Consider the following 230686-nt stretch of genomic DNA (forward strand, 5'->3'; position numbering starts at 1 on the left):
GAAGTAAATACAGCAGCAATACAATTTGTTAGAAGGCGTCACCATAATGTGGCGTACCGGGTTCAAGATTAGGGCCCATAAACTGAAAGGAAGAAATCGATGAAAAACTCTAAATTTGCCTATTCAATGATGGCCGTCGTTCTGGGTACTGCACTGATGAGTGGTAGCGCTCTGGCCGCAACCACAACTGATAGCGCAGGTGCAAAAATCGATAGTTCCATGAAGAAAGTTGATAACTACATGGGCGACAGCGCCATCACAGCAAAAGTGAAAAGTGCACTGGTAGATGATAAAGCCATTAAAAGCACCGACATTTCTGTGACCACCACTTCCGGTGTCGTGACCCTGAGCGGCTTCGTAGCCTCACAGGCTGAAGCTGAGCAGGCCGTTGCCGCAGCGACCAAAGTTGAAGGCGTGAAATCTGTCAGTGACAAATTGCACACCAAAGACAAAAGCGAACAAAGCGTGAAAGGCTACGCCGGTGACTCCGCCACGACGGCTTCTGTAAAAGCCAAACTGCTGGCCGACGACATCGTTCCTTCACGTAACGTGAAAGTAGAAACCACGGCGGGCGTTGTACAGCTTTCCGGTGATGTGAAAGACCAGGCACAGTCCGACCGTGCTGAAAGCGTTGCGAAGACCGTTGATGGCGTGAAAAGCGTTAAAAACGACCTGAAAGTCGCACCGTAATTTGGCAGAACGACAGCAGTATATGGCGTCCCGCCGCGGGCAGGGCGCCAGTTTTGAACGACATATTTTGAACAACATATAACGATATAACGTACCTCCTGCACATTGTTCGGGACAGAAGACTCTCGTAACACTTATGAACATTGATTTTGAAAAATAAGCGTTGGTTTTCCCTAACACTTTCATTTTTCCGACTATCTTTATTAGGTAAGTGATGATTTTTATCTCCGGTAATTGCCGGCTAATAAAGTGTCACCAAGACAATGTACACAGAGACTTCAGACCGGAAGTAGGAGTGTCACCTTTTTAAACTGGCAAAGTGAATATATAGGGTAAAGGAGAAGCTTATGTTTCGTTGGGGTATTATTTTTCTAATCATCGCGTTGATCGCGGCGGCACTGGGTTTTGGTGGTTTGGCTGGTACAGCTGCCTGGGCTGCAAAAATCGTATTCGTAGTCGGTATCATTCTGTTCCTGGTCAGCTTGTTTACCGGTCGTAAACGACTCTGACAATAACGTTATGAAGTCATAATGTTAGCAGACATACCGCAGTAAAAATCGCATCGCCCTCTTGTCTGAAGATATTGCTTAATTGCAGTGTGTTCAGAGAAGGGGGCGATGTTTTTTTATGGAATGATGTGTTTGATTAATGAATTCCGTTAACAAGAGGTAACGATTTTATCCTCACATTTTGGTAAGAAACTCACTCAAACCCGGCAGACAAGGTATGCTCAGAATAGAGGCCTGTCCGCTGAGGCTAATTGTGTGAGGACGATGCGTTGGGATACAGAATACCTGTCACGCTGGGGAATATAGAACCGCTGGCGTACAAACCTTACCGGCCGGGCAAGATTGCTCTGGTGTGCGAAGGGGGAGGGCAGAGAGGCATTTTTACCGCCGGTGTGCTGGATGAATTTCAGCGTGCCAATTTTAATCCCTTCGATTTATATCTGGGGACTTCCGCGGGTGCGCAAAACCTTTCGGCCTTCGTATGCGGACAACCCGGCTACGCCCGAAGGGTGATTACCCGCTACACCACCAGCCCTGATTTCTTCAATCCTCTGCGCTTTGTGCGTGGAGGACATCTTATCGATCTCGACTGGCTGGTAGATGAAACCGCGAAAAACATGCCGCTGGCGATGGAAAGCGCGGAGAAGCTGCTGATCGACGGCCGCGAGTTTCTGATGTGCGCCTGCCGCAGTGATGACTACACCGCCAACTATTTTGCGCCAACGCGCGAGAACTGGCTGCCGGTGATCAAAGCCTCGAGTGCCATTCCGGGTTTTTATCGCATGGGCGTCGATCTGGACGGTATCAGCTATCAGGACGGCGGCATCAGCGATGCGATCCCGGTGGAAGAAGCCTACCGTCGGGGCGCGGATACCATTGTGGTGATCCGCACCGTGCCTTCGGCGATGTTCTACACGCCGCAGTGGATGAAGCGCATGGAGCAATGGCTGAGCGAAAGTAGTCTCCAGCAGCTGGTGCGCATGATGCAGCACCACGAAAGCAGCTATCACCGCATTCAGCAATTTATTGAGAATCCACCGGGCGACGTGCGGATTTTCGAAATCTTTCCGCCGAAGCCACTCGCCAGCCACGCGCTTGGCAGCCGCTTGCCGGCGCTCAACCAGGATTATCATCTGGGACGCCGCTGTGGCCGGTATTTCCTGTCGGCAGCTGCCCACTGGCTGTTGCCGCGTGAAAACGAACGCCCTTATCCTCAGGTGACGCCGCGCCCGACGCGTCCGCAGCGCGTAGTCGTGCCCGCAAACGAACCGGAACACCAAACGCCGCTGGCCGCCGCAGCCAGCAACGTCGAACAGATTATACTCGATCCGGCCGTGCTCACTGACATGGTGGCCGACGGTGGCGTGGTGCGCCCGGCCGCGTTTTCGGACAACCCGGTGGGAGAGCATCGTTCGCCAAACCTTTCTGCTGACATGGATCCTGTGGAGCATTACTCCGCCAGCGAAGGCGATAAGCTGTGAGTTTTCACTTCATAGATACGCACTGCCATTTTGATTTTCCGCCGTTTACCGGCGCGGAAACTGAAAGCCTGCGTCTGGCGGAACAGGCCGGAGTACGGGAAATCATCGTTCCCGCCGTGACCGCCGATCGTTTTGACGGCATTCTCGCGCTGGCAAAAAACTTCGCGCCGCTGTACGCCGCGCTGGGCCTGCATCCGTTGTATATCGCGCAGCATAAAGATAACGATCTGGAGCAGCTGGATGCACTGCTTAGCCAGCACTGTCCGCGCGTGGTGGCGGTCGGTGAGATCGGGCTGGATCTGTATATGGAAACGCCGATGTTTGAGCAGCAACAGCGGCTGCTGAAAGCGCAGTTCGCGCTGGCAAAACGTGAGGCGCTGCCGGTGATCCTGCATTCGCGCCGCAGCCACGATCAACTGGCGGCGATGCTGCGTCAGGCGCAACTTCCGGCGACCGGCGTGGTACACGGATTTGCAGGCAGCCTTTCTCAGGCGCAGGCGTTTATCAAACTGGGATTTGCGATTGGCGTCGGCGGTACCATCAGCTATGAACGCGCGCAGAAAACCCGTCAGGTGATGGCGCAATTACCGCTGTCTTCCTTGCTGCTGGAAACGGATGCGCCGGATATGCCGCTGCAGGGTTTTCAGGGGCAACCCAATCGCCCGGAACGCGCCGCCACGGTGTTTGAGGCGTTGTGCCAGTTACGCAGTGAATCGCCGCAAGAGATTGCCGATGCGCTGCTTACCAATACCCGTCGCGTATTCAATCTTCCTGCCGCGCTGTAAGATGTTCATTCATTTTGTTATTTAAATAACATTTTTTATATGCATCACACTGTTTCTCACGTGGATTTACCGCACAGTAAGAATTAGGTTCTCTTTGAAATGTTATTATTATAACATTGTTCACAAGATTACCGGTCGGTGATCCCCGCGTGTTTGCCCGAACTCCCTTTGTCACGAATCGGGTATACACTCTTATATATGGGCCGAATACTGAGCATAACGCCGGGTAAATGTGATTTAGATCTCATTTCACTAAGCAACGTTGCAAACGGTTTTCATTTTGTGTGAAATACTGCACACAGGAACCTGATGTGACGTGTTCAAATAGTCACAACGAATTGGCGTTAGCCAATCCAAGCGCGGTGAGAAGGATCTCAGTTGCCGCGTAAGTCGCTAAAGCGCTTACGCACGCTATCTTCAAGGAACCAAGTCCGCTCGCCAACCGTGCAGAATTCTTCTCCGACGTTAACCGCCGAAAGGAATTCATGACTGTATGCTCAGTTCTGGCTGGTCGCTGGAATTGAAAATTGTTGGAGAGTTATATGACCGATTTAACCACCGCAGCACAACGTGCGCTGAACCTGATGGATTTGACCACCCTGAACGAAGACGACACCGATGCAAAAGTGATCGCGCTTTGTCACCAGGCGAAAAGCCCGGCAGGTAACACTGCTGCTGTTTGTATTTATCCTCGTTTTATTCCGATTGCCCGTAAAACCCTGCGCGAGCAAGGCACGCCGGACATCCGCATTGCCACCGTGACCAACTTCCCGCACGGTAATGACGATCTCGAAATAGCCCTGGCCGAAACCCGCGCCGCCATCGCCTACGGCGCTGACGAAGTGGACGTAGTTTTCCCTTACCGCGCATTGATGGCCGGTAACGAGCAGGTCGGTTTTGAGATGGTCAAACAGTGCAAAGAAGCCTGTGCTGCTGCCAACGTATTGCTGAAAGTGATCATCGAAACCGGTGAGCTTAAGCAAGACGCGCTGATCCGCAAAGCCTCTGAAATCGCTATTAAAGCAGGCGCTGACTTCATTAAAACCTCCACCGGTAAAGTGCCGGAAAACGCGACATTGCACAGTGCTGAGCTGATGATGAGCGTGATCGCTGAAATGGGCGTGGGCAAAGACGTGGGTTTCAAACCTGCCGGTGGCGTGAAAACCGCTGAAGATGCTGCGCAGTATCTGGCGCTGGCTGACCGTCTGCTGGGCCGCGAATGGGCTGACGCACGTCACTTCCGTTTTGGTGCCTCCAGCCTGCTGGCAAGCCTGCTGACCACTCTGGGTCACGCCGGCCAGAAAGCCACCAGCAACTATTGATCACCACGGCACCGCGTTTGCGGTGCGCATCTTTCGGGGCGCTGCCATGCGGCGCCCGCATATTCAGCGTCCAGATTTTGGCGTTCAGCTCAGGCAGGGGGATACCTTGTTTCTCGCACAAGAAATTATTCGTAAAAAACGTGATGGCCATCCTTTAAGTGACGAAGAGATTCGTTTCTTTGTGAACGGTATTCGCGACAGTCAGGTTTCAGAAGGTCAGATTGCAGCACTGGCTATGACTATTTATTTCAACGACATGACCATGAATGAGCGCGTTTCGCTGACCATGGCCATGCGCGATTCAGGTACCGTTTTGAACTGGAAAAGCCTGAACCTGAACGGCCCGATTGTGGATAAACATTCTACCGGCGGCGTGGGTGACGTGACGTCTCTGATGTTAGGCCCGATGGTTGCCGCCTGTGGCGGTTACGTGCCGATGATCTCCGGACGTGGCCTGGGTCATACCGGCGGTACTTTGGATAAACTCGAAGCCATTCCGGGCTTTGATATCTTCCCGGATGACAGCCGTTTCCGTCGCATTATTCAGGACGTCGGCGTAGCCATTATCGGCCAGACCAGCTCGCTGGCTCCGGCAGACAAACGCTTCTATGCGACCCGCGATATCACCGCAACCGTCGATTCTATTCCTCTGATCACCGCATCAATCCTTGCCAAGAAACTGGCTGAAGGTCTGGATGCGCTGGTCATGGACGTCAAAGTGGGTTCCGGTGCATTTATGCCGACCTACCAGCTGTCCGAAGATCTGGCCCAGTCAATTGCCGATGTGGCAAACGGCGCAGGCTGCAAAACCACCGCGCTGCTTACCGACATGAATCAGGTGCTGGCGTCGAGCGCCGGTAACGCAGTCGAAGTGCGCGAAGCCGTGCGCTTCCTGACCGGCGAATACCGCAATCCGCGCCTGCTTGAAGTGACGATGGCGCTGTGCGTGGAAATGCTGCTCTCCGGTGGTCTGGCAACAGACGACGCCGACGCCCGCAGCAAACTGCAGACGGTGCTGGATAACGGCAAAGCGGCAGAAATCTTTGGCCGCATGATTGCGGCGCAAAAAGGCCCGGCGGACTTCATCGAGAATTACGATCGCTATCTGCCACAGGCCACGCTGAGCAAACCGGTGTTCGCCGAAACCAACGGCATCGTCAGCGCAATGGATACCCGCGCGCTGGGTATGGCGGTGGTGTCACTGGGCGGTGGCCGTCGTCGTGCCAGCGATCCTATCGACTATAGCGTCGGTCTGACCCACATGGCACAGCTTGGCCAGCAGGTCGATACGCGTCAGCCGCTGGCGATGATCCACGCCAACAGCGAAAACGCGTGGCAGCAGGCCGCTGCAGAAGTGCGCGCCGCCATTGTTCTGAGTGACAAAGCGCCGGAAAGCACGCCGGTGGTGTATCGCCGGATCGGCGGTAACGCTTGATTTCAGGCGGTCTCGCCCCCATTTAAGACTGATCAGGTACGCGGCAGTTCCGCGTGACCCAATGCGTAACCATTCGCAGGAGAGCAAAATGAAACGTACATTTATCATGGTGTTAGACTCATTCGGTATCGGTGCCAGTGAAGATGCCGAACGCTTTGGCGATACAGGCTCCGACACGCTGGGCCATATCGCGGCTGCCTGTGCGCGTGGCGAAGCCGACAAAGGTCGCAAAGGGCCGCTGAATCTGCCGAACCTGACCCGTCTGGGCCTGGCGAAAGCCGCTGAAGAATCCACCGGTAAAATTCCTGACGGCATGGACGGTGATTCTGAAATCACCGGTGCGTATGCCTACGCCAGCGAATTATCCTCCGGTAAAGATACCCCGTCAGGCCACTGGGAAATCGCCGGTGTGCCTGTGCTGTTTGAGTGGGGCTACTTCAGCGACACCACCAACAGCTTCCCGCAGGCGCTGCTGGACAAACTGGTCGAGCGCGCCAATCTGCCGGGCTATCTGGGCAACTGCCATTCCTCCGGTACCGTGGTGCTGGATGATTTAGGCGAAGAACACATGAAAACCGGCAAGCCGATTTTCTACACCTCTGCGGATTCTGTTTTCCAGATCGCCTGTCACGAAGAAACCTTCGGGCTGGATCGTCTGTATGAACTGTGCGAAATCGCCCGTGAAGAACTGACCGAAGGCGGCTACAACATTGGCCGCGTGATCGCCCGTCCGTTCATTGGCGACAAAGCCGGGAACTTCGAGCGTACCGGTAACCGTCACGACTTAGCGGTAGAACCACCGGCACCGACCATCCTGAAAAAGCTGGTCGACGAGAAAAATGGCCACGTGATATCCGTCGGTAAAATCGCGGATATCTACGCGCAGGTGGGTATCACCAAAAAAGTGAAAGCCACTGGCCTGGACGCGCTGTTTGACGCGACCATCAAAGAAATGAAAGAAGCTGGCGATAAGACCATTGTCTTCACTAACTTCGTTGATTTCGATTCCTCTTACGGCCACCGCCGTGATGTTGCGGGCTACGCTGCGGCACTGGAATTGTTCGACCGTCGTATGCCGGAGTTGCTGGAACTGGTGAAAGAAGATGACATCATCATCTTCACCGCTGACCACGGTTGTGACCCGACATGGCGCGGTACAGATCATACCCGTGAGCACATTCCGGTGTTAATCTACGGCCCGAAAGTGAAACCGGGCTCGCTGGGCCACCGCGAAACCTTCGCGGATATTGGTCAGACGGTCGCGAATTACTTCGACTTGTCACCAATGGACTACGGTAAATCCATGCTGTAAGACTTTTGCATACGCGGCCAGTACATTGAATACTGGCCGCGTTTTTATGATGAATGTGATACCTCGCTGATTAAGGAATAAAAAGATGGCAACTCCACACATTAATGCTGAAATGGGCGACTTTGCTGACGTAGTGCTGATGCCAGGAGATCCGCTGCGCGCCAAGCACATCGCGGAAACCTTCCTGCAGGACGTTAAGCAGGTGAACGACGTGCGTGGCATGTTAGGTTTCACCGGCACGTACAAAGGCCGCAAAATTTCTGTCATGGGCCATGGCATGGGCATTCCTTCCTGCTCAATTTATGCCAAAGAGCTGATTACCGAATTCGGCGTGAAAAAAATCATCCGCGTGGGGTCTTGTGGCGCTGTGCGTGCAGACATCAAACTGCGCGACATCGTGATCGGTATGGGTGCCTGCACCGATTCCAAAGTGAACCGCATGCGTTTCAAAGACCACGACTATGCCGCAATTGCTGATTACGACATGGTGCGTAACGCCGCTGATGCTGCGAAAGCGAAAGGTATTCACGCCCGCGTTGGTAACATCTTCTCCGCAGATCTGTTCTATACACCAGACCCGCAGATGTTCGACGTGATGGAGAAATACGGCATTCTGGGCGTAGAAATGGAAGCCGCCGGTATCTACGGCGTGGCAGCAGAATTCGGTGCGAAAGCGCTGACCATCTGTACCGTTTCCGACCATATCCGTACTCACGAGCAAACCACCGCTGCTGAACGCCAGACGACCTTCAACGACATGGTTGAAATCGCACTGGAATCCGTTCTGTTAGGCGATAAAGAATAAGTTCTGCCGCATTGTTGCAGAGTTAAAAAACGGGTGCCAGATGGCGCCCGTTTTGCTATGCCATGAGATAGGCATTCTCTGAAGTAACGCGGTCGCTGATTATTTGGATCACTTCGGCTTGCTGCGTTTCAGGCTGCGGTAGGCAGCCTGTGCGGCTTCTTTGGTTTGCGCTTCGGTGGCCGGTTTTGCTGGCGCCACTTCGGCGTCGGGTTCGGTCAGGTTCAGCGTCGGCGGCGGGCCGAAATCGTCAGGTGCTTCTTCTTCAGGCTCATCATCTTCTTTCACCGGTTTACTGGCCGTCAGCAGGAACGGCGACTGCTGCCAGCGTGAACGGCGCCCCTGCAACAGCGTGCGGGCGAGTATAATGCCGACACCCAGCGCGGCGAGCATCATCAGACGCAGCAGGTTAGTGGTGTTATCCACCTGTTTGGATTCTGTCGCCAGCACGTGAGTATCGAGCGTAATGCGCAAAAAACCGCTCGGCCCGCTCTTGTCTTCGATAGGCACCACAATCTGATGATTGAAGTAGCTGCCCGCGCGTTTGCCGTCGAGGGAAAGACGATCGCGCACCGGCACCTGTTCACCCGCATGGGCGACCAGCGAGCCGTCCGATTCATAAACGCTGGCGTCGAGAATGCGGCTGCCGTCGGTCAGCTGACTCAAAATAGTGGAAATTTGTGCGATATCCGCGCCATCATTGTCGCTGTCCATTAACGGCGCGAGCGAAAATGCCACCTGTTTGGCGAGCGTTTGGGCGAGTTGCTCAACCTGCGTGGAGCGCGCGAGCTGATGCCCCAGGCTGAAGTAGGAAGCGCCTTGCATAAGAATGACCAATAACGCCAGGCTAATCAATACGATAGCAGCGCGGTGCAGGCGAAATTTGAGTTTGGCCTTTGCCATTCCGTTTCCTTGCGTTTTTCGATGACTTTAATGTTGCCAGAAGCGGCAGCGATAAGGTAGCTTGATGCCTTCATTTATCGGCGACGCCCTGCCTTTTCTACCGTTTTTTCATTGTCGTTTTAACAAACCAATCTACCGGAGTCATCATGCCAAACAGTCTGACCTATTGCGATCTTCCCGCGGAGATCCACCAATGGCCGGGACTTCCCCTTTCATTGAGCGGTGATGAAGTGATGCCGCTGGATTACCGGGCAGGACACACCGGGTGGCTTCTGTACGGTAGAAAACTCGATAAAATCAGCATTACGCAGTTCCAGCGCCAGTTAGGGCGCGCTCTGGTGATTGTCAGCGCGTGGGCGGTGGAAGGTTATCAGGTGGTGCGTCTGGCCGGGTCACTGACGGCGGATGCGCAAAAACTGGCGGAATCCTTTGAGTTTGACGTCACGCAGCTCGGTAAAGTGCCTTATCTGCGCGCGCCGGGTCTGCTGGTGATGGACATGGATTCTACCGCGATTGAGATTGAATGCATCGACGAAATCGCCAAACTGGCGGGCGTCGGTGAACAGGTGTCAGAAGTGACTGAACGCGCCATGCGCGGCGAGCTGGATTTCTCCGCCAGCCTGCGTCAGCGCGTTGCTACGCTTAAGGACGCCGATGCCAGCATTCTGCAACAGGTGCGTGAAACCCTGCCGCTGATGCCGGGCCTGACGGTCATGGTTCAGCGTTTACAGGAAGCGGGCTGGCACGTGGCGATTGCGTCCGGCGGCTTTACTTATTACGCCGAATACCTGCGCGATAAGCTGAATCTGGTGGATGTGGCCGCCAACGAGCTGGAAATTCGCGATGGCAAACTGACCGGCCGTGTGATCGGGCCGATTGTCGATGCGCAATATAAAGCCGACACGCTGCTGAAACTGGCTGAAAAGCTCGAAATCCCGCATGAACAAACGGTGGCGATTGGCGACGGTGCCAACGATCTGAAAATGATGGCCGTGGCGGGCATGGGCATTGCCTATCACGCCAAACCGAAAGTCTACGCACAGGCGGAAGTATGCATCCGTCATGCGGATTTGCTGGGTGTTTTGTGTATTCTTAGCGGCAGTCAGTCCTAGTCAGCAAATACAGAATGTTAATAAACAAAGAGGTAAGTTGTGGCTAAAGCTCCAAAACGTGCATTTGTGTGTAATGAATGTGGCGCAGACTATCCGCGCTGGCAAGGGCAGTGTAGTGCCTGTCAGGCCTGGAACAGCATTACTGAAATCCGTTTGGCGGCTTCTCCGACCGTGGCGCGCAACGAGCGCCTGACCGGTTACGCGGGCGATGCGGGCGTCAGCCGCGTGCAGAAGCTCTCGGACATCAGCCTCGATGAACTTCCGCGTTTTAGCACCGGTTTTAAAGAGTTTGACCGTGTGCTCGGCGGCGGCGTGGTGCCGGGCAGCGCGATTCTGATCGGCGGGAATCCGGGCGCCGGTAAAAGTACCTTGCTGCTGCAAATTCTGTGTCATCTCAGCGAAAATATGAAAACCCTGTACGTCACCGGGGAAGAATCGCTGCAACAGGTCGCGATGCGTGCTCATCGCCTCGGGTTGCCGACGGCTAACATGAACATGCTTTCGGAAACCAGCATCGAGCAAATTTGCGAAATTGCCGATGTTGAAAAACCGAAACTTATGGTCATCGACTCCATTCAGGTGATGCACATGGCGGATATCCAGTCGTCGCCAGGTACTGTGGCGCAGGTGCGTGAAACCGCCGCCTATCTTACCCGCTTCGCCAAAACGCGCGGCGTGGCGATCGTGATGGTCGGTCACGTCACTAAAGACGGCTCACTGGCCGGGCCGAAAGTGCTCGAACACTGCATCGACTGTTCGGTACTGCTCGACGGTGATGCTGATTCCCGTTTCCGTACATTACGCAGCCATAAAAACCGTTTTGGCGCAGTGAACGAGCTGGGCGTGTTTGCTATGACTGAACAAGGTTTACGCGAAGTCAGTAACCCTTCCGCTATCTTCCTCAGCCGTGGTGATGAAATCACCTCGGGCAGTTCGGTAATGGTGCTGTGGGAAGGTACGCGGCCCCTGCTGGTCGAAGTGCAGGCGCTGGTCGATCAGTCGATGATGGGCAATCCGCGCCGCGTGGCCGTGGGCCTTGAGCAGAACCGTCTGGCTATCCTGCTGGCCGTTTTGCATCGTCACGGCGGGCTGCAGATGGCTGATCAGGATGTCTTCGTCAACGTGGTCGGCGGTGTGAAAGTCACTGAAACCAGTGCCGATCTGGCGCTGCTACTTTCGCTGGTGTCGAGCCTGCGAGACAGGCCGTTGCCACACGATCTGGTGGTCTTCGGCGAAGTCGGGCTGTCCGGGGAAATCCGTCCGGTGCCAAGCGGTCAGGAGCGCATTACCGAAGCGGCGAAGCACGGCTTCAAACGCGCGATTGTGCCGCACGCCAACGTGCCGAAAAAAGTGCCTGCCGGAATGCAGGTGTTTGGCGTCAAAAAACTGGCCGATGCGCTGGCGATCCTCGACGATTTGTAACGGTTATCCGGTGTTCTTTCGCCCTGAGTTTGTGCTATTTTTTGTTTAGTAAAGCAAACATAAGGACAGGGTATGTCTCAGTTCGATTATCTGAAAACCGCGATTAAGCAGCAGGGAAGAACATTACAGCAGGTGTCAGAGGCCAGCGGGATGACCAAGGGTTATCTGAGCCAGCTGTTGAATGCAAAGATAAAAAGCCCCAGCGCGCAAAAGCTCGAGGCGCTGCATCGCTTCCTCGACCTTGAGTTTCCCCGCCGCGAAAAAAATATCGGCGTGGTGTTCGGCAAGTTTTATCCGCTGCACACCGGCCACATCTATCTGATCCAGCGCGCCTGTAGTCAGGTTGATGAACTGCACATCATCATGGGCTACGACGAGCCACGCGACCGTGAATTGTTCGAGAACAGTTCGATGTCCCAGCAGCCGACGGTCAGCGATCGCCTGCGCTGGCTGCTGCAAACCTTCAAATACCAGAAAAACATTCATATTCATGCCTTTAACGAAGAGGGCATGGAGCCGTATCCGCACGGCTGGGATGTCTGGGGGCGCGGTATCAAAGAGTTCATGGGCCAGAAAGGCATTGAGCCCAATACCATTTATTCCAGCGAAGAGGCCGATGCGCCGCAGTATCGCGAGCATCTGGGTATTGAAACCGTTTTGATTGACCCGAAACGGTCCTTCATGAACATCAGTGGCCGCCAGATCCGTCACGATCCGTTCCGCTACTGGGATTACATCCCCACCGAAGTGAAGCCGTTCTTTGTGCGCACCGTGGCGGTGCTGGGCGGCGAATCCAGCGGAAAATCCACGTTGGTCAATAAGTTAGCCAACATATTCAACACCACCAGTGCCTGGGAATATGGCCGCGATTACGTGTTCTCACACCTCGGCGGTGACGAGATGGCGCTGCAATATTCTGATTACGATAAAATTGCTCTCGGACAGGCGCAATATATTGATTTTGCAGTGAAATATGCCAATAAAGTAGCGTTTATCGATACTGATTTCCTGACCACGCAGGCGTTCTGTAAAAAGTACGAAGGCCGCGAGCATCCTTTCGTGCAGGCACTGATGGACGAATACAAATTCGATCTGGTGATCCTGCTGGAAAACAATACGCCGTGGGTCGCCGACGGTCTGCGCAGTCTGGGCAGCACCACGGACCGCATGTCTTTCCAGAATTTGTTAATCGACATGCTGAAACAAAACAATGTCGATTACGTTCACGTTGAATCGTCGGATTACGACCAGCGTTTTCTGGAATGTATCGAGCTGGTGCAGAATATGCTGGCCGCCGATACCAGCCGGTTGAACGCGCCGTCCTTGTCCTGACCGTCGTCAGCCAGAAAAATTAAAAAGCGCTGACTCTGCGGAGTCGGCGCTTTTTTTATCACTATCAATTCGGGCTGAACAATCATTCACGACATGAATGATTTTGTGTATTTATATTTTTTATAATTATTAATGAATTCATCTGATTATGTTGGTTAGCAATTTTATTAATTCTGTTTGTAACGCGGATAAATAAAAAAACCAGCTATTTCATGCTGTTGATAAAAAATCATTTATATCCTCATTAATTACGCATTTTATGCGTAAATCCCATTTGCGAAATAAAAATACAGTGACAGCCGTTGAGTTTTATTTGTCAGATTATACTCATTCATTGTGCCTCGCATTCCGGCGGAGGCTTTCTAAGGTGATCCGAATGAATTTATCATTCAAGCCCTGGGGTATTGCAGTGCTTTGCGGTGCGGGTGCTTTTGCGCTGGCCAGCGTGATGTTTACGCAGGGCTGGCTTCCGGCCCGTTCACAGGCAGAAACCACCACGCAGACAGCGCCCCCTGCGCCTGCTGCTACACCCGTGCCCGCAATGACCAATACGCCTCCTGCTTTTACACAGGCTCAGCTCGATCAGTGGGTTGCGCCCGTTGCGCTCTATCCTGACAGCCTGCTTTCACAAGTATTGATGGCTTCGACTTATCCGACCAACGTCATTCAGGCGGTTCAGTGGTCGCGTGACCATCCGCAAAGTCAGGGTGATGCAGCGGTGAGCGCCGTAGCGAATGAGCCGTGGGATCCGAGTGTGAAATCGTTGGTGGCGTTCCCGCAACTGCTGGCGCTGATGGGGGAAGATCCCGCATGGGTACAAAACCTCGGCGACGCGTTTTTGGCGCAGCCTGCCGACGTGATGGATACCGTGCAAAAATTCCGTCAGGTGGCGCAAAAAAGCGGCGCGCTGAAAAGCACTCCGCAGCAGAAAGTGACGGTTAAACCGGCAACGCAAAACAGCAGTACTACTGTGGTAAAAAGCGCACCGGCGCAGCAAACCATCATTATCGAATCCGCCGATCCGCAGGTGGTTTACGTCCCAAGCTATAACCCGAATGTGGTGTATGGCGCCTGGCCGACGCCGGCTTATCCGCCGGTCTATTTGCCGCCGCCTCCGGGGCAGCAGTTTGTGAATGGCGTGGTCTCGGGCATCGGTTTTGGTGTAGGCGTCGCCGCGACCTATGCGATTTTCGGTAGCATTGACTGGGATGACGATCATCATCACGACGACTATGATCACCATGACGATCATCACGATGACGGCCATCATGGCGGGGGACAAAATAATTACGTCAACGTTAACGTCAATAATTACAACCGTATCTCCGGCAATAACAATGCGGTGAATCATGCGGGCTCCGCGAATACTGCGGGCTGGCAGCACAATGCAGCGTTCAACGCCGGTACGCCAACCCGTCCTGCAAACCTGAGCGGTGCGACGCAAAACCGTGCGCTGAACAATGCCGCGCAGCGTAATAATTATCGCGGTTTTGACGGCAGCGCCGTCGGGCGTAACAACGGCGGCGTGCAGAATCAGAATCTCGATCAGCGCCGTCAGCAGGCGGCGTCAGTGATGAACAGCCATCCGGGTTTCACGCCGGGGCAATCGCATTCATCACCTCGCTCGGTACCTGCCAGCCGGCCTGTATCGGCGTCTGACAGCCATCACGTCTCTGGTCGCCAGTTGCCGCAGCACGATGCGTTATCACATCAGGGGCAGCTTTCCCAGCACACGAATGGCAGCATGATGTCCCAACGTAACGGGAGTCATCCGCAGATGGAGAATTTCCGACAGGGTGGCAACATGACGCGCAGCACGGCGTTCAGCGGGAACTCCAGCCGCGCGCCGTCGTGGCAACAGCAGCAGGCGCGGGGGGATCAGAGCCGTCGTCAGATGCGCGACTTCCAACCTGCGAGATCAGCCGGCGGGGAAGGTCATCATTTTCAGCGGCGCTAATTTTGTGAGGAAAGGTAATGAATAAGTTTAGCCGTCTTCTGATTTCTGCCGGTGCGCTGGTGTTTCCTTTGTGCGCCTTTGCCCAGCAGTCCTTCCCGCAGCCGGAGCTGGCCGCTCAGGCACTGGTAAAAGCGGTGAGCGGGCATGACGATGCCGCACTGAAACAATTACTTGGCGATGACTGGCAGGTGTATTTGCCGCAAAAGGATGTCGATCCTGAGGAGGTCGCCCGCTTCCTGCGCGACTGGAACGTCAGCCACAGCATCGTGAAGCAGGGGGACGTGGCGCACCTGAACGTTGGTGCGGAGAACTGGCAGCTGCCGATCCCGATCAGACAAACGGCGCAGGGCTGGTCATTTGATATCGCGGCGGGTGCGGCAGAGATCGCCACGCGAACTATCGGGCGCAATGAGCTTTCCACTATTCAGGCGGTCGCGGCGTATGCCGATGCCCAGCACCAATACCAGCAGGGCACGGGGCAGTACGCGCAAAAGTTTATCAGCACTGACGGGCAGCACGACGGCTTATACTGGCCGGTGAAAGAGGGTGAAGCGCCCAGCCCGCTTGGCCCGGCCTTTGGTAATGATCGGCCGGAGTCTGCTTATCACGGCTATTACTTCCGCATTCTGACCGCGCAGGGCGCGAATGCTAGCGGCGGAGCTTACAGCTATATCGACAACGGTAAGATGACTAAGGGCTTTGCGCTGATCGCCTGGCCGGTGGATTACGGTCACACGGGCATCACCAGTTTTATGATAAACCAGCAGGGCGAGGTGTATCAGCAGGATTTAGGGGCGGACACCGACGCAGCGGCGCGGGCGATAAATGCGTTTGATCCGGATGCGAAATGGCAGAAGGTCGACGACGGAGAATAGCCGTCTGATGCGCAGAAAACAGAAAGCCGCCACGCAAGTGACGGCTTTTTTACTCACAATGGTGTCAGCTTAGAACGCGACGACCACTTTGCCCTGCATATGACCGTCGAGCACTTTGGCGTGCGCGGCTTCGATGCTTTCAACGCTCAGGCCGTGAAGGGTATCGCTCAGTGTGGTCTGCACTTTGCCTTCATCCACCAGCGCGGCGACCTGTTTAAGGATCTCGCCCTGCTGCGCGATGTCCGGCGTGTTGAACATGCTGCGGGTGTACATCAGTTCCCAGTGCAGCGCGGCACTCTTCAGCTTCAGCTTATTCATGTCCAGTGGATGTTCGTTCTCCACGATGGTACAGATGTGGCCCATCGGCGCGATCAGATCGGAAATCGCCGCCCAGTGACCGTCGGTATCGTTCAGGCACAGAATGAAATCCACCTGTTTGATGTCATGCTTCGCCAGTTCGCCTTTCAGATCTTTGTAGTTCACGGTCAGATCCGCACCGCGATCCAGACACCATTGTGCTGATTCCGGGCGTGACGCGGTCGCAATGACGTTCACTTTGCTGCGCAGCGACGCGAATGGGATCGCCAGCGATCCGACGCCACCGGCACCGCCGATGATCAGCAGGGTTTTGTCTTCTGACGCATTCTGGATGTTCAGATGCTCGAACAGTGCTTCCCACGCGGTCAGCGCGGTCAGAGGCATCGCGGCGGATTCTGCCCAGTTCAGGCTTTTCGGTTTGACCGACACAATGCGCGAGTCGATCAGCTGTTCAGTGGCATTACTGCCGGAGCGGGTGATGTCACCGGCGTACCAGACTTCATCGCCCGCTTTGAAATTTTTGACCGCGCTGCCGACGGCTTTAACAATACCGCTCGCATCCCAACCGAGCACTTTCGGTGCGTCCAGGCCGCTTTTCTGCACGCCTTTGTGGACTTTGGTATCGACCGGGTTAACCGATACCGCTTTCACTTCCACCAGCAGATCGTGTTCGCCGGCGGCAGGCTGTGGTAACTCGACAGCGATGAAATGCGCCGGGTCTTTCGGGTTTACTGCGATTGCTTTAACAGACATCAGAATTTCTCCGTTTGCTTCTTAGGGTATACAGACAGTCTAGCCCTCCTGCGGCAAGCTGATAAGATGGACAATACCTAACAAAGTGTTCGGCTGAGGTGAACAATCGTGTTTAAACAATTGCAGGACATGGCGCTGTTTGCGCTGGTGGCGGAATGCGGCAGTTTCACCCAGGCGGCGAAACGTGCCGGTTTGCCGAAATCCAGCGTCAGTCAGCGCATCAGCCAGCTGGAGAAATCCCTCGGCCTGCGGCTGCTCAACCGCACCACGCGCCAGCTCAATCTGACCTTCGCCGGTGAACGCTATCTGATTCATTGTCAGGAAATGATGCAGGCCAGCGAACGGGCGGAGCTGGCGATCCGCCGACTGCGCGATAACCCGAGCGGGCGGTTGCGCATTACCAGCCCGGCGGGACTGGGCGCGACGCTGCTGGCACGGGTAAACGTCGAGTTTCAGAAACGCTATCCCGATGTCTCGCTGGAAGTGTCAGTCTCCGATGCGATGGTCGATCTGGTGCAGGAAGGGTTTGATATCGCACTGCGCACCGGCAAACCGCAAGACTCCTCGCTGATTGGCCGTGAGCTCGGCCACAGTCCGCGCTATCTGCTGGCATCTCCGGCGTATCTGGCGCAGCATCCGGCGCTCGAATCGCCGCCGCAGCTGGCGTCGCATCACTGTATCGCGCACCGTGCCTGGTCGGAGTGGGTGCTGCATCGCGGAGAGACCTATCACCGCTGGCTATTACCTTCAACGCATACTACCGACAATCTGCTGTATGCGCGGGAATGTGCGCTGGCAGGGGCGGGCATCACGCTGTTACCGGCATTTTTGTGTCATGACGAAGTCGCGAAAGGCATGCTGGTGCGGGTGCTGCCGGAGTGGGAAGCGGAGGGCAACGATCTGTATCTGGTCTATCCGGGGAGGAAACTGAATTCTCCGGCACTGGCCTGTTTTATCGATTTTATGCTGGAGGAGTACGGCTTTGCGAAGAGCTACAATGAGACGCTGGCGGGGTAAACGACAGACATAAAAAAGGCCCGTTTCCGGACCTTCGCTGAAAAGCATAAGTAAAAAAGATTACTTGATGATTTTCTTGTACTTGATGCGCTTAGGCTCTAACGCTTCGGCACCTAAAGTACGTTTTTTGTATTCTTCGTATTCGGTGAAGTTACCTTCGAAGAATTCGACTTTGCCTTCATCCTGATAATCGAGGATGTGGGTCGCGATGCGGTCGAGGAACCAACGGTCATGGGAAATGACCATGGCGCAGCCCGGGAATTCCAGCAAGGCGTTTTCCAGCGCGCGGAGGGTTTCGATATCAAGGTCGTTGGTCGGTTCATCGAGCAGCAACATGTTACCGCCAACCTGCAGCAGTTTAGCCAGATGCAGACGACCACGCTCACCACCGGACAATTCGCCGACGCGTTTGCCCTGATCAACACCTTTGAAGTTAAAGCGGCCGACGTAGGCGCGGCTTGGCATTTCAGTGGTGCCGATGCGCATGATGTCCTGACCACCGGACACTTCTTCCCAGACGGTTTTGCTGTTGTCCATGGAATCACGGAACTGATCGACGGAGGCCAGTTTCACGGTGTCGCCGAGCTCAATGGTGCCGGCGTTCGGTGCTTCCTGACCTGACATCATGCGGAACAGCGTGGATTTACCCGCGCCGTTCGGACCGATAATCCCGACAATCGCGCCTTTGGGTACGGTGAAGGACAAATCGTCGATCAGCACACGGTCGCCGTAAGACTTGCTCAGGTTTTTCACTTCAACGACTTTGTCGCCAAGGCGTGGACCCGGTGGAATAAACAGTTCGTTGGTTTCGTTACGTTTCTGGTATTCGGTGCTGTTCAGCTCTTCAAAGCGTGCCAGACGGGCCTTGCCTTTAGACTGACGGCCTTTCGCGCCCTGACGTACCCATTCCAGCTCTTTCTCGATAGATTTACGACGAGCCGCTTCAGAAGACGCTTCCTGCGCCAGACGCTCATCTTTTTGTTCCAGCCAGCTGGAATAGTTACCTTCCCACGGAATACCTTCACCACGGTCAAGCTCGAGGATCCATCCGGCGACGTTATCGAGGAAGTACCGGTCATGGGTGATCGCCACAACGGTACCTTCGAAATCGTGCAGGAAACGTTCCAGCCATGCCACGGATTCAGCATCCAGGTGGTTGGTGGGTTCGTCGAGCAGCAGCATGTCTGGTTTTTCCAGCAGCAAGCGGCACAGTGCCACGCGGCGGCGTTCACCCCCTGAGAGGGTCGCCACTTTCGCGTCCCAGTCGGCCAGACGCAGCGCATCGGCGGCACGTTCCAGCTGGCTGTTCAGGTTGTGTCCGTCGTGCGCCTGAATGATCTCTTCCAGACGACCCTGCTCAGCGGCCAGTTTGTCGAAATCAGCTTCAGGATCGGCGTACAGCGTATAAACCTCATCGAGACGTTTTAACGCGCCCACGACTTCGGAAACGGCTTCTTCCACGGACTCACGCACGGTGTGTTCCATGTTCAGCTGCGGTTCCTGCGGCAGATAGCCGATTTTCAGATCCGGTTGCGGACGCGCTTCACCTTCGATGTCGGTATCAATACCGGCCATGATGCGCAGCAGCGTAGATTTACCTGAACCGTTCAGACCCAGAACACCAATTTTGGCGCCAGGGAAGAAACTCAGGGAGATGTTCTTAAGAATATGACGCTTCGGCGGAACAACTTTGCCGAGGCGGTGCATGGAATATACGTATTGAGCCACGTTGTCTTGAGCCTCTTTCTCTGCGGACCGCGCGTGTGTGCCAGACCAGAGTTCCTGATCCAACGGGCGCTGCGGCGAAATAAGCCAGCCCCGCCTGACTGCGGCATGACTGATAAGGGTTCCGACCGGCAAGTTTAGCGTGTTTCAGTCGTGTTCCCAACCATCAGCTTCACAGTAAGGCGAGAATGTTACCGGAGAAAGAGGGGGCTTAACGTTTTTAACCAACAGGAACCGCGATTTCCCCGGATTCGCTGGCAGGGCGCAGCGGGTGTGGGCGGCCAACAAACATGCCGGAGGTCAGAATGTCAGTGAGTTTAACAACATGATAAATCGCCTGTTTATTCTGCGTTTTGACTTTGCGTTTGATATTACCTTTGTGCGAGGCCACGGTTTTTTGCTTGATATTCAGATGCTGAGAAATGTTCTGCGTATCCAGTCCCGACATCCACATTTTCAGAATGCTGAACTCGGTGCGGCTCAGGCTGACCGGCGTGAGATCCAACGGCACACCGATTTCTATCGCGCGCGAAATTTGCAGGTTATGGGCGATCAGCTGATAAATAGTGGTGGTGCGGATCGATTTCGACACAATGATCACATTGCGTCGGATTGGCACATAGTTCTGATAGTTGAGGTTATCTTTGGAAATGAACACAAAAAACAGCGTACCGGGATGGGCGTTGATGACAGCTTTCAGCGCCTTTCCCGACCGCACATCAGACATAAAGCAGTCTTCATTTACAAAGATGATTTCAGGTGTCAGTGACTTGCAGGCGGTTTGCAGCTCGTTGATGTCCTTAAGCGAAAGAATATCTTTCTGGTGTTGTCCGTTCAGTTGCAAGAGCGACTGCAATGCCAGCTGTGTGTAATAGCACTTATCTACAATGAGCGATGACATCATGCGTTACCTATTTGTTGGCTCTCTGGATCTGCCTGAGCAGAAAGAGCTCGTTGTTATGCGGCCGGCTGTGAATTTTTGGGGCGTACCCTGAAAATTGCCGGAAAGCGGCAATGCTGAAAAAGCTGTGTGCGGGAATACCCTTGGGCAAAGTAATAAGTCGGGGGCGGGTTGATGTAAATCAGTTGTACGGGCTTTGGGACGTTTTGTGAGAAATTTGAGACAAAATGAGCCTGTGTGACCGTAAGGTTTCAGGAACTGTCATATTTTTGATGAATAAAACCGGGCTACAGAACATAGCCCGGCAGTTTGTATAAAAGTCAGACTTTCTTGCGGATAAAGCGGTTCACCAGCCATTTCTCTATTTCGACGATAACGAAAATCATCGCCCCGACCACCAGCGTAATGCCCCAGAATTTCAGTGGCATCGGCACGGTGCCGAACAGGCTGTTCATTACCGGCAGGTAAATAATCGCCAGCTGCAACACCAGCAATACGGCGGAGACCACCCACAGACCTTTGTTGACGAACACTTCGCGGGTCAGCGGGAAACGGTCCATTACGCGGCAGTTGAACATGTACACCCACTGCGCGGTGACCAGCGTCTGTAACAGCACGGTGCGGATAAGGTCGCTGCTGTAGCCGCGCGGTTGCATCCAGGCTTCCAGAATAAAGGCGCTGCAGGCAATCAGAATACCGACGAACGCGATACGCCAGACGGAGTACAGGTCGAGAACATGTTGACCCGGCGCGCGCGGACGGCGACGCATCATGCCTTTCTCTGCCGGCTCGAAGGCCAGACCGAAGGAAAGCGTGGTCGAGGTGGCCATGTTCATCCAGAGGATCTGCACCGGCGTCAGCGGGATCACCGCACCGGCCAGAATCGCCAGAATAATCAGCAGACCCTGCGCGAGGTTAGTCGGCAGAATAAACAGGATGGTTTTCTTCAGGTTGTCATAAACACGACGTCCTTCTTTCACTGCGCTGGCGATGGTCGCGAAGTTATCATCGGTCAGTACCATATCAGCCGCTTCTTTGGTGACTTCGGTGCCTTTGATACCCATGGCTATGCCGACATCGGCCTGTTTCAGCGCAGGCGCATCGTTCACACCGTCGCCGGTCATGCCGACAACTTCGCCGGTGTCCTGCAAGGCCTTGACCAGGCGCAGTTTATGTTCAGGGCTGGTGCGGGCGAAGATGTCGTACTGGCTGGCGGCGACCGCCAGTTCTGCGTCGTCCATGTGCTCCAGCTGGTAGCCGGTGATGGAATCGCCGCTGTTGCCGATGCCCAGCATTTTGCCGATTGCCATCGCGGTTTCCTGATGGTCGCCGGTGATCATTTTGACGCGGATCCCTGCCTGCTGGCACTGAGCAATCGCATCAATGGCTTCCGGACGCGGTGGATCCATCATTCCGGCGATACCGGCGAAAATCAGGCCGTCCTGCAAATCGTCGTGGTTTAAATCGCCGTTGATTTCAGGCTCATCTTTGAACGCTGCGGCAACCATGCGCAGGCCCTGACGGGCATAGCGCGCCATTTCCTCTTCCCAGTATTCGCGGCGGAAAGGTTTGATGCCGTCTTCAGTCAGCTCAAATTTTGCCAGCGAGAACAGCACATCCGGTGCGCCGGTCAGGAATAGCTGTTTTTTGCCGTTGATGCGTTGCAGGGTAGACATATATTTGTGCTTGGAATCGAACGGGATTTTGTCCAACGGCTCAATTTTGCCGGTGTTCAGATTCGATTTCGCGGCTAGCACTTTCAGCGCACCGGAAGTTGGCCCGCCGGTGATGCCCCAGTGGCCTTTGTCATCCTGCATCAGCTGGCTGTCGTTACAGATATCCACGGCGGTGATAAAGGTGTTGAGCACCGGCGTGTTGATGACATCGATCTGCTGCTGCGTACCGGCATCCACAATGCGGCCTTTTGGCTGGTAGCTTTCACCTTCGACGTTGTAGACGCGGTCGGCCAGAATCACGGCCTTGACGGTCATTTCATTCATCGTCAGGGTGCCGGTTTTATCCGAGCAGATGACGGTCATAGATCCGAGGGTTTCGACGGTCGGCAGCTTGCGGATGATGGCGTGATTTCGCGCCATCGACTGGACGCCGAGGGACAGAATAATCGAGATAATTGCCGGTAAACCTTCCGGTACGGAAGCGACCGCCAGACTGATTAACGACAGTAACAGCTCGCCGAGCGGCATATCACGCAGGATGAAGGCGAAAACAAACAGGAACGCCATCATCAATAAAATCAGGGCGAAAATGCCTTTACCCAGTTTATCGATTTGCTGTAACAGCGGCGTGCGCTGCGGCTTAATCTCAGACATCATCTGGTTGATGTGGCCGAGTTCAGTTTCTTTACCGGTGGCGTAAACCACACCGGATGCGGTACCGCCGCTTATCATTGTGCCGGAGAAGAGCAGATTGTGACGGTCGCCAATCATCACTTCGCCGTCAATGACATGGGCGTTTTTGGTGACGACAGTGGATTCACCGGTCAGAATCGCTTCTTCGACCTGCAGGTTGTGGGCGCTGATGATGCGCAGGTCAGCCGGGATTTTGTCCCCCGGACGCAGCTGCACGATATCACCGGGCACCAGCTGGTCTGCATTGATGGTTTGCACTTGTCCGTCGCGCAGGACAACGGCCTGGCTTGAAAGCATATTCTGAATACTTTTCAGTGACTTCTCAGCGCTGTTTTCCTGCAAAAAACCGATCAGCGCGTTGACGACCGCCACACCCAGGATCACAAAGGTATCAACCCAGTGTCCCATCGCGCCGGTGACGACCGCCGCGGCCAGCAGGATATAAATCAGTACATCATTAAAGTGCGCCAGAAAACGCATCAGCGCGCTTTTGGTTTGTTTTTCCGGCAGGGCATTTGGCCCATATTCGTTCAGACGCTGAGTGACGTCCTGCGGGCTCAGACCCTTTTCGTCTGTGCCCAGACGCAGCATGGCTTCTTTACTGCTCAGCTGATACCAGGTTTTGTTTTCTGGCGAAGCTGAAGAGGAAGGACTGGCATTGGTTTTCACAGCAGGTGATGAAGGATTCATAACGTTTTCCATAAGCGATTAAAAGAGTGTCGCAGATTTATTAATTCATCAGAGTAATTACGGAGAATATCTAAGACCGCTTTTACAACATGGGGAGATGATAATTTAATACGTGGAATGGGTTTTGATCTGAGTTAAGAAATACTTTGTTACGTTGTGTTTTAATATTTTATTCTTTTAAAAACAATAAATTATATGAATTAGGATTATCTGTATTTTTAACTTTTCATTTAACGTTTGTTTAGGAAGTAATTAACTGAGTAAATTAGCGTAAATAAATATAAGGTTTGTCAGCGCATCTATTATTATTGTGATAGTAAGGATGCTATCTTTTATCGCGAATAATCCTAAGAATATCTTCATTCACCTGTTAATAATAAGGTCATTATGCAGGCGTACGTAAAAACGTTTTAGGATGTCTGGTAAGCACTCACCGCATGCACCACACTGTGTAAAGTTTGTGATGTCACGGCGGCATTACTTCAATTTTAAAAATGAATCGATTAGCGTAGACGAGGTCTACAGTACGCAGAACAATTTCGACATGAAAATCAGAGCGTCTGTAGCGCCATACCTGTGCAGTCTGCGCAGTAAGAAAGACAACCCGCGAGGATAAAGGTAAGTATGGTCAAGGTGGACAAGTGGTACTCGCTGGCAATGAGCGTGTTGCTGGTAACGGTGTCGGGCGCGGCGAAAGCAGATTCCCTCGACGCGCAGCGTCAGCACTATATGCAGATCAAACAGGCGTGGGACAGCAACCAGATGGACGTCGTCAGTCAGCTGATGCCGACGCTGGAAGACTATCCGCTTTATCCTTATCTGGAATACCGCCAGTTGACGCAAGATTTAGGCGAAGCGACGCCGGCTCAGATCAATGCTTTCGTGAAAGCTAATCCGACATTACCGCCTGCGCGCTCTTTGCCTGCCCGTTTCGTTAACGAGCTGGCGAGCCGTCAGGACTGGAACAGTTTACTCTCCTTCAGCCCGCAGGCACCTAAACCGGTCGCTGCGCGTTGTAACTTCTATTACGCCAAATGGGCGACCGGCGATCAGAAAACCGCCTTCGATGGCGCAAAAGACATCTGGCTCACCGGCACATCGCTGCCGAACGCCTGCGACAAGCTGTTCAGCGTCTGGCAGGGAGCCGGTAACCAAACCGCACTGACCACGTTGCAGCGAATCGGCCTGGCGATGAAAGCCGGGAATACCAATCTGGTGAATTTCCTCGCCAAACAGCTGCCGCCGGACTACCAGACCATGCGCGATGCGCTGCTGGATCTGCAAAACAATCCGAACACCATTGAAAGCTTTGCGCGCAGCGTCGGGCCGACCGATTTTACCCGCAATGCCACCAGCATCACGTTCGCCCGCATTGCCCGTGATGATTCAGAAAATGCACGCTCGATGATCCCGGTGCTGGCCCGTTTGCAGAAAATGAGCGACAGCGACCGTCTGGAACTGGAAGAAGCCGTTGCCTGGCGCTACATGGGGAGCGATGTCACCTCTGAACAGGCGGCATGGCGAGACAACGTGATTCTGCGCAGCCATTCCACCACGCTGGTCGAGCGTCGTATCCGCATGGCGCTGGCCGCAGGCGATCGCCAGGGATTAAGCCAGTGGCTGGATCGTTTGCCGGCTGATGCCTTGCAAGAAGATGAATGGCAGTACTGGCGTGCGTCGGTGATGATCGATAAAGGTCAGAAATCGCAAGGCGAGGCGATGCTGCGAACGTTAATGAAAGGCCGTGGTTTCTACCCGATGGCGGCCGCGCAAAAGCTCAATATTACCTATCCGATGCAGATTTCTGTAGCCGCTAAACCGGACGCCAGCATCGGCAAACTGCCGGAAGTGGCACGCGTGCGCGAACTGATGTACTGGCAGATGGATAATCTGGCGCGCACCGAATGGAGTTATCTGGTGAGCAGCCGCAGTGAAACACAGCAGTCGGCACTGGCGCGTTATGCTTTCGAGCAAAAATGGCCGGACCTGAGCGTGCAGGCGACCATCACCGGCAAGCTGTGGGATTATCTGGAAGAGCGTTTCCCGCTGGCGTGGCCGGATGAATTTCGCCGTGCAACCAATGAAAAAGGCATTACCCAAAGCTATGCGATGGCGATTGCCCGTCAGGAAAGTGCGTGGAATCCGAAAGCCCGTTCACCGGTGGGCGCAGCCGGTCTGATGCAGGTCATGCCTGCTACCGCGCAGCATACGGTGGATATGTTCAGCCTGCAGGGCTATAGCAATCCGGCGCAGCTGCTCGATCCGCAGATGAACATCACCATCGGCACCAGCTATCTGGAATATGTCTATCAGATGTTTGGCCGCAACCGCATTTTGGCCAGCGCTGCCTATAACGCCGGTCCGTCACGCGTGAATACCTGGCTGGGTAACAGCGCGGGCAGAGTGGATTCCGTGGCTTTCATCGAAAGTATCCCTTTCTCTGAAACGCGCCGGTATGTTAAAAATGTGTTGGCATATGATGCGTTTTATCGTTACTTTTTACATCAACCCGCCAAGATTTTGACGGATGCCGAATGGCAGAGGCGTTACTGATCTCCGGTTGTCTATGTTAAGCTGCTGTACTAGTTCAATAGTATGGCAGCTCAACATGACTCAACGACCGCTCAATGACCCTGCTCTTTCCCAACAAGGCAATGAGGACTGGCAGTGCTTTCTGGCACTGCTACAGCAATCTTTTGCTGAAAATTTGCATCAGGATCTGCTGCAACTGCTTCTGACGCCCGACGAGCGTGCGGCGCTGGGCACACGGGTGCGGATTATTCAGGAGTTGATGCGCGGAGAGATGAGCCAGCGGGAGCTGAAAAGCCAGTTGGGTGCAGGGATCGCCACGATCACGCGCGGTTCCAACGGTCTGAAGACCGCACCGGCACCGCTGAAAGCCTGGCTGGGAGAGCAGTTGTTGACGGACACGTCATCGACAGACAAAACGGACGACTGATGCGTCCGTTTTGAGCTTGAATTTAGTGAGTTTGCGCCCGGATCTGATACACCGAATTATGGAAGGGCGCTAACGCCAGTACCAGTGCCTGATGATAAACACTGGTGCGGGTGAGTTTTCCTGCTGTAAACACGCCAATGGCACCGCCTTTGCGTTTCACTTCTGCGATACCCGTCAGCTTTTCCATCTCATCACCCAGTTCACTGCCCTGGTTAATTCCCTGTAAAATGATTTCAGGTAACATCAGGCTGGCTGAACGGGATTCGCCGCGCTGGTGCATGTTTTCAATCACCATCCACGCGAACGTCATATTGTCTTCGATACCGGCTTCCACGCCGACCCAGAAGTCCGCTTCCGGGCGAACCTGACGTGCGCCGATCACGCGGTGACGTGCGCCGGTGCGGGTTTCGTTGCTGCCAATGGGCTGGTTGGGAACACCACTGTCGACGTCAACGCCTTCGATGCGGAATGCCTCAGCGCCGAAAATATCTTCAAAAGCCATGGCGATAGCTTTGATCTTTGCCGGGTTAGTGGTTGCAGCGACAACATGGTACATAGAGTTTTAGCATCCTTTAGCAAATTTCACGCAGTATAACGGAAAACACACATGTTACAGGTATATCTCGTCCGTCATGGCGAAACAGAATGGAACGCAGCGCGCCGTATTCAGGGGCAGTCAGACAGCCCTTTGACGGCAAAAGGTCTTTTTCAGGCCCGTCAGGTGGCGGAGCGTGTGCGCAAAGAAGGGATCACACATGTCATCACCAGTGATTTGGGGCGTACCCGTCACACCGCGCAGATTATTGCTGATGCCTGCGGCTGTGAAGTGATCGAAGAACCGCGCCTGCGCGAGTTGCATATGGGAGTACTCGAAGAGCGCATTCTGGATGGACTGACGGAGCAGGAAGAAGTCTGGCGCAAGCAGATGGTGGACGGTTCGCCAAAAGGACGCATTCCGGAAGGTGAAACCATGACCGAGCTGGCCACACGTATGCGCGCCGCGCTCGACAGTTGTCTGGAATTACCAGCCGGCAGTAAACCACTGCTGGTGAGCCACGGGATTGCGCTGGGCAGTCTGATCAGTACGATCCTGGGATTGCCTGCGTATGCTGAACGTCGTCTGCGCCTGCGTAACTGTTCACTGTCGCGGGTCGATCATCAGGAAAGCGCCTGGCTGGCGAGTGGCTGGATTGTTGAAACAGCGGGCGATATCTCACATCTGGATCAGCCCGCACTGGACGAGTTACAGCGCTAACATCCGAAGCTATTAGCGGCGGATCGGGATCAGGTAATCACACTCTACTTCCGTCGGCGTCGTGCCCGGTGCGCGGCCGTTCGTGTAGAAGCGTTCGATGTCCTGTCCCTTTCGGCGTGTCAGTTTTAGCGTCGGTAAACAGGTGCTGTACAAGGTCAGAATGAATTCCTGTAAATGCTCAGGCGTGCCGTGGTAATGGAACATGGCATATTCCCCTTCCTGCAACACAATCGGCTGACCTTCTACGTTTTCCGGCAAATGATTCGGTTCCAGCGCCGTGGTGTACATCACTTCCTGTTCATCATCCTTTTCCTGGCTTGGACGAGAATGGTGCAGGCCGTAAAGGATTGGCGGCAGCGTTTTCGCTTCGCCAATGTACTGACGCCAGAAGTGACGGCGCATCTCGTTACGGTACGTGGTAATTTGCTCCAGCGTACAGGCGTAACTCTGTGTCATCCCAATCAGGTGTTGTTCCGGCAGTGAGATATACTCAGGCTGCGGCAGAATAAACGCACCGAGGCGGATCGGTGGACAAATGCCGAACGAGTGCCAGTCTTCAGCGCGGCGATACAGTGCGGGAGTCTGTGCAAACTGCTTTTTGAAAGCCCGGGTAAACGTTTGTTGCGAGTCAAAACGGTACTGAAGGGCAATATCTAAAATCGGGCGACTGGTCAGGCGCAGTGCGACAGCCGCTTTAGAGAGGCGACGGGCACGGATGTATGCACCGATGGCATTATTAGTGACATCTTTAAACATTCGCTGCAGGTGCCACTTGGAATAGCCAGCCTTAGCGGCGACATTGTCGAGTGACAAAGGCTGGTCTAAATGGGTTTCTAACCAGCTAAGTAGGTCACGAATGATTCCTGCTTGATCCATAGATCGTCCTCGTTGAGCTAAGATAAATGCACAGAATGATGGCCAGCATAATAGCAACTTTTTACTGATAAGACTTCTTAAGAATTTTTTGGCTATCTGTGCTATTTACAGGTGTTACAGAGTATTTCATTCCAAAGGTGTGAATACACACTTTCTGAGTGGGGTTTCTTTAAAAAACAACGTCATGTTCATGACGTGGAGTAACTTAATGAATAAGTGTTGGATTTTTGTTTTTGGGATGTTTGTTTTTTGTTCTGGCGCAGCTCATGCTGAGCAAGTGGGATCGGTGGATACGGTCTTCAAACTCTTCGGTCCGGATCACAAAATCGTGGTTGAGGCCTTTGATGATCCTGATATTAAAAATGTAACCTGTTATATCAGCCGCGCAAAAACCGGAGGTATCAAGGGAGGACTGGGTCTGGCGGAAGATACGTCAGATGCGGCGATTTCCTGCCAGCAGGTTGGGCCTATCGAGTTAAGCGATAAGATTAAGCAGGGCCAGGATAAAGGTACAGTCGTATTTCAGAAACGTACGTCTCTGGTGTTTAAAAAGCTCCAGGTGGTGCGTTTTTATGATGAGAAACGTAACGCGCTTATTTACCTGAGCTATTCCGACAAAGTCGTGGATGGTTCACCGAAAAACGCGCTAAGCGCCGTGCCAATCATTCCGTGGGGTCATCCGGCACCGTAAGTCAGCGTATTTTTGCGGCAAGATAGCGCATAAAAGAAAAGGCCAGCTTTCGCTGGCCTTTTCCGTTGACTCACTGTGCAACAGAACGGTTGGCAACCCTCTGTATGCATCAGCGGGATCAGTCTTCCAGATCACCGCAGAAACGGTAGCCTTCGCCGTGAATGGTGGCGATGATTTCTGGTGTATCAGGCGTCGCTTCGAAGTGTTTACGAATGCGGCGGATCGTCACGTCCACGGTACGGTCATGTGGCTTCAGTTCGCGGCCGGTCATTTTCTTCAGCAGATCGCCACGGGTTTGGATCTTGCCCGGGTTTTCGCAGAAGTGCAGCATGGCGCGGAATTCACTGCGTGGTAACTTGTACTGCTCGCCCTGCGGGCTGACCAGTGAACGGCTGTTGATGTCTAATTCCCAGCCATTGAATTTGTAGCTTTCAACCAGACGACGTTCTTCACCGGCAGTACCCAGGTTCATCGTGCGGGAAAGCAGGTTGCGAGCGCGGATAGTCAGCTCACGCGGGTTGAATGGCTTCGTGATGTAATCATCAGCGCCGATTTCAAGGCCCAGAATTTTATCGACTTCGTTGTCGCGGCCGGTCAGGAACATCAGTGCAACGCTGGCTTGTTCACGCAGTTCACGCGCCAGCAGCAGGCCATTTTTGCCTGGCAGATTGATGTCCATGATCACCAGATTAATGTCATTTTCGGACAGGATGTGGTGCATTTCTGCGCCGTCATTAGCTTCATGTACCATGTAGCCTTCGGCTTCGAAAATGCTCTTTAACGTATTACGTGTCACTAACTCGTCTTCGACGATCAGAATATGTGGGGTCTGCATGATTGCTACCTAAGATTGCCAACAAATAGAAAATAGGAGTACAGAAGTCCTTGTTATCCCGATGAATTGCGACAGCTTACAGCTATCTCACTCGTTACATGACTAAAGTACGTAAATGCGTTCTCGATGCAATTTCCATCAACGGCAACAACATCGCAAGCTTGGTCAGGGATTCCACTTTCTGCAGTTCCACGTGGTCCTAAAGCGGCGCACATCCTAACCTTATTAACAGCAATATAACAGCGAGTGCCGAAATTACCACCCAACAAAACTACGATTTGTTGACATATATCAAGTTCAATTGTAGCACGGCAACAGAAACGTGAAAAACACTTATAAGAATGCACGCTTGAGTCACATTTCGTCCTTTATTGTACACGATTCAGCAATTGACAAAGTCAGCGCAGATAAATGCAAAAAACGTCTGAGTCGTTATTATATATCCCCATGAAAAATAATGATTTAAATTTTTACGAACTTTGCTTAACCGCGCCAGCCGGTTTTTTACCTGTCAGCTAAGGTTTTCCGATAAAATGGATGAATATATTAGGTCGGCTGTTAAGTTCTTGTGAATAATATAGGCGTTGAATAGGTTCCGGCGCAGGATAAAAATGCATCGCTAAACAACACACGACAATTTCTTTCTCACTCTTTGCGAAGGTACGACATGCAACTTCATATTATTTTGGTTTCCCCTGCGCGCCCTGAAAATGTCGGGGCGGCGGCGCGTGCCATGAAAACCATGGGCTTCGCATCCTTGCGTATTGTCGACAGTGAGGCGCATCTCAAACCGGAAGCCGGCTGGGTCGCGCACGGTTCGCAGGAGATCCTGCAAAATGCTCAGCATTTCGCAACGCTGGCTGACGCGCTGGCCGATATCGATTTCACCGTGGCGACCACCGCCCGCAGCCGCGCACGTTTCCACTACTACTGCACGCCACCCCAGTTGCTGACGCAGTTAGAGGAGAAAAGCCACTGGGTGAATCATGCGGCGCTGGTATTCGGGCGTGAAGATTCCGGCCTGACCAACGAAGAACTGGAGCTGGCTGATATTCTGACCGGCGTGCCGATGGTGGCGGATTATCCTTCACTGAATCTTGGGCAGGCGGTGATGGTGTTCTGCTATCAACTGTCTTCACTGAATCAGGTTGCCGCTGCGCGCCGTGAAAATGCCGAGGCAGGACAGCTCACCGCGTTGCGTGCCAGAGTGGACCGATTACTGCAAAATGTCGGCGCAGAAGATGACCAAAAACTGGCCGACTGGGTGCAGCAGCGCCTCGGACTTTTAGAGCAGCGGGATGCCGCCATGCTGCACACTTTGTTGCATGACATCGAAAAAAAGCTGAACTCATGATGTGAGGGGTTTTTTCTTTCAGGCAGTGTATTCTTCTGCATGGTATGATTACCCCTGTTAATTACGCTGGAATTATTTTTAAATGCAGCGGATTGTTCATTTTGTACCGTCCGTGACTGACGGTACAAAATCAGAAAAAATTTGACTTGCTCTGCCTTATGCTTTAGCTAATAGAGGCAGACAGCGTAAAAACTCTAAGACAGACAGAAAATAAAAATGCGAATCATCAGCCTGAACACAACAATTATTACCACCACCGATACCATAGGTAACGGGGCGGGCTGACGCGTACAGGAAAAAAGAAAAAAAGCCCGCACCTAACCAGTGCGGGCTTTTTTTTTAACACTTTAAACGACGAGCTTCAGGAGAGAATCAGAAATGCGAGTGTTGAAATTTGGCGGGACCTCAGTAGCAAACGCAGAACGCTTTTTGCGGGTTGCGGACATTATGGAAAGCAATGCGCGTCAGGGACAGGTCGCAACGGTATTATCTGCACCTGCCAAAATTACCAACTCTCTGGTCGCCATGATTGAGCGAACTGTCGCAGGGCAGGACATTCATACCATCATGAGTGATGCAGAAAGCATTTTTGGACAGTTGATCACCGGACTGGCGGAAGCGCAGCCGGGTTTTGATCTGCCAAAAGTGAAAGCCTTTGTCGATCACGAATTCGCACAGCTCAGGCAACTGCTGCATGGCATCGCCCTGCTGGGGCAGTGTCCGGATAGCGTTAACGCCTCTATCATCTGTCGTGGCGAAAAGCTTTCCATCGCCATCATGGAAGCGGTATTCATTGCCAAAGGTTTCGGCGTTACTGTCATCAATCCGGTTGAGAAGCTGCTGGCGCAAGGCCATTACCTTGAATCTACCGTCGATATCAACGAATCTACCCGCCGCATTGCGGCCAGTGCCATCCCGGCTGACCACATTGTGCTGATGGCCGGTTTCACCGCCGGCAACGACAAAGGCGAACTGGTGGTTCTCGGGCGTAACGGCTCCGACTATTCCGCCGCCGTGCTGGCTGCCTGTTTACGTGCAGACTGCTGTGAAATCTGGACTGACGTCGACGGTGTATATACCTGCGACCCGCGCATCGTGCCTGATGCCCGCCTGCTGAAATCGATGTCGTATCAGGAAGCGATGGAGCTGTCGTACTTTGGTGCGAAAGTGCTTCACCCGCGCACCATCCTGCCTATTGCTCAGTTTCAGATCCCCTGCCTTATCAAAAACACCACCAATCCTCAGGCGCCCGGCACGCTGATCGGCAGCGAAAGCCTGGGTGACAATACGCCGGTCAAAGGCATCACCAACCTGAATAATATGGCGATGATCAACGTCTCCGGGCCGGGGATGAAAGGGATGATCGGCATGGCAGCGCGCGTTTTCGCCGTGATGTCCCGCTCCGGGATTTCGGTGGTGCTGATCACGCAGTCTTCTTCTGAATACAGTATCAGCTTCTGCGTACCGCAAAATGAGCTGGAGCGCGCGCGTAAAGCGCTGGAAGACGAATTCTATCTTGAGCTGAAAGACGGCCTGCTGGAGCCGCTGGACGTGATGGAGAAACTGGCGGTCATTTCAGTCGTCGGTGACGGCATGCGCACCCTGCGCGGCATCTCAGCCAAATTTTTCTCCGCACTGGCGCGCGCCAACATCAATATCGTGGCCATTGCCCAGGGCTCTTCCGAGCGTTCGATCTCCGTCGTCGTCAATAATGAAGACGCGACTACCGGCGTACGCGTTAGCCACCAGATGCTGTTTAACACCGATCAGGTCATCGAGGTCTTCCTGATTGGCGTCGGCGGCGTCGGCGGCGCGTTGATCGAACAGATCCGCCGCCAGCAGGCATGGCTAAAAACCAAACATATCGATCTGCGTGTGTGCGGCATCGCCAACTCCCGCGCGTTGTTAACCAACGTGCACGGTATTGCACTCGAGAGCTGGCAGGACGAGCTGGCGGCGGCGAAAGAGCCGCTGAATCTGGGGCGGCTGATCCGTCTGGTGAAGGAATATCATCTGCTGAACCCGGTGATCGTGGACTGTACCTCCAGCCAGGAAGTGGCCGATCAGTACGCGGATTTCCTGACTGACGGTTTCCACGTCGTCACGCCGAACAAAAAAGCCAATACTTCGTCGATGAATTATTACTATCAGCTGCGTAAAGCAGCGGATGGCTCGCGCCGTAAGTTCTTGTACGACACGAATGTCGGCGCCGGTTTGCCGGTGATCGAGAATCTGCAAAATCTGCTGAACGCCGGTGATGAACTGCTGCGTTTCTCCGGGATCCTCTCCGGTTCACTGTCGTTCATCTTCGGCAAGCTGGACGAAGGGATGTCACTGTCTGCGGCCACCTTACAGGCGCGCGATATGGGCTACACCGAGCCGGATCCGCGTGATGACCTGTCGGGCATGGACGTGGCGCGTAAGCTGCTGATCCTGGCGCGTGAGGCCGGATACGTTCTGGAACTGAGCGACATCGATGTGGAATCCGTTTTACCGCCTTCTTTCAATTCCGAAGGGGATGTGAATACCTTCGTCGCGCGTTTGCCGCAGCTGGATGCGGAATTTGCGAAACGCGTTGCTCAGGCAACCGCTGAAGGCAAAGTGTTGCGCTATGTCGGTGCCATCGAAGAAGGGCGCTGCAAAGTAAAAATCGACGCCGTCGATGGTAATGACCCGCTTTATAAAGTAAAAAATGGTGAGAATGCGCTGGCGTTTTATAGTCGCTATTATCAGCCGTTGCCGTTGGTTCTGCGCGGTTACGGTGCCGGTAATGATGTGACGGCGGCAGGTGTGTTTGCCGATCTTTTGCGAACGCTGTCATGGAAGTTAGGAGTTTAATATGGTTAAGGTGTATGCCCCGGCTTCAATTGGGAACGTCAGCGTCGGTTTCGACGTTTTGGGCGCAGCGGTTTCTCCGGTGGACGGAACGCTGCTCGGCGACTGTGTGTCGGTCGAAGCAGCGACAGAATTCAGCCTGAAAAGCGAAGGCCGGTTTGTCTCCAAACTGCCGGATCGCATGGAAGACAATATCGTTTATCAGTGCTGGCAGCGTTTTTGTCAGGAGATTGGTAAAGACGTGCCGGTAGCGATGACGCTGGAAAAAAACATGCCGATTGGCTCAGGTCTCGGTTCCAGTGCCTGTTCGGTGGTCGCCGGTCTGATGGCGATGAACGAGTTCTGCGGTAAGCCGTTGAGTGAAAACCAGATGCTGGCTCTGATGGGTGAGCTGGAAGGGCGTATTTCAGGCAGCGTACATTTTGATAACGTCGCGCCGTGCTATCTCGGTGGTATCCAGCTGATGCTGGAAGAGCTGGATATTATCAGCCAGAACGTCCCCAGTTTTGACGACTGGCTGTGGGTGATGGCGTATCCGGGGATTAAAGTCTCGACGGCGGAAGCGCGCGCGATTTTACCGGCGCAATATCGCCGTCAGGATTGCATCAGCCACGGACGTTATCTGGCGGGCTTTATTCACGCCTGCCACACGCAGCAACCCTTGCTGGCTGCGAAGCTGATGAAGGACGTGATTGCCGAGCCGTACCGTACCCGTCTGCTGCCGGGCTTTGCACAAGCGCGCAGCGCCGCCGAAGAAATTGGTGCGCTGGCGTGCGGAATTTCCGGTTCCGGCCCGACGCTGTTTGCAGTCTGTAATGACAGCGCAACGGCGAAACGTATGGCTGACTGGTTGCAGACACACTATCTGCAAAATGACGAAGGCTTTGTTCATATTTGTCGTCTTGATACCGCCGGTGCGCGGGTGTTGGGATAACTCGAAAATTTACTGGGATAACAAATGAAACTGTACAACCTGAAGGATCACAACGAGCAGGTCAGCTTTGCTCAGGCCGTTAAACAAGGTTTGGGTAAACAGCAGGGCTTATTCTTCCCGCTGGACTTGCCGGAGTTTGAACTGACCGAAATCGACCGTCTGCTGGAGCTGGATTTCGTGACCCGCAGCAGCCGCATTCTTTCTGCTTTCATCGGCGATGAAATTCCTGAAGACGAGTTACATCAGCGCGTCAAAAATGCGTTTGCGTTCCCCGCGCCGGTCGCCAAAGTGGAAGAAGACATCGCCTGTCTGGAGCTGTTCCACGGCCCGACGCTGGCGTTTAAAGATTTCGGTGGCCGCTTCATGGCGCAGATCCTGACCCAGGTGTCAGGCGACCAGCCAGTGACCATTCTGACCGCGACCTCTGGTGATACCGGCGCGGCGGTGGCTCATGCATTCCACGGCATGAAAAATGTGCGCGTGGTGATTCTGTATCCTCGCGGCAAAATCAGCCCGCTGCAGGAAAAACTGTTCTGTACTCTCGGTGGCAACATTCACACCGTGGCGATCGATGGCGATTTCGATGCCTGTCAGGCGCTGGTGAAACAGGCGTTTGATGACGAAGAACTGAAACACGCGCTGAAGCTGAACTCGGCGAACTCCATCAACATCAGCCGTCTGCTGGCGCAGATTTGCTACTACTTTGAAGCGGTTGCCCAACTGCCTCAGGAAGCGCGCAATCAGCTGGTGGTGTCGGTGCCAAGCGGCAACTTTGGCGACCTGACTGCCGGTTTGCTGGCCAAATCTCTTGGCCTGCCAATCAAACGTTTTATCGCTGCCACTAATGCCAATGACACCGTGCCGCGTTTCCTGTCTAACGGGGAATGGGAACCGAAGAAAACCGTCGCAACGCTGTCAAATGCAATGGACGTCAGCCAGCCAAACAACTGGCCGCGCGTGGAAGAACTTTATCGCCGTAAAATCTGGCAGCTGAAAGATCTCGGGTTTGGTGCGGTCAGCGATGACACCACTGAAGACGCGATGCGCGAACTGGCGGACATCGGTTATATTTCTGAACCGCACGCCGCGATAGCTTACCGTGTGCTGCGCGATCAGCTGCAACCGGGTGAATTCGGTCTGTTCATCGGTACCGCACATCCGGCGAAATTCAAAGAAAGCGTGGAGTCGATTCTGGGTCAGGACATCGGTCTGCCGAAAGAACTGGCTGAGCGCGCTGATCTGCCGCTGTTGTCGCATAATCTGCCGGCCGATTTCAGTGAAATGCGTGCTTTCCTGATGGCGCTGCCTGAATAACTAGGCGGTCTTCTAAATGCAAAAACCCTCTTCGCGAGGGTTTTTTTATCTCTGTCATTTCGCTGAGTTAACGTTCAGGGCGGGTAAATACCAGCTCGTTGCCCTGCGAACGCGATTCATCAAACGAATAACCTTCCAGATTGAAATCCTGCAACTGTTGCGGTTTATCCAGACGCTCTTTGATAATGAAGCGGCTCATCAGGCCACGCGCTTTTTTGGCATAGAAGCTGATAACTTTGTATTTGCCGTTTTTTTCATCGAGGAAGACCGGCTTGATGATTTCGCCATCCAGCAGTTTGGGTTTCACGGTTTTGAAGTATTCGTCAGACGCCAGATTCACCAGCACTTTGCTTTTCTGTTCGTTTAAAAGCAGGTTAAGTTTTTTCGTCAGCAGTTCCCCCCAGAAGGCATACAGATTCGCACCCTGCGGATTTTCCAGGCGAATTCCCATTTCCAGACGGTACGGCATCATCAAATCCAGCGGGCGGAGCAGGCCGTATAAGCCGGACAACATACGCAGATGTTTCTGGGCAAAATCAAAATCTTTCTCGCTGAAATCTTCCGCCTGCAAACCGGTATAAACATCACCTTTGAAGGCCAGAAGCGCCTGACGTGCATTCTTTGGCGTGAAATCCGGCTGCCAGTCGTTGAACCTTTCGGCGTTCAAATGTGCGAGTTTATCGCTGATCCCCATCAGAGAAGAGATCTGTGCAGGCGACATTTTGCGCGCCACGGTGATCAGTTCGCTGGATTTATCCAGCAGCTCGGGCTGGGTATAGCGCGTTGTCGCAAGCGGGCTTTCGTAATCGAGCGTTTTGGCAGGAGAAATAATGGTCAGCATAGTGCGTCCGTTTGGTCAGTGACGGTTCAGATTCGGGAAGTTTTCGTTGCTCTACTGTAGCAAAAAAGTCACTAAAATGGCGCGCGGGCGAAAATATCAGCGATAGGCATAATCATTTTTGATGCGGTTGTTTGCCCCAGATCCCCGGCTCAAGCTGGCCGCGTAACTCAGGAAAATGGTTCGGATTGAAAACAGGGGTTTTCCCCATACGTTGCTGACGTTCGTAGTCTTTCACAACTTTGACAGCGACGCCCGAAAGCAACAGCAGGGCGGTGAGATTAAGCAGCGCCATCAGTGCCATAAAGATATCCGCCAGCTTCCAGAGCACCTGCAATTCCATCAGGCAGCCCGCGAATACCATTACGATCACTAAAAGGCGGAAAATCAGTAGTTTGCCGGCAGAAGCGATACGCACGAAACCCAGGTTATTTTCCGCATAGGCGTAATTACCTGAGATGGAGGTGAAGGCAAAAGTAAATACCAGCACCGCGAGCACGATATTGCTCCAACCTGACATCGTCGGGGAAATTGCCTGGTGCAACAGCGAAATGCTGGAAGGCGTGTCGGGATTATCGAGTGCGCCGGAGGTCAGAATGATCAGCGCCGTCGCCGTGCAGATCACCACGGTATCGATAAATACTGCCAGCATCTGATTAAAACCGAGTGCCGCCGGATGGCTGACTGAAGCCATTGCAGCGGCATTAGGCGAGGAGCCGACACCCGCTTCGCTGGCGAATACGCCGCGCTGCATACCCTGCGTGATAGCCTGCGTAACCCCAAACGCCAACGCCCCGGAGGCCGCTTCCTGCAAGCCGAATGCGCTTTTGAATACCAGCGCCAGCACCTGTGGCAGTTTTTCCACGTTGTGACCAATCACCCAGACAGCCAGCAGCAAATATCCCAGTGCAATCAGCGGGATTAAGCTGCGTGTCACCCGCGTAATAGAACGGATGCCGCCAAAAATCAGCAAGGCCGTCAGCGCGGCGAGTACGAAGGCGGTGGTCAGTGCCGGAGTATGCAACAGATGGAAAGAGGCTTGCGCGATGGCGTTGGCCTGTAAGGCAATGAAAATAAATCCGCAGGAAATCACAATCAGGAATGAAAACAGAATGCCCATCCAGCGCATTCCCAGCCCTTTTTCCATGTAGTCAGCCGGTCCGCCGCGGAATTTGCCATTGAGTCCGGTCCCCTTATAAATCTGCGCCAGCGTATTTTCGATCATTGCCGTCGCCATGCTGAACATCGCGATGACCCACATCCAGAATATTGCGCCGGGGCCACCGAGTGTCACGGCAATTGCGACACCGGTCAGATTCCCCGTACCAATACGCGATGAAAGGCTCAGGCAGAGCGCACTCCAGACGGTGGAACCTCTGTGGTCGGGATGATGTTTGAAAAGCGTGCGGGAAAACATATGGCGGAAGCGGCGAAACTGAATGAAACCGAGGCGAATACTGAGATAAATGCCGGTTCCAAGTAACAGATAAATCAGGATAGAGCTCCAGAGAACGGTATCGAAAAATTCCAGTAGCTCGTTCATGACTTATCCTTGTTTGATTTACTGTTCATCGTTTTATGTCGGGCCCGGGCGTACACCTCGCGCCGGAGGGCTAACATACCTTTTTTAACGGGCAGGGAACATATTCATTTTGGCTAAATTTGTGTGTTTTGGAAGGTGGAAAAATCCATGATGTTCGTAGCCGAGCATGCCGTGATATGCGCCTTGCGCGTGGCTTTTTGCATGTTATCATCAGCCAAAGGCAAGGCATGAAAATGCCTATACGAAAACGTCCAAACGATGAGATATGCCAAAATGACCGATAAACTGACTTCCCTACGCCAAATGACTCAGGTTGTAGCTGACACCGGAGATATCGCGGCAATGAAGTTGTACCAGCCGCAGGATGCGACCACCAACCCGTCACTGATCCTGAGCGCTGCACAAATTCCTGAATACCGTAAACTGATCGACGAAGCAATCGCCTGGGCACGTGACCAGAGCAGCGATCACGCTCAGCAGATCACTGATGCCGCTGACAAGCTGGCAGTGAACATCGGTCTGGAAATTCTGAAACTGATCCCTGGCCGCATTTCGACTGAAGTCGATGCGCGCATGTCTTACGACACCGACGCCAGCATTGCCAAAGCAAAACGCCTGATCAAACTGTATAACGAAGCGGGCATCAGCAACGACCGCATCCTGATCAAACTGGCTTCTACCTGGCAGGGCATCCGCGCGGCGGAGAAACTGGAAAAAGAAGGCATCAACTGTAACCTGACGCTGCTGTTCTCCTTCGCACAGGCTCGTGCGTGTGCTGAAGCGGGCGTCTTCCTGATCTCTCCATTCGTTGGCCGTATTCTTGACTGGTACAAAGCCAATGGCGACAAAAAAGAGTTCGCGCCGAACGAAGATCCGGGCGTTGTGTCTGTAACCGAAATCTACGAATACTACAAACAACACGGCTACGAAACTGTCGTGATGGGCGCAAGCTTCCGTAACATCGGCGAAATCATTGAACTGGCTGGCTGTGACCGTTTGACCATCGCACCTGCACTGCTGAAAGAACTGGCAGAAAGTGAAGGCCCGCTGGAACGTAAGCTGTCCTTCTCCGGCGAAACCAAAGCGCGTCCTGCGCCACTGACTGAATCTCAGTTCTACTGGGATCACAACCAGGACCCAATGGCTATCGACAAACTGGCTGATGGCATCCGTAAGTTTGCTGTAGACCAGGGCAAACTGGAAAAAATGATTTCTGACCTGCTGTAATCAGCATTCAGTTTTCAGCAAAAGCGGCCCTTGAGCCGCTTTTTTTGTGCCTGAAATCCGGGGCTGCGGTAAAAATTTGTCTGAGTGATAAAACCCGCGTGCCGTTATCGATATACTGAGGACTGATGACGGTAGCTTTTGCCGGGAATAATTCAGGGGAAACAGGACATGGATAAATTGCGAATTGGTCTGGTGTCAGTGTCGGATCGCGCGTCGAACGGTATTTATCAGGATAAGGGGATCCCGGCGCTGGAAGCGTGGCTGGAAAAAGCGCTGATCACGCCGTTTACGCTGGAAAAGAAATTGATCCCTGATGAGCAGCCTTTGATTGAACAGGCTATCAGCGAGCTGGTTGACGAAAGTGGTTGTCATCTGGTACTGACCACAGGCGGCACCGGCCCGGCGCGCCGTGATGTGACACCGGACGCCACGCTGGCCATCGCCGACCGCGAGATGCCTGGCTTTGGCGAACAGATGCGTCAGATCAGCCTGCACTTTGTGCCGACGGCGATTTTATCCCGTCAGGTGGGCGTGATCCGCAAACAGGCCTTGATCCTGAATCTGCCGGGCCAGCCGAAATCGATTCAGGAAACGCTGGAAGGCTTGAAAGATGCTGACGGTAAAGTGATTGTGTCCGGGATTTTTGCCAGCGTGCCGTACTGCATTCAGCTGCTGGACGGGCCCTATATAGAAACGCATGACGACGTTGTAGCAGCTTTTCGCCCGAAGAGTGCCCGCCGCGATACAAAAATCTGAATACTGACGGTTTTTGAAAATATGCTGACATAAGATTCAGGTTGACTGGTGTGAAAATTATTTGCCGCTATAGTAATGATTACTTTACATGAGGCGGCAAAACCTTTTTTCAATTCACACTCTGGTGTCACACGGACTCTTATGCAACACGCACAATCGCGCCGGTTGAACCGGCAGGATTTCAAAACGCTGTCCCTCGCTGCGCTGGGCGGCGCCCTCGAATTCTACGACTTCATCATTTTCGTCTTCTTCGCTGCGGTTATCGGCGATCTCTTCTTCCCTGCGGATATGCCTGACTGGTTACGCCAGGTTCAGACGTTTGGGATCTTCGCGGCTGGTTATCTGGCGCGTCCGCTCGGCGGCATTGTCATGGCACACTTTGGCGATTTGGTTGGCCGTAAGCGCATGTTCAGCCTGAGTATTTTACTCATGGCCTTGCCGACGCTGGCGATGGGTTTGCTGCCAACTTATGCTTCTATCGGCATTGCAGCTCCGTTGCTCTTATTGCTGATGCGCGTCTTACAGGGCGCAGCGATTGGCGGGGAAGTGCCGGGGGCGTGGGTCTTTGTGGCTGAACATGTGCCGAGAAACCGCATTGGCTTTGCTTGCGGCACGCTGACCGCCGGACTGACGGCAGGTATTCTGCTCGGTTCTCTGGTGGCAACCGTGCTGAACAGCGCGATGACGCCTGCGGCAATCAGCGATTTTGGCTGGCGTATTCCGTTCTTCCTTGGCGGTATTTTTGGCCTGTTCGCGATGTATTTACGCCGCTGGTTGCAGGAGACGCCGATCTTCCTTGAGATGAAAGCGCATAAAACGTTGACCGATGGACTGCCGCTAAAATCGGTAGTGGTCAATCATAAGAAAGAGATTGTGGTATCAATGCTGATGACCTGGCTGCTATCTGCAGGCATCGTGGTGGTCATTCTCATGACGCCAACCTATCTGCAAAAGCAATTCGGTATTCCGGCTGCGCAGGCGCTGCAGGCAAATAGTCTGGCGACCATCGCGCTGACCTTCGGGTGCATTGCGGCGGGCTGGATCGTCGACCGTCTGGGTGCCAGCAAGACTTTCATCGTTGGCAGTCTGTTCCTCGGCATCTGTAGCTGGTCATTCTATCATTCTGTGGCCGCTGACCCTTCCATGCTGATGGGCATGTACGCGCTGGTCGGCTTCAGCGTCGGGATCGTCGGTGCGGTGCCTTACGTGCTGGTTCGCGCCTTTCCGGCCGAAGTACGTTTTACGGGGATTTCATTTTCTTACAACGTTGCATACGCCATTTTCGGCGGGCTGACGCCGATTTTTGTCACGCTGATCATGCGCGTGACACCAATGGCACCGGCATATTACGTTCTGGCGCTCTCCGCGATTGGTTTGCTGACCGGCATCTATTTAACCCGGGATCTCAACAGCGAAGCCGCTAAGCCGGTAAAGTTTGACGAGCGGATAACCTCAGGAAACTGATTTTAGTTTCGGCTTACGTAGAAAACAAAAGGCCCCGCATTCGCGAGGCCTTTGTGATCGTGCAGACGTTGATTATGCAGCAACTGCCGCCGCATTGACTGCGTGACCTTTCGGTTCACCAATCGGCAATACGGTTCGGCCATACTGTTCGTTCAACACTTCTGCCATCGCCAGATAAATCGCGCTGGCGCCACAGAAGATGCCTTCGAAACCGGCAAAATGCAGCACGGCGGTATTGCCGGTCATGTTACCAAAGCACAGCAGGGCGAACAAAATTGTCAGGCTGCCGAAAACAACCTGCAAGCCGCGGTTGGCTTTCAGAGTGCCGAAAAACATGAATAAGGTAAAAACGCCCCACAGACCAAGGTAGGCGCCGAGAAAACTTTCACTGCTGGCGTCAGCCACGCCCATGCGTGGCAGCATCAGGATGCCGACCAGACTCAGCCAGAACGCGCCGTAAGAGGTGAAGGCGGTGGTGCCGAAGGTATTCCCTTTTTTGAATTCCATCATGCCAGCCAGAATTTGAATCAGGCCGCCGTAGAAAATGCCCATGCTGACGATAACAGCGGTCAGTGGGAAGAAACCTGCGTTGTGTAAATTCAATAAGATAGTGGTCATACCGAAGCCCATTAACCCGAGCGGGCCTGGATTTGCCAACGTTTTACTCTGCATAGATCCTCTGAATTAGAATATTACGAATAGATAACTGAGGGATATCCGCTTGCGAAATGGGTAAAAATCCCACATATCTTCAGAAGCGCGCGGCATCATAATGAGGTGGCGTCGGGTAAACATTGATCTGGCGTAACAGCAATTGAAGATTTTTTTTCATCTGGCCCCTTGATGCTGCGTTGCATGGCCCCATCTTATTCCCAACCGCAGTTGTTACCGTCGGTAAAGCCGCGATATCGGGCAGTTGAAATCGAACTATTGAAATCGACTATTGAAATAGAAAATCATGCCCGCATATACAGTGACAACATGATCGAATATGAATTTTAAGTGGAGACGTTTAAATGGGTAAAATTATTGGGATCGACCTGGGTACTACCAACTCTTGTGTAGCTATTATGGATGGCACTACTGCACGTGTGCTGGAGAATGCTGAAGGCGACCGCACCACTCCTTCCATCATCGCTTATGCGGCAGATGGTGAGACTCTGGTAGGTTCTCCGGCTAAACGTCAGGCTGTGACTAACCCACAGAACACCCTGTTTGCGATCAAGCGCCTGATTGGCCGTCGCTTCCAGGACGAAGAAGTACAGCGTGACAAAGGCATCATGCCTTACCAGATCGTAGGCTCCGACAACGGCGACGCCTGGATCGACATCAAAGGTCAGAAAATCGCACCTCCGCAGATCTCTGCTGAAGTGTTGAAGAAAATGAAGAAAACCGCTGAAGATTACCTGGGCGAACCGGTAACTGAAGCTGTTATCACCGTACCTGCATACTTCAACGATGCTCAGCGTCAGGCAACGAAAGATGCTGGCCGTATCGCAGGTCTGGAAGTAAAACGTATTATTAACGAACCTACCGCAGCGGCACTGGCTTATGGCCTGGATCGCGAAGTCGGTAACCGCACCATCGCGGTATACGACCTGGGTGGTGGTACTTTCGATATCTCTATTATCGAAATCGACGAAGTTGATGGCGAGAAAACCTTCGAAGTTCTGGCAACCAATGGTGATACTCACCTCGGTGGTGAAGACTTCGATAGCCGACTGATCAACTACCTGGTTGAAGAGTTTAAGAAAGAACAAGGTATGGATCTGCGTAACGATCCGCTGGCAATGCAACGTCTGAAAGAAGCTGCTGAAAAAGCGAAGATCGAACTGTCTTCTGCTCAGCAAACTGATGTGAATCTGCCGTACATCACTGCGGATGCAACCGGTCCTAAGCACATGAACATCAAAGTGACCCGTGCAAAACTGGAATCTTTGGTTGAAGACCTGGTTAACCGTTGTATCGATCCGCTGAAAGTCGCGCTGAAAGACGCAGGTCTGTCAGTGTCCGATATTCAGGACGTGATCCTGGTCGGTGGTCAGACACGTATGCCAATGGTTCAGAAGAAAGTGGCTGAATTCTTTGGTAAAGAACCACGTAAAGACGTGAACCCGGACGAAGCTGTTGCCATCGGTGCAGCGGTTCAGGGCGGTGTGTTAGCGGGTGATGTGAAAGACGTTCTGTTGCTGGACGTTACCCCGTTGTCACTGGGTATCGAAACCATGGGCAGCGTGATGACTCCGCTTATCACCAAAAACACCACGATCCCGACCAAACACAGCCAGGTGTTCTCTACTGCGGAAGACAACCAGTCTGCGGTAACCATCCATGTGTTGCAGGGTGAGCGTAAACGTTCGAGCGATAACAAATCTCTCGGTCAGTTCAATCTGGACGGTATTCAGGCAGCACCGCGCGGTCAGGCACAGATCGAAGTTACCTTCGACCTCGACGCCGACGGTATCCTGCACGTGTCTGCGAAAGACAAGACGACCGGCCGTGAGCAGAAGATCACCATCAAGGCATCTTCTGGTCTGACCGAAGAAGAAATCCAGAAAATGGTTAACGATGCCGAAGCGAATGCTGAGTCTGACCGCAAGTTCGAAGAACTGGTCCAGACCCGCAACCAGGCGGATCATCTGATCCACGGTACCCGTAAGCAACTGGAAGAAGCCGGTGACAAACTGCCAGCTGAAGACAAAACTGCGGTTGAAGAAGCCCTGAAAGCACTGGAAGTTTCTGCTAAAGGTGAAGACAAGGCTGATATCGAAGCGAAAATCCAGGCGCTGGTGCAGGTTTCCGGTAAGCTGATGGAAATGGCTCAGCAGCAGGGTCAGGCTGAAGGCGGCGATAACAGCGCTCAGAAAGATGATGACGTTGTTGACGCTGAATTCGAAGAAGTCAAAGACAAGAAATAATCGCCCTTAAGCGGGCACAGTAAGAGTTCATTACTGAAAACCAGCACGGGCGTCGAGGAAACTCTGCGCCCGTGCACGCATGTTGAGGGTAGGTTAAAGCATGGCGAAGCAAGATTTTTATGAGATTTTAGGCGTATCCAAAACAGCGGATGAGCGTGAAATCAAAAAGGCCTATAAGCGCCTGGCTATGAAGCATCACCCTGACCGTAATCAGGGCGACAAAGCTTCCGAAAGCAAATTCAAAGAAATTAAAGAAGCGTATGAAATTCTGACCGATGCGCAAAAGCGTGCGGCCTACGACCAGTACGGTCATGCAGCCTTTGAACAAGGTGGCATGGGCGGCGGCGGTGGGTACGGCGGTGGCGGCGGTGCAGATTTCAGCGACATCTTTGGTGACGTCTTTGGCGACATCTTTGGCGGCGGTCGCCGTCAGCGTGCGAGCCGGGGGTCAGACCTGCGTTACAACATGGATCTGACACTGGAAGAGGCCGTTCGTGGTGTCACCAAAGAAATCCGCATTCCTACGCTGGATGAATGTGATGTCTGCCACGGCAGCGGCGCGAAAGCGGGCAGCTCTCCGGCCACCTGTCCTACCTGCCACGGTGCGGGCCAGGTTCAGATGCGTCAGGGCTTCTTCACGGTTCAACAAGCGTGTCCGACTTGTCAGGGGCGCGGTAAGGTCATCAAAGATCCTTGCAGCAAATGCCACGGTCATGGCCGCATAGAGCGCTCGAAAACCCTGTCTGTGAAAATCCCAGCGGGTGTGGATACCGGCGACCGTATTCGTCTTGAAGGTGAAGGTGAAGCGGGTGAGCATGGCGCACCGTCTGGCGATCTGTACGTTCAGGTCCAGGTTAAAGCGCACAAAATCTTTGAGCGTGAAGGTAACAACCTGTACTGCGAAGTGCCGATCAACTTCGCTATGGCTGCTTTGGGAGGGGAAATTGAAGTCCCAACGCTTGATGGCCGGGTTAGCCTGAAAATTCCTGCGGAAACGCAGACCGGCAAAATGTTCCGTATGCGCGGGCGCGGTGTGAAATCCGTCCGTGGCGGCGCACAGGGCGATTTAATGTGCCGCGTTGTGGTTGAAACGCCGGTCAGCCTGAGCGACAAACAGAAGCAGTTGCTGCGTGATCTGGAAGAAAGCTTTGGTGGCGTATCGGGTGAGAAAAATAGCCCGCGTTCCAAAAGCTTCCTGGACGGCGTGAAAAAGTTCTTTGATGATTTGACGCGCTAATCAGTTCCTGACAACAGGCTCTGGCAGTCCAGCAAAATCCCCGGCAGCGGTTCGCTCCGGGGATTTTTTTATGGGAGTTACGGACAAAGCGGTTGCGGGATGAAAACGACTCGTAAAAACCGAGTTATACTCCAGATATAATCGACTTTTTACGAGTTAATGGGTTGTGTACAATTCGCGCATTCCATTGTGGCAATCCTTTTATCGCCACTGTTTTTCTACAGGAGAGTCAGAATGTCGAATTTAATTCGTCAGTTTTTACGCTTGGAAGCCGCAGGGGGGATTGTACTGATCCTGGCTGCCATCGTGGCATTAATCATGGCCAACAGCCCTTTACAGGGCGCTTATCAGGCATTTTTGGATATTCCGGTCACACTGCGTTTTTCAGAATTGCTGATCGATAAACCACTTTTACTCTGGATTAACGATGGTCTGATGGCGGTATTTTTCCTGATGATCGGTCTCGAAGTGAAGCGTGAGCTGTGCGAAGGCGCGCTGGCGAACCGCGAGCAGGCATTATTCCCAGCCATTGCTGCGGTGGGCGGCATGGTTGTACCAGCCCTTATTTACTTACTGTTCAATGGCGGCGATGAGATTGCCCGTCAGGGCTGGGCTATTCCGGCGGCCACTGACATTGCATTTGCATTGGGCGTGATGGCGCTGTTGGGTTCCCGCGTGCCGACTGGCCTGAAAGTCTTCCTGCTTGCACTGGCGATCATTGACGATCTCGGGGCGATTGTGATCATTGCGCTATTCTATAGCCATGATGTCTCCATGATGGCGTTGGGGCTGTCTGCAGTTTGCATCGCGGCATTGGCATTTATGAACTGGCGCGGGGTGACAAAACTGACACCATACCTGATTGTCGGCGCGGTGTTCTGGGTCTGCGTGCTGAAGTCTGGCGTTCATGCCACGCTCGCCGGTGTGATCCTCGGGTTCCTGATCCCGCTGAATACTAAAGATAAAAAACCGTCACCGGCGCGTCGTCTGGAACACGGTATTCATCCTTATGTCGCGTGGTTTATTTTGCCGGTCTTTGCGTTTGCTAACGCGGGGATCTCTTTAGAGGGCGTTTCTGCTGCCGGTGCTTTCTCCCTGTTACCGATGGGTATCGCTGCCGGATTGCTGTTAGGTAAACCACTGGGCATTATTCTTTTCAGCGGTGTAGCACTAAAATTGGGTGTGACCCGTATGCCATCAGGCATTACCTTTAGCCAGATAGTTGCCGTGTCAGTGTTGTGCGGTATCGGCTTTACGATGTCGATTTTTATCGGCTCACTGGCCTTTGCGACGCGTGATCCTGCACTGCTGACTTACGCAAAAATGGGTATCCTGATGGGCTCTGTTGCTTCTGCCGTATTGGGTTACATATTGCTAAGCCGTGCTTTACCTAAGAAAGCCCTCAAATAGTGATGAACAGGCTGCATGCACGGAGGCATGCAGCCTGATGCAGACTTCATATTTCAGGAGCGGATGAAAACATGCCTCATATTAACTACAACCATTTGTATTATTTTTGGCACGTCTGTAAACAAGGTTCTGTCGTAGGCGCCGCCGAGGCGCTCTATCTGACGCCACAGACCATCACCGGGCAGATTAAATCCCTTGAGGAACGGTTAGGTGGCAAACTTTTCAAACGTCAGGGTCGCGGTCTGGTGCCCTCTGAGTTGGGGCAGTTGGTTTATCGCTACGCCGATAAGATGTTCACCCTCAGCCAGGAAATGCTGGATATCGTTAATTATCGCAAAGAGTCGAGCCTGTTGTTTGACGTTGGCGTGGCCGATGCGCTGTCGAAACGGCTGGTCAGCCGTGTGCTGAAAGCTGCCGTACCGGACAACGCACAAATTCATTTGCGATGTTTTGAATCCACCCACGAAATGCTGCTGGAACAGCTGAGCTTGCATAAGCTGGATATGATTCTGTCGGACTGCCCGGTGGATTCAACGCAGCAGGAGGGGTTGTTCTCAGTCAAGCTGGGTGAGAGTCCGATCAGCTTCTATTGCTGTAACCCGCCAGCGGGTGCCGATTTTCCTGCCTGTCTGGAACAGCGTCCGCTGCTGATCCCCGGGCGTCGTTCGATGCTGGGACGGAAATTGCTGAACTGGTTTAATACGCAGGGATTGAAAGTGAACATTCTCGGTGAGTTCGATGATGCGGCACTGATGAAAGCGTTCGGGATGAACAACGATGCGATATTTGTCGCGCCGGCGATTTACTCTTCTACTGAGTTTCAGGATGAAAAAATTATTGAAGTGGGGCGCGTGGAGGGCATTTTGGAGGAGTACTACGTGATTTTTGCCGAACGCATGATCCAACATCCTTCGGTTCAGCGGATTTGTCACACTGATTTTTCGGCGCTGTTTGAGCTGTAGTAAAAGCAGAGGCTCAAATTTTAGATATAAAAAAACCGGCGTGAGCCGGTTTTTTTATCAAGCATATCAGCGTAATGCAATTATTGCATTGCGTTGATTTGCGCAGTCAGGTTTGACTTATGACGCGCTGCTTTGTTTTTGTGAATCAGGCCTTTACAAGACTGACGATCCACAATTGGTTGCATTTCGTTAAATGCATTTTGTGCAGCAGCTTTGTCGCCTGCTGCAATAGCCGTGTATACCTTCTTGATAAAGGTACGCATCATTGAACGGCGGCTCGCGTTATGCTTACGACGTTTTTCTGACTGTACGGCGCGTTTCTTAGCTGATTTGATATTAGCCAAGGCCAACTCCCAAATATTTTTCTATTGATGAACAATTCAAAGGCCGAGGAATATGCCTTTTCGGTCTTCTGTTGTCAACGGATTTGTGCAAATAAGCGGCGTTTTAAAGCGTGAACTTTACACGTCGCTTGTTACGTTGTGATGGCGCAGGATTTTAACAGCTTCCGGCATCGGAATACAGTCTTTCGCGAGAAAAATCGACAGGAGAGTGTACAAACTGCCCACGGCGGCCATTAACGCTTTGTTTATGCGAAAAGTCACGCATTCCCTGCTCGAAAGGAAAGATTTTCATCGCCACGCCGCCATTTGAACCGCAATATCTGCCGTATGCAAGAGAGAATGGTGTGATCCTGCGAATCGCTGGTTAACCTTGCGGGCTGTACAAGGTATAATCCGCCGATTTCCATCTTTATGAGTCAGCATTGGATTTGAGCCAGCTATGGAGCTAATTCGCGGAATACACAATATTCGAGCACGCCATCATGGATGTGTGCTGACTATTGGCAATTTTGATGGTGTACACCGAGGCCATCAGGGCCTGATCGAACAGCTGAAGCTGGAAGGTCAACGTCTGGGTCTGCCGGTGATGGTGATGATTTTTGAACCACAGCCGCTGGAACTGTTTGCGGGTGATAAAGCCCCTGCACGCTTAACCAGCCTGCGTGACAAAGCCAAGTATCTGGCCGAGTGCGGCGTAGATTATCTTTTATGTGTGCATTTTGACCCCCGGTTCGCTGCACATATGGCGCAGGCGTTTGTCTCCCAACTGCTGGTCGAAAAGTTGGGCGTTAAATTCCTGACCGTCGGGGATGATTTCCGCTTTGGCGCTGGTCGTCTGGGGGATTTTGAGCTGTTGCAGAAAGCCGGGAAAGAGTATGGCTTTGAAGTGATCAGCACCCAGACCTTCCGCGAAGGCGGAAATCGCATCAGCAGCACCGCTATCCGTGATGCGCTGCGTGACGATGATTTAGCACTGGCCGAAAATTTACTGGGCCATCCGTTCAGTATCTCAGGGCGCGTCGTCCATGGCGATAAGCTGGGACGTACTATTGGTTTCCCAACGGCCAACGTGCCGTTAAAGCGCGTGGTTTCACCGGTTCGCGGCGTGTATGCCGTAGAAGTTCTCGGCCTTGGCCCGGAACCTTTGCCGGGCGTTGCCAATATTGGTATTCGTCCGACGGTCGGTGGCGTGCGCAAGCAGTTGGAAGTTCACCTGCTCGACACCACATTAGATTTATACGGGCGCCACATTGACGTGGTGCTTCGCGCAAAATTGCGCAACGAACAGCGTTTCTCCTCGCTTGATGCGTTAAAGCAACAAATTGCGAACGATGAGGTGACGGCCCGGGAATTTTTCGGGTTAAAGACACCACGCTAAACTTGTACTGACAGGCGTGTCACAACGCCTGGAATCCAGCCGAAAAACGGAACCGAGAATCTATGAGTGACTACAAGAACACCCTGAATTTGCCGGAAACAGGGTTCCCGATGCGTGGCGATCTGGCCAAGCGTGAACCTGACATGCTGAAGAATTGGTATGACCAGGATCTGTACGGGATTATTCGTGCTGCCAAGAAAGGCAAGAAAACCTTTATCTTGCATGACGGCCCTCCGTATGCGAACGGCAGCATTCATATTGGTCACTCAGTAAACAAAATTCTCAAAGACATGATTGTCAAGTCCAAAGGGCTTGCGGGCTTCGACGCGCCGTATGTTCCGGGCTGGGATTGTCATGGTCTGCCGATTGAACTGAAAGTTGAACAGCTGATTGGTAAGCCGGGCGAGAAAGTCACGGCGGCAGAATTTCGTGAAGCCTGCCGCAAGTATGCCGCTGAACAGGTTGAAGGTCAGAAGAAAGACTTCATCCGTCTGGGCGTGCTCGGTGACTGGGATCATCCGTATCTGACCATGGACTTCAAAACTGAAGCCAACATCATTCGTGCGCTGGGTAAAATCATCGGCAATGGTCATCTGCATAAAGGTGCAAAACCTGTTCACTGGTGTACCGATTGCGGCTCTTCACTGGCTGAAGCCGAAGTTGAATATTACGACAAAGTATCTCCGTCTATCGACGTGACGTTTAATGCGACGGATGCTGCCGCTGTTGCTACGAAATTTGGTGCCACTGCTTTCAATGGTCCGATTTCTCTGGTCATCTGGACCACCACCCCGTGGACCATGCCGGCTAACCGCGCGATTTCACTTAACGCTGAGTTTTCTTATCAGCTGGTGCAGATTGAAGGTCAGTGCCTGATCCTGGCCACCGATCTGGTTGAAAGCGTGATGAAGCGTGCCGGTATCACTGAGTGGACCGTGTTGGGCGAATGCAAAGGTGCGGATCTTGAACTGCTGCGATTCCAGCATCCATTCCTCGGTTTCGATGTGCCGGCCATCCTTGGTGATCACGTCACTCTCGATGCCGGTACCGGTGCTGTACATACCGCACCTGGTCACGGTCCTGATGACTTTGTCATTGGCCAGAAATACGGTCTGGAAGTCGCTAACCCGGTTGGACCGAACGGCTGCTACTTGCCTGGTACTTACCCGACGCTGGATGGCAAATTCGTCTTTAAAGCTAACGATCTGATCGTTGAACTGCTGCGTGAGAAAGGCGCACTGTTGCACGTTGAGAAAATGAACCACAGCTATCCGTGCTGCTGGCGTCACAAAACGCCGATCATCTTCCGCGCTACGCCACAATGGTTCATCAGCATGGATCAGAAAGGCTTGCGTCAGAAATCTCTGGAAGAGATCAAAGGTGTGCAGTGGATCCCTGACTGGGGTCAGGCGCGTATCGAAAACATGGTCGCTAACCGTCCTGACTGGTGTATTTCCCGTCAGCGTACGTGGGGCGTCCCGATGTCTCTGTTTGTTCATAAAGATACCGAACAGCTTCATCCGCGCAGCCTTGAGCTGATGGAAGAAGTGGCAAAACGCGTTGAAGCCGATGGCATTCAGGCGTGGTGGGATCTGAATCCTGAAGAGATTCTGGGCGCAGACGCTGCCGATTACGTCAAAGTGCCAGATACGCTGGACGTCTGGTTTGACTCCGGTTCTACGCACTCCTCCGTTGTGGACGTGCGTCCTGAGTTTAACGGCCATTCACCGGATCTGTATCTCGAAGGTTCTGACCAGCATCGCGGCTGGTTCATGTCTTCTCTGATGATTTCCACGGCAATGAAAGGCAAAGCGCCTTACAAACAGGTACTGACTCACGGTTTCACCGTCGATGGTCAGGGCCGTAAAATGTCTAAATCCATCGGTAACACCATCGCGCCTCAGGACGTGATGAATAAGCTGGGTGGCGACATTCTGCGTTTGTGGGTGGCATCTACGGATTACACCGGCGAAATCGCCGTGTCCGACGAAATCCTCAAACGTGCTGCCGATTCTTATCGCCGTATCCGTAACACCGCGCGCTTCCTGCTGGCGAACCTGAACGGTTTCGATCCGGCGCTGCACAGCGTGGCCCCGGAAGAAATGGTTGTATTGGATCGCTGGGCAGTTGGCCGCGCGAAAGCCGCCCAAGACGAGATCATTGCTGCGTACGAAGCCTATGATTTCCACGGCGTTGTTCAGCGTCTGATGCAGTTCTGCTCGATCGAAATGGGTTCCTTCTATCTGGATATCATCAAAGATCGCCAGTACACCGCGAAGAGCGACAGCGTTGCGCGCCGCAGCTGCCAGACCGCGCTGTATCACATCTGCGAAGCACTGGTACGCTGGATGGCGCCAATCATGTCCTTCACTGCTGATGAAATCTGGGCTGAACTGCCGGGTAACCGCGAGAAGTTCGTCTTTACCCAAGAGTGGTACGACGGTCTGTTTGGCCTGATCGGTAACGAATCCATGAACGATGCGTTCTGGGATGAGCTGCTGAAAGTGCGTGGCGAAGTGAACAAAGTGATCGAACAGGCGCGTGCTGATAAACGTCTGGGCGGTTCTCTGGAAGCAGCCGTGACCTTATATGCAGACGACGCGCTGGCAACAGATCTGCGTTCTCTGGGCAACGAACTGCGCTTTGTGCTCCTGACTTCCGGTGCGAAAGTTGCCGCGCTGTCTGAAGCGGATGATTCAGCGCAGGCCAGCGAATTGCTGAAAGGTCTGAAAATTGGTCTGGCAAAAGCTGAAGGCGAGAAGTGCCCGCGCTGCTGGCATTTCACCACTGACATCGGCCAGAATGCGGAACACAGCGACATCTGTGGCCGTTGTGTGACTAACATTGCCGGTGACGGCGAAGAGCGTAAGTTTGCATAATGACTAAACCTTTCTGTTCTACCGGACTCCGCTGGCTTTGGCTGGCGGTTCTCGTCGTTATCGTCGATCTCGGCAGTAAGTTTCTGGTCATGGGGCATTTTCAGCTCGGTGAGTCCATGCCGCTGATTCCGTTCTTTAATCTGACCTACGCTCATAACCCGGGCGCAGCGTTCAGTTTCCTGGCGGATAAAGGTGGCTGGCAGCGCTGGTTCTTCACGGCGATTGCGTTGGTTATCGTGGTGGTTCTGCTGGTGCTGATGTACCGCAGCAGTGCAAAGCAGCGTCTGAATAACATCGCATTTGCGATGATCATTGGTGGCGCGCTGGGCAACATGTTTGACCGTATGGTGCACGGCTTCGTGATCGACTTTATCGATTTCTACGTGAACGACTGGCACTACCCGATCTTTAATCTGGCCGACAGCTTTATCTGCGTTGGCGCAGTGCTGGTCGTGCTGGAAGGTTTCCTCGCGAAACCGAACGAAGCGGCGAAGACCAAAGGATAAGAAATATGTCTCAACAGGTGAAACACGACAGCGCCGTGCTGGTACATTTTACGTTGAAGCTTGAAGATGGCTCGACGGCAGAATCTACCCGCGCGAATGGAAAACCTGCGCTGTTTCGCCTCGGCGACGGCAGCCTGTCTGACGCGCTGGAAAATCAGCTGACCGGATTGAGCGTTGGGGATAAGCATGCTTTTACGCTGTCCCCGGAATCGGCTTTCGGTACCAAAAGCCCGGATCTGGTGCAGTTCTTCTCGCGTCGTGATTTCCAGGAAACAGGGGTGCCGGACGTCGGCACCATCATGCTGTTCAGTGGTCGTGACGGTAATGAAATGCCGGGCGTAGTGCGTGAAGTGACAGAAGATTCGATCACTGTTGATTTCAATCATCCGCTGGCGGGACAGTACATCGATTTCGATATCGAAGTGCTGGAAATCGACCCGCAACTGGAGGAGAAACATGCAGATATTGCTGGCTAACCCACGCGGTTTTTGTGCGGGTGTCGATCGCGCCATCAGCATTGTTGAACGTGCGCTTGAGCTGTATGGCGCACCGATTTACGTGCGTCATGAAGTGGTACATAACCGCTATGTGGTTGACAGCCTGCGTCAGCGTGGTGCGATTTTCATCGAGCAAATCAGCGAAGTGCCGGATGGCTCAATCCTGATTTTCTCCGCCCACGGGGTTTCCCAGGCGGTTCGGGCGGAAGCGAAAGAACGTGATCTCACTATGCTCTTTGATGCCACTTGTCCGCTGGTGACCAAAGTGCATATGGAAGTCGCGCGTGCCAGCCGTAAAGGCACTGAAGCGATTCTGATTGGTCATGCCGGTCATCCGGAAGTTGAAGGCACCATGGGCCAGTACAGTAATCCGAAAGGCGGCATGTATCTGGTCGAGGCACCGGAAGATGTGTATAAATTGCAGGTAAAAGACGAAAACAACCTGTGCTTTATGACGCAAACCACGCTTTCGGTGGATGACACGTCGGCCATCATTGATGCGTTGCGCGATCGGTTCCCGAAAATTATCGGGCCGCGTAAAGATGATATTTGCTACGCCACCACTAACCGTCAGGAAGCTGTGCGAACGCTGGCCGATGGCGCGGATGTGGTGCTGGTTGTCGGATCGAAAAACTCCTCCAACTCCAACCGTCTGGCGGAGCTGGCTCAGCGCGTCGGTGTGCCTTCCTATCTGATCGATTCTGCGGCGGATATTCAGGAAAGCTGGCTGAAAGATGCAAAAAGCATCGGCGTCACGGCGGGCGCCTCCGCACCGGATATTCTGGTGCAGGATGTGATAAGCAAGCTGAAAACCTTTGGCGGGATGGATGTGATTAACATCGAAGGGCGCGAAGAGAATATCGTGTTTGAAGTGCCCAAAGAACTGCGTGTGGATGTGAAACAGATCGACTGATTTGTCTCAGATACCGTGCAGAAAATGAAAAACCGGCTCATTTGTGGCCGGTTTTTTTATGGGCGTTCTGGCCGATTTAAGCCTTTTGTAGTTTGAACAAATTCTGTGGCGCACCCACCGTTGACGTTTGTACATGCAGCAGCGCGCCTTCCAGCGCGTGAGGAGCGTCGAGATTTTTACGGGCTGACGTGATGTACAATTCGGTCATATCAGGGCCGCCAAAAGTACAGCAACTTGGCTGCGTCACAGGTACCGGCACGGTATCGAGAGTCAGCAATTCACCCTGATTAATTTGCTGGCGTAACAGACATTTCGATCCCCAGCAGGCGGTGATCAGCCACCCATTTTGTGCCAGCGCTGAACCATCCGGAGATTTATCACCGGAAGAAAAGCAAGAGATCTTCTGCGGATTAATACGGCGTGCGTTGGCAGAGTAGAAGCGGTTTTTCTTCGTATCTGCAAACCAGACTTTGCCTTCATACCAGACCAGGGTGTTGGTGATCCCCACGTTATCGAGCATCATTTCAGGTGCATCGGCACCTGCTTCATAGCGATACCACGCGCCGTTATTTTTTTCCTCTTTGATATCCAGCGTGCCAAACCATAGCGAACCGTCCGGCGCGATAGCGGCTTCGTTCGGTCGTGTACCTTCTGCACCAGGATACCCGCACAACGTTTGGCGGCTTTTGTTTTCGTAATCGTACAAATGGATGCCATCCTGAGAGACGAGTAAAAACTGGTTACGTTTCTCCGTCATCAGTACGGCGCTGGTTACGCTCGGCAGGTCGTGGATTTCAATTTCTTTTGTCTCGGGCCAGTAACGCAAAACGCGCTGAGCAAGAATATCGACCCACAGCAATGATTGCGTGCGCTGGCACCAGACGGGCGTTTCACCCAATTCGGCTCGATAATCGCCAATGGCGGTCACGTCGGACCGGAATAATACGGACATCGTAAAGCGCTCCTTGAAGGATAAGATGTGGTTGCATTCAGTCTAGTCCGGCTTTGCCCGCGTGGGATAGGAGAAAAGGTGTAAAAATAAAGGGCCGGCACGTCAATAAGACGTAAACCGGCCCCTGAAGTTAAGGCTTTTGAAATTTAGAAATCGTATCTCAGGCGAACGAGGTTCATATCACCACGATCATCGGTGGTGGAGCTGAATACGTGTTCGTAATCGACGCGGAAGCCGTAATCCATCTGAACAGACAGACCCAGACCATTATCAATACGCTGATAATTACGGCCAGTGACGTAAGTCATACGGTCGCCCATGAAGTACGGCTGAACCGTTTTCACTGCGTACTGATTGATTGGGAATGCGTAGCCCAGGAAATATTCCAGACCGTAAGCGTCGCCCGCGAAATAGTTATTATCCGTTTTCTTTTTGGTGGTCAGGAAGTTGTTGTAATAACCGCCACCGAAAGAGGCTGTCCAGTTGCCCGGTTTCCAGCTCAGCGCCGTACCGACAATATTCTGATCGTAATTCGTGGAGCTGTGCTGACCCGGGTTTTTCATTTCTGCGTTGGTATAGTTATACGCAGTACCCCATGTCAGATCTTTAGTGATGTGGTAATCCACACCCACAGAGCCGCCGCCTTTACGTTTATAACGCAGGCCGTCGCCGGTCAGCAGATCGTTATCTGAGAACAGGTAAGAGGCGTAAACATCTGCCGCCCCGAAGGTGTTTTTGTATTTCAGCATTTTACGGGAGCGGTAAGACCCGTCGTAGTCGCCGTTCACCCCGTTACCTGGCGCCTGGCCGAGCATGTCGTAATCCCATATATCGGTTTTAGCGCCGACCACATCGTAGTACACGCTGTTTTGCTGGCCGTAGGTCAGCTGACCGTAGGTTTTGCTTTTCAGGCCGGTGTAGAGCTGGCGACGCGTGGTGTTGTGAGCGCCGTCCGCGTAGTGGTCGTCCCAGCCCATGAGGGCAGGGAAGTTGACGCCCAGTTCGTAGTAGCTGACCCAGCTGATATCATCAAACAGATAATAATCAGTGGAGAAACGGAAGCGGGAGCCGCCGTCGAAGCCATTATTTTTATACGAACCTTTATCTTTATCGCCGGTTTCCATATTCCACTGCGGACGAATACTCCCGCCAATCTGGAAGTTTAAACGGCTCAGGGGATCGTTAGGTTGTGGGTCTTGCTTGATCAGCGTGATTTCTGCGTGTGAAGCGAAAGATGTCAGACCAAATAACAGGCCAGCAGTAGCCACCTGAGTGACTTTGTTCAATTTGAAGTTCATGTAATTCCCTTGCCAACACCTTGTTTTGAAATAACTAACAGTGAAATTGGACATGTGTGTTTTTGTATTTTCCCCTTACTCATGACAATCAGGTAAGGGTGAAGACGCGCCTCATGCATCCAGGCTACTTAATTTTTGACCGGTCAGAAATTAAATTTCGCCGGTTAAAATTAGCTGGCTACTTATTATCATATTTATTGATTTAATCAATATGATTTGATGGCATATAATAAAAAATTAATGTTTTAGATCTAAGTTGTAAGCTGATAGCTGTTTTTTTGTCATGCAGGCAGAATGAAATAATGCGTTTGCAGATGTCGCTGACAGATTGTCTTTCATCAGACACCGAATACTGTAAAACTGAATTCTGAGGGAAGGGCGCAAATTCCACTACGCGAACGGTGCCCTGATGTGCGGCTGAATTGATTTCAGACACTTATGCAGAAAAGTGAATCGTTATGCGAACAGGCTTTTTGCACGTTTTTACAGCTTTCCCCTCTCTCAGTTCCAGTTTGGCTATTCGGTTAACACAAATCATTTAAGTTGGTAACCTTAAATCAGATGCTTTTTACTGATATTAACCAGCCTGTATCATAATTTTCTAATTATGAGGCAATTTTGCTGGCTACCCGATAACAGGGTGGCTAACCTGATTCTGTTTTACGGCAGAACCCCTATAAAAAGAGAGTATTTATGAGTAACGCTGATATTCGCATGGCCATCGTTGGCGCAGGTGGTCGTATGGGCCGGCAGCTGATCCAGGCCGTTTCTGAAGCCGAAGGCGTGGTGCTTGGCGCGGCATTGGAGCGTCCGGGTTCCACGCTTGTGGGCACCGATGCCGGTGAGCTGGCGGGGATCGGAAATGCAGGCGTCAAAGTGAATGAAGATCTGAACGCTGTAGCGAACGATTTTGATGTACTGATCGATTTCACCCGTCCGGAAGGTACGCTGGCGCATCTGGAATTCTGTCAGAAACACCATAAAGGCATGATTATCGGCACTACGGGCTTCGAGGATGCAGGTAAGACCGCGATTAAGCAGGCTTCTGAGGTCATTCCGGTGGTTTTCGCCGCCAATTTCAGCGTGGGCGTGAACGTCGTTCTCAAACTTTTAGAAAAAGCCGCCAAAGTGATGGGCGACTATACCGATATCGAAATTGTGGAAGCCCACCACCGTCATAAAGTAGATGCGCCATCAGGCACTGCGCTGGCGATGGGCGAAGCAATTGCCGGTGCGCTGGGACGCGACCTCAAGGAGTGCGCGGTGTATGCCCGTGAAGGACATACCGGCGAGCGCGATCCAAAAAGTATTGGTTTTGCTACTATCCGTGCCGGCGACATCGTTGGTGAACATACTGCGATGTTTGCAGATATCGGAGAGCGTGTTGAGATTACACACAAGGCTTCCAGCCGCATGACCTTCGCAAATGGCGCTGTTCGTGCAGGAAAGTGGATTTCGTCGCATAAGTCAGGCCTTTATGACATGCGCGACGTGCTTGGATTAGATGATTTGTAGAAAATAATTTAGATGTGATGTGGTTGTTTTGGTCATAATGTTTTGATAAAAGGGCAGTTCCTTGATTGCCCTTCTCTTTTTTATTCAAAAATACGGATTTAATGACAATTGGCAATGGTAGCTTGTTTTATTTATGGTTTACTATGTTTTTAACATGCCACGTGAGTGTTTTTTAAACTCATCCGATCTCCCTCACTGACACTTACCCACTTTTATCACTGATTTTCAGACATCGTCTTCCGCAAACGGTTACTATGCTCACTTAGGCCATGCTTTCGTGGCTGTGACGAAGCCTTTCCACTGAGTTGTGCGAAAAATAGAGAAATAGTGGCGCTTTTGGTAGACAAACCGAACTGCCCTCATTAGAATGCGCGCAATTTGCCGAAAATTGGCTTCCGGAGCGATTTTTGCATTGATTTAGATCGGGTTATCTGAATTAATATGCAAATATTGTGATTTATTATTCTTGGAGGATGCTTTGATAAAGTCAGCGCTATTGGTTCTGGAAGACGGAACCCAATTCCACGGTCGGGCCATCGGGGCAGAAGGTTCGGCAGTGGGGGAAGTGGTCTTCAATACGTCGATGACCGGTTATCAAGAAATCCTCACTGATCCTTCCTATTCCCGCCAGATTGTCACTCTCACTTATCCCCATATCGGTAATGTCGGCACCAATGCCGCAGACGCAGAATCTTCCGCAGTACACGCTCAGGGCCTGGTCATTCGCGACCTTCCTCTTATTGCCAGCAACTACCGCAGTGAAGAAAACCTTTCTGATTACCTCAAACGCAACAACATCGTAGCCATCGCCGACATCGATACCCGCAAGCTGACCCGTCTGTTACGTGAAAAAGGCGCACAGAACGGCTGCATCATCGCGGGCGATTCTCCGGATGCCGAACTGGCGCTGCAAAAAGCCAAAGCGTTCCCGGGCCTGAAAGGGATGGATCTGGCGAAAGAAGTGACGACCGCTGAATCTTACAGCTGGCAGCAAGGCAGCTGGACGCTTGAAGGCGAGCTGCCAGAAGCTAAGAAAGAAGACGAACTGCCATTCCACGTGGTGGCTTATGATTACGGCGCAAAACGCAACATCCTGCGTATGCTGGTGGACCGCGGTTGCCGCCTGACGGTAGTTCCGGCGCAAACGCCTGCCGCTGACGTGCTGAAACTCAATCCGGATGGCATCTTCCTGTCTAACGGCCCTGGCGACCCGGAGCCTTGTGACTACGCCATCGCCGCCATCAAAACGTTCCTCGAAACGGATATCCCGGTCTTCGGGATCTGCCTCGGCCATCAGTTACTGGCATTAGCCAGCGGCGCAAAAACGCTGAAAATGAAACTGGGCCACCACGGCGGGAACCATCCGGTTAAAGATATCGACAACAATGTGGTGATGATCACCGCGCAAAACCACGGCTTCGCAGTAGATGAAAACAATCTGCCCGCGACTCTGCGTGTGACTCACAAATCGTTGTTCGACCACACGGTTCAGGGTATCCACCGCACGGACAAACCGGCGTTCAGCTTCCAGGGTCACCCTGAAGCCAGCCCGGGCCCGCACGACGCGGCGCCACTGTTCGATCACTTCATCGAACTGATTAACGCTTTCCGCGCTTCTCACAACAACGCCGCTCTTACAGGCAAATAAATCAGGAGCAAGAAAAAATGCCAAAACGTACAGACATAAAAAGCATCCTGATTCTGGGCGCGGGCCCGATTGTGATCGGCCAGGCTTGTGAATTTGACTACTCGGGTGCACAGGCGTGTAAAGCGCTGCGTGAAGAAGGTTACCGCGTCATTCTGGTGAACTCGAACCCTGCGACCATCATGACCGACCCGGACATGGCTGATGCGACTTATATCGAGCCGATTACCTGGGAAGTGGTACGCAAAATCATCGAAAAAGAGCGCCCGGACGCCGTATTGCCAACCATGGGCGGCCAGACCGCGCTGAACTGTGCGCTGGAACTGGAACGTCAGGGCGTGCTGGAAGAATTCGGCGTGACCATGATCGGCGCGACCGCAGATGCCATTGATAAAGCTGAAGACCGCCGTCGTTTCGACGTGGCGATGAAAAAAATCGGTCTGGACACGGCGCGTTCGGGCATCGCCCATACAATGGAAGAAGCGCTGGCGGTTGCCGCTGACGTCGGCTTCCCGTGCATTATCCGCCCTTCATTTACCATGGGCGGCACCGGTGGCGGTATCGCGTACAACCGCGAAGAGTTTGAAGAGATTTGCGAACGCGGTCTGGATCTTTCCCCAACCAAAGAGCTGCTGATTGATGAGTCGCTGATTGGCTGGAAAGAGTACGAGATGGAAGTGGTGCGTGATAAAAACGACAACTGCATCATCGTCTGCTCTATCGAAAACTTCGATGCAATGGGCATCCACACCGGTGACTCCATTACTGTGGCACCGGCGCAGACCCTGACCGACAAAGAATACCAAATCATGCGTAACGCCTCGATGGCAGTACTGCGTGAAATCGGCGTAGAAACCGGTGGCTCCAACGTCCAGTTCTCGGTGAACCCGAAAAATGGCCGTCTGATTGTTATCGAAATGAACCCACGCGTCTCCCGTTCCTCTGCACTGGCTTCAAAAGCGACTGGCTTCCCGATTGCCAAAGTGGCGGCCAAACTGGCTGTGGGTTATACCCTCGATGAACTGATGAACGACATCACCGGCGGTAAAACGCCTGCGTCGTTTGAACCGTCCATCGACTATGTTGTGACAAAAATTCCTCGCTTCAACTTCGAAAAATTCGCCGGTGCTAACGACCGTCTGACTACGCAGATGAAATCTGTCGGCGAAGTGATGGCGATAGGCCGCACGCAGCAGGAATCCCTGCAAAAAGCGTTACGCGGTCTGGAAGTTGGCGCAAGCGGCTTCGACCCGAAAGTGAATCTGGATGACCCGGAAGCGCTGACCAAAATCCGTCGCGAGCTGAAAGAAGCCGGTGCCGAGCGTATCTGGTACATCGCCGATGCCTTCCGCGCCGGGATGTCCGTTGACGGTATCTTTAACCTGACCAACGTTGACCGCTGGTTCCTGGTGCAGATTGAAGAGCTGGTGAAACTGGAAAACGAAGTGGCCGAAGGCGGCTTCAACATCCTGACCCACGACTATCTGCGCATGCTCAAACGTAAAGGCTTTGCTGACCTGCGTCTGGCGACTCTGGTGGGCGTTTCAGAAAGTGAAGTCCGCAAACTGCGCCACAAATACAATCTGCATCCGGTCTACAAACGCGTGGATACCTGCGCGGCGGAATTCTCTACCGATACCGCCTACATGTACTCCACGTACGAGGAAGAGTGCGAATCCAACCCGACTAACGACAAACCAAAAATCATGGTGCTGGGCGGCGGTCCGAACCGTATCGGTCAGGGGATTGAGTTCGACTATTGCTGCGTGCATGCCTCACTGGCGCTGCGTGAAGACGGTTACGAAACCATCATGGTGAACTGTAACCCGGAAACCGTATCCACCGATTACGACACCTCAGACCGTCTGTACTTCGAATCCGTAACGCTGGAAGACGTGCTGGAAATCGTGCGCATCGAGAAGCCAAAAGGCGTCATCGTGCAGTACGGCGGGCAGACGCCGCTGAAGCTGGCGCGTGAGCTGGAAGCCGCTGGCGTGCCGATTATCGGCACCAGCCCGGACGCGATTGACCGCGCCGAAGACCGCGAGCGTTTTCAGCAGGCGGTTCACCGTCTGGGCCTGAAACAGCCAGCGAACGCCACCGTAGCGACCATCGAACAAGCAGTTGAGAAAGCCAGCGGTCTGGGTTATCCGCTGGTAGTCCGCCCGTCTTATGTTCTGGGTGGCCGCGCGATGGAAATCGTGTATGACGAAATCGACTTACGCCGTTACTTCCAGAACGCCGTCAGCGTCTCCAACGACGCGCCGGTACTGCTGGATCGCTTCCTGGATGACGCGATAGAAGTTGACGTCGATGCGATTTGTGACGGTGAGCGCGTACTGATTGGCGGCATCATGGAGCACATCGAACAGGCTGGCGTGCACTCCGGTGACTCCGCATGTTCGCTGCCTTGCTACACGCTGAGCAAAGAAATTCAGGACGTGATGCGTCATCAGGTTGAGAAGCTGGCCTTCGAGCTGAGCGTTCGCGGCCTGATGAACGTCCAGTTCGCGGTGAAGAACAACGAAGTCTACCTGATTGAAGTCAACCCACGCGCCGCGCGTACCGTACCGTTTGTCTCTAAAGCGACCGGTGTACCGCTGGCGAAAGTGGCTGCCCGCGTAATGGCTGGTCAGACGCTGGCGCAGCAGGGCATCACCGAAGAAGTTATTCCGCCTTACTACTCCGTGAAAGAAGTGGTGCTGCCGTTCAACAAATTCCCAGGCGTTGACCCGATTCTGGGGCCGGAAATGCGTTCTACCGGTGAAGTGATGGGCGTCGGCCGCACCTTCGCTGAAGCCTTCGCCAAAGCGCAGCTTGGCAGTAACTCCGGCATGAAGAAAGCGGGGCGTGCGCTGTTGTCAGTGCGTGAAGGCGATAAAGGTCGCGTAGTCGATTTGGCGGCGAAACTGCTTAAACGCGGCTTTGAGCTGGATGCAACCCACGGTACCGCCGTCGTGCTGGGCGAAGCCGGGATAAACCCGCGCCTGGTCAACAAGGTGCATGAAGGCCGTCCACACATTCAGGACCGTATTAAAAACGGTGAGTATGTGTACATCGTCAACACCACGGCTGGCCGTCAGGCGATTGAAGATTCCAAGCTGATCCGTCGCAGCGCTCTGCAATACAAAGTGCATTACGACACCACGCTGAACGGCGGTTTCGCCACAGCGATGGCACTGTCTTCAGACCCGACAGAGCAGGTGATTTCAGTGCAGGAAATGCACGCGAAAATCAAAGGCTAATGGCATAATCGGTAAGCAAAAGGCGCGGCGAAAGCTGCGCCTTTTTCATTTTATGCCTCCAACTTTCACCCGAACGCCGAAAATTGCGTATGCTCAAGTAAATAAAATAAGACAAGAGACCTGCATGATTTTAATCATTTACGCCCATCCTTATCCGCGCCATTCGCGGGCCAATCAGGGATTACTCGCGGCGGTAAAAGACCTGCCGAACGTAGAAATTCGTTCGCTGTACGATCTTTACCCCGACTTCAACATCGATGTGAATGCCGAACAGAAAGCCGTTGAACGTGCCGATATGGTGGTGTTCCAGCATCCTATCCAATGGTATAGCCTGCCGCCGTTGCTAAAACTGTGGATCGATAAAGTGCTGGAACATGGCTGGGCTTACGGCCACGAAGGCAACGCGCTGAACGGCAAACATTGTTTATGGGCTGTGACCACCGGCGGAAACGAGCATCATTTTGAACTCGGCGATCACCCGAGTTTCGACGTGCTGGCGCAGCCTTTACAGGCGACGGCGGTCTACTGCGGCATGCACTGGCAGCCGTATTTTGCAGTGCACAATACGTTTATCTGCGATGAAGTCGCACTGAAAGCGGCGGGCGAAGAATACCGTCGACGCTTAACAGCATGCCTGAGTCTGAAAGAAGGCTGTGCGCCGGAGGTCGAAAATGGACAACCATAATCTGATGATTGAAGGGCTGATTTATCTGGGGTCGGCGGCATTGTTTGTGCCGATCGCGGTACGCCTCGGATTAGGTTCAGTTCTGGGGTATCTCATCGCCGGCTGCATTATTGGCCCGTGGGGACTGAAGCTGGTCTCGGACGCCGAATCGATTCTGACCTTTGCGGAGATTGGCGTGGTGCTGATGTTGTTTGTCATCGGGCTGGAGCTGGATCCTAAACGTCTGTGGACCATGCGCGCTTCGGTCTTTGGCGGTGGCAGTATTCAGATGGTTGGCTGTGGCGTGGTGCTTAGCGCATTCTGCTACTTCCTGGGTCTGGACTGGAAAATCGCCATGTTGATCGGCCTGACGCTGGCGCTGTCTTCTACCGCCATTGCCATGCAGGCGATGAGTGAACGCAGCCTGACCGCAGCGCCAATAGGTCGCAGCGCGTTTGCCGTCCTGCTGTTCCAGGACATTGCGGCTATCCCTTTGGTCGCAATGATCCCCTTGTTGGCGAGTACCGGTGAAGCCACCACGCTGATGAGCTTCGGACTTTCTGCCGCGAAAGTGGCCGGTGCGCTGGTGCTGGTGATCCTGCTCGGACGTTATGTCACACGTCCGCTGCTGCACTTTGTAGCCCGTTCCGGCATGCGTGAAGTGTTCAGCGCCGTGGCGCTATTTCTGGTATTCGGTTTCGGTATTCTGCTGGAAATGGCGGGTATGTCGATGGCAATGGGCGCATTTCTGGCGGGGGTTCTGCTGGCGAGTTCCGAATACCGTCACGCACTGGAAAGCGATATTCAGCCGTTTAAAGGTTTGTTGCTCGGGCTGTTCTTTATCGGCGTCGGTATGTCTATCGACTTTGGCACGCTGGTTCATCAGCCGTTGCTGATTGCCACATTGCTGGTCGGCTTTATGGCGCTGAAAGCTGCCTTGCTGTGGCTGATCGCACCGTGGCTGGGCGTACCAAAAAAACAGCGTGGACTGTTTGCCATTCTCATCGGGCAGGGCAGTGAATTTGCTTTCGTTATTTTCAGCACCGCACAAATGGCTGGGGTGTTGCCGGTTGAATGGGCGAAAGCGCTGACGCTGGCCGTAGCGCTGTCGATGGCGGTTACGCCATTGCTGCTGGTTCTCGCCGCACGTATGGAACGTAATGCGCCGCAAGACGATCGTCCGCAGGACACTATCGATGATGAAAACGCGCAGGTGATCATCGCCGGTTTTGGCCGCTTCGGGCAGATTGCCGGCCGTTTGCTGCTGGCGAATAACGTGCACACCGTGGTGTTGGATCATGACCCGGATCATATCGAAACGCTGCGCAAGTTTGGCACCAAGGTCTTTTACGGCGATGCCACCCGTGTGGATTTGCTGGAATCCGCAGGCGCCGCGCAGGCCAAAGTGTTGATCAACGCTATCGATGATGTCGAAGCCAACCTGCAACTGACCGCGCTGGCGAAAGAGCATTTCCCGAACCTGAAGATTATCGCCCGTGCGCGAGATGTCGATCACTGGTATCAACTGCGTCAGTTAGGCGTCGAAGCGCCGGAGCGTGAGCTGTTCGAAGGTTCTCTGCGCGTTGGCCGTGAAGTACTGGAAACGCTGGGGTTGGATGCTTATGAAGCCCGCGAAAAAGCCGACCTGTTCCGTCGCTACAACCTGAAAATGCTGGAGGCAACGGTCGCGAATTACGAAGACACCGAGTTCCGCATCGCCAGTATGCAGCGTGCGAAAGACATGCTGAGTGCGGCCATCGAGCAGGATCAGGAACGTCTGGCCTCAGAGCAACAACAGGGATGGCGTGGCAGTATCGACGGCAAAGCACCGGAGAATGAAGTGATTGAAGCGAAGAGTTAACGAAGGATGAAACCCGAAGCCGGTGCCTGAAATGCACCGGCTTTTTCATGGCTGTAGGTTATCAGCTGAGTGCAACTTTGATGCCTAAACCAATCAACACACCGCCCAGCAGTTTATCGATAATCTTCTGCGCTTTCGCCAGACCGCGACGCACCGGTGCGCTCTGAATGAGCAGAGCCAGTGAAGGCCACCAGACAGTGGAAAGGCCAACGATGATCGAGGCATACCAGAGTTTCTCGCCGATGCTGGAGTCTATCTGCAAGACCTGGGTAAACATCGCCAGGAAAAACAGCGTCGCCTTCGGATTTAGCAAGTTGCACAAATATCCCTGCACAAACGCCGTGCGCAGTTTCACCTGCTGCGGTTCCAGTCCGTCAAGATTCATCTTGCTGTTGCTGCGTGAAAACAGTGCCTGAATACCCACCCAAATCAGATAAGCCGCCCCGACGTATTTCAGCAAATCAAACAGCCACGGCGTGGTGGTGATAACGACAGCCAGACCTGCGACGCAGTAAGACATATGCGTGATCACGCCACAAATCACCCCGAGCGATGTCATCAGTGCCGCAACGCGAGGGTAGCGAGCCGCATTTTTGATCACCAGAAAGAAATCTGGGCCGGGGGAGAGCATGCCGAGGAAGGCGATACTGGCAACAAAAAGGGAGGTTTCAAGCATGAAAGTAACCGTCGTCAATGTTCAGAACAAAATATGGCCGCATGATACGTCAATCTTCACTTCGGCGTATCACACTTATTGGCTTTTTTTACGGGCGGTAACGGTATGCAAGACCCTGTCGTTGAATATCAGGAACGTGAAAGTCCGCAGGCACATTATCAGCGTGAAATTACCCGGCTGTGTATCGAATGTGCCTTGCTGCTGTTACAGCACGGTGCCGAAAGTATGCTGGTGGAGCAACTGCCCGCGCGGCTAGGTATTGCGTTGCGCATGGAACGGGTGGAAAGCTCTATTTCCGCTAATGCCGTGGTGCTCAGCACGCTGTGCGGCGGCTATTGCCTGACCTCGACGCGTAAAAATGTCGATCGAGGGATCAACATGCAGGTAGTGACTGAAGTACAGCATACGGTGATTCTGGCTGAGCATAAGCTGCTCGATAGCGCGCTGGTGGCGAAACGCCTGAGCCATATAAAGCCGCTGCGCTATCCCCGTGGGGTGATGATCCTGATGGTGGCGCTGTCCTGCGGTTGCTTTAGCAAACTCAACGGTGGCGGCTGGGATGCGTTCAGCGTGACATTTTTAGCCAGCGGCGTGGCGATGGCGGTACGCCAGACGCTGACCATCCGCCACATGAATCCGCTGATCAACTTCTGCTGCACCGCTTTTGTCGCAACGTCGATTTCAGGTTTACTCATGCGTCTCGACTTTTTTCATCTGACGTCGAACGTGGCGATGGCCGCCAGCGTGTTGCTGCTGGTGCCCGGTTTTCCACTGATTAATGCGGTGGCAGACATGTTCAAAGGCCACGTGAATACCGGACTGGCGCGCTGGGCGATGGCCAGTCTGCTGACGCTGGCGACCTGCATCGGCGTAGTAATGGCCATGGCGTTATGGGGATTACGGGGGTGGTCATGAGTCTTTTGTGGGCACTGATTCAGGATATGTTACTGGCCGCCGTACCGGCGCTGGGTTTTGCGATGGTGTTCAATGTCCCGCCTCGGGCGTTGCGCTACTGTGCGCTGCTCGGCGCGCTGGGGCACGGCTCCCGTATGCTGATGATGCACGGCGGGATAAACATTGAGTGGGCTTCTTTGCTGGCGGCTATACTGATTGGCATCATAGGGATCCGCTGGTCGCGATGGCTGCTGGCGCATCCTAAAGTTTTCACGGTGGCGGCCGTTATCCCCATGTTCCCCGGCATTTCTGCGTATACGGCGATGATTTCGATGGTGGAGATTTCGCACCTTGGCTACAGCGAGGCGCTGATGTCTACGATGGTCACCAATTTCCTGAAGGCCAGTTTTATCGTCGGGGCATTATCGATTGGATTATCTTTGCCGGGGCTGTGGCTGTATCGCAAACGTCCCGGTGTGTAAGTCTGTTAAGAGTACGCTTATATCTTTGTAAAGCGTGAGTCTCCCTATCGACGGCTGATAGGGCTTTCCGTATAGTGGCAGCTCTTTTTTCGGGTCACGGTTTTATTCCTTTTCTACACAGGGTTTCACAATGATTATTAGCCTGATCGCCGCACTGGCGACCGATCGCGTTATTGGCATGGAAAACGCTATGCCTTGGCATTTACCCGGTGATCTGGCCTGGTTTAAGCGTAATACGCTCAATAAACCCGTCATCATGGGTCGCAAAACGTTTGAGTCGATAGGGCGCCCTTTACCTGGCCGACTGAATATTGTCATCAGCTCTAAACCTGGCGAGCACGAAGGCGTGACCTGGGTGACGTCTGTTGATGCAGCTCTGGCCGCGGCCGGTGGTGTGGAAGAAGTGATGGTGATGGGCGGAGGCCGTGTGTATGAGCAGTTCCTGCCGAAGGCCAACCGCTTATATCTCACTCATATCGATGCCGAAGTGGAAGGGGACACGCATTTCCCTGACTACGAGCCAGATGACTGGGAAAGTACCTTCAGTGAATTCCACGACGCTGACGAGCAGAACTCACACGGCTACTGCTTCGAGATCCTTGACCGCCGCGCCTGATTTAAGAGCGGCACTCAGCAAAAAGGCACCTCTTTGAAGGTGCCTTTTGTTTTTAAGCGCAGTAAGAGCCTGATTATTCGGCTTTTTGAACGACGGCTTTCTCTTTTTCAGGACGGCGATGTGAAGGTTCGGTGAAATAGGTTTTGTCTTCCCAACGCAGCATCGTCATATCACCGCCCCAGCAGCAACCTGTGTCCAGCGCATAAATTCCTTCCGGCGCACCTTTGCCTTCCAGCGAAGCCCAGTGGCCGAATGCAATACTGTATCCGGCTTCCTGCAACGGCCCCGGAATATTAAACCAAGGCTTGAGCGGCTTAGGCGCGTTTTCAGGCGTGTCCTTGCAGATCATATCCAGCTGGCCGTTCGGGAAGCAGTAACGCATACGGGTAAACGCATTGGTGCTAAAACGCAGACGCGCCAGACCCGTGAGTTCCGGATGCCAGTTGTTCGGCATATCGCCGTACATCGCGTCGAGGAACAGCGGATAAGTGTCGCTGCGCAGAACGGCTTCCACTTCACGCGCACACATCTGTGCGGTCTCCAGATCCCACTGCGGAGTAATGCCGGCGTGGGCCATCACCAGTTTCAGCTCTTCATCCACCTGCAGAACCGGCTGACGTCGCAACCAGTTGATCAACTCATCGGCGTCTTCGGCCTCAAGCAGCGGCGTAATACGGTCTTTCGGTTTGTTAAAGCTGATGCCCGCAAAAACCGCCAGCAAATGCAGATCGTGGTTACCGAGCACCATGCGTACAGAATCGCCCAGACCACTGACAAAACGCAGAACTTCGAGGGATGACGGGCCACGGGCGACTAAATCGCCAGTCAGCCAGAGACAATCATTTTGCGGATTAAAATCCACCTGCGCCAATAGCGCCTTGAGTTCATCGATGCAGCCGTGAACATCACCAATAAGGTATGTCGACATAGGGGATTAATTTATCAGTGTAGGGATGGCGAGGCGGAAGACCGGGACAGGCACACGGAAGATTTCACCGTCTTGTGCGACCATTTCATAATGGCCTTCCATGGTACCAAGTGGCGTCTCTAAAACAGCGCCGCTGGTGTAGTGAAATTCACTGCCGGGCAGGATCAATGGCTGTTCGCCAATAACCCCTTCGCCCTGTACTTCCGTTTGCTGACCGTTACTGTTGGTGATCAGCCAGTAACGGCGCAGGAGCTGCACATTAAAACGCCCCAGATTGCGGATGGTGATGGTGTAAGCGAAGACGAAACGCTCTTCTTCCGGTATCGACTGAGACTCAATGTAGACACTTTGCACCTGAACACAAACGCGGGGCGAATTAAGCATATCGCTACTCCTGAGGTTCTGTTGTTTTCGGTCGGGTAGATAACCAGTTAGCCAGTTTACAGAATTGCTCAACAGAAATATTTTCAGCACGCATCGACAGATCCAGACCCAAGGCGCTCATCTGTTCTGGTGTGAACAAGTGACCCAGGCTGTTACGGATTGTCTTGCGACGCTGGTTAAACGCATCGGTTGTCAGACGACTCAGAATGCGGATATCTGAAACCGGATACGGGATCACGTCGTGTGGAATCAAACGCACGACGGCGGAATCGACTTTTGGTGCCGGTGTGAAGGATTCTGGCGGAACTTCCAGAACCGGGATCACGTTACAGTAATACTGTGCCATAACGGTTAAACGACCATACGCCTTGCTGTTCGGCCCTGCAACCAGACGGTTTACCACTTCCTTTTGCAACATGAAGTGCATGTCTTTGATGGCATTAGTATAGGTGAACAGATGGAACATCAGCGGGGTAGAGATGTTATACGGCAGGTTGCCGAAGACGCGCAGCGGCTGGCCGAGTTCTTCTGACAGTTCCGCGAAATTGATTTTCATGGCATCAGACTGAATGACGCGTAATTTGCCCTGAAACTTAGGATTGCTCTCCAGACGTGCGGCCAAATCTCGGTCAATTTCGATAACCGTCATGCTGTCCAGACGTGAAGCGACAGGTGCCGTCAACGCTGCCAGACCGGGCCCGATTTCGACCACCGCTTGCCCTGGCATTGGGTGAATAGCCGACACGATGCTATCAATCACAAATTGATCGGTTAAAAAGTTCTGGCCGAAACGTTTACGGGCAAAGTGCCCCTGGTGGACTCTACTATTCATTGTTTTTATTTATCAGTTTGTTGTGGATCAAAAGTATTGATTGCCATACGAATGGCGAGATTTATTGCTGTCCTGAAACTGCCCGCATCGGCGGTGCCGGTGGCGGCGAGTTCAAGCGCGGTACCGTGATCAACCGAGGTCCGGATAAAAGGCAGGCCAAGCGTGATATTCACTGCGCGGCCGAATCCCTGATATTTTAGCACCGGAAGGCCCTGATCGTGATACATGGATAAAACAGCATCTGCGTGTTGTAAATATTTCGGCTGGAAAAGGGTATCTGCGGGCAGCGGACCGATGAGATTCATTCCCTGCTGGCGCAGTTCCTCCAGTGCAGGAATGATCGTGTCGATCTCTTCGTGCCCCATATGACCGCCTTCTCCGGCATGCGGATTCAAGCCGCACACGTAAATATGCGGTTCACCGATGCCGAATTTGGTTTTCAGGTCATGATGAAGAATGGTGATCACTTCATGCAGGCTTTGACGTGTAATGGCACCCGGCACGGCCAGCAAAGGTAAATGCGTGGTCGCCAGTGCGACGCGCAGTTCCTCCGTCGCCAGCATCATCACCACACGATCACAGTGGCTGCGATCGGCAAAGAATTCGGTATGACCGATAAACGGAATGCCAGCATCATTGATGATGCTCTTTTGCACCGGGCCGGTGATCAGCGCAGCAAATTCGCCACTGATTGCGCCGTCACAGGCTCTGGCGAGCGTTTCCACCACGTATGCGCTGTTCGCGACGTCAAGCCTGCCCGCTGTTACTGGCGCGGCGGTTTTCACCGGTAATACGGTCAACGTACCTGCAGCCTGAGGCTTTGCAGGGCGCCCCTGTTCATAGTCGCGTAACTGAATCGTCAGACCCAGTATCTCTGCACGCTCAAGCAGCAGGGCCGGATCGGCACATACCACCAACTCAACAGGCCATGCCTGCTGAGCCAGCGCCAGTACCAGATCCGGCCCAACCCCGGCAGGCTCGCCGGGGGTGATGACTACAGATTTTGTCACGGAAGTATTATTTACCATTACCATCCATAATTTTCACATACGCTTCAGCACGTTGTTCCTGCATCCACGTCTGTGCTTCTTCCGCAAACTTACGGTTGAACAGCATGCGGTAAGCGCGTTCTTTCTGTGCAGCATCGGTTTTATCGACCTGACGGGTATCGAGCAGTTCGATGAGATGCCAGCCAAAAGCAGAGTGCACTGGTGCGCTCATCTGGCCTTTTTTCAGGTTCATCAGCGCATCGCGGAACGCCGGATCATACATGTCCGGAGACGCCCATCCTAAGTCACCACCCTGAAGGGCAGAACCCGGATCCTGAGAAATTTGTTTAGCTTCGTCAGCAAACGTCGCTTTACCGCTCTTAATATCAGCAGCAACTTCTTCCAGTTTCGCCTTAGCCTGTGCGTCGGTCATCACGACAGAAGGTTTCAGCAGGATGTGACGTGCATGCACTTCGGTGACGGAGACCGTTTTGTTATCACCACGGATATCGTTCACTTTCAGAATATGAAAACCCACACCTGAACGGATTGGACCGATAATCTGGCCTTTCTGTGCGGTACTGAGCGCCTGAGCAAACAGGGAAGGAAGTTCCTGCAATTTGCCCCAGCCCATGTTGCCGCCTTTCAACGCCTGTGAGTCAGCTGAATAAGTGATAGCCAGTTTGCCGAAATCAGCACCATTGTTCAGATCGGCGACAATTTTCTTCGCCTGTTCTTCTGCAGCATCAACCTGATCCTGCGACGGATTTTCTGGCAGTGACAACAGGATGTGGCTGAGATTGAACTCAGCGCTGCCGCCATTTTGTGCCGCAACCTGTTTGGACAGCTGATCCACTTCCTGAGGCAGGATAGTGACGCGACGACGGACTTCGCCGTTACGCACTTCGCTTATCAGCATTTCTTTACGGATCTGGGCACGATAAGTGCTGTAATTCAGACCGTCGTACGCCAGACGGCTACGCAACTGATCTACGCTGATGTTGTTCTGCTGAGCAATACCGGCAATAGCTTTATCCACGTCCTGATCGGTCAGCGTGATGCCCATTTTCGACGCCATCTGAAGCTGGATCTGGTCCATGATCAAACGATCAAGGATCTGGTGGCGTAAGGTCGCATCATCAGGCAGCTGTTGTTTAGCCTGACCTGCTTGCTGTTTAACCGATTGCATTAAACTATCGACGTCACTTTGTAACACGACACCGTTGTTCACAACGGCGGCGACTTTATCAACTTCCTGAGGGGCTGCAAACGCAGTGCTGGCACAAAGCGTCACGCCGAGGAGAAGTGTTCTCCAGTTCTTCATACTTTTTCCATTTGTCTAATCCGCAAAGCGGGTTTCAAGTTCACTGAGTTAAACGTGTCGTCTGGCTTAGAAAGCGCGTTGATAAGGCAGTATGCCGGTGGCCAACATTTCTTTCGTTCCAAGGGTTTGATTGTTTCCCAGGCCTCTAAGTTCAATGTTGAAACCAATCTTATTGTCATACTTACTTTCTGACTTAACGGTGTCGTAGTTGGTGATCTTACGTTCGTAGCCGACGTTGATAGCCCAGCAACAGGTATTGTATTGCAGGCCGATTAACTGGTCTGCGGGTTGCTGTGCTTTGGTATCGTAATAGTAAGCACCGACAATCGCCCAGCGATCGGCGATGGGCCAGCTGGCGATACCACCGACCTGAGAAATCCCATCCTGATAGCCTGCATTTTTCACATCAGGCAACGTAGCCTGAATATATTCCGGGCTGGCATAACGGTAGCTCAACTGAACCATTCTTTCTGAGTCAGCTTTGTACTCAAGGACGGCATCACCAACGGCCAGCGAATCCAGACGGGTGTCATACTGCACGCCGCCACGAACACCCCAGAAATTGTTGATTTTGTAGTAGGTATCACCGGCCCAGACCAGGCTACCGGTATCGTCGTTTTTATCCAGTGCGCTGTTCTGGTCGCCGGTACGCGGTGGCTGGAAGTAATAAATCTGACCCGCAGACGCATTGAAGCGTTCTACCAGGCCTTCATCATAAATACGTGTCGTTAAACCACTTGCCACCTGATTAGCTGAAGCAATACGGTCGAGTCCACTGTAGCTCTTATCACGGAACAGGCCGGTGTAGTCGGACTGTAACAGTGTGGAGTCATAGACGTTGATTGAGCTTTGATTACGATAAGGGATGTAAAGATACTGTACACGCGGCTCCAGCGTTTGCGTGTAATCACTGTTCCAGTCCATGTTGCGGTCAAAGACCATTTTGCCGTCGCTTTTAAACTCAGGCATAACACGATTTACCGACGAACGCAGTTTAGTATCCTGATTAGCATCGTAATAATTATCCGAAATAGTCTGCTGATAGTGGGTCGCCATCAGTTTTACTTCATTATCGAGACTTCCCCAGCCGTTGCTCAGCGGCAGGCTGATGGTTGGTTCGATATGAGTACGGACGGCTTCCGGGTTATCCGGGTTTACGCTGGTAAACTTCGCGGCCTGGCCATAAATATGCAGGTCGAAAGGCCCCACATCATTTTTGTAATAATTGACATCTAGCTGTGGCTGGGCACGGTAAGCATTGGTGTTGCCGTAATCGGAGAATACCTGGAACTGTTTACTGGCAAGCGTCGCGTTCCAGTTTTCATTGAAATAGCCGACGCTGAATTTTTGCGTCGCATAGCCGTCTGTACTTGAACCGTATTTCGAATCGAAATCGGTGAAGTAGTACGGGTCGCTAACTTTGGTGTAGTCGACGTTGAAACGCCATACCTGATCGTAAACACCTGAATGCACCCAGTAGTACATCCAGCGCTTAGTCTGATCGCTGATACGGTTTTCATCGCTGACGTACTGGTCATCAATTTTCTTATCATTACCGAGGTAGTCAAACTCCATCAAACCTGCACCGGCGACGGTCAGATAGCGGAATTCGTTCTGCAATTGCAGACCACGGTTACTCATATAGTTTGGCGTGATGGTGGCATCGTAGTTAGGCGCAATGTTCCAGTAGAAAGGAACGGTGGCACCGAAACCGTTATTGCTGCTGTATTTCGCGTTCGGGATAAGGAAACCAGAACGGCGGCGGTCGCCGATAGGCAACTGCATATACGGGCTGTAGAACACCGGCACCGGGCCGATGTGGAAGCGCGCATTCCAGATTTCTGCCACTTCCTCCTGGCGATCCTGAATCACTTCAGAACCTACAACGCTCCAGCTGTTATCGCCAGGCAGACAGGTGGTGAACGTGCCGTTGTCCATGATGGTGTAGCGGTTATTATCACGCTGCTTCATCTTGTCGGCGTCACCCCGTCCCTGACGGCCTACCATCTGGTACGTTCCGTCCTGAACATCGGTATCTTTGGTGGTCAGGTTCGCAAAGCCCTTTGGTCCGTTCAGCTTGATTTGGTTATCGCTATAACGCACGTTGCCGGTCGCTGTGGCGGTACGGGTCGGTGTGGGCTGATTAGGATTAGCGATTTGATTGAGCTGAACCTGATCGGCATCCAGCGTACTGTTGCCCTGTACGACGTTAACGTTTCCGCTAAACAGTGCATTATCAGGGTAGTTGCCGGTTGCCTTATCGGCATTGATGGTCACAGGCAGTGAGTTAGGATCACCCTGCACCAGAGGTTTGTCATAGGTCGGAACGCCGAGCATACATTGTGCAGCAAGGTCGGCCATTGCGCCGTGACTGTACAATGCCGACCAGATTGTGGCGGCCAGCATTGTGGGTAAGCGTGTATTCAGACGTCTGTTTTTCATACGTAAAATGGTGTTCCGTCATCAGAGGCATCATGCCGGCAAACGGTCAGAGACTATCTCACTCATCATGGTTGCGCTAGTGTTAAATCCCACCTGTTACGTTGCCGCCGTTAGGCACAACGATAAATGCCGGTTATGATAAAGCAATTTTTAAGCGACGGCATGGCGAATTGAGGAGTATATGCAGTATTGGGGAAAACTGCTCGGACTTATCCTTGGCTATATGTCAGGGACAGGCTTCTGGGGGATTGTATCAGGGTTGTTGATTGGACATATGTTTGACACCGCGCGCGCTGCAAAACGCCGCGGTTATTTCACCGATCAACAGACACGTCAAACCATCTTCTTCCGCACCACATTTGAGGTGATGGGGAATCTGACTAAATCGAAAGGCAGGGTTACTGAGGCCGATATCCAGATAGCCAGCCTCTATATGGAACGTATGCAGTTACACGGCGAGCAGCGCAATGCCGCGCAGCGCGCCTTTCGCGACGGTAAAGAATCCAATTATCCGTTGCGGGAGAAAATGCGGGAATTACGCAGTGCGTGTTTTGGTCGTTTCGACCTGATACGGACTTTTCTGGAAATTCAAATCCAGGCTGCTTATGCCGATGGTTCGTTGCACCCCAATGAACGGGAAGTGCTGTATGTGATCGCCGAAGAGCTCGGTATTTCGCGCATGCAGTTCGATCAGTTCCTGCGCATGATGGAAGGCGGTCAGCAGTTCGGCGGCAGTCAGCAGGGCGGCCGGTCTTACGGTGGTGGTTATCAGCAGGCACAACAAGGCCCGACGCTGGCCGATGCCTGCAAAGTCCTGGGCGTGAAGGCTACAGACGATGCAACCACCATCAAGCGTGCTTACCGTAAGCTGATGAGCGAACACCATCCGGATAAACTGGTGGCGAAGGGGTTACCGCCAGAAATGATGGAAATGGCGAAGGAAAAGGCGCAGTCGATTCAGGCGGCGTATGACCTTATCAAGCGTGAGAAAGGGTTTAAGTAGGATTTTCTGACCGGAACGTAATGCAAAAAGGCGCTGAATTCAGCGCCTTTTTTACATTCAGGGACTGAATTCTTCCCTTAAAAATCCGGTTCGCAGTTAAACACCAGTGGCGCATCAGTAATCGGATGATAAAAAGACAGCTCCTGCGCGTGCAGTTGCAGGCGGGGGGAGGCGGCCAGTGCGTCGGGATGCGCATAGAACTTATCACCGAGGATAGGATGCCCGAGTGCAAGCAGATGAACGCGCAGCTGATGCGAACGCCCGGTGATCGGCCGCAGTTTGACGCGTGTTGTACCGTCATCATCCCACGACATCACTTCGTATTGCGTCAGCGCCTTTTTGCCAGTCTCGTGACACACCTTTTGCTTCGGTCTGTTCGGATAATCGCAGATCAGCGGCAAATCAATGATGCCGTAATCGTCTTCCATCCTTCCCCAGACGCGCGCGATGTACACTTTTTTGGTTTCGCGTTCCCGGAACTGGCGCTTGAGCTCGCGCTCGGCGTCTTTGGTCAGCGCGACGACAATCACGCCGCTGGTCGACATATCCAGACGATGCACAGATTCCGCGACCGGAAACGCCTGCTGAATGCGGGTCATCAGGCTGTCCTGATGCTCTGCTAATTTCCCCGGCACGGACAGCAGACCGCTTGGCTTATTAACCACCATGATGTGTTCATCCTGAAAAATCACCTGCAACCAGGGATCGGTCGGTGGATTGTAGTTTTCCAGCGGCCGGGTGTTCGAAGGGACAGGGATGTTCGGTTGATGTTCGCTCATAGCGGTTTCAGTCTGTGTCAGCGTTAAAAGGAGAAAAGAGGGATGCAGGCCGGCTGCATCCCGTCAGGCTTACTGGTGGCTGACCACCACCAGGCGGATCGCATCCAGACGCCAGCTGGCATCGTTCAGGTTCGCCAGCACTTGCTTACGGTTAGAGTCTACCGCGTCCAGCTCATCATCACGAATGTTCGGGTTCACTTCTTTCAGCGCTTTCAGTCGGGCGAGTTCCTGCGTCAGTTGCTCGTCGGCTTCTACTTTAGCGGCTTCAATCAGTACACGCGCCTGCTCGGCAATCTGCGGTTCAGCCTGTTGCAGCATGGTATGTACATCCTGCTGCACGGCATTCACCAGCTTGCTGGAGTTATGACGGTTGATGGCGTTCAGCTGGCGGTTAAAGCTTTCAAACTCGACCTGAGCCGCCAGATTGGTGCCTTTACTGTCCATCAACATGCGAACCGGCGTCGGCGGCAGGAAGCGGGTCAGCTGCAGGTGTTTCGGTGCCTGACATTCCACCACGTAAATTAGCTCCGCCAGCATAGTGCCCACCGGCAGCGCTTTGTTTTTCAGGATCGAAACCGCACAGCTGCCGGTATCACCGGAGAGGATCAGATCCAAACCGTTGCGCACGATCGGATGTTCCCAGCTGATGAACTGCGCATCTTCGCGCGACAACGCCTGTTCGCGATCGAACGTCACGGTGCAGCCATCTTCCGGCAGACCCGGGAAATCAGGCACCAGCATATGATCGGAAGGTGTCAGTACGATCAGGTTATCGCTGCGATCTTCCTGATTGATGCCGACGATATCGAACAGATTTAGCGCGAAGTTAACCAGATTTACGTCGTTATCCTGCTCGCCGATTTCCTGCGCCAGCTGCTGCGCACGTTCACCGCCGTTGGAATGCATCTCCAGCAGACGGTCACGGCCATTTTCCAGCTTCTCTTTCAGCGCATCGTGCTCAGCGCGGCATTCGAGGATAAATGCATCCAGTCCCCCCTGCTCGGCAGGTGTGGCGAGGAAAGCTATCAGCTGTTCATAAGCGCTGTCATAAATGGTGCGGCCGGTCGGGCAAGTATGCTCGAACGCATCCAGACCTTCGTGGAACCAGCGAACCAGCACCGACTGCGCGGTCTGCTCGAGGTAAGGCACCATAATGTCGATGTTGTTTTGCTGGCCGATACGATCCAGACGTCCGATACGCTGTTCCAGCAGATCCGGGTTGAACGGCAGATCGAACATCACCATTTTGCTGGCAAACTGGAAGTTACGGCCTTCTGAGCCGATTTCAGAACACAGCAGAACCTGCGCGCCATCTTCCTGAGAAGCGAAGTACGCGGCGGCGCGGTCACGTTCAATGATCGACAAACCTTCATGGAACACAGCGGCGCGGATCGCTTCACGCTCACGCAGAACCTGCTCCAGTTGCAGCGCGGTGGCGGCTTTGGCACAGATAACCAGCACTTTCTCGTCGCGGTTGGCGGTCAGATAGCCGAGCAGCCATTCCACGCGCGGGTCGAAGTTCCACCACGTCGCGTTCTCGCCTTCAAATTCCTGATAAATCTGCTCCGGATACAGCATGTCGTGCGCACGCGCTTCGGCGGATTTTTTCGCGCCCATGATGCCCGAGACTTTAATTGCGGTCTGATACTGCGTCGGCAGCGGCAGTTTCACCGCGTGCAGATGACGATCCGGGAAGCCTTTCACGCCGTTACGGGTGTTACGGAACAGCACGCGGCTGGTGCCGTGACGGTCCATCAGCATGGAGACCAGCTGTTTGGCAGCAGCCTCGTCGCCCTGATTGGCGGCGGTCAGCAGAGCATCGGTATCGGCATTGCCGACGCTTTCACCCAGTAGCGCCAGCGCTTGTGGCGTCAGCGGTTCTTTATTGAGCAGCAGCGTGACGGCATCGGCGACCGGCTGATACTGCTGCTGTTCCTCGATGAATTCTTCGTAATCGTGGAAACGATCCGGATCGAGTAAACGCAGGCGCGCAAAGTGGCTCTCTTGCCCGAGCTGTTCCGGCGTTGCGGTCAGCAACAGCACGCTTGGTATTTGTTGGGAAAGCTGTTCAATCACCTGATATTCGCGGCTTGGGGCGTCTTCGCTCCAGACCAGATGGTGCGCTTCATCGACCACCAGCATGTCCCACGATGCGTCGGACAGCTGCTCCAGACGAGATTTGTTGCGGCGTACGAAGTCCAGCGAGCAGATAACCAGCTGTTCGGTTTCAAACGGGTTGGTCGCTTCGTGAACAGATTCCGCGTAGCGATCGTCATCAAACAGGGAGAAGCGCAGGTTGAAGCGGCGCAGCATCTCGACCAGCCACTGGTGTTGCAGCGTTTCCGGCACCACGATCAGCACGCGTTCGGCGCGGCCTGACAGCAGTTGCTGATGGATTATCATCCCCGCTTCGATGGTTTTACCCAGACCCACTTCATCGGCCAGTAAAACACGCGGCGCATGACGCTGACCGACTTCATAAGCGATGTGTAACTGATGCGGGATCAGGCTGGCGCGCATGCCGCGCAGGCCGCCGAACTCCAGACGAAACTGTTCGCGCTGATATTTGCGGGCACGAAAGCGCAGGGCGAAACGATCCATGCGGTCGATCTGGCCGGCGAAGAGGCGATCCTGCGGCTTGCTGAAGGTCAGTTTGCTGTCGAGCAGCACTTCGCGCATGGCGACGCCGGTTTCTTCGGTATCAAGGCGGGTGCCGATATAGGTCAACAGACCTTTATCTTCAATGACTTCTTCGACTTGCAGCTGCCAGCCTTCGTGGCAGCTGATGGTATCACCGGTATTGAACATCACGCGGGTGATCGGGGAATCATTTCGGGCATACAAACGGTTTTCACCGGTGGCGGGGAAAAGCAAAGTCACCATGCGCACATCTATTGCAACCACGGTGCCTAATCCTAATTCGCTTTCCGTATCGCTTATCCAGCGTTGACCCAATGTAAACGGCATAATCTCTCTCTGTGTTGTGTGTTCCAGATGTGGCAACTGCGACGTCAACTGCGCAATGCTTGCTATGCCTCTGATAACGCGCGGGCAATAGTCTTCTTTCCCCGCAAGAATGCGCGGAGTGTTTCACTGTGTGAGGATGATTCAGAAATGGGAAAGGGCGCTATGGTAATGGAAGGTAAGCGATTCGTCACCTGCGAATCACCGGACCTGCGCCAACTTTTGTTTAAAACAGTCCCATCTGACCTGTTATAAGTGTAGCAAAATCGTCGTGCAGGAAAGGCAAAATGCCGTCAGCGACCGGCTCCAGCTGGCGTTCAATGTAGTGATCATAATCGATAGGAGAAAGGCGGTTCTCCAGCGGTTCCGGCCCGGAGGTGGTCATCACATAGCTTATCCAGCCGCCGTTCTGGTACTGCTTCGCCCGCCCGTGCAGCGCGTTGTATTCGTCGGCTAACCGCGCCGCGCGAACGTGCGGCGGCACGTTTTTCTCATAGTCGCTGAGCTTACGGCGCAGGCGTTTGCGATAGACCAGTTTATCATCAAACTCACCATTCAGCGTGCTGGCCACGTAGTCACGGACATAATCCTGATAAGGCTGACGGTGGAAAATCCGCTGATAGAGTTCCTGCTGAAAGAGCTGCGCGAGCGGTGTCCAGTCTGTGCGCACGGTTTCCAGACCTTTATAGACGATGTGCTCGCCGTCGGCGTCTTTCACCAGCCCGGCGTAGCGTTTTTTACTGCCCGTTTCCGAACCGCGAATGGTCGGCATCAGAAAGCGCTGGTAGTGTGTTTCAAACTCCAGTTCCAGCGCGCTTTCCAGCCCGTATTGCTGCTGTAAATGATCTTTCCACCAGATATTTACCCGTTCAACCAGATGACGTCCAATCACGTCGGCCTCTTCCTGACTGTGCGCTTTATTCAGCCAGACGAAGGTGGAATCGGTGTCGCCGTAAATCACCTGATAGCCTTCGGCCTCAATCAGTTCGCGGGTCTGACGCATGATATCGTGGCCGCGCAGCGTAATTGATGATGCCAGACGCGGATCAAAGAACCGGCAACCGCTCGACCCGAGCACGCCGTAAAAGGCATTCATGATGATCTTCAGCGCCTGAGACAGCGGTTTATTTTTCTGCTGTTTAGCGGCTTCACGCCCCTGCCAGATCTGACGGACGATCTCCGGCAGGCAATGCTTTTCGCGCGAGAATCGCGCGTTGCGGTAGCCAGGCACCGAGTGTTCATCGTCTGGTTGCGCCAGCCCGGCGACCAGCCCGACCGGGTCGATCAGGAAGGTGCGGATAATCGACGGGTACAGGCTTTTATAATCGAGCACCAGCACCGAGTCGTACAAACCGGGGCGCGAATCCATCACAAATCCGCCGGGGCTCATTTCGCCCTCCAGCTCGCCCAGATTGGGCGCGACATAACCGGCGCGGTGCATCCGTGGTAAATAAAGATGAGTGAATGCTGCCACCGAACCGCCGCTGCGATCGACCGCCAGACCGGTGACTGAGGCACGTTCGAGCAGGAACGGCATCAGCTCCGTTTTAGCAAAAATGCGGGTGACCAGTTCGCAGTCTTTCAGGTTGTAGCGGGCCAGCGCAGGTTTATCTTCACGAAATCGCTGTTCGATTTCCGCCAGCCGCTGATAAGGGCTGTCGCTGGATTTCCCCTCGCCCAGCAAACTTTGCGACACGAATTCGAGGCTAAATGAATTGAAGTTCCAGAATGCGGACTTCAGGGCTTCGATGCCGTCGATGATCAGCCGTCCGGCGGCGGCGGCAAAAAAGTGCCCCTGTTTGAAACCATGCTCACGCCATTCCAGCTCGCCGCCGTCGCGACCAAACCGCAACGGGATCTTGTAACGCTCCGCGTGTTTTTGCAGTACGCGCAGATCAAACTGCACCACGTTCCAGCCGATGATGGCGTCCGGATCGTACCGTTCCAGCCATTCATTTAGCTTTTGCAGCAGCTGCGGGCGGCTGTCGACGTATTCCAGATGAAAATCGAACTGACTTTCCGGGTCACCGTTTGGCGGCCCGAGCATATAGACGTGGCGCTGCCCGCAGCCTTCCAGCCCGATGCAGTAGAGCTCGCCGTTACCGCTGGTTTCGATATCCAGCGAACAGAGCTTCATCGGCGGGCGGTAGCCTTCGGCAGGCTTCATTTTTGTATCGAGCAGCAGATTGCCCGGCCCCGGTTTCCCGCTGAACCAGACCGGCGCGGTGATATAACGCTCCATCAGAAAACGTTCCGGCGGGCGGATATCTGCTTCATAAACCTGAACGCCGGCCTCTTTCAGCAGCTTTTCGATACGCATCAGCTGGCGATGCTGCGGGCAATACAGGCCGAGAACGGGCCGCGAATGGAAATCCTGCATCGGCAATGCGCGCAAGCTGATATTTTTTTCATCGGCCAGAATTCGTTCGGCCTGAGCCTTTTGTTCCGCCGGAATAAACGCCACGGACTCCTGCAACGGCAGGCGAACTTTTTGCGCCCCCTCGTCCGTCGCCAGCCACAATTCCACCTCGGTACCACGCTGTGTGTCGCGCCAGTGGCGGGTTAGCACAAAACCCTGACGCGGTGCGGCATCAGCGGGGGCAGAAGAGGAACGTGCGGTTGGGGAGTTAATAAGCGCCTCGAAACGACAGGGGGAAACAGAAGATCACTAAAAACAGAGTATGGTTATTTATACAGTCTTTGTCCATGACTTAGGGCTCAGCCAAATACGCATACAATTACGCGGTTGACTGTAAAAGTTCATGCGCTGACAATTCAGCCGCTTAATGTTTTGACTACAATGAGAATGCAAAAAACTCACATTTGTCTCATTTATCTGCGCAATTCGCGTAACTGAATACTGGGAATTTATGGAAGCCTATCTACAACATCTGGTCGCTCAGTCGGTGGGCTTTGCTTTAATTATCGTCGCTGTCGTGGCATTTTTCGAATCGCTGGCGTTGGTCGGGCTGATCCTGCCCGGCACGGTGATGATGGCCACGCTCGGAACGCTGATCGGCAGCGGTCAGGTCGGCCTGTACGAAGCCTGGCTGGCGGCCGGACTCGGCTGTTTCCTCGGCGACTGGGCATCTTATTTTATCGGACGTGGATTCAAAGAACCGCTGCACCGCTGGCGTTTCCTTCAGCGCTATCAGTCCTTACTGGATAAAACCGGTTACGCCCTCGATCGCCACAGTTTTGCCACGGTGATTTTAGGACGCTTTATCGGCCCGACGCGCCCGCTGGTGCCGCTGGTCGCCGGTATGCTTAATCTGCCGCCGTATAAGTTTGCGCCGCCGAATATTGTCGGCTGTATCACCTGGCCGCCGGTGTATTTCCTGCCGGGGATCCTGGCGGGTGTCGCCATCGACATCCCCGCCAGCCATAACAGCGGCGTATTCAAATGGATGCTGTTTATCAGTGTGATGCTGATCTGGCTCACTGCCTGGCTGGCGTGGCGCTGGTTCCGCGCCGGTAAGGGCTCGCCGGACATGATGACCAAATGGTTGCCGCTGACGCGATTAAAAGTGGTGTGCGTGCTGAGCGTGGTGGCGACGGTGGTCAGCATTGTGATGCTCAGCAAGCAGCCGATGATGCCGGTTTACGGCCATCTGTTGTGGAAAGTGATCACCCGCTGATCGGGCTGATGCCTAACACTTTGGCTTCCGGCGCGCTGCCGTCCACCAGCGCCTGCGTCGGCCCGTCGTAGAAAATTCTGCCATCGACCACCAGCAGCGTGCGCGGAGCAATCCGCGCCGCGTCATCCAAATTATGCGACACCATCAGCAGCGTCAGATTACGCTGCCCGCAGACCTTATCCAGTAAGTTCAGCATTTCACTGCGCAGCGCCGGATCGAGCGCCGAGAAAGGTTCGTCGAGCAGCAAAATTGGCTGGCTGCGCAACAGACAGCGCGCCAGCGCCACCCGCTGCCGCTGACCGCCGGAAAGCTGCGACGGCAGACGATCCAGACAATCGCTCAGCCCGACCTGTCGGGCAATCTCCTCCAAATCCCGCTTTTGCTGCGCGCTGAGTTTTAGCCCCGGATGTAACCCCAGCCCCATGTTCTGACGCACGGTCAGATGCGAGAACAGATTGTTCTCCTGAAACAGCATCGACACCGGACGTCTGGCCGGCGGTGTCACGCTGTGATCGTCGCCGTTGAGCAAGATCTGTCCGCTCACTGGCGCGAGAAAACCGGCAACCAGGCTCAGCATGGTACTTTTCCCCGCACCGCTCGGGCCGAGGATTGCCACGCGTTCGCCCGAGCCGATGCGTAAATCAAAGCGCATCGGCAGATGCTCGTACAGATAAGTCAGTTTATTCAGCGTCAGCATGGCGGCCCGGCAGTTTCTCGATCAGGGTAAATAACAGGAAGCACAGCAGCAGTAATAACAGTGCGGTTACCGCGCCGTCCTGACTGCGGTAGGAACCGATCTGCTGATACAAATAAAACGGCAGCGTGCGAAAATTCTCGTTGCCGAACAATGCGATCACGCCGAAATCCCCCAGTGACAGCACGCAGGCAAACGCCAGCGCCTGGGCAATAGGGCGTTTCAGCGCACCCAGTTCCACCCGGCGCAGCCGCTGCCAGCCGTGCATATTCAGCGAAAGGCATAGCGGGTTGTAGCGTTCGGCCACGTCGCGCATTGGGTTATCCAGCACTTTTAACGCATAAGGCACCGCCATCAGCGCATTGGTGAGGATCACCAGCGGCCAGGGCGATTGCGGTAAACCGGTCGTATCGCCGAGCAGCAGGAAAAATCCGGTCGCCAGCACGATGCCCGGCATCGCGAGGATCAGCATACCGCTGAGATCCATCGTCTGTGCCCAGCCGTTAAGCTTGCGCAAACGCAGTTCGCGGCTGCTCCACAGCAACATCATGGTCAGCAGTACACAAAGCAATCCGCTGCCCAGTGCAATCCGCACTGACGTCCACAACGCCTGCCAGAGCGCGGCCTGTTGCAGAACGCTGACGGCGGCGCGATTCACACCATCAAAAATGACTGCCAGCAGCGGCGGCAGGATCAGCAGCAGGGCAAGGCCGATCAGCACGCCGTCGGCGAGGCGGCGCGGCAGGGAATCATCAGGATTACGCCAGCGCTGAGCGTGCGTTTGTCCGACCGGCAGCGCCTGACTGAGTTTCTGGCTCAGCAACACCAGCGCCAGACAGCAGAACAGCTGGATCAGCGCCAGCGTGGCGGCCCGTCCTAAATCGTAGTCATAACTGAGCGCCTGATAAATAGCCAGTTCAATAGTGGTCGCCTGCGGCCCTCCGCCGAGAGACAGCACGGTGGCGAAGCTGGCAAAGCACAGCATGAAGATCAGCGCCGCGGCAGGGAAAATCTGGCGGCGCAGGGCGGGCCATTCGACAAAGCGGAACTGCTGCCACGCGTTCATTCCCAGTTGCGCAGCGAGCTGGCGTTGTTCGACGGCGATATTCTCCAGCGCCTGCAACAACAGGCGGGTGGCGAGCGGCAGATTGAAGAAAATATGCGCCAGCAAGATGCCCTGTAAGCCGTAGGGTGAAAAATGATAATCCACACCGAGCCAGCCGCACAGCTGCGCCAGCCAGCCTTGTCTGCCGTAGACGCTGAGAATACCAAACACGGCCACCAGCACCGGCAGCACCAGCGTCATGGCACATAAACGAAGTAGTAACTGACGGCCGGGAAAACGACGGCGGAACAGCGCCCGCGCCAGCAAAATCGCGGGCAGCACCGAGCAGAGCGCCGAAAGCAGCGCCTGCCAGAAGGTAAAACGGATCACATGCCAGAGATAGGGATCCTGCCAGAGCGAGGCGCCACTCATCTGCGGCGCATGACGCCACAGAGAGCCAAGTGCCAGCGCAGCCACCAGCAACATCGCCAGCGAGGCCACCGCGCCTGGCCACAGCCAGCGCGGGATCAACGGCTGACGGCGTTCTGCCATGCCTGGATCCATTCTGTGCGGTGAGTAGCGACATCCTGCGCGCTGTATTGCAGGGATTTCGCCGGCACCTTCAGTTGATTAAAGGCGTCAGGCAGCGGTGTGGCGATCACCGGATACATCCAGTTACCGGTCGGGATCACTTTCTGGAAATCGTCGGTAGTGACGAATTTCATAAACTGTTCAGCCAGCTTCGGTTGCTTGCTGTTTGCCAGCTGGCCCGCCACTTCCACCTGCATGTAATGACCTTCGGTGAAATTGGCCGCCGCGTAGTTATCCTTCTTCTCTTCGACAATGTGATAGGCCGGAGAGGTGGTGTAACTCAGTACCAGATCGCTTTCACCCTTGAGGAATAAGCCGTAGGCCTCGCTCCAGCCTTTAGTGACGGTGACGGTTTTCTTCGCCAGCTTCTGCCATTCTTGCGGCGCTTTATCGCCATAGACTTTTTGCATCCACAGCATCAGGCCCAGACCCGGCGTGCTGGTGCGCGGATCTTCGTAGATCACTTTCCAGTTCTGATCGCTGTTGATCAGCTCATCAAGACTTTTCGGCGGATTTTTTAGTTTGTTTTTGTCGTAGACGAACGCGAAATAGCCATAGTCGTAAGGCACGAATGTACTGTTATCCCAGCCGCCGGGTACGGTCAGTTTGGCATCGGTTTTCGGTGCCTGGGCGAAAAGCCCCGTTTGCTCTGCGGCCTGTAGCAGATTGTTATCCAGACCGAGCACCACGTCCGCTTTGCTATTTTTGCCTTCCATCCGCAGACGGTTGAGCAACGACACACCGTCTTCCAGCGCGACGTATTTCAGTTCGCAGCCGCATTGGGCTTCAAAGGCTTTTTTGATAGCAGGGCCGGGGCCCCAGTCGGCAGAAAATGAGTCGTAGGTATAAACCGTCAGGACCGGTTTGGCCGCGAAGGCCGGGGCAGACAGTAACAGCAGGCAGGGCAGTAATTTTTTCAACTTTGCGCTCCAAAAAAATAAAGGGGCAAAGGATTTTGAGTGAGCGAGGCACAGTCTCAAATCCCTCCGCCGGTATCAACCGGATCAGGTTCGACGGGTCTAAATCTCAGCCAAGCTTGCTCACGGCGTTTACATCGCTGCTTTAACAAGTTGGGCACCCCGTTGAGAACGGATGTCATTCTAGAGATTAACGCGGCAATGCGATAGTCCGATTAACTGTCAGGGGGCGCAAACCAGGCGGATTTAAAGTCGAACCAGCCAAGGGTGTTCATGCGCACGCCGCGCATACTGCGTTGCCCTTGCAGAACTAACCAGTGATGGAACAGCGGATGAATGTGATGGCTGCCGACCTGTTTCTGGCTCCATTCGGCCATGGAGAATTTGCCCGCGTGCCATAACGCGGCGTCCTCGCTCATGTCATTGCTAAAACAGTGCGCGGCTAACGGCAGCTCGAAGAAGGTCGCGAACAGAGAGAATTCCAGCGGCAGGGTGAAGTTGGCGCTGCCGAGCCACACATCGCTTTTCACCTCGCCCCGATGCCAGACGGCGTAATCCACAATCTGAATAATCAGTTCGATACCTTCCGCCGCCAGCAGCGGACGCAGTGCGTTACAGATCGCGTGATGCTCCGAATGCTCGCTGTAAAACGTCAGCGTAATGTGTGTCAGACCCTGCGGTTTTATCGGGCGCGCCTGCGAATCTTTATGATGCCAGCGTGGCAACAGGCCGTAGGCCGGCGACCAGTAGCGCTGGTAAATCGGTTCTGCGGCGTTAAGTAATGCAATCGGGCTGAGCAGTTCGCAGAGCCATTCGCGGATGTCATCCTGCTGGCCGACCGGCGAACGCTGATCGAACAGCAAGAAATAGCAGCCTTCCTCCAGACGGCTTTCCAGCTCGCTTTTACCGGATTCATCTGCCTGTAACTGCACGCCGGAATGGACCAGATCTTCAGTCAGCTCCGGGAGTACCCAGATATTCACTTCATCTATCAGCGCGCGGAAACCGAAATACTCGTCAAACGCGCGGATACGCAGCTGCGTTTTCTGATTGCGCACCACGGCGTAAGGGCCGGTGCCGACCGGATGGCGGGCAAAGTTGGGCAGCGACTGCCATTCTTGCGGCAGGATCATGGCGTGAACGTTGCCAAACAGCCACGGCAGCCAGCGGTCGGGAGTCAGCAGATAGATATCGATCACATTGGGTGTGGGCGAGGAAACTGACGCGAGATTGCTAAATAACCGGTGATTCTGTTGCAGGCGGGTAAATGTGGCGATGATATCCGCCATCTCCAGTTCACGGCCATGATGGAAATGGATCGCCGGACGCAGATAAAACCGCCAGTGGAGCGGTGTGATTTCCTGCCAGTGGTGGGCCAGATCGGCTTCTACTTCCCCTTTTTCCTCATTTATGCGCGTCAGACCGCTGAAGATTTGCCGGGCGATGTGTGTTTCAGAACGGCGCAACATGGTGCCGGGCAACAGGTTAAACAGCGGACGATAATACAGCACGCGTAGAATGTGTTTGCCCTGACGGAAGCTGCGGCCTAACTGTGACAGCAGCATCTGGCGCACCTGCGTTTTATCCCCCACCAGTTGCACCAGTTGTTCTATTTTATCTTGCTCGAGAAGCTCTTCGGCGCGCTGCTGCTGGAGCGCCAGCCCGGTATAAAGAAAGGTCAGTCTGGAGCGTTTGCCGCGTCCGGCTTCGGCATTCCACGTCAGCCAGCCCAGTTCCTGCATGGCGCTAAGCAACGAACGCATGTGCCGCCGTGAGCAGCTCAGGATCCCGGACAGCGCCTGCAAGGTCGTTTCGGTTTCTTCGCCGTGACAGGACTGCCACAACCGGATGAACTGTTGTTGTAAGCGCGGTGAGATCATAAAAGAGGAACTCCATGGACGATCTTCATCAATTTATCTTTCCTCATATTACTCCGATACTGTTTCTCAACGAAAGCCTGTTGTGAACACCCGGAGGTCATCATGAAATGCACTTTGAATGCCCGTTTTTATCAGCGTTATTTCTCCGCTATCAGCAGCGCTGCCATTCAACGCAATGCGGCAAAAAATCATGCTGACTGGCTATCCTGGGTGCCGGTGGATTACCGGATGGATATTCTTTCGAGGCTGACCCAGTGGGATATGGAGTCGCTGAGTGAGGAGCAATATCGTCAGCGGATCTGACCTTCTGCCCGCAGGCACGACCAAATTCGATTTTCTGAGTAATGGTGTAATTTCACCAGCCAGTGGGGTAACTCACTGGTTTTTTTATATCCATTTTTCAGAACCGCTCGAAACCCCTTAAAACTTAGCTACACTGGGGGTCTTGTTTGTAAGACATTCATTTCTCAGGGACGACGTCATGCCGAAACCTCGTATTAATGCCATTTATGTCACCTTTCTGGTGGTGTCCTTGCTGTGTGGTATTGCTGGCGCGTTACAGGCGCCGACGCTCAGCCTGTTTCTGACCAATGAAGTGAAAGTTCGCCCGTTGTGGGTCGGTTTCTTTTATACCGTCAACGCTATCGCGGGGATTGCGATCAGTTTTCTGCTGGCGAACCGTTCAGATAACAAAGGCGACCGCCGTAAGCTGCTGATCTTCTGCTGCCTGATGGCCATCGGGAACAGTCTGGTGTTTGCCTTCAGCCGCGACTATCTGGTGCTGATCACCGTCGGTGTATTGCTGGCGGCGATCGGTAATGCCTCAATGCCGCAGCTGTTTGCGCTGGCGCGTGAACATGCGGATCGTTCGTCGAGCGAAGTGGTGATGTTCAGCTCGATGATGCGTGCGATGCTCTCGCTGGCGTGGGTTCTCGGCCCGCCGCTTTCTTTCATGCTCGCGCTTAATTACGGGTTTACGCCGATGTACCTGAGCGCCGCCGCGGTGTTTGTCGGCAGTATCCTGATGATTGTCTTTTTCCTGCCGTCTGTGCCGCGCGTTGAGCAGCCGGTGGATGAAAAAGTGGTGCCGGTCAGCGCGTGGCGCAATAAAGATGTGCGTTTGCTGTTCTTCGCATCCTTACTGATGTGGACCTGCAATATCATGTACGTGATTGATATGCCGCTTTATATCACCAGCGATCTGGGCTTGCCGGAAGGGCTGGCGGGCTTGCTGATGGGGACGGCGGCAGGGCTGGAAATTCCGGCGATGTTGCTCGCGGGTTATCTGGTCAAACGTACCGGTAAACGCAAGCTGATGTTATATGCGGTGGCGAGCGGGGTAGTTTTCTACGCCGGACTGGTTTTGTTCCAGTTCAAAGCCGCGCTGATGATCCTGCAGCTGTTTAACGCGATTTTCATCGGCATTGTGGCGGGTATCGGGATGCTCTATTTTCAGGATCTGATGCCGGGTCGTGCGGGTTCAGCGACGACGTTGTTCACCAACAGCATTTCCACTGGCGTTATCTGCGCGGGTTTATTGCAGGGCTTTATCGTCGAAAGCTTCGGGCATTATCCGGTGTACTGGGTAGCGACCGCGCTGGCGATTATCGCACTAGGCCTGATGTATAAAGTCAAAGACGTCTGAATGAGATGAAAAGAAAAACCCGCGAAAGTCGCGGGTTTTTTTTGCTGCCGGGCGCAATCAGTTCATAAACACAGGCTGATTCTTCTCGTAAGCGGAGATATTTTCTTCGTGTTGCAGCGTCAGACCGATGCTGTCCAGACCGTTAATCATGCAGTGACGGCGGAAGCTGTCGATCACAAACGGATAGCTTTTATCACCGGCTTTGACCGTCTGCGCTTCGAGATCCACTTCAAAGGTGATGCCTTCATTGTCTTTCACCAGCGCGAACAGCTCATCAATTTCTGCATCACTCAGGGTGATGGGCAGCAACTGGTTGTTGAACGAGTTACCGTAAAAGATATCGGCAAAGCTTGGTGCGATCACCGCGTGGAAACCGTAGTCGGTCAGCGCCCACGGCGCATGTTCACGAGAAGAACCGCAGCCAAAGTTTTCACGCGCCAGTAAAATGCTCGCGCCTTTATAGCGCGGCTGATTCAGCACGAAATCCGGGTTAAGCACCTGACCGGCGTCGTCCAGAAAACGCCAGTCGTTAAACAGGTGTTGACCGAAACCGGTGCGGGTCACTTTCTGCAAAAACTGTTTCGGAATGATGGCATCGGTATCGACGTTAGCGGCATCCAGCGGAACCACCAGACCAATGTGTTGGGTAAATTTAGCCATGGTGTTTTCCTCAGTTCAGTTCACGAATATCAGCGAAACGGCCAGTCACCGCCGCCGCCGCAGCCATTGCCGGGCTGACCAGATGCGTGCGTCCGCCACGGCCCTGACGGCCTTCGAAGTTACGGTTACTGGTGGAGGCGCAACGTTCGCCCGGTTCCAGACGATCGTTGTTCATCGCCAGACACATGGAGCAGCCAGGCAGACGCCATTCGAAACCGGCTTCAATGAAGATCTTATCCAGACCTTCTTCTTCGGCCTGCGCTTTTACTGGGCCAGAGCCGGGAACCACAATCGCCTGTACACCGGTCGCGACTTTGCGACCTTTGGCGACGGCGGCGGCCGCGCGTAAATCTTCGATACGTGAGTTGGTACAGGAACCGATAAACACTTTATCGATCGCCACGTCGGTCAGTTTAATGCCCGGTTGCAAATCCATATACGCCAGCGCTTTTTCAGCGGAGGCACGTTCTACCGGATCGGCAAAAGAGGACGGATTTGGGATCGTCTGATTCACGCCCATGACCTGACCAGGGTTCGTACCCCAGGTGACCTGCGGTGCGATGTCAGCCGCGTCCAGCGTCACGACGCTGTCAAATTTGGCATCCGCATCGGTTTTCAGGGTTTTCCAGTACTCGACGGCGGCGTCCCAGTGTTGATCTTTCGGCGCGAACTGGCGGCCTTTCAGATACGCAAAGGTGGTGTCGTCGGGCGCGACCAGACCGGCCTTGGCACCCATTTCAATCGCCATGTTGCACAGGGTCATACGACCTTCCATGCTCAGCGCTTCGATGGCTTTACCGCAGAACTCAACAACGTGACCGGTACCGCCGGCGCTGCCGGTTTTACCGATGATCGCCAGCACGATATCTTTGGCGGTGATACCGGCAGGCGCGTCGCCAGTCACTTCGATTTTCATGGTTTTAGCGCGACCCTGTTTCAGGGTTTGCGTTGCCAGCACGTGTTCCACTTCCGATGTGCCGATACCGAAAGCCAGTGAACCGAACGCACCGTGCGTCGCCGTATGGGAATCGCCGCAAACGATGGTCATGCCCGGCAGGGTCATTCCCTGCTCAGGGCCGATCACGTGAACGATGCCCTGGAAAGGGTGGTTCAGGTCATACAGTTGTACGCCGAATTCCGCGCAGTTCTTGATCAGTTCCTGCATCTGAATGCGCGCCATTTCGCCGCTGGCATTGATGTCTTTGGTTTGCGTGGAGACGTTGTGATCCATCGTCGCGAAGGTTTTGCCCGGCTGACGGACCGGACGCCCCATCGCGCGCAGGCCGTCAAACGCCTGCGGAGAGGTCACTTCGTGCACCAGGTGGCGGTCGATGTACAACAGCGGCGTTTCGTTTTGCACTTCGTAAACGACGTGCGCGTCATACAATTTTTGGTACAGCGTCTTCGCCATGTTATGCCCCTTCTTTCACAAAGCGGGCAATGATATCGCCCATTTCACTGGTGCCCAGCGCCTGCTGACCGTTAGCCAAATCACCGGTGCGGTGGCCTGCTTCCAGCGCTTTATTCACTGCCTGCTCGATGGCGTTGGCGGCTTCATCAGCCCCCAGGCTATAACGCAGTAACAGCGCGGCAGACAAGATCTGGGCAATTGGGTTGGCGATGTTTTTACCGGCGATATCCGGTGCGGAGCCGCCCGCTGGTTCGAACAAACCAAATGCCTGCTCGTTCATGCTCGCCGAAGGCAACATGCCCATGGAGCCGGTTATCATCGCGCATTCGTCTGACAGAATGTCGCCGAACAGGTTGGAGCACAGCAGTACGTCAAACTGCGATGGATCTTTAATCAGCTGCATTGTCGCGTTATCGATGTACATGTGGCTCAGGCTGACGTCCGGGTAATCCTTCGCAATTTCGTTTACCACTTCACGCCACATAATGGACGTTTGCAATACGTTGGCTTTATCGATGGACGTCACAATGCTGCGGCGTTTGCGCGCTGATTCAAAGGCGATGCGGGCAATACGTTCGATCTCAAAGCGGTAATATACCTCGGTATCGAAGGCTTTCTCATGCTGACCCTGGCCTTCGCGGCCTTTCGGCTGGCCGAAGTAAATGCCGCCGGTCAGTTCGCGGACGCACAGAATGTCGAAGCCTTTGGCGGCGATGTCGGCACGCAGCGGGCAGAATTCTTCCAGACCCTGATACAGACGGGCAGGGCGCAGGTTGCTGAACAATTTGAAGTGCTTACGCAGCGGCAGTAATGCGCCGCGCTCAGGCTGATCGTTAGGCGGCAGGTGTTCCCATTTCGGGCCGCCCACCGAGCCAAACAGGATGGCATCGGCTTGTTCGCAACCGGCAACGGTCGCTGGCGGCAACGGGCTGCCGTGTTTGTCGATAGCTGCGCCACCGACGTCGTATTCGCTGGTGCTGATTTTCAGGCCAAAACGCGCACGTACTGCGTCCAGAACTTTGTATGCCTGGGCCATAACTTCCGGGCCAATTCCGTCTCCGGGTAAGACGGCAATATGATGGGTCTTGCTCATGATCACACCGTTTCCTGATTATTTTGAATGTTGTTGTGTTGCTGAACTTCGTGCTGCAAACGTTGTTTTTCGATCTCAACTTGTTTGCTGCGCCAGATATTATTCAGTACGTGCACCATCGCTTTGGCGGAGGATTCAACGATGTCCGTCGCCAGGCCCACGCCGTGGAAGCGGCGACCATTAAAGGAGACGACCACGTCGACCTGTCCCAGTGCATCACGCCCCTGACCTTTGGCGCTCAACTGATATTTCACCAGCTCGATTTGATAGCCAGTGATGCGGTTAATCGCCTGATAGACGGCATCAACAGGGCCATTGCCGGTAGCGGCTTCGGTAATGATCTCATCACCACAGGCCAGATTCACCGAGGCGGTGGCGGTTATCTTAGAACCGGACTGCACGCTGAAGTTGTCCAGTCGGTAAAACTCTGGCTCTTCTTGCTGCTTATTAATGAACACCAGTGCTTCTAAATCGTAGTCGAAAACCTGACCTTTTTTGTCAGCCAGCTTCAGGAACGCGGCATACAGATGATCCATGTTGTAATCGGATTCTTTGTAGCCCATTTCTTCCATACGATGCTTCACGGCGGCACGGCCGGAGCGGGATGTCAGGTTCAACTGGATCTGGTTCAGACCAATGGATTCCGGGGTCATGATTTCGTAGTTTTCGCGATTTTTCAGCACGCCGTCCTGATGGATACCGGAAGAGTGCGCGAAGGCGTTGGAGCCGACAATCGCTTTGTTGCCGGGGATCGGCATGTTGGTTATCTGGCTGACAATCTGGCTGGTGCGATAGATTTCTTTGTGATTGATATTGGTGTGGACGTTCATGTAATCCGAACGGGTCCGGATCGCCATGATGACTTCTTCCAGTGCGGTATTCCCGGCACGTTCGCCAATACCGTTCAGCGTGCCTTCTACCTGACGCGCACCGGCCTGAATCGCCGCGATAGAGTTGCCGACCGCCATGCCCAGATCGTCGTGGCAGTGTACGGAAATAATCGCTTTATCAATGTTCGGCACGCGTTCATACAAGTTAGTAATGATTCCGCCGAACTGAACCGGCGTGGTGTAACCGACAGTATCAGGAATATTGATGGTGGTCGCACCGGCTTTGATCGCAGCTTCGACGACACGGCACAGATTATCCAGCGGCGTTCGGCCCGCATCTTCGCAGGAGAATTCGACGTCATCCGTATAGTTACGGGCACGTTTCACCGAGTGAACCGCCATCTCCAGAACCTGATCAAACGAACGCTTCAGTTTGGATTCAATATGCAGAGTCGAGGTGGCCAGGAAAACGTGGATACGGAAGGCTTCGGCAACGCGTAATGCTTCTGCGGCGGCGTCGATGTCACCATCTACGCAGCGTGCCAGACCGCAAACGCGGCTGTTTTTAATCTGGCGCGCGATAGTTTGTACAGATTCGAAATCACCCGGAGAAGAAACAGGGAAGCCGACTTCCATCACGTCAACGCCCATCCTTTCCAGCGCCATTGCAATTTGAATCTTCTCTTTAACACTCAGGCTGGCTTGTAACGCCTGTTCACCGTCACGCAGCGTGGTATCGAAAATAATGACTTGCTCGCTCATGGGTTTCTCCTTGTCTGCTCTATTTTTCGCGCCCTGCGGGAGATAAAAAAAAACCCGCGCATCGGCGCGGGTTTATTGTCTGTGGAAGTTGAATCAGTTCTGATTTTCGCCCACTGGCATACCGCGCAAATTTTTTGCGTTGAGTAGTAGGCCAAGGAGACGAGTAATCATGAACATGTATTTTCAGCTTCTCATATATAGGGTAGTTAAAACGGATATCGTTTAAACAGTGCTTAAAGTGATACGGGAATGTGTGTGCTATGTCAACCTTCAGTGTGTGGAAAAGGCGGTAATTTTTACAAATGAAAAACAATCTCATTTAGCATAAAACACTATCTGTAAGAATGTGTTTGGAGGAAAGAATTTCTCAGCCGTTACAAAGATTTCCTTGGGTGAAAACAGTACAAAACTGGACTGCACAGGAAGGTGGTGGTGAAATAATTATTCTAATTCAGTTAGTTAGATAATATTTACTGCTGCTTAACTTATTATTCATTTTTTGCATGTTGTTTCGGTAATTATTTTATTGTCTTATATCATCAGTTTTTAGAAGGGAAATGAAATATATATTTTGCTTTCTGATTATTCGAAACAGTACTTAGGTCCTTTTCAAATAATAAAAATATGAAATGGCACGCATTTTTTGTCGGCTGTTATTTATTGGTCTGATATGACTGTGCCGCATTTTGTTTAAATAAATCAATTAAAGATAATCATTATTCTTCAAGGCTGATGATCTTTAATGGGGATAACCATGTCTGACATCATTACCGAAAACGCTGCTAAACCTGCTGAGTTTGAAACGCATCTGCGTAATGTCGATCTTAATTTATTGACTGTCTTCGATGCCGTCATGCAATTACAAAATATTACCCGTGCAGCCAATATGCTGGGCATGTCTCAGCCCGCCGTCAGTAATGCTGTAGCCCGTTTGAAAATCATGTTCAATGATGATTTATTTGTTCGCTACGGTCGGGGCATCCAACCGACAATGCGTGCCCGGCAGTTGTTCGGCCCTGTCCGTCAGGCACTTCAATTGATCATGAATGAATTGCCCGGCGCAGGTTTCGATCCCAGTGTCAGCATGCGCCAGTTTAATGTCGCGATTTGCAGCCCGCTGGATAAACGCCTGACATCTCAAGTTCTTCACGCCGTTGATACCCTGGCCAGCAGCGTCAGTATTAAATTACAGACTATCGTTAATGATAATATTGAACATCAGCTGCGCTACCAAAATATCGAATTTATGATCAGCTACCGTAAATTTGAACGGCCTGATTTTTGTAACGAACCCTTATTTAATGACGAACTGGTGTTGGTTGCGGCACAAAATCATCCCCGGATTAGCCCTTATATGTCCGACGAGAAATACCTGCGCGAAAAACATGCTGTCATGATGATTGACCGCTTCTATTCTTTCAGTGCGCCTTATTATGATGATCCTGAACTGCAATCTTTAATCGCCTATCAGGGAACAGATCTTTACAGCGTCATGGAAGTCGTGTCGAAAACCGAGATGGTGGCGCTGGTTCCCCGCTGGTTAGCGCAGGCTAATACCGGCATCCTAAATTTATCTGTCATTCCATTACCGTGGATGAAAAATCAGCTGACCTGTTATCTGTCATGGCATGAGTCTTCCAGTAAAGATCGCGGGAATATGTGGATGAAATCTTTATTAAGCCAGTGCGTACTGACGCTCTGACCCTAAAACGAACATCGTATTTACTTTGGTGTGCGCTGAAGTAAATATGCCTGGTTATGATTTATTTTGAAGTTTTTTATCCTGCGTGCTTTTTCGCCTCGTTAAAGCTACGCGGGTTTTTTTTCTCCCGCCATTGACTCATTCTGAGCCGCCGTTTTGCTTCCCCTAACGCTCTATAATTTCATTTCGCCGCGCAATATTTGTGGGTAGACTGCGTTAAATCTTTGTAACAGAGCAATACAGTTAGCCGCCTCCTGGCGAGCTGTGCTGAACGCCGGTATAGACGCTCAATGAATCCAACCTTAAATGATTACCATCTGATCGCCCGTTTTCGCCAACAGGTCACTCTTCGCGCTGACCAAATCGCCTTTCGTGAATGGTCACCCGCTGTTCAAACCTCACTGACCTGGCGTGAGTTAGGGGCGAAAGTCGATGCTTTATCGACTCTCCTTTTACGGGAGCGCGTGGAGGTTCAGGAGAGGATTGCAATCTGCGGGAATAATTCGATCGCCTGGGCAACGGCGGATCTGGCAATTTTGCAACTGCGCGCGGTAACCGTACCGGTCTATGCCACGAACACGCCCGCACAATCAGCGTATGTGCTTAATGATGCGGATATCCGCATTTTATTTGTGGTTGGCCAAAAGCAGTACGACGCGGCGATTGCATTGCGCGAACTCTGCCCGCAGCTACAACATATTCTGGTGCTAGATGATGATGTCGATTTACAGGGCGTGCAGATAGCCCGACATGTATCTGATATCACCGTGCCCGACGCTGCGTTAACCGCCGAACGCGAAGCGCGCCTCAGCGCCTGCGATCTCAACGACTTATTCACGCTGATTTATACTTCGGGCACCACCGGGGAAGCGAAAGGCGTAATGCTCGACTACCGCAGTATGGCGACACAGCTGAAACAGCATGAAAAACGCCTGACGATTTCCGACCGGGATATCTCCCTGTGCTTCCTGCCGCTGGCGCATGTCTTCGAACGGGCGTGGAGTTTCTTTGTGATGCAGTGCGGTGCGCAGAACGTCTTTCTGCGCGATACCGATTTAGTGAGGGATGCGTTACAGGCGGTGAAACCTACCGTCATGTGCGCCGTGCCGCGTTTCTATGAAAAAGTGTTCAGTGCGATCCACGATAAAGTCGCCCGCGCGGGAAAGGTGAAAAAGTGGCTGTTCCACTGGGCAGTGGCGCAGGGTAAAGAGAGATTTCTGACTGAGCGGCGTGGCGAACGTAATCCCTTCTGGCTTTCACCGGCATATTTTCTGGCGGACAAGCTGGTGCTCAAAAAGCTGCGCGGTTTGCTCGGCGGCAACTTACGTTTTCTGCCAGCAGCTGGCGCGAGCCTGGATGACAATGTGATTCTGTTTTTTGAATCCCTCGGTTTGCATATCAAATACGGTTATGGTTTGACGGAAACTTGCGCCACCGTCACCTGCTGGGAAGAGAAAAATTTCCGCTTTGGCTCAGTCGGCACGGCGTTGCCGGAAATCGAGGTGCGTATCGGTGATGAAAATGAAATTCAGGTACGCGGACCAACACTGCTGCGCGGTTACTTCAATAAACCGGAAGAAACAGCGGCCAGTTTCACTGCAGATGGCTGGTTTAAAACCGGCGATGCGGGGAAGATGGATGCAGAAGGCAACGTGTTTATCACCGAACGACTGAAAGATCTGATGAAAACCTCAGGCGGTAAATATATCGCGCCGCAGCGGATCGAAGGCACGCTGGTGCAGGATCGCTACATTGAACAGGTGGCGGTGATCGCCGATGAGCGTCATTTTGTTTCTGCGCTGATCGTACCGGATTTCGATGTGCTCAACATGTACGCACAGGCGCATCATATCGATTACTTCAACCGCAGCGGTCTGGTCAAAAATGAACAGATTCTGTCGCTGTTTGCCCATCAGTTACGCGAAATTCAGCACGATCTGGCAGACTTTGAGCAGGTGAAAAAATTCGCGCTACTGATCAAACCTTTCACTATGGAATCCGGCGAACTGACGCCGACGCTCAAGCTGCGTCGTAAGATTATTTTCAGCCGCTACAAAAAGGAAATCGACGAACTCTACGGCGAATGACGCCGCGTCTTTGTCTTTCTCTCAACACCGGCGAATACCTGTTCGCCGGTTCCCTGATCATTTTTATGTCAGCATCAGACATAATTTAATCCTGTAATTTTTCCCGCCTTCCTGATATTTCTGACTGGTTGCCGTGCGCAGGCAGTGTTTTGTCCCGGACGGGCGATTGATGGCAGCGCGTCGCAATATACGAAATCTGTCATCCCTATTTTGGCGTTTGCCTGACCCAAATTCTCACGCTAAGGTACTGAGTTGAGTTAGCAACGCCAATAAGAACAGCAGGGTTTTCATCCGCTCTGCGTAAAGGCCTAAAATTCAGCGATTTAACTTTGGATTGCTGCTTGAATAGAACAGCTTGCTGAAATAAAAAGTCATCCTATAGAAGAAATAAAAAGCCTGGAGGCAAAACCATGGAGATGTTGTCAGGAGCCGAGATGGTCGTTCGATCGTTAATCGATCAGGGCGTGAAGCAGTTATTCGGTTATCCCGGCGGAGCGGTGTTGGATATCTATGATGCCCTGCACACGGTCGGCGGGATTGATCATGTGCTGGTGAGACATGAACAGGCCGCTGTTCATATGGCTGACGGTTATGCGCGTGCCACGGGCGAAGTGGGCGTGGTGCTGGTGACGTCCGGTCCCGGTGCAACCAATGCGATCACCGGTATTGCGACAGCTTATATGGATTCCATTCCGCTGGTGGTGCTATCCGGCCAGGTACACAGTTCACTGATCGGTTATGACGCGTTCCAGGAATGCGACATGGTGGGGATCTCCCGTCCGGTGGTGAAACACAGTTTTCTGGTAAAACGCGCGGAAGATATTCCTACCGTGCTGAAAAAAGCTTTCTATCTGGCGTCCACGGGCCGTCCGGGCCCGGTGGTGGTCGATTTGCCAAAAGACGTGGTGAATCCGCAAATCAAATTACCTTACGCTTACCCTGAACAGGTTGCGATGCGGTCGTATAACCCGACGGTGCAGGGGCATCGCGGCCAGATTAAACGCGCGTTGCAGACGTTGCTTGCCGCGAAAAAACCGGTGCTGTACGTCGGTGGTGGGGCGATCAACTCTGAGTGTCACGCAGAAATTCTGGAACTGGCAGAAAAACTGAATCTGCCGGTAACCACCTCCCTGATGGGGCTGGGCGCGTTCCCGGGCACACATCGTCAGAGTCTGGGTATGCTCGGCATGCATGGTACATACGAAGCCAACATGGTGATGCACAACGCCGATCTGATTTTCGGCGTGGGTGTGCGTTTCGACGACCGTACTACCAATAATCTGGCGAAGTACTGCCCGAATGCCACCGTAATGCATATCGATATCGACCCGACGTCGATCTCCAAAACCGTCAGTGCTGATATTCCTATTGTCGGTGATGCGAAACAGACGCTGGTTCAGATGCTTGAATTGCTGGCGCAGAGCGACGACAAACAGGAATTTGATGCGCTGCGCGACTGGTGGACAAGTATTGAAAACTGGCGTGCGCGTCAATGCCTGAGCTACGACAAAAACAGTGGCAAGATCAAACCGCAGGCCGTTATCGAAACGCTGCATCGCCTGACCAAAGGTGACGCCTACGTGACGTCGGACGTCGGTCAGCATCAGATGTTCGCCGCACTTTATTATCAGTTTGATAAGCCACGTCGCTGGATAAACTCCGGTGGCCTCGGCACGATGGGCTTCGGTCTGCCTGCCGCGCTGGGTGTGAAACTCGGTCTGCCGGACGAAACGGTAATTTGTGTCACCGGTGACGGCAGCATCCAGATGAACATTCAGGAGCTGTCGACCGCGCTGCAATACGGTTTACCCGTCATTGTGATCAACCTGAATAACGGTTATCTCGGTATGGTGAAACAGTGGCAGGACATGATTTATTCCGGTCGCCATTCGCAATCCTACATGGAATCGCTGCCTGACTTCGTCAAACTGGCGGAAGCTTATGGTCACGTTGGCATTGCTATCCGCACGCCTGATGAGCTGGAAAGCAAACTGATTCAGGCACTGGAACAGAAAAATCGTCTGGTATTTGTGGATATCAGCATTGATGAAACAGAACACGTTTACCCGATGCACATCCGTGGCGGTGCGATGGACGAAATGTGGTTAAGCAAAACGGAGAGGACCTGATCATGCGCCGGATTTTATCAGTATTACTGGAAAACGAATCGGGCGCGTTGTCCCGCGTAGTCGGCCTGTTCTCTCAGCGTGGCTACAACATCGAAAGCCTCACCGTTGCGCCGACCGATGATCCCACATTGTCGCGTATGACGATCCAGACCGTAGGTGATGCCAAGGTGCTCGAGCAGATCGAAAAGCAGCTGCATAAGCTGGTCGACGTGTTGCGCGTCACTGAACTGGTGCAGGGCGCTCACGTTGAGCGCGAAATCATGCTGGTGAAGGTTCAGGCTTCTGGCTATGGCCGGGAAGAGGTGAAACGTTCAACTGAAATCTTCCGTGGGCAGATTGTGGATGTTACGGCGACGCTTTACACCGTTCAGCTTGCGGGCACCAGCGACAAGCTCGACGCCTTCTTAGCCAGCATTCGTGACGTGGCTGAAATTGTCGAAGTGGCACGCTCCGGCGTGGTCGGTGTTTCGCGCGGCGACAAGATCATGCGCTAAAGCCTAAAAAATCAGCAGGATGTAAAATTTATCTGCACAGTGAAAGCTCAACTTTTTAGTTGGGCTTTCTTTTTTGCGGCCCAGGTGAAGCGATTCGGTAAAACACCTTGCCCGGCAGGGGCTTCTGGGGTTAGATAAAGCATTATCTTTCTTAAGGGGTTATCTCAGTGAAGCTGGATGAGATCGCGAGGTTAGCGGGCGTTTCGCGTACGACGGCCAGTTATGTTATTAACGGCAAAGCGAAGCAATATCGTGTCAGCGATAAGACAGTCGAAAAAGTCATGGCTGTCGTGAAGGAACATAACTATCACCCGAATGCGGTGGCTGCGGGTTTACGCGCCGGCCGGACCCGTTCTATTGGTCTGGTGATCCCCGATCTGGAAAATACCAGTTATACCAAGATTGCCAATTTTCTCGAGCGTCAGGCACGCCAGCGTGGCTATCAACTGCTGATTGCTTGTTCGGAAGATCAACCTGACAACGAAATGCGCTGCATCGAGCATCTGCTGCAACGTCAGGTTGATGCGATCATCATTTCCACGTCTTTACCGCCGGAACATCCTTTTTATCAGCGCTGGGCCAATGATGATTTCCCCATCATTGCGCTGGATCGTGCGCTCGACCCTGAGCATTTCATCAGCGTTGTCGGTGCCGATCAGGAAGATGCTCTGATGCTGGCGCAGGAATTGCGAACGTTCCCTGCTGAATCGGTATTGTATCTCGGTGCATTGCCTGAATTATCGGTCAGCTTCCTGCGTGAGCAGGGCTTTCGCGAGGCCTGGGCTGAAGATTCACGTCAGCCGCAGTATCTTTATGCCAATGCGTATGACCGCGAATCAGCGGCGGTGGTGTTTGCCCAGTGGCTGAAGCACAATCCTATGCCACAGGCACTTTTCACCACCTCGTTTCAGTTGTTACAGGGCGTCATGGACGTCACGCTGAAAACGGAAGGGCGTTTGCCTGTCGATCTGGTGATTGCTACCTTTGGGGATAACGAGCTTCTCGACTTCCTCGAGTGTCCGGTTCTGGCGGTCGCTCAGCGTCATCGTGACGTTGCCGAACGTGTGCTGGAGCTGGTACTGGCGTGCCTGGATGAACCGAAAAAGCCAAAAGCAGGCCTGACCCGTATTCGCCGCAACCTCTTCCGCCGTGGCCGGTTGAGCCGCAAGTAATCCTGACGGGTATTCTATTGAGTGCCCGTGATTCCCTCCCACAAACACACTTATCTATCCTCTCTTGCCCAATAGCTCACAACGCGTTAAAAAATTCCATGCGGGGAAAGTGGTTAATTTAGGAACATTCCCAGAGCGTTGAATTATTAACAAATGTTTTCGCCTTACAGTTACCGATATAAATCTGTTTATTGATATCTAAAATACGTTAATGCTGTCTGCAAAAGTGCTGTAGAATTCCCCGCTTAATTTCTCCGGGTATGCAGTTGTCTCGCGATTCGTGGTTTTTAAACGCCCTGAAAGGCTTGTGCCATGCGGGCTGGCTCACAAAATGATGATGATTTAGCCGTGATAGCCAAAAAAAAATCGGAAATGATTTTTCTTATGGCAAAGAGAACAAGAAACGAGAGTCAGATAACAGAAGAATATAAATAGTTAAATAATATTCAGTTTGGTTTTTTTTTAAACGAAATTATTAACCCTCCGAAATTTCTTCAGCTAATCATGACGTTATTTTCTATTTCACCTCTAAAATACCTCACCGCGTTACGTCGGGCTTTCGGGTCCCCGCGTAAATATTGCCAAACCGCCTCCGCTCTGGCTTGACAAGGTTTTAAAACCATCCGTAAACTCTTTTAAGTGGGAATTTGTGGAGGAAAGTGGTGATTAGGGTCATAGAGGGGTAGATCGGTCATGTTTCGTGGCGCGACGATGGTTAACCTCGACAGCAAAGGGCGACTTGCCGTACCCACCCGTTACCGGGATTTGCTGAGCGAAGAATCGCAAGGTCAAATGGTGTGTACCATAGACCTCCATCACCCATGTCTCCTCCTTTACACCCTCCCCGAGTGGGAAATTATTGAACGTAAATTGTCCCGTCTGTCGAGCATGAACCCCGTTGAGCGCCGTATTCAGCGCCTGTTGCTGGGACATGCAAGTGAATGTCAGATGGATAACGCCGGGCGTCTGCTGATTGCCAACACTCTGCGTCAGCACGCCGGGCTCGCAAAAGAAGTGATGCTGGTTGGGCAGTTCAACAAGTTTGAATTGTGGGATGAACAGACCTGGTATCAACAAGTTAAGGAAGACATAGACGCTGAACAATCGTCTCAGGAACCACTCTCTGACCGATTACAGGACTTGTCATTATAAGCATGGTTGAAAACTACAAACACACTTCCGTCTTGCTGGATGAAGCCGTCAACGGCCTGAACATCCGCCAGGACGGCATTTATATAGACGGAACCTTTGGCCGCGGTGGCCACTCACGTCTGATTTTGTCACAGCTTGGCCCACAAGGTCGCCTGCTGGCGATTGACCGCGATCCGCAGGCAATTAAAGCCGCAGAATCTATTGATGACGCGCGTTTTTCTATCGTTCACGGACCTTTCTCCGATCTCGCTGACTATGTTCGCGAGCGCGGTCTGGAAGGCAAGATCGACGGCGTATTACTGGATTTAGGCGTTTCCTCACCGCAGCTTGATGATGCGGAACGGGGTTTCTCCTTTATGCGTGACGGGCCTCTGGATATGCGCATGGATCCGACGCGTGGTTACTCAGCGGCTGAATGGCTGATGAAAGCGGAAGAAGAAGACATCATCTGGGTATTGAAAACGTTCGGTGAAGAGCGTTTTGCGAAACGCATTGCGCGCGCGATTGTCGAGCGGAACCGCGAATTACCAATGACGCGTACCAAAGAACTGGCTGATTTGATTGCGAATGCCTCACCGTTTCGTGAGAAGCATAAGCATCCGGCGACACGCAGCTTCCAGGCGATTCGTATCTACATCAACAGTGAGCTGGAAGAAATCGAACGTGCGCTGGACGGCGCGCTGGAAATTCTGGCACCGGCAGGGCGTTTATCCGTCATCAGCTTCCACTCACTGGAAGACCGCATCGTGAAACGCTTTATCCGTCAGCACAGCCGTGGCGCGCAAGTGCCTGCCGGGATTCCGATGACGGAAGCGCAAATCGCTGAACTTGGCGGACGCTCATTAAAATCAGTGGGAAAAATGATGCCTTCCGATGCGGAAGTGTCAGAAAACCCGCGGGCACGCAGTTCAGTCCTGCGTTTTGCTGAGAGAACGGCATCGTGATTGGCAATGAACGTCACGGTTTGGTGGGGGTTATTGCCAGCGACATTTTGCGCAATGGCAAGGTCCCGATGATTTTGCTGATTGCCGTTTTGATCAGCGCCATCTTCGTGGTCACCACTGCGCACCGTACGCGTTTACTGACAGCACAGCGCGAACAGTTAGTACTGGAAAGGGATGCGCTGGACATCGAGTGGCGCAACCTGATCCTCGAAGAGAATGCCCTCGGTGATCACAGCCGGGTAGAGCGCATCGCAACGGAGAAATTGCAGATGCAACATGTTGATCCATCTCAAGAAACTATTGTGGTTCAGCCTTAAAATGCGCACGGAGGATACAGGCAGCTAATGAAAGCAACACGCACCGCGAAGTTAAAGCGTCCCGAAGATCAAGCCAGCTTTATCAGCTGGCGTTTTGCGTTGTTGTGCGCCTGTATTTTACTGGCCTTGCTGGGGCTGATGTTGCGGGTGGCTTATCTTCAGGTGATAAACCCCGATAAGCTGGTGAAAGAAGGGGACTTACGTTCCCTGCGCGTTCAAACCATTCCGACATCCCGCGGGATGATCACCGACCGCTCGGGGCGGCCTCTGGCCGTCAGCGTGCCTGTGAATGCAATTTGGGCCGATCCGAAAGAAATTACCGATCGCGGCGGCATCACGCTCGATACCAAGTGGAAAGCGCTCGCCGACGCCCTCAACATGCCACTCGATCAGCTTTCTGCCCGCATCAACGCCAATCCCAAAGGCCGCTTCGTTTATCTCGCCCGTCAGATCAACCCCTCCGTTGGCGAATACATTCGCAAACTTAAACTGCCGGGGATTTCCCTGCGTCAGGAGTCCCGTCGTTACTATCCGGCCGGACAGGTGACATCGCACGTCATTGGCGTCACTAACATCGATGGCGAAGGTATTGAAGGCGTTGAGAAAAGCTTTGACCGCTGGCTGACCGGGAAACCGGGCGAACGCACCATCCGTAAAGACCGCTTCGGGCGCGTCATTGAAGACATTTCCTCCGTTGACAGCCAGGCTGCGCACAATCTGGCGCTAAGCATCGACGAACGTTTGCAGGCACTGGTGTATCGCGAACTGAACAACGCCGTGGCATTTAACAAAGCCGAATCCGGCACTGCGGTACTGGTCGATGTGCAAACCGGTGAAGTGCTGGCGATGGCCAACAGCCCGTCTTATAACCCAAATAATATGCCGAACACCCCGAAAGACGTGATGCGTAACCGCGCCATCACCGACATCTTCGAGCCGGGTTCCACCGTCAAACCGATGGTAGTGATGACGGCGCTGAAAAATGGTGTCGTGCGCGAGAATAGTGTGCTGAACACCGTGCCGTATCGAATCAACGGTCACGAGATTAAAGATGTGGCCCGTTACGCGGAGCTGTCCGTGACGGGTATCTTGCAGAAGTCGAGTAACGTCGGTGTTTCACGACTGGCGTTATCGATGCCGTCCGCAGAGCTGGTAGATACTTACTCGCGATTCGGATTGGGAAAACCGACCAATTTGGGACTGGTTGGAGAAAGCAGTGGCTTATACCCTAAAAAACAACGGTGGTCTGACATAGAGAGGGCCACCTTCTCTTTTGGCTACGGGCTAATGGTGACACCTCTCCAGCTAGCGCGAGTCTACGCAACGATTGGCAGCATGGGCATTTATCGTCCGCTGTCGATAACCAAAGTTGATCCGCCTGTCTCTGGCGAACGTATTTTCCCGGAACCGATTGTCCGCACCGTCGTGCATATGATGGAAAGCGTCGCACTGCCCGGCGGTGGTGGCGTGAAGGCGGCGATCAAGGGTTACCGCATCGCGATTAAAACCGGTACCGCGAAGAAAGTCGGTCCCGATGGTAAGTATGTGAACAAATACATTGCCTACACCGCAGGCGTTGCACCGGCAAGCAATCCAAGATTTGCGCTGGTGGTGGTTATCAACGATCCGCAGGCAGGGAAGTATTACGGTGGGGCCGTTTCCGCACCTGTGTTCGGCGCGATCATGGGCGGCGTATTGCGCACCATGAACATCGAACCGGATGCGCTGACTGCCGACGAAAATGCAGACATAGTGAATAATCAAAAAGAGGCTTCAGGTGGCAGATCGTAATTTGCGCGACCTATTAGCGCCCTGGGTGAGTGATGCCCCGGCGGTAGCGCTAAAAGACATGATTTTAGACAGCCGCGTGGCGGCTGCCGGAGATCTGTTCGTCGCGATTTCAGGCCATACCAGCGATGGGCGTCGTTTTATTCCCCAGGCAATTGCCCAGGGTGTCGCTGCCGTTGTGGCCGAAGCAAAAGGTGAACAAGAGCATGGAACGGTTAGCCAGATGCATGGCGTGCCGGTGATTTACCTCGAAAATCTTAGTGTTTTGCTGTCCGAACTGGCAGGACGTTTTTATCATCAGCCGGCTCAGGCCTTACGTCTGATCGGCGTGACCGGCACCAACGGCAAAACCACGACCACGCAGCTGCTGGCGCAGTGGAGTCAGTTGCTGGGTGAAACCAGCGCCGTGATGGGCACCGTGGGTAATGGTTTACTCGATAAAGTGGTACCGGCGGAAAATACCACCGGTTCTGCGGTACAGGTTCAGCATATTCTGGCGGATTTAGTACAGCAGGGCGCCACCTTCGCCGCGATGGAAGTTTCCTCGCACGGGCTGGTTCAGCACCGCGTCGCTGCGCTGCCGTTTGCCGCTGCGGCTTTCACCAACCTCAGCCGTGATCATCTGGATTATCACGGCGATATGCAAAGCTACGAAGATGCCAAATGGCAACTCTTCTCTTCGCATCAGGTTGGCCAAAAAATTATTAATGTTGACGATGAAGTTGGGTTGCGCTGGCTGGCGAAAACCCCCGACGCTATCGCCGTCACCATGGAAGATAACATCCCGGCAGGCTGGAAAGGCCGCTGGCTGGCGGCGCGCAGCGTGAATTATCACGACAACGGCGCGACCGTGAATATCGATTCAAGCTGGGGCGAAGGGTTGCTGGAAAGCCGTCTGATGGGCGCGTTCAACGTCAGTAATCTGCTGGTGGCGCTGGCGACCTTGCTTTCACAAGATTATCCGCTGGCGCAGTTGCTGGCGGTGAGTTCACAACTGCAACCGGTGTGCGGCCGCATGGAAGTGTTCAATGCGCCGGGCAAACCGACCGCCGTGGTGGATTACGCTCATACGCCTGACGCGCTGGAAAAAGCGCTGGCTGCGGCGCGTCTGCACTGTCGTGGCACGCTGTGGTGTGTGTTTGGCTGCGGCGGCGATCGCGACAAAGGGAAACGTCCTCTGATGGGCGGCATTGCGGAACAGTACGCCGATCGCGTGATCGTGACGGATGACAACCCGCGCAGCGAAGAGCCCCGCGCCATTGTCGCCGATATCCTTGCCGGGCTGCTGGATGCTGGCCGGGCGCAGGAAATTCATGGCCGCGCAGAGGCAGTAACCAGCGCGATTATGCAGGCAACTGAAGATGACGTTGTGCTGATCGCAGGTAAAGGCCACGAGGATTACCAACTGGTAGGCAATCAGCGTCTCGACTATTCCGATCGCGTAACGGTTGCCCGTTTGCTGGGGGTGATCGCATGATCCGCGTTTCTCTGCAAACGTTGGCGGCGGCGCTCAATGCTGAACTTATCGGCAGCGATACCCAAATCGACAGTGTTACGACCGATACCCGTCAGATCACGCCGGGCTGTTTGTTCATCGCCCTGAAAGGCGAAAAATTTGATGCGCACGACTTTGCGGCCGATGCCGTTAAAGCCGGTTCAGGGGCTTTACTGGTAAGTAAGCGCTTACCGGTGGAGATCCCACAAATCCTGGTGGCTGACACCCGTATCGCGCTCGGCCATCTCGGCGGCTGGGTGCGTCAGCAGGTTCCTGCCCGCGTGGTCGGCCTGACCGGCTCCTCCGGTAAAACGTCCGTGAAAGAGATGACCGCAGCGATCTTACGCGAGTGCGGCAATGTGCTTTATACCGCAGGCAACTTCAATAACGACATCGGCGTACCGCTGACATTGTTACGCCTGACCGCAGAACATGATTTTGCCGTCATCGAAATGGGCGCCAACCATCCGGGCGAAATCGCTTATACCACTGCACTGGCCAGGCCTGAAACGGCGCTGGTCAATAATCTGTCTGCCGCTCACCTTGAAGGTTTCGGTTCACTCGCCGGCGTTGCGCAGGCCAAGGGCGAAATTTTTGAAGGCTTGCCCGAAAACGGTACGGCGATTGTTAACGCAGAGAGCAACGACTGGCCGAAATGGCAGCGCAAACTCGACGGCAAAACCGTCTGGCGGTTCTCTTCGACAAAAAATTCTGCGCAGCAGAGTGACGGCAGTGATTTCTTCGCAACAGACGTCAAAATCAGCCCGCTTAATACCGGGTTTATCCTGCATTCTCCTCAAGGCAGCATAGATGTATCGCTGCCTGTGCCGGGGCGTCACAACATTGCTAACGCGATGGCTGCGGCCGCGCTGGCGCTGTCGGTTGGCGCTTCGCTCGAAAATGTTCGCGCTGGTCTGATGACCCTGCAATCGGTTAAAGGCCGCTTGTTCCCGATCGCACTTTGCGAAGGTAAAACGCTGCTCGATGACAGCTACAACGCTAACGTGGGCTCGATGACAGCCGCCGCCCAAGTGCTGGCAGAAATGCCGGGCTACCGCGTGATGGCCGTTGGCGACATGGCGGAACTGGGTGCACAAAGCGAAGCGTGTCATCGCGAGGTGGGCGAAGCGATTCGTGCAGCGGGGATCGACAAAGTTTTCAGTATTGGTCACGACAGCCGCATCATCAGTGATGTCAGCGGGTGTGGTGAGCATTTAGCGGATAAGGCAGCCCTGACGGCCCGCCTGACGAGCTTACTGTCTGAACATGCGGTAATTACCGTTTTAATTAAAGGTTCACGTAGTGCCGCAATGGAGCAGGTAGTACGCGCGTTACAGGAGAATGCAACATGTTAGTTTGGCTGGCCGAACACTTGGTCAAATATTATTCCGGCTTCAACGTCTTTTCCTATCTGACGTTTCGCGCCATCGTCAGCCTGCTGACTGCATTGTTCCTGTCACTGTGGATTGGTCCACGGATGATTGCCCGTCTGCAAAAAATGTCATTCGGTCAGGTTGTGCGTAACGACGGCCCGGAATCACATTTCAGCAAACGTGGTACGCCAACTATGGGGGGCCTGATGATTCTGGCCTCTATCACCATTTCGGTGCTGATGTGGGCGTATCCGTCTAACCCGTACGTCTGGTGTGTCCTGTTCGTGTTGATCGGCTACGGCATCGTCGGTTTCATTGATGATTACCGCAAAGTTGTGCGCAAAGACACCAAGGGCCTCATCGCCCGCTGGAAATACTTCTGGCAGTCCGTGATAGCACTGGCTGCCGCTTTCACTATGTACGCCATCGGTAAAGACACGCCAGCGACAGAGCTGGTGGTGCCGTTCTTTAAAGACATCATGCCGCAGCTTGGCCTGCTGTACATCCTGCTGAGCTACTTCGTGATTGTGGGTACCAGTAACGCCGTCAACCTGACCGATGGTCTGGACGGGCTGGCGATTATGCCCACAGTGTTCGTTGCCGGTGGCTTTGCGCTGGTGGCCTGGGCGACCGGTAACATGAATTTCGCCAGCTACCTGCACATCCCTTATCTGCGTCACGCCGGGGAACTGGTGATCGTGTGTACCGCGATTGTCGGTGCCGGGCTCGGATTCCTGTGGTTCAACACCTATCCGGCACAGGTCTTCATGGGTGACGTCGGCTCTCTGGCCTTGGGCGGCGCGCTGGGTACCATCGCCGTACTACTGCGCCAGGAGTTCTTACTGGTGATTATGGGCGGTGTATTCGTGGTCGAAACACTGTCGGTTATCTTGCAAGTCGGGTCCTTTAAGTTACGTGGGCAGCGCATCTTCCGTATGGCGCCAATCCATCATCACTACGAACTTAAAGGCTGGCCGGAACCGCGCGTCATTGTGCGCTTCTGGATTATTTCGCTGATGCTGGTGCTGATCGGCCTTGCAACGCTGAAGGTACGGTAACTATGGCTGACTATCAGGGTAAAAAAGTCGTCATCATCGGGTTGGGGCTGACCGGCCTCTCTTGTGTTGATTTCTTTGTGGCACGTGGCGTGACGCCGCGTGTTATGGATACCCGCGTCAGCCCGTCAGGACTGGACAAGCTTGCGGATAATATTGAGCGTCATCTCGGTTCACTCAATGAAGAGTGGCTGCTGAATGCGGATCTGATCGTTGCCAGTCCGGGCATCGCACTGGCATCGCCTGCGCTGAGCGCCGCTGCTGAAGCGGGTGTGGAAATTGTCGGCGATATCGAACTGTTCTGCCGTGAAACCCAGACGCCGATTGTGGCAATCACTGGTTCAAACGGTAAAAGCACAGTGACCATGCTGGTCGGTGAAATGGCGAAAGCCGCCGGATGGCGTGTTGGCGTGGGCGGGAATATCGGTCTGCCAGTACTTAATATGTTGGATCACGAATACGATCTGTTCGTGCTCGAACTCTCGAGCTTCCAGCTGGAAACCACGGAAAGTCTGCAAGCCGCTGCGGCCACCATTTTGAACGTGACCGAGGACCACATGGATCGCTATCCGTTTGGCCTTCAACAGTACCGTGCGGCCAAGTTAAAAGTGTATGAGAACGCCGCGCTTTGCGTGGTGAATGCTGATGATGCACTGACCATGCCGGTACGCGGGGCTGATAAGCGTTGTGTGAGCTTTGGGGTGGATGTGGGTGATTATCACCTGACCCGCCAGCAGGATGATATCTGGCTGCGCGTGCGCGGTGAGAAAGTCCTGAATACCAATGAGATGCCGCTGACCGGCCGTCACAACTATACCAATGCGCTGGCGGCTTTGGCGCTGGCGGATGCTGTCGGTGTTCCTCATGCTTCCAGCCTGAAAGCGCTGACCACCTTTACCGGACTGGCGCATCGTTTCCAGATAGCCTGGCAGCACAACGGCGTGCGCTGGATTAACGATTCCAAGGCGACCAACGTCGGCAGCACCGAAGCGGCACTGAACGGTCTGCACGTCGAGGGCACGCTGCATCTGTTATTGGGCGGCGATGGCAAATCGGCCGATTTCTCGCCGCTGACGCGTTATTTGCAGGGCGAGAAACTCCGCGTTTACTGTTTTGGCCGTGACGGGGCTGAACTGGCAGAGCTGCGCCCGGAAGTTTCTTCTCTGTTTGAAACAATGGAGCAGGCGATGCGTGAAATCAGTTCGCATCTGGCTTCCGGCGACATGGTGCTGCTGTCTCCTGCGTGTGCGAGTCTCGATCAGTTCCGCAGTTTTGAACACCGTGGTGATGTCTTCACTGCGCTGGCGAAGGAGCTTGGCTGATGCGGATCCGTATGCCGGGGCTGGGTCTCGTCAGAAAATTTAACGACTGGGTGATGGGTGCCAGGGAAAACGACACCGTCACGCTGGTGTTGTATGACCGTACGCTGCTGTGGCTGACCTTTGGTCTGGCGATTGTTGGTTTTGTGATGGTGACATCGGCCTCGATGCCGATTGGTCAGCGTCTGGCGGATGACCCCTTCCTGTTCGCCAAGCGTGATGCGATTTATCTCGCACTGGCCTTCGGAATGTCGCTGGTGACACTGCGTGTGCCGATGGCGGTGTGGCAGAAATACAGCAACGTATTGCTTTTGCTCTCAGTGGTGATGCTGCTGGTGGTGTTGGTGGTCGGCAGCTCGGTCAACGGGGCATCGCGCTGGATTTCCTTCGGCCCGCTGCGTATTCAGCCCGCCGAGTTTTCCAAATTGTCGCTGTTTTGCTACCTCGCCAGCTATCTGGTGCGCAAAGTGGATGAAGTCCGCAGTAATTTCTGGGGCTTCTGTAAGCCGATGGGCGTGATGGTCGTGCTTGCAGTGTTACTGCTGGCGCAGCCAGACCTCGGTACGGTGGTTGTACTGTTTATCACCACGCTGGCGATGCTGTTTCTGGCGGGGGCTAAAATGTGGCAGTTCTTGGCTATTATCGGCTCCGGTGCCTTTGCGGTTGTACTGCTGATTATCGCCGAACCCTACCGTATGCGCCGCGTAACTTCCTTCTGGAATCCGTGGGCAGATCCGTTCGGCAGCGGTTACCAGTTAACCCAGTCGCTGATGGCTTTTGGTCGCGGTGAATTCTGGGGGCAAGGGTTAGGTAACTCTGTGCAAAAGCTGGAGTATTTACCGGAAGCGCATACCGATTTTATCTTCTCCATTTTAGGCGAGGAACTGGGGTATTTCGGTGTGGTTTTAGCCCTGTTGATGGTATTCTTCGTCGCTTTTCGCGCGATGTCCATTGGACGTCGTGCATTAGAGCTCGATCAGCGATTTTCCGGCTTTTTGGCCTGCTCAATTGGCGTGTGGTTTAGCTTCCAGGCGCTGGTTAACGTTGGGGCCGCAGCAGGGATGTTGCCGACCAAAGGTTTGACCTTGCCGCTCATCAGTTACGGTGGTTCGAGCCTGATCATTATGTCGACGGCAATCGTGTTATTGCTGCGAGTGGATTTTGAAACGCGGCTGGCAAAAGCCCAGGCGTTTGTAAGGAGTGCCCGATGAGTGGCAATACCCGGCGTTTAATGGTGATGGCAGGCGGTACCGGTGGGCACGTTTTCCCCGGGCTGGCCGTGGCACATCATCTGATGGATCAAGGCTGGGAAGTTCGCTGGCTGGGTACCGCAGATCGTATGGAAGCCGACCTGGTTCCTAAAAACGGCATTGAGATTGATTTCATTAAAATCTCAGGATTACGTGGGAAAGGTCTGAAAGCGCAACTCACTGCCCCGATTCACATATATCATGCGTGGCGCCAGGCAAAAGCCATCATGAAGCGTTTCCAGCCTGATGTGGTGTTAGGCATGGGTGGGTACGTTTCTGGCCCCGGCGGCTTAGCAGCATGGTCACTGGGCATTCCGGTGGTGTTGCATGAGCAAAATGGGATTGCCGGGATGACTAACCGGGGTTTGTCGCACATTGCCAAAAAAGTATTGCAAGCGTTTCCAGGCGCATTCCCGAATGCCGACGTGGTGGGTAACCCGGTGCGTACCGATGTGCTGGCGCTCGAATTGCCGGAAACTCGTCTGGCCGGGCGTGAAGGCCCCATCCGCGTTCTGGTCATTGGCGGAAGTCAGGGCGCGCGGGTACTGAACCAAAGCATGCCGGACGTGGCGGCGCTGATGGGCGATAAAATCACGCTGTGGCATCAGGTGGGCAAAGGTGCGCTGGAGTCTGTCAATCAGGCTTATGAAAAAGTCGGTCAGACGCAGCATAAAGTGACCGAATTTATTGATGACATGGCGCAGGCATATGCCTGGGCGGATGTGGTGGTGTGTCGTTCCGGTGCGTTAACGGTCAGTGAAATTGCTGCCGCCGGTTTACCGGCGATATTCGTACCTTTCCAGCATAAAGATCGCCAACAGTACTGGAATGCGTTGCCGCTGGAAAAAGCCGGTGCCGCGAAGATTATTGAGCAGAAAGATTTTAGCGCTGCTGCAGTGGCCGATTTGATGGCCGGATGGGACAGAACCCATCTTATGGAAATGGCGCGTGCTGCACGCGCAGCTGCCATTCCTGATGCGACAGAGCGTGTGGCCGCCGAAGTGGTTGCCGCCAGTAAAAAATGAAATTGAACGGGCCGTGCAATGCAGGGTCCCAGCCGTAAGAAACGGATTAATCAGTAACCTGAAATAGTGAATAAAAACGTGAATACACAACAATTGGCGAAACTGCGTACCTTCGTGCCCGAGATGCATCGTGTCCGGCACATTCACTTTGTTGGCATCGGTGGTGCCGGCATGGGTGGTATCGCCGAAGTGTTGGCAAATGAAGGCTATCAGATCAGTGGTTCTGACCTAGCACCTAATGCTGTGACGCAGCAACTGACGGCGCTGGGCGCGAAGATTTATTTCAATCACCGCCCTGAGAACGTGCTGGATGCCAGCGTAGTGGTGGTTTCAACGGCGATCTCTTCCGATAACCCGGAAATCGTTGCCGCACGCGAAGCGCGGATACCTGTGATACGCCGCGCGGAAATGCTCGCCGAACTGATGCGTTTTCGTCACGGCATCGCCGTGGCAGGTACGCACGGTAAAACCACGACCACAGCTATGGTCACCAGTATTTATGCCGAGGCCGGACTGGATCCGACCTTTGTGAACGGTGGATTGGTGAAAGCTGCAGGCACGCACGCACGTCTGGGCTCAAGCCGCTTCCTGATTGCTGAAGCAGACGAAAGTGACGCGTCCTTCCTGCATCTGCAACCAATGGTGGCTATTGTCACTAATATCGAAGCCGACCACATGGACACGTATCAGGGCGATTTTGAAAACCTGAAACAAACGTTTGTGAATTTCCTGCATAACCTGCCGTTCTACGGACGCGCAGTGATGTGCATCGATGATCCGGTGATCAGGGAACTGCTCCCACGCGTTGGTCGTCACATCACTACCTACGGCTTTAGCGAAGACGCAGACGTGATGATCGAGAGCTACCGGCAGGAAGGCGCGCAAGGGCACTTCACTCTGCGTCGTCACGACCTGCCGCAGATCACAGTGACGCTGAACGCACCGGGCCGTCATAACGCCCTGAATGCAGCCGCTGCGGTTGCGGTCGCGACCGATGAAGGGATCTGCGACGACGCGATTTTGCGGGCGCTGGAAGGCTTCCAGGGCACCGGGCGTCGTTTCGATTTCCTCGGTGAATTCGCACTGCAGAATGTGAACGGCAAATCCGGCAGCGCCATGCTGGTTGATGACTACGGTCACCATCCGACAGAAGTGGACGCCACTGTAAAAGCGGCACGCGCGGGCTGGGCGAATAAACGTCTGGTGATGATTTTCCAGCCGCACCGCTACACGCGCACCCGCGATTTGTACGATGATTTCGCCAACGTGTTGTCACAGGTCGATGTACTGATCATGCTTGATGTTTACCCGGCTGGCGAAGCGCCGATTCCGGGCGCAGACAGTCGCTCGTTGTGCCGCACCATTCGTGCACGTGGCAAGCTGGATCCGATTCTGGTTTCTGATATTGACGCTGTGCCTGAAAGTCTGGCGCAGATCCTCGAAGGGGATGATTTAGTCCTGGTTCAGGGCGCTGGTACCATCGGCAAAGTGGCCCGCAAATTGGCTGATCAAAAGTTGCAGCCAGTGAAGAAAGGTGAAGAACATCATGTCTGAGAAAGTAGCAGTTTTATTTGGTGGTACTTCCGCAGAGCGCGATGTGTCATTACAGTCCGGTGCTGCCGTGCTGGCAGGCTTACGTGAGTCTGGCGTGGATGCTCACGGCATTGATACTAAAACAGTTAACGTTGCGCTGCTTAAAGAGCAGGGCTTTAGTAAAGTCTTTATTGCGTTGCACGGTCGCGGTGGTGAAGACGGCACGATGCAGGGCATGCTCGAGCAAATCGGCCTGCCGTATACTGGCAGCGGCGTGATGGCTTCCGCCCTGACCATGGACAAATTTCGCACCAAACTGGTGTGGCAGGCGCTGGGTTTACCGGTTGCCCCATTCGTGGCGTTGCATCGTTCACAAATTGAAGAAGCAGGGCAGGGTGCTCTGGCAGCAAAAATCGCGGAGTTGGGTTTACCGCTGATCGTCAAGCCAAGTCGCGAAGGCTCCAGCGTTGGCATGAGCAAAGTGACAACCGAACAAGAGTTGTTACCAGCCCTGCAGGAAGGTTTCCGCCATGACGATAACGTCCTGGTGGAAAAATGGCTGAGCGGCCCGGAATACACCGTCGCTATCGTGGGTGAACAGGTGATGCCTTCGATCCGCATCCAGCCTGCCGGGACGTTTTATGACTATCAGGCAAAATATCTGTCTGATGAAACACAGTATTTTTGCCCAAGTGGTTTAAGTCAGGCGCAGGAAGACGCATTGTCCGCTCTGGCATTACAGGCTTATCAGGCGCTCGATTGCAGCGGCTGGGGACGCGTTGATGTCATGCAGGATGGCGACGGCAGCTTTAATCTGCTGGAAGCCAATACGTCGCCGGGTATGACCAGCCACAGTCTGGTGCCGATGGCGGCGAAAAATGCCGGGCTGAGTTTCCCGCAATTGGTTTTCCGTATTCTGGAACTGGCTGACTGATATGTCTCAAGCCGCCCTGAATACCCGAGAGCGAGAGACGGCCGAGAGCAATAACGGCGGCCGTCGCAGTAATGGCGGCCAGCTGGCAGGGATCGTGTTTCTGCTGCTGGTCGCAGGCACCATCTTATGGAGTGCATGGGCCGTTGTTGTCTGGATGCAGGATGCAAACCGGCTGCCGTTATCGCAGCTGGTGGTGACCGGCGAGCGCCATTACACCACTAACGACGATATTCGTCAGGCGATCCTGTCCTTAGGGGCGCCGGGCACGTTCATGACGCAGGATGTGAATATCATCCAGCAACAGATTGAGCGTTTGCCGTGGATTAAACAGGCCAGCGTACGCAAGCAATGGCCGAATGAACTGAAGATACATCTGGTGGAGTATGTGCCGGTTGCACACTGGAATGATTTGCATATGGTCGATGCCGACGGCAAGTCATTCAGCATACCCGCCGAGCGAGTAGTGAATCAGAAAATGCCGTTGCTCTATGGTCCGGAAGGCAGCGAACAGGATGTTTTGCAAGGCTATCAAACGATGAGTCAGGCGCTGGCCGCCGGCAAGTTCACGTTGAAAGCCGTGGCAATGAGTGCTCGTCACTCGTGGCAGTTAACTCTGGATAATGATGTTCGGCTGGAGTTGGGGAGAGATGACCGGATGGGGCGTTTACAACGTTTTATTGAACTTTATCCGCGATTCCAGCAACAGGCCGACGCCGATAAAATACGCATCACTTATGTCGATTTACGTTATGACAGCGGTGCGTCAGTCGGTTGGGCGCCGGAGTTTATTGACCAGCAAAACAGTAATCAGCAACAGAATCAGGCACAGGCTAAACAACAATGATCAAGTCGACGGACAGAAAACTGGTAGTTGGGCTGGAAATCGGTACTGCAAAAGTCGCCGCATTGGTGGGTGAAGTCCTGCCCGATGGCATGGTCAATATTATCGGCGTGGGCAGTTGCCCATCCCGTGGCATGGACAAGGGTGGCGTTAACGATCTGGAATCGGTGGTGAAATGCGTTCAGCGCGCCATCGATCAGGCCGAACTGATGGCTGATTGTCAGATTTCCTCTGTTTACCTCGCTTTATCTGGTAAACATATCAGTTGTCAGAATGAAATAGGGATGGTTCCTATTTCAGAAGAGGAAGTGACGCAGGAAGATGTAGAGAACGTTGTGCATACCGCTAAGTCGGTGCGCGTGCGTGATGAGCATCGGGTGCTTCACGTTATTCCTCAGGAATATGCCATCGATTATCAGGAAGGCATTAAAAATCCAGTGGGGTTATCCGGCGTGCGTATGCAGGCTAAAGTTCACCTGATCACCTGCCATAACGATATGGCGAAGAACATTGTTAAAGCGGTTGAACGATGCGGTCTGAAAGTTGACCAACTGATTTTCGCCGGTCTGGCCGCCAGTTATGCCGTTCTGACCGAAGATGAACGTGAATTAGGTGTCTGTGTCGTCGATATTGGTGGCGGAACCATGGATATCGCTGTTTATACCGGTGGCGCACTGCGTCATACTAAGGTTATCCCTTATGCAGGGAATGTGGTCACCAGCGATATCGCTTATGCGTTTGGTACACCACCGACTGATGCCGAAGCCATTAAGGTTCGCCATGGTTGCGCATTAGGGTCGATTGTCGGCAAAGACGAAAATGTCGAAGTGCCGAGCGTGGGCGGACGTCCGCCACGCAGTCTGCAACGGCAGACACTGGCTGAAGTCATCGAGCCTCGTTATACAGAATTGCTAAATCTTGTGAATGACGAAATTTTGCAATTGCAGGAGCAGTTACGTCAGCAGGGCGTAAAACATCATCTGGCCGCAGGTATCGTATTGACAGGCGGCGCAGCACAAATTGATGGTCTGGCAGCTTGTGCGCAACGGGTATTCCATACTCAGGTGCGTATCGGGCAACCTCTGAACATCACCGGGCTGACAGATTATGCGCAGGAACCTTACTACTCAACTGCTGTAGGGCTGCTGCACTATGGTAAAGAGTCTCACCTGAGCGGTGAGGCCGAAGTGGAAAAACGCGCCTCAGTGGGCAACTGGTTCAAACGAATCAATAGCTGGCTGAGAAAAGAGTTTTAATGTTTTAACAACGGGATCATGCTTTCAAGTATTTCGATCCCGACGCGACAGGCACAAAACGGAGAGAAACTATGTTTGAACCTATGGAACTGACCAACGATGCGGTGATTAAAGTCATCGGCGTCGGCGGTGGCGGCGGTAACGCTGTCGAACACATGGTGCGTGAGCGCATCGAAGGTGTTGAATTCTTTGCCGTTAACACCGACGCTCAGGCGTTGCGTAAAACGGCAGTAGGCCAGACTATTCAGATCGGTAGCGGTATTACCAAAGGTCTGGGTGCTGGTGCGAACCCGGAAGTGGGTCGCAATTCTGCAGAAGAAGATCGTGAAGCCCTGCGTGCTGCGCTCGAAGGTGCTGACATGGTCTTTATCGCAGCGGGCATGGGCGGCGGTACCGGTACCGGTGCAGCGCCAGTGGTTGCTGAAGTCGCTAAAGATTTAGGTATTCTGACCGTCGCTGTCGTGACTAAGCCATTCAACTTTGAAGGCAAAAAACGCATGGCATTCGCGGAGCAGGGTATCGCTGAGCTGTCCAAACACGTGGACTCCCTGATCACTATCCCGAACGACAAACTGTTGAAAGTTCTGGGTCGCGGTATTTCCCTGCTGGACGCCTTCGGTGCGGCCAACGACGTGCTGAAAGGCGCGGTACAGGGTATTGCGGAGCTGATCACCCGTCCGGGTCTGATGAACGTTGACTTCGCCGACGTGCGCACCGTGATGTCCGAAATGGGTTATGCCATGATGGGCTCCGGCGTGGCTTGTGGTGAAGACCGTGCAGAAGAAGCGGCTGAAATGGCGATCTCCAGCCCGCTGCTGGAAGATATCGATCTGTCAGGTGCTCGCGGCGTTCTGGTCAACATTACTGCCGGCTTTGACCTGCGTCTGGATGAATTCGAAACCGTGGGTAACACCATCCGTGCTTTCGCTTCTGACAACGCAACCGTGGTTATCGGTACTTCTCTTGACCCGGAAATGAATGACGAACTGCGCGTAACAGTCGTGGCAACCGGCATTGGCATGGACAAACGTCCTGAGATCACTTTGGTGACCAATAAGCCAGCCAGCCAGCCTGTTATGGATCATCGTTACCAGCAGCACGGGATGTCTCCGTTGCCGCAGGAAACGAAGCCAGCTGCCAAAGTGGTTAACGATCAAAGCGCGCAATCCAATAAAGAGCCCGACTATCTGGACATCCCGGCCTTCCTGCGTAAGCAGGCAGACTAGTCCGAATTGTAGGATCTCCGCTCTTTGTGCTAAACTGTCCCGCCAACCTTAATGTACTATGAAAAGGTTGGTAGGATAGATGGATAACATTGCGAGATAAAAACGATGATCAAACAACGTACATTAAAACGTATCGTTCAGGCGACGGGCGTCGGTTTACATACCGGCAAGAAAGTCACCCTGACTCTGCGTCCTGCACCGGCCAATACCGGGGTCATCTATCGTCGCACTGACTTGAATCCACCGGTCGATTTCCCGGCAGATGCCAAATCCGTGCGTGATACCATGCTCTGTACTTGCCTGGTTAATGAGCATGACGTACGTATTTCTACGGTAGAGCACCTTAATGCGGCCCTCGCAGGCTTAGGCATCGATAACATTGTTATCGAAGTCGATGCGCCTGAAGTGCCAATTATGGATGGTAGTGCTGCACCTTTCGTCTATCTGTTGATGGATGCAGGGATTGAAGAGCTGAACTGCGCGAAGAAATTCCTGCGCATCAAACAGACTGTGCGTGTTGAAGACGGTGACAAGTGGGCCGAGTTTAAACCTTTCAATGGTTTCTCTCTGGACTTCACTATCGACTTTAAGCACCCGGCGATTGATTCCAGCTCACAGCGCTACAAAATGAATTTCTCTGCAGAAGCATTTGTTCGCCAAATCAGCCGCGCACGCACATTTGGTTTTATGCGTGATATCGAGTACCTGCAGTCACGTGGTTTGTGCCTGGGTGGCAGCTTTGATTGTGCGATTGTTGTGGATGATTACCGCGTACTTAACGAAGATGGCCTGCGTTTTGAAGATGAGTTCGTTCGTCACAAAATGTTAGATGCTATCGGCGATCTGTTCATGTGTGGACATAATATCATTGGTGCGTTTACCGCATACAAGTCTGGCCATGCATTGAACAACAAGTTACTGCAAGCGGTATTGGCGCAGCAGGAAGCCTGGGAACTTGTTACCTTCCAGGATGAAGCTGAAGTGCCATTGGCTTTCAAAGCCCCTTCTACAGTATTGGCATAATCAGTACAGATATTACGGTTTTACTTATTACGACTGGTTGTTCTGGCACTCTCTCCGGCCAGGTCAGCCAGTCGTTCTAATGCCTTCCTTAATTTTTCCGGGCTACGGCTCGCCAGTCCTCTCAATTCATCCGCACTCTGTGAACTCAAATGCCTGACTGGCATCGACTCTGCTGCGATCGCTTTATTTTTCTCGGCAATCTGCGAAGCATTTTCCATTTTAGCCATCAACGAAGGATTAATCCTGATGTCGATTGATGACAATGATGGTAGAATTTGCGCTCGAAGTGCGGAGAGTAATGCCGGTTGTTCATAGCGTAATCGCATCATCCAGCTGGCATTAGCGATTTCCAGCACTAAAACTCCCTGTCGATAATTACCGACGCGACACCATGGTTGCATGGGCGACGGTAACAGACCCTTCACTGCGCGGTTGAGTTTTAATAACGCCGCAGCGCGCTGTTGTACATTCCGCAGCGGGCTTTGTTCCGTTGAAGAGGCGTCATCGAACAGGATATCTAATAATTGTGGGCGACTATCGCGCATGATGGGCTCCGGCGGATTGTAAACGTGTGATTGGTATTCTAAATCGTTGGCGACAATTTGGCAGAAAGTATTTTTGGCCGCATCTCCTGTTGGGGATGGTCGCGGCGAGCCTTGGCGTGTCGACGAATCTCTCACAAACGGAACTGGCCGCAGTTCCTAATACGTCTTCAAGTCTAAACCGTCTAAACATTGGCAATACCGGGCTGAGTAATCTCGCCTTACTTCAGGCGCATCGTCGCCCGTCTTTCGGTGTGGATTACTGGCAGCAGCATGCGCTACGCACGGTAATTCGTCACCTTTCTTTTGCTCTGGCACCGCAGGTCGTTTATACCGCCGCGCCGGAAGTGGTCGCTGAAGAAGCCGAGCCGCTGCACGTTCAGCAGATGGCTTTACTGGTGACCCTGAATGCCTTACTGACCCATGAATCCAAACCTCCGGTGATCATTCGTCGGACGCAGCAGCCTTTGCTGACCACCTCCTCTTCGCATCAAACCGGCCTGTGGCTGGCACAGGTGCAAGGCATTCGTGCCGGCCCGGTCACCCTGATTTAACACTCGTATTTAAGTAATTTATCTATAAATCAATAAATTAGGGTCGTCTTTGACGACATCAAAGAGATATTAAGCATCATGTTAATCAAATTATTGACCAAAGTTTTTGGTAGTCGTAACGATCGTACATTGCGCCGTATGCGCAAAGTGGTTGAGCTCATCAACCGTATGGAACCTGAAGTTCAGAAGCTGACAGACGATCAGCTGAGAGCCAAAACTGATGAATTCCGTGCACGCCTGGCGAAAGGCGAAGTGCTGGAAATGTTGATCCCTGAAGCCTTTGCTGTGGTACGTGAATCCAGCAAACGTGTATTCGGTATGCGTCACTTCGACGTGCAACTGCTCGGTGGTATGGTGCTCAATGAGCGTTGTATCGCAGAAATGCGTACTGGTGAAGGTAAAACCCTGACGGCAACACTGCCGGCTTATTTGAACGCGCTGAGCGGCAAAGGTGTTCACGTCGTGACCGTCAATGACTACTTAGCCCAGCGTGACGCCGAAAATAACCGTCCATTGTTTGAATTCCTGGGCCTGAGCATCGGGATTAACTTACCGGGCATGCCTTCCCCTGCCAAGCGCGCAGCTTACGCAGCGGACATCACTTATGGTACGAACAACGAATACGGCTTTGACTACCTGCGTGACAACATGGCGTTTAGCCCTGAAGAACGTGTACAGCGTAAACTTCACTACGCGCTGGTGGATGAGGTCGACTCCATCCTTATCGATGAAGCTCGTACTCCGCTGATCATCTCCGGCCCGGCCGAAGACAGCTCAGAAATGTACACCCGCGTAGACAAACTGATCCCTAAACTGATCCGTCAGGAAAAAGAGGATTCAGATTCCTTCCAGGGCGAAGGCCACTTCTCCGTGGATGAGAAAGCGCGTCAGGTTCACCTGACGGAACGCGGTCTGGTGCTGATTGAAGAAATGCTGGTAGAAGCGGGCATCATGGAAGAGGGCGAATCCCTGTATTCCCCGACTAACATCATGCTGATGCACCACGTAACTGCTGCGCTGCGTGCGCACGTGCTGTTCACCCGCGATGTCGATTACATCGTGAAAGACGGTGAAGTTATTATCGTCGATGAGCACACTGGCCGTACGATGCAGGGCCGCCGCTGGTCTGATGGTTTGCATCAGGCAGTGGAAGCGAAAGAAGGTGTGGATATTCAAAACGAAAACCAGACGCTGGCTTCCATCACTTTCCAGAACTACTTCCGTCTGTACGAAAAACTGGCCGGTATGACCGGTACCGCAGATACCGAAGCATTCGAATTCAGCTCCATTTATAAGCTTGATACCATTGTTGTGCCAACGAACCGCCCTATGGTGCGTAAAGATATGGCAGACCTGGTTTATATGACTGAAATGGAAAAGATTGGCGCAATCATCGAAGACATTCGTAATTGTACTGCCAACGGCCAGCCGGTTCTGGTGGGTACGATCTCGATTGAGAAATCAGAAGTCGTCTCCAACGAACTGACCAAAGCGGGTATCGCGCACAGCGTACTGAACGCCAAATTCCACGCCAAAGAAGCGGAAATCGTTTCTCAGGCAGGTCAGCCAAGTGCGGTGACTATCGCAACCAACATGGCCGGTCGTGGTACCGATATCGTGTTGGGCGGCAGCTGGCAGGTTGAAGTTGAGAATCTGGGCGAAGAAGCCACCGACGAGAAAATCGCAGAAATCAAGGCAGCGTGGCAGATTCGTCATGATGCCGTGCTGGCCTCCGGTGGTTTGCACATCATTGGTACCGAGCGTCATGAATCACGTCGTATCGATAACCAGCTGCGCGGCCGTGCGGGTCGTCAGGGTGATGCCGGTTCTTCACGCTTCTACCTGTCAATGGAAGATGCCCTGATGCGTATCTTCGCGTCCGATCGCGTTTCCGGCATGATGCGTAAACTGGGTATGAAACCGGGCGAAGCGATTGAGCACCCTTGGGTGACCAAGGCAATTGCCAATGCACAGCGTAAAGTTGAAAGCCGTAACTTCGATATCCGTAAGCAGTTGCTGGAATACGATGATGTGGCAAGCGATCAGCGTCGTGCGATCTACAGCCAGCGTAATGAACTGCTGGATGTCTCTGACGTGAGCGAAACCATCGCCAGCATTCGTGAAGACGTGTTCAAAACTACCATCGACAGCTACATTCCGCCTCAGTCATTGGAAGAAATGTGGGATGTTGAAGGTCTGGAACAGCGTCTGAAGGCCGATTTTGAGCTTGAAATGCCGATTGCAGAGTGGCTGGATAAAGAGCCAGAGCTGCATGAAGAAACTCTGCGCGAACGGATTATGGAACTTGCGAAAGAATCTTACGCCCGTAAAGAAGAAGTGGTTGGCGCTGAAATGATGCGTAACTTCGAGAAAGGCGTGATGCTGCAAACCCTCGATTCCCTGTGGAAAGAGCATCTGGCGGCGATGGATTATCTGCGCCAGGGTATCCATTTACGCGGTTACGCGCAGAAAGATCCAAAGCAGGAATACAAACGCGAGTCCTTCGCCATGTTTGCTGCAATGCTTGAATCACTGAAATACGAAGTCGTCAGCGTGCTGAGCAAAGTGCAGGTTCGCATGCCTGAAGAAGTGGAAGCGATGGAGCTTCAGCGTCGTGAAGAGGCCGAGCGTCTGGCGCGTCAGCAACAACTGAGCCATCAGGATCAGCTGGAAGTTGAAGTGGAAGAGGCAGCACGTCTTGCTTCTTCGGGCGAGCGTAAAGTCGGGCGCAACGATCTTTGCCCGTGCGGTTCCGGTAAAAAATACAAACAATGCCATGGCCGCCTGCAAAAGTAAGATATCAGGCTAAGTCATCGTGTTAATCTTAAAGGCGGCTAATCACCGCCTTTATTTTTTGTCTTAAAAGTACGGTTCAGTACAGGAATTTCAGTCAGGGGAAAGGTGAATACTGTGACGCTTAAGCAACTGAATATCTCAGTCGGCATCATCCGTAATGCGCAGAAAGAAATTTTTATTACTCAGCGTGATGCTTCATCACACATGGCAGGTTTTTGGGAGTTTCCCGGCGGCAAGATCGAATCGGGGGAGACGCCTGAACAGGCTTTGATCCGCGAATTACAAGAAGAAGTCGGGATCGAGGCTACATCTCTGGTATTGCTCGATACTCTTGAGCACCGCTTTCCTGACCGTATCATTACGCTGCACTTCTTTATGGTGGAAGGCTGGAAGGGCGAGCCGTATGGTAAAGAAGGCCAGCCGAAACGCTGGATTGCACAGTCGCAGCTAAATGAAGCAGAGTTTCCGCCGGCCAATGAAGCGATCGTCCGGGCACTGAAAAATAATCAGTTCTGATAGACGTTAAATTCCGCGTACGAAAAAGGGGCCGAAGCCCCTTTCTGTTATCTCTTCTCGTGCATGCTTCGCGCGTTAAATCTCTTCTTCGCTCCAGTCATCCAGATCGTTAATATCCCCTTTGCTGGGAATACGTTTCTCTTCATCGGCCCATTCGCCGAGGTCGATCAGCTGACAGCGTTTACAGCAGAAAGGACGGTAAGGACTTTGCTCGCCCCACACCACCGTTTTGCCACAGGTCGGGCAATTTACTTCAATAATTTCGGGATCCATTTGCAACTCCTAGCAGCAGGCAAGATCAAAATTCAGTCGCGCGGGAACCACGCCATGTTCGCTGTCGAGGGGTAAAAAGCGAATGGCATAACGGGTTTTGTGCCCGGACACTTGCGGATAAAGCAAATTTTCCATCGACAGGCGTAATCGTAACAGATCTGCGCCTTCAGCATTGTCCTGGAAAAAACCGTTAAGGCTGATTTGATTGCGGAAAACGCCGGACTGGCGGATCAAATCTAATACCATCGTGAGCGAATTGTTCAGCGGAGCCAGCGTTTCCAGCCAGTTTTGTACTTCGCTATCCCTCTGAGATTGTGCCAGATGCAGCCAGATATGCAGCGTCGGTAGGTCAAAGCTGCAACAGCCGCCCGGAATGCTGAGACGCTGACGTACCAGCGCAATCATGCGATCTTCTTTCAGCGCCTGACCAATACGCGGGGCTTTCATCAGCACGCCTGCACACTGCTTCAGCTCAGTGCGTAACCCTTCAATGCGGGCCAAATCGACGCCGGGAACATCCTGCCACTGGGACAATTTTTGTTGCTGACGCTCAAGCTCTTTCAGCAAATCGGTGCGGACTTCACCGCGTTCTAACACATCCAGTAAGTCGGATGCCGTGCGAAAGAACAGCAGGGCGGAAGAAATACCAGTGACCTGTGCATTGGCATGCAGCTGCTGTAACAGAAATTCAATGCGCAACCAGGTACGCATTTTTTCATTTAACGGATGTTCAAAAAGAACTGTGGCTGCTGCTTCACTCATGCTGGGCAATATCCTGTCTGTTTTCCCCTTGATAATTCGACGAATTATTCATGGAGATACTGATGCCGCCAATTTTAAATAGCGGCTATGTAATTGGGCAACACGCGGTTCAATCGTTTCAGGACCGCCGCTGTTATCAATGATGTCATCCGCGCAGGCCAGCCGTTTTTTACGGCCCACCTGCGAGGCAATAATATTTTCAGCCTGCTCGCGGCTGACGCCGTCGCGCTGTATCGTGCGCGAAAGCTGAGTGAGTGGATCAACGTCGACCACCAGTATGCGATTGGCCTGCGCCTGCAATCCATTTTCAATTAATAACGGTACGACCCAGAGCGCGTACGGCGTTTGCGCCTGCGCGATAAGGCGCTGCATTTGGGCATGGATAAGCGGATGCAGCAATTTATTAACCCATTCTTTTTCAACGGGGTTGCTGAATATACATTCTCTCAAAACGGCGCGGTTAAGCGAGCCGTCAGCGAGAAGAATATTGTGACCAAAATGGCTGCTCAGCGCATCCAGCGCGGGTTCGCCAGGGGCAACGACCTGACGGGCAATAATATCAGCATCGACAATGCTTACGCCGTGGCGTGCAAAGCTCTCAGCAACGGTGCTTTTCCCGCTACCTATGCCTCCGGTCAATGCAACGATATAGGTCATACGGATGCTCTGATAAAATTAGTTTGGTAAATGATAAAGAGATTATGAGTAAGTGCAAGCCGCTCTCGTGTTGGTTTCGGGCTCAAAAAATTATTCAGCGGCACAATCTAAAGTCTGTGACGCTCGTAGTAAAAGCCATCTTGCCGTTGTCATTTTCCTGTGTATGATAAAACCACTGGAAAGGGTGTCTAATTTTCGCTGTACGCCCTAGCGATCCGTCGCCAAACCAGGACAAACCCGTCATGCGCATTGAAGAAGATTTGAAATTAGGTTTTAAAGACGTACTTATCCGCCCTAAACGTTCCACCCTCAAAAGCCGTTCCGAAGTAGAACTGGAGCGCACCTTCACATTCAAACACTCCGCAATCAGCTGGTCAGGCACACCCATTATTGCCGCTAATATGGATACCGTGGGGACATTCCGCATGGCGACGGTGCTGGCATCTTTCGGCATGCTGACGGCAGTGCATAAACATTATACCGTTGAACAATGGCAGGCTTTCATCGCTTCTGCGGATGAATCTGTACTGCGCAATGTGATGGTTTCCACCGGGACGTCTGAAGCAGATTTTGTCAAAACGCTGCAAATTCTCGCCATGTCACCATTGCTGAAATTTGTGTGTCTTGATGTTGCTAACGGCTATTCGGAACACTTTGTCGATTTCCTGCAACGCGTACGCGAAGCCTGCCCTGACAAAGTCATCTGTGCTGGTAATGTAGTCACCGGTGAAATGGTCGAGGAGCTGATCCTCTCCGGTGCAGACATTGTCAAAGTCGGCATTGGACCAGGTTCAGTCTGTACAACCCGCGTTAAAACCGGTGTCGGTTATCCGCAGCTTTCCGCTGTGATCGAATGCGCTGATGCCGCACATGGTTTGGGCGGACAGATTGTCAGCGACGGCGGTTGTGCAGTGCCGGGCGATGTTGCTAAAGCTTTCGGCGGCGGCGCAGACTTCGTGATGCTCGGCGGAATGCTGGCAGCGCATGAAGAGTGTGAAGGTACGGTCGTCGAAGAGAATGGTGAAAAATTCATGCTTTTTTACGGCATGAGTTCCGAATCTGCGATGAAACGTCATGTCGGTGGTGTGGCTGAATATCGTGCAGCGGAAGGTAAAACCGTGAAGTTGCCTTTGCGAGGCCCGGTTGAAAACACTGTTCGCGATATCCTTGGCGGTCTGCGTTCTGCTTGCACTTATGTGGGTGCCGATCGTCTGAAAGAGCTGACAAAACGCACCACCTTTATCCGCGTTGCAGAGCAGGAAAACCGTCTGTTCGGCGGTAAATAACTCCTTAAAGACAAGAATGTCACCCACGCCATAAAGGCATCTCTAACGGCGAAACAGGATTTCGCCGTTTTCATTTCCAATGAAAGTCCCGTTTACAGGACGCTTCATCCCATCACCGAACCCAACTGGAAGATAGGCAGATACATGGCGATCACTAACCCACCAACAATTACGCCCATTACTGCCATCAGAACCGGTTCAATCGTTTGTGACAATGTGTCCGCCAGCGAATTTGCCTTTTCGTTATGCAGATGAGCCAGTTTCAGCAGCAACTCATCCAGTGAACCTGACTCCTCCCCGATTTTTATCAGTTGCTGACACAGCGAAGGAAACAGCGGCGACTGCACAAAGGCCTTATGCAAAGGTGTGCCTTGCATAATTTGCTCACGGATCTGGCTGAGCGCGCTCTGAAAATGCAAATTAGACAGGGAGGACGCCGCGGCCTCCAGCCCGGAAATCAGCGTCATTCCTGCCTGTTGAGTCATCGCCAGCGTCTGAAATATCTGGCTGAGGCAACTGTCGGTAACCAGCCGTGAGGTTATCGGCAACCTTAGCAGCAGCATTTGCTCCCGCTGCTTCCAGCGCTTTTGTGGATGTAGTTTGCGTAAATAGGCAAAGCAACCAAGAGATACAACTCCCGTCAGCCACGGACCGGTACTGATCAGGACATCCGATGTACTGACCAGCATGCGCGTGAACCACGGCAGCTTGGCATCAAAGGAGGCATAGATTTTGGCAAACTCCGGCAGAACCAGGGTCAGCATCAGTAAGGTCACTACCGTGGCTATTACACTGACAATCAGCGGATAGCGCAGGGCTTTTTTCACTTTGTCTCTTAGTTGTGCCTGCTGTTCCTGCTGTGCGGCCAGCTGTAAACAGCAGCGATCCATCTGACCGGTGATTTCACCGATGGCAATAATCTGCCGGTAGATATCCGGGAATACATCAGGATACGCATTCAGCATTGCTGATAAAGGCTTCCCTTCACGAACTCCTTTAGCGATATTTTGCAAAACGCATTGCCACGCCATTTTCGGATGCTCATTTGCTAGCAACATAAGGCTATTGACCAGCGGCAGTCCGGCCTGTAGCAGCGTGGCAAGTTGCCTGACCATCGCAACGCGTTCTGGATTTTTCCAGTAGCCCCGGTTCAGACGTTGCCTCATCTGAATCTTCAGCGGTTGTAAACTGGCTGCAAAGAGCTGCTGATAAAGGCCATCTTTGCTGGTCTCTATGCTGTTGCCTTGCTGAATGTTTCCCTGGATGTCGATGGCCTGCCAGTGATACAGGCACCCTCTTTGGGAAAGCGCAGGCATTTCACTCATGCATCGGTTTCCTCGCCGGTGACGCGATAGAGTTCTTCTAGCGAAGTGATCCCTTGCTCAACCAGCAACATTCCGGCTTCCTGCAGCGTGATTTGCCCCTGTTCGCGGGCAATTTTACTCAGCTCATTCACCGTGGCTTCTGCAACCAGTGCCTGCTGCAAGCGTGGGGTGATGCTCAGCGTTTCATAAATGCCTGTCCGTCCGTAATAGCCGGAAAAGCACTGATGACATCCGGCAGCCAGCCAAAGTGGAGTCTGGGCGCCTCGCCCGTTTTCACCTTTGCCGACAAACCCTATGTACGCCTTGCGGCAGTGCGGACAGAGTTTTCGCACCAGTCGCTGAGCAATAACCAGCCGCAGGCTGGCGGCAATATGAAAGCCTTCAATACCCATCTGCCGCAGCCGGGTCAGCGTTTCACAGGTGGAATTGGTATGTAACGTTGAAAGGACTACACATCTCTTATGATAAACTCCTGTTAAGTCTATCATGGTAACTTACTAGCTCATGCCAAAAGCAATCTCATACATTCGATTTTCCTCAAGAATTCAGGCATCTGGAGACTCAACCAAACGCCAGAACAAGTACATAAATGAATGGCTCAAGAATAATCCAGACTATCAATTAGATGAGTCGCTCAGGTTTCAAGACCTCGGCATAAGTGGTTACTCTGGCGCTAATGCTAAATCAGGTGCATTTGGTGAATTCTTAGCCGCTGTTGAATCAGGGGTTATTGAGGCGGGTTCAGTGTTGTTAGTTGAATCATTGGACAGGGTAAGCCGTCAAGACATTGACACTGCAAGGGAGCGACTGCGAAAGATTTTGTTAGCTGGTGTTGATGTGGTCACATTGGCGGATAACTCATGGTACAAGAAGGAAAGTCTTAATGACCCTCTCAGCCTGATTAAAGCTGTGCTTATCATGCAGCGTGCTAATGAAGAATCTGCTACGAAATCAAAGCGGTTAAGGTCTGCATGGGATGCAAAACGAGAAGAAGCGGCTAAGGGTAGAATAATGTCACGGCGCTGTGTGGCGTGGCTCAGAGTGTCTGATGATATGTCTCACTTTGAGTTAATACCCGATAATGTGAAAGCGGTTCAGCGTGTCTTCCAGCTTCGCTTAGAGGGATTGCCTTTTGTACGAATCGCCAGACAGATGAATGAAGAAGGTTTCTATACTCTGAATCAACACAAACCTGTGAAAGGTGCTTGGTCTCACACTACTGTTAAAGCACTCTTGGATAACCGCTCTGTGATTGGTTTCAAAGTGCCGTCTAATTGTACAGTTACACAAGGGGTAAAGGAGATACCCAACTATTACCCCGCTGTCATTAGCGAACAACAATTCTATGCTGTGCAGCAGTTAAAACAGGGTTCAGGCCGCAGACCAACATCAGACAAACCCTTACTTACTAACCTTTTCAAAGGTGTAATGCGTTGTGCTGAATGTGGCTTTGTGACAATTGTTAACTGTGCAACTGAAAAATGGCATGGGGTCTATAGATGCTCAATGAGATATGAGGGGCGATGTCATGCCAAAAGTATCAACCGCCGATTGGCCGATAAAGCCCTTGTTCAGGGGCTTCTGTATAACACTAACCGTCTTTCCCTCAATCGTGATAACGGCTCTGCTATTGGTGCTCTTCAAAGTGAGTTAGAACAGCTTCAGAAACAGCGTGAGAGGCTCATTAAGCTGGCTATGCTGGCAGATGATACCGAATCTATGGCTGGTGAGCTACGAGGACTGAACAGTCAGATTAAGGACGCTGAAAAGGCTGTCTCAGAGGTTCACCAGCGAGAGCAATCAAGCCAGCTTGAGACAATCAGCCATCTGGATTTGACTGTGAAGAAAGACCGGATAGAGGCTCAAATCATCATTAAGCGGATAGTGAAAGAAATCCGGCTTAACACGGCTGGAAAGAAGTGTGATGTCTTCTTACACAACGGCTTGAAGCTGCTTAACTTTCCACTTGATAGGGTGGTTGATGGTGCTCAGTGGATAGAGATTTTACCGCTGATTGATGGTGATGAATTTGACTTTGAAGGGTTCACGACTAAGCCTCGTCACATAGCCTTAGAAGAGGCTCCAGAGTGGGTGAAAGAGATGGAAGAGCAACCTAATCAGCCGCAGTGAAAACTTTGCTTACATCATTGTGAATGTCTAGTAAGCTAACTTTAAAACTGTCAACAAGGTTAATCAATGAAAACTTCGCCAGTTCATGAGTTGCAGGGTTTGGCTGCTGATGTCAGTAATGACATTGTTGGGGTTTTAATAAAGGCCAAAATGATTGCAGTGAAGTTGAACTTGCCCGAATTGGCAGAATGGTTTGATTGTGAGCTTGATGGCTATCCTGATAGTGTTGCCCTCCCTGATTATCGTATAGGGCAAGGTGTAGTCAGAGGATGGAATCCCTATCACGGATGGATAAATGTCCAATATCGTGATATAAAACCAGAAATTATAACAATGATTCAAGAGTATGGTTTAAGTGACTCCATTTCAGCATTGAGAAATCTTCGTGAAGCAGATGATAATCTGCGACTTGGAATGTCAGCCGAAAAAATAAAAATGCTTTTCCCTTCAAATAGTGCTCCTTCGGAAGTTTGCTGGTTTATCAATGCTTCAAAGTTGGAATGTATAGTAACTACTGTAAGGAATAGGATATTAACATGGGCTTTGGAGTTAGAAAGAAAGGGAGTATTGGGTGAAGGTGTAGTCTTTAGTGAAAAAGAAAAAGAAATTGCACCTACAACTTTTTACAACACTAATAATTTTTATGGTTCAGTTCATAATTCAGGGGCGATAGGGGCAGGTAATCACGGTAGCATTTATCAAAATAATAAAACCACTATTAACGACTTTGAGTCTCTTAATCTGGCGCTTAAAGAATATGGTTTAGCTGATGATAATATTAGTGATTTAGCAAGGGTTATTAGTGAGTCCCCACTTCCTAAAAACAAAAATGAGGTGAGAGAATACTTTGGTGATTGGATTGGAGTTATGACAGCAAAAGCATTAAAGGGTGGTCTTGTTATAGAGGGAGCGAACGTCCCTAGCATTTTAATGAATGATTTGTATAGCTACTTCAATTTACAAAGATAACTATATTGCATCGATTGTTAAGGAGTTTAATTTGATACATTCTCCAGTTATTGAGCTTCAGGCTCTTGCGAGTGACCCAAATTCAGACATCGTTGCTGTTCTAATGAAAGCAAAGATGATTGCGATTAAGTTAGACCTTCAAGACCTTGTTGAATGGATAGAATTAGAGCTTAATGGATACCCTAATATTGCCTCTGCGCCTGACTATAGGTCTGGACAAGGTATATTGAAAGCATTCAATCCTGTTAATGGATGGATTCCCGTAGATTTGGGGACATCTGACCCTAAAATAACAAAGCAGTTCACGACGTTTGCGCTCACTGAATCAGTCTCATCAATGGCTCATTCGAAGGTCAAAGATGCAGGGACTGTCAGTCTCACTGTACCTGCTCCACTTGCTGAGATGCTTTTATCTGGTCAGCGTTCAAGATATGAAATTCGTTGGTTCTTCAGTGCTGGTAAAATTCAGCATATAATTACCACTGTGAGGAATAAAATTCTTGATTGGTCGCTTGAGTTAGAGAAAAAGGGAATACTCGGAGAAGGGCTAATATTTACTAGAGAAGAAAAAGAGGTTGCACCAATGACGGTTAACAATACGAATATTTTTCATGGTTCAGTGAATAACGCTGGAGCAATCGGAGCGGGCAACACTGGTGACATTAATCAGCAAAACTCTATATCAGTTGGTGACATTGCATCTCTTGAGCGTGAGCTAAAGAGTCACGGTCTTGATGATAATGATGTTGCTGAATTGAAACAGCTTGTTGAGCAGTCCCCGAAACCAGCCTCAAAAGAAGAAGTTGAAAAAGGTTTCGGCTCATGGATTGGTAAGATGACAGGTAAGGCTTTTACGGGGGCGTTAAAAATCGCTGGTGCGGCGGCTCCTGCTGTTCTTACTAATGCAATCTGCTGCTACTTCGGGATCCCTGTTTAACCCTTTTAAGGTCGCTATGGTTAGCCAGATTTACTTTTCGATTTCTCAAATTTCCATAGTGACCCCTTCAATAACTTGTTAATGCTGAATGATAGCCGTTTAGATGGCTAAATTAACAGTAAAAAACAGTCGCTCCGAATAGTGTCAAAACCCTTATCAACACCAGCAATTTCAATAGGTTTAGCCTGTTAACTGTTTTGGTTCCAAAAAGAGATGAGAATTAGTATTTATATAACCTGTTTGAATGGTTTAGTTTGTCTCAAAAGGAAGTGGTTTTGATACTCATGAAAAGGGTCTCGAAAGGCGTGATTAGGTTGTCTCAAAAGGTTGATTTAGTTTTTTGATACATGTATTATTTTGAGACTAGGTTTTGAGACAACTTTCAGGGAATCACCATATGTCATCTGTAATCGCTTATGTCCGTGTATCAACTTCTGACCAGACTATTGAGAACCAGAAGAAACAAATCAATGAGGCTGGCTATCAGGTTGGTAAGTGGTTCTCTGATGAGGCTGTATCAGGTGGCATTAAGGCTACAGAGCGTAAAGGGTTCAGTGACCTGCTGAACTATGTCCGTGAAGGTGACACGCTAATTGTTATCGCTATTGACCGCTTAGGCCGTAACACTATTGATGTCCTCTCAACCGTTGAGACTTTACAGGCCAAAGGTGTGAAGGTTATCAGCTTACGTGAAGGGTTCGACCTCTCTACACCAGTGGGTAAGGCTATGCTCACGATGATGGCTGGTTTAGCGTCTTTAGAGAAAGACCTCATCGCAGAGCGTAGAACTGCTGGCATCAAACGTGCTCAATCTGAAGGGGTTCACTGTGGAAGACCGATTAAAGCAACCCCTGAACAGGTTCAGGAACTTCTTTCACAGGGGATGTCACCAAAGCAGGTGCAGGATGAGCTACAGATTAGCAAGGCGACTTTCTATCGACTGAATAAATAACAATTGGATAGTGATTCACAATGCCCCTTTATTGGGGCTTTTTTATGTCTAGCGTTTATCAGGATCCCTGTAACGCATTCTAAGCAGTCTTTATATTATCCTGTGGGTTGGTGTTGCCATCATTAAATAATCGCTTAGAACGCTGTACAGGCTCAGATATGTTCATTTTTTGCCATTGGTACGGAACCTTTGAAAAGGGCGCTACTAAGCAGAGAGATTCAGACGGTTCAAAATCTTCAAACTTGCACTAGATATGCTGAAAGTTTCCGATAAAGCTGAAATAAAAATAGGTCTGGAAATTTTTTAGAAAAATAAAAATCCCGAAAATCTATCCACCAGCTTCAAGCCTCTTTCACGGATCCCGATATGGTTTACTGTCGAGGCTACAAGGTGAGGTTAGAAGGGCTTCTTTAAAGAACTCTTAAAAGATACTCAGAGACAAGAAGATGAAAAACAAAGAACAAAAAGAATCTGTTAAGAGGTTTTTAGGGTAGCATAAAAAACAATCAATTACAATTGGTTGATGTAAATAAATCATGGTGATTCAGGGCGTTAGCCCTCTTAAAATTCCTTTTCAATCAATCTGTACAACCCCCTTCTAACGCGGTTCAACGGTTCCCCCTTTGGGCGGGAGAACCTACCGCAAACACCCTATACCAGCCCTGCACACGCAGCCTCTGAAAAGTAACCTTTTCCAAGCGCCTGAATAGTATCCTTCCAGTTATATATACCGGACTTAAATATTATTGATTTATAAGGGGTTTTTCATTGGCTGAAATCTAAAAGCGCCTGTCACAAATTGTTAATAATGTTGACAGAATGTTAAATTTGGGTTAATATGGTTTATTAGATAACGAATTGAGGTATCCACTATGTAATGTCCAAAGCTAAATTATTCAATGGAGTTAAGACTCCGGCTGGAAAGCCAATAACAGGTAAAGGCTTCTTCTCAGATGACCACGATTTAATAGATACCCCCGAATACCGCGAATCTCTTAAAAACACCCTCATCGAATTAGGTTACACCAGCTTCAATAAACCATTACCCGCAAGTAATAAACCGTACCGCAGAAGAGGAACACCCCGTAAGGCTATGGAGAACGCACTTCAGCAATATTTTATTGATAAAGACTCAGTAAGTAACCTTCCTTCAAAAGTTGAGGATGTATTCACGGGTTGCGTTAATAGCTGCCCAGATAAACTATCCCCATCTTTCTGCTTTAATTTAATGAAGCGATTAAACGTTATCACAGCAGCGGCTGTAGAGGATGAAACAGGTTTTAGTAAAAGCTGGTGTAATGATATTACTCAGGCATTACAGTTAGCAATAACAATGATTGAACATTGCCATGATAAAGGCGAAATTCAGGTAATGTTTAACAGTGACTATGAAAACGATGAATTAGATTCTGACAGGGAATTAGAAGACGTCCTTGATTTACACATTCAAAAGGCAGCATAACAATGAACTATACATTAACACATATCGGTGAACCGGCTTACCAGCAATTAAAAGCTTTGGCTGAACACTTTGAAGTAAGCATTCCACAAGTCATCACTCTGATTATCAAAGGAGTCATTTGAATGAACAAGACAAAAGCAGTGCGGATTAAAAAGACAGATAATCAACTGGTGAAACTGAAAGCGGTTAATGCTGGAGCAACCATCAGAAAGACTCTGGAAAATATGATTCTAATTTCCTATGTGAAACACATTAATGTTATCTGAAAGAGGGTGTTCCGGTATGCTGAGAAGGTATCAAACTCATGACATTACTCGAAACACCACGATAAATATTTTATTTGTTATAATGCTATCCTTCCTTCTTACAGGTACATCTACAGTGCTGAGAGAAGCTTATCTTCTATTACTTCAGCACTTCTGACAATGTAGCGCGACATCTCAAGCAACTCATCATAAAACAAGATATCTATATTTTTTAAATTTCTCCTATAAAGCTCGAGGGTTTTTCTTTTAATTAGTTTTTCTCGCTCATTACCCTCAATTGAAGATAATGAACCTATAATTAAAATGCATTCTGTATCAAATGTATCTTCATGTATAAGTTCACCATCTGTAGTGTAATTTCTAGACTGAGATTCAATCTCCCAATTTGCCTTTTGCGCCAATATCTGACTAACAGCGTCGGTTAATTCACTGGATAAGAACCATGTATCAGAGCGCCCTTGTCGCTTAGTGAAAAGTTTTGTTGTTGGTGTTTTTAATTCCACAATCTTGGTGAATCTTGAGTCAGATATAAGAAAATCAGCAATTACATCATTCCCGCCGTTTAAATCAGTCCTTGATATGTGAGCTTCCCTTTGAAGAATTTTTAGGAATTTATACTTTAAGCCATAACCAAAAATCCATTCATTGGTTTCAAAAAAACGTTGCCAGTCTGCCTCCTTATAACTATCAGGCTCAGTGAGCATTTTTTCGTAGGTCTCGAGAGATTCCTTTCTCCCTAATATTGTATTGATGTCATTATTGGTTAACTTACTGCTTACAAGGTGCTGCAAGGCCATAACTAATGAATTATTATCAGCGTGTTCAAGAATGCTGATTATCTCATTATAATTATCTCTGACCTCAATGAATCTTCCAGTCTTTGAAGAAGTGCTATCACATACCATGCTATAGCTGGATAGATGGCTATAAAGATTTTGAAGATTTTGTATTGTCAGCTTACATGTGAATTTGGGTGTGCCAGTCTTAGCACAGTGTGCAAAGAAATTGGCACATAAGGAATCCACTTCTTTAGCGTTAGCATCAAGACCAGAAATGTTTAGCATAAGCTCACTTGATTCATCTGAGCCTATGAGGAAAGAGTGATTCAGGCTCATTTTTAAACCTTAGCAATTACATTCTTATAGCCGTCGTACTCAGGGTTATATTTATCATTGATTGGGAATTGGGGTTCACCTTCGAGAATTGTGATATTTGATAGAGACTCTATATCAAACATTCTGAACTCAGGGAAATCAGGCTCGCTGTCTGTTACGCCGGATGTCTGGACAATGTGCAATTTAGTGGATTCGGTGCCATCTTTTTTTCTCATTATGAAGATTGCATGAACGTTTCCAATTCTCTCGCCCGGTGTTTTTCCTGGCTTGTTGTAATGAAATGAGATTGGTTTGCGTCTTTGAACTGAATCTCTCAAAACCTGTAAACTCATAATAACAATCCTTATATGGGTGCTACATTGTTTCGGTTTGTCTGTCATTTGAACGTACTTTTTGTACGTGATTGTGATAGCAGTTTTTGACCGGATGTGTCAATTTATTTCTAACGGCATCACACGTAACTTAACGTAGACTTGTTGTTAACTGAATGTCGTTACATGGATAAATCATTACAAATCATTGCGTTAGATTTTATGTGGAGAGGGGCTTTCAACTTTTTGAGCGTAGTTCAACCGGGCTTTAGACGAAACAAAAAAGTAATGAGGGCTGTGATTAACATATCTGTTTGGGTTTTACAGAATGCTATTCCCATGAGATAATTGTTTTATCTGGTTTGCTAAATCTCAAAATCAACTGGTACAGGTCGTTCAAGAGGTATTTGAGTAAGCAATATAAAGGGACTCTTCGGAGTCCTTTTTTATTTGGATTGAGAAAGGTTCAATTTATGAATGAAGACATATTACAAGGTAACAGGAAAAACCTGTCACACTATCCATACTGAATTACGGAAGATTGGCGATTTAATTAACCCTATCCAAAAAAAAAGAGTATCAAGTTAAAAGAATGATAACTAAAGCAAGACGTTTATTGTTGATTGCGTCAATCTGTGGAAGAATTAAGAATAATCGTTGACAATCGGTGATTCCGTGTAACAATGGTTATATGAGTTAGAGATATTCACTATCCATCAAATCGCCGATTATTTCTGACTCAAACAATTTCCTTCTTGTCTGTCTTTTTAAGCATCCATTTCAAGTTCCCTTGAGAAGACAGACAAACCCTAATTAGAAAACATTGAACCTCGTCCCGTAACATTGAGTTGGCTGGATGGGGTTTTGTGCTTTCTGAAATCTAAGCAAAGCAGACTAAGAGTAAATTAATAATGACTATTTTAAATCAAGCTGTAAAAATTGAATCACCAGTTGCAAGCATTAGTCACCTGTTACCGTTCGAACAGAAACAGCATATCGAAAAATTGTACTTCCCACGGATTCAACAGGCAACTGACCGAATGAATAAGGCTGAAGCTGAATATCAGGATGCAGTAGAATCGCGCCAGCAATTGATTAACCGGAAAGCTGCTGAATATCTGGCTAATCCTTCAGAACGTCACGGATTCATTGTGAAGCAGGTTTACCCAACTAACCAACAGCAGGTTATTCAATCAATGGCTGATGCTGGCTACATGGTTCACCGTGTAGGAATGGGTTTAATTTATTTCATCTCAACTAAAAAGAATGCTCTGAAAGATGCAACGGATAAGGCAACCGCTGAAGCTGAATCAACCGTCGATAAGCTGATTGAGAGATTGAAAGTGAAAATAGGTGAAACTGTCCACCAGCGAAAAAAAATTGTGATTGAAGCCCGTAAAGCTCTGGACTCTGTAAAAGACTTTACCGATTACCTGAACGTGATTGTAACTGACTCTGAAGAGGTAAACGAATAATGATTACTCCAATGAAAGGGCTGTCCAGACGTGGCAGCTATAATCATCTGACTGACTCAATGCAATTCAAGTATTTTGACGGGCAAATAGAAATCAGTGAAGCAACTTATAAATCACTCTCTTCAGGCAGTGAGCCTAAACCAACTGTGAAACCATCGAAAGCAATCACCACTTACAAGGTTAAGCCAAAGCCAACAATTGAACAGCAAAGAGATACAGCCCTGAAAGAGGCAATCAGGAAAATGACAGGAGGGCGGTAAATGAATCAACTCTTCAATTCTTATGGTCAGCAAGTACGAGCAAACATAGCTCTGAACCTTCACCCTTTTTATTTGGGGAAACTGGAAAGGCTGGCAAACCGAATCGGTGACGGGATTAAGTCAGAAGAACAGCGTCTAATACTGGCAATTGGTGAGATGCTACGAAACGTGGAGACTGAACAATGAACCTTTACGCATTCAACCCACGGAAACAAAATGATAAGCAAGAGGCGCTTACCCCCGTAGCCTTTAATTTGGTCTTATCGCTACCTGAACAGCTACTGAAAAGGCTGGATAAGGTCGGCTATGAACTGGTTAAGCGATACGGTATTGCAGGGGGTAGTGATAAGCAGCGACATCTCATCGCTATTGTTCATCTGCTTGAAAAGCAAACATTGCGATAAAGGCTTGTATCTTAAAGAATCAGGCACTTTGTACCGTCAGGGTTTAGAAGCAAGACATCACCCCTCACCTCCATAGACGAAATGCAAATTTCACTGAAATCAAAATCTCCCAGCTTTCTCAGATGGTTTTGGACTTTAACTCTTGCCCCCTGTGGGGTATCCGCATGAACCAGAAAATTATAGATAACGCTGCTTTTTGACGTCAACTGAACCCGCGAATCATAAGAGGACATAAGTAATCTCCTGAATGTTACTTGCTTTATCACGATTCACTGTACATAAAACCAGCATAGGAATCAATTGGAACTGTCTGGTAAAGCTCTAAGCCATATCCTTGAAGTCGCTTAACATCTATACAAATCGAAGTTAGTGATTAGAGAGTTGTAATTAGCACCAGATGCCCGGTTTGTGCGGCTTTGACGGCGATTTCTGCCGTTTCCTTATCACGTATCTCGCCGACCATAATCACATCCGGATCCTGGCGCAGCAATGCGCGCAGCACACTGGCAAAGCTGAGATCAGTTTTGCTGTTGATCTGCGTCTGGTTGATGCCGCTGACTGGAATTTCGATCGGATCCTCCACGCTGCAAATATTGCGGGAGATGGCATTCAGATGCCGTAATCCACTGTAAAGCGTAACGGTTTTACCGCTACCGGTCGGGCCGGTGACCAGAATCAGCCCCTGCGGGTGTTTCAGTGCGGCTTTGAAATACTCGAGATCGCGCAGTGTCAGCCCCAGTTGCGACATCGCCAGATCCTGCTGGGTCATATGCAGGATCCGCAGCACGATTTTTTCACCATGCAATGTTGGCAGGGAGGAGACGCGCATTGAGTAGCGCTGGTTTTGTAGCATCACTGACAGCTGTCCGTCCTGTGGTAAGCGGCGTTCTGCAACGTTCAACTGCCCCATGATTTTCAGCCGCGCACAAACACCCGCAGCCAATGAAAACTCAGGGCCGGGAATTTCCTGTAACACGCCGTCAATTCGAACGCGGACACGGAAGCTGTGCTCGTAAGGCTCGAAGTGAACATCCGAAGCCCGACGGGTAATGGCCTGTCTGAGGATCTGGTTGAGAACATTAATTACCGGCGCATCACTCTGGTCGTTAAGCTCATTTTCCTCAGAACTGCCTGAAGCCGGACGTGACTCACTTTTTGCAGGTTCTTCTTGAGGATCAGCGCTGCTTTTTTCCATTACCTGTTCGAGTCTTGCTTGTGGCCAGCGTTCAAGCTGAACTTTCAGCCCGCTGGCAAAGCGTAGGATGTTACTGAGCGTATCGGTATCGGGTTCAGCCTCATGGCAGGCCACGCGCAGCGTCTGATCGTCGCGATGTAAAATCACTGCTTTGTAGCGCTGGCAAAGTGCCTCCAGTGAAGCTTCGCTTTGCTGCTTTTCGTTCTCTACCAGTGAAACCGGTTTTAGTGGCATGTCACTCATTTCGGCGCTCCTGAGGTGTCAAAACGGAAGACGCTTTCGCAAGCTTCAACCATCGAAGTGTTAGCTGAATTGGTGCAGGTGCGGCTCCAGAGAATGCCACCAGCCTGATTGTCGAGGGTAGGGGTCATCACAACGCTCAGACCAGAGAGTGCCTGCTGACCGGTAAGCGTGATGATCCCCGCGTTGACCTGCGTCTTGCTGACGTAACGACTGGTGGCGGATGCTGGGATCCCCTGACTGCCGGCATTGCAGGCGGTCAGGGCACCGGCATCAATTACGCAAAGCTCGACGCCGGTTTTGTAGGGCACCATGGTTTGCAGCATGTCGGTCAGAGCCGCTTTCTGAATATAACTTTGGTAGGCAGGAATGCCGATGGCGCTGAGGATCGCAATAATCGCGATCACCACCATCAGTTCTATGAGGGTAAATCCTTGTTGCCGTTGCATGGCGTTCTCCGTTTCGTGTAACTGCATGGATGTTGCTCAGCCAGCAAACTAAACGGAGAAAAAACCGGATTCCAGCACCATTGTCGGATTCTCCACGACGTCTTCCGGGATAAATATGCAAGCCAACACAGCAGGCAAAAAATTTGCGCGATGTCTCGCAATTATGCTCAGGAGGTCAAAAAGAGAGTTGGCAAGGTTTGATGAGAATGAGAGGGTAATGCGGCAAGTTCGAAAGCGTCCGAGGAAGTCGTATTGCCCCCGGAAAGGATTTCAGAGGGCAATAGCGGAACGGCTAATTAATTGAAACGCATGGAGAGATCCATTGCACGGACATGCTTAGTCAGCGCACCGACAGAAATATAATCCACGCCGGTTTCAGCGAATTCACGCAGTGTTTTTTCAGTGACATTGCCAGAGACTTCCAGCAATGCGCGGCCAGCTGTAAGGGCTACACCTTGGCGCATCATCGGCACAGTGAAGTTATCCAGCATGATGATGTCCGCACCTGCATCCAGTGCCTGCTGAAGTTCGTCGAGTGATTCAACTTCGACTTCAACCGGGACATCCGCGTGGATCCACAATGCACGTTCAACTGCCGCTTTGATCGAGCCACAGGCAATAATGTGGTTTTCTTTGATGAGGAAAGCATCAGCAAGGCCGAGACGGTGATTGCTGCCGCCACCGCACAATACGGCATATTTCAATGCTGTGCGCAGGCCGGGCAGGGTTTTTCGGGTATCCAGCAGCTGGGTTTTGGTGCCTGCGAGGCGTTTCACATAGTGATTCACTTCGGTGGCCACGCCAGACAAGGTCTGGACAAAATTCAGCGCCGTGCGTTCGCCGGTCAGCAGCATGCGCGCAGAGCCTGAAAGTTCACATAATGTCTGGTTTTCAGAAACTGAATCGCCATCTTTGACATGCCATTTAACGGTGATTTTGTCTCCCGCCAGTTGGGTGAAGACTTCATCCAGCCAGCGTTGACCACAGAAAATTCCGGCTTCACGAGTAATCACAGTTGCGCTGGCATCTTTGTCCTGCGGCAACAGTTGGGCGGTTAAGTCATTGTCGGCATTGGCTTCGCCGCCGAGGTCTTCACCCAGCGCCTGAGTCACAAGTAAGGGAATATCGCTCTCGATACGTTCGAGCAACTGTGCGCGGCGACTTTCAGGGCTGTAGCTGCGGGTAGACATACAAATACTCCGAAATGGCGGATAAGAAGGACAAAAAAACATGCTACCCTGTTGCTGCGATAAGTACCACTCAGGCACATCATTGAGGTCATTGATGCACTTAGAACATGGCTGGATTGCCGAGGCCCGGCAGGTTGTTTCTCCCCATTCCGATCTCCGTCCTGACGACGAAATCCCCTCACTGCTGGTGATCCATAACATCAGTTTGCCGCCCGGAAAATTCGGTGGCCCGTATATTGATCAGTTATTTACCGGCACGTTGAACCCGCAGGACGATCCTTATTTTGAAGGAATTCATCAGCTGCGGGTCGCCGCACACTGCCTGATCCGGCGTGACGGTGAAATCGTCCAATACGTGCCTTTCGATAAACGCGCCTGGCATGCAGGTGTTTCCAGCTGGCAGGGGCGTGAGCGCTGTAATGATTTCTCCATTGGTATTGAGATGGAAGGGACTGACTTTGAGCCTTTCACAAAAGCGCAATATCGCAGCCTGGCGGCCGTTACTGAGTTGTTAATTAAGCACTATCCGATTAGTCTTGATGCCATTACCGGACACAGTGACATCGCGCCGGGGCGCAAAACGGATCCCGGCCCTGAGTTTGACTGGGCATTTTATCGCAAGCTGCTAACACCTTCCGCAGGGCACAATGCTTCTGCTGACTCGTGAATGAACGCGGGTTCAGGTTTATGTTTTTAGCGTGTGATGTGTTGAGAGAGAGTGACAATCGATGACGTTATTTACTTTATTGCTGGTGTTGGCTTGGGAGCGCTTGTTCAAACTGGGTGAACACTGGCAGTTGGATCATCGGTTCGAGGTGATTTTCAGCCGCGGACGACAGACTTCTCTGGCGAAAACGCTGGCGATCGCCGTGGTCTGGATGGCGGTGATTTGGGTGATCCTGCGCGCGGTTCAGGGCTTGTTTTTCGGCGTACCTTCGCTGATTTTGTGGGTGATTATCTGTCTGTTCTGCATTGGCGCAGGTGTTAAGCGTAAGCATTATCGCGCCTATCTGAAATCAGCCCGTCAGGGCGATTCCGATGCCACGAAAGAGATGGCAGAAGAGCTGGCGCTGATCCACGGTTTGCCAACAGATTGCCCAGAAGAAGCCCGTCTGCGCGAGCTGCAAAATGCGCTGTTGTGGATTAACTTCCGTTATTACCTCGGGCCTCTTTTCTGGTTCGTGGTGCTTGGCCCTTACGGCCCGGTTGCGCTGGGTGGTTACGCCGCGCTGCGTGGTTATCAGACCTGGCTCGCGCGCCATACGACGCCGCTCAAACGCGCGCAGTCCGGCGTGGACAGTTTGCTGCACATTCTTGACTGGATCCCGGTGCGTCTGGCCGGTGTGGCATATGCGCTGCTCGGGCACGGCGAAAAAGCATTACCGGCATGGTTTGCCTCGCTTGGAGACATTCATTCTTCGCAATATCACGTGCTGACCCGTCTGGCGCAGTTCTCACTGGCGCGAGATCCGCATATGGATCCGGTGCAGACGCCGCGCGCTGCCGTCGGGCTGGCGCGTAAAGTCACCATGATTATTCTGGTCGTGGTGGCGCTGCTGACGATTTATGGTGCGCTGATTTAACGCCACTGTTTCGCTGCCTCAGCGTTATCTCTGAAGTAATAAAAAAAAGTCCGGCGCATTCACATGGCCGGGCTTTTTATTGCTTTCTCTTAACGGCTTTTCTGAAGCGTTATACCTGTTTTTGCAGGGTCAGCGGACGGTTATCGGCGGCGGGTTCGCCGAAGTCCGGCTGCCCGTTGTCGTCCCAGCGAATGTTTTTAATCCGGGTATGACGGTTCGGGTCATACAAAGGATCGCCTTCAATTTCGGTGTAATTTCGCGCGTGATAAACCAGTACATCGTCACCCTGTTCGTTGCGGGTAAAGCTGTTGTGGCCGGGGCCAAATTGTTTATTCTGCGCGTGCGTGGTGAATACCGGATGCGGAGATTTATGCCACGAAGACGCATCCAGCAGATTGCTGTGCGCATCAGCGGTGAGCAACCCGATACAGTAATTCTCATCGGTAGCGCTGGCGGAATAGGTGATGAAAATCTTATCGCCATGAGTTATCACCGCAGGTCCTTCGTTCACCCAAAAGCCGATAATTTCCCAGTCCAGTTCAGGTTTACTGAGCATCACCGGCGGCGATTTTAGCGTCCACGGATTGTCCATTTCGGCAATGTACAGATTGGAGTTGCCGCGGATAGCCGGGTCTTTCTGCGCCCACAGGTAATAGCTTTTTCCCTGATGCTCGAAATGCGTGGCATCAAGTGAAAAACTGTCGATCGGTGTTTGGACTTGCCCCTTTTCGATCCATTTTCCCCTTAGCGGATCGGCATCTTCACACACCAGCGCATACATGCGGTGCTGAAACAGTCCGTCCTTAATCTCCTGCGACGGCGCGGCAGCGTAGTAAATCACCCATTTTCCGTCGATGAAATGCAGCTCCGGTGCCCAGATAAGTGCGCTCATCGGGCCGCTGTCGGGTTTGTGCCAGACGATTTTTGCCGGTGCATCAGCAAGACCGGTCAGCGTTTTTGAGCGGCGGATTTCCAGCCGGTCATATTCCGGCACCGAGGCGATAAAATAATAATGCCCATCGTTGTGCAGCCAGATATGCGGATCAGCACGTTGTTCGATGAGCGGGTTTGGGTAATTACTCATGTTTTAGCTCCTTGCTGTGAAGCGGGAGGGTGCCCGCGTCAGGTGCATTTTTCGTGTCGTGGTATTCATTCAGCTCGCGGTAATTGCGGCGGCGGATTTCCAGATCTGACTGGATGGTGCGCATCATTTCCCGGTCGACTTTCAGTAAGCGTACAACGCCTGCGGTGATGAGATAGCCAATGCCGGGGATAACCGTGAATAACAATACAATCCCGTTGATGGCGTGATCACTCTGGCGCGCCGCGCCGGCGTCGTAGCCATAGCCAGAAAGCAGGAAGCCAACCATTGCCCCTGCCACGGCGAGACCGCATTTCAGGAAGAATAGATTACCGGAGAAGCTGATGCCGGTGATGCGTTTGCCGGTTTTCCATTCGCCGTAGTCATCCACGTCGGCCATTAATGACCAGTGCAGCGGAGAAGGAAGCTGATGCATGATGTTCAGGACGAAGTAGGCGACCAGAATCAGCGTCGTGGCATGCGGATCAAGGAAATAGAAGCCGCAGGAGAAAATGGTCAGGATAATGTTGGCCCAGAAGAACACTTTAAGTTTACAGAATTTATCGGTCAGCGGCTTCGCCAGCGCGCTGCCAATCATCATGCCCACCACGCCGAGGCTGATGAACATGCTGGCGAACGAGGTAGATTTCTCCATCACCCAGGTGACGTAATACATCGTTGCCGCCATACGGATAAAGCCCGGACAGACGTTACAGAAGGTCAGCAGGAGAATGCGCACCCATTGGTCGTTTTTCCAGATGTCTTTCAGGTCAGATTTCAGCGCATGTTTAGACGGCACTGCAGGCTGGATACGTTCTTTCACGAAGCTGAAACAGAACAGGAACATGAACAGCGCAATGATCGCCATCACGCCCATCGACATCTGGTAGCCCTTGGCTTTGTCCGCACCGCCAAACCAGTCGGCCATTGGCAGTAATGTAGAAGACAAGATCAGCGTCGCGATCCCCACCATAAAGAAGCGATAAGACTGGCAGGCGACACGTTCGTGCGGATCCGCTGTGATAACGCCGCCCAGCGAGCAGTAAGGGATGTTAATAGCCGTGTAGGTTAGTGACATCAGGAAGTAGGTGACAAAGGCATAGATAACCTTGCTGTTGTAGGTCCACTCCGGCGTCGTGAACATCAGCACGCTGAACAGGACGTACGGCACCGATATCCATAACAAATAGGGGCGGAACCGACCCCAGCGGGTAGTCGTACGGTCGGCAATTGCGCCCATGATCGGGTCAGTGACGGCGTCGATCACACGCACCGACAGCAGTAATACACCGACCAGCGCCGGGGCAAGGCCGAAAACGTCGGTATAAAAGTAATTAAGAAACAGCATGATGGCGCCGCCAATCATGTTGCATCCCGCGTCCCCCATGCCGTACGCCACTTTCTCTTTGAATGACAGCGCGCCTTCCTTCATGGATGTTCTCTCCGGCTATTGGTTAAAAAGAGTGATGTTACGAAACTGTTTGTTAGTCAAGAGTATTGGCGCGGCAGGGGCAGAGGAGTCAGGAGGTAAGAGTCATGAAGATGGACGTTTTAGTCATGCTGGGCAAAGTGTGACCCAGATAACAAAGCGCCCCGGCCATGAAATCGGACCGGGGCGCTTAAGAGTTTAAGCCTTTAACAACTCTGACTTAATTTCAGGCTTTAACGGACTTTCCGCTTTGCTGATTTTTGACCCAGTAACCGAGGCCCAGAATCACCAGCCAGACAGGGATAAGCCATACGGAAATGGCCATGCCCGGAGTGATCGCCATAATCACCAGAATCGCTGCCATGAACAGCAAGCAAATATAGTTACCCACCGGATACAGCAACGCCTTGAACTTGGTATCGATCCCTTCGCGGCGCATCGCCTGACGGAATTTCATGTGCGCGAGGCTTATCATCGCCCAGTTGATGACCAGTGCAGAAACCACCAGCGCCATCAGCAGACCGAAAGCTTCGCCCGGCATCAGATAGTTAATCAGTACACAGAGCGCCGTAGTGGCCGCAGAGACCATAATAGAGGCGACCGGCACACCACGTTTGTCGACATTCAGCAGTGCTTTTGGTGCATTACCTTGCTGAGCCAGACCAAACAGCATACGGCTGTTGCAGTACACGCAGCTGTTATAGACCGACAGTGCAGCAGTCAGGATCACCACGTTGAGGGCGTTTGCCACCAGCGCATCACCCAGATCATGGAAGATCAGAACGAACGGGCTGGTGTCCGGCCCTACGCGGGTCCACGGCATCAGGGAAAGCAAGACAGCCAGTGAGCCCACATAGAAAATCAGGATACGGTAAATAACCTGATTGGTGGCTTTAGGAATGCTTATCTCCGGGTTATCGGCTTCTGCGGCGGTGATACCCACCAGCTCCAGCCCCCCAAATGAGAACATGATGATAGCCATCATCATTACCAGCCCGGTCATGCCATGGGGCAGGAAGCCACCTTGCTCCCAGAGGTTACGTACTGTCGCCTGCGGACCTGCAGTGTCGCTGAACAGCAACCAGCCCCCGAAGAGGATCATGGCCACTACCGCGACGACCTTGATGATTGCAAACCAGAACTCCATCTCACCAAAGACTTTAACATTGGTCAGGTTGATGGCGTTGATCAGCACGAAGAACACAGCCGCAGAAGCCCAGGTTGGGATCTCCGGATACCAGAATTGAATATATTTACCGACGGCGGTCAGCTCTGCCATTGCCACCAGCACGTACAGCACCCAGTAGTTCCAGCCAGAAGCAAAACCGGCAAAGCCACCCCAGTATTTATAGGCGAAATGGCTGAAAGAACCGGCGACCGGCTCTGCAACGACCATTTCCCCGAGCTGGCGCATAATCAAGAATGCGATAAACCCGGCAATAGCGTAGCCAAGAATAATCCCCGGCCCCGCAGACTGAATAACGGAGGCGCTGCCCAGAAACAGGCCTGTTCCGACTGCCCCACCTAACGCGATTAACTGAATGTGGCGGTTTTTCAGACCGCGCTTCAGCTCATCGCCATGTTGTTTATCAACCATTTACCTGTCCTCTGTCATTGGGGCAAAACCCATAGCATTCTGCGTGTTAGAAAGAATGTAAGGCGATAATTACACTTTTTGTATTTAATTATTTACGGCTGGATTGTGCCTAAAAATCAGCATCATCTACCGTTCGGGCAAGAATAGTGTTATGCGAAAAAGTTTGCACCTGATTTATGCATCATCTGCATAACAAATAACCGAATTAACGGTAAATTTGCTCAGGATCGTAAAAATGTGATCTAAAGCGTGGAAAAAAAGGAGAATGCTAAAAATTTGTTAAATTGTGCGAGGTCGACGCATTTACTGGGTAGCCATATGGACACAAGGTGAATACTTTGTTACTTTACGGCCACGTTTTTTAAATTGGTATTACCAATTGACTCCGGTAACTTACAGAGTCGCTACTCGCAGAGAACAGCACAGATATGGCTTACAGCAAAATCCGCCAGCCTAAGTTATCCGATGTGATCGAGCAGCAACTTGAGTTCCTGATCCTCGAAGGCACTTTGAGACCCGGGGAAAAGCTTCCGCCAGAACGTGAACTGGCCAAACAGTTTGATGTTTCACGACCTTCTCTCAGAGAGGCGATCCAAAGCCTGGAAGGGAAGGGACTGCTCCTGCGTCGTCAGGGTGGTGGCACTTTCGTGCAAAGTAATTTGTGGCAAAGCGTGAGTGATCCGCTGGCCGAGTTACTGGCTGACCATCCTGAATCACAATTCGATCTCCTTGAAACACGCCATGCCCTTGAAGGGATTGCTGCCTATTACGCTGCGCTCAGAGGCACAGAGGAAGATTTAGCGCGCATTCGCGATTGTCACGTGGGCATCCAGACCGCACAAGACAGCGGGGATCTGGATGCAGAAGCCGATGCGGTTATGCAGTATCAGGTCGCTGTAACAGAAGCAGCCCATAATGTGGTGTTGCTGCATCTGGTTCGCTGTATGGGACCGATGCTTGAGAAGAACGTACGACAGAACTTTGAATTGCTCTACTCACGCCGGGAAATGCTGGCAACGGTAAGCAACCACCGCGCCAGTATTTTCGAGGCGATTGTTGCACGTGAACCAGAAATGGCGCGCGCTGCATCTCACCGTCACCTGGCGTTCATTGAAGAAGTTTTGCTGGATCTCAGCAGGGAACACACCCGGCGGGATCGGTCACTACGACGGCTCCAGCAACGGAAAGATGAAAGTTAACCTTCGGGATTAATTTTTAGAGCCTTCACTTGGGGGCTCACGGCAACTACATGACGGGCCTGTCTTCGTGCGTTTTATTGAGAACGAAGAGCTTTGCGAAAGAGCGCAGGAAGACAGGCTCCAGATAAACCAACGTATTAGATACAGATAAGGAAAAGCACCATGTCAGAACGTGTAAATAATGACGTGGATCCGATCGAAACTCGCGACTGGCTACAAGCGATCGAATCGGTCATCCGTGAAGAGGGTGTTGAGCGTGCGCAGTTCCTGATTGATCAGGTTCTGAGTGAAGCACGTAAAGGCGGCGTGAGCGTCGCAGCTGGCGCGGCCAGCCGTAATTATGTCAACACCATCGCTGTTGAAGACGAACCTGAGTATCCGGGTAACCTGGAGCTGGAACGCAACATTCGTACCGCAATCCGCTGGAATGCGATCATGACCGTTCTGCGTGCGTCGAAGAAAGATCTGGATCTGGGCGGCCATATGTCATCCTTCCAGTCTTCCGCAGCGGTTTACGAAGTGTGCTTCAACCACTTCTTCCGTGCTCGCAACGAGAAAGATGGCGGCGATCTGGTGTACTTCCAGGGCCATATCTCTCCGGGCGTGTACGCGCGTGCTTTCCTTGAAGGCCGCCTGACCGAAGACCAGATGAACAATTTCCGTCAGGAAGTTCACGGTAAAGGTCTGTCATCTTATCCGCACCCTAAACTGATGCCTGAATTCTGGCAGTTCCCGACCGTATCGATGGGTCTGGGTCCAATCGGTGCTATCTATCAGGCTAAGTTCCTGAAATACCTTGATCATCGTGGTCTGAAAGACACCAAAGAGCAGCGCGTTTATGCGTTCCTGGGTGACGGTGAAATGGACGAACCAGAATCCAAAGGTGCGATCACTATCGCGACCCGCGAGAAACTGGATAACCTGTGCTTCATCATCAACTGTAACTTACAGCGTCTTGATGGCCCGGTGACCGGCAACGGCAAAATCATCAACGAACTGGAAGGCATCTTTGCAGGCGCCGGCTGGAACGTGATCAAAGTGATTTGGGGCAACCGTTGGGACGAACTGCTGCGTAAAGATACCAGCGGCAAACTGATCCAGCTGATGAACGAAACCGTGGACGGCGACTACCAGACCTTCAAGTCCCGCGACGGTAAATACGTTCGTGAACACTTCTTCGGCCGTTACCCGGAAACCGCTGCGCTGGTCAAAGACATGACCGACGACGAGATCTGGGCGCTGAACCGTGGTGGTCATGATCCGAAGAAAGTCTTCGCAGCACTGAACAAAGCACAGAACACCAAAGGTCAGCCGACCGTTATCCTTGCGCATACCATCAAAGGTTATGGCATGGGCGAAGCGGCCGAAGGAAAGAACATTGCTCACCAGGTGAAGAAAATGAACATGGATGGCGTGCGCTATATCCGTGATCGTTTCAGCGTGCCAGTGACCGATGAAAATCTGGAAAAACTGCCGTACATCACTCTGGAAAAAGACTCTGCAGAATACAAATACCTGCATGAGCGTCGTGCTGCGCTGAAAGGCTACCTGCCGACCCGTCTGCCAAACTTCACGCAGAAGCTGGAAATGCCGAAACTGGAAGACTTCTCACAACTGCTGGAAGAGCAGAAGAAAGAGATCTCTACCACCATCGCCTTTGTCCGTGCCCTGAACGTGATGCTGAAAAACGACTCCATCAAAGACCGTCTGGTTCCAATCATCGCCGATGAAGCGCGTACTTTCGGTATGGAAGGTCTGTTCCGTCAGATTGGTATTTACAGCCCGAACGGCCAGCAGTACACCCCGCAGGACCGTGAGCAGGTTGCTTACTATAAAGAAGACGAGAAAGGTCAGATCCTGCAGGAAGGCATCAACGAACTGGGCGCTGCATCTTCATGGCTTGCCGCAGCGACGTCTTACAGCACCAACGATCTGCCAATGATCCCGTTCTACATCTACTACTCCATGTTCGGTTTCCAGCGTATCGGCGACCTGTGCTGGGCAGCGGGTGACCAACAGGCACGTGGCTTCCTGGTCGGTGGTACTTCAGGTCGTACAACATTAAACGGCGAAGGTTTGCAGCACGAAGATGGTCACAGCCATATTCAGTCTCTGACTATCCCGAACTGTATTTCTTACGATCCGGCGTATGCCTACGAAGTGGCAGTCATCATGCATGACGGTCTGGTGCGTATGTACGGCGAAGCACAAGAAAACATCTATTACTACATCACTACACTGAACGAAAACTACCACATGCCAGCCATGCCAGAAGGCGCGGAAGAAGGCATCCGTAAAGGTATCTACAAGTTAGAAACCGTGGACGGTAGCAAAGGTAAAGTGCAGCTGATGAGCTCCGGTTCTATCCTGCGTCACGTTCGTGAAGCGGCTCAGATCCTGGCGAAAGACTACGGCGTCGGTTCTGACGTGTACAGCGTGACCTCATTCACCGAACTGGCCCGTGACGGTCAGGACTGTGAACGCTGGAACATGCTGCATCCGACTGAAACCCCACGCGTACCTTACGTGGCTCAGGTAATGAACGATGCACCGGTTGTTGCTTCAACCGACTACATGAAGCTGTTCGCCGAGCAGATCCGTAACTTCGTTCCTGCCAGCGATTTCCGCGTACTGGGCACTGACGGCTTCGGTCGTTCTGACAGCCGCGAAAACCTGCGTCACCACTTCGAAATTGATGCGTCTTACGTTGTGGTTGCTGCGCTGGGCGAACTGGCCAAACGTGGCGAGATCGATGTGAAAGTAGTGGCTGAGGCCATTACCAAGTTCGGCATCGATGCTGACAAAGTTAACCCGCGTCTGGCATAAGAGGTAAAGACAGATGGCTATTGAAATTAACGTACCGGACATCGGTGCAGATGCAGTGGAAGTCACCGAAATTATGGTGAAGGTGGGCGATACCGTTTCCGTTGAACAATCGCTGATCACCGTTGAAGGCGATAAAGCTTCTATGGAAGTGCCTTCTCCACAAGCTGGCGTGGTGAAAGAGATCAAAGTTGCGGTCGGCGATACCGTCGAAACCGGCAAACTGATTATGATCTTCGAAGCCGCTGACGGAGCTGCTGATGCAGCTCCTGCGAAACAGGAAGCGAAAGCTGAAGCAGAAGATAAACCTGCTGCTGCACCTGCGTCGAGCGCAAGCAAAGAAGTGAACGTGCCAGATATCGGTGGTGACGAAGTTGAAGTTACCGAGATTATGGTGAAAGTGGGCGACAAAGTTGAAGCTGAGCAATCGCTGATCACCGTAGAAGGCGACAAAGCCTCTATGGAAGTCCCTGCACCGTTCGCGGGTACCGTAAAAGAAATCAAAATCGCTGCGGGCGACAAAGTCAGCACCGGCTCTTTGATCATGGTCTTCGAAGTGGCCGGTTCCGGTTCTGCCGCACCAGCCAAAGAAGAAGCGAAGTCAGAAGCGGCCCCGGCAGCTCCTGCGGCCTCCGGCAGCAAAGAAGTGAACGTACCTGATATCGGCGGCGACGAAGTTGAAGTCACTGAAATCATGGTTAAAGTAGGCGACAAAGTAACGGCTGAACAGTCGATTATCACCGTGGAAGGCGACAAAGCCTCCATGGAAGTCCCTGCGCCGTTCGCCGGTACTGTGAAAGAAATCAAAATCGCTGCGGGCGACAAAGTCAGCACCGGCTCTTTGATCATGGTCTTCGAAGTAGAAGGCGCTGCGCCTGCTGCTCCGGCGGCGAAGAAAGAAGAAGCGGCTGCCCCTGCGAAACAAGAACAGAAAGCCGCCGCACCGGCTGCTCCAGCCGCCAGCAAAGGCGACTTCGCTGAGAATGACGCTTACGTTCACGCCACGCCGGTTATCCGTCGTCTGGCTCGTGAATTCGGCGTTAACCTGGCGAAAGTGAAAGGCACAGGCCGTAAGGGTCGTATCCTGCGCGAAGACGTTCAGGCATACGTGAAAGACGCGGTTAAACGTGCTGAAGCTGCACCGGCTGCTGCCACTGGCGGCGGTATTCCGGGCATGCTGCCTTGGCCGAAAGTCGACTTCAGCAAGTTTGGTGAAATCGAAGAAGTGGAACTGGGTCGTATCCAGAAAATCTCTGGTGCCAACCTGAGCCGTAACTGGGTAATGATCCCGCACGTTACGCACTTCGACAAAACCGATATCACCGAGCTGGAAGCGTTCCGTAAACAGCAGAATGATGAAGCGGCTAAACGCAAGCTGGATGTGAAATTCACGCCAGTGGTGTTCATCATGAAAGCGGTTGCGGCTGCACTTGAGCAGATGCCACGTTTCAACAGTTCTCTGTCAGAAGATGGTCAGAAACTGACGCTGAAAAAATACATCAACGTCGGTGTTGCGGTCGATACGCCTAACGGTCTGGTTGTTCCGGTCTTCAAAGACGTGAACAAGAAAGGCATCGCTGAGCTGTCCCGTGAACTGATGGCAATCTCCAAGAAAGCGCGTGATGGTAAACTGACTGCCGGCGAAATGCAGGGCGGTTGTTTCACGATCTCCAGCCTTGGCGGTATCGGGACGACCCACTTTGCGCCAATCGTTAATGCGCCGGAAGTGGCTATCCTCGGTGTCTCCAAGTCCGCGATGGAGCCTGTCTGGAACGGTAAAGAGTTCGTACCGCGTCTGATGATGCCAATGTCGCTCTCCTTCGACCACCGCGTGATTGACGGTGCCGATGGTGCGCGCTTTATCACCATCATCAACAACGTACTGTCAGACATTCGCCGTCTGGTTATGTAAGCGAAAAGCCGGCCAAACGGCCGGCTTTTTTCTGGTAATCTCATCATGTTGGTTGGGATTATCCTGCGCTAAACACGAATCGTATGCCGTTTGTTGTTTCAAATTTGTTAACAATTTTGTAAACTGCGGGCGGATAGAACGACCCGGTGGATGATGGGCGTTGCGACATAAAAATGACGTCAGACCCGCCGGACATAAATTAAGAGGTCATGATGAGTACTGAAATTAAAACTCAGGTCGTCGTACTTGGGGCGGGCCCTGCAGGTTACTCTGCTGCTTTCCGTTGCGCTGATTTAGGTCTTGAAACTGTTCTGGTTGAGCGTTATGCCACTCTCGGCGGCGTGTGCCTGAACGTTGGCTGTATCCCTTCTAAAGCTCTGCTGCACGTTGCAAAAGTGATTTCCGAAGCGAAAGCTCTGGCAGAACACGGCATCGTTTTCGGTGAGCCGAAAACTGACATCGACAAAGTGCGTGTCTGGAAAGAAAAAGTCATCAACCAGCTGACCGGTGGTCTGGCGGGCATGGCGAAAGGCCGTAAAGTCAAAGTCGTGAACGGCTTGGGCAAATTTACTGGCGCGAATACTCTGGTTGTTGAAGGCGAGAATGGTCCAACGACTATCACTTTCGACAATGCGATCATTGCGGCGGGTTCCCGTCCAATCAAACTGCCATTCATTCCTCATGATGATCCACGCGTGTGGGATTCCACCGACGCACTGGAACTGAAAACTGTCCCTGAGCGTCTGCTCGTCATGGGCGGTGGCATCATCGGTCTGGAAATGGGCACCGTTTACCACGCGCTGGGTTCACAGATCGACGTGGTAGAAATGTTTGATCAGGTGATCCCTGCCGCTGATAAAGACGTGGTGAAAGTCTTCACCAAGAAAATCAGCAAGCAGTTTAACCTGATGCTGGAAACCAAAGTGACAGCGGTAGAAGCCAAAGAAGACGGCATCTATGTCACGATGGAAGGCAAGAAAGCTCCGGCAGAACCACAGCGTTATGACGCAGTGCTGGTCGCGATTGGCCGTGTACCAAACGGTAAACTGCTGGAAGCAGGCGCAGCGGGCATTGAAGTTGACGACCGTGGCTTCATCCACGTCGACAAACAAATGCGCACCAACGTGCCACACATCTTTGCTATCGGCGACATCGTCGGCCAGCCAATGCTGGCACACAAAGGTGTTCACGAAGGCCACGTGGCTGCGGAAGTCATCTCCGGCAAGAAACACTACTTCGATCCGAAAGTCATTCCATCGATCGCCTACACTGAGCCAGAAGTTGCCTGGGTTGGCCTGACCGAGAAAGAAGCGAAAGAAAAAGGCATCAGCTACGAAACAGCCACCTTCCCGTGGGCAGCTTCAGGCCGTGCTATCGCTTCCGATTGTGCAGACGGTATGACCAAACTGATCTTCGACAAAGAAACTCACCGTGTCATCGGTGGTGCGATTGTCGGTACCAACGGCGGCGAGCTGCTGGGCGAAATCGGTCTGGCAATCGAAATGGGTTGTGATGCAGAAGATATCGCGCTGACCATCCATGCTCACCCGACTCTGCATGAGTCCGTGGGTCTGGCAGCAGAAATCTACGAAGGTAGCATTACTGACCTGCCGAACCCGAAAGCCAAGAAGAAATAATTCTGGTTTAAAGGTTTAAGAAGCGGCGCCGAGAGGGGCCGCTTTTTTTTGTGCTTTTTTCACGATGAATCCTCTGTAAAGCCCCTTTAATCCCTTGTTAAGCTAGGCCTATTATGCTGTTGTAATGCGCGGCCAGAAGGAAGGCAGTCGATCCGTCTGTGCTCAACGATTCAGCAAAGATTTAATGTTGCTTTTATGTGAACGAATTAACAAGCAGGCAAAATCCTGCTATGCTGCCCCGGCGCTAAAGGGCACTGTGCTCAGGTTCAGGATGTGTCGTAAACCGACCAAGAAACAATTATACCCGCAGTGTCCCCGATTCATCAGACAGCCTGAATTCCCCTGTCCCTACAGGCAAGACACGATGCTGATGATGGAAGCCAGGCATAATAAATGACAATGAGAGCGAGGAGAAAGTCGTGCTAGAAGAATACCGTAAGCACGTAGCCGAGCGTGCTGCAGAGGGCATCGTCCCTAAGCCACTTGATGCTTCACAGATGGCAGCGTTGGTTGAGTCCCTGAAGAATCCGCCACAAGGCGAAGAAGATACTCTGTTAGACCTGCTGATTAACCGTGTTCCACCCGGCGTCGACGAAGCCGCCTATGTTAAAGCCGGATTCCTGGCTGCCGTCGCCAAAGGCGAAACTACCTCCCCGTTGGTCACCCCTGAAAAAGCTGTCGAACTGCTGGGCACCATGCAGGGCGGCTACAATATTCATCCGCTGATCGATGCGCTGGATAGCGAAACGCTGGCGCCTATCGCCGCCAAAGCGCTGTCTCATACGCTGCTGATGTTCGATAACTTCTATGATGTCGAAGAGAAAGCGCACGCAGGCAACGAACACGCCAAAAAAATCCTTCAGTCGTGGGCGGATGCCGAATGGTATCTGTCACGTCCGAAACTGGCAGAAAAAATCACCGTGACCGTTTTCAAAGTCACCGGTGAAACTAACACTGACGATCTGTCACCTGCACCGGATGCCTGGTCCCGTCCAGATATTCCTTTGCATGCGCTGGCGATGCTGAAAAACGAACGCGAAGGCATCGTGCCTGACGCGCCGGGCACCATCGGCCCTATCAAACAGATCGACGAACTCAACAAGAAAGGCTTCCCGCTGGCTTACGTCGGCGACGTGGTCGGTACCGGCTCTTCGCGTAAATCAGCCACTAACTCCGTGCTCTGGTACATGGGGGATGATATTCCGCACGTGCCAAACAAACGCGGTGGTGGTGTGGTTCTGGGCGGAAAAATCGCGCCAATCTTCTTCAATACGATGGAAGATGCCGGTGCACTGCCGATCGAAGTGGACGTGTCTGACCTGAACATGGGCGATGTGATCGACATCTTCCCGTATCTTGGCGAAGTGCGTAACCACGATACCGGCGCAGTTATTGCGACGTTCGAACTGAAAACTGACGTACTGCTGGACGAAGTTCGCGCCGGTGGCCGTATTCCGCTGATCATTGGCCGTGGTTTAACCACCAAAGCCCGTGAATCACTGAAGCTGCCTCAGAGCGACGTGTTCCGCATTGCCAAACCGGTCGCGGCCAGCAACAAAGGCTTCTCGCTGGCGCAGAAAATGGTAGGCCGCGCCTGTGGCGTTGCCGGTATTCGTCCGAACGAATATTGCGAACCAAAAATGACCTCCGTCGGTTCTCAGGACACCACCGGTCCAATGACTCGTGATGAACTGAAAGACCTTGCTTGTCTGGGGTTCTCTGCGGATCTGGTGATGCAGTCATTCTGTCATACCGCGGCGTATCCAAAGCCGGTTGACGTGACTACCCACCATACGCTGCCAGATTTCATTATGAACCGCGGCGGCGTTTCGCTGCGCCCTGGTGACGGTATCATCCACTCATGGCTGAACCGTATGCTGCTGCCTGATACCGTCGGTACCGGCGGTGACTCCCATACCCGTTTCCCCATCGGGATTTCATTCCCTGCGGGTTCCGGTCTGGTGGCGTTTGCTGCAGCAACCGGCGTGATGCCTCTCGATATGCCGGAATCCGTTCTGGTGCGTTTCAAAGGCAAAATGCAGCCGGGGATCACCCTGCGTGATCTGGTGCATGCGATCCCTTACTACGCGATCAAAGAAGGCCATCTGACCGTTGAGAAGAAGGGTAAGAAAAACCTCTTCTCAGGCCGTATCCTGGAAATCGAAGGTTTACCAGAGCTGAAAGTAGAACAGGCATTTGAACTGGCGGATGCGTCCGCAGAACGTTCAGCGGCCGGTTGTACGATCAAACTGGATCAGGCACCGATCAAAGAATACCTGAGCTCTAACATCGTGCTGCTGAAGTGGATGATCTCTGAAGGTTACGGCGATCGTCGTACCATTGAGCGCCGCATCAAAGGCATGGAAGAGTGGCTGGCGAACCCAACGCTGCTCGAAGCGGATGCCGACGCCGAGTACGCTGCGGTGATCGAAATCGATCTGGCCGAAATCAAAGAGCCGATTCTTTGTGCGCCAAACGATCCGGACGATGCGCGTCTGCTGTCTTCTGTACAGAACAGCAAAATCGACGAAGTCTTTATCGGTTCGTGTATGACTAACATTGGTCATTTCCGCGCGGCAGGTAAACTGCTCGACAGCCATAAAGGCGCGTTGCCAACCCGTCTGTGGGTTGCGCCACCGACCAAAATGGATGCGGCGCAGCTGACGGAAGAGGGCTATTACAGCGTATTCGGTAAGAGCGGTGCTCGCGTTGAGATCCCAGGCTGTTCACTGTGCATGGGTAACCAGGCGCGCGTGGCCGACGGTTCTACCGTGGTATCCACCTCAACCCGTAACTTCCCGAACCGTCTGGGTAATGGCGCTAACGTCTATCTGGCCTCCGCGGAGCTGGCGGCGATTGCTTCCCTGCTCGGTCGTTTGCCAACCCCGGAAGAGTATCTGGGTTACATGGCTGAAGTGGATAAGACAGCGGTGGACACTTACCGTTATCTGAACTTCGACAAGCTGAGTGAATATACCGACAAAGCTGACGGCGTGATCTTCCAAACCGCAGTCTAAATCGTTATATTTGCGCCAGTGTTGAAAGGGAGCCTCGGCTCCCTTTTTTATTTTCATTTTCCAGAGGGCTGAATCATGGACTACGACTTTTTGCGCGACATCACCGGAGAGGTCAAAGTGCGGTTCTCGATGGGCCACGAAGTAATTGGTCACTGGCTGAATGAGGAAGTGAAGGGCGATCTCAGCGTGCTGGATAAGGTCGAAGCGGCGCTGGTTGAGCTTAAAGGCAGCGAGCGTGAAACGCAGATGATCGGCCACGAATATACGCTGCTGTTAGCCGACGATGAAGTCATGGTTCGCACCAATCAGCTGGATTTCGACGGCGATGAGATTGAAGAAGGCATGAGCTATTACGACGAAGAAAGTCTGGCGTTTTGCGGCGTCGAGGACTTTCTGCAAGTCCTCGAAAAGTACCGTTCTTTCATTACTACCTATCGCTAAAACGCTATTTCCCCCGCGAGGCGGTCCAGCACAACAACGAACCGCCGACCACCATCAGCACGCCCGGCCAGAAACTGGCGCCCGGCAGCGTGTGCAGCCATAATCCGGCGATCAAAATCGATGACAGTGGCGTGAAATACGACAGTGCCGCCACCAGCGTGGCATTGCCTTTTTTCATCGCCAGATCCCAGCACTGATAGGAAATCGCCGTCACCGCACCCATCGCCAGCAGTTCGAGGATCGCTGGTAATGTCAGGCTGATCCGGTTGGAGGAATACGTGAAGTAAAGCACCCACAGCACCGCGCCGGTGGCCAGCAGGAATAACGGCAGCGCGCCTTTGCCTTTGCACAAGACCCGCACCAGATTGGAATACAACGCCCACGACACCGCAGCACCCAGTGCCAGACTATAGGCCACCGGATTACCCCGAACGTTGCGTATGAGTTGATGAATATCCAGCCCGTGACCGCCGCTGATCGCCCACAGCACACCGGCAAACGCCAGAATAACCCCCGGCCAGATCCACCCGCGTACGCGTAATTTCAGCAGCGGCACCGCAAACAACAGCGTCAGGCTTGGCCACAGATAGTTGATCAACCCCAGTTCCAGCGTCTGCTGACGGGTATGCGCCAGGCCGATGGCCAGTGAAAACGCCACCATATAGAAGATGAACAACAGTCCGCAGACAATCAGATAGGCAGCCGATTCGCCTCGCAGGGAAGGTTTTCCGCCGACCATCCAGACCATGATCCCGCTGACGGTATAAATAGAGGCGGCCGCGCCGAAGGGGCCGAGCGATTCAGACAGGCTGCGGGTGAGCGCGACGCTCATGCTCCACAGTAAAATGGCGACGACGCCAAAGAGCGTTGCAAAACGATCCATTAAAAGGGTATGCCTCTGAAAAAGGAGGCCTTAAAGATAAGCGATTGTTGCGGTCGAAGAAACCGCAACAATTATCTTGAGAGAGACTTTCAGAAGAGTCATCAGAAATAGAAACCGACTTCCAGACCCAATGTTGAAGTGGTGGTCGCAGGCTGGTAATAGCCAACGTTGCGTCCGTTCAGATCACCCTGTTTCTCATCTGACTTGCCGTATTTCTGGTGCACATAGCTGGCTTTGACGAACACATCTTTGTTGATGTTCCACGTCAGGCTGGTGAACGGCGAGAGCTTTGATTTCGGCTCCAGCCAGACATCACCCTGATTGCTGTGCGTCCAGGTTTTGATCGGGTATAGCACACCGCCTTCGACACTCAGACGTGAATCAGCGGTCATCTGCCAGTTCGCGCCCAGCGCGGTTTTCGCGTAAGGCTGCAACGACACTTCCAGCGCCGTGTAATCCCGCGTGCGGTTCTGCGATGCGATATAAACATCGTCGGAGCGAATGTTACGCAACCACACCTGCCCGCCGAGCGTGCCTTTCATATCGAAAGATACGCTGTCTGACGCGCGATAACGGTAGCCGCGCGTCAAATCGGCGCTATAACCGGTGTAGTAGGTTTTCCCTTTCAGCGTGCCGTTCGGCACATTGGCCTGATCGTCAAGGGTGCTGCCTTTATAATTGACGATCCCAAACATTACGCTCATGTCCCAGGCTTTTAATAAGCCGTCCGGTACATCGAGATAATTATTGGATCCGAAATTTACGCGCAGGCGAGGGCCATGTTCAGCAACATATTTACCGTCCATATTATCGACGGATTCGTCCCACTTATAATATTCAGCACCATAACTGACATAGTGCCGCATCCCTTCAGTATTGCTGCCTAACAAACTTTCCCCGGCCCGGGAAACCCCGGAAACCAATAAAGAACTCGTGACCAGCAGGCTGGATACGGTCTTTAATTTACTCATTGTCATTTTTTATTTCTGCTTGCAGGTGGATGGAGCTGGTTGCTTAGTAAGCAATACGGCGATGCTAAAGGCTGCCGGGGCAGAGATAAAGGGATTTGTCTGTTTTTAAGAAAATAGCGATCTTTTGATCGGTATTAACTCAAATTAATGAATGAATATAAATATAATTTGATTTATAGGCTGCGTGTCATATTGATAATTTGGTTTATTGCATAGATCCTTTGTCGATTAATTTGACTTAAAATAGAATTTAATTACTGTTTATATATTAATTTGTCTTAAGGAGTGTAGCCGGTTTTTATACCAGCGTGGTTATTTTACTTAAGTAATGCTTATCGGGTTTTATAGCCTGATCGCAATTTCTAAGATTATTACGATAAAAAAAGGCCGGGCATCCGCAGATGTCCGGCCTTTCTCATTGTGCGTCTGTCACACCGCAGGCAGATTCCGACCGTAATAGATTTCCTGCATTTCTTTGTACAGCAAATCAGTGATCTCTTTGCGTTCCTGCACGCTCAGCTCTTCCGGTTTGGCATTGAACAGATAGTGCTTTAGATCGAATTCCTTCAGCAACATCTTGGTATGGAAAATATTTTCCTGATACACGTTCACGTCCATCATGTCGTACAGCGCTTTCATATCCTGAGACATGAAGTTTTGGATCGAGTTGATGGAGTGGTCGATGTAGTGCTTCACGCCATTGACGTCACGGGTGAAACCACGGACGCGGTAATCAATGGTGACGATGTCAGATTCAAGCTGATGGATCAGGTAGTTCAACGCTTTCAGCGGAGAAATCACGCCGCAGGTTGAGACCTCAATATCGGCGCGGAAGGTGCACAGGCCGCCTTCGGGATGGCTTTCCGGATAGGTGTGCACGCAGATGTGGCTTTTATCCAGGTGCGCGACCACGGAGTTTGGCAGTGGGCCGGGATGTTCGGTGGTGTCCACGTCGCGTGGATCGACCGGCTCTTCGCTCACTAAAATCGTGACGCTGGCGCCCTGTGGTTCGTAATCCTGACGCGCAACGTTAAGGACATTCGCACCGATGATCGAACAGGTTTCGGTGAGGATCTCGGTTAACCGGTTGGCGTTATATTCTTTGTCAATGTAGGCAATGTAGCCGTCACGATCGTCTGCGGTTTTGGCGTAGCAGATATCGTAGATACAAAAACTCAGGCTTTTGGTCAGGTTGTTGAAGCCATGCAGTTTCAGTTTTTGCAATTTAGTTCACCCCCTTATGGATACCGTATCAGCGCGCAGCTGACAGGGCATTCAGTAAATACTGCGGCAGGGCAAAGCTGCCGTGATGGATAGCCGGATTGTAATAGCGGCAGGTGATGCCTGCGGCGTCGAAACGCGCCTGCAAGGTCTGGCTGTCGATCTGGCGATATTCCGGGCTGTTGGTCGCCCAGGCGAAGGTCATGATGCCGCCGTAATAGGTCGGGATCGCAGCCTGATAGAAACTGACGTCGCTGAAATAGTGGCTCAGCTTAGTATGACTGTTGACCGCTTCATCCTGCTGGAGGAAACAGACGCCGTTCTGCGCCACAAAAATGCCACCCGGCTTCAGACAGCGGGCACAGCCTTCGTAAAAGGCCGAGGTGAACAGGCTTTCTCCCGGACCGATCGGATCGGTACAGTCGGAGATGATCACATCGAACGTGTCACTGGTCTGATTGACGAAGTTCACGCCGTCGTCGATTACCAGATTGAATCGGGCATCGTCATAGGCACCGGCGCTGTGGTTCGGCAGATACTTGCGGCAAAATTCCACTACACCCGCATCGATCTCCACCATGGTGATCGCTTCCACACCCTGGTGACGGCACACTTCGCGCAGCATTCCGCCGTCGCCGCCGCCGATGATCAACACCTTTTTGGCGTTGCCGTGCGAGAGTAACGGCACGTGAGTCAGCATTTCATGATAGATAAATTCATCACGTTCGGTTGTTTGCACCACGCCGTCGAGCGCCATCACGCGACCGAGCGCGGCGTTCTCGAAAATCACCAGATCCTGATGATCGGTTTTATCACGGTATATTTCTTTTTCGACGCTGAAATACTGGCCGAAATTGGCGTGCAGCGTCTCATACCATATTTCTTTGGGTGACGAGTTCTGGGACATTGGGCACTTCTCCTGAGCCTTCGCAGCCATAAAAATGGGCGCACATGATAGCTAACTCTGCCCGGGCTTGCACGGCGGGATTTCAGGCAGGGGAACGTGAGTCCAGTGTAGTCCAGTCAGGGAAAGCAGGGAGGAAAGGGGAGAAATGAACAGGCTCCGGCATCAGAATGACGGAGCGCAAGGCATAAATCAGTTGGTGTAGGCCAGCAGGCTCAGCGAATCCCGCGCCAGCGATTTACATTTGGTCGGCTTCGGTACGGCAATGCCGCTCAGATCGCGATAGCTGTCTTCGCCCATCGCCTGCATATTGAAGCTGCTGTAATTGCTCAGATCCCAGCGGTTTTGCTGAGCAAAAAAGACGATCGCACGTTTGATCTGAGTGTTCGGCAGCTGTTCGTAGCCGCAGTTATTTTTCAGAAAGACAAAAACGGCAGTCAGATCCGCGAGATCTTCTGCTTCTGATTCACTTAACGCCTGACTGGCGGAGGAGAAACCGAGCAGCGACAGTAACAGCAAACACAGTGTGGTTCTTTTCATGGGCGTGTTCTTGTTCTTTTAGATAGAAAGAAAATGAGAAAGACTCGGCTCAAGCGCAATTAAAATGACGTTACCATATTAGCACAAAGGGGCACCAAATTTTTTCTGCTGCGCCAGTCACTTGACCTTCCCCCAGGGGCAGGGTTTAGGCTGGGGCACAATTATGGCAATTTTCCGATCATAAGGACTGAACATGAACCGTCGCGATTTCGTAAAGTGGACGACCCTGGTGGGCGCCGCCAGTACGCTTCCCGGCTGGAGCCGCTTCGCGCTGGCTGACAGCCGCCCGGCACTGCCGATCCCCGCGTTACTGGAACCGGATGCCCGCAGCGCCATCCAGCTGACGTTACAGCGCGGTCAGAGTCAGTTTTTACCGGGTGTCACTACCGAGACATGGGGCGTGAATGGCAATCTTCTCGGCCCGGCGCTGCGCATCCGCCGTGGTGAAGCCGTCAACGTGACGGTCAACAACCGACTGAGCGTACCGAGCACCGTTCACTGGCACGGGCTGGAAATTCCCGGCGACATCGACGGCGGGCCGCAAGGATTGATCGCCCCCGGCCAGAGTCGCAATCTGCGTTTTCAGCTCGATCAGCCGGCCTCGACCTGCTGGTTCCACCCGCATCCGCATCAGACCAGCGGTTATCAGGTGGCGATGGGGCTGGCCGGCATGGTGCTTATCGAAGATGAAGCCAGCGATATGCTTCAGCTTCCCAAACGCTGGGGCGTGGATGACATTCCGGTGATTTTGCAGGATAAGCGCCTCAACGACGTCGGACAGATCGACTACCAGATGGATGTGATGACCGCCGCCGTCGGCTGGTTCGGGCAACATATGCTGACCAACGGCGCGGTTTATCCGCAGCACGGTATCTCACGCGGCTGGCTGCGCCTGCGTCTGCTCAACGGCTGCAACGCGCGCTCCCTGCATCTCGCCACCAGCGATGGCCGCCCGATGTACGTTATCGCCAGCGACGGCGGTTTTCTCGCCGAGCCGGTAAAAGTGACGGAGCTGCCGATGCTGATGGGCGAACGATTTGAAGTGATGATCGAATGCACCGACGGCAAAGCGTTTGATCTGGTTACGCTGCCCGTGAAACAGATGGGGATGACGCTGGCGCCGTTCGACAAGCCTTTGCCGGTGCTGCGCATCCAGCCGACGCTGACGCAAAGTGGCGGCACGTTGCCGGATTCGCTGATGACATTACCGGAGCTGGTGTCCACCGATAACCTGCCGACCCGCTGGCTGCAACTGATGATGGATCCGCAGCTCGATCAACAGGGCATGGCTGCACTGATGGCGAAATATGGTCACAGCGCGATGGCAGGAATGAGTATGGATCACGGCGGCGGCGAGATGGCCGCGATGCCGGGAATGGCAGAGTCCGGTCACGACGCTCACGGCAGTATGGCCGGTATGGACATGAGTAAATCCTCCGGCAAATACGATTTTATGCAGGGCAATAAAATCAACGGCAAAGCCTATGACATGAACGTGCCAGCGTTCGATGTCAAACAAGGACAGTACGAGAAATGGACGATTTCGGGCGAAGGCGACATGATGCTCCACCCGTTCCATATCCACGGCACGCAGTTCCGTATTCTTTCTGAAAACGGTCAGCCGGTTGCGGCACACCGTCAGGGCTGGAAAGACATTGTGCGCGTCGAAGGTGCCCGCAGCGAAGTGCTGGTGCGTTTTAACCATCTGGCGGATAAGGATCACGCGTACATGGCGCACTGTCATTTACTCGAGCACGAAGACACCGGAATGATGCTTGGATTTACGGTTTCTGCATAAAATCCGAATTGCCCCGACCCGCTGCGTTACCCATCGGCGGGTTCTTTGATATAATCCTTTCCGCTTCAAGGTCGCCGTTTTGCTTAAAAACGGCGATAAATATTCTTAAATCAGGTGGTTAGTCTTTATATGAAACATCGCGTAGACGTCATGATTTCCGAGCAGGAAGTCAAAACCCGAATTGCCGAGTTAGGCCGTGAAATCACCGCGCACTACCGCGACAGCGGCAGCGAAATGGTGCTGGTTGGGCTGCTGCGCGGTTCCTTTATGTTTATGGCTGACTTGTGCCGCGCCGTTGATGTGCCGCACGAAGTTGACTTCATGACTGCCTCCAGCTACGGCAACGGCATGTCCACCACCCGTGACGTTAAAATCCTGAAAGACCTCGACGAAGACATTCGCGGCAAAGACGTGCTGATCGTTGAAGACATCATCGATTCCGGCAACACGTTGAGCAAAGTGCGCGAACTCCTGCAACTGCGCGGCCCGAAATCTCTGGCGATCTGTACGCTGCTGGATAAACCCGAGCGTCGCGAAGTAGAAGTGAAAGTGGAATATGTCGGTTTCGCCATCCCTGACGAATTCGTCGTCGGTTACGGCATCGACTACGCCCAGCGCTACCGCCATCTGCCGTACGTCGGTAAAGTGGTGATGCTGGAGGAATAGTTTTCACTTCCAGCGGTGTTATCCAGACTGAAAATTTAAGCCCCGTTTATTCGGGGTTTTTTCTTTTTACCTTATCTAATAAGTTGTACGTTTCTCATTACAGTGATTAGGTTAGGGGGCGGTATATCATCACTCCTATGAGAACTAATTCATTTATTTAATAAATTTTAATTTCATATATTAAATTTCTATGTTTAATTCCCACGGTGACTTCGCATATTAAATATCTATATTAAACGATAAATTTATCATTGAAGGTGTTATATGAAGCGTAACCAATTTAGAGTCACACGGCCAGCCTCCACGTCCCTTAATACCCCTCCGGCTCCACCTGTCGGGCAGACTTTTTTTCCTCCTAAAATTCAAAATGCTATTAATGCTCATCTGACCCCGGAATGTACCGCTGAAGGGGCGAGACTCCATCGTCATTTGCATACGGCACACGACTACATAGCCATGTGCCAGCAACCCGATCTCGAGATTACACAGGGTGACAGAGCCGTCATTCAAATCTTAATAGACAGTGAGAATACCCGGCAGCCGGAACTCCAATTATCTTATTATCCTTCGCTTACCGCGTTCGCATTCTGGCTGGAGTCCAACAAAAATAGGCGTAAACAACATGTTCGTGCGCTTGTTGCTTCCGCAGAAGACCGGCATCACCATTTCTATGTTGACTGTTATTTTACTGAGCCCGGACAATATAGTTCTCTTATTTTCATTGAAAGCGCACGCATTATACATCCGGCACAACAATTCGTTCTGAGTAAGTTTCAAGATATCCTGTATACAAAACAGGTTGAGAACTTCAGAATCGCGGTAATTGATGCACAGGTACAGTGCAGCCCGGCTGACTGCGTAATATTTTGTTTGTCGTTTGCATTAAAAAGCCTCAAGCATAAATACGCGTTTAATAATATGCACCAACAACACTGTACCCATAATTATCTGCATCCACATTTTGATCGTATCTCCTCAATGGATTTTTACGTCTATCCTATTTTTCCAGGATCACTCCTGCCAGCCGATTTTATAAGACATACCCATTCTCGGAGTGCTTACCAAAATATCTTTGAAAAATTGCCACCCATTGAACGCGAGGAGGCTACGAGTCGGTTAAATTCGCTGTATCAGGACCGTATTACCGCACATGGGAAGACACAATATCTAGTTTCTATCGAGCACAAACGGCTCCAGCTTTTGCGGCGGGCGTTGATTCAAATGGGCGCGATCAGTCTTCCCTAAAAACAGGCATTAAAAAAGGCACATTTTTGTGCCTTTTCTTTTTTGAATTTCTGTAGAGTGGTGCGGCTTGTTACTGCGGATTACCGTTGAGCAAGGCGGAGACACCCTGACGGTAACGCTGTTCCAGGGTTTCGCGGCTGGTAGCGTCAACTTCGAGGTTGCGCAGTCGTCCGTCCTGAATGCCGTATACCCAGCCGTGCAGCGTAACCTTCTGGCCGCGTTTCCAGGCTGATTGCATCACGGTGGAGTGACCAAGGTTATACACCTGCTCAACCACGTTCAGTTCGCACAGTTTATCGAGGCGCTGGTTCGGGGAGAGTTCGCCCAGCAGGGAGCTGTGTTTGTACCAGATGTCACGGATATGCAACAGCCAGTTATTAATCAGCCCCAGTTCCGGGTTTTCAACCGCCGCCTGAACACCGCCACAACCGTAGTGACCGCAAATAATCACGTGTTCCACTTCCAGCACGTCGATAGCATATTGCACCACAGACAGGCAGTTCAGGTCGGTGTGGATGACCAGGTTGGCGACGTTACGGTGAACGAAGAGTTCGCCGGGCTCAAGACCTGTCAGCTGTTCTGCCGGAACGCGACTGTCGGAGCAGCCGATCCACAGGTAGCGCGGTTTTTGAGATTGGGAGAGTCGTTCGAAGAAACCAGGATCTTCGTCGATCATGGTCTTGGACCAGTTGGCGTTATTACTGATGAGCTTTTCTATATCATTCATTGAGGTTAATAGCCTGTAACGTGCCAACAGCGATGGGGTAATATAGGGCAATGCTCCGTAATTTAAAACTGATTCGACATCTCATTTTGACTCACTCCTACTACAAGATTTTTACAAAAAGGTATGCCCCTTTATGAATTATGCATTGGAACTGGAAAAGTTAACCAAAACTTACGCCGGTGGTGTGCAGGCTTTGCGTGGTATCGATCTGCGCGTCGAAGCCGGTGATTTCTATGCACTGCTCGGGCCAAACGGCGCGGGGAAATCCACGACCATTGGCATCATCAGCTCGCTGGTCAACAAAACGGCGGGTAAGGTGCGGGTGTTCGGGTATGACATCGATAAAGACATCGTCAACGCCAAACGCCAGCTCGGTCTGGTGCCGCAGGAATTTAACTTCAACCCGTTTGAAACGGTGATGCAGGTCGTCGTTAATCAGGCGGGATATTACGGTGTGCCGCGTCCGCTGGCGCTGCAACGCGCGGAGAAATACCTGACGCAGCTTGATCTGTGGGGCAAACGCAACGAGCGTTCGCGTATGCTCTCCGGCGGGATGAAGCGTCGTCTGATGATCGCCCGTGCGCTGATGCATGAGCCAAAACTGCTGATCCTCGACGAACCGACAGCCGGTGTGGATATCGAACTGCGCCGCTCCATGTGGGGCTTCCTCAAAGAACTGAACGCGCAGGGCACAACCATCATTCTGACCACGCACTATCTGGAAGAAGCCGAGATGCTTTGCCGCAACATCGGCATCATTCAGGGCGGCCAGTTGGTGGAAAACACCAGCATGAAAGCGCTGCTGTCGAAGCTGAAATCCGAAACGTTCATTCTGGACCTGGGGGCAAAAAGTCCGCTGCCGGTACTTGAAGGTTATCGCAGTCAGCTGACAGACACCTCAACGCTGGAAGTGGAGGTGATGCGCGAGCAGGGGCTTAACTCCCTGTTCAGCCAGCTGAGCAAGCAGGGTGTGCAGGTATTGAGTATGCGTAACAAAGCGAACCGTCTGGAAGAGCTGTTTGTCACGCTGGTGAACGGCAGCGAGGAAAAGAAATAATGTCGCAACTGTATTGGGTGGCTCTGAAAAGTATCTGGCTGAAAGAGATTAACCGGTTTGGACGTATCTGGATCCAGACGCTGGTTCCGCCGGTGATCACCATGACGCTGTATTTTATCATCTTTGGGAATCTCATCGGCTCGCAGATCGGCAGTATGCATGGCTTTACCTACATGCAATTTATCGTACCGGGTCTGATCATGATGGCGGTGATCACCAACTCCTACGCCAACGTGGCATCGTCGTTTTTCAGCGCCAAATTCCAGCGCAACATTGAAGAGCTGCTGGTGGCACCGGTGCCAACGCACGTGGTGATCGCCGGTTATGTCGGCGGTGGCGTGGCGCGTGGGATCTGCGTGGGGATTTTGGTCACCGCGATTTCACTGTTCTTCGTGCCACTGGTGATCCACTCCTGGTGGATCATTGCGCTGACGCTGCTTTTGACCGCGATCCTGTTCTCCCTGGGTGGCCTGCTGAATGCGGTATTCGCGACCACGTTCGATGACATCAGCCTGATCCCGACCTTCGTGCTGACTCCGCTGACCTATCTGGGCGGCGTGTTCTACTCGCTGTCGCTGCTGCCGCCGATCTGGCAGGCCGTCTCCAAGCTGAACCCGATCGTGTATATGATCAGCGGCTTCCGCTACGGTTTTTTAGGGATTTCGGATGTGCCGCTGGTGTTTACCATGAGTGTGCTGGTGGCGTTTATCGCGGTGTTTTATCTGCTGGCGTGGTATTTGATCGAGCGCGGGCGCGGTTTACGAAGTTAATTTTTAATGGTGTGAAGCAATAAAAAACGGGGCAATCCATGCCCCGTTTTTTATTGCTTTTTGAAAAGCGAAAAGCTTACGCCACCTGAACCGGCACGGCTTTCGCGGTGCGCTTCAGCTGGTTTTGACCTTCAAAATAGGCCACTTTCGGCTGGTGCTGACGAGCGTCTGCATCGGACATCTGTACGTAAGAGCAGATGATCAGCAAGTCGCCGACGCAGGCACAGCGCGCTGCCGCACCGTTGACCGAAATAATACGCGAACCGCGTTCTGCTGCGATGGCGTAAGTAGAGAAACGCTGACCGTTATCAACGTTATAAATATCAATCGCTTCGTATTCCAGAATGCCTGACGCGTCGAGAAAATCCTGATCGATGGCGCAGGAACCTTCATAGTGCAAATCTGCCTGAGTCACGTGAACCCGGTGCAGTTTGCCTTGCAGCATAGTGCGAATCATTGCTTCTACCCTTACTGACGTAAAAAGTCTGAGAACCTGCCGGGCCGGATAATAAAAATCTGAATTCCGGCCGGCCAACATCTTTGCCCATTTGACCCGCGCTGTCTACTGCGTCAGATCAACCAGTTGGTTATCAATCAGGCGTGCTTTGCCGAGCCATGCAGCCATCAGGATCACCGCCGACGTACTGTCTACCGACAAGTTCTGCAAGGTTTTGGCGTCACGGACAAACAGCTCGTCCGGCGTAAATCCCGCCTCGCGCAACTGTTGCGCGGTTTCCTGCAACATCTCGTCGATGTGGCGCTCGCCCTGGCAGAGACGTTCTGCCAGCGCGTTCATTATTTTATAAAGCTGCGGCGCGGTTTTGCGCTCGTCGCTGGTCAGGTAACCGTTGCGTGAGCTCAGCGCCAGACCGTCTTTTGCGCGCACAGTCGGCACGCCGACAATCTCGATATCGTAACCCATGTCTTCCACCATGGTGCGCAGCAGCGCCAGTTGCTGGAAGTCTTTCTGGCCAAAACAGGCCACGTGCGGCTGTACCAGATTAAACAGCTTGCTGACGATGGTCGAGACGCCGCGAAAATGCCCAGGACGGCTCGCACCTTCCAGAATGGTGGAAATCACCGGCACATCGACCTGCGTCTGCGTGCTCAGGCCCTTCGGATACACTTCCGCCGGTGACGGTGCGAAGACCAGATCCACACCGCGTTTGTTTAGCTTCTCGCAGTCTTCCTGCAAAGTGCGCGGATAACGCTCAAGATCGTCCGGGCGTTCAAACTGCATCGGATTGACGAAAATACTGACAACCACGACGTCGCCACGCGCTTTGGCTTCATCCACCAGCGTCATATGGCCTTCGTGCAGGTTGCCCATGGTCGGTACCAGCGCGATACGTTTATTGTTCTGGCGAAAATCACGAATTTCGCGACGCAGCAGCGCCACGCTGTCGATTATCAACACGGATATTGTCCCCGATTATTTGAAAGAGTGTTCTTCGCCCGGATACACGCCCTGCGCGACCTGATCGACGTAAAGACGCACCGCGCCGCGAATATCACCGGCTTCGCTGAGGAAGTCTTTGGCGAATTTCGGCGTATGGCCACCGGTAATACCGAACGCGTCGTGCATCACCAGAATCTGGCCGTCAGTGACGTTACCGGCACCGATGCCGATCACCGGGATGCTCAGCTCTTCGGTCACGCGGCGCGCCAGTTCAACCGGCACACACTCCAGTACCAGCAGCTGCGCACCGGCTTCTTCCAGCATCAGCGCATCTTTGATCAGCTGATTGGCCGCCACTTCGTCGCGCCCCTGAACTTTGTATCCGCCGAAAATGTTCACTGACTGCGGCGTCAGCCCCAGATGGCCGCACACCGGCACGGCGCGCTCGGTCAGCATTCTGACCGTATCACATAACCAGCTGCCGCCTTCCAGTTTGACCATGTTACCGCCGGCGCGCATCAGCACAGCGGCGCTCTCGAAGGCCTGCTCCGGCGTGGCGTAACTCATAAATGGCAGGTCAGCCAGCAACAGCGCATGAGGTGCACCACGGCGCACGCAGCGGGTATGGTAAGCGATCTCTTCCACCGTCACCGGCAGCGTGGAATCCTGACCCTGAACGACCATGCCCAGAGAATCACCAATCAGCATGACGTTAATACCCTGTTCGGCAAACAGCTGCGCGAAACTGGCGTCATAAGCGGTAATGGTCGCAAATTTATGTTTTTCCTGCTTCCATTGGCGAAGCTGGCTCAGCGTGGTTGGTTTCATGAACACTTTCCTTTGAATAATTCATCGGATGAATATGATGTCAGTATTCTACTGTAAGCGCTCACAGGCAGACAGCAAAGATCTGCGATCGCCGTCTTAAGAAGTCGCTAAGATGCTTGACCTATAATGGATAAAAACGGAGGGAACCATGCGAATTCTGTTAGTTGAAGACGACCAAATGATTGGCGACGGCATTAAGGCCGGGCTGACAAAACTGGGCTTTACGATTGACTGGTTTACCGACGGATTGACCGGTAAAGCGGCGCTCGATAGCGCGCCGTATGACGCGGTGATCCTCGATTTAAGCCTGCCCGGCATGGACGGCATGCAGCTGCTGCGAGAATGGCGACAGGCCGGGCGCGATACGCCGGTGCTGATTCTGACCGCGCGGGATGCGCTGGAGCAGCGCGTCGGCGGGTTGCAGGCCGGTGCCGATGACTATCTGTGCAAGCCGTTTGCGCTGGTTGAAGTGGCGGCGCGTTTGCAGGCGCTTAATCGCCGCCGTCACGGCGTGATCACACCCAAAGTCACCCACGGCGGGATCGAATTTGATCCCGCCGCGCGCAGCGTGATGCTTAACGGCGAATCCGTCACGCTGACGCCGCGCGAAGTCGCGGTACTCGAACTTTTTCTCAACAACAAAGGTCGCGTACTGGCCCGCACGCTGATTCAGGAAAAACTCTACAACTGGGATGAAGACGTCAGCAGCAACGCCGTCGAAGTGCACATCCATCATCTGCGCAGCAAACTTGGCAAAGGCTTTATCCGCACCGTTCACGGCGTCGGTTATACGCTGGGCGACGCGCAGTCAGGAGAACCCGCGTGAAGGAGCTGAAAAACCTCAGTCTGCGGGTGCGGCTGATCCTGATTTTTTCCCTGCTGGCGCTGCTGACCTGGCTGATTGCCAGCGGCGTGGCGTGGCATCAGACCCGTAAACACATCAACGAGGTGTTCGACACGCAGCAGATGCTGTTCGCTAAAAGGCTTGCTGCCACCGGTCTGGGCGAGCGTCTGAATGAACAGAAAAATACTGAACTGCCGGATACCAAAAAGTGGGTGCATAAAGGTTCGCGTGGTCATACCGATGACGATGCACTGACGTTCGCCATCTTTAACCGGCAGGGCGATATGTTGCTCAATGACGGCGAGAAGGGCAGGCATATCCGCTTCGATCACGATACGCAGGGCTTTAAAGATGTGGAGCTGAAAGGCGATGACGATCTCTGGCGCATGGTCTGGCTGACGTCGCCGGACGAACAATATCGTGTGGCAGTGGGTCAGGAATACGATTACCGCAATGACATGGCGTGGGGGCTGGTCAGCGGTCAGCTGACGCCGTGGCTGGCTTCTTTGCCGGTGCTGTTGCTGGCGCTGATTGTGATGGTGACGCTCGAACTGCGCCCGCTGCGCCGCGTGGCCGAAGGCTTGCGGCAACGTTCGCCGGAAGACGCCACGCCGATTGATACCCACAAACTGCCGGGCGAAGTGCTGCCGCTGGCGGATGCGCTGAATTCTTTGTTTACGCGAACCGGCGAAATGTTGGTACGCGAGCGCCGTTTTACCTCCGATGCGGCGCATGAGTTGCGCAGCCCGCTCGCGGCGCTGCGGGTGCAGACTGAAGTGGTACAGCTTTCCGGTGACGACGCCCAAATGCGCGAACATGCGCTGGAAAACCTGACTACCAGTATCGATCGTGCCACGCGTCTGGTGGATCAGCTGCTGACGCTGTCACGGCTGGAAAGTTTTGCCGAACCGGAAACGCTTGAAATCATCGACTGGCCGACGCTGGTGGCGCAAAGCCTGGCGGAACAGGATTATCGCGCGCACAGCAAAGGCATCGAACTGCGTTTTGAACATCAGGGGACGCCGCCGGATCTGCGCGGGCAGTCGCTGTTGTTATCGCTGATGGTGCGCAATTTACTCGATAACGCCATCCGTTATTCTGCTAGCGGAACGCATATTACGGTGACGCTGGACCAGCAGGGATTAACCGTCGCCGATCAGGGGCCGGGTATCACGGATGAACATCTGACGAGGCTGGGCGAACGCTTTTACCGGCCACCGGGGCAGGAGCAAACGGGTAGCGGGCTGGGGATTTCGATCGTGCAAAGGATCGCGCAGTTACATCAGCTCAACGTCATTTACAGGAACAGGGCAGAGGGCGGGCTGGATGTGCGGGTAAGTCGCTAAGCGACTTACCATTTAGTCAGGCCATTCAGGGGAACGCGGGCGAGCAGGCTTTGCAATGTTTCGCCATCCGGGAACACCAGATCCGGGGCCAGATCGGCCAGCGGATAAAGCATAAATTCCCGGTTTTTCATGTCGTAATGCGGGACGATCAGACGCTCAGTGTTGATCACCTGATCGCCATAAATCAGCATATCGAGATCTAACGTCCTTGGCCCCCAGCGCTCAGCTTTACGCACGCGCCCCTGATTCTGTTCAATCGCCTGGGTGGCGTCGAGCAATTGTTCAGGGGGAAGCAGGGTATCTAATGCCACGACGGCGTTCAGATAATCCGGCTGATCCTGTGGCCCCAGCGGTTTACTGCGGTAAAACGGGGAAGCGGCCACAAAACGGGTGCGCGGCACATGGGCCAGCGCCTCCAGTGCGAGATTTACCTGCTCAAGCGGACGGGCAAGATTGCTGCCCAGAGCGAGGTAAACGCGGATCATTGACCGCTTTCCTTACGCGGAGCCCGTTTGCGCGGACGACGGGTGCGGGCACGGCGCGCAGGCACCGCATCTTCACCCAAGGTGCCGAGCATGGTCTTTTGGGAAGCCGGTGTCGCTTCCTGGAATTCGCTCCACCATTCGGTCAGGCTTTGCAGTTCGCGATGCTGTTCGACTTCGGCACGCAGTGCCAGCAAATCAAAGGCGGCGCGGAACTTAGGATGTTCCATCAGCTTGTGCGCGCGTTTACCCTGGCGGCGTGACAGACGCAGCTGCAAGGCCCAGATATCACGCACCAGCGTGGTAATACGTTTAGGAATGGCCAGCGTACGGCACTGCTCGTCGAGCACGTCGTTCATCGCCAGAGAGAAGGCGTCGTAATACGTCAGCCCCCCTTCCTGCGCCAGTTTCTGCGCATGCTCAATCACCGGATACCACAGCATTGCCGCGAACAGGAACGCCGGATTGACGCGCTGATCGTTTTGCAAACGGTGATCGGTGTTTTTCAGCACCTGCAACAGGATGTGTTCCATCGGGCTGTCGCCGGCTTCAGTAAACTGGCGGGCAATCAGCGGGAACAACGGCTGGAACAGCTGGTATTCACACAGTTTCTTATATGTCGCGTAACCGTAACCGGCCTGCAACAGTTTCAGAGATTCTTCAAACAGACGCGCCGGCGGGATTTCCTGCAACAGCGTGGCCAGACGTGGGATCGGCTCGGCGGTTTCCGGGCTGATTTTCATGTCCAGTTTGGCAGCGAAACGCACGGCGCGCAGCATACGCACCGGATCTTCGCGGTAGCGGGTTTCCGGGTCACCGATCAGGCGGATAATGCCGTTTTGCAGGTCACGCAGACCGCCGGTGTAATCGCGCACGGTAAAGTCAGCAACGCCGTAGTACAGGCTGTTGATGGTGAAATCGCGGCGCTGGGCGTCGTCTTCAATGCTGCCGAAAATGTTATCGCGCAGCAGCATGCCGTTCTGAGCCTGCTGGGACACGTTTTTATCTTCGGTTTCTTCGTACTGTTCGTGATGTCCGCGGAAGGTGGCGACTTCGATGATTTCCGGGCCAAACATGACGTGCGCCAGACGGAAGCGGCGGCCGACCAGACGGCAGTTGCGGAACAGTTTACGTACCTGATCCGGCGTGGCGTTGGTGGTGATATCGAAATCTTTCGGTTTTTTGTCCAGCAGTAAATCGCGCACACCGCCGCCGACCAGGAAGGCTTCGAAGCCTGACTTGTTCAGGCGATATAAAACTTTCAGCGCATTTTCGCTGATATCACGACGGGAAATGTTGTGCTCGTCACGCGGAACAATGGTGATCGCACGGGTTTCTCCGGCATAGTCAAATGACGGGCGGGGTTTCTGTACGTGTTCGACAGAGGCGCGTTGTTCACTGCGCTCACCGCGCTGATCGTTGCGTTCGCCGCGAGGCTGATAAGGCGTGGAGCGGCGATTGTTATTGTTACGGCGCTCGCCCCGGTTCGCGTTGTCTTCCCGACGGCCGCGGTTTTCACGGCGTTGCTCGTTGTCACGACGTTCAGGATTTTTTGCCTTCACATTGCCTTCAGCCACGGGTGAAGGATCACGACGTGGAGTCTCTTCGCGATTTACTTCTCCATGAAGGGCGGCGTCGTCATGAACAGCCTTTTCTTCACGAATGACTTTATCTTCACGAACTAGCACCTTACGGCAAAAATTGGCTACTCGGGTAAAAATGGTACACCTCGATAGTGACTGAAAAATGGCGTGACGCAAAAACAGCGGCTAATCATAGCTCACGACAAGCTCTTTGAGAATGCCGATGTGCTTTTAAGCGTTCTCACGCGGGATATCTGCTGGCGTCCAATGCGTTACTGCCCAGCGTAATAATAAAGGCAAAGTGTAATCCTGCCAGTTTTCCGGCAGCGTTTGCCCTAAAAAATTCAGTGCGTTAATGATTACCGGACGGGGATCGCCTTCCGGCAGCGCGGGCGCGTGATTCTGCTTAGAAAGCTTATCGCCGTTTTCATTTACCGCCAGCGGCAAATGCAGATAACCGGGCTGCGGATAGTTCAGATGCTGATATAGCGAAATCTGCCGCACCGTCGGCGCGATCAAATCCGCACCGCGCACGATGTGATTTACGCCCTGAAAATGGTCATCGACCACTACCGCCAGATTGTAGGCAAACAGCCCGTCGCGGCGGCGGATAATAAAATCTTCTTCGGCGAGTGCGGGATTAGCCTGCAAATGCCCCTGAAAATCATCGTCAAAACTGTACACCGGTAAGGTCTGGTGCAGACGAATGGCGGCATTTACAGCGCCAAGACCGAGCGTGCGGCAATGGCCGTCATAGACGCCGCCGGTTTGGGCGATACGCTGACGGGTGCAGGTGCAGTAATAACTTTTATGCTGCTGATACAAATCGTCCAGCGCGGCACGATACGCGTCGTGGCGCTGAGATTGCCAGAGTACGTCGCCGTCCCACTCCAGCCCGTAGCGTTCCAGCGTCGCCAGTATCCGGTTAGCAGAGCCGGGGATTTCGCGCGGCGGATCGATATCGTCGATACGCACCAGCCATTGGCCGTTTTGCGCGCGGGCATGCAGATAACTGCCGAGTGCGGCAATCAGCGAACCAAAATGGAGGTCACCGGAAGGTGATGGGGCGAAGCGGCCAATGTAGGGTATCTGGGACATAAGAATGGGGAACAGCTTTATAAAGGGAACGCGGTGCATGACGCACCGCGTGGAACCCGGGACTTAGCCAGCCATCTGCTTTTCGCGGATTTCTGCCAGGGTTTTACAGTCAATACACAAATCAGCGGTCGGACGTGCTTCAAGACGGCGGATGCCGATCTCAACGCCACAGGAATCGCAGTAACCGAAATCCTCGTCTTCCACTTTTTTCAGTGTTTTTTCAATCTTTTTGATGAGCTTACGTTCGCGATCGCGGTTGCGCAGTTCAAGGCTGAACTCTTCTTCCTGAGCGGCACGGTCAACCGGATCAGGGAAGTTCGCAGCTTCATCCTGCATGTGCGATACGGTACGGTCTACTTCATCCCTGAGCTGATTGCGCCATGCTTCAAGTATCTTTTTGAAGTGAGCCAGCTGAGCGTCGTTCATGTACTCTTCGCCCGGCTTCTCTTGATACGGCTGCACCCCAGCGATAGCGAGAATGCTCAAGGACGACGTCTTACGGGTTTGGCCTTCTTGCATGATGCTTCTCCTACATAACACGCACTATGTTCATCCACCTGTCAGATTGCAGATTTGCTGCAAACAAAGGGCTTCGAACATTTCGATCCCCAAAGGGGGAAAAAATCAGGCCGCTATAAATAACAGAAGGCAACGAGGTTAGCAATTATTCCTGACAGGTGCTTGACAAGGCTGTGAGGAAAAGCGTATTCGCGACCTGTTTTTTATGCTGCCGACGGCTGATAACAGGGTTTATCCGTTTGTTATTTCGTGACCAGCGGTAATCGTTCTGTGAGGCGGATACCCTCAGCAGAAAGTGCAGCACCGTAGCACATCACTTCTACACCATTACTCTCAACGTGTTTCAGTAATTCTGAGTAACGCGGATCAATATGGTGTGCAGCGGACACGCTTTCAATGCCTGAATGTAAAACAGCGAAGAAAAGTACCGCTCGCTGCCCCTGTTCTGCCATCGACTGTAACTCGCGCAGATGCTTTTGACCGCGCAGTGTGACTGCATCCGGAAAAAATCCCTGACCCTCGTGCAGCAACGTGACAGATTTCACTTCAATATAGCAGTCAGGTTGGTTTTCTGCCTGTAACATCAAGTCTATACGGCTATTTTCCGCGCCGTATTTTACTTCTGAAGTCAGTTTACTGTAACCGGATAATTCTGGGATCCGCCCCTGCGTGATGGCTTCGCGCACCAGCTGGTTGGCGCGCAGCGTGTTGACGCAGATCCAATGATGCTGCTGTGTTTCGGTCAGTTCCCAGCTGTGAGCGTATTTGCGTTTCAGGTTATCGGAGGTGGAATACCAGACGGTATCCCCCGGCGTGGCGCAGCCGGTCATCGCACCGGTATTAGCGCAGTGCAGTGTGAGTTCGCGACCATCGGGCGTGATGACGTCAGCGAGAAATCGTTTGTAACGTTTTATCAGCGTGGCAGGTTGAAGCGCAGGCTCGAAGTGCATGACAGTTTCCGGTGAAAGTGAATTAAAGGGCAGAGGCATCAACCAATGGCCAGGTGCGCAGGCAGCGATAGCGCGTATGCCCTCGTTCATAGGTGGATTCATACAGGCTAAATTCATCGGCCTCCAACAGCCAGTCCGGCGTGGCAGGCGGAATAGCGACCGGGCGAGTAGCGTTACGGTACAGCGAGACGTGCGGATGAAACGGTAATGCGCTTTGATAGCAACCGTTGCGCGCCGCGTGGGAGCGCAGCACCGACGCCAGCTGTAACAGCGCATTGGGCGCACGTTTTGTGCCGAGCCACACCACGCCGGAACCCGGCCAGTGGCCGATATCATCGAGGTGCAGGCTGAATTTTTGCGCCTGAATACGCCCGGCGACGCGAATCAGCGCGTCGGCCTTCAGCTCGCTGATTTCGCCTAAAAATGCCAGTGTGATATGCAGATTTGCCGCCGCGACAGGGCGGCCGGTATCCTCCGGAAAACACTCTGCACGCCACTTTATTACCTGCTTTTGCAGCGTTGCGGGCAGTGATAAAGCGAAAAATAAGCGGCGTTCGGCAGACATAGGCATTCCTGTGGCGTTCATTCCTGATCATCCCTGGCAGCATGCCGGATGTGGGGCTAAATGCTACAATGCCCGCCGTTTAAAGTTAACTCTCATGGAGAATTCATTGTCTTCTTTGCCGGTCAGCGCCGTACTCGAACCGCTTTTAGCCGCTCTGCAACAGGCCCCGCAGGTGCTTTTACTTGCGCCCACCGGTGCGGGAAAATCCACCTGGTTGCCGTTGCAGTTACTGAAACAGGCGAATTTGCCGGGCAAGATTCTTTTGCTGGAACCGCGTCGTCTGGCGGCGAAAAACGTCGCTTACCGCCTGGCGCAGCAGTTGGGCGAAGTGCCGGGGCAAACCGTCGGCTATCGTATGCGCGCCGAAAGCAAAACCAGCGCGGCGACGCGTCTTGAGGTCGTGACCGAAGGCATTCTCACCCGCATGGTGCAGGCTGACCCTGAACTGACCGGCGTGTCGCTGGTGATCCTTGATGAATTTCATGAGCGCAGTTTACAGGCCGATCTGGCGCTGGCGCTGCTGCTCGATGTGCAGAACGCGCTGCGTGATGATTTAAAACTGCTGATCATGTCCGCGACGCTCGATAATTTGCGGCTCTCGCCGTTGCTGCCGGATGCGCCGGTGATCACCTCAGAAGGTCGCAGTTTTCCGGTAGATCGCCAGTATCTTTCCCTCGCCACGCATGAACGTCTCGACGACGGCGTGGCGCGTGCGGTCAGCCGCCTGATGAGTGAACATCACGGCTCGATGCTGCTGTTTTTGCCGGGCGTGGCCGAAATTACCCGCGTACAAAATTTACTGACCGGCAGGCTGGCGGATGACGTCGATCTCTGCCCGCTGTACGGCGCACTGTCGCTCGATCAGCAGCAGAAAGCCATTCAGCCATCACCAGCCGGACGCCGTAAAATCGTGCTGGCCACCAACATCGCCGAAACCAGTCTGACCATCGAAGGCATCCGGCTGGTGGTGGACAGCGGACTGGAACGCAGCGCGCAGTTTGATCCGCGCAGCGGCCTGACGCGGCTGGTGACGCAGCGCATCAGTCAGGCGTCGATGACCCAGCGTGCCGGACGCGCAGGGCGTCTCGAGCCGGGGCTTTGCTGGCATCTGTTCAGCAAAGAGCAGGCGGAGCGCGCCAGCGCACAGGCCGAAGCCGAAATTCTGCAAAGCGATCTCAGCGGCTTCTGGCTGGAGCTTTTGCAGTGGGGATGTCAGGACGTCATACAGCTCCAGTGGCTGGACACGCCGCCCGTGGCCGCACTGTCCGCCGCCAGACATCTGTTACATCAGCTTGGCGCAACGGATGCACAGGGCAGGCTGACGTCCGCAGGCCAGCGCATGGCGCAGCTCGGGTGCGATCCGCGTCTGGCGGCCATGCTGATTTCTGCCACAGCGCAAGGCCCGGACGCACTCGCCACTGCCGCTTTGCTGGCCGCGATGCTCGAAGAGCCGCCACGCGGCGGACTGCCAGATATTGATTACTGGTTCAGCCGCCCGCAGGGCAACTGGCTGCGGCGGGCAAAACAGCTGGCGCAGCGTACCGGCGGAAAAACCGGCAATGCGGACGCCTCGCTGGCACCCTGGCTGCTGGCGCGGGCGTTCAGCGACCGCATCGCCCAGCGGCGCGGTGAAGATGGACGTTATCTGCTGGCGAACGGTCTGGGTGCGTCTTTGCCGCAGGACGACGGGCTGACCCGCGCTCCGTGGCTGGTCGCGCCGCAATTATTACAGGGCAACCACAGCCCTGATGCCCGCATTCTGCTGGCGATCTCGCTGGATATCACCCAACTGCCCGCACGCCTGCCTGACGTGGTCAAAGAACAGACTGCCGTCGAGTGGGACGAAGAAAAGGGCACGCTGCGCGCATGGCGGCGCTGGCAGATCGGACGGCTGGTGCTGAAGGCCAATCCGCTGGCGAAGCCCGATGACGAAGAGCTGCAACAGGCGCTGATCGACTGGATCCGCACCCAGGGATTATCGGCGCTTAACTGGTCGGTGGCGGCGGAGCAGCTGCGATTGCGGCTGATCTGCGCCGCGAAATGGATGCCGGAAGTCCGGTGGCCTGCAATGGACGATCAGTCCCTGCTCGACGGGCTGGAAAACTGGTTGCTGCCTTCGCTGAAAGGCGTGCGCTCGTTAAAATCTCTGCAACAGGTCGATCTGCACGAAGCCTTGTTACGCCTGCCAGACTGGCAGCAGCGGCAGCATCTGGACAGCGCATTACCGACTCATTACACCGTCCCGACTGGCAGTCGTCTGCCGATCCGCTATCATGCTGACCAGCCACCTGCGCTTTCAGTGCGTATGCAGGAGATGTTCGGCGAACAGCGCAGCCCGACGATTGCTGAAGGACGGGTGAATGTAGTGCTGGAACTTCTGTCACCGGCGCAGCGCCCGTTGCAGATCACCGCCGATCTGGCGGCGTTCTGGCAGGGGTCGTACCGCGAAGTGCAGAAAGAGATGAAAGGCCGCTATCCGAAACATCCGTGGCCGGACAATCCGGCAGAGGCGTTGCCCACGCGACGCACCAAAAAGTATTCAGCACCCTGATGAAATGTGTAGAAAAAAAACAATTTTTCAGACATTTCTTCTGGGCGAAACTCAGGGCGGGGCACATTGTAAGCGCCTTGCGGCCACGATTTCAGGCCATTTTCCGTATCTGTTTGAAATCCTTTTAAATTGTTATACAAAAAATAGTTATACAAATATGAAAATGACTCAGCAAAGCAGAATCATTATGACGAACACAGCAGCACGTTGGGAGATTCACTGATGTCTGGCGATGATCGCGAGCCAATTGGCCGTAAAGGTAAACCAGCCGGGCGCAAGCCTTCGCAGGGGCGCCCTGTCCGCCGTAACCGTCGGGATGACGATTACGATGATTATGAAGAAGAAATGGATGATGACGTTGAGGATGACGATGATTACGAAGAAGAGCGGGAGTCGCGCATGAGCCGCAAAGCCGCGCCGCGCAAGGCGAAAAAAGGCGGTAAGGGCGGTAAGAAAAGCTTCAAGCGTCGTCTGTTCTGGCTGCTGGTCAAACTGTTTGTCGTCTTCCTGATCCTGCTGGGGATTTACGCGGTCTATCTCAACCGTGAAATTCACAGCCGCATTGACGGTGGGAAAGTCTGGCAACTGCCGGCAGCGGTGTATGGCCGTCAGGTGAACCTCGAGCCGGATATGGCGATCAGCAAAGCCGAAATGGTCGGCCTGCTGGAAGGTACACAGTATCGCGAAGTAACGCGCATCACCCGTCCGGGCGAATTTACGGTTCATGCTAATTACATCGATATGCTGCGCCGTCCGTTTGATTTCCCGGAAGGCAAAGAAGGGCAGGTGAACGCCCGTCTGACATTTGACGGCAACAGCCTGGCAGAAATCAAAAATCTGGATAATCAGCATGATTTCGGGCTGTTCCGCCTCGATCCGCGTCTGATCACCATGTTGCAGGCATCCAACGCCAACGGCGAACAACGTCTGTTCGTGCCGCGCGCCGGATTCCCTGACTTGCTGGTTGATACGCTGCTGGCGACCGAAGACCGTCATTTCTATGAACACGATGGGATCAACTTCTACTCGATTGGCCGTGCGGTACTGGCGAACCTGACTGCCGGTCATGCGGTGCAGGGCGGTTCGACGCTCACGCAGCAGCTGGTGAAAAACCTGTTCCTGACCAATGAACGTTCACTGAGCCGTAAAGCGCGCGAAGCCGTGATGGCCGTGCTGCTGGATGCCGATTACAGCAAGGATCGCATTCTCGAGCTGTATCTGAACGAAGTGTATCTCGGGCAGAGTGGCTCCGATCAGATCCGTGGTTTCCCGCTGGCGAGCCTGTATTACTTTGGCCGTCCGGTAAACGAACTGAGTCTGGATCAGCAGGCATTGCTGGTCGGCATGGTGAAAGGCGCGTCGCTGTATAACCCGTGGCGCAACCCGAACATGGCATTGCAGCGCCGTAATCTGGTGCTGCGTTTACTGGTCGATCAGAAAGTTATCGATCAGGAACTGTATGACATGCTCAGCGCGCGTCCGCTCGGCGTCCAGCCGAAAGGCGGCGTGATTTCACCTCAGCCAGCGTTTATGCAGATGGTGCGTCAGGAGCTGCAGGCCAAGCTCGGCGACAAAGTGCAGGACATGTCCGGGGTGAAAATCTTCACCACGCTGGATCCGATTTCACAGGATGCGGCGGAAAAAGCGGTGGAAGAGGGCATTCCGTTACTGCGTAAGAAAAGCGGCCTGAATGACATCGAAACTGCGATGGTGATCGTTGACCGTTATACCGGCGAAGTGCGCGGTATGGTCGGCGGGGCGGAAACGCAGTTTGCTGGTTTCAACCGTGCGATGCAGGCACGTCGGCAGGTCGGTTCTCTGGCTAAACCGGCAACCTATCTGACCGCGCTGTCTCAGCCAGACAAATACCGCCTGAATACCATTCTTGCCGATCAGCCGCTGAACCTGAAGCTGGCGAATGGCCAGATTTGGTCACCGAAAAACGATGATCATCAGTTCCGTGGTCAGGTTCTGCTGGTGGATGCGCTGGCGCGTTCCATGAACGTACCGACGGTAAACCTCGGGATGGCGGTAGGCCTTGATAACATCACTAAAACGCTGATTAATTTGGGGATCCCGAAAGAATCCCTCAACCAGACGCCGTCGATGCTGCTCGGTGCGATTGCGCTGACGCCGATGGAAGTGACGCAGGAATACCAAACCATTGCCAGCGGCGGTAACAAAGCGCCACTGTCGGCGGTGCGTTCGGTGATTGCTGAAGACGGAACCGTGCTGTATCAGAGCTTCCCGCAGGCGATCCGCGTGATCCCGGCGCAGGCGGCCTATCTGACGCTGTATGCGATGCAACAGGTTGTGCAGGAAGGGACTTCGCGCGCGCTGGCGAACAAGTTCCCGAAACTGCATCTGGCGGCGAAAACCGGGACCTCGAACGAACTGCGTGACAGCTGGTTCGCCGGTATCGACGGCAATCAGGTGGCGATCACCTGGGTTGGCCGCGATAACAATGGCCCGTCTAAACTCTGGGGCTCGACCGGTGCGCTGGTGCTGTATGGACGCTATCTGGAAAACGGCACCCCACAGCCGCTGAATCTGCAAATGCCGGAAGGCATCAGCACCATGAATATCGACGGCAGCGGCAACTTTGTCTGCGGCGGCGGCGGTTCAGGGATGCTGAGCGGGGGCGGCGCGGCGCGCTCGATTCCGGTCTGGACCGATTCACCGGATGCGATGTGTCAGGCTTCCGTCAGCGCGGTTCAGCAGCAGCAACAACAGATGCAGCAGCAACAGCAACAACAGCAGCAATCTCAGGGACAGCAGCAACAACCGCAGTCTCAGGATGAGAAAAAAGACAGCAACGGTGTGGCTGGCTGGATCAAGGACATGTTCGGTTCGAATTAACAACCTTCTGATTCAATAAGCTAAAAAGGGCGCGATGAAAATCGTGCCCTTTTCTTTTGTTATCCTTAACCTAAATTTACCCATGCTGTTTTACATTCTCTTCAGACTTGCTACATCCATTCCCGTTTAATTTATAGGCACTTTTACCCATATTTAACATGGGGATACTTTTTATTCATTCAGCCAATCTATGAGTTAAATACGCTTGCAGATGCGCAAGCATTGCGCATATTATGCGATGTTCATAATAATAATTATCGTTTACATTCCCATTAATAAACACTCCAGAGATAACGCAATGGCTTTCCAGCGCTCCCTTTCTTCACCCAAAGACGTCTTTACGCGTCGCACACTGGCTTTAACGATTACGGCGGCATTGAGCTCAACGTCTCTTTATGCAGGCGCGGCAACCGCTCCGGCAAAAGAAGACACTATTAATGTCACCAGTTCAGCCGCTGCCGAAGCAGCACCGGAATCTGCGTGGGGCCCTGCGGCGACTATCGCCGCGAAACACAGCGCGACCGGGACGAAAACCGATACGCCACTGGTGAAAACTCCGCAGTCAATTTCCGTCGTGACCCGTGAAGAAATGGACATGAAACAGCCTGCTTCAGTAAAAGAAGCGCTGGGATACACGCCGGGCGTTTTCGCCAGCCGTGGCAGCTCCTCTACCTATGATGCGATCGCTATCCGCGGTTTCACCTCCGTAAATACCAACCAGTATCTCGATGGCATCAAACTTCAGGGCGATAACTACTCAGAAGTCTCGATGGATCCCTATTTCCTTGAGCGCGTTGAAGTGCTGCGCGGGCCGTCTTCTGTCTTGTACGGCAAGAGCAACCCGGGCGGCGTAGTCAGCATGGTCAGCAAGCGTCCGACCACCGAACCACTGAAAGAAGTGCAGTTCAAAATGGGGACAGACAACCTGTTCCAGACCGGTTTTGATTTCAGCGATGCCATCGACGACGCGGGTGTGTATTCCTACCGTCTGACCGGCGTGGCGCGCAGCCAGGATACTCAGCAGGAGATGGCGAAAGAGAAACGCTACGGCATCGCGCCGTCTTTCACCTGGCGTCCTGATGACAAAACCAACTTCACTTTCCTGAGCAACTTCCAGAACGATCCGGATGCCGGTTTCTACGGCTGGTTACCGCGTCAGGGCACCGTGGTGCCGTATTACGACGCCAACGGAAAAGCGCATAAGTTGCCGACCGACTTCAACGAAGGCGAAGAAAGCAACAAGATGTCCCGCAACCAGAAAATGGTCGGTTACAGCTTCGAACACGGCTTTAATGACACCTGGACCGTGCGTCAGAACCTGCGTTACACCAAACTCGATACCCAGTACAAAGGCGTTTACGGCACCGGGTATGTGGGCAATGGCGTGATGAGCCGCGCGTACGTGCAGTCAAAAGAGAAACTGGCAAACTTCGATGTGGATACCCAGGCGCAGGCTAAATTTGCTACCGCTGATGTCGATCACACCCTGCTGATGGGCGTGGATTACATGCGTATGCGTAACGACATTGATGCCGATTATGGTTCCGCCAGCAATCTGAGCATGAGCAATCCGCAGTACGGCAACAGCAATGTGCCCCTGTACTTCCCGTATGAAGTTCTCAACCGTCAGGAGCAAACCGGTCTGTACGCGCAGGACCAGGCGGAATGGAACAAATGGATCCTGACCGTGGGCGGTCGTTATGATTTCGCGAAAAGCTCGACGTATACGCGCTCAAGCAACAGCGCTACACAAATTAACGACCAACAGTTCACCTGGCGCGGCGGTCTGAACTACCTGTTTGATAACGGCATCTCCCCGTACTTCAGCTACAGCGAATCCTTTGAACCGACAGCCGGTTCTAACAAGGATGGAAAGCCGTTTGATCCATCAATCGGTAAACAGTACGAAGCGGGTGTGAAATACATTCCGAACGATCGTCCGATCAGTCTGACGGCGGCCGTGTATCAGCTGACGAAAACCAAGAACCTGACCAACGATCCTACGGATCAGACGAATACCTTCAGCGTTCAGTCAGGTGAAATTCGTTCCCGTGGTCTGGAACTGGAAGCGAAAGCCGCCCTCAACGCCAACATCAACATGACGGCGTCTTACACCTATACCGATGCGAAGTACACGCACGATCTTGCTTATGAAGGCAAACGTCCTGCTGAAGTACCGGCGAATATGGCCACACTGTGGGCGGATTACACCTTCCACGAAACCGCACTGAGCGGCCTGACCGTCGGTTCCGGCGTGCGTTACTTCGGTTCGACTTCCAGCTTCTACACGACGGGCGACAAGACTAACGAAGCCTTTAATGTTGCCGGTTACACGCTGGTGGATGCGACGATCAAATACGATCTCGCACGCTTTGGTCTGCCGGGCTCTTCCGTGGGCGTGAACGTCAATAACCTGCTGGATCGCGAATACGTGGCAAGCTGCTACCGCGATTACGCCTGTTATTGGGGCGCGGAGCGTCAGGTGGTCGCCACCGCAACCTTCCGTTTCTGATAGTCGGTAATTAATGATGTACTCCGGGCACGCTGGTCGTGCCCGTTTCCTATTCAACTCATCTCAAAATCCGGATGTAATCGAAGAAAATCTTATGGCTGATAACAACGTACACCCGTCCACATCGCTGCCAGAAAGTGTATTCCGCCTGCAAGACGTCAGTTTTTCAGTGCCCGGACGCACGCTGCTGGCACCGCTGTCGCTGACGTTCCCGCAGGGAAAGGTCTGTGGCCTGATTGGTCACAACGGCTCCGGTAAGTCGACGTTGTTAAAAATGCTCGGGCGGCATCAGTCCGCCACGGGCGGCACGATTTTCCTCAACGACACACCGCTTTCGCAGTGGGACAGCAAAGCCTTTGCGCGTCAGGTGGCGTATCTGCCCCAGCAACTGCCCGCCGCTGAAGGCATGACGGTGCAGGAGCTGGTGGCGATTGGCCGCTATCCGTGGCACGGCGCGCTCGGACGTTTTAAACATCAGGATAAAGAAAAAGTCGAAGAAGCGATTTCGCTGGTCGGCCTGAAACCCTTTGCCCATCGTCTGGTGGACAGCCTCTCCGGCGGCGAGCGTCAGCGCGCATGGCTGGCAATGATGGTGGCGCAGGACAGCCGCTGCCTGCTGCTTGATGAGCCGACGTCTGCGCTGGATATCGCGCATCAGAAAGACGTGCTGGCGCTGATCCAGCGCCTGAGCCGCGAGAAAGGTTTAACGGTGATCGCTGTATTGCATGATCTGAACATGGCGGCGCGCTATTGCGATCAGCTGATGGCATTGCGTGGCGGCGAGATGATCGCTCAGGGCGCACCGGAAGAAATGATGCGCGGCGACGTTCTCGAACAAATTTATGGTATTCCGATGGGCATCCTTCCGCATCCGGCGGGCGGTGCTCCGGTGAGCTTTGTATACTAATATGTCTGATTTTCCTCATTTTTCAGGGATCACGCGTCGCCGTCTGTTACAGGCGATGGCGTTATCCCCGCTTCTGGCTTCCATGCCAACGTTTGCCGCCTCGAAACCGGATCTCAGCCGTATTATCGCCCTTGAATGGCTGCCCGCCGAGCTGCTGATTGCGCTCGGCGTGATGCCGATGGCGATCGCCGATATTCCCAATTATCAACTTTGGGTGGAAGAGCCAAAACTCGGCCCGGCGGTGATTGACGTCGGTCAGCGAACCGAACCGAATATGGAACTTATCCAGCAGCTGAAACCTTCTCTGCTGCTGGTGACGCAGGGCTATGGCCCGAAAACGGCGCAGCTGGAATCGATCGCACCGGTCATCGACGTGAAAGCCAACGACGGCAGCGCGAAGCCGTTGCAACTGGCGATCAAATCCCTGCACAAACTGGCGGATTACCTTGGTTTACAGGGTAACGCTGAACAGCATTTGCAGCTTTATCACCAGCAACTGGCGAAAACCCGCGAGCTGATGAAACCCGTCGCGCAACAACCCGTTCTGTTGATCACCTTTATCGACACCCGCCACGTGCTGGTGTTTGGTGAGGGCAGCCTGTTTCAGGAAGTCATGGGCGACGTCGGTCTGACCAATGCGTGGCAGGGCGAAGGCAGTTTTTGGGGCAGCGTGTCGGTCGGGATCGAGCGGCTGGCGGGCATCAAAAACGCCCGCGTGCTGTGTTTCGATCACGGCAGCGACGACATCATGGACGCCGTGGCACCGACGCCGTTGTGGAAATCGATGCCATTCGTTCGCAATAATCAGTTCACCGTGGTGCCTGCGGTCTGGTTCTACGGCGCAACCTACAGCGCGATGCATTTCTGCCGCATTCTTAACAGCACCCTGGGGAAACCGGTATGAACCGCCGCGCACTCAGCGTTTCGCTGATTTTACTGATCCTGATGACGCTGGCGGCCGGTGCGCTCAGCGTTTATAACCTGCATCAGCAGCTGCCTTATGACCTGTGGCGCAGCGCGCTGTGGCAGCCCAATATCGACGATGTTCAGCAGATGCTGTTTCACTACAGCTCGCTGCCGCGTATCGCCGTGGCGCTGCTGGCCGGTGCCGGTCTCGGACTGGTGGGCTTACTGTTTCAGCAGGTGCTGCGCAATCCGCTGGCGGAGCCGGCGACGCTCGGCGTTTCTGCCGGTGCGCAGCTCGGCCTGACCATTGCCACGCTCTGGGCGCTGCCGGGCGGACTGGTCACCCAACAGTTCGCCGCCATGCTTGGCGCGGTGGTGATCGGCGTGTTGGTTTTCGGCATCGCCTGGGGGAAACGACTTTCGCCGGTGACGTTAATCCTCGCCGGTCTGGTGCTCGGCCTGTACTGCGGCGCGGTCAATGGCCTGCTCGGGTTGTTCAACTATCAGCGCCTGCAAAGTTTATACATGTGGAGCAGTGGGGCGCTGAATCAGCAGGACTGGAATATTGCCTCGTTCCTGCTGCCGCGCGTGATTATCGTCTGGCTGCTGGCGTTTCTGTTACAGCGCCCGATGACGCTGCTCGGGCTGGACGACGGCGTGGCGAAAAATCTCGGTCTGGGATTATCGGCTGCGCGTCTTGCGGTGCTGGCGCTGGCAATCCTGATGAGTGCACAGCTGGTTAACGCGGTGGGCATGATCGGCTTTATCGGTCTGTTCGCCCCGTTGCTCGCGAAAATGCTCGGCGCACGCCGCCTGTTTGCGCGGCTGGTGATGGCTCCGCTTATCGGCGCACTGCTGCTGTGGTTCACCGATCAGGTGATGCAGTTCCTGACCCAATACTGGATGGAAATCCCCACCGGTGCCGCGACCGCGCTGGTCGGTGCGCCGCTGCTGCTGTGGCTGCTGCCGCGCCTGCGTAACAGCATGACGCCGCCGCCGATGGATCAGGGTGACAAGGTGCCGGATGAGCGTCAGCATCTGGTGCGCTGGGTGTCTTTGGCGTTACTGGTGCTGCTGGCGGGGCTGGCCGTTGCGCTGATGGCCGGTCGCAACGCCACCGGCTGGAACTGGTCGACGGGGGCTGATTTGCAGGCGCTGCTGCCGTGGCGAATGCCGCGCGTGATGGCGGCGCTGGCCGCGGGCATTATGCTGGCGTCATCGGGCGTGCTGATTCAGAAACTGACCGGCAACGCCATGGCGAGCCCGGAAGTGCTGGGCATCAGCTCCGGTGCGGCGTTTGGCGTGGTTCTGATGATGTTTATCGTACCGGGCGATGCGTTTGTCTGGCTGCTACCGGCAGGCAGCGCCGGTGCGGCGATCACCTTGCTGGTGATCATGCTGGCCTCGGGAATACGCAGCTTCTCCGCCGAGCGGATGTTGCTGACCGGTATCGCACTCAGTACCGCGTTCAGCACCTTACTGACGTTGCTGCTGGCCAGCGGAGATCCGCGCATGGGCGGCCTGCTGACCTGGATTTCGGGTTCGACCTATTCCGTCACCGCTGATGCCGCATGGCGCACACTGGGGCTGGCCGCGATCCTGATGCTGCTGGTGCCGTTCCTGCGCCGCTGGATTAACATCCTGCCGCTCGGCAGCGTGACCGCAAAATCCGTCGGTATGGCGCTGACACCAAGCCGCATGGCGATTCTGATGCTGGCCGCGATCATGACCGCCGCCGCGACGCTGACGGTCGGACCGCTGAGCTTTATTGGCCTGATGGCGCCGCACATGGCGCGCATGATGGGCTTTCGCCGCGCGATGCCGCAGTGGATGGTTGCCAGCATTCTCGGTGGCCTGCTGATGGTGTTTGCCGACTGGTGCGGCCGGATGTTCCTGTTCCCGAATCAGATCCCCGCCGGTCTGCTCGCGACCTTTATCGGCGCGCCGTACTTTATCTATCTGCTGAGAAAACAGGCGAAATAAAGCCGGGATTGGTGCAACAGAAAGGGGCCAAAAGGCCCCTTTTTGCTTTGACTCCTTCCCCTCGTGAGAGGGCCAGGAGCAGTTCGAAAAGTTATTACAGCTTTGCGAAACAGCGACGCGCAGCGTCAATGGTGCGCTGGATATCTTCTTCGCTGTGCGCCAGAGACATAAATCCGGCTTCGAACGCTGAAGGTGCCAGATAGACGCCTTCTTCCAGCATCAGGTGGAAGAACTTTTTGAATCGCTCAACGTTGCACTTCATCACGTCCTGATAGCAGGTCACGGTGTCTGAATCGGTGAAGAACAGGCCGAACATGCCGCCGACGTGGTTGACCACGAACGGGATGTTCTCCGCTTTCGCCGCGTGCAGCAAACCTTCTGCCAGCTGAGTGGTACGGTCGGTCAGGGTTTGATGGACGCCCGGCTGTGCCACCTGGGTCAGGCAGGCGATACCCGCTGCCATCGCAATCGGGTTACCGGAAAGTGTGCCCGCCTGATAAACCGGACCGGTCGGCGCCAGTGCGTCCATCACTTCACGACGACCACCGAATGCGCCCACCGGCATACCGCCACCGATGATTTTGCCCAGACAGGTCAGATCCGGTACGACGTCGTAATACTCCTGAGCACCGCCCAGCGCGACGCGAAAACCGGTCATCACTTCGTCGATGATCAGCAGCGCGCCGAACTCGTCACAAATCGCGCGCAGACCCGGCAGGAATTCCGGCAGCGGCGGCACGCAGTTCATATTGCCCGCCACCGGCTCAACGATAATACAGGCAATATCGTCAGGGAATTGTTCGAACGCGGCGCGCACGGAATCCAGGTCGTTATAGGTGCAGGTCAGGGTATGTTTGGCGAAATCCGCCGGAACGCCCGGAGAGTTTGGCTGGCCGAGGGTCAGCGCGCCGGAACCGGCTTTCACCAGCAGGCAGTCGGCATGGCCGTGGTAGCAGCCTTCGAATTTGACGATTTTATCGCGATGGGTAAAGCCGCGCGCCAGTCGGATGGCGCTCATGGTCGCTTCGGTGCCGGAGTTCACCATGCGCACCATGTCCATGCTTGGCACCAGTCCGGTGACCAGTTCGGCCATTTTCACTTCCATTTCGGTCGGTGCGCCAAAGCTTAAACCGCGCTGTGCCGCTTCGATCACTGCGTTGCGGATTTCCGCATTATTGTGGCCGAGCACCATCGGTCCCCAGGAACCGACGTAGTCGATATAAGCTTTGCCATCGGCATCAAACAAAAAGGCACCGTCAGCACGTTCGATGAATAACGGGACGCCGCCGACGCCGGAGAAGGCACGTACCGGCGAATTCACACCGCCCGGGATTAGCGCTTGCGCCTGCGTGAACAGACTTTCTGACTTACTCATTATTCGGCTCCTGGTTTTTGATGCTTTTAAGACATAAGGGATAATAATGCGCCCATTCTAGTGAACTGAGCGACGTTATCAAATCGTAAACCGTGCGGCATTTTGTCCTGAGTCCTGTCGGGACGCCATTATGTGTGATTAAATCCATCCATCTTCCATTACCTTTTCTGTATTTTTCCATCGCTGATGAATGAATCAAATATCCAAACGCCTGAGGCGGCGCTCGCCCACGGCCCGCGTAAACGCAGTGAAGTGCTGCGCATGTTCCTGCGTCGCGACAAAACGCCGGTCGCTATTCTGATTGTCGCCGCCGTGGTGGGGATCGTCGCTGGTTTGCTCGGCATCGCGTTTGAGAAAGCGGTGAACTGGGTGATGGCGGCGCGGATCTCGGGGCTGGGGCTGTTCAACGATTACTGGATTTTTCTCTGGCCGCTGACCTTTGTGTTCTCTGCGGTGCTGGCGATGGGCGGCTATTATCTCGTCCGGCGTTTCGCGCCGGAGGCAGGCGGTTCGGGCATTCCTGAAATCGAAGGTGCGCTGGAAGAGCTGCGGCCGGTGCGCTGGTGGCGGGTGATCCCGGTGAAATTCTTTGGTGGCATGGGCACGCTCGGTGCAGGCATGGTGCTGGGGCGCGAAGGGCCGACGGTACAGATGGGCGCCAACGTCGGCAAAATGATGGTGGATATCTTCCGGCTGCGCAGCGCCGAGGCGCGACATTCACTGCTGGCGACCGGCGCGGCGGCGGGGCTTTCAGCCGCTTTCAACGCGCCGCTGGCCGGGATCCTGTTTATCCTTGAAGAGATGCGGCTGCAATTTCGCTACAGCCTGATTTCAATAAAAGCGGTGTTTATCGGCGTGATTATGTCGAGCATCGTTTTCCGTATTTTCAACGGCGATGTGGCGGTGATTGAAGTCGGTAAACTGGCCAATGCGCCACTCAACACGCTGTGGCTGTATCTGGTGTTGGGGATGGTGTTTGGCGTGGTTGGCGTCAGTTTCAATGCGCTGATCTTCCGCACGCAGGATATGTTTGCCCGGCTGCACGGTGGTAATCTGCGCAAGATTTTGATTATAGGCGGTGTGCTGGGTGGATTCTGCGGCCTGCTCGGGCTCATCCAGCCGGAAGCGGCGGGCGGCGGTTTTGCACTGATCCCGCTGGCGGCGGCGGGGAAATACAGCCTGCTGATGTTGCTGTTCATCTTTATCGTGCGCGTCGCCACCACGTTGCTGTGTTTTGCCTCCGGTGCGCCGGGCGGGATTTTCGCGCCTATGTTGGCACTGGGCACATTGCTGGGCACCGCCTTTGGCACCGCCGCGCTGGCGTGGTTCCCGCAATACGGTATTGAACCCGCGACCTTCGCGATTGCCGGAATGGGCGCGCTGTTTGCTGCCAGCGTCCGTGCGCCGCTCACCGGTATTGTGCTGGTGCTGGAGATGACCGACAACTATCAGCTGATTTTGCCGATGATCATCACCTGCCTTGGCGCGACCCTGCTGGCGCAGTTTTTGGGCGGTAAGCCCTTGTATTCAGCCATCCTGACCCGCACGTTACAGAGACAAGAACGCGAGAATGCCGAAAAAGCGCAGGCAGAAACTGCCGCCGAGAGCACCAATAAGCAGGACAGCGCCGTGAAAAATGCCCATACTTGAAGCATTAACTCAGGTATAAGATAATGAGTTCATTATTCAGACAGTCAATCTGGCGGCCTGAACAGATGCGGATTGGGAGTGAGAAATTATGAGTGAAGCGTTAATGAATGAAACAACCGCGTTGCCGTTACAGTTTACTGAGGCCGCGGCGCGTAAGGTGCAGAACCTTATTTCTGATGAAGAAAATCCGAACCTGAAACTGCGTGTTTATATCACCGGCGGCGGTTGCAGTGGGTTCCAGTACGGTTTTACCTTCGATGATAAAATCAATGACGGCGACATGACCATCGAGAAAGCCGGTGTGGCGCTGGTGGTTGATCCGATGAGCCTGCAATATCTGGTCGGCGGCTCGGTGGATTATACCGAAGGTCTGGAAGGTTCACGTTTTATCGTGACGAATCCGAACGCGAAAACAACCTGTGGTTGCGGATCATCGTTTAGCATTTGATTGTTTTGAACGCACAAAATAAAAAGCCCGTTTGCTGCTGCAGACGGGCTTTTTTAATGGGTTTTTCCGAGCGGGAAGGGCGCTCCGGTAAGTAAGTACTTACCAGAAGATCACCATTCAACGGTGACCAGCTTTGAACCAACGCTGATGCCGGGGACGGCGGTGAGCAGGGTTTCGCTGATGTGCGGCGGGCTCATCGTGCGGCTGGCGCAGGTCACGGAGGTGCCGGTGTGTGCGGCGTTCACCTGACAGGTCGGTAAGATAGTCAGGCTGATGTTGATATCGCCGCTGGTCATGCCCGCGACCGCAGCCAGCGGGCTCAGGGCGAGCAACACGCTGAGTAATAACGCTTTCATTTCAATTTTCCTGCTGGTGTCGATCAATGTAAATAGAGCAATGTTTTGTAGATCAATAATTCAGCGTGGCTGAAAAAGATTATCGGTCTAATTTTGGCGGTCTTTAATCCGTTAAGGATTTTAGCCACAGTTTTGTCGTATCAGAAGCCGGTTATTTTATTATTTTTTTTGTTATACAAAGAGATAATGATAAAGCAGAGGCGGTCAGCATACGAAGGATTTTACGCCGGACATGTTAACAGATGCCAGCGTCGATTTATTGATTTTGATTAATAAAGCAGCAATTCAGAAAAATACCACAGAGTGCTTAAGGTGCTCACACAAAAAAAGTTAGTGAGTATTCACCCCTGAGACAAGCCTGTAAGCTGCGGGCACAGCTGTCGGGCGGCCAGTAAAATACGCGGCCCCGCGCGGCTGAACCAGTCAGATTCCAGCGTAATTACCGGCACACTGAGCAGCGACCGCCAGTAATCCTCAATCACCTGTTTTTGCGATTTTCCGCCTGCAATCACGATAATCTGCGGATGACGGCTTAAAACCTGCTCCCGGCTGACCTGAGGCCAAGGGACTCGGCTATCAGCGAAAATATTTTTTGCACCACACAGTTCCAGCACTTCACTTTGCATTGTCGCCGAAGAGGCAGTAAACAGCGGCTGTGTACCGAACTGAATAAAGGCGGGAACCGGATTATCGCGGTGATATTTCAGCTTCAGCGCCTGCCATTGCTGGCGGAAATCTGCTGCGGCACGCTGAGCAGTGGCGGGTTCCGCGCTGTATTGCGCCAGTTCCTCCAGCGCCTGAGCGATTTGCCCGGCATTTTGCGGATCGAGATACACCACGTGGATGCCGAGCGACGTCAGCTGATCGAGCGGACGCTGCGGATTACCGCCGCGCCAGGCGAGCACCAGATCGGGTTTCAGCGTCACGATACGTTCGGTGTTAATCCCCTGCCAGTTCGCCACCTGCTCAATCTTAGTCGCCTGTGGCGGATAATCGGAGTAAGCACTCACCCCGACCAGCTTATCGCCCAGCCCGGCGGCAAACGCCAGTTCTGTCAGATTGGGTGCCAGACTGATCACCCTCTGCGCCGGTGCCGTCATCGCCGTAATGGGCAGCAACAGCACACTCAGCATGAGACAGAACCGGCGCATCATCACTCTTGTGAATCAGCCAGTGCTTTGAGCATTGCGTCCACCATCAGGGTGGATTGCTGTGCTGCGACAGCCAGAAACTCTTCGAAGCTCAGGTGAGATTCGCCGTCGGCCACGTCAGAAATCGCGCGTACAACGACAAACGGCGTCTCGAACAGGTGGCAAACGTGGCCGATAGCCGCCGCTTCCATTTCGACTGCCGCGACGTTCGGGAAAGTGGCACGGATACGTGCCAGTGGCGCTGCGCCGTTGATGAAGGCGTCACCGCTGCACACCAGACCGCGCACGGCGTTCAGATCCAGCTGACGGATACAGGTTTCAGCCAGTTCGATAAGCATCGGATCAGCGGTAAACGCCGCCGGACAACCTGCCATCTGGCCAGGCTCATAACCGAACGCGGTCACGTCGGCGTCGTGATAACGCACTTCATCAGACACCACGATATCGCCGACCTTCAGCGTTTTCGCCAGACCGCCCGCCGAACCGGTGTTGATCACCACGTCAGGCTGGCAGTGTTCCAGCAGTAGCGTGGTGCCCATCGCTGCCGAGACTTTACCGATGCCGGATTTCAGCAACGCCACGTCAACGCCGTGCAGCTGACCGGTGTAGATTTCGCAGCCCGCGCGTTCAATGGTCTGACGGTTGATGATCTTGTCGCGCAGCAGAGTCACTTCCTGCTCCATAGCGCCGATGATGCCTACTTTCATATGAATACTCGCAGATGTGGGTGAAATTGGCCGCAGCAGAGGCGGAATTGACGCTTTAATATCGGCATTAATACCGAAAACAATGCGCGATAGTCTATCATGGCTAATGGTAAGAGATAATGCGTTTGGGATGCAGAGTTCGCCTCTGCCGGGCGTGTGAGTGGCTGAAAAGGTGGGAATTCATGTCCGGGATCGATTTTAAAGCGAAATTCAATTTTCAGCGTCCTTTCAGTTCGCCCATTGAGGCGCGTGATGAGTACGATGTGGTGCGACAGTTTGAAAGCGATCGCGGCCGTATCATCAACTCCGCCGCCATCCGCCGCCTGCAACAAAAAACGCAGGTTTTCCCGCTGGAAAAAAACGCCGCCGTCCGCAGCCGACTGACACACTCTCTGGAAGTACAGCAGGTAGGGCGTCATATCGCCAAAGAGGTGCTGCATCGCCTGCGCCGTCAGGGCAAGCTCGATACCTACGGCCTGACCGATGTCACCGATCCCTTTGAAAGCGTGGTGGAAATGGCCTGCCTGATGCATGACATCGGCAATCCTCCCTTCGGACATTTTGGGGAGTCGGCGATCAACAACTGGTTTGGAAAACGTATGGATACCGCCAGCTGTGGGCGGGAATATAAGGTGACGGATGTCTGTACCATCGCCTGTCTGCGGCTGGAGAAAAGCGCCGAACCGCTCAACGAGCTGCGCAGTAAAATCCGTTATGATCTGTCAAATTTTGAAGGCAATGCACAGGCGATCCGTCTGGTGTTTACGCTGCTTAAACTCAATCTGACTTACAGCCAGACCGCCTGTATTCTGAAATACACGCGTCCTGCGTATTCCCTCGAAAAATTGCCCTCGCATGATTACCTGATGAAAAAGCCCGGTTTTTATCTGGCCGAGGAGCCGTTTATTCAGCGTTTGCGCAGTGAACTCGGGCTGGGCGAGTTCAACCGTTTCCCGCTCACCTACATTATGGAAGCGGCGGACGACATTTCTTACTGTATCGCCGATTTAGAAGACGCCGTGGAAAAGAGCATTTTCAGCGTTGATCAGCTGTACAGCTATCTCTGGCGCGAATGGGGCGAGATCGAAAAAGGCGATTTCTTCGATAAAGTCGTTCGTACCGCCTATGAAAAGATGGATAAAGCCAAAACCTTCCGCAATCCGGTGGATTATTTCTTTATGGAATTACGGGTGCAAACGGTCAAGCAACTGGTACCGCACGCAGCGCGCAGATTCATTGATAATGTGCAGGAAATTTATGACGGCACCTTTAATCATGCTTTGCTGGAAGATGACAGCCAGGCTAACCGTCTGTTAGAGATATATAAGCGCGTGGCCTTCAAACAGGTATTCAATCATCCCGAAGTCGAAGAGCTGGAATTGCAGGGCTACCGGGTGATCAGCGGTTTGCTGGATATTTACAGCCCGCTGCTTGATATGTCTTTGAAAGATTTTACCCAGCTTGATCAGGAAGATACGCATCGTGCCTATCCGATTGAAACCCGACTTTTACATAAGATTTCAGCGAAACATCGTTTAGCCTACACCAATGCGGTAGTGGGTCTGGAAGGTATACCTGAGAAAGCTTTTGCGGTGCAGGAGTTTTATTATCGGGCGAGAATGTTGCAAGATTATATCAGCGGTATGACTGATTTATACGCTTATGATGAATATCGACGCTTAATGGCGGCTGAATAGTTATCGTTTTCATGACAAATTTAGATGTCTTTTATTTTCTTTACGAATCTGTTTGAAAAAGCGTCTTTTGTAAATATTCACAATAATTTTTTACTATTAACCGATCGACCCTGATGAACTTCACGCTATTAATTACATCTCAGTATCACAACTACCAAGCAATGCGACTATTTTGGTTGCTACAATAATTTTAAGAGATCCTGAAAAATGAAAAAAACGACATTATTCCTGAGCGCTTTAGCGTTGAGTATCGGTATGGCCATGGCGCCGGTGTCTTCTGCGCTGGCTGCTGAATCAGCCTCTTCCAGCACTGCACAGCTTCCAAGTCTGGCGCCAATGCTGGAAAAAGTTATGCCATCCGTGGTGAGTGTGAACGTTGAAGGCAGCGCCCCGGCTAAAACGCCGCGCATGGGCCAGCAGTTCCAGCAGTTCTTTGGCCAGAATTCCCCGCTGTGCCAGGACGGTTCGCCGTTCCAGGGCTCACCGGTGTGTCAGGGCGGCGGTCAGGATGGCCAGCAGCAAGCACCTGAGCAGAAAGAAGATTTCCGCGCACTGGGCTCCGGCGTCATCATTGATGCTGCGAAAGGCTATGTGGTTACTAACAACCACGTGGTGGATAACGCCACCAAAATCAGCGTGCAGCTCAACGATGGCCGTAAATTTGACGCCAAAGTGATCGGTAAAGATCCGCGTTCTGATATCGCGGTTATCCAGTTGCAGGACGCGAAAAATCTGACGGCGATTAAGATGGCCGATTCCGGTCAATTGCGCGTCGGTGACTACACGGTCGCTATCGGTAACCCGTACGGTCTGGGTGAAACGGTGACCTCAGGTATCGTGTCTGCGCTGGGTCGTTCCGGCCTGAACATCGAAAACTACGAGAACTTCATCCAGACGGATGCGGCGATCAACCGCGGTAACTCAGGCGGCGCGCTGGTTAACCTGAACGGTGAACTGATCGGCCTGAACACTGCGATTCTGGCACCGGACGGCGGCAACATTGGTATCGGTTTTGCGATCCCAAGCAACATGGTGCAGAACCTGTCTAAACAGATGATCGAATACGGTCAGGTCAAACGTGGCGAACTCGGCATCATGGGTACCGAGCTGAACTCTGAGCTGGCGAAAGCAATGAAAGTTGACGCACAGCGCGGCGCATTCATCAGCCAGGTCATGCCGAAATCTGCCGCAGAGAAAGCGGGCATCAAGGCCGGTGACGTGATCCTGAGCATGAACGGTAAACCGATCAGCAGCTTTGCGTCGTTCCGTGCGGATATTGGCACTATGCCAATTGGCACTAAAGTAACCCTCGGCCTGCTGCGCGATGGCAAACCGATGAACGTGGATGTAACAATCGAGCAGAGTACTCAGAGTGGAAAAGTCGAGTCCGGCAATATTTACACCGGTATCGAAGGCGCTGAACTGAGCAACAATGCCGCTGCCGATAAGAAAGGCGTGAAAGTCGATGAAGTGAAACCGGGCTCCACCGCAGCGCGTATCGGCCTGAAAAAAGGCGATGTGATCCTTGGCGTGAACCAGCAGAAAGTCGCCAACCTGGGCGAACTGCGTAAAATCCTCGACACCAAACCATCGGTGCTGGCGCTGGATATTCTGCGTGGTGACACTTCGATCTATCTGCTGGCACAGTAATTCGTCAGCATTTCCCTAAGGCACGCTCCGGCGTGCCTTTTCTTTTGCCTGTAATTCACGCCTCCCTTTGCACGCGTCTGTGCATTTGCTTAAAACTGTGACTTTCCCCGCAACTTCAAAGGGTTCTCCTGCTCTTTGGGCATTTGCATAATGTCTGGCTGCCGGCGACTGAGTATGCTGGTCTGACTAAGAAAAACAGCCAAGGCAGGGAACCCATGTCGGCGTACCATCTCGATGCAAAGCTGGCGCAGCAAATCGTTGCCCGCACCATGCAAATTATTGATAGTAATGTAAATGTCATGGATGGCCGTGGGAAAATCATCGGCAGCGGCGACGATCAGCGCCTTGGCGAATTACACGAAGGCGCATTACTGGCAATTTCACAGGAACGCATCGTCGACATCGACGAAGGCGTCGCACGGCATTTGCACGGGGTGCGTCCGGGTATCAACTTACCGTTGCGCATTGACGGCCAGATCGTCGGCGTAATCGGCCTGACCGGAAATCCGTTACAGCTGCGCCAGTACGGCGAGCTGGTGTGCATGACTGCTGAAATGATGCTTGAACAGGCGCGGCTGCTGCATATGCTGGCGCAGGACAGTCGTCTGCGTGAAGAGCTGGTACTCAATCTGATACGCGTGGATGAACTTTCTCCGGCGCTAAAAGAGTGGGCGCAGCGGCTGGGTATTGATTTGAATCGTCCACGTGTGGCGGCAGTGGTGGAAGTGGACAGCGGCCAGTTGGGCGTGGATTCCGCAATGGCCGAGCTGCAACAGTTGCAAACGCTGCTCACTACACCGGAGCGTGACAACCTGATCGCCATTGTTTCCCTCACCGAAATGGTGGTGCTGAAACCGGCGCTGAACAGCTACGATCGTTGGGATCCGGACGGCCACCGTCAGCGCATCGATCACCTGCTTTCGCGCATGACCGAAACCGGGCGCCTGCGCGTGCGTATTTCTCTCGGCAACTTCTTCACCGGGCCCGGCAGTATCGCCCGCTCTTACCGAACCGCGCGCACCACCATGACCGTCGGTAAACAGCGGATGCCCGATCAGCGCTGTTATTTCTACCAGGATCTGATCCTTCCCGTGCTGCTTGACAGCCTGCGCGGTGGCTGGCAGGCAGACGAACTGGTGCGGCCGCTGGCGCGTTTAAAAGCCACCGACAGCAACGGATTACTGCGACGCACCTTAGCCTCGTGGTTTCATAATAACGTCCAGCCGACAGCGACCTCGAAAGCCTTATATATTCATCGCAATACGCTGGAATATCGGCTTAACAGAATTTCTGAATTAACCGGATTAGATCTGGGTAATTTCGACGACCGTCTGCTGCTGTATGTGGCGCTGCAATTAGATAATGATCATGGTTAAACCTCACCATGATCCATAAGGGTAGGTTTTTCCTTTGATGAAATCTTTAATGTCCTGATCGTATCCATAGGAGAAATCACTTTTGGTAATCCCTCTGCAAACAGTTAACTCTTCCCCTGAAACTGTTTTCAGGTCTGTAACCGGTACAGGATAATTAGGGTGATTACCGACATCTTGCAACCAGACCCTGACTTTTCCCTCAGGTGCCAGACCAAATAGCATTGTTTTGTACCAGACAGTATTTCCTGAACGAGCCTTATAACTGGCGGGAGTTTTCATTTTCTGCCAGACCTCCGGCGGGAAAAAGAGACTGGTTTCGTAAGTCTTCATATCAATAATCGAGTCCCAGCAGAAAATCATATACTGCGGGGGATGACTGACTTTATTGAAATACACCGAACCACTTCGACTTTTATCGCTCCAGGTTCCGACAATATTGGGATCACTGTGTGTACCATCCAAGGTATTAAAGCTGTTCAGGTATCCTGCGGTATCGACAATACGTACATGGGTTACCGTGGCTGGCAATGCTTCAGGTGTAAGGAAAGCAAACTCCCATTTCCCGTATGGAAGCGTCCAGTCCCCCTCAACAGCCGGGGCTGAGCGGCCATGTTGCGGAGGTGTTTTATGACAAGCGGTAAGACTTAATAATAAAATCAGCGCGGCAGTTCGTATTAATGCCATAGTTTTTTCGTCCATTTTTTTATTCCGGCTTGCAAATCACCATGACCCGTATGGATAGGTTTTTCCTTTGATGAAATCAGGTGTTTCACCGTAATACACATAGCCATCAGGGTGTTTCGTAATCCCTCTGCAAACAGTTAGCTCTTCCCCTGACACGGTTTTAAGATCTGTTACTGGCACAGGGTAATTGGAACCACCTGCGCTGTTCTGTAACCAGACTCTGACTTTGCCTTCGGGGGCTAGACCAAACAACATCGTGTCATACCATGCCGTATTGCCGAACATATCCTTGCCAGTCGGGACACGCATTTTCTGCCAGACCTCTTGCGGGAAAAAGAGGCTAGTTTCGTAAGTTTTCATGTCAATAATCGAATCCCAGCAGAAAATCATATATTGCGGAGGGTGACTGACTTTATTGAAATACACCGAACCGCTTCGGCTTTTATTGCTCCAGGTTCCGACAATATTGGGATCGCTGTGTGTACCATCCAAGGTATTAAAGCTGTTCAGATATCCGGCAGTATCGACAATACGTACATGGGTTACCGTAGCTGGCAATGCTTCAGGTGTAAGGAAAGCAAATCCCCATTTCCCGTATGGAAGCGTCCAATCCCCCTCAACAGCCGGGGCTGAGCGGCCATGTTGCGGAGGTGTCTTATGACAAGCGGTAAGACTTAATAATAAAATCAGTGCGGCAGTGCGTATTAAGGCCATAGTTTTTTCGTCCATGTTCTATTATTCCTGCTTGCAAATCACCATGATCCGTATGGATAGGTTTTTCCTTTGATGAACTCTTGTGTCGTTTTCGTATATCCGTAGCCTTTAGTGTGTCGTGTAATCCCTCTGCAAACAGTTAACTCTTCCCCTGAAACTGTTTTCAGGTCTGTAACCGGTACAGGATAGTTGGGGTGATTACCGACATCCTGCAGCCAGACTCTGACTTTCCCTTCAGGTGCCAGACCAAATAGCATTGTTTTGTACCAGACAGTATTTCCTGAGCGAGCCTTATAACTGGCGGGAGTTTTCATTTTCTGCCAGACTTCCGGCGGGAAAAAGAGACTGGTTTCGTAAGTCTTCATGTCAATAATGGAGTCCCAGCAGAAAATCATATACTGCGAGGTAAGTCTGACTTTATTAAAATGAGCTAGTTGTGAACTTCTAAATAAATTACTCCAATGGCCTTGGCTTTCAGGGTCATATTCGGTGATATCTACGCTGTTGTATGTGAGGATATTTCCAGCAGAATCCACTACCCGTACGTAATTCACCAAGGTTGGAAGCGCATTGGGATTGAAAAATTCAAAATTCCAATCGCCAAAAGGCATAGTCCATTTAATATCTACTTCTGGCGAAGAAGTAATATTTGGTTGCTCTTTTGCCTGACAAGCGATGAGGCTAAATAATAAAGTCAGCCCGAGAGTTCGTTTTACTACCATAGCTTTTTTCCATCCATGTTGTATTCAGAACGTCGCCAGTTTTCATCCGGGCGTCCGGTGAAAAAGATTTCTGCGGCAGATGTTCCTCCCTGAATGCCCCCGCTGGCATCTGTGACTACTGCGTCCCAGTTCGACGAACAATGAATATAGTCTTTGGCTATCTGGTCAATTTCATCGATGGTGAAACCTTGGGTTGTTGGCCCGGAACGGGTTGCTTTACCAAAGGCGATGGCCTGAGTGCAAAATGAGGTAAGTTCGATTGGAATCGCTAAGTTGTCATCATCATCCTGAATATCATTAAATAATACTCCTGCTTCCAGCGCCGCATCCAACATCACACGCAATACGACCTTCGACCAGTCATTTTTCACGACTCTGTCACGCATCACCAGTGCTGCAAAACTGCGTTTCTGGAAGTTACCGTAACGATCTTGTGGCATCCGGTCGTCGTACCATGTTTCGACTGAAAATTTATTCGTTCGCATCAAGGATGCAATCGTCGGTGCCAGATTCAGCACTCCCTGTTCATGTACTGTTTGTTGGTATACCCGTGTTTGCTCGCCGGGCCTTGTGAAGGGAACAGTTTCAACCAGCGGGCGACTGATAAAAAGATTCTCACGCTCCAGTGGAAGATAGCCGCCACCGATGTCGGAGTGCACACCAGGCAGTGCCAGTTCGGGCCATGCAGGTTTAACGCTGTTAAGTGCGAAGTTAAAGCGGCATTCATTCTGCGCAGTGATATGGAAAACTTTTTCTGCCACGCCGGGGCGCAAGACAATATTAACGTCTCCGGTATCCGCCGTATGCGGGTTAAGGCCGTTTGAGGGGGTTCCGATGGCGGCGACAGTATCAAAAATACCTAAAAATCGCGTTTTACCCTCCGGTGCACCGTGGTATTCCATATCGCCAAATCCCTGACGTATGGCCTCTATTACTGCGCTATCCTTCGAGAATATCCGGTTGGCAAAGTGCCGTGCCGCCGCTGCCCCACGGCTAAAACCAAAAACGTCAAAATAGAGATTTTTAATGACAACTTTTCCAGAAAAATCATCTTTTATATTCCCAATGATTTTAACAAGTTTGACTAATGCATTATCGGTTTTAGCGATAACTCCTGTGTCAGAAATGCCCAATCCCAGACCTACAGGACTATCCGGTTTACCAGCCTCAGTGCCAATACCTTCGATATAAATAGCCCGCTGGATTTTTTGACTTTCAGCGGGAAAGTTAATTTTATACAACGTATGCAGCCAATGCACATTGGTGTAATACCCGGTATAGCTGCCTGCGCCAAAGCCCGATACCCCCATCTTGTTGTGGCCGCACTGAGTCAGAATCGTTTTGGCATCTTTGTCGCTTAGGTTGAAATGCTCGCTGCTACAGGCTTTGAGCATATTCTCGGTATTGATTGCGTTGTTCCCGGTGCCGTCGAAAAATACCCCAAGGGTCAGTGTAATTTCACGTTTAGGTTCATCGGGTTCTTCGTCAGATTGGGGCGAAATACTCTTATCAGTAACGAGAGGTGTGCCGGTTGATGATTGTTTATGTCGCCTCGTTGACTGAGCGTGTTGTTCAGGCTCTCCATCCTCATTTGGATGCCCCAAAGGCTGACCCGTTATATCCATAGTGTCTGGGTTGATAACGGCTTTCTTTTCATAACCATTTTCAATCGTGTGAATAAAGGTCGACTGGCAAGGGCAGGAGCTGACGCTGTGCAGCGTACCGGCCAGCAACAAACCCTCGTTACGACGTTTGGGTAAACCTCCAACAATTTCAAACTTGCCGGGGAATCTTCCGCAGCTTACTTTATCCCCGGCCCTTGCGCCGGCTATGCCGTGAAAACGCAATGTTGCGCTGCCGCTGAGTATCTCGCCACCACAGGTGGTCTTATCACCAATTCGAAGAAAATATCCCTTTGCCATTTACCGATATCCTTTCACTTTATTTTGAAAAATAAAATTTCGGATACCACTCTACGCCGGGTGATTTGATAAAAATAATATGAAGTTTGAGGCATTTTGAGGTGAGTTATTTACCCTCTGAATGTTTTTTATTTTCAGAAATGACTTAAAATTTTTCTTTTGTTTTTACCCGCGTGACGCCCATCACAGCAGTTCCACTTTTCGTGAACTGACTCGCATGACGCTGGGCATTCGCCTCAAGATAAATGCAAAGCTGCCCTGATGCTTGGCGCTTTGCCTAATGAGTTGCTCAAGAGTTGTTCTTATACTGGCTTCATTCCCTCCTCTGCGAACCCTACAGTTCTCTACGCGGACGGAATGACTTGCACCTTCGGGTTCAGGCATTGTCATTAATTCCGGAGAACACCATGGAAACAATCGTTTCATCAGCCAGTGCCGTAAAAAAAAGAACTAACGCGCGCTACTGGATAGTGGTGATGTTATTTATCGTCACCTCCTTTAATTACGGCGATCGTGCGACATTATCTATTGCCGGTTCGGCAATGGCGAAAGATATCGGTCTGGATTCGGTCGGGATGGGTTATATTTTCTCGGCATTTTCGTGGGCCTATGTGATCGGACAAATACCCGGTGGCTGGTTGCTGGATAAATTCGGATCTAAAAAAGTTTATTTCTACAGTATTTTCATCTGGTCTTTATTTACCTTGCTGCAAGGCTTTGTCGATGTATTCAGCGGCTTTGGCATTGTGGTCTCGCTGTTCGCGTTACGCTTTCTGGTCGGTCTGGCGGAAGCACCGTCTTTTCCGGGCAACAGCCGCATCGTTGCTGCGTGGTTCCCGGCGCAGGAGCGCGGCACTGCCGTTTCGATTTTTAACTCAGCACAGTACTTCGCCACGGTGATCTTTGCGCCGATCATGGGCTGGCTTACTCACGAAGTCGGCTGGTCACACGTCTTCTTCTTCATGGGCGGTCTGGGGATCATCCTGAGTTTTATCTGGCTGAAAGTGATCCACGATCCGAAAGATCATCCGGGTGTGAATCAGGCCGAACTGGATTACATGGAAGCGGGCGGTGCGCTGATCAATATGGATCAGAAGACGACCAAAAAAGCCGCCGTCAAAGGTGAAAAACTCTTCCAGATTAAACAATTAATGAAATCCCGCATGATGATTGGTATCTACATTGGCCAGTATTGCATCAATGCGCTGACCTACTTTTTCATCACCTGGTTTCCGGTTTATCTGGTGCAGGCGCGGGGGATGTCGATCCTCAAAGCGGGGATGGTGGCGTCGGTGCCGGCGATTTGCGGGTTCCTCGGCGGCGTACTGGGCGGGATCATTTCCGACTGGCTGATGCGTAAAACCAATAACCTCACGCTGTCACGCAAAGCGCCGATCGTTATCGGGATGCTGATGTCGATGTCGATGATTGCCTGTAACTATGTCGATACCGAGTGGATGGTGGTCGGCATTATGGCGTTCGCCTTCTTTGGTAAAGGCCTTGGCGCGCTGGGCTGGGCGGTGATGGCCGATACCGCGCCGAAAGAAATCAGCGGGCTGAGCGGCGGGCTGTTCAACATGTTCGGCAACGTCTCCGGTATCGTCACGCCGATCGCTATTGGCTACATCATCGGCACCACCGGTTCCTTTAACGGCGCACTGATTTACGTCGGGATCCACGCGCTGCTGGCGGTCGTCAGCTATGTATTTATCGTTGGCAAAATCGAACGTATCCAGTTACGCCCGTTCTGACCTACAGAAAAGGAGAAACATGATGAATACGCAATCTTCCCCGATCATCACTGATATGCAGGTCATTCCTGTGGCAGGGCACGACAGTATGCTGATGAACATCGGCGGCGCGCACGGGGCATACTTCACCCGTAATATCGTGATTTTGACCGACAGCGCGGGCAATACCGGCGTGGGCGAAGCGCCGGGTGGCGAAGTGATTTACACCACGTTGGTGGATGCCATTACACAGGTTAAAGGCCAGGAAGTGGCGCGGATGAACCGGTTGGTGCATCAGATTCACACCGGTAATCAGTCATCGGATTTTGATTCATTCGGCAAAGGCGCGTGGACGTTTGAACTGCGCGTTAACGCCGTTGCCGCACTGGAAGCCGCACTGCTCGATCTGATGGGGAAATTCCTCGGCGTGCCGGTCTGTGAACTTCTCGGGCCGGGTAAGCAGCGCGATGAAGTGACGGTGCTCGGCTATCTGTTTTACATCGGTGACCGGCAGAAAACCGATCTTCCCTATCTGGATGGCGGACAGGGAGTAGGGAAACAGGGCAGGCACGAGTGGTATCAGCTGCGCCATCAGGAGGCAATGAACAGCGACGCCGTCGTGCAGCTGGCGGAAGCGGCGCAGGATCGCTACGGCTTTAAAGACTTCAAACTCAAAGGCGGCGTGCTGCCGGGCGAGCAGGAGATCGACGCGGTGAAAGCGCTGGCAAAACGTTTTCCGGATGCGCGGATCACCGTCGACCCTAACGGTGCGTGGCTGCTGGATGAAGCGATTGGTCTGTGCAAAAACATGCAGGGGATCCTCAGCTATGCCGAAGATCCGTGTGGCGCAGAGCAAGGCTTCTCAGGTCGTGAAGTGATGGCTGAATTTCGGCGGGCGACCGGTCTGCCGGTGGCCACTAACATGATCGCCACCAACTGGCGCGAGATGCAGCACGCGGTCATGTTGCAGTCGGTGGATATTCCGCTGGCGGATCCGCATTTCTGGACCATGCAGGGCGCGGTGCGCGTCGCCCAGCTGTGCGATGACTGGGGGCTGACGTGGGGTTGCCACTCCAACAATCACTTCGATATTTCTCTGGCGATGTTCACCCACGTGGGCGCCGCTGCACCGGGCAAACCGACCGCCATCGATACGCACTGGATCTGGCAGGAAGGCAATCAGCGCCTGACCAAAGAGCCGCTGCACATCGTGAACGGCAAAATCAAAGTCCCTGAAAAACCGGGGCTCGGCGTGGAGATCGACATGGATCAAATCCATCGCGCCCATGAACTGCACAAGAAGCTGCCGACCGGTGCGCGTAATGATGCCGCCGCGATGCAGTATCTGATCCCCGGCTGGACCTTCGATCGTAAGCGTCCGGCAATGGGCCGTGGTTAAGAATTTTGATTAATAAGGAGCACATATGACCTCTTACTCTGCGCCAAAAATTGTTTCCATGCAGGTGATCCCGGTAGCCGGACACGACAGTATGCTGCTGAATCTCAGCGGCGCACACGCACCGTTTTTCACCCGTAACATCCTGATCCTCAAGGACAGCAGCGGTAATACCGGCGTCGGCGAAGTGCCCGGCGGCGAGAAAATCCGCCAGACTCTGGAGGATTCTTCACTGCTGGTTGTCGGCAAAACGCTCGGTGAATACAAAAACGTCATGACCGCCGTGCGTGAGAAATTCGCCGATCGCGATGCGTCCGGCCGCGGGCTGCAAACCTTTGATCTGCGCACCACCATTCACGTCGTCACCGCGATCGAAGCAGCGATGCTGGATCTGCTCGGCCAGCATCTCGGCGTCACGGTGGCCTCGTTACTCGGTGACGGTCAGCAGCGCGATGAAGTCGAAATGCTCGGCTATTTGTTTTACATCGGCGATCGCAATAAAACCTCGCTTGGTTATCAGAGTCAGCCGGACGACGCCTGCGACTGGTATCGTCTGCGTCATGAAGAAGCACTGACTCCGGCGGCAGTTGTGCGTCTGGCGGAAGCTGCGTATGAAAAATATGGCTTCAACGATTTCAAACTCAAAGGCGGCGTACTGGCGGGCAGCGAAGAAGCAGAAGCCGTTACTGCGCTGGCACAGCGATTCCCGCAGGCGCGGATCACGCTCGATCCGAACGGTGCCTGGTCGCTGGCCGAAGCGATCGCACTCGGCAAACAGCTGCGCGGCGTGCTGGCGTATGCCGAAGATCCGTGTGGCGCAGAGCAGGGCTTCTCCGGGCGCGAAGTCATGGCGGAATTCCGCCGGGCCACCGGTCTGCCGACCGCGACCAATATGATCGCCACCGACTGGCGTCAGATGGGGCATACCCTCCAGCTAAAATCGGTGGATATCCCGCTGGCGGATCCGCATTTCTGGACCATGCAGGGTTCAGTGCGCGTGGCGCAGATGTGCCACGAATGGGGCCTGACGTGGGGCTCACATTCCAACAACCACTTTGATATCTCACTGGCGATGTTCACTCAGGTAGCCGCTGCCGCACCGGGTAAAATCACCGCCATCGACACCCACTGGATCTGGCAGGAAGGCAATCAGCGCCTGACCAAAGAGCCGTTGCAGATAAAAGGCGGCAAAGTTCGCGTCCCGGAACAACCGGGTCTGGGCGTTGAGCTGGATATGGATCAGGTGATGAAAGCCCACGAGCTGTACAAAGGCATGGGTCTCGGCGCGCGCGACGATGCGCAGGGGATGCAGTTCCTGGTGCCGGACTGGAAGTTTGATCCGAAAAGGCCGTGTCTGGTGCGGTAAGCGCTTATGCACATAAAAAAGCCTCTCAGTTGAGAGGCTTTTTACATTATGGCAGGAAACTTAGCCCCGCGCGTGCGCCGCGGCTTGCTCAATCAGCTCATCAGACGGACGTTTACCGGTATAGAGAACAAACTGCTCGACGGCCTGCAATGCGGCGACTTCTTCGCCGGTGATGACTTTCTTACCCTGTTCGTGGCCATAGCGGATAAGTGGCGTCCCGCCCGGCGCGACCACCACGTCAAACACGGTGCTGGCGCGGTCAATCACCTGCGGTTCAAACGACAAAGCGTCAGCTTCCTGAGCACCAGGCATACCGATTGGCGTGACGTTCACCACCATATCCACCGGCAAATCGCCCACTTCGGCTCTCCATTCATAACCATATTCTTCAGCCAGCGCGCGGCCGTTGGCTTCGTTGCGGGCAATGATGTACCCCTTTTTGAATCCGGCGTCACGAATGGCGGCAACCACCGCTTTACCCATACCGCCGCTGCCGCGCAGCGCGAAGACCGCATCACGCGGGACTTTATGGCTGTCGAGCAGTTTGGCGACGGCGATGTAGTCAGTGTTGTAGGCGCGCAGGAAACCGTCGTCGTTGACGATGGTGTTGACCGACTGAATGGCAGTGGCGGACGGATCCAGTTCATCGAGGAACGGAATACAGGCTTCTTTGAACGGCATGGACACCGCGCAGCCGCGGATCCCCAGCGCACGCACGCCTTTGACTGCGGATTCGATATCTTTGGTGCTGAAGGCTTTGTAGACGAAGTTCAGGTCTAACGCCTGATACAGGTAATTATGAAAACGGGTACCGAAATTTCCCGGACGACCGGAAAGGGACATACATAACTGCGTGTCTTTGTTGATTTCCCGACTCATGATGTTCTCCTAATAGGGTAATTTTGATCTCTTTGAACCTTAGCTGAAACGTTACAACCCTACAATAATCATGTTGCCGGGCTGGCGGTGAAATTCTTGTTTACCTCTCCTGTTCAGGATTTATTCGGATCTTTAAAACATCGTGTTAATTTCTGAGTAGGGTGCTGCTTTTTCCAACATCGACGTCATTTCATCCTGTTGCAGGAATCCGCTGACCAGCTGTGCATTATGCGCCCATAACGTTTGCGGCAACCAGGAACCGGCGCTCAGGCGGCGTACGCCAAGGCCTGCGAGTTCAGTGACCGGGGGCAGACCCGGCCAGACCGCCACGTTGAGCAGCAGATGAGTGCCGTCAGCAATGGCGCGTATTTCGTTACTCTCCGCGAGGCCCAGTACAAAAATGCCGTTGGCACCGGCCTCGCTGTAAGCCCGCGCCCGCGTCAGGACTTCAGCCACTTTTTCAGCCGCAGGAACTAAATTACGTGCATAAACGTCGGTGCGCACGTTGATATAAAGATCGACTCCGTGTCGGATGCTGGCCGCTCTTATGGCCTCGATTTTGCGGCACAACAATTGCGGATCGCCTGCACCATCCTCAATATTGATACCGACAACCCCTGTATCCATAAACCGGGATACAGTTAATGCCACTGTCGCCGGATCCTCGCTGTAACCGCCCTCGATATCCACGGAAAGCGGCACTGAAATCACCCGAAAAATGGACGCAGCACGGGCGACATATTCCTCTGCTGGCAGGTGATTGCCGTCGCGGTAGCCAAGAGACCACGCGACGCCCGCGCTGGTGGTGGCGATCGCTGCTGCTCCCAGACTCTCTATATGGCGTGCGCTGCCTGCGTCCCAGGCATTGGGTAGTTTTAGCGGAATATCCTGCTGATGAAGGGTGTGGAACAGGCTGGCAGAGGGCGTTTTCATGGAAGGCTCCTTAAAAAAGAATCATTCTAATCATGCTAAATTTTCTTGATAATAGCCGGAAATAACATTCATTCTTTCTCTGAGAGCATTAATGAACGCGCCTTCCCTGCATCTGGTACAAACTTTTGTCGCGGTGGTTGAACATCACAGTTTTGCCCGGGCGGCCAGCGCGCTGGGCATTACGCCATCTTCCGTCAGTCGTTTTATTAAAACACTGGAACAGGAGCTCGGCACAACGCTGCTGAACCGGACCACCCGGGCCATGTCGCTGACAGAAACCGGCAAGCGATATTACGGCGAATGCCATCAGGCGCTGTTGCAGCTCAATAACGCTGCCGGAAGGGTGCGTGATGAACAGACACTTCCCTATGGCGTACTGGTCGTGAGTGCGCCGGTTGCTTTCGGTCATACGCACATCGTGCCTTATCTGAGTGAGTTTCTGGCGAGCTGTCCGCAGGTGCAGTTAGATCTGCGTCTGAGCGATGACTATGCCGATCTGGTTTCGGAGGGCATCATGCTGGCCTTTCGAATCGGGCGCATGAAGGATTCTTCCCTGATCGCCCATAAGATGCTGGATAACCGGCGGATCCTGGTGGCGGCGCCTGCCTATCTGGAAAAACGCGGCAGTCCTGCGACCTTAGAAGATCTCAATCAGCATGAGTGCATTGTCTCCTCCGCCAGTCAGGACGGCGTGCTATGGCGCGTATTTTCGAACGCAGAAGAACGCACACTGGCACCAAAAGGCTCGGTCAAAGTTGATAATGCCGATGCCGCGCGACGGTTATGTATTGATGGTCAGGGTATCGCTTTTCATTCCGCCGTCACCATGGCGGCGGCGATTGCCGCAGGGGATCTGGTGCAGATATTGCCGCAATGGACAGGGCGGGAAACCGGTGTTTATTGTGTGCGCCCCAGCCGGCGTACCGGTCCGGCGGCGAAAGCGCTTCTCGATTTTTTGGCCGCACGCTGGCAGCGAAAATGACGATCGGGTGATATCCGTTATACTTACCGGATACGCATAAGCGGAGGCGGCTATGAATTTAGATCTTTTTGATCACCCCGATTTTCATTCCAACTGGCGTGAGGATCTTTGCCCCGGCGCGGTGGTTTTGCGCGGTGCGGCGCTGGAGGATGACGTAAGGCTGCTGGCGGAAATTGACCGGATCGCCGGGCTGGTGCCGTTTCAGTATCGTGCAACGCCGGGCGGTTATGCGATGTCGGTGGCGATGACCAACTGCGGGGATTTTGGCTGGGTGACCGACAAAGCCGGTTACCGTTATCAGGCCACCTCGCCGGAAAATCAGCAGCAGTGGCCTGCAATGCCCGCATTGTTTCGCGCCATCGCCGTGAAGGCGGCACAAGAGGCGGGCTTCCCCGGTTTTGATCCCGATGCGTGTCTCATCAACCGGTATCAGCCGGGGGCGAAAATGAGTCTGCATCAGGATAAAGATGAGCATGATTTCGGGCAGCCGATAGTCTCCGTCTCGCTCGGATTACCGGCGGTTTTTCAGTTCGGCGGGATGGAGCGCAGCGACAAAACACAGCGTGTTCAGCTTACGCACAGCGATATCGTGGTGTGGGGCGGCCCATCGCGGCTGCGCTATCACGGCGTTTTGCCACTGAAAGCGGGAGAGCATCCGCTTACCGGATCGTATCGGTTTAACCTGACGTTCCGAAAAGCCAGTTAACGCAGTGAAAAGGCTGTAAAGCGCAGGACTTTGTCCTCATTCTGCTTTACACTGCCGCCCTGCAAAATAGACATCTTGAACGAATAATTAGGCGGTAAGCGATGAACGGCGTAATCACAACCTGGTTTGAAGATAAAGGTTTCGGTTTTATCAAAGATGAAAACGGCGATAACCGTTATTTCCACGTTATTAAAGTCGCAAACCCGGATCTGATTAAGAAAGACGCGGTAGTTACCTTTGAGCCGACCACCAATAATAAGGGCCTGTCTGCCTTTGCGGTGAAAGTCGAGCCAGAGAGCAAATACATCTTTATTGCCGGTGAGCGCATTAAAATCACCAGCATCAAATCCTTCCTTGCGTTCAGCGAAGAAGTGCCGGCAGATTCTCAGATCGACAAAGAGAACGCCGTGCTGTCCGTGGGCCTGCTGATGAACCGCATCCGCCCGCAGGAAGAAGAGAAAAAAGCGGCCACGCGCACGCTGAAAAAACTGGCGATCACCACCTTCCAGAACACCACCCACGTGTTCTCTGAAGATGAAATTGACGTCGATGCCACCATGAAAATCCTTAAAGGCCTGTAAGCCTTTCGGCCGGTGCGTTCCCCGCGCACCGGTTCTGTTCCCCCTTCTTTAATACGTCACCGTCACCCGTACCGTATCGCTGTAATTTCCGGCGGGCACGTTCGCCTGCGTGGCATTTACCGTCGCGGTATACGGAATGCTTTGTGATAAACCGGTCCCCGTCGCTCCGGTATCGTTCGCATTCGTCCACACCGTCGCATCGGATTTGAGTAACTGGTATTGCAGATAGCTGGTCACCGAGTTGACCGTCGATGACATCTGCCGGTACGAGCCGTTGCTGGTGTTGCTGCTCTTAAGGTTAACGCTGTACGTCGCGCCGAGCGTGCAGCGGACGCTCAGTGCGTTAGAGGTGACAGAGGCGAAGCCTGCCGGGAACGCTGCCGGGCCGAAATTGACGTTGGGGGCGCTGTCGATATAGCAATAGTTGGTGACTACCAGCGAAACGGCGATGGCAGTATTGGCGGTGCCATCGGTGTATACGCACAACCCGAGCGCGCCGACAAAACAGATATGGTATGCCCAGCTGATGTTGATGGTATCGCTGTAAGTCCCGGCCTGCAGGTTGGAGCCGGTGGAGGTTTTCAGATACAGCGGCAGGCTGCCGTCGCTGGCGTTGAATAACCCCAGCAGGCCAAGCAGCGTGGTGCTGCTCCAGGTGGTCGAGGCGCCGACGTTAACCGGCGTCGCGCAGGCGCTGTCCTGACAAATAATGTAGGGCAGATACTGTTTACTGGTGCCGTTATACAGCCTTGCTGTTGTGCCAGAAGCATTAGCCGTCGAGGCTATGGTCGCCGTTACCGTATTGGTGCTGAGCAACGAAAGCACGCTGCCGGTGCACACAAAACCGCTGGTGGCCGTCACCAGTTCGGCGGTGGTGCCGACGGTGAACGAGTTGTTGGAGGCAAAAGTGCCTGCGCCAGAAGAGCTGGTACAGGCGGCCTGAGCGGCCTGAATGCTGAAAAGCAGCATGCCGGACATCAGCACTCTGACCGTCCATCTACGGATTTTGTTCATTGTTCTCTCCTGATACCGGGCCGTTGCGGCAAACCAGCGGGCCGACCTGCTCGATGCTGTGACTGTTCACGTTGAGGTCAAAGCCAATCCGGCAAACTGAGCCATCTTCCTGACGGATGCTCAACATGTTTTTCGCTGCCAGATTGCTGAAATACGCCAGCCCGCCGTAACCGACGACGGTGGTTTGCTGGCTGTTTTGTTCGGTAACCAGCGTGCCGACTTTCAGCGGCTGGCCCTCGCCGTTATGCAGCGTGATATTGGCCGACAGGACTTTTTTCACTCTGAATTCGACGACCACGCCGCTGCTCTGGCGCACGGAAACGTTGTCGGTGACGCGGGTCGCCACCACGTCAGCCGGTAAAGGCAGAGTGTCGATATCCACTTTTGCCGGATAATACGAACTGACCGTCGGGATCAGCAGGTGGCCGTTTTTATCGGTATTACCCTGTTTTTGATTCTCATACATCACCGGCACGCCCGCGTAATTGCCGGTATCGACGACAATAAAGGCATCGTTGATTTTGTCCGACAGGAAGAAGTCATTAGCCACGAACACCACCGATCCGCTGAGATCTGCCCAGTTAGTGTATTTACCGGTTTCGCCATACAGCCCGCCTTCCAGCGTGGCGTAACGGGTTTTCCACGTCGCATCGGCCTGCTGATACGGATCCCGACCGCCGGTATAAGCCAGATTCCAGCCCAGCCCGCCGTCGGTAGGCGCGGTTTTACTGGCGCTGAGCTGCTCCTGATAATTGCCCGCGCTGTCGCGCTGCATCCCGGCGGTGACGCTGGCACCCGAATCGAGCGGCACGATGAACTGCAACTGCGCGCTGTAACCGCTGTCGCTCAGCGTTTTGTTCACCGACAGGAACATGCTGCTTTGCCCCCACAGCGAGCGGCTGTAGGAAAGATTGAGCAATCGCGTATGGCTGCGGTCGTAGGCTTCGACGTCGTAATACCCGATGCCTACCGTGCCGTTGGACGGGCCAAACGGCGAGGTGCTGAAGGTGACCTGATCGGCCTGACGGCTGAGGCGGGTGGCGCTGGTGTAAGACGTCAAATCCTGAAAGCCGGGGCTGCGGGTGGAGCGCAGCGCCGAAAGGCTGAAGCGGGTGGAATAGTAGGAATACCCGACCGTGTACTGATTGCCACTTTTTTGGTCAGTGTCACCGTCGGCATTGGGCGACGCGCTGATCATCCCGTTATTGTTCGGCACCCCGCTGAGGTTGAGGTGGGTGCTGTTGTTGTCGGTATCGAGTTCGCCGCTGTCCGTCGGCGCACGACTGGCGCGGCTCTGGCTGCCGGAAACGCTGATTGTTCCCCAATGCCCGACCGCCATATCGGCACCAATGCCGCCGAGCGCCAGCCCCTGCGTCGCTTCGCCGTGCGAGGAGAGCGTCAGATAATTATTGATGCCGTATCGGTATATGCCACTGAACGCGGCGTCGGAATAATCCCCGCTGGTGATACCGTAATTTTGCCGCACTGCCCCCAGTGACATGTCGAAATCACTCAGCCCCTTGCGCAGCAGGGTGTTCGACACATAAAACGGAACACTGGTGGAAACCTGACGGCCCAGGGCGTCGGTGGTCACGACGGTCGCTTCCCCGGCACCGTTGATGTACGGCACGTTGGTCAGCGTAAAGGGGCCTGAATTGAGGTTGTTGCTGCTGGCTTTGTAGCCGTTCAGGAACAGATCCACCGTGGTCGGTACCGCCGCCGTGCCGCTGTATTGCAGCAGCGGATAGGTCACCAGATCCGGCCGCACGCTGAAGTTACGGCTGATACGTAAACCGGCCATGCGCGCCGAATTGCTCCAGGTCAGCGAGTTACTGACGAAATCCCCTACCTGATAACTGATCAGCCGTTGTTCATCGTTATACCGCCAGTAGGTGTCGTAGCGCAGATAACCGTCCTGCGCGCCGCCGCCGTCATTCCCGCTGTTATCCATGTTGTCACGCCAGGTACCGGTATTGGTCAGAATGCCGACGCTGCTGAATAACCGTTGTTCCAGATAGGTGGCGACCGAGCGCGGCCCGTCGTGCGGATCGGTGTAATAGGCGTCGTAGTTGAACAGTAAACCGGTGCTGCTTTGCGCGGGCGTGTAGCCGATCAGGTTATCGCCGCTGACGTCCTGCTTCGGCAACCAGTCATCCGGTACCTGAATGATCATCTGCTGAAGGGCTGCGTTGTAGGTGGCTTTCACGCCGGGCAGCGCGGAGACGTTCACCAGCCCCTGCTGCTGACCGTCGGTGTGCACATGGTTTTTCACCAGTACGCCCGATTCCACAAAGTAGGCGCCGCTGCGCCAGATGACAGGCACCACCTGATTATCGGTCTGGCCGTTTACCACCAGCGTCAGATAATAGGTGGCGTCCATCACCACCGGCGCCGCGCGTGGCGCATCCGGCAGTGCGCCGTACTCCTCAGCCTGAACCAGCAACGGAAATACTGACATGCCGGTGCTGCCTGCGTAAATCAGGCACAGGTTGAAGGAGAGTCTGCATGACAGCTTCAGGCGTCGTGATGACATCGCTTACGCCCCGGCCTTATTCGCCGCGCGGGATCACGATGGGTTGGGTGTTATCCGCAATTTGCGCGTTGAGCTGTCCGCCGGGGATCACCCCCGCCGGTACCGGCCAGCGCATTTCCTGCCCCGGCAGCACGTATCCCATAAACCCGCTGACCATGGTTTTGACGCCCTGTTTATTATTGCCATTCGCCGACCAGAATACGTTGCTCAGGCGTGCGTGAACGGTGCCGGTATTTCTGATTTTCAGCAGCATTTTGCCGCCTTCTGTATCCACGCTCCATTTGAGCACCGGCCTGGTCGCCGAAGCCGGATCGCGTTTCACATCGGTACGGTCGTTGGTCCATATGCCTTCGCCATCGAGAAATAACGGCAGCAGATAACGCATCTGCAATTGCAGACCGACCACGGCTTTGGACTGGCCTTCCGGGGAGGCATTCAGTGACGATGGGATTTCATCAATAATGATGCGAAACGACTTTTCAGTTTTGGGCGGGACCGGGGTGTTGCGAATCAGGCGGATCAGCTGGCGCTGGCCGGGGGCCACGGTAGCAAACGGCGGGCTGGCGACGACCTGGGTTTGATCGGCATAGCGTTCATTAAAATTCTCCTGCTTCCACGCCATCACGCGTATTTGCAAAGACACCGGTTCCGCTCCGCGATTTTCCAGCCACAGGGCGGAGCCGTTCTGGTCGGCCTCGATTATCTGATATACCGGCCAGACCAGCACCGAACTGGCGGCAAAAACCTGTCCGCTCGCGCACAGCGCGCACACCATAATCAGACGGGTAATAACGCGTAAAAAAGTGACAGTCATAGTTCACATCCTGATGATTCAATAAGTTAATGTCACGGTCACCGTGTCGGTGTAAGTGCCCGCTGTGGGTGACGTCGTGAAGGAAAACAACCGGGCATAGACCGGGTAAGTTTGTGTTGTGGCCGGAAAGCTGCTGACGGTCATCGCCAGCGCAGCGGTTCCCCACACCTTGGTATGCGCTGAATCCTGATAAAGCTGATAAGCCAGCGTGGCGGTAGCACCGCTGTTGGCCATGTAACGTTGTGTCGCCGAACCACCGTGGGTGCCGTAGTCCATGGCAATCGCCACCGTCGCGCCGGGCGTGCAGGTCACGACGACGGAACCCGCGCCTGAGGTACTGACCACATCGACATTGGTGGGAATGGAAGCGAAAGATCCAAAGTTGATGGTGCCGAGGCTGGTGACCGGGCTGCTGAGGGATGTACCAAAGGCGCAACCGTTGGTGATGGTAGCGTTGACGGTAAAGCTGCTCGTGGCGGTGGCTGCCAGCAAGACAGGGGAAAAGAGGAATGACAACGAAGCCAGCAGGAAGAGGGCGCATTCAGACATTTTGCGGCTCCCGCTACCAGCTGACGGTAACATTGACCGTGTCCGTATACACACCGGCGGCGGGTGTCGTTTGCATCGGCACCCGGCCATACACCGGATACCACTGATCCGCGCCGGAACCCGTGCCGCTAACGCCGGTGATGTTGTCCCAAATCGTGGTGCGCGGCGCACTGGTATAGAGGTTATAGCCCACCGTTAATGCGCTGTTGGTCGTGTTAGCCATCTTACGGGCGGTCACGCTGCCCGCAGTACCGCCGTCCATCAGGATTTTGTAGCTCAGCCCGTTGACGCAGTTCACACGAATCGACCCCGCCAGCTGGGCGCTGGTGACGTTGATAGCATTGGACAGGGTGGCGTAGTTACCAAAATTGAGCGTACCGAACGTGGTGTTGCTGCCCACCGTTGTGCCCGCCGTACAGGCAGGCAGCAGCGTCGCGGTTATCCCCAGCGTCGCACAATACGCAGACGGGATAGCCGCCTGACATAGCAGCACAATCAGGGCTGGCAACAACGGTACTTTGATGTCCATGACCATTCCTTCCTTGACTGACCCTCTTTCCAACCGTCAGGACTTTTCAGTCCTGACGTGTCAGCGAATTACCAGGCAAGGGTGGCGACGACCGTATCGTTGTAAGTTCCCGCAGCCGGTGTAGTGCTGGTCTGGTCAGCAGGCAGTACGCGACCATAAATCGGAATGTTTTGCGCAGTGGTGCCCGTCCCGAGGGTGATCGGCGTATTGATCGCGATTTCGGTGGTACGTGCGGTGTCTGAATAGAGACGATAAGGGATGCTGTTGCCGCTGGAGGTCATGGTACGCAAACCGCCGGCTGCGGCGAGGCCGCCGTTAAGTGAGAGGGTCGGGCTCAGACCGGTACTACACGTGACGGTCACCGCGCTGGTGCCGTTGGCGCCAAGCACTGTCCCGTTGATTACGCTGGTTAAATCCGCGTAATTACCAAAGTTCAAAGTACCCCACTGGTTAGTCCCGCCGGTGGCGGTGCCGTTACCGACGGTACAACCGGTGCTGATGGTCAACTGAACGCCCACTTGCCCTGTTAATGTCCCGGCTGCCTGTGCGCCTGCGGTCAGTGTTAACGTTGCCGCGGCCAGAACAGCCAGTAATAAAGAATTTTTTTCGCCCATGATGACTCCCAATACCTGCTTACACTGGTGTGCATTCATGCCATCGCTTCACAACGGCATGTGGAAATCCTCTGGTGGTCATAAAGCAATCAAAGCAGCTAAAAAAACAATTATTGGCGACAAAACAGGCGGGATTCGTATTTCTCACAAACCTGGAAAAGATCCCTGACCCAAACAACATGATGAAATCGGCCGTTAAGGTTAAATATAAGTTAATAAATTTACCTTAAGGAGATCTTTACGTGATTTTGTCTAATAAGGATAAAAACACCATAAAAACAAAATTAGTGAATTTTTATCCCGATAAAATGACATTTTTTATATTTAATGATTAGCGTTCCTCATGTGACAGGTGAGGTTTTTTAACCATTTTTTGAGTAGTGTTATAGGTTTATGATAATCATCTTTATCAGACGGAGGCTGTGATGTTTTCTGACGCTGTGATTGACGATATGAACCGGCTGGCGCGATTTCTCTCTCTGGACCAGACCTCGGGAAAGGGCCCGTCGGGCCAGCCAACGCTGCTGATCCTGCTCGGAAACGCCATTTTACCCACCGCCGAAGCCGCATTTCAGGCGCTGATGCAGGGCAGGGTTTCACGTTTGCTGATCGCCGGAGGTATCGGCCATTCGACTGAACTGTTGTATCACGCCGTGCAACAGCACCCGCGTTATCAGCACATTGCGACGGCTGGCCGCAGCGAAGCCGACGTGTTAGGAGATATCGGCGTGCAGTGTTTCGACCTGTTGCCTGAGCAAATGCTGCTGGAAACCGTCTCCACCAACTGCGGCGACAATGCCGTGCAGGCGCGGCGTGTGCTCGGGCTGGCGGGCGATGTATCTGCGCACATCTTGCTGACGCAGGATCCGCTGATGCAACTGCGTACCGACGCCAGTTTCCGTCACGTTTGGCGCGACCGGCCGGATATCACCTTCACCAGCTGGCCGGTGCTTATTCCGCAGCTTGAGCGGGACGGTGACGGGCTGCGGTTTGCCGGTTGCGATAATCAAAGCCTGTGGTCGCTGCCGCGTTTTGCCTCCCTGCTGCTGGGCGAAATTCCGCGTCTGCGCAATTCACCCGGCGGGTATGGCCCGCGCGGGGCGGGCTTTATTGCGAATGTGGAAATACCGGCGGAGATTGAAGAAACCTATGCCCGGCTGCTTCCGGTACTGGAAGCCGGTTACGGTGACAGATCGTTCTGACCGGCGGGCGCGGCCTCGCTTTCCTGTTGATTGCCTTTCAGCGCCAGCAACACCACCAGCGCCGAAAACAGCGTGATCGCCATCAGGCAGAGCAGTAGCGGATGCAGCGCTGCGGTATATAACTGCTGAAGCTGCGCCGTGCTGGCCTGCGGGATCAGCTGCTGCGCCACCATCAGATTCCCGGTTGCCAGCCGCTGCGCTGCCTGACTGAGGTCGCCGGAGGTAAAATGCGCCGCCAGCGCGCTGTGGCTCAGTGAGGCAAGGATCGCGCCGACAATCGCCAGCGAAATTCCTTCACCGGCCACGCGGGTGGTGCTGAAAATCCCGGTCGCCATCCCCGCGCGTTCTTTCGGAACCACACTCACCGATAAGCCATCCATCAGCCCCCAAGGCAGGCCGGTGCCGAGGCCAATCAACAGCATTGGCGCGATCATCGCCGTCACGTTTTCTGCCAGAACCGCCTGACTCAGCCAGCCCAGCCCGGCGGCGGCAATCACCAGCCCCGAGGTACAGAGCACGCCTGCGGAGATCCAGCGCGTCAGCCACGCCGCCAGCAGCGGAACCACCAGCATCGGCACGGAAAGCGCCATCATCATCAGCCCGGCGCGTTCCTCGCTCAGCCCTTTCACGCCGATAAACAGCATCGGCAGAATCACCAGCAGTACGACAAAGCAGAATCCGGTCGCCAGCGGCAGCGCCTGTACGCCGATAAAGCGCACGTAGCGGAACAGTGATAAATCCAGCATCGGCTGCCTCACGCGCAGCTCGACCCACACAAACATGCCCAGCAGCAGGGCGGCGCCAGCCAGCAGCGCCAGTACCTGCGGGCTTCGAAGACCGTACTGCGGAATGGCCATCAGCGCCCAGGTCAGCAGCGCCAGCATGGCGGTAAAAGACACCGTACCCGGCCAGTCGATACCGGACGCCTGCGGATTACGCGTCTCGCGCATTTTTGACGCGCCGGTGATAAGCGCCAGCACGGCAATTACCGTCGCGGAAAAGAACACCGCGCGCCAGCCGAAATGGGCGATCAGCGCGCCGGAGAGAAACGGCCCGAACGCCAGCCCGACGCCAAAACTGCTGCCCATCAGGCTGAACGCGCGGGTGCGGGCTGCGCCGTCAAATTCCTGCGCCAGTGCGGCGGCACCTCCGGCCAGCGCGGCAGCGGCGGCGACACCCTGTGCGGCGCGCAGCAGATCAATCCACAGCAGACTGCTGCTAAACGCCTGCAACAGGGAAAGCAGTGCAAACAGTGAAACCCCGCCGATAAAGACTTTTTTACGGCCAATTTCATCGGCCAGCGCACCGGCGACCATCAGGAAACAGCCGAACGTCAGCATGAAGGAATTCGTGACCCAGCTCAGCGCCTGCGCGCTGCCGCCGAGTTCGCGGGCGATGGCAGGCGTCGCCACCGCGCCGCTGACAAAATTCAGCGGCAGGATCACCGCCGCGATGCAAACCGTCACCAGAACCCTGAGACTGCCCGCCGGATGCATTGAGGATGTATTCATAAATGTGTCCCGTAGTGGTATATAACAGTGATGATAAATTGTCGGTAATCTGGCGGAAACAGGCTTAAAGTCCGATGATTCAGGACTAAAACGCTCGAATGAGGGAGTGAGGAAAAATGGATAATCTCAACGGATTACTGGCATTTGTACGTGCGGCGCAAAACGAAAGTTTCGCCGGGGCAGCGGAGCGGATGGGGATTTCGGCGTCGGCGGTGGGGAAAAGCGTGGCGCGGCTGGAGGAAAAGCTCAGCGTGCGGCTGTTCAACCGCAGCACGCGGCGCATCAGCCTGACCGATGAAGGCCAGCTGTTTTTCGAGCGCTGCCAGAACATTGTGGCGCAGCTGGAAGAGGCCGAGCAGGAGCTGGTGCGCATCTCCGCCGTGCCGCGCGGCAAATTGCGCATCACGGCACCGGCCATCGGTTACCGGATCCTGCTGCCACATCTGCCGGAATTCCGCCTGCGTTATCCGCAGGTGGAGCTGGATCTGGATTTCAGCGACCGGATGGTAGACGTGATCGATGAAGGGTTTGATATCGCTATCCGCAGCGGTGAGCTGATCAGTTCACAGATGATGTCCCGCCGTCTGGGGCCTTTTCGCTTTGCGATTGTCGGCAGCCCGCAGTACTTCGCGCAACATGCCGCACCGCAGATACCGGAACACCTGCAACATCACGCCTGCCTGCGTTACCGTTTTCCGGGCACCGGTCAGTGGCAGGAATGGGCGACCAACAGCCCGATCCCGCCGGAGCTGCCGCTGGCGCTGAGCAGCAATAATCTGGAATCCATTTTGCAGGCAGCGTTGCAGGGGCTGGGGCTGGCGTATGTGCCGGAGTTTATCGTGCGTCACTATGTGGCCTCCGGCGAACTGATCTCTGTGCTGGAGCCGCACCTGAAAGAGGGCGGCAAGTTCTCGGTGGTCTGGCCAAGCAGCCGCCATATGTTGCCAAAGGTGCGGGTATTTATCGATTTTCTGACGGAAAAACAGGTGCTGTGCTGATCACTGTTTATCCAGCCATTTGCCCATTTCCACCAGCGCCTGATCCAGATTGGCGCGGCCAAAACCGATGCGCAGGAAATCTTCTGAGACCGGGTTCAGCTCTGAGGCGTAGGTGACGGACGGAATGACCATCACCCCCGCTTCCTCCACCAGTCTTGTGGCGAAGACTTCTGCACCTTCCGGCCCGGTATAGCGCGGGAACGCCAGTACACCGGCCTTTGGCACGGCGAGACGGAACCTGTCCGGATAGCGCGCCAGAAAAGCGGTGAGTGCCGCGAGCTGGCTGCGTGAGCGCTCCATCACCCGTTCGAGGATCGGCGCGCGGGCGTTGAGCGCAATCGTGGTCAGGAACTCGCCGGGCATGGAATTGCAGATCGACAGATACTGCTTCATGCGTTCAAGCTTTTGCATCCACGCGTCGTCCTGACAGGCCACCCAGCCGATGCGCAGACCGGGCAGTCCGTAAGCTTTCGAGGTGACATTGAGCGAAATGCCGCGCTCGTAAACGTCCGCCAGCTGCGGCAGGCGATCCGCCGGGTCAAACTCGGTCAGGCGATACACTTCGTCGGAGAAAATCCAGATCCCGCGTTCGCGGCACATCGCAATCAGTTCGTTCAGCTGCACCCGCGAAATCAGTGCACCGGTCGGGTTATGCGGAAAGTTAATCACCAGCACTTTGGTATTCGCCTGCAGCGCCGCACGGACTTTTGCCGTATCCAGCGCCCAGTCGTTATTCTCATCCAGCGCCACGCCGGTCACGTCGCAGCGCGACATCGGCACACTTTCCAGCGACTGATAATTTGGCGTGATCACCACCGCGTGATCGCCCGGTTCGAGCAGCATCTGGAAACTGGCGTAAATGGCTTCGTCGGCACCGGCAAAGCTGATGACCTGCTGTGGCGTTACCTGCCGGTAAGTGGCGGCGATGGCTTCGAGCAATTCCGGCGTACCACGCAGCGGCGGATAATCCAGCATCGTTTGCATAAACGGCGCGCGATGCTCTTTTCCCGCCAGTTCAAACAGCGTATCGATGCTCATCGATTCAGGGTAGGAAGAGGAAAGCGGAAAACGGACGGCGTGTTCCAGCCGTGAGAGATAGCTGATTAAACGAAAATCTTCAGGAAAAGACATGGCGTATCCGTAATAAAAGTGGCGAAATTAGCGGCGATGGCCCTGCGCAAAACGGCGTTCAAGGCGGCTTTGCAACAGCTCTAAGACAATCGACATAATCCAGTAAATCGCGGCGGCGGTGGCCAGCATTTCCATGTAGCGGTAGGTGCTGCGGCCATACGATTGCGCCAGGAAGTTGAGCTCCCACAGCCCCATCAGCGAGACCAGCGAGGAATCTTTCAGCATTGAGATAAACATAGAACCGGCGGGCGGAATGATGATGCGCAGCGCCTGCGGGGCAGTGACGTGGACGGCCACCGTCCAGCGCGAGACGCCGAGGGCCAGCGCGGCTTCCTGCTGACCGCGCGGCACCGAGAGTACGCCGCTGCGGATGGTTTCAGCCAGATACGCACCGTAGTTCATCGACAGCGCGATAATGCCTGAGCTGAGCGCGCCAAGCACAATCCCGAACTGCGGCAGCGCCAGATAGATAATAAGCACCTGCACCAGCAGCGGCGTGCCGCGAAACAGCGAGGCGTAAAACGTCGCGCAGCCGAACGCCAGCGCGTTATTGGACATCCGCCCGAGTGCGGTAATCAGGCCGATCAGCAGGCAGAAAAACATCGAGCAGGCGGTGATCATGATGGTCAGCGCCGCGCCCTGAATAAAGCCGTCCGGCGACAGGCGCAGGCCGAGCAGGAACGGCAATTTTTGGCTGATGAGGCTCCAGTCCAGCCCCATCTTGCTGAAGGTGCCGATCAGCAGGCTGAGCAAAATTACCCACGTCAGCCCGGTTTTGAAAGTAAACGCGTGCGCGCGATGCCAGGGTTCGGGCATTTCAACCTTCGGCTGGCTGTCCGGCATTTGTGGCATTACGGCACCTCGTGGGTAATGTCTTCGCCCAGCCAGTGCTGGGAAATTTTGGCCAGCGTCCCATCGTCGCGCAGAGATTTAATGGTGTCAGCGATTTTCTTATCCCACTCGGCGTCGCCCTTATCGGTTGCGACCCAGTTCGGTTCGGCATACAGCTCGGTGACAATTTTAAATACCGGCGCACGCTTGATACGCGCATTGGCAGTGGCTAAATCGGAGACTACGCCGTCAAGACGCACGCCCGGCCCGAGCGCCAGATTCTGGAACGCCACTTCTTCATCGCTTGGAATGACCTGCACGTTATCAAACGGGAAGACGATCGGTTTGCTGCCGGGGATCACCAGCGTTTTTTGCAGATACGTTTCGTAAGTCGAACCGATACCGACGCCAATCTTTTTGTTGCTCAGGTCAGCGGCGGATTTGATACGGTCATCTTTCTTATTCACCACCAGCACTGCCGGGGAATTGTAATACGGCGTCGGGAAATCCAGCACTTTGGCGCGTTCGGTGTTTGGCGTCATCGAGCAAATACAGCTATCCCAGCGGCCCTGCCATTTGCCACCGACGATGGTTTCCCAGCCCGGTGCGATCAGTTCGAGCTTCACGCCCATGCGCTGTGCAACGGCTTTTGCCACGTCGACGTCAAAACCGGCCAGCTGGTTATTGTCATCGATAAAACCAAATGGCGGATAATCGTTGACGATGGCATTGCGCAGGACGCCGGTTTTGGTGACGCGATCCAGCGTGGTGCCTGCAAAGGGGGCGGCAGAAAACAGCGTAGTGGCAAGGAGTGTCAGGGCAACAAACGAAGTGCGCATAAGCAAATCTTTCCTTAAACGTAACCAAAATGGGGAAATATTGTAAAAACCTACACTAAGTTTTAGACGTATAGAAGTCTAAAATCGCTGTTTTATGGCTTATAGTATTCTGTGCGGAAAATTCCACGGATAACAGTGAATTGCTTTGCGCGCTTAGTTTAACAATCCCGCCCCCACGTTAATCGACAACCCCAAAATCGCCAGATTAAAGACGAACGAAATCACCGACTGCAACAGCGCGATCTGGCGCATATCGGTGGTGCCGGTTTCCACGTCGGCGGTCTGCGACGCCACGGCGATGGTGAAGGAAAAATACAGGAAATCCCAGTAGCCAGGTTGCTCTGGCTTTTCAGGGAAAATCATCGGCGTCACGTCTTTGCTGAGGCGCAGATAATAGTGATGGGCGTAATGCATGGCGAAAGACGTCGGCAGTAACGCCCATGAGGCGATAAGCGTCGTGGCGGTCAGCAGAATATGCAGCGCGCGCGGTGTACCGGTCAGATCTTTGAGCGAACCGAGCTCCATCAGGATTGCCAGAATGCTCACCAGACAGGTGATCGTCACCATGCTCAGCACCAGCGTGGCGCTTTCATCCTGCGTTTTGGCGATGTGCGGAATATTTTTTGCCTCGGTGCGCAGCATGCGAAACCACAGGAAAAACAGATACAGCCACGCCAGCACGTTCCAGCCGATCAGCAGGCGCTGTAACAGCCCGAGATGGGCGGGCAGAAGAAAAAAACAGCCCACCCCGGCCAGAACAGATATCAGCAACCGGGAGCGCACCTGCAGATAATGTTTGAGAGAAAAGCTCATGGTGTTAAGCGCTTAGCAAAGAGGAAACGGATGACTCAACTGTAGTCGTTGATCGCAGGCTTGGCACTTCTTAGCTGCTGCGCAATTTCTTCCAATACCCGGTGTGGCGGGAGTGATGTAGTGAGTTTACCTCTCTACCCGCACTCAGGATTTGAAATCATGTTTACTACGTCATTCTGGCCGTCTGCGACGGCATACCAGGTTTCGATGATGGATCTGGATGTCCCGGAAAATATCAATCCTAAAGCGGTGCAAACCCTTCACTATTGCCTGCGTCTGACCGAGGCCATCAATCAGCTGGAGGCCGCCTGCGAAAGCCGTTTGCTCGATGCGCTGCGCGAGGAAATGGCGATCCAGTGTTTCCGCTTAGCGCCGCTGTTTGACGATCCTGATACCCGTCGCGGCCTGTTCCTGCGCGCCGAAATGCTGGCGGATGATTCGTGCAGTAAAACCGTGCTGCCGCAAATTGCCGGTCTTGATGAGCAGCAGCTTGTGCTGGGCATCGGCAAGACTTCGACGTGGGTGGGAAAATCAAAACAAAGCTATTACTCGTCGTGGTTCGGCGAACCCGCGCCGATGTTGCAGGAAATCTCAGACGTGATGGACAGCCTGTTTCCGCAAAGCCTGTTGTTTCTGCAAAAAGAAATCGCTGCCGATCTGCTGGCGCTGCCGGGCTGTGCGTACAAGATAATCAACCTCTTCGGCATTGCCGGAGAAGCCAACACTTACCCGAAACACTTTGCCTATTTCTTCCCGGAGGACGAGGGGCTGAAGTATTCGCCGGTCAAACGCACCGTGGTATTTGCCAATACCTACCTGCAACTCTTCGAGATGTTTTCTCGTACCGAAGCCGCGAATCTCGGCTGGGCGGAAGACGATTTACCGGAAAGCCGCGTTTGCCAGCGTTATCTGATCGCCTGGTTCCGCGGGCACGATCTCGGGCATTCGCTGGTGCGTAACGAAAATGTATTTCCG

At 53.2% G+C, this 230686-nt stretch carries 200 protein-coding genes, 1 pseudogene, 1 riboswitch and 1 other annotated feature (1 of these 203 running past the window's edge); of the genes and pseudogenes, 118 read left to right on the plus strand and 83 right to left on the minus strand.

Annotated elements, in window-relative coordinates; all coding sequences use genetic code 11:
* The first annotated feature begins 99 nt into the window (after window positions 1-99).
* From osmY to deoD, 8 genes are all read left to right on the plus strand, one after another.
* Window positions 100-690, plus strand: coding sequence for a molecular chaperone OsmY (osmY, locus tag ACMHLI_RS00275; RefSeq protein ID WP_112168170.1), 591 nt, complete (start codon window positions 100-102; stop codon window positions 688-690).
* A gap of 347 nt (window positions 691-1037) precedes the next feature.
* Window positions 1038-1199: a DUF1328 domain-containing protein gene (locus tag ACMHLI_RS00280; RefSeq protein ID WP_013577105.1), complete on the plus strand. Its 162-nt coding sequence runs from the start codon at window positions 1038-1040 to the stop codon at window positions 1197-1199.
* A gap of 269 nt (window positions 1200-1468) precedes the next feature.
* Complete coding sequence (locus tag ACMHLI_RS00285; RefSeq protein ID WP_413527758.1) at window positions 1469-2680, plus strand: patatin-like phospholipase family protein; 1212 nt, start codon at window positions 1469-1471, stop codon at window positions 2678-2680.
* On the plus strand, window positions 2677-3465 hold the full coding sequence (locus tag ACMHLI_RS00290) for a TatD family hydrolase (RefSeq protein WP_413527759.1): 789 nt from the start codon (window positions 2677-2679) through the stop codon (window positions 3463-3465). The genes ACMHLI_RS00285 and ACMHLI_RS00290 overlap by 4 nt, the downstream gene beginning before the upstream one ends.
* Window positions 3466-4007: 542 nt before the next feature.
* The gene (deoC, locus tag ACMHLI_RS00295; RefSeq protein WP_413527760.1) at window positions 4008-4787 is read left to right on the plus strand and encodes a deoxyribose-phosphate aldolase; all 780 of its coding nucleotides are present in this window, start codon (window positions 4008-4010) and stop codon (window positions 4785-4787) included.
* 46 nt (window positions 4788-4833) lie between these two features.
* Window positions 4834-6222, plus strand: coding sequence for a thymidine phosphorylase (gene deoA, locus ACMHLI_RS00300; RefSeq protein ID WP_413527761.1), 1389 nt, complete (start codon window positions 4834-4836; stop codon window positions 6220-6222).
* 88 nt (window positions 6223-6310) lie between these two features.
* A complete protein-coding gene (deoB, locus tag ACMHLI_RS00305; protein WP_413527762.1) occupies window positions 6311-7534 on the plus strand; it encodes a phosphopentomutase in 1224 nt (407 codons plus the stop codon).
* An 85-nt stretch (window positions 7535-7619) separates the two neighbouring features.
* The gene (gene deoD / locus ACMHLI_RS00310) at window positions 7620-8339 is read left to right on the plus strand and encodes a purine-nucleoside phosphorylase (RefSeq protein ID WP_413527763.1); all 720 of its coding nucleotides are present in this window, start codon (window positions 7620-7622) and stop codon (window positions 8337-8339) included.
* Between the two features lie 108 nt (window positions 8340-8447).
* On the opposite strand, the gene ACMHLI_RS00315 is transcribed toward deoD, so the two are convergent.
* Window positions 8448-9239: a YtjB family periplasmic protein gene (locus ACMHLI_RS00315; protein ID WP_112168177.1), complete on the minus strand. Its 792-nt coding sequence runs from the start codon at window positions 9237-9239 to the stop codon at window positions 8448-8450.
* 146 nt (window positions 9240-9385) lie between these two features.
* On the opposite strand from ACMHLI_RS00315, the gene serB reads away from it, so the two are divergent.
* From serB to ACMHLI_RS00340, 5 genes are all read left to right on the plus strand, one after another.
* Window positions 9386-10351 carry a phosphoserine phosphatase gene (serB, locus tag ACMHLI_RS00320; protein ID WP_413527764.1) on the plus strand — a complete coding sequence of 322 codons (966 nt, stop codon included), beginning with the start codon at window positions 9386-9388 and terminating at the stop codon, window positions 10349-10351.
* 39 nt (window positions 10352-10390) lie between these two features.
* Window positions 10391-11773: a DNA repair protein RadA gene (gene radA / locus ACMHLI_RS00325; protein ID WP_112168179.1), complete on the plus strand. Its 1383-nt coding sequence runs from the start codon at window positions 10391-10393 to the stop codon at window positions 11771-11773.
* Window positions 11774-11845: 72 nt separating this feature from the next.
* Complete coding sequence (gene nadR, locus ACMHLI_RS00330) at window positions 11846-13105, plus strand: multifunctional transcriptional regulator/nicotinamide-nucleotide adenylyltransferase/ribosylnicotinamide kinase NadR (protein ID WP_413527765.1); 1260 nt, start codon at window positions 11846-11848, stop codon at window positions 13103-13105.
* Window positions 13106-13481: 376 nt separating this feature from the next.
* Window positions 13482-15062, plus strand: coding sequence for a DUF3300 domain-containing protein (locus ACMHLI_RS00335; RefSeq protein WP_413527766.1), 1581 nt, complete (start codon window positions 13482-13484; stop codon window positions 15060-15062).
* 17 nt (window positions 15063-15079) lie between these two features.
* A complete protein-coding gene (locus tag ACMHLI_RS00340) occupies window positions 15080-15937 on the plus strand; it encodes a DUF2950 domain-containing protein (protein WP_413527767.1) in 858 nt (285 codons plus the stop codon).
* A gap of 69 nt (window positions 15938-16006) precedes the next feature.
* Here ACMHLI_RS00340 and ACMHLI_RS00345 read toward each other — a convergent pair whose 3' ends face one another.
* Window positions 16007-17008: a zinc-binding alcohol dehydrogenase family protein gene (locus ACMHLI_RS00345; protein WP_413527768.1), complete on the minus strand. Its 1002-nt coding sequence runs from the start codon at window positions 17006-17008 to the stop codon at window positions 16007-16009.
* A gap of 108 nt (window positions 17009-17116) precedes the next feature.
* On the opposite strand from ACMHLI_RS00345, the gene ACMHLI_RS00350 reads away from it, so the two are divergent.
* On the plus strand, window positions 17117-18025 hold the full coding sequence (locus ACMHLI_RS00350; protein WP_413527769.1) for a LysR family transcriptional regulator: 909 nt from the start codon (window positions 17117-17119) through the stop codon (window positions 18023-18025).
* A gap of 60 nt (window positions 18026-18085) precedes the next feature.
* Here ACMHLI_RS00350 and ettA read toward each other — a convergent pair whose 3' ends face one another.
* The 3 genes from ettA to ACMHLI_RS00365 form a co-directional block, all read right to left on the minus strand.
* Window positions 18086-19753: an energy-dependent translational throttle protein EttA gene (ettA, locus tag ACMHLI_RS00355; protein WP_413527770.1), complete on the minus strand. Its 1668-nt coding sequence runs from the start codon at window positions 19751-19753 to the stop codon at window positions 18086-18088.
* A 217-nt stretch (window positions 19754-19970) separates the two neighbouring features.
* Entirely contained in the window at window positions 19971-20654 is a 684-nt protein-coding gene (rcsA, locus tag ACMHLI_RS00360; protein ID WP_413527771.1) for a transcriptional regulator RcsA, read from the minus strand.
* 317 nt (window positions 20655-20971) lie between these two features.
* Complete coding sequence (locus tag ACMHLI_RS00365) at window positions 20972-23710, minus strand: cation-transporting P-type ATPase (protein ID WP_413527772.1); 2739 nt, start codon at window positions 23708-23710, stop codon at window positions 20972-20974.
* A 633-nt stretch (window positions 23711-24343) separates the two neighbouring features.
* Here ACMHLI_RS00365 and sltY point away from each other — a divergent pair.
* Window positions 24344-26263: a murein transglycosylase gene (sltY, locus tag ACMHLI_RS00370; RefSeq protein ID WP_413527957.1), complete on the plus strand. Its 1920-nt coding sequence runs from the start codon at window positions 24344-24346 to the stop codon at window positions 26261-26263.
* A gap of 55 nt (window positions 26264-26318) precedes the next feature.
* Window positions 26319-26669, plus strand: a complete 351-nt coding sequence (gene trpR / locus ACMHLI_RS00375; RefSeq protein WP_413527773.1) for a trp operon repressor — start codon at window positions 26319-26321, stop codon at window positions 26667-26669.
* A 22-nt stretch (window positions 26670-26691) separates the two neighbouring features.
* On the opposite strand, the gene yjjX is transcribed toward trpR, so the two are convergent.
* Window positions 26692-27225, minus strand: a complete 534-nt coding sequence (yjjX, locus tag ACMHLI_RS00380; RefSeq protein ID WP_112168188.1) for an inosine/xanthosine triphosphatase — start codon at window positions 27223-27225, stop codon at window positions 26692-26694.
* A gap of 51 nt (window positions 27226-27276) precedes the next feature.
* Here yjjX and gpmB point away from each other — a divergent pair, with 51 nt between their 5' ends.
* Window positions 27277-27924 carry a 2,3-diphosphoglycerate-dependent phosphoglycerate mutase GpmB gene (gene gpmB, locus ACMHLI_RS00385; RefSeq protein ID WP_112168189.1) on the plus strand — a complete coding sequence of 216 codons (648 nt, stop codon included), beginning with the start codon at window positions 27277-27279 and terminating at the stop codon, window positions 27922-27924.
* 12 nt (window positions 27925-27936) lie between these two features.
* On the opposite strand, the gene robA is transcribed toward gpmB, so the two are convergent.
* On the minus strand, window positions 27937-28800 hold the full coding sequence (gene robA, locus ACMHLI_RS00390) for an MDR efflux pump AcrAB transcriptional activator RobA (RefSeq protein ID WP_112168190.1): 864 nt from the start codon (window positions 28798-28800) through the stop codon (window positions 27937-27939).
* A 208-nt stretch (window positions 28801-29008) separates the two neighbouring features.
* Here robA and creA point away from each other — a divergent pair, with 208 nt between their 5' ends.
* Complete coding sequence (creA, locus tag ACMHLI_RS00395) at window positions 29009-29491, plus strand: protein CreA (protein ID WP_413527958.1); 483 nt, start codon at window positions 29009-29011, stop codon at window positions 29489-29491.
* Between the two features lie 118 nt (window positions 29492-29609).
* Here the strand turns inward: creA and arcA are convergent, their stop codons facing one another.
* A complete protein-coding gene (gene arcA / locus ACMHLI_RS00400; RefSeq protein ID WP_413527774.1) occupies window positions 29610-30326 on the minus strand; it encodes a two-component system response regulator ArcA in 717 nt (238 codons plus the stop codon).
* Window positions 30327-30993: 667 nt separating this feature from the next.
* Between arcA and ACMHLI_RS00405 the strand changes: the two genes are divergently transcribed.
* The 5 genes from ACMHLI_RS00405 (at window position 30994) to thrC (ending at window position 36763) form a co-directional block, all read left to right on the plus strand.
* Window positions 30994-31680: a tRNA/rRNA methyltransferase gene (locus tag ACMHLI_RS00405; RefSeq protein WP_413527775.1), complete on the plus strand. Its 687-nt coding sequence runs from the start codon at window positions 30994-30996 to the stop codon at window positions 31678-31680.
* Window positions 31681-31896: 216 nt separating this feature from the next.
* Window positions 31897-31965 (plus strand): thr operon leader peptide, encoded by a 69-nt coding sequence (thrL, locus tag ACMHLI_RS00410; protein ID WP_413527959.1) that lies wholly within the window; start codon window positions 31897-31899, stop codon window positions 31963-31965.
* Window positions 31904-32021: a sequence feature (Thr leader region), on the plus strand. It overlaps the preceding gene by 62 nt.
* A 37-nt stretch (window positions 32022-32058) precedes the next feature.
* The gene (gene thrA, locus ACMHLI_RS00415) at window positions 32059-34518 is read left to right on the plus strand and encodes a bifunctional aspartate kinase/homoserine dehydrogenase I (protein WP_413527776.1); all 2460 of its coding nucleotides are present in this window, start codon (window positions 32059-32061) and stop codon (window positions 34516-34518) included.
* 1 nt (window position 34519) lies between these two features.
* On the plus strand, window positions 34520-35449 hold the full coding sequence (gene thrB / locus ACMHLI_RS00420) for a homoserine kinase (RefSeq protein ID WP_213051400.1): 930 nt from the start codon (window positions 34520-34522) through the stop codon (window positions 35447-35449).
* Window positions 35450-35473: 24 nt separating this feature from the next.
* Complete coding sequence (gene thrC / locus ACMHLI_RS00425) at window positions 35474-36763, plus strand: threonine synthase (RefSeq protein ID WP_413527777.1); 1290 nt, start codon at window positions 35474-35476, stop codon at window positions 36761-36763.
* A gap of 67 nt (window positions 36764-36830) precedes the next feature.
* Here thrC and yaaA read toward each other — a convergent pair whose 3' ends face one another.
* Window positions 36831-37604, minus strand: coding sequence for a peroxide stress protein YaaA (yaaA, locus tag ACMHLI_RS00430; RefSeq protein ID WP_413527778.1), 774 nt, complete (start codon window positions 37602-37604; stop codon window positions 36831-36833).
* A 112-nt stretch (window positions 37605-37716) separates the two neighbouring features.
* Complete coding sequence (locus tag ACMHLI_RS00435; RefSeq protein WP_413527779.1) at window positions 37717-39144, minus strand: alanine/glycine:cation symporter family protein; 1428 nt, start codon at window positions 39142-39144, stop codon at window positions 37717-37719.
* A gap of 273 nt (window positions 39145-39417) precedes the next feature.
* On the opposite strand from ACMHLI_RS00435, the gene tal reads away from it, so the two are divergent.
* The 3 genes from tal to ACMHLI_RS00450 all read left to right on the plus strand — a co-directional run bounded on the left by tal (window position 39418) and on the right by ACMHLI_RS00450 (window position 42591).
* Complete coding sequence (gene tal, locus ACMHLI_RS00440) at window positions 39418-40371, plus strand: transaldolase (RefSeq protein ID WP_112168232.1); 954 nt, start codon at window positions 39418-39420, stop codon at window positions 40369-40371.
* Between the two features lie 168 nt (window positions 40372-40539).
* Window positions 40540-41127, plus strand: coding sequence for a molybdopterin adenylyltransferase (mog, locus tag ACMHLI_RS00445; protein WP_413527780.1), 588 nt, complete (start codon window positions 40540-40542; stop codon window positions 41125-41127).
* A 141-nt stretch (window positions 41128-41268) separates the two neighbouring features.
* Window positions 41269-42591 (plus strand): MFS transporter, encoded by a 1323-nt coding sequence (locus tag ACMHLI_RS00450; protein WP_413527781.1) that lies wholly within the window; start codon window positions 41269-41271, stop codon window positions 42589-42591.
* A gap of 72 nt (window positions 42592-42663) precedes the next feature.
* On the opposite strand, the gene satP is transcribed toward ACMHLI_RS00450, so the two are convergent.
* A complete protein-coding gene (gene satP, locus ACMHLI_RS00455) occupies window positions 42664-43263 on the minus strand; it encodes an acetate uptake transporter (protein ID WP_413527782.1) in 600 nt (199 codons plus the stop codon).
* A 344-nt stretch (window positions 43264-43607) separates the two neighbouring features.
* Here satP and dnaK point away from each other — a divergent pair, with 344 nt between their 5' ends.
* From dnaK to nhaR, 4 genes are all read left to right on the plus strand, one after another.
* Window positions 43608-45509: a molecular chaperone DnaK gene (gene dnaK, locus ACMHLI_RS00460; RefSeq protein WP_112168202.1), complete on the plus strand. Its 1902-nt coding sequence runs from the start codon at window positions 43608-43610 to the stop codon at window positions 45507-45509.
* 100 nt (window positions 45510-45609) lie between these two features.
* On the plus strand, window positions 45610-46746 hold the full coding sequence (dnaJ, locus tag ACMHLI_RS00465; protein WP_413527783.1) for a molecular chaperone DnaJ: 1137 nt from the start codon (window positions 45610-45612) through the stop codon (window positions 46744-46746).
* Window positions 46747-46980: 234 nt separating this feature from the next.
* Window positions 46981-48156: a Na+/H+ antiporter NhaA gene (gene nhaA / locus ACMHLI_RS00470; RefSeq protein ID WP_413527784.1), complete on the plus strand. Its 1176-nt coding sequence runs from the start codon at window positions 46981-46983 to the stop codon at window positions 48154-48156.
* Between the two features lie 71 nt (window positions 48157-48227).
* Window positions 48228-49118 carry a transcriptional activator NhaR gene (nhaR, locus tag ACMHLI_RS00475; RefSeq protein ID WP_413527785.1) on the plus strand — a complete coding sequence of 297 codons (891 nt, stop codon included), beginning with the start codon at window positions 48228-48230 and terminating at the stop codon, window positions 49116-49118.
* A gap of 80 nt (window positions 49119-49198) precedes the next feature.
* Here nhaR and rpsT read toward each other — a convergent pair whose 3' ends face one another.
* Both rpsT and ACMHLI_RS00485 read right to left on the minus strand, forming a co-directional pair.
* Window positions 49199-49462, minus strand: coding sequence for a 30S ribosomal protein S20 (gene rpsT, locus ACMHLI_RS00480; RefSeq protein ID WP_056776784.1), 264 nt, complete (start codon window positions 49460-49462; stop codon window positions 49199-49201).
* A 117-nt stretch (window positions 49463-49579) separates the two neighbouring features.
* On the minus strand, window positions 49580-49723 hold the full coding sequence (locus ACMHLI_RS00485; RefSeq protein WP_413527786.1) for a hypothetical protein: 144 nt from the start codon (window positions 49721-49723) through the stop codon (window positions 49580-49582).
* 178 nt (window positions 49724-49901) lie between these two features.
* Between ACMHLI_RS00485 and ribF the strand changes: the two genes are divergently transcribed.
* The 5 genes from ribF (at window position 49902) to ispH (ending at window position 55635) form a co-directional block, all read left to right on the plus strand.
* Window positions 49902-50840 carry a bifunctional riboflavin kinase/FAD synthetase gene (ribF, locus tag ACMHLI_RS00490; RefSeq protein WP_112168206.1) on the plus strand — a complete coding sequence of 313 codons (939 nt, stop codon included), beginning with the start codon at window positions 49902-49904 and terminating at the stop codon, window positions 50838-50840.
* A gap of 62 nt (window positions 50841-50902) precedes the next feature.
* Window positions 50903-53719 (plus strand): isoleucine--tRNA ligase, encoded by a 2817-nt coding sequence (gene ileS, locus ACMHLI_RS00495; protein ID WP_413527787.1) that lies wholly within the window; start codon window positions 50903-50905, stop codon window positions 53717-53719.
* Entirely contained in the window at window positions 53719-54225 is a 507-nt protein-coding gene (gene lspA / locus ACMHLI_RS00500; protein ID WP_112168208.1) for a signal peptidase II, read from the plus strand. The genes ileS and lspA overlap by 1 nt, the downstream gene beginning before the upstream one ends.
* 5 nt (window positions 54226-54230) lie before the next feature.
* Window positions 54231-54701 carry an FKBP-type peptidyl-prolyl cis-trans isomerase gene (gene fkpB, locus ACMHLI_RS00505; RefSeq protein WP_413527788.1) on the plus strand — a complete coding sequence of 157 codons (471 nt, stop codon included), beginning with the start codon at window positions 54231-54233 and terminating at the stop codon, window positions 54699-54701.
* Window positions 54682-55635 (plus strand): 4-hydroxy-3-methylbut-2-enyl diphosphate reductase, encoded by a 954-nt coding sequence (gene ispH / locus ACMHLI_RS00510; protein WP_413527789.1) that lies wholly within the window; start codon window positions 54682-54684, stop codon window positions 55633-55635. Before fkpB ends, ispH begins: the two co-directional genes overlap by 20 nt.
* Window positions 55636-55711: 76 nt before the next feature.
* Here the strand turns inward: ispH and ACMHLI_RS00515 are convergent, their stop codons facing one another.
* Together ACMHLI_RS00515 and ACMHLI_RS00520 are read right to left on the minus strand one after the other, a co-directional pair.
* Window positions 55712-56587 carry an SMP-30/gluconolactonase/LRE family protein gene (locus tag ACMHLI_RS00515; RefSeq protein WP_413527790.1) on the minus strand — a complete coding sequence of 292 codons (876 nt, stop codon included), beginning with the start codon at window positions 56585-56587 and terminating at the stop codon, window positions 55712-55714.
* A 146-nt stretch (window positions 56588-56733) separates the two neighbouring features.
* Complete coding sequence (locus ACMHLI_RS00520; RefSeq protein ID WP_413527791.1) at window positions 56734-57885, minus strand: porin; 1152 nt, start codon at window positions 57883-57885, stop codon at window positions 56734-56736.
* Between the two features lie 693 nt (window positions 57886-58578).
* Between ACMHLI_RS00520 and dapB the strand changes: the two genes are divergently transcribed.
* From dapB to kefC, 5 genes are all read left to right on the plus strand, one after another.
* The gene (gene dapB, locus ACMHLI_RS00525) at window positions 58579-59400 is read left to right on the plus strand and encodes a 4-hydroxy-tetrahydrodipicolinate reductase (RefSeq protein ID WP_413527792.1); all 822 of its coding nucleotides are present in this window, start codon (window positions 58579-58581) and stop codon (window positions 59398-59400) included.
* A 478-nt stretch (window positions 59401-59878) separates the two neighbouring features.
* Complete coding sequence (gene carA, locus ACMHLI_RS00530) at window positions 59879-61048, plus strand: glutamine-hydrolyzing carbamoyl-phosphate synthase small subunit (RefSeq protein WP_413527793.1); 1170 nt, start codon at window positions 59879-59881, stop codon at window positions 61046-61048.
* Between the two features lie 17 nt (window positions 61049-61065).
* Window positions 61066-64290: a carbamoyl-phosphate synthase large subunit gene (gene carB, locus ACMHLI_RS00535; RefSeq protein WP_413527794.1), complete on the plus strand. Its 3225-nt coding sequence runs from the start codon at window positions 61066-61068 to the stop codon at window positions 64288-64290.
* A gap of 124 nt (window positions 64291-64414) precedes the next feature.
* On the plus strand, window positions 64415-64975 hold the full coding sequence (kefF, locus tag ACMHLI_RS00540) for a glutathione-regulated potassium-efflux system oxidoreductase KefF (protein WP_413527795.1): 561 nt from the start codon (window positions 64415-64417) through the stop codon (window positions 64973-64975).
* Window positions 64962-66815, plus strand: coding sequence for a glutathione-regulated potassium-efflux system protein KefC (gene kefC, locus ACMHLI_RS00545; protein WP_413527796.1), 1854 nt, complete (start codon window positions 64962-64964; stop codon window positions 66813-66815). The genes kefF and kefC overlap by 14 nt, the downstream gene beginning before the upstream one ends.
* A 61-nt stretch (window positions 66816-66876) precedes the next feature.
* Here kefC and ACMHLI_RS00550 read toward each other — a convergent pair whose 3' ends face one another.
* Window positions 66877-67491 (minus strand): LysE family translocator, encoded by a 615-nt coding sequence (locus ACMHLI_RS00550; RefSeq protein WP_413527797.1) that lies wholly within the window; start codon window positions 67489-67491, stop codon window positions 66877-66879.
* Between the two features lie 105 nt (window positions 67492-67596).
* Between ACMHLI_RS00550 and ACMHLI_RS00555 the strand changes: the two genes are divergently transcribed.
* The 3 genes from ACMHLI_RS00555 (at window position 67597) to folA (ending at window position 69483) form a co-directional block, all read left to right on the plus strand.
* The gene (locus ACMHLI_RS00555) at window positions 67597-68406 is read left to right on the plus strand and encodes a threonine/serine ThrE exporter family protein (protein WP_413527798.1); all 810 of its coding nucleotides are present in this window, start codon (window positions 67597-67599) and stop codon (window positions 68404-68406) included.
* Window positions 68403-68867, plus strand: coding sequence for a threonine/serine exporter (locus tag ACMHLI_RS00560; protein ID WP_413527799.1), 465 nt, complete (start codon window positions 68403-68405; stop codon window positions 68865-68867). The genes ACMHLI_RS00555 and ACMHLI_RS00560 overlap by 4 nt, the downstream gene beginning before the upstream one ends.
* 130 nt (window positions 68868-68997) lie before the next feature.
* Complete coding sequence (gene folA, locus ACMHLI_RS00565; RefSeq protein WP_112168225.1) at window positions 68998-69483, plus strand: type 3 dihydrofolate reductase; 486 nt, start codon at window positions 68998-69000, stop codon at window positions 69481-69483.
* Between the two features lie 73 nt (window positions 69484-69556).
* Here folA and apaH read toward each other — a convergent pair whose 3' ends face one another.
* The 6 genes from apaH to lptD all read right to left on the minus strand — a co-directional run bounded on the left by apaH (window position 69557) and on the right by lptD (window position 76382).
* Window positions 69557-70411: a bis(5'-nucleosyl)-tetraphosphatase (symmetrical) ApaH gene (gene apaH / locus ACMHLI_RS00570; RefSeq protein ID WP_413527800.1), complete on the minus strand. Its 855-nt coding sequence runs from the start codon at window positions 70409-70411 to the stop codon at window positions 69557-69559.
* 6 nt (window positions 70412-70417) lie between these two features.
* Window positions 70418-70795 (minus strand): Co2+/Mg2+ efflux protein ApaG, encoded by a 378-nt coding sequence (gene apaG, locus ACMHLI_RS00575; RefSeq protein WP_112168227.1) that lies wholly within the window; start codon window positions 70793-70795, stop codon window positions 70418-70420.
* A 4-nt stretch (window positions 70796-70799) separates the two neighbouring features.
* Window positions 70800-71627: a 16S rRNA (adenine(1518)-N(6)/adenine(1519)-N(6))-dimethyltransferase RsmA gene (gene rsmA / locus ACMHLI_RS00580; RefSeq protein ID WP_056776854.1), complete on the minus strand. Its 828-nt coding sequence runs from the start codon at window positions 71625-71627 to the stop codon at window positions 70800-70802.
* Window positions 71628-71632: 5 nt separating this feature from the next.
* On the minus strand, window positions 71633-72655 hold the full coding sequence (gene pdxA / locus ACMHLI_RS00585) for a 4-hydroxythreonine-4-phosphate dehydrogenase PdxA (protein ID WP_413527801.1): 1023 nt from the start codon (window positions 72653-72655) through the stop codon (window positions 71633-71635).
* Window positions 72645-73940, minus strand: a complete 1296-nt coding sequence (surA, locus tag ACMHLI_RS00590; protein ID WP_413527802.1) for a peptidylprolyl isomerase SurA — start codon at window positions 73938-73940, stop codon at window positions 72645-72647. The genes pdxA and surA overlap by 11 nt, the downstream gene beginning before the upstream one ends.
* Window positions 73941-74006: 66 nt before the next feature.
* Window positions 74007-76382, minus strand: coding sequence for an LPS assembly protein LptD (lptD, locus tag ACMHLI_RS00595; protein WP_413527803.1), 2376 nt, complete (start codon window positions 76380-76382; stop codon window positions 74007-74009).
* Window positions 76383-76563: 181 nt separating this feature from the next.
* Between lptD and djlA the strand changes: the two genes are divergently transcribed.
* The gene (djlA, locus tag ACMHLI_RS00600) at window positions 76564-77385 is read left to right on the plus strand and encodes a co-chaperone DjlA (RefSeq protein WP_413527804.1); all 822 of its coding nucleotides are present in this window, start codon (window positions 76564-76566) and stop codon (window positions 77383-77385) included.
* Between the two features lie 77 nt (window positions 77386-77462).
* On the opposite strand, the gene rluA is transcribed toward djlA, so the two are convergent.
* From rluA to ACMHLI_RS00615, 3 genes are all read right to left on the minus strand, one after another.
* Entirely contained in the window at window positions 77463-78164 is a 702-nt protein-coding gene (rluA, locus tag ACMHLI_RS00605; protein WP_413527805.1) for a bifunctional tRNA pseudouridine(32) synthase/23S rRNA pseudouridine(746) synthase RluA, read from the minus strand.
* 69 nt (window positions 78165-78233) lie between these two features.
* Window positions 78234-81131, minus strand: coding sequence for an RNA polymerase-associated protein RapA (rapA, locus tag ACMHLI_RS00610; protein ID WP_413527806.1), 2898 nt, complete (start codon window positions 81129-81131; stop codon window positions 78234-78236).
* A 223-nt stretch (window positions 81132-81354) separates the two neighbouring features.
* Window positions 81355-83760, minus strand: coding sequence for a DNA polymerase II (locus ACMHLI_RS00615; RefSeq protein ID WP_413527960.1), 2406 nt, complete (start codon window positions 83758-83760; stop codon window positions 81355-81357).
* 238 nt (window positions 83761-83998) lie between these two features.
* Between ACMHLI_RS00615 and ACMHLI_RS00620 the strand changes: the two genes are divergently transcribed.
* Complete coding sequence (locus ACMHLI_RS00620) at window positions 83999-84766, plus strand: DedA family protein (protein ID WP_413527807.1); 768 nt, start codon at window positions 83999-84001, stop codon at window positions 84764-84766.
* On the opposite strand, the gene thiQ is transcribed toward ACMHLI_RS00620, so the two are convergent.
* From thiQ to sgrR, 4 genes are all read right to left on the minus strand, one after another.
* Window positions 84756-85463 (minus strand): thiamine ABC transporter ATP-binding protein ThiQ, encoded by a 708-nt coding sequence (thiQ, locus tag ACMHLI_RS00625; RefSeq protein WP_413527808.1) that lies wholly within the window; start codon window positions 85461-85463, stop codon window positions 84756-84758. The two genes, ACMHLI_RS00620 and thiQ, sit on opposite strands and share 11 nt — an antisense overlap.
* Window positions 85447-87057, minus strand: coding sequence for a thiamine/thiamine pyrophosphate ABC transporter permease ThiP (gene thiP, locus ACMHLI_RS00630; RefSeq protein ID WP_413527809.1), 1611 nt, complete (start codon window positions 87055-87057; stop codon window positions 85447-85449). The genes thiQ and thiP overlap by 17 nt, the downstream gene beginning before the upstream one ends.
* On the minus strand, window positions 87033-88016 hold the full coding sequence (gene thiB / locus ACMHLI_RS00635) for a thiamine ABC transporter substrate binding subunit (RefSeq protein ID WP_413527810.1): 984 nt from the start codon (window positions 88014-88016) through the stop codon (window positions 87033-87035). The genes thiP and thiB overlap by 25 nt, the downstream gene beginning before the upstream one ends.
* Window positions 88017-88059: 43 nt before the next feature.
* A riboswitch (TPP riboswitch) is annotated at window positions 88060-88188 on the minus strand.
* Window positions 88189-88228: 40 nt separating this feature from the next.
* Window positions 88229-89893: an HTH-type transcriptional regulator SgrR gene (sgrR, locus tag ACMHLI_RS00640; protein ID WP_413527811.1), complete on the minus strand. Its 1665-nt coding sequence runs from the start codon at window positions 89891-89893 to the stop codon at window positions 88229-88231.
* Window positions 89894-89995: 102 nt separating this feature from the next.
* Between sgrR and sgrT the strand changes: the two genes are divergently transcribed.
* Window positions 89996-90196, plus strand: a complete 201-nt coding sequence (sgrT, locus tag ACMHLI_RS00645; protein ID WP_413527812.1) for a glucose uptake inhibitor SgrT — start codon at window positions 89996-89998, stop codon at window positions 90194-90196.
* 178 nt (window positions 90197-90374) lie between these two features.
* Window positions 90375-91538, plus strand: a complete 1164-nt coding sequence (locus ACMHLI_RS00650) for an MFS transporter (RefSeq protein WP_413527813.1) — start codon at window positions 90375-90377, stop codon at window positions 91536-91538.
* Window positions 91539-91595: 57 nt separating this feature from the next.
* Here ACMHLI_RS00650 and leuD read toward each other — a convergent pair whose 3' ends face one another.
* From leuD to leuA, 4 genes are read right to left on the minus strand one after another with little or no spacing between them, the layout of a single operon-like run.
* Entirely contained in the window at window positions 91596-92198 is a 603-nt protein-coding gene (gene leuD, locus ACMHLI_RS00655; protein WP_413527814.1) for a 3-isopropylmalate dehydratase small subunit, read from the minus strand.
* Window positions 92199-92208: 10 nt separating this feature from the next.
* The gene (gene leuC / locus ACMHLI_RS00660) at window positions 92209-93609 is read right to left on the minus strand and encodes a 3-isopropylmalate dehydratase large subunit (RefSeq protein WP_413527815.1); all 1401 of its coding nucleotides are present in this window, start codon (window positions 93607-93609) and stop codon (window positions 92209-92211) included.
* Window position 93610: 1 nt separating this feature from the next.
* Window positions 93611-94702, minus strand: coding sequence for a 3-isopropylmalate dehydrogenase (gene leuB, locus ACMHLI_RS00665; RefSeq protein ID WP_413527816.1), 1092 nt, complete (start codon window positions 94700-94702; stop codon window positions 93611-93613).
* 2 nt (window positions 94703-94704) lie between these two features.
* Window positions 94705-96294, minus strand: a complete 1590-nt coding sequence (gene leuA, locus ACMHLI_RS00670) for a 2-isopropylmalate synthase (protein ID WP_112168723.1) — start codon at window positions 96292-96294, stop codon at window positions 94705-94707.
* A 754-nt stretch (window positions 96295-97048) separates the two neighbouring features.
* On the opposite strand from leuA, the gene leuO reads away from it, so the two are divergent.
* The 21 genes from leuO to lpxC all read left to right on the plus strand — a co-directional run bounded on the left by leuO (window position 97049) and on the right by lpxC (window position 122409).
* Complete coding sequence (leuO, locus tag ACMHLI_RS00675; protein WP_413527817.1) at window positions 97049-97996, plus strand: transcriptional regulator LeuO; 948 nt, start codon at window positions 97049-97051, stop codon at window positions 97994-97996.
* Window positions 97997-98286: 290 nt separating this feature from the next.
* Entirely contained in the window at window positions 98287-100083 is a 1797-nt protein-coding gene (locus tag ACMHLI_RS00680) for an AMP-dependent synthetase/ligase (protein ID WP_413527818.1), read from the plus strand.
* A gap of 410 nt (window positions 100084-100493) precedes the next feature.
* The gene (gene ilvI / locus ACMHLI_RS00685) at window positions 100494-102212 is read left to right on the plus strand and encodes an acetolactate synthase 3 large subunit (protein ID WP_413527819.1); all 1719 of its coding nucleotides are present in this window, start codon (window positions 100494-100496) and stop codon (window positions 102210-102212) included.
* Between the two features lie 2 nt (window positions 102213-102214).
* The gene (gene ilvN / locus ACMHLI_RS00690; protein ID WP_013577020.1) at window positions 102215-102706 is read left to right on the plus strand and encodes an acetolactate synthase small subunit; all 492 of its coding nucleotides are present in this window, start codon (window positions 102215-102217) and stop codon (window positions 102704-102706) included.
* Window positions 102707-102873: 167 nt separating this feature from the next.
* Entirely contained in the window at window positions 102874-103878 is a 1005-nt protein-coding gene (gene cra / locus ACMHLI_RS00695; RefSeq protein ID WP_413527820.1) for a catabolite repressor/activator, read from the plus strand.
* 693 nt (window positions 103879-104571) lie between these two features.
* A complete protein-coding gene (gene mraZ / locus ACMHLI_RS00700; RefSeq protein WP_056776931.1) occupies window positions 104572-105030 on the plus strand; it encodes a division/cell wall cluster transcriptional repressor MraZ in 459 nt (152 codons plus the stop codon).
* A 2-nt stretch (window positions 105031-105032) separates the two neighbouring features.
* Window positions 105033-105974 carry a 16S rRNA (cytosine(1402)-N(4))-methyltransferase RsmH gene (rsmH, locus tag ACMHLI_RS00705; RefSeq protein ID WP_213051372.1) on the plus strand — a complete coding sequence of 314 codons (942 nt, stop codon included), beginning with the start codon at window positions 105033-105035 and terminating at the stop codon, window positions 105972-105974.
* A complete protein-coding gene (gene ftsL / locus ACMHLI_RS00710; RefSeq protein WP_413527821.1) occupies window positions 105971-106291 on the plus strand; it encodes a cell division protein FtsL in 321 nt (106 codons plus the stop codon). The genes rsmH and ftsL overlap by 4 nt, the downstream gene beginning before the upstream one ends.
* 27 nt (window positions 106292-106318) lie before the next feature.
* Window positions 106319-108082, plus strand: coding sequence for a peptidoglycan glycosyltransferase FtsI (locus ACMHLI_RS00715; protein WP_413527822.1), 1764 nt, complete (start codon window positions 106319-106321; stop codon window positions 108080-108082).
* The gene (murE, locus tag ACMHLI_RS00720; RefSeq protein WP_413527823.1) at window positions 108069-109556 is read left to right on the plus strand and encodes a UDP-N-acetylmuramoyl-L-alanyl-D-glutamate--2,6-diaminopimelate ligase; all 1488 of its coding nucleotides are present in this window, start codon (window positions 108069-108071) and stop codon (window positions 109554-109556) included. Before ACMHLI_RS00715 ends, murE begins: the two co-directional genes overlap by 14 nt.
* Entirely contained in the window at window positions 109553-110929 is a 1377-nt protein-coding gene (gene murF / locus ACMHLI_RS00725; RefSeq protein ID WP_413527824.1) for a UDP-N-acetylmuramoyl-tripeptide--D-alanyl-D-alanine ligase, read from the plus strand. Before murE ends, murF begins: the two co-directional genes overlap by 4 nt.
* A complete protein-coding gene (mraY, locus tag ACMHLI_RS00730) occupies window positions 110923-112005 on the plus strand; it encodes a phospho-N-acetylmuramoyl-pentapeptide-transferase (RefSeq protein ID WP_413527825.1) in 1083 nt (360 codons plus the stop codon). The genes murF and mraY overlap by 7 nt, the downstream gene beginning before the upstream one ends.
* 2 nt (window positions 112006-112007) lie before the next feature.
* Window positions 112008-113324: a UDP-N-acetylmuramoyl-L-alanine--D-glutamate ligase gene (murD, locus tag ACMHLI_RS00735; RefSeq protein ID WP_413527826.1), complete on the plus strand. Its 1317-nt coding sequence runs from the start codon at window positions 112008-112010 to the stop codon at window positions 113322-113324.
* 5 nt (window positions 113325-113329) lie between these two features.
* Complete coding sequence (gene ftsW / locus ACMHLI_RS00740; protein WP_413527961.1) at window positions 113330-114532, plus strand: cell division protein FtsW; 1203 nt, start codon at window positions 113330-113332, stop codon at window positions 114530-114532.
* Entirely contained in the window at window positions 114529-115596 is a 1068-nt protein-coding gene (gene murG / locus ACMHLI_RS00745) for an undecaprenyldiphospho-muramoylpentapeptide beta-N-acetylglucosaminyltransferase (protein ID WP_413527827.1), read from the plus strand. The genes ftsW and murG overlap by 4 nt, the downstream gene beginning before the upstream one ends.
* Before the next feature lie 78 nt (window positions 115597-115674).
* A complete protein-coding gene (gene murC / locus ACMHLI_RS00750) occupies window positions 115675-117150 on the plus strand; it encodes a UDP-N-acetylmuramate--L-alanine ligase (protein ID WP_413527828.1) in 1476 nt (491 codons plus the stop codon).
* A complete protein-coding gene (locus ACMHLI_RS00755; RefSeq protein WP_413527829.1) occupies window positions 117143-118063 on the plus strand; it encodes a D-alanine--D-alanine ligase in 921 nt (306 codons plus the stop codon). The genes murC and ACMHLI_RS00755 overlap by 8 nt, the downstream gene beginning before the upstream one ends.
* A gap of 1 nt (window position 118064) precedes the next feature.
* Window positions 118065-118907, plus strand: a complete 843-nt coding sequence (gene ftsQ, locus ACMHLI_RS00760) for a cell division protein FtsQ (RefSeq protein WP_413527830.1) — start codon at window positions 118065-118067, stop codon at window positions 118905-118907.
* Complete coding sequence (gene ftsA, locus ACMHLI_RS00765) at window positions 118904-120160, plus strand: cell division protein FtsA (RefSeq protein WP_009634688.1); 1257 nt, start codon at window positions 118904-118906, stop codon at window positions 120158-120160. Before ftsQ ends, ftsA begins: the two co-directional genes overlap by 4 nt.
* A gap of 71 nt (window positions 120161-120231) precedes the next feature.
* The gene (gene ftsZ, locus ACMHLI_RS00770; RefSeq protein ID WP_013577005.1) at window positions 120232-121386 is read left to right on the plus strand and encodes a cell division protein FtsZ; all 1155 of its coding nucleotides are present in this window, start codon (window positions 120232-120234) and stop codon (window positions 121384-121386) included.
* 105 nt (window positions 121387-121491) lie between these two features.
* Window positions 121492-122409 (plus strand): UDP-3-O-acyl-N-acetylglucosamine deacetylase, encoded by a 918-nt coding sequence (gene lpxC / locus ACMHLI_RS00775; protein ID WP_112168705.1) that lies wholly within the window; start codon window positions 121492-121494, stop codon window positions 122407-122409.
* A 20-nt stretch (window positions 122410-122429) separates the two neighbouring features.
* Here lpxC and ACMHLI_RS00780 read toward each other — a convergent pair whose 3' ends face one another.
* Window positions 122430-122954, minus strand: a complete 525-nt coding sequence (locus tag ACMHLI_RS00780; RefSeq protein ID WP_112168704.1) for a DUF721 domain-containing protein — start codon at window positions 122952-122954, stop codon at window positions 122430-122432.
* Window positions 122955-122980: 26 nt separating this feature from the next.
* Between ACMHLI_RS00780 and secM the strand changes: the two genes are divergently transcribed.
* The 3 genes from secM (at window position 122981) to mutT (ending at window position 126817) form a co-directional block, all read left to right on the plus strand.
* Window positions 122981-123505 (plus strand): secA translation cis-regulator SecM, encoded by a 525-nt coding sequence (gene secM, locus ACMHLI_RS00785; RefSeq protein WP_413527831.1) that lies wholly within the window; start codon window positions 122981-122983, stop codon window positions 123503-123505.
* Window positions 123506-123583: 78 nt separating this feature from the next.
* A complete protein-coding gene (gene secA / locus ACMHLI_RS00790) occupies window positions 123584-126301 on the plus strand; it encodes a preprotein translocase subunit SecA (RefSeq protein WP_413527832.1) in 2718 nt (905 codons plus the stop codon).
* Window positions 126302-126415: 114 nt separating this feature from the next.
* Window positions 126416-126817 carry an 8-oxo-dGTP diphosphatase MutT gene (gene mutT / locus ACMHLI_RS00795; protein ID WP_413527833.1) on the plus strand — a complete coding sequence of 134 codons (402 nt, stop codon included), beginning with the start codon at window positions 126416-126418 and terminating at the stop codon, window positions 126815-126817.
* A gap of 75 nt (window positions 126818-126892) precedes the next feature.
* Here the strand turns inward: mutT and yacG are convergent, their stop codons facing one another.
* Genes yacG through coaE form a run of 3 tightly spaced genes read right to left on the minus strand, consistent with a single transcriptional unit; the run spans window position 126893 to window position 128509 of the window.
* Window positions 126893-127090: a DNA gyrase inhibitor YacG gene (yacG, locus tag ACMHLI_RS00800; RefSeq protein ID WP_413527834.1), complete on the minus strand. Its 198-nt coding sequence runs from the start codon at window positions 127088-127090 to the stop codon at window positions 126893-126895.
* A gap of 9 nt (window positions 127091-127099) precedes the next feature.
* Window positions 127100-127852, minus strand: a complete 753-nt coding sequence (gene zapD / locus ACMHLI_RS00805) for a cell division protein ZapD (RefSeq protein WP_413527835.1) — start codon at window positions 127850-127852, stop codon at window positions 127100-127102.
* Window positions 127853-127900: 48 nt separating this feature from the next.
* Window positions 127901-128509: a dephospho-CoA kinase gene (gene coaE, locus ACMHLI_RS00810; protein WP_413527836.1), complete on the minus strand. Its 609-nt coding sequence runs from the start codon at window positions 128507-128509 to the stop codon at window positions 127901-127903.
* Window positions 128510-128751: 242 nt separating this feature from the next.
* Between coaE and ACMHLI_RS00815 the strand changes: the two genes are divergently transcribed.
* On the plus strand, window positions 128752-129795 hold the full coding sequence (locus ACMHLI_RS00815) for a GMP reductase (protein ID WP_413527837.1): 1044 nt from the start codon (window positions 128752-128754) through the stop codon (window positions 129793-129795).
* Window positions 129796-129899: 104 nt separating this feature from the next.
* Here the strand turns inward: ACMHLI_RS00815 and hofC are convergent, their stop codons facing one another.
* Both hofC and ACMHLI_RS00825 read right to left on the minus strand, forming a co-directional pair.
* A complete protein-coding gene (gene hofC, locus ACMHLI_RS00820; protein ID WP_413527838.1) occupies window positions 129900-131120 on the minus strand; it encodes a protein transport protein HofC in 1221 nt (406 codons plus the stop codon).
* Window positions 131117-131608 (minus strand): ATPase, T2SS/T4P/T4SS family, encoded by a 492-nt coding sequence (locus tag ACMHLI_RS00825; RefSeq protein WP_413527839.1) that lies wholly within the window; start codon window positions 131606-131608, stop codon window positions 131117-131119. Before ACMHLI_RS00825 ends, hofC begins: the two co-directional genes overlap by 4 nt.
* 16 nt (window positions 131609-131624) lie before the next feature.
* Between ACMHLI_RS00825 and ACMHLI_RS00830 the strand changes: the two genes are divergently transcribed.
* The 6 genes from ACMHLI_RS00830 (at window position 131625) to ACMHLI_RS00855 (ending at window position 137836) form a co-directional block, all read left to right on the plus strand.
* A complete protein-coding gene (locus tag ACMHLI_RS00830; RefSeq protein ID WP_413527840.1) occupies window positions 131625-133250 on the plus strand; it encodes a recombinase family protein in 1626 nt (541 codons plus the stop codon).
* Between the two features lie 66 nt (window positions 133251-133316).
* Window positions 133317-134219 (plus strand): abortive phage resistance protein, encoded by a 903-nt coding sequence (locus ACMHLI_RS00835; RefSeq protein WP_413527841.1) that lies wholly within the window; start codon window positions 133317-133319, stop codon window positions 134217-134219.
* Window positions 134220-134250: 31 nt separating this feature from the next.
* The gene (locus ACMHLI_RS00840; RefSeq protein ID WP_413527842.1) at window positions 134251-135156 is read left to right on the plus strand and encodes an abortive phage resistance protein; all 906 of its coding nucleotides are present in this window, start codon (window positions 134251-134253) and stop codon (window positions 135154-135156) included.
* Window positions 135157-135553: 397 nt separating this feature from the next.
* A complete protein-coding gene (locus ACMHLI_RS00845; RefSeq protein WP_163980270.1) occupies window positions 135554-136108 on the plus strand; it encodes a recombinase family protein in 555 nt (184 codons plus the stop codon).
* An 877-nt stretch (window positions 136109-136985) separates the two neighbouring features.
* On the plus strand, window positions 136986-137570 hold the full coding sequence (locus ACMHLI_RS00850; protein ID WP_163980272.1) for a hypothetical protein: 585 nt from the start codon (window positions 136986-136988) through the stop codon (window positions 137568-137570).
* 122 nt (window positions 137571-137692) lie between these two features.
* Window positions 137693-137836, plus strand: coding sequence for a hypothetical protein (locus tag ACMHLI_RS00855; RefSeq protein ID WP_204279962.1), 144 nt, complete (start codon window positions 137693-137695; stop codon window positions 137834-137836).
* Window positions 137837-137946: 110 nt separating this feature from the next.
* Here the strand turns inward: ACMHLI_RS00855 and ACMHLI_RS00860 are convergent, their stop codons facing one another.
* Window positions 137947-138951, minus strand: a complete 1005-nt coding sequence (locus ACMHLI_RS00860; protein ID WP_413527843.1) for a Shedu immune nuclease family protein — start codon at window positions 138949-138951, stop codon at window positions 137947-137949.
* A gap of 2 nt (window positions 138952-138953) precedes the next feature.
* Window positions 138954-139283, minus strand: a complete 330-nt coding sequence (locus tag ACMHLI_RS00865) for a hypothetical protein (protein WP_004848053.1) — start codon at window positions 139281-139283, stop codon at window positions 138954-138956.
* A gap of 890 nt (window positions 139284-140173) precedes the next feature.
* On the opposite strand from ACMHLI_RS00865, the gene ACMHLI_RS00870 reads away from it, so the two are divergent.
* From ACMHLI_RS00870 to ACMHLI_RS00885, 4 genes are read left to right on the plus strand one after another with little or no spacing between them, the layout of a single operon-like run.
* Window positions 140174-140737 carry a hypothetical protein gene (locus ACMHLI_RS00870; RefSeq protein ID WP_413527844.1) on the plus strand — a complete coding sequence of 188 codons (564 nt, stop codon included), beginning with the start codon at window positions 140174-140176 and terminating at the stop codon, window positions 140735-140737.
* On the plus strand, window positions 140737-140997 hold the full coding sequence (locus tag ACMHLI_RS00875) for a hypothetical protein (protein WP_413527845.1): 261 nt from the start codon (window positions 140737-140739) through the stop codon (window positions 140995-140997). The genes ACMHLI_RS00870 and ACMHLI_RS00875 overlap by 1 nt, the downstream gene beginning before the upstream one ends.
* Window positions 140998-141183, plus strand: a complete 186-nt coding sequence (locus tag ACMHLI_RS00880; protein ID WP_413527846.1) for a hypothetical protein — start codon at window positions 140998-141000, stop codon at window positions 141181-141183.
* Entirely contained in the window at window positions 141180-141401 is a 222-nt protein-coding gene (locus tag ACMHLI_RS00885; RefSeq protein WP_413527847.1) for a hypothetical protein, read from the plus strand. Before ACMHLI_RS00880 ends, ACMHLI_RS00885 begins: the two co-directional genes overlap by 4 nt.
* A gap of 382 nt (window positions 141402-141783) precedes the next feature.
* On the opposite strand, the pseudogene ACMHLI_RS00890 reads toward ACMHLI_RS00885, so the two are convergent.
* From ACMHLI_RS00890 to nadC, 3 genes and pseudogenes are all read right to left on the minus strand, one after another.
* Window positions 141784-142839, minus strand: a pseudogene (locus ACMHLI_RS00890) (ATPase, T2SS/T4P/T4SS family); the annotation flags it as partial.
* Window positions 142836-143285, minus strand: a complete 450-nt coding sequence (ppdD, locus tag ACMHLI_RS00895) for a prepilin peptidase-dependent pilin (RefSeq protein ID WP_413527848.1) — start codon at window positions 143283-143285, stop codon at window positions 142836-142838. The gene ppdD and the pseudogene ACMHLI_RS00890, both read right to left, overlap by 4 nt.
* Before the next feature lie 296 nt (window positions 143286-143581).
* A complete protein-coding gene (nadC, locus tag ACMHLI_RS00900; RefSeq protein WP_413527849.1) occupies window positions 143582-144475 on the minus strand; it encodes a carboxylating nicotinate-nucleotide diphosphorylase in 894 nt (297 codons plus the stop codon).
* Between the two features lie 94 nt (window positions 144476-144569).
* Here nadC and ampD point away from each other — a divergent pair, with 94 nt between their 5' ends.
* The gene (gene ampD, locus ACMHLI_RS00905) at window positions 144570-145142 is read left to right on the plus strand and encodes a 1,6-anhydro-N-acetylmuramyl-L-alanine amidase AmpD (RefSeq protein ID WP_213051362.1); all 573 of its coding nucleotides are present in this window, start codon (window positions 144570-144572) and stop codon (window positions 145140-145142) included.
* A 61-nt stretch (window positions 145143-145203) separates the two neighbouring features.
* Complete coding sequence (ampE, locus tag ACMHLI_RS00910; RefSeq protein ID WP_413527850.1) at window positions 145204-146058, plus strand: beta-lactamase regulator AmpE; 855 nt, start codon at window positions 145204-145206, stop codon at window positions 146056-146058.
* A gap of 109 nt (window positions 146059-146167) precedes the next feature.
* On the opposite strand, the gene ACMHLI_RS00915 is transcribed toward ampE, so the two are convergent.
* From ACMHLI_RS00915 to aroP, 3 genes are all read right to left on the minus strand, one after another.
* On the minus strand, window positions 146168-147142 hold the full coding sequence (locus ACMHLI_RS00915) for a family 43 glycosylhydrolase (protein WP_413527851.1): 975 nt from the start codon (window positions 147140-147142) through the stop codon (window positions 146168-146170).
* On the minus strand, window positions 147135-148571 hold the full coding sequence (locus ACMHLI_RS00920; protein WP_413527852.1) for a glycoside-pentoside-hexuronide (GPH):cation symporter: 1437 nt from the start codon (window positions 148569-148571) through the stop codon (window positions 147135-147137). The genes ACMHLI_RS00915 and ACMHLI_RS00920 overlap by 8 nt, the downstream gene beginning before the upstream one ends.
* 223 nt (window positions 148572-148794) lie before the next feature.
* Window positions 148795-150165: an aromatic amino acid transporter AroP gene (gene aroP, locus ACMHLI_RS00925; RefSeq protein ID WP_413527853.1), complete on the minus strand. Its 1371-nt coding sequence runs from the start codon at window positions 150163-150165 to the stop codon at window positions 148795-148797.
* Between the two features lie 428 nt (window positions 150166-150593).
* On the opposite strand from aroP, the gene pdhR reads away from it, so the two are divergent.
* The 6 genes from pdhR (at window position 150594) to yacL (ending at window position 161194) form a co-directional block, all read left to right on the plus strand.
* Entirely contained in the window at window positions 150594-151364 is a 771-nt protein-coding gene (gene pdhR, locus ACMHLI_RS00930; RefSeq protein ID WP_112168690.1) for a pyruvate dehydrogenase complex transcriptional repressor PdhR, read from the plus strand.
* Between the two features lie 162 nt (window positions 151365-151526).
* Complete coding sequence (aceE, locus tag ACMHLI_RS00935) at window positions 151527-154190, plus strand: pyruvate dehydrogenase (acetyl-transferring), homodimeric type (protein ID WP_413527854.1); 2664 nt, start codon at window positions 151527-151529, stop codon at window positions 154188-154190.
* Window positions 154191-154203: 13 nt separating this feature from the next.
* Window positions 154204-156099, plus strand: coding sequence for a pyruvate dehydrogenase complex dihydrolipoyllysine-residue acetyltransferase (aceF, locus tag ACMHLI_RS00940; RefSeq protein WP_413527855.1), 1896 nt, complete (start codon window positions 154204-154206; stop codon window positions 156097-156099).
* Window positions 156100-156311: 212 nt separating this feature from the next.
* Entirely contained in the window at window positions 156312-157736 is a 1425-nt protein-coding gene (gene lpdA, locus ACMHLI_RS00945) for a dihydrolipoyl dehydrogenase (protein WP_167457477.1), read from the plus strand.
* A gap of 419 nt (window positions 157737-158155) precedes the next feature.
* Window positions 158156-160753: a bifunctional aconitate hydratase 2/2-methylisocitrate dehydratase gene (gene acnB, locus ACMHLI_RS00950; protein WP_413527856.1), complete on the plus strand. Its 2598-nt coding sequence runs from the start codon at window positions 158156-158158 to the stop codon at window positions 160751-160753.
* A 75-nt stretch (window positions 160754-160828) separates the two neighbouring features.
* A complete protein-coding gene (yacL, locus tag ACMHLI_RS00955; RefSeq protein ID WP_413527857.1) occupies window positions 160829-161194 on the plus strand; it encodes a protein YacL in 366 nt (121 codons plus the stop codon).
* A gap of 4 nt (window positions 161195-161198) precedes the next feature.
* Here the strand turns inward: yacL and yddG are convergent, their stop codons facing one another.
* From yddG to ACMHLI_RS00980, 5 genes are all read right to left on the minus strand, one after another.
* A complete protein-coding gene (gene yddG, locus ACMHLI_RS00960) occupies window positions 161199-162077 on the minus strand; it encodes an aromatic amino acid DMT transporter YddG (protein ID WP_413527858.1) in 879 nt (292 codons plus the stop codon).
* Window positions 162078-162178: 101 nt separating this feature from the next.
* Window positions 162179-163048: a hypothetical protein gene (locus tag ACMHLI_RS00965; RefSeq protein WP_413527859.1), complete on the minus strand. Its 870-nt coding sequence runs from the start codon at window positions 163046-163048 to the stop codon at window positions 162179-162181.
* A gap of 429 nt (window positions 163049-163477) precedes the next feature.
* Window positions 163478-164272, minus strand: coding sequence for an adenosylmethionine decarboxylase (gene speD, locus ACMHLI_RS00970; protein ID WP_413527860.1), 795 nt, complete (start codon window positions 164270-164272; stop codon window positions 163478-163480).
* 28 nt (window positions 164273-164300) lie between these two features.
* On the minus strand, window positions 164301-165176 hold the full coding sequence (speE, locus tag ACMHLI_RS00975) for a polyamine aminopropyltransferase (protein WP_413527861.1): 876 nt from the start codon (window positions 165174-165176) through the stop codon (window positions 164301-164303).
* 189 nt (window positions 165177-165365) lie between these two features.
* Window positions 165366-165713, minus strand: coding sequence for a YacC family pilotin-like protein (locus ACMHLI_RS00980; protein ID WP_413527862.1), 348 nt, complete (start codon window positions 165711-165713; stop codon window positions 165366-165368).
* A 193-nt stretch (window positions 165714-165906) separates the two neighbouring features.
* Here ACMHLI_RS00980 and cueO point away from each other — a divergent pair, with 193 nt between their 5' ends.
* The 3 genes from cueO to ACMHLI_RS00995 all read left to right on the plus strand — a co-directional run bounded on the left by cueO (window position 165907) and on the right by ACMHLI_RS00995 (window position 169422).
* Entirely contained in the window at window positions 165907-167511 is a 1605-nt protein-coding gene (gene cueO / locus ACMHLI_RS00985) for a multicopper oxidase CueO (RefSeq protein ID WP_413527863.1), read from the plus strand.
* 129 nt (window positions 167512-167640) lie between these two features.
* On the plus strand, window positions 167641-168177 hold the full coding sequence (gene hpt / locus ACMHLI_RS00990) for a hypoxanthine phosphoribosyltransferase (RefSeq protein WP_413527864.1): 537 nt from the start codon (window positions 167641-167643) through the stop codon (window positions 168175-168177).
* A gap of 264 nt (window positions 168178-168441) precedes the next feature.
* The gene (locus ACMHLI_RS00995; protein WP_413527865.1) at window positions 168442-169422 is read left to right on the plus strand and encodes a YopJ family acetyltransferase; all 981 of its coding nucleotides are present in this window, start codon (window positions 168442-168444) and stop codon (window positions 169420-169422) included.
* 70 nt (window positions 169423-169492) lie between these two features.
* Here the strand turns inward: ACMHLI_RS00995 and can are convergent, their stop codons facing one another.
* Window positions 169493-170149, minus strand: a complete 657-nt coding sequence (gene can, locus ACMHLI_RS01000) for a carbonate dehydratase (RefSeq protein ID WP_413527866.1) — start codon at window positions 170147-170149, stop codon at window positions 169493-169495.
* Between the two features lie 133 nt (window positions 170150-170282).
* Here can and ACMHLI_RS01005 point away from each other — a divergent pair, with 133 nt between their 5' ends.
* Window positions 170283-171206 carry an ABC transporter ATP-binding protein gene (locus ACMHLI_RS01005; protein ID WP_413527867.1) on the plus strand — a complete coding sequence of 308 codons (924 nt, stop codon included), beginning with the start codon at window positions 170283-170285 and terminating at the stop codon, window positions 171204-171206.
* The gene (locus ACMHLI_RS01010; protein ID WP_413527868.1) at window positions 171206-171976 is read left to right on the plus strand and encodes an ABC transporter permease; all 771 of its coding nucleotides are present in this window, start codon (window positions 171206-171208) and stop codon (window positions 171974-171976) included. The genes ACMHLI_RS01005 and ACMHLI_RS01010 overlap by 1 nt, the downstream gene beginning before the upstream one ends.
* 76 nt (window positions 171977-172052) lie before the next feature.
* On the opposite strand, the gene panD is transcribed toward ACMHLI_RS01010, so the two are convergent.
* The 3 genes from panD to panB form a co-directional block, all read right to left on the minus strand.
* The gene (gene panD, locus ACMHLI_RS01015; RefSeq protein ID WP_413527869.1) at window positions 172053-172433 is read right to left on the minus strand and encodes an aspartate 1-decarboxylase; all 381 of its coding nucleotides are present in this window, start codon (window positions 172431-172433) and stop codon (window positions 172053-172055) included.
* A gap of 105 nt (window positions 172434-172538) precedes the next feature.
* Complete coding sequence (gene panC, locus ACMHLI_RS01020) at window positions 172539-173393, minus strand: pantoate--beta-alanine ligase (protein ID WP_413527870.1); 855 nt, start codon at window positions 173391-173393, stop codon at window positions 172539-172541.
* Between the two features lie 15 nt (window positions 173394-173408).
* A complete protein-coding gene (gene panB, locus ACMHLI_RS01025; RefSeq protein ID WP_413527871.1) occupies window positions 173409-174203 on the minus strand; it encodes a 3-methyl-2-oxobutanoate hydroxymethyltransferase in 795 nt (264 codons plus the stop codon).
* 148 nt (window positions 174204-174351) lie between these two features.
* Between panB and qseB the strand changes: the two genes are divergently transcribed.
* Together qseB and qseC are read left to right on the plus strand one after the other, a co-directional pair.
* Window positions 174352-175029, plus strand: coding sequence for a quorum sensing response regulator transcription factor QseB (gene qseB / locus ACMHLI_RS01030; protein WP_413527872.1), 678 nt, complete (start codon window positions 174352-174354; stop codon window positions 175027-175029).
* 5 nt (window positions 175030-175034) lie between these two features.
* Window positions 175035-176393 carry a quorum sensing histidine kinase QseC gene (qseC, locus tag ACMHLI_RS01035; protein ID WP_413527962.1) on the plus strand — a complete coding sequence of 453 codons (1359 nt, stop codon included), beginning with the start codon at window positions 175035-175037 and terminating at the stop codon, window positions 176391-176393.
* Window positions 176394-176398: 5 nt separating this feature from the next.
* On the opposite strand, the gene folK is transcribed toward qseC, so the two are convergent.
* The 6 genes from folK to thpR all read right to left on the minus strand — a co-directional run bounded on the left by folK (window position 176399) and on the right by thpR (window position 181590).
* Entirely contained in the window at window positions 176399-176878 is a 480-nt protein-coding gene (gene folK / locus ACMHLI_RS01040; RefSeq protein WP_413527873.1) for a 2-amino-4-hydroxy-6-hydroxymethyldihydropteridine diphosphokinase, read from the minus strand.
* Entirely contained in the window at window positions 176875-178200 is a 1326-nt protein-coding gene (gene pcnB / locus ACMHLI_RS01045) for a polynucleotide adenylyltransferase PcnB (RefSeq protein ID WP_413527963.1), read from the minus strand. The genes folK and pcnB overlap by 4 nt, the downstream gene beginning before the upstream one ends.
* 489 nt (window positions 178201-178689) lie before the next feature.
* Entirely contained in the window at window positions 178690-179556 is an 867-nt protein-coding gene (gene gluQRS / locus ACMHLI_RS01050) for a tRNA glutamyl-Q(34) synthetase GluQRS (protein ID WP_413527874.1), read from the minus strand.
* 63 nt (window positions 179557-179619) lie between these two features.
* On the minus strand, window positions 179620-180075 hold the full coding sequence (dksA, locus tag ACMHLI_RS01055) for an RNA polymerase-binding protein DksA (protein WP_013576943.1): 456 nt from the start codon (window positions 180073-180075) through the stop codon (window positions 179620-179622).
* A 242-nt stretch (window positions 180076-180317) separates the two neighbouring features.
* Entirely contained in the window at window positions 180318-181025 is a 708-nt protein-coding gene (sfsA, locus tag ACMHLI_RS01060; RefSeq protein ID WP_112164089.1) for a DNA/RNA nuclease SfsA, read from the minus strand.
* A 22-nt stretch (window positions 181026-181047) separates the two neighbouring features.
* A complete protein-coding gene (thpR, locus tag ACMHLI_RS01065; protein ID WP_413527875.1) occupies window positions 181048-181590 on the minus strand; it encodes an RNA 2',3'-cyclic phosphodiesterase in 543 nt (180 codons plus the stop codon).
* Window positions 181591-181696: 106 nt separating this feature from the next.
* Between thpR and hrpB the strand changes: the two genes are divergently transcribed.
* The 6 genes from hrpB to fhuB all read left to right on the plus strand — a co-directional run bounded on the left by hrpB (window position 181697) and on the right by fhuB (window position 193308).
* Window positions 181697-184141, plus strand: a complete 2445-nt coding sequence (hrpB, locus tag ACMHLI_RS01070; protein WP_413527964.1) for an ATP-dependent helicase HrpB — start codon at window positions 181697-181699, stop codon at window positions 184139-184141.
* A 222-nt stretch (window positions 184142-184363) separates the two neighbouring features.
* A complete protein-coding gene (gene mrcB / locus ACMHLI_RS01075; protein ID WP_413527876.1) occupies window positions 184364-187000 on the plus strand; it encodes a bifunctional glycosyl transferase/transpeptidase in 2637 nt (878 codons plus the stop codon).
* 298 nt (window positions 187001-187298) lie between these two features.
* A complete protein-coding gene (gene fhuA / locus ACMHLI_RS01080; protein WP_413527877.1) occupies window positions 187299-189512 on the plus strand; it encodes a ferrichrome porin FhuA in 2214 nt (737 codons plus the stop codon).
* 94 nt (window positions 189513-189606) lie between these two features.
* Window positions 189607-190419 (plus strand): Fe3+-hydroxamate ABC transporter ATP-binding protein FhuC, encoded by an 813-nt coding sequence (fhuC, locus tag ACMHLI_RS01085; protein ID WP_413527878.1) that lies wholly within the window; start codon window positions 189607-189609, stop codon window positions 190417-190419.
* 1 nt (window position 190420) lies between these two features.
* Window positions 190421-191323, plus strand: coding sequence for a Fe(3+)-hydroxamate ABC transporter substrate-binding protein FhuD (gene fhuD, locus ACMHLI_RS01090; RefSeq protein WP_413527879.1), 903 nt, complete (start codon window positions 190421-190423; stop codon window positions 191321-191323).
* The gene (gene fhuB / locus ACMHLI_RS01095) at window positions 191320-193308 is read left to right on the plus strand and encodes a Fe(3+)-hydroxamate ABC transporter permease FhuB (RefSeq protein ID WP_413527880.1); all 1989 of its coding nucleotides are present in this window, start codon (window positions 191320-191322) and stop codon (window positions 193306-193308) included. Before fhuD ends, fhuB begins: the two co-directional genes overlap by 4 nt.
* Before the next feature lie 94 nt (window positions 193309-193402).
* Here fhuB and hemL read toward each other — a convergent pair whose 3' ends face one another.
* Window positions 193403-194683, minus strand: coding sequence for a glutamate-1-semialdehyde 2,1-aminomutase (gene hemL / locus ACMHLI_RS01100; protein ID WP_413527881.1), 1281 nt, complete (start codon window positions 194681-194683; stop codon window positions 193403-193405).
* A gap of 186 nt (window positions 194684-194869) precedes the next feature.
* On the opposite strand from hemL, the gene clcA reads away from it, so the two are divergent.
* Together clcA and erpA are read left to right on the plus strand one after the other, a co-directional pair.
* A complete protein-coding gene (gene clcA / locus ACMHLI_RS01105; protein ID WP_413527882.1) occupies window positions 194870-196333 on the plus strand; it encodes a H(+)/Cl(-) exchange transporter ClcA in 1464 nt (487 codons plus the stop codon).
* A 103-nt stretch (window positions 196334-196436) separates the two neighbouring features.
* Window positions 196437-196781: an iron-sulfur cluster insertion protein ErpA gene (gene erpA / locus ACMHLI_RS01110; RefSeq protein WP_056774928.1), complete on the plus strand. Its 345-nt coding sequence runs from the start codon at window positions 196437-196439 to the stop codon at window positions 196779-196781.
* 110 nt (window positions 196782-196891) lie between these two features.
* On the opposite strand, the gene ACMHLI_RS01115 is transcribed toward erpA, so the two are convergent.
* The 3 genes from ACMHLI_RS01115 to mtnN form a co-directional block, all read right to left on the minus strand.
* A complete protein-coding gene (locus ACMHLI_RS01115; protein ID WP_413527883.1) occupies window positions 196892-197137 on the minus strand; it encodes a hypothetical protein in 246 nt (81 codons plus the stop codon).
* Window positions 197138-197478: 341 nt separating this feature from the next.
* Window positions 197479-198291, minus strand: a complete 813-nt coding sequence (gene btuF, locus ACMHLI_RS01120) for a vitamin B12 ABC transporter substrate-binding protein BtuF (protein ID WP_413527884.1) — start codon at window positions 198289-198291, stop codon at window positions 197479-197481.
* On the minus strand, window positions 198291-198995 hold the full coding sequence (gene mtnN, locus ACMHLI_RS01125) for a 5'-methylthioadenosine/S-adenosylhomocysteine nucleosidase (protein ID WP_413527885.1): 705 nt from the start codon (window positions 198993-198995) through the stop codon (window positions 198291-198293). The genes btuF and mtnN overlap by 1 nt, the downstream gene beginning before the upstream one ends.
* A gap of 182 nt (window positions 198996-199177) precedes the next feature.
* Here mtnN and dgt point away from each other — a divergent pair, with 182 nt between their 5' ends.
* The 3 genes from dgt to ACMHLI_RS01140 all read left to right on the plus strand — a co-directional run bounded on the left by dgt (window position 199178) and on the right by ACMHLI_RS01140 (window position 203718).
* Window positions 199178-200692, plus strand: a complete 1515-nt coding sequence (dgt, locus tag ACMHLI_RS01130; protein ID WP_413527886.1) for a dGTPase — start codon at window positions 199178-199180, stop codon at window positions 200690-200692.
* 207 nt (window positions 200693-200899) lie between these two features.
* Window positions 200900-202342 carry a serine endoprotease DegP gene (gene degP, locus ACMHLI_RS01135; protein ID WP_413527887.1) on the plus strand — a complete coding sequence of 481 codons (1443 nt, stop codon included), beginning with the start codon at window positions 200900-200902 and terminating at the stop codon, window positions 202340-202342.
* Window positions 202343-202557: 215 nt separating this feature from the next.
* Window positions 202558-203718: a CdaR family transcriptional regulator gene (locus ACMHLI_RS01140; protein WP_413527888.1), complete on the plus strand. Its 1161-nt coding sequence runs from the start codon at window positions 202558-202560 to the stop codon at window positions 203716-203718.
* Between the two features lie 3 nt (window positions 203719-203721).
* Here the strand turns inward: ACMHLI_RS01140 and ACMHLI_RS01145 are convergent, their stop codons facing one another.
* The 4 genes from ACMHLI_RS01145 to ACMHLI_RS01160 are packed head-to-tail and all read right to left on the minus strand — an operon-like array spanning window position 203722 to window position 207760.
* A complete protein-coding gene (locus ACMHLI_RS01145; RefSeq protein ID WP_413527889.1) occupies window positions 203722-204417 on the minus strand; it encodes a DUF2931 family protein in 696 nt (231 codons plus the stop codon).
* A 21-nt stretch (window positions 204418-204438) separates the two neighbouring features.
* A complete protein-coding gene (locus ACMHLI_RS01150; RefSeq protein WP_413527890.1) occupies window positions 204439-205131 on the minus strand; it encodes a DUF2931 family protein in 693 nt (230 codons plus the stop codon).
* Between the two features lie 23 nt (window positions 205132-205154).
* Window positions 205155-205838, minus strand: coding sequence for a DUF2931 family protein (locus ACMHLI_RS01155; protein ID WP_413527891.1), 684 nt, complete (start codon window positions 205836-205838; stop codon window positions 205155-205157).
* A complete protein-coding gene (locus ACMHLI_RS01160; RefSeq protein ID WP_413527892.1) occupies window positions 205832-207760 on the minus strand; it encodes a PAAR domain-containing protein in 1929 nt (642 codons plus the stop codon). The genes ACMHLI_RS01155 and ACMHLI_RS01160 overlap by 7 nt, the downstream gene beginning before the upstream one ends.
* A gap of 407 nt (window positions 207761-208167) precedes the next feature.
* Between ACMHLI_RS01160 and ACMHLI_RS01165 the strand changes: the two genes are divergently transcribed.
* The 3 genes from ACMHLI_RS01165 to gudD are packed head-to-tail and all read left to right on the plus strand — an operon-like array spanning window position 208168 to window position 212252.
* The gene (locus ACMHLI_RS01165) at window positions 208168-209511 is read left to right on the plus strand and encodes an MFS transporter (RefSeq protein WP_413527893.1); all 1344 of its coding nucleotides are present in this window, start codon (window positions 208168-208170) and stop codon (window positions 209509-209511) included.
* A gap of 19 nt (window positions 209512-209530) precedes the next feature.
* Window positions 209531-210889 carry an enolase C-terminal domain-like protein gene (locus ACMHLI_RS01170; RefSeq protein WP_413527894.1) on the plus strand — a complete coding sequence of 453 codons (1359 nt, stop codon included), beginning with the start codon at window positions 209531-209533 and terminating at the stop codon, window positions 210887-210889.
* A gap of 25 nt (window positions 210890-210914) precedes the next feature.
* Window positions 210915-212252, plus strand: a complete 1338-nt coding sequence (gene gudD, locus ACMHLI_RS01175; RefSeq protein ID WP_413527895.1) for a glucarate dehydratase — start codon at window positions 210915-210917, stop codon at window positions 212250-212252.
* A gap of 60 nt (window positions 212253-212312) precedes the next feature.
* On the opposite strand, the gene ACMHLI_RS01180 is transcribed toward gudD, so the two are convergent.
* The gene (locus ACMHLI_RS01180) at window positions 212313-213131 is read right to left on the minus strand and encodes a shikimate 5-dehydrogenase (RefSeq protein ID WP_413527896.1); all 819 of its coding nucleotides are present in this window, start codon (window positions 213129-213131) and stop codon (window positions 212313-212315) included.
* 132 nt (window positions 213132-213263) lie between these two features.
* Window positions 213264-214064, minus strand: a complete 801-nt coding sequence (locus ACMHLI_RS01185) for an isocitrate lyase/PEP mutase family protein (RefSeq protein WP_413527897.1) — start codon at window positions 214062-214064, stop codon at window positions 213264-213266.
* A gap of 91 nt (window positions 214065-214155) precedes the next feature.
* Between ACMHLI_RS01185 and ACMHLI_RS01190 the strand changes: the two genes are divergently transcribed.
* The 3 genes from ACMHLI_RS01190 to ACMHLI_RS01200 all read left to right on the plus strand — a co-directional run bounded on the left by ACMHLI_RS01190 (window position 214156) and on the right by ACMHLI_RS01200 (window position 216333).
* A complete protein-coding gene (locus tag ACMHLI_RS01190) occupies window positions 214156-215046 on the plus strand; it encodes a LysR family transcriptional regulator (RefSeq protein ID WP_413527898.1) in 891 nt (296 codons plus the stop codon).
* A 52-nt stretch (window positions 215047-215098) separates the two neighbouring features.
* Window positions 215099-215752, plus strand: a complete 654-nt coding sequence (gene alkB / locus ACMHLI_RS01195) for a DNA oxidative demethylase AlkB (RefSeq protein ID WP_413527899.1) — start codon at window positions 215099-215101, stop codon at window positions 215750-215752.
* A gap of 101 nt (window positions 215753-215853) precedes the next feature.
* Window positions 215854-216333 (plus strand): cold shock domain-containing protein, encoded by a 480-nt coding sequence (locus tag ACMHLI_RS01200; RefSeq protein ID WP_112164109.1) that lies wholly within the window; start codon window positions 215854-215856, stop codon window positions 216331-216333.
* A 48-nt stretch (window positions 216334-216381) separates the two neighbouring features.
* Here the strand turns inward: ACMHLI_RS01200 and ACMHLI_RS01205 are convergent, their stop codons facing one another.
* From ACMHLI_RS01205 to ACMHLI_RS01230, 6 genes are all read right to left on the minus strand, one after another.
* The gene (locus ACMHLI_RS01205; RefSeq protein WP_413527900.1) at window positions 216382-217347 is read right to left on the minus strand and encodes a spore coat protein U domain-containing protein; all 966 of its coding nucleotides are present in this window, start codon (window positions 217345-217347) and stop codon (window positions 216382-216384) included.
* Window positions 217331-219805, minus strand: coding sequence for a fimbria/pilus outer membrane usher protein (locus ACMHLI_RS01210; protein WP_413527965.1), 2475 nt, complete (start codon window positions 219803-219805; stop codon window positions 217331-217333). Before ACMHLI_RS01210 ends, ACMHLI_RS01205 begins: the two co-directional genes overlap by 17 nt.
* 91 nt (window positions 219806-219896) lie before the next feature.
* Window positions 219897-220694: a molecular chaperone gene (locus ACMHLI_RS01215; protein ID WP_413527901.1), complete on the minus strand. Its 798-nt coding sequence runs from the start codon at window positions 220692-220694 to the stop codon at window positions 219897-219899.
* A gap of 18 nt (window positions 220695-220712) precedes the next feature.
* Window positions 220713-221243, minus strand: coding sequence for a spore coat U domain-containing protein (locus ACMHLI_RS01220; protein WP_413527902.1), 531 nt, complete (start codon window positions 221241-221243; stop codon window positions 220713-220715).
* A gap of 13 nt (window positions 221244-221256) precedes the next feature.
* On the minus strand, window positions 221257-221772 hold the full coding sequence (locus ACMHLI_RS01225; protein ID WP_413527903.1) for a spore coat U domain-containing protein: 516 nt from the start codon (window positions 221770-221772) through the stop codon (window positions 221257-221259).
* A 68-nt stretch (window positions 221773-221840) separates the two neighbouring features.
* Window positions 221841-222386: a spore coat U domain-containing protein gene (locus ACMHLI_RS01230; protein ID WP_413527904.1), complete on the minus strand. Its 546-nt coding sequence runs from the start codon at window positions 222384-222386 to the stop codon at window positions 221841-221843.
* A gap of 37 nt (window positions 222387-222423) precedes the next feature.
* Here ACMHLI_RS01230 and ACMHLI_RS01235 point away from each other — a divergent pair, with 37 nt between their 5' ends.
* Entirely contained in the window at window positions 222424-222555 is a 132-nt protein-coding gene (locus tag ACMHLI_RS01235; protein WP_413527905.1) for a hypothetical protein, read from the plus strand.
* A gap of 256 nt (window positions 222556-222811) precedes the next feature.
* Window positions 222812-223588 (plus strand): ElyC/SanA/YdcF family protein, encoded by a 777-nt coding sequence (locus ACMHLI_RS01240; RefSeq protein ID WP_413527906.1) that lies wholly within the window; start codon window positions 222812-222814, stop codon window positions 223586-223588.
* On the opposite strand, the gene ACMHLI_RS01245 is transcribed toward ACMHLI_RS01240, so the two are convergent.
* A complete protein-coding gene (locus tag ACMHLI_RS01245; protein WP_413527907.1) occupies window positions 223567-225099 on the minus strand; it encodes an MFS transporter in 1533 nt (510 codons plus the stop codon). The genes ACMHLI_RS01240 and ACMHLI_RS01245 overlap by 22 nt on opposite strands.
* 116 nt (window positions 225100-225215) lie before the next feature.
* On the opposite strand from ACMHLI_RS01245, the gene ACMHLI_RS01250 reads away from it, so the two are divergent.
* Window positions 225216-226097, plus strand: a complete 882-nt coding sequence (locus tag ACMHLI_RS01250) for a LysR family transcriptional regulator (protein WP_413527908.1) — start codon at window positions 225216-225218, stop codon at window positions 226095-226097.
* Here the strand turns inward: ACMHLI_RS01250 and ACMHLI_RS01255 are convergent, their stop codons facing one another.
* The 4 genes from ACMHLI_RS01255 to ACMHLI_RS01270 form a co-directional block, all read right to left on the minus strand.
* On the minus strand, window positions 226098-227228 hold the full coding sequence (locus tag ACMHLI_RS01255; RefSeq protein WP_413527909.1) for an aminotransferase class I/II-fold pyridoxal phosphate-dependent enzyme: 1131 nt from the start codon (window positions 227226-227228) through the stop codon (window positions 226098-226100).
* Between the two features lie 27 nt (window positions 227229-227255).
* Window positions 227256-228080 carry an amino acid ABC transporter permease gene (locus ACMHLI_RS01260; protein WP_413527910.1) on the minus strand — a complete coding sequence of 275 codons (825 nt, stop codon included), beginning with the start codon at window positions 228078-228080 and terminating at the stop codon, window positions 227256-227258.
* Window positions 228080-228898: a transporter substrate-binding domain-containing protein gene (locus tag ACMHLI_RS01265; RefSeq protein WP_413527911.1), complete on the minus strand. Its 819-nt coding sequence runs from the start codon at window positions 228896-228898 to the stop codon at window positions 228080-228082. The genes ACMHLI_RS01260 and ACMHLI_RS01265 overlap by 1 nt, the downstream gene beginning before the upstream one ends.
* Before the next feature lie 153 nt (window positions 228899-229051).
* Window positions 229052-229711, minus strand: a complete 660-nt coding sequence (locus tag ACMHLI_RS01270) for a DUF1345 domain-containing protein (RefSeq protein ID WP_413527912.1) — start codon at window positions 229709-229711, stop codon at window positions 229052-229054.
* 159 nt (window positions 229712-229870) lie between these two features.
* Between ACMHLI_RS01270 and ACMHLI_RS01275 the strand changes: the two genes are divergently transcribed.
* Window positions 229871-230686, plus strand: the 5' portion of a protein-coding gene (locus ACMHLI_RS01275; RefSeq protein WP_413527913.1) for a hypothetical protein. The gene runs 477 nt beyond the window's last position; 816 of the gene's 1293 nt are visible here — the first part of the coding sequence; its start codon is at window positions 229871-229873; its stop codon lies off the right edge, out of view.

The sequence above is a fragment of the Rahnella inusitata genome (assembly GCF_965118895.1).
Taxonomy (GTDB): domain Bacteria; phylum Pseudomonadota; class Gammaproteobacteria; order Enterobacterales; family Enterobacteriaceae; genus Rahnella; species Rahnella inusitata_A.

What these genes read in the sequence shown, in the direction of transcription:
- ACMHLI_RS01140 (WP_413527888.1), top strand. Translation starts at nt 202,558, where the DNA reads ATGTCGGCGTACCATCTCGATGCAAAGCTGGCGCAGCAAATCGTTGCC.
- yddG (WP_413527858.1), bottom strand. Translation starts at nt 162,077, where the DNA reads ATGGATCGTTTTGCAACGCTCTTTGGCGTCGTCGCCATTTTACTGTGG.
- ACMHLI_RS00860 (WP_413527843.1), bottom strand. Translation starts at nt 138,951, where the DNA reads ATGAGCCTGAATCACTCTTTCCTCATAGGCTCAGATGAATCAAGTGAG.
- ACMHLI_RS00315 (WP_112168177.1), bottom strand. Translation starts at nt 9,239, where the DNA reads ATGGCAAAGGCCAAACTCAAATTTCGCCTGCACCGCGCTGCTATCGTA.
- leuD (WP_413527814.1), bottom strand. Translation starts at nt 92,198, where the DNA reads ATGGCTAAATTTACCCAACACATTGGTCTGGTGGTTCCGCTGGATGCC.
- ACMHLI_RS00715 (WP_413527822.1), top strand. Translation starts at nt 106,319, where the DNA reads ATGAAAGCAACACGCACCGCGAAGTTAAAGCGTCCCGAAGATCAAGCC.
- yjjX (WP_112168188.1), bottom strand. Translation starts at nt 27,225, where the DNA reads ATGTACCATGTTGTCGCTGCAACCACTAACCCGGCAAAGATCAAAGCT.
- arcA (WP_413527774.1), bottom strand. Translation starts at nt 30,326, where the DNA reads ATGCAGACCCCACATATTCTGATCGTCGAAGACGAGTTAGTGACACGT.
- yacG (WP_413527834.1), bottom strand. Translation starts at nt 127,090, where the DNA reads ATGGATCCCGAAATTATTGAAGTAAATTGCCCGACCTGTGGCAAAACG.
- ispH (WP_413527789.1), top strand. Translation starts at nt 54,682, where the DNA reads ATGCAGATATTGCTGGCTAACCCACGCGGTTTTTGTGCGGGTGTCGAT.
- ACMHLI_RS01200 (WP_112164109.1), top strand. Translation starts at nt 215,854, where the DNA reads ATGAACGGCGTAATCACAACCTGGTTTGAAGATAAAGGTTTCGGTTTT.
- ACMHLI_RS00560 (WP_413527799.1), top strand. Translation starts at nt 68,403, where the DNA reads ATGAGTCTTTTGTGGGCACTGATTCAGGATATGTTACTGGCCGCCGTA.
- dgt (WP_413527886.1), top strand. Translation starts at nt 199,178, where the DNA reads ATGTCCGGGATCGATTTTAAAGCGAAATTCAATTTTCAGCGTCCTTTC.
- murD (WP_413527826.1), top strand. Translation starts at nt 112,008, where the DNA reads ATGGCTGACTATCAGGGTAAAAAAGTCGTCATCATCGGGTTGGGGCTG.
- fkpB (WP_413527788.1), top strand. Translation starts at nt 54,231, where the DNA reads ATGTCTCAACAGGTGAAACACGACAGCGCCGTGCTGGTACATTTTACG.
- ribF (WP_112168206.1), top strand. Translation starts at nt 49,902, where the DNA reads ATGGAGCTAATTCGCGGAATACACAATATTCGAGCACGCCATCATGGA.
- ACMHLI_RS01180 (WP_413527896.1), bottom strand. Translation starts at nt 213,131, where the DNA reads ATGAGTCGGGAAATCAACAAAGACACGCAGTTATGTATGTCCCTTTCC.
- ACMHLI_RS00520 (WP_413527791.1), bottom strand. Translation starts at nt 57,885, where the DNA reads ATGAACTTCAAATTGAACAAAGTCACTCAGGTGGCTACTGCTGGCCTG.
- creA (WP_413527958.1), top strand. Translation starts at nt 29,009, where the DNA reads ATGAATAAGTGTTGGATTTTTGTTTTTGGGATGTTTGTTTTTTGTTCT.
- secA (WP_413527832.1), top strand. Translation starts at nt 123,584, where the DNA reads ATGTTAATCAAATTATTGACCAAAGTTTTTGGTAGTCGTAACGATCGT.
- pdxA (WP_413527801.1), bottom strand. Translation starts at nt 72,655, where the DNA reads ATGGTAAATAATACTTCCGTGACAAAATCTGTAGTCATCACCCCCGGC.
- ACMHLI_RS00345 (WP_413527768.1), bottom strand. Translation starts at nt 17,008, where the DNA reads ATGTCTGTTAAAGCAATCGCAGTAAACCCGAAAGACCCGGCGCATTTC.
- lpxC (WP_112168705.1), top strand. Translation starts at nt 121,492, where the DNA reads ATGATCAAACAACGTACATTAAAACGTATCGTTCAGGCGACGGGCGTC.
- thrB (WP_213051400.1), top strand. Translation starts at nt 34,520, where the DNA reads ATGGTTAAGGTGTATGCCCCGGCTTCAATTGGGAACGTCAGCGTCGGT.
- rapA (WP_413527806.1), bottom strand. Translation starts at nt 81,131, where the DNA reads ATGCCGTTTACATTGGGTCAACGCTGGATAAGCGATACGGAAAGCGAA.
- gudD (WP_413527895.1), top strand. Translation starts at nt 210,915, where the DNA reads ATGACCTCTTACTCTGCGCCAAAAATTGTTTCCATGCAGGTGATCCCG.
- panB (WP_413527871.1), bottom strand. Translation starts at nt 174,203, where the DNA reads ATGAAACCAACCACGCTGAGCCAGCTTCGCCAATGGAAGCAGGAAAAA.
- ACMHLI_RS00855 (WP_204279962.1), top strand. Translation starts at nt 137,693, where the DNA reads ATGAACAAGACAAAAGCAGTGCGGATTAAAAAGACAGATAATCAACTG.
- folA (WP_112168225.1), top strand. Translation starts at nt 68,998, where the DNA reads ATGATTATTAGCCTGATCGCCGCACTGGCGACCGATCGCGTTATTGGC.
- ACMHLI_RS00845 (WP_163980270.1), top strand. Translation starts at nt 135,554, where the DNA reads ATGTCATCTGTAATCGCTTATGTCCGTGTATCAACTTCTGACCAGACT.
- ACMHLI_RS00335 (WP_413527766.1), top strand. Translation starts at nt 13,482, where the DNA reads ATGAATTTATCATTCAAGCCCTGGGGTATTGCAGTGCTTTGCGGTGCG.
- sfsA (WP_112164089.1), bottom strand. Translation starts at nt 181,025, where the DNA reads ATGCACTTCGAGCCTGCGCTTCAACCTGCCACGCTGATAAAACGTTAC.
- speE (WP_413527861.1), bottom strand. Translation starts at nt 165,176, where the DNA reads ATGTCCCAGAACTCGTCACCCAAAGAAATATGGTATGAGACGCTGCAC.
- ACMHLI_RS01010 (WP_413527868.1), top strand. Translation starts at nt 171,206, where the DNA reads ATGTCGCAACTGTATTGGGTGGCTCTGAAAAGTATCTGGCTGAAAGAG.
- hpt (WP_413527864.1), top strand. Translation starts at nt 167,641, where the DNA reads ATGAAACATCGCGTAGACGTCATGATTTCCGAGCAGGAAGTCAAAACC.
- ACMHLI_RS00550 (WP_413527797.1), bottom strand. Translation starts at nt 67,491, where the DNA reads ATGCTTGAAACCTCCCTTTTTGTTGCCAGTATCGCCTTCCTCGGCATG.
- ACMHLI_RS00980 (WP_413527862.1), bottom strand. Translation starts at nt 165,713, where the DNA reads ATGAAAAGAACCACACTGTGTTTGCTGTTACTGTCGCTGCTCGGTTTC.
- ACMHLI_RS00880 (WP_413527846.1), top strand. Translation starts at nt 140,998, where the DNA reads ATGAATCAACTCTTCAATTCTTATGGTCAGCAAGTACGAGCAAACATA.
- nadC (WP_413527849.1), bottom strand. Translation starts at nt 144,475, where the DNA reads ATGTCTACCCGCAGCTACAGCCCTGAAAGTCGCCGCGCACAGTTGCTC.
- hofC (WP_413527838.1), bottom strand. Translation starts at nt 131,120, where the DNA reads ATGAGTGAAATGCCTGCGCTTTCCCAAAGAGGGTGCCTGTATCACTGG.
- lptD (WP_413527803.1), bottom strand. Translation starts at nt 76,382, where the DNA reads ATGAAAAACAGACGTCTGAATACACGCTTACCCACAATGCTGGCCGCC.
- ACMHLI_RS00340 (WP_413527767.1), top strand. Translation starts at nt 15,080, where the DNA reads ATGAATAAGTTTAGCCGTCTTCTGATTTCTGCCGGTGCGCTGGTGTTT.
- ACMHLI_RS01240 (WP_413527906.1), top strand. Translation starts at nt 222,812, where the DNA reads ATGTTTTCTGACGCTGTGATTGACGATATGAACCGGCTGGCGCGATTT.
- ACMHLI_RS01155 (WP_413527891.1), bottom strand. Translation starts at nt 205,838, where the DNA reads ATGGTAGTAAAACGAACTCTCGGGCTGACTTTATTATTTAGCCTCATC.
- ACMHLI_RS01220 (WP_413527902.1), bottom strand. Translation starts at nt 221,243, where the DNA reads ATGTCTGAATGCGCCCTCTTCCTGCTGGCTTCGTTGTCATTCCTCTTT.
- aceF (WP_413527855.1), top strand. Translation starts at nt 154,204, where the DNA reads ATGGCTATTGAAATTAACGTACCGGACATCGGTGCAGATGCAGTGGAA.
- ACMHLI_RS01205 (WP_413527900.1), bottom strand. Translation starts at nt 217,347, where the DNA reads ATGAACAAAATCCGTAGATGGACGGTCAGAGTGCTGATGTCCGGCATG.
- nadR (WP_413527765.1), top strand. Translation starts at nt 11,846, where the DNA reads ATGTCTCAGTTCGATTATCTGAAAACCGCGATTAAGCAGCAGGGAAGA.
- leuB (WP_413527816.1), bottom strand. Translation starts at nt 94,702, where the DNA reads ATGAGCAAGACCCATCATATTGCCGTCTTACCCGGAGACGGAATTGGC.
- thiP (WP_413527809.1), bottom strand. Translation starts at nt 87,057, where the DNA reads ATGGCAGAACGCCGTCAGCCGTTGATCCCGCGCTGGCTGTGGCCAGGC.
- can (WP_413527866.1), bottom strand. Translation starts at nt 170,149, where the DNA reads ATGAATGATATAGAAAAGCTCATCAGTAATAACGCCAACTGGTCCAAG.
- carB (WP_413527794.1), top strand. Translation starts at nt 61,066, where the DNA reads ATGCCAAAACGTACAGACATAAAAAGCATCCTGATTCTGGGCGCGGGC.
- deoC (WP_413527760.1), top strand. Translation starts at nt 4,008, where the DNA reads ATGACCGATTTAACCACCGCAGCACAACGTGCGCTGAACCTGATGGAT.
- ACMHLI_RS00920 (WP_413527852.1), bottom strand. Translation starts at nt 148,571, where the DNA reads ATGAAGGAAGGCGCGCTGTCATTCAAAGAGAAAGTGGCGTACGGCATG.
- ACMHLI_RS01235 (WP_413527905.1), top strand. Translation starts at nt 222,424, where the DNA reads ATGCCATCGCTTCACAACGGCATGTGGAAATCCTCTGGTGGTCATAAA.
- ampD (WP_213051362.1), top strand. Translation starts at nt 144,570, where the DNA reads ATGCACTTAGAACATGGCTGGATTGCCGAGGCCCGGCAGGTTGTTTCT.
- leuC (WP_413527815.1), bottom strand. Translation starts at nt 93,609, where the DNA reads ATGGCGAAGACGCTGTACCAAAAATTGTATGACGCGCACGTCGTTTAC.
- rcsA (WP_413527771.1), bottom strand. Translation starts at nt 20,654, where the DNA reads ATGATGTCATCGCTCATTGTAGATAAGTGCTATTACACACAGCTGGCA.
- yacL (WP_413527857.1), top strand. Translation starts at nt 160,829, where the DNA reads ATGGACTACGACTTTTTGCGCGACATCACCGGAGAGGTCAAAGTGCGG.
- rsmH (WP_213051372.1), top strand. Translation starts at nt 105,033, where the DNA reads ATGGTTGAAAACTACAAACACACTTCCGTCTTGCTGGATGAAGCCGTC.
- ACMHLI_RS01160 (WP_413527892.1), bottom strand. Translation starts at nt 207,760, where the DNA reads ATGGCAAAGGGATATTTTCTTCGAATTGGTGATAAGACCACCTGTGGT.
- ACMHLI_RS00835 (WP_413527841.1), top strand. Translation starts at nt 133,317, where the DNA reads ATGAAAACTTCGCCAGTTCATGAGTTGCAGGGTTTGGCTGCTGATGTC.
- deoA (WP_413527761.1), top strand. Translation starts at nt 4,834, where the DNA reads ATGCGGCGCCCGCATATTCAGCGTCCAGATTTTGGCGTTCAGCTCAGG.
- ACMHLI_RS01245 (WP_413527907.1), bottom strand. Translation starts at nt 225,099, where the DNA reads ATGAATACATCCTCAATGCATCCGGCGGGCAGTCTCAGGGTTCTGGTG.
- ACMHLI_RS00680 (WP_413527818.1), top strand. Translation starts at nt 98,287, where the DNA reads ATGAATCCAACCTTAAATGATTACCATCTGATCGCCCGTTTTCGCCAA.
- ACMHLI_RS01270 (WP_413527912.1), bottom strand. Translation starts at nt 229,711, where the DNA reads ATGAGCTTTTCTCTCAAACATTATCTGCAGGTGCGCTCCCGGTTGCTG.
- leuO (WP_413527817.1), top strand. Translation starts at nt 97,049, where the DNA reads ATGTCTGACATCATTACCGAAAACGCTGCTAAACCTGCTGAGTTTGAA.
- nhaA (WP_413527784.1), top strand. Translation starts at nt 46,981, where the DNA reads ATGTCGAATTTAATTCGTCAGTTTTTACGCTTGGAAGCCGCAGGGGGG.
- clcA (WP_413527882.1), top strand. Translation starts at nt 194,870, where the DNA reads ATGAATGAATCAAATATCCAAACGCCTGAGGCGGCGCTCGCCCACGGC.
- ACMHLI_RS00405 (WP_413527775.1), top strand. Translation starts at nt 30,994, where the DNA reads ATGCAACTTCATATTATTTTGGTTTCCCCTGCGCGCCCTGAAAATGTC.
- gpmB (WP_112168189.1), top strand. Translation starts at nt 27,277, where the DNA reads ATGTTACAGGTATATCTCGTCCGTCATGGCGAAACAGAATGGAACGCA.
- fhuD (WP_413527879.1), top strand. Translation starts at nt 190,421, where the DNA reads ATGTCTGATTTTCCTCATTTTTCAGGGATCACGCGTCGCCGTCTGTTA.
- ACMHLI_RS00435 (WP_413527779.1), bottom strand. Translation starts at nt 39,144, where the DNA reads ATGAACGAGCTACTGGAATTTTTCGATACCGTTCTCTGGAGCTCTATC.
- thrC (WP_413527777.1), top strand. Translation starts at nt 35,474, where the DNA reads ATGAAACTGTACAACCTGAAGGATCACAACGAGCAGGTCAGCTTTGCT.
- alkB (WP_413527899.1), top strand. Translation starts at nt 215,099, where the DNA reads ATGAATTTAGATCTTTTTGATCACCCCGATTTTCATTCCAACTGGCGT.
- leuA (WP_112168723.1), bottom strand. Translation starts at nt 96,294, where the DNA reads ATGAGCGAGCAAGTCATTATTTTCGATACCACGCTGCGTGACGGTGAA.
- ACMHLI_RS00995 (WP_413527865.1), top strand. Translation starts at nt 168,442, where the DNA reads ATGAAGCGTAACCAATTTAGAGTCACACGGCCAGCCTCCACGTCCCTT.
- qseB (WP_413527872.1), top strand. Translation starts at nt 174,352, where the DNA reads ATGCGAATTCTGTTAGTTGAAGACGACCAAATGATTGGCGACGGCATT.
- dnaJ (WP_413527783.1), top strand. Translation starts at nt 45,610, where the DNA reads ATGGCGAAGCAAGATTTTTATGAGATTTTAGGCGTATCCAAAACAGCG.
- ACMHLI_RS01260 (WP_413527910.1), bottom strand. Translation starts at nt 228,080, where the DNA reads ATGCCACAAATGCCGGACAGCCAGCCGAAGGTTGAAATGCCCGAACCC.
- ACMHLI_RS00555 (WP_413527798.1), top strand. Translation starts at nt 67,597, where the DNA reads ATGCAAGACCCTGTCGTTGAATATCAGGAACGTGAAAGTCCGCAGGCA.
- ACMHLI_RS00650 (WP_413527813.1), top strand. Translation starts at nt 90,375, where the DNA reads ATGCCGAAACCTCGTATTAATGCCATTTATGTCACCTTTCTGGTGGTG.
- dnaK (WP_112168202.1), top strand. Translation starts at nt 43,608, where the DNA reads ATGGGTAAAATTATTGGGATCGACCTGGGTACTACCAACTCTTGTGTA.
- ACMHLI_RS01215 (WP_413527901.1), bottom strand. Translation starts at nt 220,694, where the DNA reads ATGACTGTCACTTTTTTACGCGTTATTACCCGTCTGATTATGGTGTGC.
- trpR (WP_413527773.1), top strand. Translation starts at nt 26,319, where the DNA reads ATGACTCAACGACCGCTCAATGACCCTGCTCTTTCCCAACAAGGCAAT.
- thiQ (WP_413527808.1), bottom strand. Translation starts at nt 85,463, where the DNA reads ATGCTGACGCTGAATAAACTGACTTATCTGTACGAGCATCTGCCGATG.
- ACMHLI_RS01230 (WP_413527904.1), bottom strand. Translation starts at nt 222,386, where the DNA reads ATGGGCGAAAAAAATTCTTTATTACTGGCTGTTCTGGCCGCGGCAACG.
- ACMHLI_RS01170 (WP_413527894.1), top strand. Translation starts at nt 209,531, where the DNA reads ATGATGAATACGCAATCTTCCCCGATCATCACTGATATGCAGGTCATT.
- yaaA (WP_413527778.1), bottom strand. Translation starts at nt 37,604, where the DNA reads ATGCTGACCATTATTTCTCCTGCCAAAACGCTCGATTACGAAAGCCCG.
- dksA (WP_013576943.1), bottom strand. Translation starts at nt 180,075, where the DNA reads ATGCAAGAAGGCCAAACCCGTAAGACGTCGTCCTTGAGCATTCTCGCT.
- fhuB (WP_413527880.1), top strand. Translation starts at nt 191,320, where the DNA reads ATGAACCGCCGCGCACTCAGCGTTTCGCTGATTTTACTGATCCTGATG.
- ACMHLI_RS00865 (WP_004848053.1), bottom strand. Translation starts at nt 139,283, where the DNA reads ATGAGTTTACAGGTTTTGAGAGATTCAGTTCAAAGACGCAAACCAATC.
- nhaR (WP_413527785.1), top strand. Translation starts at nt 48,228, where the DNA reads ATGCCTCATATTAACTACAACCATTTGTATTATTTTTGGCACGTCTGT.
- ACMHLI_RS01115 (WP_413527883.1), bottom strand. Translation starts at nt 197,137, where the DNA reads ATGAAAGCGTTATTACTCAGCGTGTTGCTCGCCCTGAGCCCGCTGGCT.
- ppdD (WP_413527848.1), bottom strand. Translation starts at nt 143,285, where the DNA reads ATGCAACGGCAACAAGGATTTACCCTCATAGAACTGATGGTGGTGATC.
- ilvN (WP_013577020.1), top strand. Translation starts at nt 102,215, where the DNA reads ATGCGCCGGATTTTATCAGTATTACTGGAAAACGAATCGGGCGCGTTG.
- coaE (WP_413527836.1), bottom strand. Translation starts at nt 128,509, where the DNA reads ATGACCTATATCGTTGCATTGACCGGAGGCATAGGTAGCGGGAAAAGC.
- ACMHLI_RS00365 (WP_413527772.1), bottom strand. Translation starts at nt 23,710, where the DNA reads ATGAATCCTTCATCACCTGCTGTGAAAACCAATGCCAGTCCTTCCTCT.
- btuF (WP_413527884.1), bottom strand. Translation starts at nt 198,291, where the DNA reads ATGATGCGCCGGTTCTGTCTCATGCTGAGTGTGCTGTTGCTGCCCATT.
- ACMHLI_RS01255 (WP_413527909.1), bottom strand. Translation starts at nt 227,228, where the DNA reads ATGTCTTTTCCTGAAGATTTTCGTTTAATCAGCTATCTCTCACGGCTG.
- thpR (WP_413527875.1), bottom strand. Translation starts at nt 181,590, where the DNA reads ATGTCTGCCGAACGCCGCTTATTTTTCGCTTTATCACTGCCCGCAACG.
- ACMHLI_RS01250 (WP_413527908.1), top strand. Translation starts at nt 225,216, where the DNA reads ATGGATAATCTCAACGGATTACTGGCATTTGTACGTGCGGCGCAAAAC.
- robA (WP_112168190.1), bottom strand. Translation starts at nt 28,800, where the DNA reads ATGGATCAAGCAGGAATCATTCGTGACCTACTTAGCTGGTTAGAAACC.
- apaG (WP_112168227.1), bottom strand. Translation starts at nt 70,795, where the DNA reads ATGCTTAATTCGCCCCGCGTTTGTGTTCAGGTGCAAAGTGTCTACATT.
- deoB (WP_413527762.1), top strand. Translation starts at nt 6,311, where the DNA reads ATGAAACGTACATTTATCATGGTGTTAGACTCATTCGGTATCGGTGCC.
- satP (WP_413527782.1), bottom strand. Translation starts at nt 43,263, where the DNA reads ATGCAGAGTAAAACGTTGGCAAATCCAGGCCCGCTCGGGTTAATGGGC.
- zapD (WP_413527835.1), bottom strand. Translation starts at nt 127,852, where the DNA reads ATGAGTGAAGCAGCAGCCACAGTTCTTTTTGAACATCCGTTAAATGAA.
- lspA (WP_112168208.1), top strand. Translation starts at nt 53,719, where the DNA reads ATGACTAAACCTTTCTGTTCTACCGGACTCCGCTGGCTTTGGCTGGCG.
- ACMHLI_RS01265 (WP_413527911.1), bottom strand. Translation starts at nt 228,898, where the DNA reads ATGCGCACTTCGTTTGTTGCCCTGACACTCCTTGCCACTACGCTGTTT.
- degP (WP_413527887.1), top strand. Translation starts at nt 200,900, where the DNA reads ATGAAAAAAACGACATTATTCCTGAGCGCTTTAGCGTTGAGTATCGGT.
- ACMHLI_RS01210 (WP_413527965.1), bottom strand. Translation starts at nt 219,805, where the DNA reads ATGTCAGTATTTCCGTTGCTGGTTCAGGCTGAGGAGTACGGCGCACTG.
- ACMHLI_RS00450 (WP_413527781.1), top strand. Translation starts at nt 41,269, where the DNA reads ATGCAACACGCACAATCGCGCCGGTTGAACCGGCAGGATTTCAAAACG.
- ACMHLI_RS00850 (WP_163980272.1), top strand. Translation starts at nt 136,986, where the DNA reads ATGTCCAAAGCTAAATTATTCAATGGAGTTAAGACTCCGGCTGGAAAG.
- ileS (WP_413527787.1), top strand. Translation starts at nt 50,903, where the DNA reads ATGAGTGACTACAAGAACACCCTGAATTTGCCGGAAACAGGGTTCCCG.
- apaH (WP_413527800.1), bottom strand. Translation starts at nt 70,411, where the DNA reads ATGTCGACATACCTTATTGGTGATGTTCACGGCTGCATCGATGAACTC.
- ACMHLI_RS00830 (WP_413527840.1), top strand. Translation starts at nt 131,625, where the DNA reads ATGCCAAAAGCAATCTCATACATTCGATTTTCCTCAAGAATTCAGGCA.
- mraY (WP_413527825.1), top strand. Translation starts at nt 110,923, where the DNA reads ATGTTAGTTTGGCTGGCCGAACACTTGGTCAAATATTATTCCGGCTTC.
- rsmA (WP_056776854.1), bottom strand. Translation starts at nt 71,627, where the DNA reads ATGAATAGTAGAGTCCACCAGGGGCACTTTGCCCGTAAACGTTTCGGC.
- rluA (WP_413527805.1), bottom strand. Translation starts at nt 78,164, where the DNA reads ATGAGCGAACATCAACCGAACATCCCTGTCCCTTCGAACACCCGGCCG.
- gluQRS (WP_413527874.1), bottom strand. Translation starts at nt 179,556, where the DNA reads ATGTCCCAGATACCCTACATTGGCCGCTTCGCCCCATCACCTTCCGGT.
- ilvI (WP_413527819.1), top strand. Translation starts at nt 100,494, where the DNA reads ATGGAGATGTTGTCAGGAGCCGAGATGGTCGTTCGATCGTTAATCGAT.
- fhuA (WP_413527877.1), top strand. Translation starts at nt 187,299, where the DNA reads ATGGCTTTCCAGCGCTCCCTTTCTTCACCCAAAGACGTCTTTACGCGT.
- aroP (WP_413527853.1), bottom strand. Translation starts at nt 150,165, where the DNA reads ATGGTTGATAAACAACATGGCGATGAGCTGAAGCGCGGTCTGAAAAAC.
- ACMHLI_RS01225 (WP_413527903.1), bottom strand. Translation starts at nt 221,772, where the DNA reads ATGGACATCAAAGTACCGTTGTTGCCAGCCCTGATTGTGCTGCTATGT.
- osmY (WP_112168170.1), top strand. Translation starts at nt 100, where the DNA reads ATGAAAAACTCTAAATTTGCCTATTCAATGATGGCCGTCGTTCTGGGT.
- ACMHLI_RS00815 (WP_413527837.1), top strand. Translation starts at nt 128,752, where the DNA reads ATGCGCATTGAAGAAGATTTGAAATTAGGTTTTAAAGACGTACTTATC.
- murG (WP_413527827.1), top strand. Translation starts at nt 114,529, where the DNA reads ATGAGTGGCAATACCCGGCGTTTAATGGTGATGGCAGGCGGTACCGGT.
- kefC (WP_413527796.1), top strand. Translation starts at nt 64,962, where the DNA reads ATGGACAACCATAATCTGATGATTGAAGGGCTGATTTATCTGGGGTCG.
- ftsZ (WP_013577005.1), top strand. Translation starts at nt 120,232, where the DNA reads ATGTTTGAACCTATGGAACTGACCAACGATGCGGTGATTAAAGTCATC.
- sgrR (WP_413527811.1), bottom strand. Translation starts at nt 89,893, where the DNA reads ATGATCTCACCGCGCTTACAACAACAGTTCATCCGGTTGTGGCAGTCC.
- ACMHLI_RS01150 (WP_413527890.1), bottom strand. Translation starts at nt 205,131, where the DNA reads ATGGACGAAAAAACTATGGCCTTAATACGCACTGCCGCACTGATTTTA.
- lpdA (WP_167457477.1), top strand. Translation starts at nt 156,312, where the DNA reads ATGAGTACTGAAATTAAAACTCAGGTCGTCGTACTTGGGGCGGGCCCT.
- ACMHLI_RS01005 (WP_413527867.1), top strand. Translation starts at nt 170,283, where the DNA reads ATGAATTATGCATTGGAACTGGAAAAGTTAACCAAAACTTACGCCGGT.
- erpA (WP_056774928.1), top strand. Translation starts at nt 196,437, where the DNA reads ATGAATGAAACAACCGCGTTGCCGTTACAGTTTACTGAGGCCGCGGCG.
- sgrT (WP_413527812.1), top strand. Translation starts at nt 89,996, where the DNA reads ATGAAATGCACTTTGAATGCCCGTTTTTATCAGCGTTATTTCTCCGCT.
- ACMHLI_RS00885 (WP_413527847.1), top strand. Translation starts at nt 141,180, where the DNA reads ATGAACCTTTACGCATTCAACCCACGGAAACAAAATGATAAGCAAGAG.
- ACMHLI_RS00965 (WP_413527859.1), bottom strand. Translation starts at nt 163,048, where the DNA reads ATGAGTAAATTAAAGACCGTATCCAGCCTGCTGGTCACGAGTTCTTTA.
- panD (WP_413527869.1), bottom strand. Translation starts at nt 172,433, where the DNA reads ATGATTCGCACTATGCTGCAAGGCAAACTGCACCGGGTTCACGTGACT.
- ACMHLI_RS00755 (WP_413527829.1), top strand. Translation starts at nt 117,143, where the DNA reads ATGTCTGAGAAAGTAGCAGTTTTATTTGGTGGTACTTCCGCAGAGCGC.
- dapB (WP_413527792.1), top strand. Translation starts at nt 58,579, where the DNA reads ATGAGTAACGCTGATATTCGCATGGCCATCGTTGGCGCAGGTGGTCGT.
- ACMHLI_RS00870 (WP_413527844.1), top strand. Translation starts at nt 140,174, where the DNA reads ATGACTATTTTAAATCAAGCTGTAAAAATTGAATCACCAGTTGCAAGC.
- ampE (WP_413527850.1), top strand. Translation starts at nt 145,204, where the DNA reads ATGACGTTATTTACTTTATTGCTGGTGTTGGCTTGGGAGCGCTTGTTC.
- deoD (WP_413527763.1), top strand. Translation starts at nt 7,620, where the DNA reads ATGGCAACTCCACACATTAATGCTGAAATGGGCGACTTTGCTGACGTA.
- murF (WP_413527824.1), top strand. Translation starts at nt 109,553, where the DNA reads ATGATCCGCGTTTCTCTGCAAACGTTGGCGGCGGCGCTCAATGCTGAA.
- kefF (WP_413527795.1), top strand. Translation starts at nt 64,415, where the DNA reads ATGATTTTAATCATTTACGCCCATCCTTATCCGCGCCATTCGCGGGCC.
- djlA (WP_413527804.1), top strand. Translation starts at nt 76,564, where the DNA reads ATGCAGTATTGGGGAAAACTGCTCGGACTTATCCTTGGCTATATGTCA.
- surA (WP_413527802.1), bottom strand. Translation starts at nt 73,940, where the DNA reads ATGAAGAACTGGAGAACACTTCTCCTCGGCGTGACGCTTTGTGCCAGC.
- ACMHLI_RS01165 (WP_413527893.1), top strand. Translation starts at nt 208,168, where the DNA reads ATGGAAACAATCGTTTCATCAGCCAGTGCCGTAAAAAAAAGAACTAAC.
- ACMHLI_RS01190 (WP_413527898.1), top strand. Translation starts at nt 214,156, where the DNA reads ATGAACGCGCCTTCCCTGCATCTGGTACAAACTTTTGTCGCGGTGGTT.
- ACMHLI_RS00620 (WP_413527807.1), top strand. Translation starts at nt 83,999, where the DNA reads ATGGAAGCCTATCTACAACATCTGGTCGCTCAGTCGGTGGGCTTTGCT.
- ACMHLI_RS00915 (WP_413527851.1), bottom strand. Translation starts at nt 147,142, where the DNA reads ATGAGTAATTACCCAAACCCGCTCATCGAACAACGTGCTGATCCGCAT.
- ftsA (WP_009634688.1), top strand. Translation starts at nt 118,904, where the DNA reads ATGATCAAGTCGACGGACAGAAAACTGGTAGTTGGGCTGGAAATCGGT.
- ACMHLI_RS00875 (WP_413527845.1), top strand. Translation starts at nt 140,737, where the DNA reads ATGATTACTCCAATGAAAGGGCTGTCCAGACGTGGCAGCTATAATCAT.
- mraZ (WP_056776931.1), top strand. Translation starts at nt 104,572, where the DNA reads ATGTTTCGTGGCGCGACGATGGTTAACCTCGACAGCAAAGGGCGACTT.
- mrcB (WP_413527876.1), top strand. Translation starts at nt 184,364, where the DNA reads ATGTCTGGCGATGATCGCGAGCCAATTGGCCGTAAAGGTAAACCAGCC.
- ACMHLI_RS01185 (WP_413527897.1), bottom strand. Translation starts at nt 214,064, where the DNA reads ATGAAAACGCCCTCTGCCAGCCTGTTCCACACCCTTCATCAGCAGGAT.
- mtnN (WP_413527885.1), bottom strand. Translation starts at nt 198,995, where the DNA reads ATGAAAGTAGGCATCATCGGCGCTATGGAGCAGGAAGTGACTCTGCTG.
- tal (WP_112168232.1), top strand. Translation starts at nt 39,418, where the DNA reads ATGACCGATAAACTGACTTCCCTACGCCAAATGACTCAGGTTGTAGCT.
- hemL (WP_413527881.1), bottom strand. Translation starts at nt 194,683, where the DNA reads ATGAGTAAGTCAGAAAGTCTGTTCACGCAGGCGCAAGCGCTAATCCCG.
- fhuC (WP_413527878.1), top strand. Translation starts at nt 189,607, where the DNA reads ATGGCTGATAACAACGTACACCCGTCCACATCGCTGCCAGAAAGTGTA.
- folK (WP_413527873.1), bottom strand. Translation starts at nt 176,878, where the DNA reads ATGATCCGCGTTTACCTCGCTCTGGGCAGCAATCTTGCCCGTCCGCTT.
- thrA (WP_413527776.1), top strand. Translation starts at nt 32,059, where the DNA reads ATGCGAGTGTTGAAATTTGGCGGGACCTCAGTAGCAAACGCAGAACGC.
- mog (WP_413527780.1), top strand. Translation starts at nt 40,540, where the DNA reads ATGGATAAATTGCGAATTGGTCTGGTGTCAGTGTCGGATCGCGCGTCG.
- aceE (WP_413527854.1), top strand. Translation starts at nt 151,527, where the DNA reads ATGTCAGAACGTGTAAATAATGACGTGGATCCGATCGAAACTCGCGAC.
- ACMHLI_RS00515 (WP_413527790.1), bottom strand. Translation starts at nt 56,587, where the DNA reads ATGTCCGTATTATTCCGGTCCGACGTGACCGCCATTGGCGATTATCGA.
- cueO (WP_413527863.1), top strand. Translation starts at nt 165,907, where the DNA reads ATGAACCGTCGCGATTTCGTAAAGTGGACGACCCTGGTGGGCGCCGCC.
- serB (WP_413527764.1), top strand. Translation starts at nt 9,386, where the DNA reads ATGCCAAACAGTCTGACCTATTGCGATCTTCCCGCGGAGATCCACCAA.
- ftsQ (WP_413527830.1), top strand. Translation starts at nt 118,065, where the DNA reads ATGTCTCAAGCCGCCCTGAATACCCGAGAGCGAGAGACGGCCGAGAGC.
- ACMHLI_RS00280 (WP_013577105.1), top strand. Translation starts at nt 1,038, where the DNA reads ATGTTTCGTTGGGGTATTATTTTTCTAATCATCGCGTTGATCGCGGCG.
- ACMHLI_RS00825 (WP_413527839.1), bottom strand. Translation starts at nt 131,608, where the DNA reads ATGATAGACTTAACAGGAGTTTATCATAAGAGATGTGTAGTCCTTTCA.
- ACMHLI_RS00780 (WP_112168704.1), bottom strand. Translation starts at nt 122,954, where the DNA reads ATGCGCGATAGTCGCCCACAATTATTAGATATCCTGTTCGATGACGCC.
- ACMHLI_RS01145 (WP_413527889.1), bottom strand. Translation starts at nt 204,417, where the DNA reads ATGGACGAAAAAACTATGGCATTAATACGAACTGCCGCGCTGATTTTA.
- pdhR (WP_112168690.1), top strand. Translation starts at nt 150,594, where the DNA reads ATGGCTTACAGCAAAATCCGCCAGCCTAAGTTATCCGATGTGATCGAG.